This is a genomic window from Barrientosiimonas humi (assembly GCF_006716095.1).
Lineage (GTDB): Bacteria > Actinomycetota > Actinomycetes > Actinomycetales > Dermatophilaceae > Barrientosiimonas > Barrientosiimonas humi.
On record NZ_VFOK01000001.1, the window covers coordinates 1,131,463 to 1,358,718 of the forward strand.

A 227,256-nucleotide genomic window follows, 5' to 3' on the forward strand; every position below is an offset into this window, starting at 1 on the left:
TCTGCCCGAGGTGCAACAGGCCTTGGCCACCGCCGAGACGACCGCCCGCCAGCTCGCCGAGGCCGGCGCCGCCTATGCCGACTCCGCGGCGGCAGGGGCCGCCCGGTCCCGCTCGTCCCGACCGGTGATGACACCGGTGACGGGGGAGCAGGGCTCCGCCGGCAGCACCGGGGTCGGGGCCGACGGCCGCCGCCGCGTGCTGGTGCACGCCTCGGGCTTCAAGCAGTCGCCCTACGCCGACATCCGGCCCGCCGGCGACGACACCCGTCAGGCGCCGCGCAAGCTGTGGCACTCCAGCCCCGGGAGCTCCGGCCGATGAGACGACACCGCGTGATCCTGCACGCCGACATGGACGCCTTCTTCGCCTCGGTCTCGATGATCGAGCGACCCGACCTGGTCGGCCACCCGGTCGCGGTCGGGGGCAGCGGCAACCGGGGCGTGGTGCTGGCGGCCACCTATCCCGCCCGGGTCTTCGGGGTGCACTCCGGCATGCCGATGGCCAGGGCGCGGCGGCTGTGCCCCCACCTGGTGGTGCTGCGGCCCGACTCCGAGCGATACCAACAGGTCTCGGGCTCGGTGATGCAGCTGTTCCGCACCGTCACCCCGTTCGTCGAGCCGGTGTCGATGGAGGAGGCGTTCCTCGACGTGACCGGGGTGCCTGAAGACCCGGTGCAGCTCGCCCACCGGCTGCGCGACCAGGTCAGCGACGAGCAGGGCATCACCTGCTCGGTCGGGGTCGCGCCCTCCAAGGTCGTGGCGAAGATCGCCTCCCGCGCGGCCAAGCCCGACGGGTTGCGGGTGGTCGCGCCGCCCGACGTGGTCGCCTTCCTGCACCCGCTGCCGGTCGGCGAGCTGTGGGGCGTGGGCGAGCGCACCGAGGAGGTGCTGCTGCGGCTGGGGCTGCGCACGGTCGGCGACATCGCCCACACCCCCGTGCAGACGCTGCGGCGGGCGCTCGGCGACGGCCAGGGCCGGCACCTGCACGAGATCGCCTGGGGGCGCGACGACCGGCGGGTCACGCCGCAGCAGCGCGAGCGCTCGATCGGGTCCGACGAGACCTTCTCCAGCGACGTCGACGACCCGGTCGAGATCCATCGCCGGTTGCTGCGGCTCGCCGACCGCACCACCGCCCGGGTGCGCTCGGCCGAGCTGGTCGGCCGCACGGTCACCCTCAAGGTGCGCTTCTCCGACTTCACCACCATCACCCGGTCCCGCACGCTGCGCCAGCACACCGACGTCAGCCACGAGGTCTACGCCACCGCGCGCGACCTCTACGACGCGCTCGGGCTGCAGCGCGCCCGGGTGCGGCTGGTGGGGGTGCGCATGGAGGGGCTGATCGACCGGGCCGGCTGCCCCGTCCAGCCCCGCCTCGACGAGCCCACCCACGGCTGGGCCGACGCCGACCGCGCGGTCGACCGGGCCAGCGCGCGGTTCGGGGCCGGTGCCGTGCGACCGGCGAGCCTGCTCGTCCAGACCGCCCGCTGAGCCCACCCACCAGCCCGGCTCCCGCTCCGGCGGAGGTCCGTCAGGGGGTGCGCTGGGGCGCACGGGGCGGCGGTGGTCCGCACGGGCGTACGCGCGTGCACGGTTTGGCGGAGGACCGTCAGGGGGTGCGCTGGGGCGCACGGGGCGGCGGAGGTCCGCACGGGCGTACGCGTGTGCACGGTTTGGCGGAGGACCGTCAGGGGGTGCGCTGGGGCGCACGGGGCGGCGGTGGTCCGCACGGGCGTACGCGTGTGCACGGTTTGGCGGAGGTCCGTGGGTGGGTGCGCTGGGGCGCACGGGTCGGCGGTGGTCCGCACGGGCGTACGCCTGCTCGAGGCTGCGCCTCGCGGGAGCCGGGCACTTCGGGCGAGCGTTGATCGTTATGACGAGGAACACCGGTCGGGATGTCCCAAAGGGTGGGGCGATCGAGGCGTGAAACCAGTTCTGGAGCCACGTTTCCGGCGCACCCCTACCACCACGAAGGCTCGCGACCTATCCTTGACAGACACGGGGGAACGGTCGGTCCCACGCCGCACCGCAGGCCCGGTCGGCACGATCTGATGGAGGTGTCCAGTGCCGCTCTCCGAGCACGAGCAGCGACTGCTCGACCAGATGGAGCAGGCGCTGTACGACGACGACCCGAAGTTCGTCAGTCGCCTCGCCGAAGACCCCGCGCGCACGCACACGCGCAAGCGGATGATCATCGGCGGAGCCGTCGTGCTCGCCGGACTGGCCCTGATCGTGCTGGGCGTCGCCAGCCAGCTGATCTGGCTGGGCGGGATCGGGTTCGCCGTGATGGTCGCCGGCGGCGGCTACGCGCTCACCCCCGGTGAGAAGCGGGCCGGTCTCGGCACCGTCGGCGACGACGGCACCGTCACCCCGCACCGGCGCAGCAAGGGCTTCGGCCGGCGCCGCGGCGGCACCGGCGGCAGCACGGGTGCCACGCCCAGCCGCTCGCTCCCCGGCGTCGGGGGGTCGCAGGGCAGCTTCATGCAGCGGATGGAAGACCGCTGGGAGAAGCGCCGCCGCTCCGACGAGTGGTGACGGCCCGCGTCAGCGGGTGACCAGCAGACCGATCACCCAGGTCACCGCGACCAGCACAGCCGCCGCGAGCTCGATCCCGATGCTCATGATCACGCCGCGCAGCGCGATCTTCGTCTGCCGCCACGCGGCCGACCAGCTGCGCAGCCGCGCGTTCTCCACGACGAGGACGCCCAGCACGAACCCCACGAACAGGCCCACCACCGGGATCACGAAGAAGCCGATCACTCCGGCGACCGCCCCGACCAGCAGCACCGGGGTCGGCACCCCGGCGGCCTTCATGCGCCGGCCCGGGACGGCGTACTGCACCATCCAGCCCACCGCGGCGATCAGGGTGCAGATGCCCAGCACGACCCAGCCGGCGGTGTCCTGACGCTCCAGGGCCCAGATGCCCACGCCCAGCAGGGTGATGATCAGCCCGGGCAGGATGGGGATGACCAGGCCGACGATGCCCACGGCGATGAGCAGGGCGGCGAGCACCGAGACAGGTTCCATGGCGAGAAACCTAGTGGCTGGCGCCCGCGAGGCCGCGCATGACGAGGCCCCCACGCCGATCGGCGTGGGGGCCTCCTAGGACCTGTGCGAGCGGCGCTCGGTCAGGCCTGGGTCTCGGGGGTGCGCTCGGCGGCGGTGAGCCGGTCGCTCTCGTCGATGATCTCTTCGGCCACGTCTCGCAGCGCGTCGAGGTGACGACGGCCGTGGTGCGCGCAGAAGGTCAGCTCGCTCCCGCCGGCGAGGCGGGCACGGATGAAGGCCTGGGCGCCACACCGGTCGCACCGGTCGGCGGCAGTGAGGGTGGGGGCAACGGCGGTCGTCATGTCAACCATCCTCTCGTCTGGCGCCGAAGCGCCGTCGGTGACCTCCTGACGGGGGTCTACTCCTTACGACGAACGAACCAGCCGAGGAGTTGCGCCTTCGCCACTTCTCGGGCCGACCCTGCGGGGCCGGGATCCGGTCCGTCTCGTGCGTTCGCAGTGGACAACAGTCAAGCACGCGAGGTGATTCCCACCCGGCAACCCCCGCCGGTGTGGCGCAGGTCATGCCCGCCGGGGCTGCCGGGGCGCCTCCGGGGCGTCGTCGGTGCCAGGAGCTAGCCTCCAAGCCGTGACCACGCGTACCGCCAAGAAGAGCACGTCCGCCGCGTCCGAGTACTCCGCGCGGCACCTGCAGGTCCTCGAGGGCCTGGAGGCGGTGCGCAAGCGCCCGGGGATGTACGTCGGGTCGACCGACTCCCGCGGCCTCATGCACTGCCTGTGGGAGATCATCGACAACGCCGTCGACGAGGCCCTCGCCGGCGTCTGCGACCGCGTCGAGATCACCCTGCACCAGGACGGCTCGGTCGAGGTGGGCGACAACGGCCGGGGCATCCCGGTCGACGTCGAGCCGCGCACCGGACTGACCGGTGTCGAGGTGGTCTTCACCAAGCTGCACGCCGGCGGCAAGTTCGGCGGCGGGTCCTACGCCGCCTCGGGTGGTCTGCACGGCGTGGGCGCGTCGGTGGTCAACGCGCTGTCCAGCCGGCTCGACTGCGAGGTCGACCGCGGCGGCAAGGTCTATCGGATGAGCTTCCGGCGCGGTGAGCCCGGCCAGTTCGACGACCCCCGCTCCGGGCCGGGGCCGGAGTCGGAGTTCACCCCGTTCGTCAAGGGCAGCGAGCTCGAGGTCGTGGGGAAGGCCAAGCGCGGCGTCACCGGCTCGCGCGTCCGTTACTGGGCCGACCCGCAGATCTTCCTCAAGGGCGCCCAGTTCGACTACGACGGCCTCGTCCGCCGGGTGCGCCAGACCTCGTTCCTGGTGCCCGGCCTGACGCTGGTGATCCGCGACGAGCGCCGCCTGCCGGGCACGCCCGGCGAGGACGGGCCGCACGAGGAGGTCTTCCAGCACGACGGCGGCATCTCGGAGTTCACGACGTTCCTGGCCTCCGACCCGCCCGTCACCGACGTGTGGCGGCTGCAGGGCGAGGCGTCGTTCACCGAGACGGTGCCGGTGCTCGACGACAAGGGGCACATGGTCTCCCGCGAGGTCGAGCGCACCTGCGGTGTCGACGTGGCGCTGCGCTGGGGCAACGGTTACGACACCCACGTGCGCTCGTTCGTCAACATCATCGACACCCCCAAGGGCGGCACCCACGTCTCGGGCTTCGAGCAGGCGCTGATGAAGGTCTTCCGCAAGCAGCTCGAGACCAACGCGCGCCGCCTCAAGGTCGGCAACGACAAGGTCGAGAAGGACGACATCCTGGCCGGCCTCACGGCCGTGGTGACGGTGCGTCTGGCCGAGCCGCAGTTCGAGGGGCAGACCAAGGAGGTGCTCGGCACCTCCGCGGTGCGCGGGATCGTCAGCAAGGTGGTCGAGACCGAGCTCACCCAGCGGCTCACCTCGACCAAGCGCGACGACAAGGCCGCGGCGACCCAGCTGCTCGAGAAGGTCGTCGCCGAGATGAAGACGCGCATCTCGGCGCGCCTGCACAAGGAGACCCAGCGCCGCAAGACGGCCCTGGAGTCCTCGTCGCTGCCCGGCAAGCTGAAGGACTGCCGCAGCACCGACCCCGACCGCACCGAGCTGTTCATCGTCGAGGGTGACAGCGCGCTCGGCACGGCCAAGGACGCCCGCAGCTCCGACTTCCAGGCGCTGCTGCCGATCCGGGGCAAGATCCTCAACGTGCAGAAGGCCTCGGTCGGCGACATGCTCAAGAACGCCGAGTGCGCCGCGATCATCCAGGTGGTCGGGGCCGGGTCGGGGCGCAGCTTCGACCTCGACCTGGCGCGCTACGGCAAGGTCATCCTGATGACCGACGCCGACGTCGACGGTGCGCACATCCGCACGCTGCTGCTCACCCTGTTCTTCCGCTACATGCGGCCGCTGGTCGAGGCGGGCCGGGTGTTCGCCGCGGTGCCGCCGCTGCACCGCATCGAGACGGTCGCGAGCGGCCGCAAGAAGGGCGATCTGATCTACACCTACTCCGAGGCCGAGATGCGCCGCACGGTCGCCGACCTCACCAAGAAGGGCCGCTCGATCAAGCAGCCGATGCAGCGCTACAAGGGCCTCGGCGAGATGGACGCCCACCAGCTGGCCGAGACCACGATGGACCCCGAGCAGCGCACCCTGCGCCGGGTCACGATGGCCGACGCCGAGGCGGCGGAGCGGGTGTTCGACCTGCTGATGGGCAGCGACGTCGCCCCGCGCAAGGACTTCCTGATCAGCTCGGCGGATCAGCTGGAGCGCGAGCGGATCGACGCCTGACGATCGAGCGTCGACGCCTGACGATCGAGGGCGGCCAGCACCTCGCGTACCAGGGCGGGGTCGGTGGCCTCGGGCCAGCCGTCGGTCGCGGGGGCGCGCAGGTGCACCTGGTCGAGGCCGCTCCTGCGGATCACCTCGGCGACGTTGTGCGCCCGGACCCCGCCGCCGGCGACCAGGTCGAGTCGCTCGGCGGCCTGCTCGCGCAGCTCGGCCAGGCGGGGTGCGCCGGTGAGGGCGTCGGCGGCGCCGCCCGAGGTCAGCACCGCGGCGACGCCAAGCTCGGCGAGCGTCTCCAGGGCGCGGGCCTGGTCGGGGACCTCGTCGAACGCCTTGTGGAAGACGACCGGCAGCGGGTCTGCGGCCTCGACGAGCCGGGCGGTGGCGTCCTCGTCGACGGAACGGTCGCCGGTGAGCGCGCCGGTGACCACGCCCAGCCGGTCACGGTCCGCGCCGAACGTCTCGCGCAGCGCCGCGACGTCGTCGAGCATGACCGCGAGCTCGGTTGTGTCGTAACGGAATCCGCCACCCCGAGGGCGGACCATGACCCGGACGGGGACGGCGGTGCGGGCCAGCACCTGGCGCACCGCCCCGAGGCTCGGGGTCGTCCCGCCCGCGCCGAGGTCGGCGCACAGCTCCAGCCGGTCGGCCCCGGCGTCGGCTGCGGCGACCGCGCTCGCCGCGTCGCCGACGCAGATCTCCACGAGGGCGCGGCCGGGTGGGGGAGTCACGCGTCCTAGTCTCGCGTGCGTGGACGTCTCAGCGCACGACCGGCCGCTGCGCATCGCCGTCACTGGCCTGCACATCGAGTCGAGCACCTTCAGCCCGCACCGCAGCACGGCCGAGGACTTCGAGGTGACCCGCGGCGAGGCCCTGCTGGCGCGCTACGGCTGGCTCGGGCCGGAGCGCGACCCGGAGCTGACCGACGGCGTCGAGTGGCTGCCGGTGCTGCACGCACGGGCGCTGCCGGGAGGGGTGGTGGAGCGACAGGCGTACGACGGGTGGCGCGACGAGGTCCTCGCTCGCACAACGGATCTCGGGCCGGTCGACGGCGTGCTGCTCGACATCCACGGTGCGATGACGGTGGAGGGGCTTGACGACGCCGAGGCCGATCTGCTCACCGCGATCCGTGGGGTCATCGGCCCGGAGCCGGTCGTGAGCGCGGCGATGGATCTGCACGGCAACGTGTCGGAGGAGCTGTTCGAGGCGGCCGACCTGCTCACCTGCTACCGGACGGCGCCGCACGTCGACGTGTGGGAGACGCGGGAGCGTGCGGCGCGAAACCTGTTGCGCTGCCTGCGATCCGGACGACGGCCCGCGAAGGCGCTGGTGCACGTCCCGGTGCTGCTGCCGGGCGAGATGACCAGCACCCGCGACGAACCCGCCGCCAGCCTGTATGCCGACGTCGCCCGCGTCGCCGACCGCACCGGCGTCATCGACGCCGCCGTCTGGGTCGGGTTCGCGTGGGCCGACCAGCCGCGCTGCTCGGGGGCCGTCGTCGTCACGGGGGAGGACACCGAGACGGTCACGAGCGGCGCGAGCGAGCTGGCCGAGCAGTTCTGGGACGTGCGCCGCGACTTCCGGTTCGTCGCTCCCGCAACGGATCTCGACGACTGCCTCGACCAGGCGATCGCGAGCATCGCGGAGCGCGGCGGGCCGTTCTTCGTCAGCGACTCCGGCGACAACCCGGGCGCCGGGGGAGCCGACGACGTCACGGTCGCCCTCGGCGCGCTGCTCGACCGGCCTGAGATCGCTGACGGCCGGGTGCGGGCGCTCCTCGTCTCGCTGGTCGACCCGGTGGCGGTCGACGCGCTCGACGGGCAGCCGCTCGGGGCCCGGGTCGACCTCGACGTCGGCGGCCGCATCGACGACCGCCCGCCCGGGGCGACGCGCCTGCGCGGGGTGCTGGAGGCACGCACGCCGGATCCGGACGGCGGCCGGGTCGTCAGCGTGCGCGTGGGCGGTCTGAGCGTGGTGCTGACCGAACGACGGATGCAGTTCCACAGCCTGGAGTCCTACGCGCGCCTCGGGCTGCACCCGGTCGAGGCCGCGCTCGACCTGGTCGTGGTGAAGATGGGCTATCTCGAGCCCGACCTGCACGCGATCGCGAACGGCTGGCTGCTCGCGCTCACTCCGGGTGGGGTCGACCAGGACCTGCAGCGGCTGCCCTACCGCCGGATCCGGCGGCCGATGTTCCCGCTGGACGACCCGGCCGAGGCCTCGCTGCGGCCGCTCCTGCGTCCGACCCGTCAGCTCGCGGAGCGGTAGGGCTGCAGCAGCTGGTCGACGGGCGCGTAGTCGTCGGTGAGCACCTGCGCGTCGCCGGTCCACGCGCGCGTCCCGGCCTCGTCCTGCGCGGTCCAGCCGGTGCCGCGCCGGTCGAGGCCGGCCTGGATGGCTTGGCGGTCCAGCGGCCGGTCGGAGGCGACCACGACCAGGTTGCCGCCGTCGGGACCGGCGGCGGGGTCGAGCCCGACGTCGCGGGGCTGGCCGAGCACCAGCACGTTGTCGAACACCGTGCGCATCGTCGTGACCTCGGCCCGGGCGAAGGCCTGGTCGCCGTAGTCGATGAGGTTGGCGACGTAGACCCCGTCCGGCCGCAGCACCCGGCGCACCTCGCTCAGCGCCTCGCGGGTGGTGAGGTGCCACGGCACGCTCACGCCGCCGAACGCATCACCGACGACCAGGTCGCGGCTGCCGTCGGCGATCCGTCGCAGCCCGGTGCGGCCGTCCTCCACGCGGACGTCCAGCCCCGGCACGTCGTCCATCCCGAGCTGTTGGCGGTTGATGCGCACCACGCCACCGTCGATCTCCGACACGACGCTGCGGGTGCCCGGTCGCTCGGCGGCGAGGTAACGCGGCATGGTGAGCCCGCCGGCGCCGAGGTGGTAGGCGTCGATCGCCTCGCCCTCGGGGAAGGCGGTGTCGGCGACCGAGGCCATGGCGCGGATGTACTCGAACTCCAGGTAGGTCGGGTCGTCGAGGTCGACGGCGGAGTGCTGCAGGTTGTCGAGCACCAGGGTGCGGGTGTCGCCGGACGAGGCGACGACGTTCGCGCAGTGGTACGTCGTCTCGACCTGGCAACCGCCCGGCGCCGCGAGCGCGGCGAGCCCGCCGGCACCCACGGCGACGGCCATGGCGGCGGCGCCCGAGCGGGAGCGGGCGCGCCACAGCAGCGGCAGCGCGGCCAGCACGAGCGCGGCGCCGAGACCGAGCAGGATGGTGCTCACGGGCACCCGCGAGATCAGCACGAACCCGGTCACGACCGTCCCGACGATCGCGCCGAGCGTGCCGATGCCGGAGAGCTGGCCGACGACCGTTCCGGTGCGCTCGAGGCTGTCCAGGCGCAGCTTCGTCGCGATCGGCGTCACCGCGGACAGCAGGGTGCCCGGGACCATGATCGTCAGCAGCGCGGCGAGCATCAGCAGGCCGGGACTCGTCTCGGCGACGGTGCGCAGCAGCGCCGGCGTGAGGGCGACGACGGCGCCGGAGATCCCGAGCGCCGGTCCGAGCAGACGCTGCGGGTCGGTCTGGTCGGCGACCCGGCCACCGCCCCACGACCCGAGGGCGATCGCGGCCAGCGCGATCCCGATGACCAGCGTGCTGGTCTCCAGGGTGAGCCCCAGATAGGGCGCCAGCAGCCGCAGCGCGACGATCTCCACGACCAGCACCGCCGCGGAGGAGCCGAAGACGAGAGCCACCGCCGATCGGTGGCTGAGGGTGGGCGCGGGCTCGTGCGGCTCGGTCACGCCGGCGATCGTATTGACCGGACCTGGGAGCACCCGCCGCGCCGCCGAGCGGCCAGTACCGTGAGCACCATGCCCACGCTGCACCTCGCCCAGGACGAGACCGCCGACCAGGTGCTGTCCGACGACCCCTTCGCGCTCCTCGTCGGGATGCTGCTGGATCAGCAGTTCCCGATGGAGCGTGCCTTCGCCGGGCCCGCCAAGATCGTCGAACGCTTCGGCTCGATCGACCCGACCGAGATCGCGCAGGCCGACCCGGAGAAGTTCGCCGACCTGGCCGCGACGCCGCCGGCGATCCACCGCTACGGCCGCTCGATGGCCGGCCGCATCCAGCAGCTCGCCGCCGCGGTGCGCGACGACTACGCCGGCGACGCGAGCACGATCTGGTCGACGGCGTCCAGCACCAAGGAGCTCGTCACCCGGCTGAAGGCCCTGCCCGGGTTCGGCGACCAGAAGGCGCGGATCTTCGCCGCGCTGCTGGCCAAGCAGCTCGGGGTGCAGCTCGACGACGGGTGGCGCGACACCATCGGCCCGTACGCCGAGGACGGCTCGTTCCGGTCCGTCGCCGACGTGGTCGACGAGGAGTCGCTGCAGAAGGTCCGTGACTTCAAGAAGGCGGCCAAGGCGAAGGCCAAGGCCGCCAAGGCCTGACCCGTGTGCCCGTCGGGGTCGAAGGAGCGCAGGTGAGCCGAGCGCGGGTGCCCAAGCGGATCTTCGAGGTGGGCGAAGAGCCCGATCCGCGTTTCTCCCTGGCCAACGAGCGCACCTTCCTGGCCTGGATCCGTACGTCCCTGGCCCTGCTCGCCGGCGGTGTCGCCGTCGAGGTGGTCTCGCTCGACATCGCGGGCGAGCTGCAGCTCGTGGTGGCGGTGCTGCTGGTGCTCGCCGGCATCGGGGCCGCGCTGCGCGCGTGGTTCGGCTGGTCGCGGGCGGAGCGGGCGATGCGGCTCGGGGAGCCCTTGCCCTCCACGGTGTTCGAGCCGTTGCTCGTCGGCCTGGTGGCCGGCGCCGGGCTGCTGCTGCTGATCGGGACGTTCCTGGAATGAGCCACGGCACGCACGCCGTGCCCGATCCGGGGCTGCAGGCCGAGCGCACCGCCCTGTCCTGGCGCCGCACCGCGCTCTCGGTCACCGTGGGCTCGCTGATCGCGCTGCGGTTCGGGCTGGAGAGCGACGACCCGGTCGGGTTGCTCGGCGTGGCCGGCGGCCTGCTCGGTCTGCTCTGGGCGGCCACGCTGTGGTGGAGCGGACGGCGCCGCGGCCGGCTGGCCCTGGCGCGGATGCGGCAGGACACCGGAGCGACCTGCCCCGACTGCCCGCCGATCGAGGACCGGTGGGCGAGCGCGCACCTGTTCGGCGCCGCGGCCGGAGCGGTAGTCGCCGGCGTCTGCTGCCTGGTCGTGGTGCTGCTGCTCGGTCTGCGCTGAGGTGGCCCGGGTCAGTCCTCGTGGTCCAGCCGCACCAGCGCGGCGGTGAACCGGGCCAGGTCGTCACCGGCCACCAGCGCGGCGAGGTCGTCGGCGTTCGTGGGCAGCCCCGCCTTGCGCGCGCCCGCGCGCACCTTGGCGTCGATCTGCGGCCGCAGCCCCGGCCAGACCTGCTGCACCTCGCGGCAGAAGATGTCGGCGCCGGTCGGACCGATGCGGGGAAACTCCTGCAGCAGCTTCTTGACCGCCGCCGGGTCGCCGTCAGCCTCGTCGCGCAGCCGGCGCAGGTCCCCCCGATACCGCTCCTGCAGCAGCGTGGCCGCGTCGGTCAGGTAGTTCGCGGTGCTCTCGTCGTAGCGCCGGTAGCCACCCCGGCCCAGCGCGTCGACCCGCTGCTGCCACGTCGAGTCGAGAAGCCGCTCGGGCGTACGCCATCCCGCCTCGCGGATCTCGCGCAGCGACGCCACAGCGGCCTCGGCCGAGATCGGCGCGGAGAACAGCATCGACAGCATCAACAGCTGGAACAGCGGAGCGGGCTTGTCGCGCAGGGTGATCCCGGCCTCGTCGGCGTACGTCCGTCCCAGGCGCTCCAGCACCTCCAGTGCGGTGCTGCGCGCGTCGTCGTCGGCGGCGGGGCTCACGTCGGCATCCTCCTCGCGATGGGTCGCCTCCACCCTGCGCGATCCGGTCGCGCCGCACCACGCGCGAGCGGGTGGGAAGCCCGGCGCAAAACGCCACCTGAACCACACATGTCGATTTTCTGGACAGAAGGCCCCCGGCGCGCCACGGTTGGGGCATGAGCCAGCAAGCACCCGCGCCGTCGACCCAGCACCAGGGGGACACACCCGAGCTGAAGCGGGTGATGGGCCCCAAGCTCCTCCTGCTGTTCATCGTCGGGGACATCCTCGGCACCGGCATCTACGCGCTCACCGGCGAGGTCGCCGCCGAGGTCGGCGGCGCCGCCTGGGCCCCGTTCCTCGTGGCGTTCGCGGTGGCGATGGTCACCGCCTTCTCCTACCTGGAGCTGGTGACGAAGTACCCCCAGGCCGGCGGCGCCGCGGTCTACGTGCACAAGGCGTTCGGCATCCACTTCGTGACGTTCATCGTCTGCTTCACGGTGATGTGCTCGGGCATCACCTCGGCCTCGACGGCCTCGCGCGCGTTCGCGTCCAACTTCGCCGCCGGTCTCGACTGGGACGCCTCGTCCAACGCGATCATGCTCATCGCGCTCGGCTTCATGCTGCTGGTGATGACGATCAACCTGCGCGGCGTCGGCGAGAGCGTCAAGGCCAACGTGGTGCTGACGATGGTCGAGCTGTCCGGTCTGCTGCTGGTCATCTTCGTCGGCCTCTACGCCATGACCCAGGGCCGCGCCGACTTCTCCCAGGTCACCGTCTTCGAGAGCCCGAGCGACAAGAACACCTTCCTCGCGGTCACCGCCGCGACCTCGCTGGCGTTCTTCGCGATGGTCGGCTTCGAAGACTCGGTCAACATGGCCGAGGAGACCAAGGACCCGGCCAAGACCTTCCCCAAGATGATGATCACCGGCCTCGGGATCACCGGCACCATCTACGTGCTGGTCTCGATCTGCGCGGTCGCACTGGTTCCGCTCAGCGATCTCGAGGGCAACGACACCCCGCTGGTCTCGGTGGTCCGGGCCGGCGCGCCGGGCCTGCCGATCGAGGACATCCTGCCGTGGATCTCGATGTTCGCGGTCGCCAACTCGGCCCTGATCAACATGCTGATGGCCAGCCGCCTGCTCTACGGCCTCGCCAAGCAGGACGTCCTGCCGCACCCGCTGGCGCGGGTCGGCGCCAAGCGCCGCGTGCCGTACGTCGCGGTCGGCTTCACCACCGCCATCTCGCTCGGCCTGATCACCTATGTCACCAGCCAGTCCGAGAGCAACGTCGTGAAGAACCTCGGCGGCACCACCTCGCTGCTGCTGCTCGCGGTGTTCACCGTCGTCAACGTCGCCGTCATCGTGCTGCGCGGCCGCGACGACTCCGAGGTCCCCGAGGAGGACCGGTTCCACGCGCCGCGCTGGCTGCCCTACGTCGGCGTCGTGACCTGCTTCTTCCTGGTGCTGCCCAAGGTGTCCGGCCGCGACAACGAGCAGTACGTCATCGCCGGCTGGCTCTTGCTGCTCGGCCTGATCCTGTGGGCGCTGACCTGGTTCCTCAACCGCGCGGTCTACTCCAAGCGCACCTACATGCGCGACCCCGACCACCTCGAGTCCGACGACATCGAAGGCCCGAGGAACTAGATCCTCTTGGTCTCGGCTCCTCTTCCGGGAGCCGCTTGCTGCGCTGCGCGCCGTCCCGGAGGAGGAACTGAGACAGAGAGCTACAAGACCTCCCAGGCGCGGACGGGGCCGAGGGGCTTGCGGCAGGAGTCGCGCAGCTCCGGCACGGTGACCCGGCGCAGGGCGACCTGGTCCTCCCGGCCGTCGCGATGACGTACGACCACGTCGAACCGGTCGGGGTTCAGCGCGTCGGGGTGCACGTCGGTCTCGACCCCGCCGTGCGCCAGCTCGCCCGAGCGCGCCCGCCACACGACCTCACCGGCCTGGGCCGGGGGAGGCAGGCAGCTGAGCCCGCGGTTGTGCAGCGGGTCGTTGAGCTCGGCGGGGATGCGCCGGCGCTGCTCCTCGTCGAGCGCGCGCACCGCGAGGTCGGCGGTCAGCCGGCCCCACATCTGTCCTGACGGCAGCGTGATCGCGGTCGGCGCGAACCGGTGACCGCCGGTGTGCGAGCACTCCCACACGCGACCGGGCCGCGCCTGCGCCGCCGCCGTGACGACCGGCCGGCCACGCACCGCGCAGCACACGTCGCGCTTGCCGTTGGTGCACACCAGCAGCACCGCGTCGCGGGTCTCCTCCAGCAGCGGGAGCCGCGCGGTGACCCGGTCGGGGTCGTCGCCGAGCAGGGAGTCCCAGGGGAGGGTCAGCAGGTCGGCCGGGTCGTCGACCTCGCCCTCGAGCAGCCACGGGTCGCCGGCCAGCCCGCCGGCCACGATCACCTGGCGCGGCGCGTCCGGGTCGTGCTCGTCGGAGTGCTCGCCGGGGCGGCGGATCAGCAGCAGCCGACCACCCGCCTGCTCGCACGCTCGCGCGAGCTCGGCGCCGAGGCCCGCGTCGAGGTGCGACATGACCGAGGCCTCCCGCCCCCACGGACCGGTCTGCTCCAGGGCCACCCAGAAGTCCGCGCGCGACGCGGTGCCCGCGGCCGGGAGCGAGCTCTCCTCCCACAGCACGGAGCAGGCGTCGGGCTTGCTGACCGGTCGAGCACTCACCCGGTCAGCCTAGGAGCCGCGTGCGGCGTGGCCTGTGCCGCCCTCGTCGACGGCGGCCCACATACGACGAGGGCGGCACAGAAGTTTTCTGTGCCGCCCTCGTGCTATCTGTGCCGCCGTCGTCGGGCGGGGCCGGGCGTACGTCCGGCTCACCGGCCCGCACGCCTCACCTCACTCCGTGGGGAGCGCACCACCGATCGCGGCGATCGGGCCGGGCGCGGCGGTGCCGGAGCCGTCACGGCGTCCCTCGGCGGGCGGCAGGTCGACCGCGGTGCCCGACGCGCTCGCGGCGCGGGCCGGCTGCGTACCGACCCAGGCCAGCAGCAGCTCGTCCTCGCCGCGCAGGAACCGGTGGCTGCGCACCCCGCCGGTGCCGCGACCCTTGCGGGGGTACTCCGCGAACGGCGTCACCTTGATCGCGCCCGAGTCGGTGCCGGGCAGCGCGCCCGACGACCCCGACACGGTCACCACGACGTTGTCGTCGCTCTCGCGCACGACGCCGAAGAAGCGCACGCGCGCGCCGGCCGAGAGGCGCACGCCGGCCATCCCGCCGGCCGTACGCCCTTGCGGCCGCACGAGACTCGCCGGGAACCGCAGCAGCTGGGCGTCGGTCGTGACGAACACCAGCTCGGCGCCGTCGGGCGCCGGACCCGCGCCGACGACCTGGTCGCCGTCCTTGAGCGCGATGACCTCGAAGGAGTCCTTGCCGGCGGGGAAGTCGGGCGAGACCCGCTTGACCACACCCTGCGCGGTGCCGAGCGCCAGAGGTGCGGCCTCGTCGTCGAGCGGCACGATGGTCAGCGGCTGCTCGCCCTGCGGCAGGTCGGCGTACGCCGCGAGCGGGGCCCCGCCGGACAGGTTCGGCGCGTCGTTGCTCGGGGGCAGCGTCGGCAGGTCGAGCGCGCCGATGCGCACGACCCGGCCGGCGCTGGTGACCACGCCGATGTCGCCCCGGGCGGTGGTGCGCACGGCGCCGATCACGGCGTCGTGCTTGCGCCGGTTGCCGCCCGTGCCGAGCGGGTCGGCGGTGGTGGTGCGCGCCAGCAGCCCGGTCGAGGACAGCAGCACCCAGCACGGGTCGTCGGCGACCTCCAGCGGCGTCGCGCTGGCCGCCGGCCGTCCGGCGGACTCCAGCAGGATCGTGCGGCGGGGCGTGCCGTGCTCCTTGGCGACGGCGGCGAGCTCGTCGGAGACCGTCTTGCGCAGCAGCTTCTCGTCGTCGAGGATCGCGCGCAGCCGCGCGATCTCCCGCTGCAGCTCGTCCCGGCGCTTCTCCAGCTCGATCTGGCTGAACTTCGTCAGCCGGCGCAGCTGCAGGTCGAGGATGTACGTCGCCTGCGGCTCGGACAGGTCGAACACCTGCATCAGCCGCTCGCGCGCGATCGCCGCGTCGTCGGAGGAGCGGACGATCTGGATGACCTCGTCGATGTCCAGGATCGCGACGAGCAGTCCCTCGACCAGGTGCAGGTCGCGCTCGTGCCGGTCGAGCCGGAACTGGGTGCGACGGCGTACGACGTCGATGCGGAAGTCGACGTAGACGGTCAGCAGCTCCTTGAGCCCCAGCGTGCGCGGCTGCCCCTCGACCAGCGCGACGTTGTTGATGCCGAACGACTCCTCCATCGGCGTGAGGCGATAGAGCGTCTCGAGCACCGCCTCGGGGTTGAAGCCGTTCTTGACCTCGATGACCAGCTGCAGGCCCTGCGTGCGGTCGGACAGGTCCTTGACGTCGGCGATGCCCTGGATCTTCTTGGCGTTGTGCAGGTCCTTGATGCGCTCGATGACCTTCTCGGGGCCGACGAGATAGGGCAGCTCGGTGACCACGATGCCCTTGCGGCGCGGCGAGGTCTTCTCGATGCGCACGGTCGCGCGGGTGCGGAACGAGCCGCGGCCGGTGAGGTACGCATCGCGGATGCCCTCGAGCCCCACGATCTGCCCGCCGAGCGGCAGGTCGGGCCCCGGCACGAACTTCATCAGGTCGTCGAGGGAGCAGTCGGGGTGGCCGATCAGGTGCCGCGCGGCGGCGATGACCTCGCCGAGGTTGTGCGGCGGCATGTTGGTGGCCATGCCGACCGCGATGCCGCTCGCGCCGTTGACCAGCAGGTTGGGGAACGCCGCCGGCAGCACCGAGGGCTGGGTGAACTGGTCGTCGTAGTTCGGCACGAACTCGACGGTGTTCTCCTCGAGCGAGGCGGTGAGCAGCATCGCCGCGGGCGCGAGGCGCGCCTCGGTGTAGCGCGGTGCCGCGGGGCCGTCGTCGAGCGAGCCGAAGTTGCCGTGGCCGTCGACCAGCGGCAGCCGCATGGTGAACGGCTGCGCCATCCGCACGAGGGTGTCGTAGATCGCCTGGTCGCCGTGCGGGTGGTACTTACCCATCACCTCGCCGACGACGCGGGAGGACTTCACATGGCCGCGGTCGGGGCGCAGACCCAGCTCGTCCATCGCGAACAGGATGCGCCGCTGCACGGGTTTGAGGCCGTCGCGCGCATCGGGCAGCGCCCGCGAGTAGATGACCGAGTAGGCGTACTCCAGGAAGGCCGACTCCATCTCCTCCTCGACGGAGATGTCGACGATCTTCTCCTTGCTGGTGGCCATGAGGCGTTGCGTCTCCTGCGGCATTGCGGGGCTGACTGGCGGGTGCCAGCGTCCCATTCTGGCCGCAGCAGGCGTACGTCCGGGGCAGGCTCGCCGCGTCGGCGAGCCCACCCCGGAAGGTGGTCACGAGCGCAGCGGCTCGAGGACCTTGGCCATCTGCACCAGCTGGTCGAAGACGGTGCCCAGCTCGTCGGCGCGGCGGTCGTGCGGGGTGAACCCCGACTCGCCCCACTCCTCGAACAGCTGCAGCGCGACCTGCGCGCGCACGTCGACCATCATCGCGTTGGCCACGATGCAGCGCCACTGCTCGACCGCCCGCACCCCGCCGTCGGCGCCGTAGCTCACGAACGCGATGGCCTTGTGGTTCCACTCGGGGTAGAGCACGTCGAAGGCGTTCTTCAGCGCCGCCGAGACACCGTGGTTGTACTCCGGGCTCACCCAGACGAAGGCGTCGACGCTGTCGACCTTCTTGCCCCAGGCGATCGTCTCGGGGCGCTGGTAGTCACGGTTCGCCGCGCCGGGCACGGTCGGCTCGCTGAGCAGCGGCAGGTCGAAGTCGGCCAGCTCGATGAGCTCGTACTCGACGCCGTCGTCGCTGCGCTGGTCGGCGTGCTCCTTGACCCAGGCGCCGACGGCGCTGCCGAGCCGGCCGGGACGGGTGCTGCCGACGAGGATGCCGATCTTCACGGGGTGCCTCCAGGGGTTGGGGGGACGGGCGTACGTCGGTGGTCAGGGTAGTTGTTCGTTCAACTCCGAGGGGTGGTCGGCGAGCCGTCGCCGGCCTCCGCCCGCAGCAGCGCGTCGACCTGGTCGACGGTGTCGGCGAGCGCCTGCTCGTGGCCGTCGGCGGTGCCGAGGTCGGTGAACAGGTGCCCACGGCCGGGGACGACGTGGTCGGTGAACGTGGCGCCGCTGGCGCGCACCGTCGCCCCCAGCGCCTCGACGTCGGCGGGGTCGATCCAGTCGTCCTCGGCGTAGCGGTGCACCTGCACCGGCTGGCCCTGCCAGTCGCCGCGGGGCGCCGCCACCGAGTGCATGAGGATCACCGCACGCGCCTGCGGGCGGCGGGCCGCGAGCGTCTGGGCGAACGCCGAGCCGAGCGAGAAACCGGCGAGCGCGGCGTCGTCGGGCAGCGCCGCGACGGTCTCGCTCAGCCGTCCGAACAGCTCCTTGGTGCCGACGGCGTCGCGGTGCGCGATGCCGGCCTGCTCGTCGTCGAACACCGTGCCGTCGTAGTAGTCCGGCGTCTCGACGGTGTGGCCGCGCTCGCGCAGCCGGTCGGCGAAGTCGGTGACGGCCGGGCGCAGCCCGAGCGCGGAGTGCAGCAGCAGCAGGTGGCTCATGGGCTCAGCCTGTCAGCCGCGGATCTCCGGCGTGGGTGCGGCGCCGTCGCCGAGCGCGGCGTTGCGCTGGTCGCGCCACTGCAGCCACGGCTCGAGCGGGGTCAGGTCGTAGTCGGGGCCGCCGACGCCCATCGTGAACATCGTCGCGCCGAGCTCCAGGAGCGGCGTGCCCTCCTGCTCGGGCGTCTCGGGGGAGCGGCCCTCGCGGCCACGGCCGCCGACGCCCACGGAGATCTCGATCTCGTCGCGGGAGCGCCCGACCTTGGCGCAGTGGCCGTCGAGCACCTCGAGCTTGTGGCGCAGGGTGTCGGCGTCGGAGAAGGAGTGCCAGATGTCGGCGTGCTCGGCGACGATGCGCAGCGTCTTCTTCTCGCCGCCGCCACCGATCATGACCGGGAGCTGGCCGACCGGCTGCGGGTTGAGCTTGCCGAGGCGCTCCTTGAGCACCGGCAGGTCCGCGGCGAGCTGGTCGAGCCGCCCGCCGGCGGTGCCGAACTCGTAGCCGTACTCGTCGTAGTCCTTCTCGAACCAGCCCGACCCGATGCCGAGCACGAGGCGGCCGTCGCTGATGCAGTCGACGGTGCGCGCCATGTCGGCGAGCAGCTGCGGGTTGCGATAGCTGTTGCAGGTGACCAGCGCGCCGATCTGCGCGCGGCTGGTCTGCTCGGCCCAGGCGCCTAGCATCGTCCAGCACTCGAAGTGCTTGCCCTCGGGCTCGCCGTAGAGCGGGAAGAAGTGGTCCCAGTTGAAGATCATGTCCACGCCCAGCTCCTCGGCGCGGGCCACGGCGTCGCGGATCGCGGGGTAGTCGGCGTGCTGCGGCTGGATCTGGATCCCGATGCGAATCGGTCGTGAGGTCATGCCGCCATGCTAGGGACGTGACCGATCCTGCCGTGAGTGCCGAGCCACCCGTCTCGTTGCGCGAGCTGCGCGCCCGCGCCGAGGAGGTGGTCACGCCCGAGGCGTGGGAGTACCTCGAGACCGGCGCCGGCGCCGAGGTGTCGCTGGGCGAGGCCGAATCAGCTTGGCAGCGTTGGCGATTCAGGCCGTACGTCCTGCGCGACGTCGCGCAGATCAGCACCTCGTGCCGGCTACTGGGTCACGACCTGGCGACGCCCGTGCTGGTGGCGCCGACGGCGTACCACGAGCCCTATCACCCGACCGCCGAGCTCGGCACGGCAGAGGGCGTGCGCGACGCCGGCTCGCTGCTGTGCCTGTCGACGCGCTCCTCCCGCACGGTCGAGCGGGTCGCCGAGTACGCCGGGCCGTGGTGGCTGCAGGTCTACGTCATGACCGACCGCGACATCACCGAGGCGATGGTCGACCGGGCCGTCGCCGCGGGGGCGAGCGCGCTGGTGCTGACCGGTGACACGCCGTACGTCTCGCGCCGGGCGAGAGGAACCGCGCTGCCGCTGCAGGACGAGGTCGCGCTGGTCAACGTGCAGCAGCACCTCGCCGGCCGCACCTGGTCGAGCCTGGAGCAGGACCCGCGGGTGACGTACGCCGACATCGAGTGGCTCGCCTCGCGCTCGGGCCTCCCGGTGCTGGTCAAGGGCGTGCTGCGCGCCGACGAGGCGCGGGCATGCGTCGCGGCGGGCGCCGCGGGCGTCGTGGTGAGCAACCACGGCGCGCGGCAGCTCGATCGGGTCGTGCCGACCGCGCTCGCGCTGCCCGAGGTCGCCCGCGCCGTCGCCGACCAGGTGCCGGTGCTCGTCGACGGCGGCATCCGCAGCGGCCACGACGTCGCGACCGCGCTCGCCCTCGGCGCCGACGCGGTGCTGGTCGGCCGCCCCACGATGCACGCCCTCGCCACCGGCGGCGCGCCCGGCGTCACCGCGATGCTGCGCGCGCTGACCGCCCAGCTCGCCGAGGCCATGGGCCTGCTCGGGATCTCCTCGCTCGGCGGGTTCGACCGGTCCCTGGTCGAGGACGTCACGCACGCGCGAGGTTGACGGCGAGCTGACGATCGCGCCCTCGCGGTCCTCCGCGTGAGGGTGCGCCGGGGCGCACGGTTCGGCGGTGGACCGCCAGCGGGTGCGCCGGCGAACCCGAACCCGCTCGCTCGGGCGAGCTCGCCCGCAGCTACGCCCGGTACGGCGTCCCGAACGTCCCCTCGTGCACGACCTCCTCGACGGGGCGGCGCCGGCGGGTGCGGGCGCTGCCGCTGGAGGTCTGCTCGGCGGGGTGGCCGAGGGCGACCACGCCGACGATCGAGCGGTCCTTGGGGATCTGCAGCGCGTCGAACACGTCGTCGTGCGCCTCGGCGGGGACGCCGAAGAACAGCCCGCCGAGCCCCTCGTCGACGCCGACCAGCAGCATCAGCAGCGCGGCCATGCCGGTGTCGATGTCCCAGTACGGCACCGGCCAGTGCGTCTCGTCCAGGTCCTGCCAGGGCTTGTCGGCCTCGGCGTAGCGACGCAGGTAGGCGTCCTTGTCGGAGCAGCAGACGATGAGCACCGGGGCCGTCTGCACGCCGGCCAGCCACGCGTCGGGCTCGTCGTCCTCGTCGGTCGTGGCGGCCCAGAACCGTTGCCGCTGCTGCGGATCCGTCAGCACCACGAAGTCCCACCCCTGGCTGAACCCGGCGCTCGGCGCGCGCAGGCCCAGCTCGAGCGCGCGGGTCAGCAGCCTGCGGTCGACCGGCCGGTCGGGGTCGAACCGGCGCACCATGCGCCGCCGGCGGATGACGTCCTGCAGCTCCATCAGACAGCCTCCTGCTGCTCGTCGACGCGCTGGGCGGCGAGGGCGACGAAGCGCCCCACGAAGGCCGACCAGGCCTGCTCCATGGCGAGTGCGTGCCGCCGCGCCTGGGCGGCCATGACGTCGGGGTCGAGGCCGCGGGCCCGCAGCCGCGACCGGTCCCAGGAGGCCACCCGGTCGGCGTCGGCCTCGGGGTGGAACTGCACGCCCCAGGCCCGGTCGCCCACCCGGAACGCCTGGTACGGGCAGGCCGAGGTGGCCGCCAGCCAGGTCGCCCCGTCGGGCAGCGCGGTGATGGCGTCGGCGTGGTTCTGCACGACCGGGACCTCGTCGAACAGCCGCGCGAACAACGGGTCCTGGCGGGTGCTCGGCCGCAGGCTGAGCGCGACGACGCCACGCTCGGGCGTGCCGTGGTTCTCGCGCACCTCGCCGCCGAGGGCGTACGCCATGAGCTGGCCGCCGAGGCAGATCCCGAGCAGCGGCACACCCTGGCGCACGCACGCGCGCACCAGCTCCCGCTCGGCCGGCAGGAAGGGGTGGTCCAGGTCGGTGTCGGGCATCAGCCCGCCGCCGAGCAGCACCACCGCGTCGGCCCCGGTCTCGGCGGGGTCGGTGGGCACGGCGACCCCGTCGTGCGCCGCGACCAGGTGCACCCGCCCGCCGGCAGCCGTGATCCACGCGGGGAGTCGCCCCGGCCCGCTGTCGGCGTCGTTCTGCACGACCAGCACGGTGGGGACATGGCCGTCGATCGCGCTCATCAGGGGCCACTGTGGCACGGCTGACAGGTGGCGTCGGCATACTGCCCGAGTGGCAGACGTGCGCGAGACCTTCGACGCGACGTACGGCCCGCTCGTGGGATGGACCACCCGGCTGGTCGGTGACCCCGACGTCGCCCACGACCTGGTGACCGAGGCGTTCGCGCAGCTGCTGCGTGGGCGCGGGCGGGGCCGGCTCGACGGCCCCCACGACTGGCTGTACGCCTGTGTCGCCGGGCTCGTGCGCGACCACTGGCGTGGTGAGCCGGACAGCAGACCCGTGCGGCCGCCGCTGCGCCGCGCGCCCGCCACCGCCGCCGGCTCGCCGCAGGACCCCGAGCTCAGCGGGCAGCGCCCGGCGCTGCAACGGGTCGTGCAGCAGCTGCCCGACCGCTGCCAGCAGACCGCGCTGCTGCACTTCTACGCCGGGCTGCCGGTCGAGCGCATCGCGGCGGCCACCGGCCGGTCGGCGAGCGCGGTCGAGCGCGAGCTGAGCGACGCCGGGCGGTTGCTCGCCGACGCGCTGGCGGAGGTGCCGTGAGCGAGCGGGACAGCCGTGACCCGCGCCCGGTCGAGGAGTTCTTCGCCGCCGAGCGCGCGGCGGTGCACCCGGCCGAGGCGGGGGAGGACCGGTGGGAGCAGATCGTCCACCAGTCGACCCGCGGCGGGCGCCCCTGGTTCGCCCTGTTCATGGGGGCGCTGGGCGCGCTCGCGGCCGTGGTGCTGTTCTGGTCGACCCAGCAGGCGCCGTTCGGCGAGGGGTCGGTCGACCCCGGCCGCGAGGTCGAGGCCGCGACCAACAACGCTCCGGTCGAGGCCAGCGGCGACCCGCGCGACACCTCCCCGGCGCAGGCGCCGATCGAGGTACCGGCGTCGTTCGTGCCGTGGTCGATGAGCAATGCGGGCAGCGGCACGGTCTTCGCCATGGGCGCCGCGCCGTGCGGCGCCGACGAGGAGGTGTGCCCCACGGTCGTGCGCAGCACCGACAACGGCTCGACCTGGACCGCCGTGCACCGCTTCCAGCGCACCGACACCGCCAGCGTCACCAGCGACGAGGTGCCCCGCATCCAGCCGCCGCGGGCCGTCAGCGAGGTCCGGTTCGCCACGCCGAAGATCGGGTACGCCTTCGGCGGCGACCTGTGGATGACCCGCGACGCGGGCCGCTCGTTCACCCGCTACGCCCACCCCGGTCAGACCGTGCTCGACGTCGAGATCTTCCGCGGCGACGTGCTCGTGCTGAGCGCCGACGGCTGCTCCCAGGGCCGCTGCTCGGGGCCGTTGATGCTCTCGCGCACCACCGTGCAGGCCGGTGCGGTGCAGCAGCCGGTCGCCGTGCGTGACCTCGACACCCCGGTCGACGACGCGCAGGTGGTGGTGCGCGACGGCGCGGTCTACGTGCAGCCCTACCGCGTCGACGCCGGCAACGTCGGCTCCCCGTGGCGCCTGGAGGAGAACCAGCTGGTGCCGATGACCGCGCGCGACGGCTGCGGCACCAACCCGCTGCAGTCGCTGACCGCGTCCACGAACGGTGCCGGCACCCTGTTCGCGCTGTGCGGCGGCGACCTGCGCGGCGACCAGGCGGAGTACCGGCTGATGCGCAGCGACGACCGCGGCAAGACCTGGCGCCCGGCCACCACGACCCCGGTCGTGCTCCCGCGCGTCGGGCGGCTGACCCTGGCCGCGAGCGACGCCCAGCACCTGGCCGTCGCGACCGGGGGGCCGCGCCAGGTGTCGGCCCCGACCCGGGTCACCGACCTGTCGCGGCTGCTGCAGGTCACCGACGACGGCGGCAAGACCTGGCGTCCGGTCGACCAGCCGCAGCCGCCGCCGCAGGGCTTCGACTGGGTCGCGAGCCCCGGCGGCCAGGAGCTGTACGCCATCACCCGCTCCGGCACGAGCGTCTGGCGCTCGGCCGACCTGGGCGCCACCTGGCAGCTGGTCGACCCGACCAAGCCGGTCAACCCGCCGCCGAGCTCCTCCCCACCGCCGACCTCGGGGGAGCCGTCGTCCCCGTCGGGCTCGCCCACCTCGCCCTCTGCGAGCCCCGCGTCGCCCACGACCTGAGCGGGGCGCACCCGGCTGGGTGCCGGGCACGCGGTGTCGGGCCCCGATGTCCAGGCTGGCGTCAGGGCTGCCTGACATGCTGAGCGCATGAGTGAGGCCGAGGCGCAGCTCCCTGCGGGATACCCCAGCGCGTGGGAGGCCGACGTGGTGCTGCGCGACGGCAGCGTCGCCCAGGTCCGCCCGATCACGCCCGCCGACACCGAGGCGCTGCAGCGCTTCCACGGGTCGCAGTCGGAGGAGTCGATCTATCTGCGCTTCTTCGCGCCGCTGCGCGAGCTGAGCGACCGTGACGCCAAGCGCTTCACCCACGTCGACTACCGCCAGCGGGTCGCCCTGGTCATGTTCATCGGCGACGCCCTGGTCGGCATCGCCCGCTACGACCGGCTCGGCGGCCCCACCGACGGCACCGCCGAGGTCGCCTTCAACGTGTCCGACGCCTTCCAGGGCCGCGGCATCGGGTCGGTGCTGCTGGAGCACCTGGCGGCCATCGGGCAGGAGGCCGGTGTCGAGCGCTTCGTCGCCGACGTGCTCCCGCAGAACCGCAAGATGCTGTCGGTCTTCCGCGACGCGGGCTACGAGGTCAAGCACCGGTTCGACGACGGCGTCGTGGCGCTGCGCTTCGACATCCGGCCCACCGAGCAGAGCGAGCAGGTGCGCGCCGACCGCGAGCAGCGCGCGGAGTCGGTGAGCGTCAAGGCGCTGCTGTCGCCGCAGTCGGTGGCGGTGATCGGGGTGAGCACCCGCGACCCCTCGGTGGGCCGCACCGTGCTGCGCAACCTGCGCGACTCCGGCTTCACCGGCGACGTCTACGGCATCAGCCGCGAGGGCGAGGAGATCGACGGCCACCCGACCTACGCCAGCCTCGCTGACCTGCCCGGCCCGGTCGACCTCGCGGTCCTGGCGGTCCCGGCCGACTCGGTCCTCGACGTCGTACGCCGGTGCGCGGCGCGCGGGGTCAAGAGCCTGCTCGTGGTGTCGGCCGGGTTCGCCGAGGCCGGGCCCGAGGGCGTGCGCCTGCAGACGCGGCTGCTGCGCGTCGCGCGCACGCACGGGATGCGGGTCGTCGGGCCCAACAGCTTCGGGGTGATCAACACCGCGCCCGAGGTGTCGCTCAACGCCTCCCTCGCCCCGGGCATGCCGGGCCCGGGCTCGCTCGGGCTGTTCGCGCAGAGCGGCGCGCTCGGCATCGCGATCCTGGAGCTGCTCGGCAACCGCCGGCTCGGGCTGTCGGCGTTCGTCTCGGCCGGCAACCGGGTCGACGTCAGCGGCAACGACCTGATGCAGCACTGGTTCGACGACGAGCGCACCAACGCCGTCGGGCTCTACCTGGAGTCGATGGGCAACCCGCGCAAGTTCTCCCGCATCGCCCGCCGGCTGGCCGCCCGCAAGCCGGTGATCGTGGTGAAGTCCGACCTCACCGCGTTCGGCACGCCGCGCGGCCACCGGGTGCGCAACACCAAGGCGCGGCCGCAGGCGTTCCGCTCGATGCTGCGCCAGGCCGGTGTGATCCGGGTCGACAGCGCGCACCAGATGTTCGACGTCGCCCAGCTCGTGGTCAACCAGCCGCTGCCGGCCGGTGACCGGGTGGCCGTGGTCGGCAACGCCGACGCGCTCGGGGTGCTCGCGGCCGACGCCGCGGCCAGCCGCGGCCTCGACGTGACGCACGGCCCGGTGTCGCTGCAGCCCGAGGCGTCGGCGGGGGAGTTCGAGGACGCGCTGACCGCCGCGTTCGAGGACCCCGACGTCGACAGCGTCATCGCCTGCTTCATCCCGCCGCTGGCCACCGACGGGCTCGAGGTCGCCCGGGTGCTGGCCCGCACCAGCGCCCAGCACCGCAAGCCCTGCGTGTCGACCTTCCTCGGCATCCACGGCGTCCCCGACGCCCTGTCCGCGCTCACCCCGGACGGTGTCGAGCAGACCGTGCCGTCGTACTCCATGCCCGAGGACGCCGTGCGCGCGCTGGCCGCCGCGACCCGCTACGGCGAGTGGCGCCAGCGCGACCGCGGCCACCTCGTCGCGCCCGAGGGCATCGACCGCTCGCGCGCCGAGGAGATCGTGCGCGGTGTGCTGGAGGAGTCGCCGCAGGGGCGCCGGCTGCGCGGCGACGAGCTGGACGCGCTGCTCGGGTGCTACGGCATCTCGCTGTGGCCGGTGCGCGCCGTCGCCGACCCCGACGAGGCGGTCGCCGCGGCGCGCGAGCTCGGCTACCCCGTGGTGCTGAAGTCGGTGTCGCCGCTGGTGCGCCACCAGCCGGTCACCGCGGTGCGCGCCGACCTCGGCAGCGACGCCAGCGTGCGTGAGGCCTTCGCCGCGCTCGACGCGCGGCTCGCCCCGCTGCACGCCAACCGGTTCGTCGTGCAGCGCATGGCCACGCCCGGCATCGCCTGCGTCCTCGGCACCAGCGAGGACCCGCTGTTCGGCCCGGTGGTGCGGTTCAGCCTCGGGGGAGCGCCCACCGAGCTGCTCGACGACATCGGCTATCGCATCCCGCCGCTGAGCACCGTCGACGTGCGCGACCTGATCGGCTCGGTCAAGGCGGCGCCGCTGCTCAACGGCCACCGCGGCGCGGCTCCCGTCGACCGCGCCGCGCTCGAAGACCTCGTCGCCCGGGTGTCGGTGCTGGCCGACCAGCTGCCCCAGGTGGTCGACCTGGAGCTCAACCCCGTCAACTGCCACCGCGACGGGCTCGAGGTGCTCGGCGCCAGCGTGAGCATCGCCCCGCCCGAGCGCCGGGCCGACACGGGACGCCGGTCGCTGACCTAGGTCAGTGCCACAATGCCGCCCATGCCGTCGACACCACCCGTGACCAGCGAGTCGCTGCCCGCCGACCTGCTCGAGGAGATCCAGCAGGCGGGGTACTACCCCGCGCTCGTCAGCGACGTCGTCGCCGCCGCGCTCGCGGGCGAGGCCGTCGAGGCGCACCTGGTCCACCAGGAGACGACGCTCGACCACGACGCCGCGGTGCGCCGGCACATCACGGTGCTGGCGCTCACCGCAACCCGGCTGGTCATCGCCCACGCCGACGACCATGCGGCCGAGCCGGGCGCGGGCGGCTCTGCGGCCGGCGGCGCCGGCTCGGTCGCCACCGCGACCACCGAGACCGTCCCGCTCAGCCTGGTGCGCGGCGTGATGCTGACCCACGTCGTCGCCGACCCCGACCGCTACACCAGCGGCAGCCTCGGGCGCGAGCTCACCCTGACCATCGGTTGGGGCACGGTCTCGCGCGTCGACCTGCTGCCGGCCGCCTGCGCCGACCCGCAGTGCGAGGCCGACCACGGCTTCGAGGGCACCATCACCAGCGACGACATCGCGCTGCGGGTCAGCGCCGACGCCGAGGGCGAGCACGTGCTGCGCCAGGCCCACGCCTTCTCCGCCGCCCTGTCCGGCGCGGTCGGCCACCGCTGATCCGGTGACCGACGCACCCACCCCGCTGCTCCCGCGGTACGACAGCGGCGGCCTGGCCGGGGTCCTGCCCCGGGTCGTGGGCTCGCTCGGTGTGCGACCGAAGGGCGCCGCGGCCGACGTCCTCGCCGCCGCCGGCGCCGCGCCGCTGCCGCCCGCCCGCCGAGCCGTCGTCGTGCTCGTCGACGGCCTCGGGCTGTCCCTGCTCGAGCAGCGCCGCGGCCACGCGCCGTTCCTGCGCTCGCTGCTCGGGGAGGCCACCCCGCTGACCGCCGGCTTCCCGGCGACCACCGCGACGAGCATGGGCTCGTTCGGCACCGGCCTGCCGCCGGGCGCGCACGGCCTCACCGGTTACCAGGTGCGCGACCCCGACACCGGGCGGCTGTTCAACGAGCTGTCCTGGGAGGACGGTCCGCGACCCGAGCGCTGGCAGCCCGACGACACCTGGTTGCAGCGAGCCACGCGCGGTGGCGTCGCGACCACGATGGTGGGTCCGGCGTACTTCGACGGCTCCGGCCTCACCCGCGCCGCCCTGCGCGGGGCCACGTTCGCCGCCGCCGACGACCTGCCCGAGCGGGTCGACGCCGCCCTGGCCGCGGTGCGCGCCGGCCGCCGCGCGCTGGTCTACCTCTACTGGGGCGAGGTCGACCGCGTCGGGCACGAGCTCGGGGTCGCCTCGCCCGCGTGGGGCGCCGAACTCGAGCGCGTCGACGCCGAGCTGCGCCGGCTGCACGGGTCGCTGCCGCCCGACTGCTCGCTCACCGTCGTCGCCGACCACGGCATGGTCGACGTGCCGCTCGACGCCCGGGTCGACGTGGCCCACGACCTCGAGCTGGCGGCCGGGGTCGAGGTCGTCGGGGGAGACCCGCGCGCCGCCCAGCTGTACTGCCTCCCCGGAGCCGCCGACGACGTACGCCACACCTGGGCCGCCCGGTTCGGCGACCTCGCGTGGGTGCGCACCCGCGAGCAGGCCGTGGCCGACGGGTGGTTCGGTGCGGTGGCCGAGCGGGTGCTGCCGCGCATCGGCGAGGTGCTGGTCGCCTTCCACGCCGCGCACGCCGTCGTCGACAGCCGGGTGATGCGCGAGCCGCTGCTGAGCCTGGTCGGGCAGCACGGCTCGCTCACCGAGGCCGAGCTCACCGTGCCGATGCTGCACCTGCCGGCCGCGCGCCCCGCGTGAGCGCGATCTAGGGTGGCTGCCCGTGGCTGAGCTGGTGTTCTTCTCCGGGACGATGGACTGCGGCAAGTCCACCCTGGCGCTGCAGATGGACCACAACCACCGCGCCCGCGGTCGCTCCGGGCTGGTGATGACCAAGCTCGACCGGGCCGGCGAGGCGGTGCTGTCCTCGCGGCTGGGGCTCTCGCGCGACGCGCTCGAGGTGCGCGACGACCTCGACCTGTGGGACCTCGTGGTCGACCAGATGACCCACGGCCGCAGCATCCACTACCTGATCTGCGACGAGGCGCAGTTCTACACGCCCGCCCAGATCGAGCAGCTCGCGAGCATCGTCGACGAGCTCGGCATCGACGTCTACGCCTTCGGCATCACCGCCGACTTCCGCACCCAGCTGTTCCCCGGGTCGCGCCGGCTCATCGAGCTCGCCGACCGCACCCAGGTGCCGCAGGTCGAGGCGCTGTGCTGGTGCGGCCGCCGCGCCACCCACAACGCCCGGGTGGTCGACGGGCACATGGTCGTCGAGGGCGAGCAGGTCGTCGTCGGCGACACGGGCGACGGCGACGACGGTGACGTGCCCGTCGGTACGGTCGAGTACGAGGTGCTCTGCCGCCGCCACTACATGCGCCGGATGACCTCGCACGCCGCGCGGGCGCACGCCGGCGACCCCGACGTCCTGCCGTTCGACCTCGACCTGTGCCCGCTGCCCGGCGCCTCGAGCTGAGGCTGGCCGCTCGCCCCGCGGGTCGATATCGACCCGATCTGCCCGGTGCGGAGGGTGCAGGTGTGTCGTTCCGGGCCGGTATCGACCCGATCTGCCCGGTGGGCGCCGCCGTCGCCCGCGTGGATGAGCCCCACGCCGGCTCCCAGGTTGGATAATGCGCGCATGGACCAGGGGAGCGATCGCGTGACCGCCCGCACCCCCGCCCCGCCCCCCGGGCGCCGCGACCCGCACGACCGGCGCGACCCCACCGCGCCGCAGGCGCGCCGGCCCGACACGACCCGGCCGATGCCGGGCGAGGGGCGGCCCGGCGACGGCGTACGTCGGGGGTCGGCCGATCACGACGCCGCACCTCCCGCGGCGCACCCACGGCGCGAGACCGCCGCCGCGGCCGGGCGCGGGCTGCTGCGCGGCGGCAAGGCCGTCGGCCGGGTGACGGCGCGGGCCGGCAAGGGCACCGTGCGCATGGCGCGCCGCGCGAGCGAGGCCCAGGGCGCCGGTGAGACCGGGCTGCACCGGCTGATCCAGGTGCACGCGTTCAGCTCAGCCGGTGACACCGCGGTGATGGTGGGCCTGGCCGGGACGCTGTTCTTCCAGGTGCCGCAGGGCCAGGCCAAGAGCCAGGTGCTGCTGTTCCTGCTGCTGACGATGCTGCCGTTCGCGATCGTCGCCCCGCTGATCGGACCGTTGCTCGACCGGTTCCGGCACGGCCGGCGCTGGTCGATCGGCGCCACGCTCGCGCTGCGGGCGTTCCTGTGCTGGGTGCTCGCCGGAAGCATCACCGAGCAGTCGACCTGGCAGTTCCCCGCGGCGCTCGGGGTGCTGGTCGCCTCGAAGGCCTACCTGGTCACCAGATCCTCGGCCACGCCCCGGCTGCTGCCCGACCAGCTGACCCTGGTCAAGGCCAACGGCCGGCTGTCGCTCGCGGGCACCGTGGGCGCCGGCATCGGCGGCGGGCTCGCCGGGCTCGCGGCCCAGCTCGGCGCCGAGTGGGCGCTCAAGGTCGGCTTCGTGCTGTTCGTGATCGGCACGATCCTCGCGGTGCTGCTCTCACCGCGCGTCGACTCCGCGCAGGGCGAGCAGCAGGCGTCGATGCGCGACCTGGTCGATGAGTCCGAGGGCGGTCAGCGGCGCGGCATCTCCGGCTCGCTGGTCACCGCGCTGCGGGCCAACGCCGGGCTGCGCTGGCTGTCGGGCTTCCTCACGATCTACCTGGCGTTCCTGCTGCGCGAGCACCCGTTCCCCGGCTGGGAGGACAAGGGCACGCTGCTGCTGGCGCTGGTCATCGGCGCCGCCGGTGTCGGCAACGCGATCGGCACCATGACCGGCGCCCTGGTGCGCACCAGCACCCCCAAGGTCATCGTGCTCGCGACGTTGCTCGCCGACGCCATCGTCGCGGTGGTCACGGCCGCGCGGTTCAACGTCTACACCGCCGTCGCGCTCGCGCTCGTCGCCGGCATCGGGCAGCAGATGGGCAAGCTCGCCCTCGACGCCCTGATCCAGGACACCGTCGCCGAGCGCATCCGCACCTCGGTGTTCGCCCGCTCCGAGACGCTGCTGCAGCTGTCGTGGGTGCTGGGTGGTCTCGTCGGCGTGCTGCTGCCGACCACGGCGCTGCTCGGCATGACCACCGCCGCCGTGCTGCTCGTGCTGTGGAGCGTCGCCGTCGTGATCTGGAACAGCGGGCGCCACATCCCCGGCCCCAGGGTGGGCCGCCGCCGACGCGCCGGCGACGTGTCGGGCGAGCGGGCCCGGCCGGGGGAGGAGCCGGCGTACGACGAGGACGATGCGATGGCGTACGGCGGGGTGGGGGGCGGTCGCCCCGGTCGCTACAACGAGCGGGGCTACCGCGACGAGTGGCGTGCCGGCGACGACCGCCCCGCGACCCGCCCGGTGCCGCAGCCGCGCGACCGCGGGGACTACCGCACCGCGGCGTTCGCCGACCACGACCGCGGTGGCGGCGAGGGGCCGTACGCCGACGAGGAGACCACCCAGTCGCTGCGCCGCGACGAGTCGTGGCCGCGCCCGCCCCGCTCCGGCGCCCCCGACGCCGACGACCGCCGCGACCGCTGGCGCAGCCGCTTCGGCGACGAGCACTGACCCGCCGCCTGCATTTCGTACGTCAACGCACGATCTGAGCGGCCGGCTCGCGGGATTGCGGGGTGGGCGTCTGCATTTCGTACGTCAACGCACGATCTGCAGGGCGCGTCACTCCTCGGTGCGGGGGCGGGAGCCGAACATGATGTCGTCCCAGCTCGGCACGCTGGGGCGGCCGCGGCGGGCACCGCTGGAGCGCTGCGGCACCGACTCGGCGGCGGACGGGCCCTCGTCGGCGTCGCGCGCGGCGGTCTCTGCGCCCTTCGACGCGCCCTTGGACGAGCCCTTCGCCTCGTCCGTGCCGCGCGCCTGCCCGGCCGCGTCGTCCGACGTCGGCTCCTTCGACGTCGCTGCGTCCGGGCCCCCGCTGCTGGCCTCACCGGAACCACGGCCCGACCGCTCGTCGGCGGCGTCGTCGTCGTCGTCGGTCGAGGTCGCCTGCTCGACCTCCGGCTCGCCCGCGCGCTTGGTCGCGCGCCGCCGCCGCGACCGCTTCGGCTTGGCCGCCTGCTTGGTCTCGCGGCTGTCGGAGACCGCCTCGAGGTCGTCGAACAGGTCGGCGGTCCCGGTCACCGGGTCGTGCCGCGGGCCTTCCTGGTCGTCCACGTCGTCGCGGTCGCCCGCAGCCTCGTCCGTGTCGTCGTCGGCGTGCTCGCCTGCCCCGTCGGCCAGGTCCGGGACCTCGAGCTCCTCGGTCCGGTCCACGACGTCCAGCTCTGCGGTGTCGTCGTCGCCTGCTCGCTGGTCCAGCTCGTCCTCGGGCGGGCCGTCGAGCTCCTCGGGCCGCGCGTGCGAACCGTGCGGCGGCTCGGGGGCGTCGGCCAGCCGCAGCCGCTCGACCGGACGCGCCTGCTCAGGCATGTCCTCAGGAGCGATCGGGGTGTCGGTGGGCGCCGGGCGCTTGCGCGACGGGCGGCGCTTGCGGGTCGCGGCGCGCTGCCGCATGGCCGACATCAGGTCGACCGCCTCGTCACCCTCGCCCGCGTCCTCACCGGACGCGCGCTGCCCGCCCCGGGCCTCGCCCTCGGCGTCCGGCCGGTCCGTGCCGCCCTGGCCCGGCTCTGCCTGACCAGCCTTGCCCTTGCCCGACGGGCGCGCCCGCACCGCGGCGGCGACGCCACCCTCGGCCTCGACGTCGTACACCGTGCTGTTGCGCCCCGACGGCGCGATGGCCGGCGCGGGGAGCGGGCCCGAGGCCTGCTCGTCCTCACCCAGCCAGCGGGCCTCGTCGTCGGCGGCGATCAGCGTGCGGTCGGTCGGGGCGAAGCGCCACGAGGCCCGCCGCTCGCGGCCGCCGGCCGGGAACAGCGCGACGACCAGCCAGCTGGTCTCGTCGTCCTTCCAGGCGTCCCAGGAGACGCGCTCCATGTCGACGCCGCGCTCGGTGAGCCGCCGGATGACGCGGGTGCCGAGGGTCGGGGCGACCTCGCCGTGGCCGCGGCCGCGCAGCTCGACGGCACGGGCCAGGCTGGCGACGTAGTCACGCTCGGCGCGGATCGGCGGCTCGTAGCGGCGGACCTTCTCGACGTCCCACCCGGAGCGCTCGGCGACCTCGTCGACGCTCGCGCCGGACCGGATCAGGCTCTGCACGTCGCGGGGGCGCATCGGCTCGGGCTCGGCCCCCTCGGGCGAGCCGTCACCGCGCGGCCGCTCCCGGCGTACGGCCTCGCGCAGCGCGGCGTCCACGGGCACCCGGAAGCGCTGACCGTCCTCGTCGGACAGCAGCAGGTGCTCTCCGTCCTCGTGGATCCCGACCAGTCGCAGGTCCTGCATCGCGTTCGTCCTCCCGTAGGGCCGAACGGCCCTTGTCGTCACCCGTGGCGCGCAGCCACCCGCAGGATGCCACCCGCACCACCTGGGCGCTCGCAGGGCACGCCGCGCGAGTAGCGTTCAGTTGTGCGCGAACGCCGGTCAGAACCCCAGCTCAGCTCTCCCATCGCCGACCCCGCGGACCCCGCCGGCCAGCAGGACCAGAAGGCGGTGCCCGGTGCGGTGGACCCCTCGTCGGTGACGCCCGACGAGCAGGTGCTCGAGCCCGAGACCGATCCGCAGGCCGGCCCCGAGGAGGAGGAGCTGCCGCCGTACGACGCGGTGCTGGTGCTGTCCTTCGGCGGGCCCGAGGCCCCCGAGGAGGTCCTGCCCTTCCTGCGCCGCGTCACCGCCGGCCGCGACATCCCCGACGAGCGGCTCGAGGAGGTCGGCGAGCACTACTACCTGTTCGGCGGCCGCAGCCCGATCAACGAGCAGACCCGCGCGCTGCGCAAGGCGCTGCACGACGAGCTGCGCCGCCGCGGCATCGCCACCCCCGTGCTCATCGGCAACCGCAACAGCGACCCGTTCCTCGTCGACGCGCTGCGCGAGGCGCACGACCAGGGCTTCCGCAAGGTGCTCGTCGTCACGACCAGCGCCTACTCCTCCTACAGCTCCTGCCGGCAGTACCGCGAGAACCTCGCGGAGGCGCTGGACGAGCTGCGCGAGGAGGGCCGCGAGCTCGAGGTCGCGAAGGTCCGTCAGTACGCCACCCACCCCAGCTTCGCGCGCACCAACATCCGCCTGGTGACCGAGGGCGTACGCCAGATCGGGCAGGACGACGACGCCAAGCTGCGCGTGGTGTTCGTGACCCACTCGATCCCGGTCGCGATGGACGACACCTCCGGCCCGGGCGACGGCGAGGGCAACCTCTACTGGCACCAGCACGACGAGCTGGCGCACGTGATCCTCGACGAGGTCGGCATCACCCTGGACCGGTCGATCGAGGGTGCGCTGGTCTACTGCTCGCGCAGCGGCCCGCCGAGCCAGCCGTGGCTGGAGCCCGACGTCAACGACCACCTGCGCCAGCTGCGCGAGCAGGGCATCACCGACGTCGTGGTCGCCCCGATCGGCTTCGTCAGCGACCACATGGAGGTCAAGTACGACCTCGACACCGAGGCCGCGCAGACCGCCGAGGAGATCGGCCTGAACATGCTGCGCGTGCCGACCGTGGGCGTCGACCCCGAGTTCGTGAGCGGGCTGGTCGACCTGCTGCAGGAGCGCGCCGCCGAGGAGCGCGGCGAGCAGGTGGTGCTGCAGGCGTGGCCGGGCGAGGCGATGCCCTCGATCTGTGCGCCGGGCTGCTGCCCCAACCTGCGCACGGCGCTGCCGGCCGCGTGCGGTCGCGACTGATGGGGCCGCAGCTGTCGACCGCGGCGCTCGCGACCCTCGAGCGCCTGGCGCGCGACCTCGCGGTCGAGGCCGGGCGCCTGGTGATCGAGCGCCCGCACGGTCTCGGCGTCGCGGCGACCAAGTCGAGCGAGACCGACGTCGTCACCGTCATGGACCAGCGCAGCGAGCAGCTGCTGCGCGACCGCCTCGCCGCCGAGCGCCCCGACGACGCGATCCTCGGCGAGGAGGGCGACAGCGTGCCCGGCACCAGCGGGATCACCTGGGTGCTGGACCCGATCGACGGCACCGTCAACTACCTGTACGACATCCCGCAGTACGCCGTCTCCGTCGCCGCCTGCGTCGGCGACCCCACGACGCCGGGCGCCTGGGAGACGGTCGCCGGCGCGGTCTACCACCCCTCGCTCGGCGAGCTGTTCCACGCCCACCGGGGCAGCGGGGCGTTCCTGCGCACCGACGCCGGCGACGTCGAGGCGCTCTCGGTGAGCGGCGAGACCGCGCTCGGCCGCTCGCTGGTGGGCACCGGGTTCGGCTACGCCGCGGACGTACGCCGTCGGCAGGGTGAGATCGTCGCGCGCGTGCTGCCGCAGGTGCGCGACATCCGGCGCGCGGGCAGCGCCGCGATCGACCTGTGCTGGGTGGCGGCCGGCCGGCTGGACGCTTACTACGAGTCCGGGCTCAACCCGTGGGACCTCGCCGCCGGTGCGCTGGTGCTCACCGAGGCCGGGGGAGCGCTGCGCGGACCCGGCGGCGAACCGGCCCAGACGCGGCTCACCGTGGCCGGCCCGCAGGCGCTCGTCGACCAGCTCGCCCCGCTCGTCGACACCCCCTGACCCACCCCCCGAGGCGGTCGCGAGACGCCCTCGGGCGGCCCTCGGAGGGGGGCGACCGGCGCACCGTCCACCCCTTCGGACCGTGTGTCCCGCGTCACGGAATGCCCGGCACCTGTCCGACGTTCGGGAAGGCACCGGGCGGATATCACCCCGGGTGTCGCGGTGGCGAGCGGGATGAGGCACAATCCCCGCCGAACCTGGCACGCGGTCGTGGTCTTCGACGCATGGCGCACGGAACCACCACGCAGCCCGGCACTGGGCATCTGCATCTGTGAGGAGTGAGCATGGCGACCGACTACGACGCACCGCGCAAGACCGACGACGACCTCAACGAGGACTCCATCGAGGAGCTGAAGTCCCGGCGCGTCGACAAGACCGCCAGCAGCGTCGACGTCGACGAGACCGAGCAGGCCGAGGGCTTCGAGCTGCCGGGCGCCGACCTGTCGGGCGAGGAGCTGTCGGTGCGGGTGCTGCCGCGCCAGGCCGACGAGTTCACCTGCTCGCGCTGCTTCCTGGTGCACCACCGCAGCCAGCTGGCCGGCGAAGAGGGCGGCCTCCCCGTCTGCACCGAGTGCGCCGCCTGACCGGTGAGCACACCCCAGGGCGCTGACCCCGCCTGCACCGTGCCGGTGCAGCGGCTCGACCCTGGTCTGCCACTGCCGACCTACGCCCACCCGGGCGACGCAGGCCTCGACCTGCACGCACGGGTGGGCGTCGTGCTGCAGCCGGGGCACCGCGCGCTGGTCCCGACCGGCATCGCGCTCGCGCTGCCCGAGGGGTTCGCGGCGTTCGTGCACCCGCGCTCGGGGCTCGCGGCCCGGCACGGCGTCACGACCCTCAACAGCCCGGGCACGGTCGACGCCGGGTACCGCGGCGAGATCCAGGTCAACCTGGTCAACCTCGACCCGCGCGAGACGTTCACCGTCGAGCGCGGCGACCGCATCGCCCAGCTGGTCGTGCAGCGCGTCGAGCAGGTGCGGCTGGTCGAGGCCGATTCGCTGCCGGACAGCGTTCGGGGCCAGACTGGGCACGGAGCCAGTGGTGGCTTCGGCAGCGCCGTGACGGACCCGTCACGGACGACGACGACAGCAGCAGGGGACTGAGCCCGTGGGCATCTTCCGGCGCAACAAGCGTGACGACGACCGGGTCGAGGTCGACGACGCCGTCGAGAGCGACGAGACCGACACCGAGGTCGACGACGTCGACGGGGCCGGCAGCAGCGACGACACCGGCACCGAGCGCGCGGCCGACCCGACCGACGAGCGTGCCGCCGACGGTGACGCGGCCGACGCCGGCGAGGACGACGTACGTCAGCGGTTGCCTCGTCCGCACGACCTGGACCGGTCCGAGGGCCCGTTCGACCGGGCCGAGATCGACGACCTCGGCGAGCGGCTCGACCTGGGCGCGCTGGTGCTCAGCCCGTTCGCCGGCAGCGAGCTGCGGCTCGACGTCGACGAGGCCGGGCAGACCATCACCGGCGTGACCGTGGTGTCGGGCGAGTCGGCGGTGCAGGTGCAGGCGTTCGCGGCGCCGAAGTCCAGCGGTGTCTGGGACGACATCCGCGACGAGATCGCCGACAACCTGATCGCGAACGGCGGCACCGCCGAGGAGAAGCTCGGCACGCTCGGCATCGAGCTGCACGCGCGGATGCCCGCGCGCGGCAACGACGGCCGCACCACCTATTCGCCCGTCCGGTTCGTCGGCGTCGACGGACCGCGCTGGTTCCTGCGCGGCGTGCTGTCGGGCCGGGCCGCGGTCGAGGACAGCGCGGCCGAGCCGCTGATGACCTTCCTGCGGCAGGCGATCGTCGTGCGCGGCAGCGAGGCGCGGGCGCCGCGCGAGCTGCTGGAGCTGACCATCCCGCAGGAGCTGCTGCAGCAGGCCGAGGCCAACGCGCAGCCGGTCGACGACAAGCCCGGGTCGGTCGATGACCTCAAGCCGTTCGAGCGCGGGCCCGAGATCACCGAGGTGCGTTGACGATGCCCACCCGGCACGAGGCAGGCTGGCGCAAGGTGCTCGGCCGGCTCACCCGGCCCGACGAGCAGCTGGAGGCCGAGGAGAAGCGCGAGACCAGCGCCCAGCTCGGCGGCACCCCGATCTGCGACGTGCACGACCGCGAGCTCGCCCAGGTCTGCGGCGAGGTGCGCGCGGTCAGCGTGCGCCCGCGCAGCGACCAGGTGCCCGCGCTGGTGGTCGACCTCGACGACGGCAGCCAGGCGATGCGCCTGGTGTGGCTCGGGCGCCGGCACATCGCCGGCATCGAGCCGGGGCGCTACCTCAAGGCCAGCGGCCGGGTGTGCGTCAAGGGCGGGGTGCCGACGATCTTCAACCCCACCTACGAGCTGAAGACCGGCGGCCGGCCGCCGCAGTGAGGCTCACCGCAGTGCGGCTCACCGCCGTGGCGCTGAGCGCGTGAGGCTCACACGTCCTCGCGGCTGACCGTGCGGATCTCCTCCGGGCGCCGCCCGGTGAGCATCGACGCCAGGTCGATCTCGGCCTCCGGCGTGGTGATGAACAGCAGCTCGTCCAGCGCCTCGATCGAGTCGTCCGCGGCGGGCGCGATGGGCTTCTCGTCGCGGATGATGCAGGTGAGCACCACCTCCGCGGGCAGGCTCAGGTCCGCGACCCGGCGACCGACGTACGGGCTGTCGGCCGGCAGGGTGATCTCGGTCATCGTGGCCCGGCCCTGCTGGAACTCGAACAGCCGCACCAGGTCGCCGACGCTGACCGCCTCCTCGACCAGGGCGGTCATCAGGCGCGGGGTCGAGACGGCCACGTCGACGCCCCAGCCCTCGTCGAACATCCACTCGTTGCGCGGGTTGTTGACCCGGGCGACCGTGCGCGGCACCCCGAACTCGGTCTTGGCCAGCAGCGACACGACGAGGTTGACCTTGTCGTCACCGGTCGCGCAGACGACCACGTCGCTGTGCTGCACCGACGCCTCCTGCAGCGTGGTGATCTCGCAGGCGTCGGCGAGCAGCCACGACGCGTTCGGCACCGAGCCGGTGCGCGCGTCGGCGTCGTTGTCGATGAGCAGCACCTGGTGCTCGTTGTAGAGCAGCTCCCGGGCGATCGAGCGGCCCACGCTGCCCGCGCCCACCACGACGACGCGCATCAGTCGTCCTCGCGCGGGGGAGCGGCGAACAGCTGCTCCACCGACGGCAGTCGGTCGGCGGTGGTGATGACGTGCACGAGGTCTCCCTCCTGGTGGACCATGTCGGGCGTCGGGAGCATCCCGGCGCCGAGCCGGGTGACGTAGGCGACGGTGACGTCGCCCGCGGCGGCGACCTGGGCGTACGGCGTGCCGACCCAGGCAGTGTCGAGCGGCACCTCGGCCACGACGACGTTGCCGCTGGGGTCGGTGTGCACCGAGACCGCGCCCTGGGGGAGCAGCCGGCGCAGCACCTGGTCGGCGGTCCAGCGCACGGTCGCCACGGTGGGGATGCCGAGCCGCTGGTAGATCTCGGCGCGGCCGGGGTCGTAGATGCGGGCGACGACGTGCTGCACGCCGAACGTCTCGCGCGCGACCCGGGCCGAGAGGATGTTGGAGTTGTCGCCGCTGCTGACGGCGGCGAAGGCGTACGCCTCCTGCACCCCGGCCTCGACGAGGGTGGCCCGGTCGAAGCCGACGCCCTGCACCCGGCGCCCCTCGAAGCGGGTGCCGAGGCGGCGGAAGGCAGCGGGGTCACGGTCGATCACGGCGACCGTGTGCCCCTGGTCCTCGAGGTTCATCGCCAGGGTGGAGCCGACGCGGCCGCAGCCCATGATCACGACATGCACGGCGGCGACGCTACTCCGTCCGAGACGGGATAGGTGCTCGGCCCCGGCCGGACCTACACTCCTCGTTCGTGCCCATGACCGGTCGAATCCTCAAACGGCTGCTGGTCGGCCGGGCGATGCGCAGCGACAAGATGGGCGAGACCCTGCTGCCCAAGCGCATCGCGCTGCCGGTGTTCGCCAGTGACGCGCTGTCGTCGATGGCGTACGCGCCCGACGAGATCTTCCTGACGCTGTCCCTCGCGGGCGGCGCGTTCGCGGCCACCCACTCCTGGCAGATCGCGCTGTGCGTGGTGATCGTGATGGCGGTCGTCATCGCCTCCTACCGGCAGAACGTGCACGCCTACCCCTCCGGCGGCGGCGACTACGAGGTCGCGACGGTGAACCTCGGTCCGCGCGCGGGCCTGGGTGTCGCGAGCGCGCTGCTGGTCGACTACGTGCTCACCGTGGCGGTGTCGATCTCCTCCGGCGCGCAGTACGCCGCGACCGCGGTGCCCGCGCTGCGCGGCCACGAGGTGCTCATCGCCGTCTCGGCGATCGTCCTGCTGGCCGCGATGAACCTGCGCGGCGTGCGCGAGTCGGGGACGCTGTTCGCGATCCCGACCTACCTGTTCCTGGTCACCATCATCGGGATGGCGCTGCTCGGCCTGATCAAGCTGTTCACCGGCACGCTCGGCACGGCCGACAGCGCGCAGTACGACCTCGCGCCCGAGACGGGGTACGACCAGCTCGCCGGGTTCGCGATGTTCTTCCTGCTGCTGCGCGCGTTCAGCTCCGGCTGCGCCGCGCTCACCGGTGTCGAGGCGATCAGCAACGGGGTGCCGGCCTTCCGCAAGCCCAAGAGCCGCAACGCTGCGACCACGCTGCTGATGATGGGCCTGATCTCCACCACGCTGCTCGTCGCGATCGTGGTGCTGACGATCCGCACCGGCATCAAGTTCGCCGAGGACCCCGGCGCCCAGCTCACGCTCGACGGCGCTCCGGTGGGGGAGGCGTACGTCCAGGACCCGGTGCTCGGCCAGCTGGCCGCGGTGGTGTTCGACGGGTTCGGCCTCGGCATCGTCCTGGTCGCGGTGGTGACCGGCGTGATCCTGGTGCTGGCCGCCAACACCGCGTTCAACGGCTTCCCGGTGCTGGCCTCGATCCTGGCCCAGGACAGCTGGCTGCCGCGTCAGCTGCGCAACCGCGGCGACCGGCTCGCCTTCTCCAACGGCATCCTGATCCTCGCCGCGGCCGCGGTGTTCCTCGTGATCCTCTACGACGCCGAGGTCACCAAGCTCATCCAGCTCTACATCGTCGGGGTGTTCGTCTCGTTCACGCTGAGCCAGATCGGCATGATCCGGCACTGGAACCGCGAGCTGGGCGCCGGCCCGGAGCCGGCCACCGCGACCCGGATGCGCCGCTCGCGCGCGATCAACGCGGTGGGTGCGGCCATGTCGGGCACCGTGCTGGTCGTCGTGCTCGCGACGAAGTTCCTGCACGGCGCCGGTTACGCCGTGGCGGCCATGGCCGTCCTCTACGTGATGATGCTCGCGATCCGCAAGCACTACCGCTCGGTCAGCGCGGAGCTCGCGATCGACGACGGCTCGCTGGAGGACCAGGTGCTGCCCTCGCGGGTGCACGCGGTGGTGCTGGTCTCCAAGATCCACAAGCCGACGATGCGCGCGCTGGCGTACGCCCGCGCCACCCGGCCCTCGACGCTCGAGGCGCTCGTGGTCGACGTCGACCACGAGGAGACCCAGGCGCTGGTCGGCGAGTGGGAGCGGCGCGACATCCCCGTCACGATCAAGGTGCTCGCGAGCCCCTACCGCGAGATCACCCGCCCGATCGTGGACTACGTGCGCTCGATCCGGCGCGACAGCCCGCGCGACGTGGTCATGGTCTACATCCCGGAGTACGTCGTCGGCCACTGGTACGAACAGCTCCTGCACAACCAGTCGGCGCTGCGGCTCAAGGCCCGGCTGCTGTTCACCCCCGGCGTGATGGTCGCGAGCGTGCCCTGGCAGCTGCACTCGGCCGAGGGCGTCGACAAGCAGGAGACGCCGGCGCCGGGGGCCACCGGCGTGCGGCACGGGCAGTGACCCCGCCCCGCTCCCGCCGCGGCCGGCCGCAGCACGGCCGCCGCGGTCGTCGTGGCCCCACCCGCCAGCCGCAGGGCACGTCGCTGGTCGGGCAGCGGTTCGTCGTCGAGGTCGAGGACGTCGCCCACGGTGGGCACTGCGTCGCCCGGCACGACGGGCGCGTGGTCTTCGTGCGGCACACGCTGCCGGGGGAGCAGGTCGTGGTCGAGGTGACCTCGGGCACCGACCGCACCTCGTTCCTGCGGGCCGACGCCGTCGAGGTGCTGCGGGCCGCGCCGCAGCGCCGCGAGGCGCCGTGCCCGGTCGCCGGCCCGGGTGGGTGCGGCGGGTGCGACTGGCAGCACACCGACGCGGCCTTCGGCCGCGAGCTCAAGGCGCGCGTGGTGCGCGAGCAGCTGCGCCGGCTGGCCGGGCTCGACCTGCCCGTCACCGTCGAGCAGGTGCCGGGCGACGAGGAGGGGCTGCGCTGGCGCACGCGCCTGGAGCTGGCCGTCGACGACGCGGGCCGCGCCGGGCTGCACCCGCACCGCTCGCACGAGGTCATCCCCGTCGAGGACTGCCTCATCGCCACCCCCGCGGTCGTCGGCTCCGGCGCGGTCGGCAGCGAGGGCAACCACGGGGTGCGCGCGCTCGACGTCGCCGCGACCTCGACCGGCGACGTGGTCGTCACGCCGCGTCCGTCGCGCGACCCGGCGCCGGTCGTGCACGAGCAGGTCGCCCTGCGCGGTCACACGCTCGACTTCGTTCTCGACGCCACCGGCTTCTGGCAGGTCCACCCGGGCGCCGCGCGCACCCTCGTCACGGCCGTGCTCGACGGGCTGCGGCCGCGCCAGGGCGAGCTCGTGACGGACCTGTACGCCGGTGTCGGCCTCTTCGCGGCCGAGCTGGCCCGCCGGGTCGGACCGACCGGCCAGGTCGTCGCCGTCGAGGGCGATCGCCGGGCCGCGGAGCACGCGGGCGACAACCTCGCCGGCGTCCCGTGGGCCGAGGCCGTGCACGCCGACGTGACCCGGTGGGTGACCGAGGAGCCCGAACCGCTCGCGCAGAGCGACCTGGTGGTGCTCGACCCCCCGCGCACCGGCGCCGGCAAGGACGTGCTGACCGCCCTGCTGGCCGGTCGGCCGCGCGCCGTGGCCTACGTCGCCTGCGACCCGGCGGCGCTCGCCCGCGACCTCGCGACCGCGAAAACCCTTGGCTACCAGGTGGACTCGCTGCAGGCGTACGACCTGTTCCCGATGACCCACCACGTCGAGTGCGTCGCGGTGCTCACCCCGACAGAGGGACCGCCCGAGCTCGAGCCGCTCGACCCGTCCTGACGACGGCGGTGCGCCCGGCCCTCGATCGTTGCGCCGGGTTAGGCGAGCCTTCCGGACTAGCCTGGGGGTGGACGTGATTCACTTGTCTTGACGTCAAGATAAAACCGGCGAGGACCGCGAAGGAGTCCGCTGTGAGCGAGAGCACGAACAGCTTCGGGGCGAAGGACACCCTGACGGTGGGTGACCAGTCCTACGAGATCTACCGCATCGACAAGGTCGAGGGCAGCGAGACCCTGCCGTTCAGCCTCAAGGTGCTGCTGGAGAACCTGCTGCGCACCGAGGACGGCGCGAACATCACCGCCGACCAGATCCGGGCCCTGGGCGGCTGGGACGAGAACGCCCAGCCCGACATCGAGATCCAGTTCACGCCCGCGCGCGTGATCATGCAGGACTTCACCGGCGTGCCCTGCGTCGTCGACCTGGCCACCATGCGCGAGGACGTCGCCGACCTCGGTGGCGACGCCAAGAAGATCAACCCGCTCGCGCCGGCCGAGATGGTCATCGACCACTCGGTGATCATCGACGTGTTCGGCCGCCCCGACGCCTTCGAGAAGAACGTCGAGATCGAGTACGCCCGCAACAAGGAGCGCTACCAGTTCCTGCGCTGGGGCCAGACCGCGTTCGACGACTTCAAGGTCGTCCCGCCGGGCACCGGCATCGTGCACCAGGTCAACATCGAGCACCTCGCGCGCACGGTCATGACCCGCGACGGCAAGGCCTACCCCGACTCCTGCGTCGGCACGGACAGCCACACCACGATGGTCAACGGCCTCGGCGTGCTCGGCTGGGGCGTCGGCGGCATCGAGGCCGAGGCGGCCATGCTCGGCCAGCCGGTCTCGATGCTCATCCCGCGCGTCGTCGGCTTCAAGCTGACCGGCGAGATCCCCTCGGGCGCGACGGCGACCGACGTCGTGCTCACGATCACCCAGATGCTGCGCGAGCACGGTGTGGTCGGCAAGTTCGTCGAGTTCTACGGCGACGGCGTCGCCTCGGTGCCGCTGGCCAACCGCGCCACCATCGGCAACATGAGCCCGGAGTTCGGCTCCACCTGCGCGATCTTCCCGATCGACGACGTGACCCTGGACTACCTGCGCCTCACCGGCCGCCCCGACGAGCAGGTCGCGCTGGTCGAGGCCTACGCCAAGCAGCAGGGCATGTGGCACGACACGGGCAGCTCCGACTACGCCGAGCCCCGCTTCTCCGAGCGCCTCGAGCTGGACCTGTCGACCGTGGTGCCCTCCATCGCCGGGCCGAAGCGTCCCCAGGACCGCATCGTGGTCTCCGACGCCAAGACGCAGTTCGACCTCGACGTCAAGAACTACGGCGTCGAGGGGAACTTCCGCGAGGTCGAGGTCACCCCCGCCGAGGGGAAGGCGTACGGCCTCAAGGACGGCGCGGTCGTGATCGCCTCGATCACCAGCTGCACCAACACCTCCAACCCGTCGGTGATGATGGCCGCCGCGCTGCTGGCCAAGAACGCCGTCGACAAGGGTCTGTCGGTGCCGCCGTGGGTCAAGACCTCGATGGCGCCCGGCTCGCAGGTCGTGACCGGCTACTACGAGAAGGCCGGCCTGTGGCCCTACCTGGAGAAGCTCGGCTTCTACCTCGTCGGCTACGGCTGCACCACCTGCATCGGCAACTCCGGCCCGCTGAACGAGGAGATCTCGCAGGCGATCCAGGAGAACGACCTCAGCGTCGTATCGGTGCTGTCGGGCAACCGCAACTTCGAGGGGCGCATCAACCCCGACGTGAAGATGAACTACCTGGCCTCGCCGCCGCTGGTCATCGCCTACGCCCTCGCCGGGACGATGAGCTTCGACTTCGACTCCGACCCGCTGGGTCAGGACCAGCAGGGCAACGACGTCTTCCTGAAGGACATCTGGCCGAGCCCCGACGTCGTCGAGCAGACGATCGCCGACTCGATGAGCAAGGAGATGTTCGTCAAGGACTACGCCGACGTCTTCGCCGGCGACGAGCGCTGGCAGTCGTTGCAGACCCCCGAGGGCGACACCTTCGAGTGGGACAGCGAGTCGACGTACGTCCGCAAGCCCCCGTACTTCGAGGGCATGCAGCCCGAGCCCGCCCCGGTCGAGGACATCACCGGTGCGCGCGTGCTGGCCAAGCTGGGTGACTCGGTCACGACCGACCACATCAGCCCGGCCGGCTCGATCAAGGCCGACAGCCCCGCGGGCCGATACCTCAACGAGCACGGTGTCGAGCGCAAGGACTTCAACTCCTACGGCTCGCGCCGCGGCAACCACGAGGTGATGGTGCGCGGCACGTTCGCGAACATCCGGCTGCGCAACCAGCTGCTGGACGGGGTCGAGGGCGGCTACACCCGCGACTTCACCCAGGACGACGCGCCGCAGGTCGCGATCTACGACGCCGCGACGGCGTACGCCGACCAGGACATCCCGCTGGTCGTCCTCGGCGGCAAGGAGTACGGCTCGGGCAGCTCGCGCGACTGGGCCGCCAAGGGCACCCGCCTGCTCGGCGTCAAGGCCGTCATCGTCGAGTCCTTCGAGCGCATCCACCGCTCGAACCTGATCGGCATGGGCGTGCTGCCGCTGCAGTTCCCGCAGGGGCAGAACGCCGACTCGCTCGGGCTCGACGGCACCGAGACGTTCGACATCGCCGGCATCACCGAGCTCAACGAGGGCCGCGTCCCCAAGACGGTCAAGGTGACCGCGACCAAGGGCGACGGGCAGAAGGTCGAGTTCGACGCCACGGTGCGCATCGACACCCCCGGCGAGGCGGACTACTTCCGCAACGACGGCATCCTGCAGTACGTCCTCCGCTCGTTGGTTCGTAGCTGACCTCGGCTCCTCCTCCGGCAGCCCGTCGCAGGCTCCGGTCTGCCGGCATCATCGCCGAGGCTGGTTCGTTCGTGACCTGACGCGCGCGACCGCGAAGGCCCCGCTCCCCCGAGGGGAGTGGGGCTTTCGCGGTCCTGGGCCGGCGCGGTGTGCAAGGGTGGACGGGCGCGAGCGCGGCTGCGCTCGACAGGGGATGACAAGGGGATACAGGCATGAGCGACCGCAGCGCGCGGGTGCGACCGGACGGGGCGAACCTGGAGGACGACGAGCGGCGGCGGCTCCCGACGCTGACCCGCCGGGCGGCGCTGAGCACCAGCCTGGCCGTGGGAGGGGCGCTGGCCACGGCCGTACGTCCGCCGCTGGCCCGGGCGGCGACCGACGGGCGCGACATCCGGCTCCACCGGTTCGACTCCGCGACGGGGTTCCTGCGCGGCCAGGGCGAGGGCACGCGCGTGGTGCGCGACGGCATCGAGCTCGCCGCGCCGCGCGAGACGCGGACGTACGTCGACCCGTTCGCGCCGGTCGCGAGCCCGGCGACGTTCGAGGTCGGGACGTGGACCTCGCCCACGCTGCAGTCCGGCTTCGACCTGACCCAGCTGGTCGCGTCGTGGAACGCCACCACCCCGAGCGGCACCTGGATCGAGGTGGGCGTGCGCGGCCGCACGCCCGACGGGCGGCGCACCGACTGGTTCGTGCTCGGCCGCTGGTGCTCCGAGCACCCCGAGCAGGGCGGCGCGATCCACCGCACCAGCGTCGACGGGCAGGAGACCGAGATCGCGACGGTCTGGACCGACACGCTCGCGACCGTCGACGACCGCACGCTGCGCTCCGTGCAGCTGCGGGTCCAGCTCATGCGCCGGCCCGGCACCGACGTCACGCCCCGGGTCACCCTGCTGACCGCGATGGCCTCGGCGCTGCCGAGCGCCTCGAGCGTGCCGGTGAGCCAGCCCGGCCCGGCGCGCGGCGTCGTGCTCCCGGTGCCGCCGCTGTCGCAGGAGGTGCACGCCGGGCACTACCCCGAGTGGGACAACGGGGGAGAGGCGTGGTGCTCCCCGACGTCGGTGTCGATGATCGCCGACTTCTGGCGGCGCGGCCCGAGCGCCGCCGACACCGCGTGGGTGACCGTGCCGCCCGACCCGCAGGTCGACCACGCCGCGCGCGCCACCTACGACCACGCCTACGACGGGTGCGGCAACTGGCCGTTCAACCCGGCCTACGCCGCGACGCTCGGGCTGCGCGGGTTCGTCACCCGGCTGCGGTCGCTGCGCGAGGCCGAGGTGCTGATCGCCGCGGGCGTCCCGCTGGTGCTGTCGGTCTCGTTCGACGCCGGCGAGCTCGACGGCGCGGGCTACTCCACCAGCGGCCACCTGCTCGTGCTGTGCGGGTTCGACGCCCAGGGCGACCCGGTCTGCAACGACCCGGCCAGCCACCTGGTGCCCGACAACGGCCAGGTGCGGGTGACGTACCGGCGCGACCAGCTGGAGAACGTCTGGCTGCCGCACTCCGGCGGCCTGGTCTACGTGCTGGCACCGCCCGACCGCCGGCTCCCGGCGGCGCCCGACCAGCCGAACTGGTGAACTAAGCGAGCGCTTGCTCAGCCCGATGAGACCCCCTCCCGTCAAGAGGGTTCTCGCCGGACGACCGAGTAAGGTCACGAAAAGGTCACGGAAAGTGGTCCGACCAACAACCGCTGTGTGATCTGCCTCATAGTCAAGCCCAGCGCGACAGGGGGCCGGCTTCTTGCCGGCCCCTTTTTGGATCGCGAATCGGATTGCGGGACAAGGGAGTTCGGTGCTCAGCATCAATGACCTCTCAGTGAGGTACGGGCGTTCTGTCACCGCCTTGCGCGGTGTCAGCTTCGAGGTGCCCGACGGTCAGGTGGTCGCGGTCCTGGGCAGCAACGGGGCCGGCAAGTCGACGCTGCTGCGTGCGATCTCCGGCACGCTCGGGCTGCACGGCGGCTCGATCATCGGCGGCAGCGTGGAGTACGCCGGTGAGCGGCTCGACCGGCTCGACCCGGCCGGCGTCGTGCGCAAGAAGGTGCTGCAGGTCCCCGAGGGCCGGCAGATCTTCGGACGGATGAGCGTGGAGGAGAACCTGCGGGCCGGCGGCCTCGCGGCACCGGCCTCCGCGCGCGACGAGGCGCGCGAGCGGGTCTACGACCTGTTCCCGATCCTCAAGGAGCGCGCGGGGCAGCCGGGCGGGCTGCTGTCCGGCGGCGAGCAGCAGATGCTCGCGATCGGCCGGGCGATGATGGCCGACCCCGAGGTGCTGCTGCTCGACGAGCCCTCGCTCGGGCTCGCGCCGCAGATGATCAACCGCATCGGGCGCATCGTGACCGAGATCAACGAGCGCGGCACCGCGGTGGTGCTGGTCGAGCAGAACGCCACGATGGCGCTGCGGGTCAGCGACCTGGCCGTGGTGCTCGAGGTGGGCGAGCTGGCGCTGCAGGGCCCGGCCCGCGAGCTCGCCGACTCCGAGGACGTGCAGCGGCTCTACCTCGGCGGGCACGCCGAGAGCGAGGACGCCGCCCAGCTGGAGACCCAGGCGGCCGCCCGCTCGGCGCGCAGCCGCCGCGGACTGGAGGTGTGGCGCGGATGAGCACCCTGGCACCCGAGACCCCCGAGACCCCCGAGACCCCCGGGCAGCCGGTCGACGTCGGCCGTGACGTGCAGCCGCTGGAGGTCGACGGGATCACCGTGCGCTTCGGCGGCATCGTGGCCCTCGACGACGTGTCCTTCACGGTGCGTCCCGGCACGATCCACGCGCTGATCGGCCCCAACGGCGCCGGCAAGTCGACCTGCTTCAACGCCATCACCGGCATCTACCGGCTGGCCTCGGGCACCATCCGGCTCGGCGACACCGACCTGACCCGCACCGCGGCGCACAAGATCCCGGCGCTCGGCATCGGGCGGGCCTTCCAGAACCTGGCCCTGGTCGGCACCTCCAGCGTGCTCGACAACGCGATGCTCGGTCGCTACGCCCTGACCAAGGGCGGGTTCGTGCAGTACGCCGTCCGCGCCCCGTGGACCATGCGCCAGGAGCGCCGGCACCAGCAGCGGGCCGCCGAGATCTGCGACTTCCTCGGCCTGAGCGCGCACCTGCACAAGCCGGCGGCCGCGCTGTCCTACGGCGACCAGAAGCGGGTCGACATCGCGCGGGCGCTCAACGTGGAGCCGACCGTGCTGCTGCTCGACGAACCGGCCGCCGGCATGAACGCCAGCGAGACCGCCGAGATGGCCGAGCTGATCCACCAGATCCGCGACGAGCTGGGCATCTCGATCCTGCTGGTCGAGCACGACATGGGGCTGGTCATGGGCATCGCCGACCGGGTCACGGTGCTCGACTTCGGCCGCCGCATCGCCGACGACGTGCCCGCGGCGGTGCAGCGCGACCCCGAGGTGATCCGGGCCTACCTCGGCAGCGACGACGACGAGTCCGGGCGCGACGGCAACCACGACGAAGGGAAGGCCTGAGCATGGACACCCTGATCCAGGTCCTGGTCAACGGCCTCGGCAAGGGCGCGGTCTTCGCGCTGCTGGCCGTCGGCTTCGTGATCATCTACAAGGCCACCGAGACCGTGAACTTCGCCCACGGCTCGATCGCGATCTTCGCCGGCTACATCGCCTACCTCGTCAAGGACGCCTCCGGCAGCTGGCTGCTCGGCGCCGTGGCGGCGGTCGTGGCCGGCGCCGCGCTCGCCCTGTTCATCGAGCGGGTGCTGCTCGCCAACGCGCGCAACGCGCACAGCGACAGCCTCGCGATCCTCACCATCGGTGTCGACATCTTCGTCTTCACCGAGATCGTGCGGCGGATCGGCACCCAGTCGCCACCGTTCCTCGGCGACCCCTACGACGCCAAGCCGGTGAGCCTGTTCGGGGTCAGCGTCGCGCGCACCTTCCTCGTGGCGCTCGCCGTCGCGATCGTGCTGCTCGCGATCTTCTTCCTGGCCTTCCGCTACACCACCTGGGGCCTCGCGATGCGCGCCCAGTCGGAGAACCGTGAGGCATCGGCGCTCATGGGCATCCGCAGCTGGCGGGTCACCGCGAGCGCCTGGCTGGTCGGCGGCGCCCTCGCCGGCATCGCCGTGCTGTTCCTCGCCACCACCGACATCGGCGGCGGCACCGGACTGCTGGCCAGCCACACGATCGCGTTCGCCGCGTTCCCCGCGGCGATCATCGGCGGGCTCACCTCGCCCGGCGGCGCGGTGGTCGGCGGCCTGATCGTCGGGCTCACCGACGCCCTCGCCGCGCAGTACGTCAACCTCGACTTCGCCAAGGTCGCGGTCTACCTCGTGATGCTGGCCGTGCTCGTCGCCCGCCCGTCGGGCCTGTTCGGGAAGGTGGAGCAGCTCCGTGTCTGACCTCACCACGACGCACCCGTCGGCCGACGCCGGCGACACCCCTGAGTCCACGCCGAGCACGCAACCCGTGACCGCCGTGCGCGCCGACGCCGGCCGCCGCCGGATCATCGGCTGGGCCCTGGCCGCGCTGGGCGTGCTCGTCGTCTGGGCGATCCCGCTGTTCGTCACCGATCCCTACCTGCTGGTCCTCAACTGGATCATGGTCGGCGCGGTCGGCGGCATGGGGCTGACCATGCTCATCGGCCAGGCCGGCCAGCTGTCGCTGGCGCACTCCTTCTTCGTGCTCATCGGCGGCGCGGCGTACGCCGTCCTCGCCGGCCCGCGCACGGGCGACGACTACTTCGGGCTGGGGCTGCCGTCCTGGATCGCCGCGATCCTCGCGGTGGTCATCACCGGCGGTGTGGGGGCGGCGTTCGCGCCGATCTCCGGCCGGCTGCGCGGCATCTACCTCGGTGTCGCCTCGCTCAGCCTGGTGTTCCTCGGCTACTGGCTGGCCCGCACCTTCACCGACATCTTCGGCTCGACCTCCAGCGGCCGTTACGCGCCGGCGCTGAACCTGTTCGGCTTCGACTTCGGCACGAACGAGGGCCAGCTGCACGTGCTGAACGTGCAGATCGGCAAGGACGAGCGGATGTTCTGGCTGTTCGCCGCGCTGACCGCGCTGGCGTACTTCGTCGGCCGCGGCACCGTCAACGGCCGGATCGGCCGCGGGTGGCGCTCGCTGCGCGACAACGAGGCCGTCGCGACCGTGATGGGCGTGCCCGTCGCGAAGCAGAAGGCCAACGCGTTCGCGGTGTCGTCGGCGTACGCCGGGCTCGCCGGAGTGATGGTCGTCTGGTGGTACGACGGCCTGCTCAAGCCCGACGAGTCGGTCGACGCCGGCACCTACAGCACCGTCGTCGCGATCGCCTTCCTGGCCATGTGCGTCATCGGCGGCCTCGGGTCGCTGACCGGCGTGCTGTTCGGGGCGGCGCTGGTCTTCGGGCTGCCCCAGCTGATCCCGCTGCTGCGGGGTGAGAGCGACCTGTCCGGCACCGGGTTCACCCCGGTCGTCGTCACCAACCTGCTCTACGGCGCGCTCGTCGTGCTCATCATCATCTTCGAGCCCGGCGGACTCGCCGGCATCGGCCGACGGCTGCGCGGCCTGGTGCAGCGCTCGGCCACCACCGGGAAAGGAACCTCCTCATGACCCGCCCCAGCCGTCGTACGTTCCGCGCCACCGCCGCGACCGGGGCCGCCCTGGCCCTGGTGCTCACCGGGTGCAGCCTGAAGACCCCGGAGAGCGTCGGGGGAGGCGGCGGCGCCCGCGGCCTGAAGACCGACGTCGGGGTCACTGACGACACCATCACGCTCGGGTCGCTCACCGACACCTCCGGCGTGTTCAAGGTGCTCGGCCTGGCCATCACGCAGGGCTCGCAGATGTGGGCCCAGGACGTCAACGCCACCGGCGGCATCTGCGGCCGGCAGATCAAGCTGGTCTCGGCCGACCACGGCTACTCCGCGGAGAAGGCCGTGCCGCTGTACAACCAGATGAAGCCCAACGTGCTGGGCCTGGTCCAGCTGCTCGGCTCGCCGATCCTGGCCGCCCTGAAGAAGCCGATCGTCAACGACAAGATCGCGGCCATCCCGGCCTCATGGGCCTCGGACAACCTCGACGTGCCCAACGTCGTGATGGTGGGCCCGACGTACGACGTCGAGGTGATCAACGGGCTCAGCTACCTGCAGGAGGAGGGGAAGATCAAGAAGGGCGACACGATCGGCCACATCTACATCGACTCCGAGTACGGCAAGAACGGCCTCAAGGGCTCGCAGTACTACACCAAGCAGAACGGCATGCGGCTGGTGAGCGCGTCGGTGACCTCGACCGAGAGCGACCTGACCTCGGCGGTGACCCGGATGCGCTCGTCCGGCGTCAAGGCACTGGTGCTGACCACGACGCCCGCGCAGACCGGTTCGGCGCTCGGTGTCGCCTCGTCGCAGGGCATGCGGGTGCCGATCTTCGGCAGCGGCCCGTCGTTCACCCCGCAGCTGCTGCAGTCGCCGGCGCGCAGCGTGCTGCTGAGCGGGCAGTTCACCAGCTCGGCGCTGCAGGTGCCCTACAACTACGACAAGACGCCGCTGGCGCAGGAGATCTCCACCCGGTTCGCCAAGGACCAGCCCAACCAGGTGCCGACGTACGGCCCGAACCAGGGGTACGCCAACGGCCTGGTGTGGGGCGCGATCCTCAAGCAGGCCTGCTCCGACGGCGACATGACCCGCGAGGGGATCCTCAAGGCGGTGCGCAAGACCTCGGTGGACACGCGCGGTCTCACCCCGCCGCTGGACTTCACCCAGCCGGGCCAGCCGTCGACGCGCGCGGGGTACCTGATGCAGCCGGCCGCAGTTCCGGGCGGGCTCAAGGTCATCGAGGGTCCCGCGGCCTCGGACGCGGCCCTGACGTACAAGACGCCGTTCCAGAAGTGAGGTCGAGCACCACGCCGGTCGAGTAGCCGCGCGGCACATGTTGGTCGAGTAGCCGCGCGGCACATGCTGGTCGAGTAGCCGTGCGAGGGACGAGCGCGGCGTATCGAGACCCTCGCCCGCACCGCCCCACTGGCCCGGACTCGAACAGGTGTTCTAGTCTGGTGACATGATCGACGCAGGCCCGCCGGGATGGCCGCGCGGCGTGCCGCCACCCGACGCGCCGGGCTGGGAGCGGGCGGCGACCGCCTGGCTGCTCGACCAGTGCCCGGCCGACTTCCGGGCCTACGACGCCTGGCGGCGGCACCCGCGCGCGCTCGCCTGGGTGGCCACCTGGCACGTGCAGGCCCAGCTCGACGCGATGCGCCAGGCGTACCGGCGGGTGCGGGTCGACCTCGGCGACGAGCTGTCCGAGCGGGCGCTGCCGCAGGTGATGGAGCATCTCGCGGCCGAGGGGCTGCGGCTGCGCGCGACGGCGCGCAGCGTGGAGCTGGTGCACGAGGCGATGCAGGGCAAGCGCTACGTGCCGCGGCTGTGAGCGGCGCGCGCTGCTGCCCACCCCGCCGGACGTGGCGCGGGCGCGGCTCGAAAGGGTGGAATTTCCGACGGGGAGCGCGGACGCGCGAACCCGGGTCGCGGCCCGGACGTCCACCACCGCATAGACTCGTGCGTCACGTATGGGAAGGCGCCAGCACCACATGACACTGCTGAAGCACATCAACTCCCCGGCCGACCTCAAGCGGTTGGAGCCGGGCCGCCTCGACGACCTCGCGCAGGAGATCCGGGACTTCCTGGTGACCTCCGTCGCCAAGACCGGCGGGCACCTGGGCCCCAACCTCGGCGTCGTGGAGCTGACCATCGCGCTGCACCGCATCTTCGACTCCCCGCGCGACACGATCGTGTTCGACACGGGGCACCAGTCGTACGTGCACAAGCTGCTCACCGGGCGGCACGACTTCTCCGCGCTGAAGAAGAAGGACGGGCTGTCCGGCTACCCCAGCCGCGCCGAGTCCGAGCACGACGTCGTCGAGAACTCCCACGCGTCCACCTCGCTGTCCTGGGCGGAGGGCATCGCCAAGGCGCGCCGGCTCGCGGGCGAGGACGATCGGCACACCGTCGCGATCATCGGTGACGGCGCGCTCACCGGGGGCATGGCCTGGGAGGCGCTCAACAACATCGCCGTCGACGAGACCCTCAAGCTGGTCATCGTCGTCAACGACAACACCCGCTCCTACGCGCCGACGATCGGCGGCATGGCCCAACACCTGGCGTCGATGCGCGCGACCCGGCGCTACGAGAAGATGCTCGACTGGGGCCGCGGGGCGCTGAACCGCACGCCCGTCGTGGGCGGCCCGATGTACGACACCCTGCACGGGGTCAAGAAGGGCCTGAAGGACATCGTGTCCCCGCAGGGGATGTTCGAGGACCTCGGGATCAAGTACCTCGGCCCGGTCGACGGGCACGACGAGCAGGCGCTGGAGGACGCGCTGACGCTCGCGCGCGACTTCGGTGGCCCGGTCATCGTGCACACCTTCACCGAGAAGGGCCGCGGCTACGACCCGGCGGCGCTCGACGAGGCCGACCAGTGGCACGGCGTCGGCAAGTTCAACCCCGAGACCGGTCTGCCGTTCGAGGTCAGCGGGCGCATCTGGACCGACGAGTTCAACGACGAGATGGTGCGGCTCGGCGCCGAGCGGCCCGACATCGTCGCGATCACCGCGGCCATGCTCATCCCGGTCGGGCTCGACGGGTTCGCGAAGGCGTACCCCGAGCGCGTCTTCGACGTCGGCATCGCCGAGCAGCACGCCGTGACGATGGCCTCGGGCCTGGCGTACGCCGGTCTGCACCCGGTCGTCGCGGTGTACGCCACGTTCCTCAACCGGGCGTTCGACCAGCTGCTGATGGACTGCGCGCTGCACAAGCAGGGCGTGACGTTCGTGCTCGACCGCGCGGGCGTGACCGGCAGCGACGGGCCGTCGCACAACGGCATGTGGGACATGACCGTCGCCTCGATCGTGCCCGGGCTGCGCCTGGCCGCGCCGCGCGACGGCGAGCAGGTCAAGCAGCAGCTGCGCGAGGCGGTCGCCGTCGACGACGCCCCGACGATCATCCGCTTCCCCAAGGGCGACGTCGCCGACCCGATCGAGGCCGCGCGCCGCGACGGCACGGTCGACGTGCTGGTCGACTGCGACGACGAGCCCGAGGTCCTGGTCGTCGGCGTCGGGTCGATGTGCTCGACCGCTGTCGACGTCGCGGGAAAGCTTGCGGCACAAGGACATTCGACGATGGTGGTCGACCCGCGGTGGGTGCTGCCGGTGAGCGACGACCTGCTGCGGCTCACCCGCCGCGCGCAGCACGTCGTGGTCATCGAGGACAACCTGGTGGTCGGCGGCATCGGTTCGTCGGTGACCAGCGCGATGCGCGAGCAGCGCCAGGAGCAGCCGGTGCACTGCTTCGGCATCCCGAAGCGCTTCCTCGACCACGCCTCGCGCGGGCAGGTGCTCGAGGAGATCGGCCTGACGGCCGACATCGTGAGCACCGCCATGGTCCAGCGGCTCGGGCCGCGCGACTGAACGCCGCGTGACGCGCCGCGACGACGCCCCCGCACCGCTGCCCGGGTCCGACCGCTTCGGCCCGGCGAGCGAGGTCTGGGACACCGACGCCTGGCGCTGGGAGGTCACCCGTTGGTTCGACGACGTGCTGCCCCGCCGCGGGATCACCCGGCACCCGACGACGCCACGCCAGCCGCGCGTACGTCCGTGGTCGACCCAACTGGTGATCGAGACCGACCAGGGGCGGGGATGGTTCAAGGCGAACGTCCCCGAGTCGTCGCCGGAAACCCTTGTCTACGAACGTCTTTCGCGAGTCGCGCCGGATCTTCTGTCGCCTGTGTGGGTGAGCGACGCGGAGCGTGAGTGGTTCGTCTGTCCCGACCAGGGGCGCACCCTGCGGCAGGTCGCGAACGCCGACACCATCACCAGCCTGTGGTCGGCCGTGCTGCGCAGGTATGCCCGGCTCCAGCGGGCGTCGGTCGGCGTGGTCGACGCGTTGGTCGACGGGGGAGTGCCGAGGTGGGGGTCGCGCGCCCTGGTGTCGGCGTGGGTGGCGCGCGGGCGGCCGGAGGAGAGGGTCGCCGACGAGGCGCTGCGGTCGGCTGCGGACCGGTTGGAGGCGCTCGGGCTGCCCCCGACCATCGAGCACGGCGACCTGCACGCGGGCAACGTATTCACTTGCGCCGCAACGAGTTCGGCGATGCAGGAGGCGAAGATCTTCGACTGGGGTGACGCCTACGTCGGGCACCCGTTCGGGTCGCTGCTCATCGCGCTGCGCAACCCGGAGTACCACTTCGGCCTGGCAGCAGATCCCGAGCGTGACCAGCGGCTGGTGCGGGCCTACCTGTCCGGCTGGGCCGACGTACGTCCGGTGGCCGAGCTCGAGCGCGTGGTTCCCGACGCGATGCTGCTCGCCCGGGTCGCGCGGATCCTCAGCTGGGACCGGGCCCTGACGCGCGCGACCGACCCCGAGCGTGGCCAGTGGCAGCCGCACGCCGACGGGTGGGCGCAGGAGATCGTCCGGATCGCCTCACCCCGCTCGGCCGAGTAGCCCGCCCCGTCATGCTGGTCGAGTAGCCCGCGAGGGACGAGCGGGCGTATCGAGACCCCGGCTACCAACGCTTCATCCGCTCGAACGGCAGCCGTCCGACGACCGCGACGAACAACCCGTACGCGGCGCACGCGGCGAGCACCCCGGTGCTGACTTCGTGATCCCCCGGCCGCAGCAGCAACCATCCGGCGAAGACCATCGGGGCGAGCGACAGCAGACCCGCGAGCACCGCCGCCCTGCCCACCTCGTCGTTGGCCCGGGCCCGCAGCTCGGGGTCCTGACGCACCCGGTCGGGGACGTCGTACCCGTCTCCCGGGGTGCAGACCTGCCCTCGGTGCGCGGTGAGGCCCATGAGGACGGACACGACGAGCATGGCCCCGAACGCGACGAGCAGGAAGACGGCGGCGACGCTCATGCGGGCCAGCATGCCAGCGGGCGCAGATCAAGGTGAAACCCGAGTACGCCCGTCCCCATGCTGGTCGAGTAGGCCGAGGGACGAGGCCGTATCGAGACCGGTCGAGCCGAGCCCACGCTGGTCGAGTAGGCCAGCTCTGAAGGTGGTCGAGTAGCCCGCGAGGGACGAGCGGGCGTATCGAGACCCTGGTTCCCGCGAGATTTCGTTGGTTTGACGCGGGTTCGGGGGGCTTGTCGGTGGCCGGCCCTAGTGTTCCTGGTATCGAACATCAGTGCGATTCACCAGGGGGGTGAAGACCATGACCGCGACCACGGTGGAACCGGCGACCGACCACATCGTCGAGCCCGGGCAAGCGTCGGGCCCGCTGTCGGACGAGGGGATCACGGTGGCGACGGCGTTGGCGCAGCTGCACGCGACGTTGGACGCCCTGGGTGATCAGCCGGACGCGACGGTGGTCGCCGAGGCGGACGCGGTCGGGCGGGCGGTCTCGGAGGTGGAGCGTCTGTCCCGGCGGGTGGCCTCGTTGCGGCTGCGGTTGGTGGCGTGCGCGAACCGGTCTCAGGTCGCGCGCCGGTCGGGGTTCTCCACGACCGGGGCGTGGTTGGCGAGCCGGACGCACACCAGCGGTGGTGCCGCGACCCGGGAGGCCGACCTGGCTGAGACGTTGGAGTCGGTGCTGCCGGTGACGGGGCAGGCCATGGCCGAGGGGGCGGTGTCGCCGGAGCACGCGGCAGTGATCGCGTGGGCGATCAAGCAGCTGCCCGAAGGTTTGACCGCGGAGCAGGTGGTGCGGGTCGAGGCGTCACTGGTGGGTGAGGCGGCGCGGATGAGCCCGGCCCGGTTGCGGGGTGCGGCCCGGCGGGCGCTGGCCGTGGTCGAGCCCGATCAGCAGGCGGTCGATGAGCACGAGGACCAGGTCCTGCGCGGGGAGGAAGCCTCGGCGTTGGGCCGGTGCCGGTTGAGCATGCATGACAACAGTGACGGCACGGTGTCCGGGTCGTTCGTGCTGCCTCGCCTGGCCGGGGACATCTTGCGCAAGGCCGTGCAACAGCTGGCCGCGCCCCGCCGCGGCAGCACCACCGGCACCGGCGCCTCGGGCGCGACCGGCGACGAGGTTACCCGCGACCGGGCCACGGCCACCGGCGCTGCGAGGAGCGCACCGGCCCCGGCCAGTGGCACGGCCTCGGCCGGTGGCGCGGCCGTGGACGATCGTGCTGGGCGGGGGTCGTGGGTGGGGGTGGACTGGCCGCACCGGTACGGCCTGGCATTGGTGGAGCTGTTGGAGCATCTGCCGACCGATCGGTTGCCCGGCAAGGTCGCCGCGACCGTGGTGGTGACGATGACCCGGGAGCAGCTGGTGGCGGATCTGGCCGCGGCGCATCTGGACACCGGGCACGACATCAGCGCGGGGGACGCGCGCCGGTTGGCGTGCAACGCCGGGATCGTGCCGGTGGTGCTGGGCGGGGCGTCGCAGCCGTTGGACCTGGGTCGGGCGAAACGGTTCTTCAGCGAGGCGCAACGCACCGCGCTGGCTACGAAGTATGACCAGTGCGCGGTGCAGGGGTGTGACAGCCCGTTCGCCTGGACCGAGCTGCACCACGAGCATCCCTGGTCCAGGGGCGGGGCCACCGACCTGGAGCACGCGGTCCCGTTGTGCGGGCGAGACCACCGCGACATCCACAAACCCGGCACCCGGGCCACCATCACCACCGGCCCCGACGGCCGCAAGACCGTCCAGATCCACCGACGCGAGTGAATGATGCGCGCACCGGATCTCACGCGCCCGAGGGGGCTGCTGCCCAGTCACCTCCTGAGGCGACTGCTCGTCGCGCTCCGAACACGCTGGTCACCAGCCGCGCTCCGAACGCGTTGGTCACCAGCCGCGATCGGCCCATTCGCCGCGCTCGGTCAGCACCTGGCGCAGCAGGTCCGCGCGGTCGGTGATCAGTCCGTCGACGCCCAGGTCGAGCAGTCGGCGCATCTCGTCGGACTCGTTGACGGTCCACACGTGCACCTGCACCCCGACGGCGTGCGTGGCCGCGATGGTGCGCGGTGTCACGACGGGAATCCCCTTGTGCGATACCGGAACCTGCAGGCAGTCGACCCCACGCAGCGCGGCGCGGACCGCTCCCGGGACCCGGCTGTTCGCGGCCAGCACGAACGCCGTCGTCACCGACTGGCCGCCCGAGGTGGCCACCGGCTTCGACAATCGGCGCAGCGCTGCTCGCCGGCGTCGGTCGGAGAACGACGTGACGCACACCCGGTCCCAGGCGCGGTGCCGCTCGACGCACTCGACCAGCGGCAGGACAGCCGGCTCGGACTTGATGTCGATGTTCACCCGCAACCGCGGCCAGGTCTCGAACAGCTCGCCCAGCGTCGGGATCTGTTCGGTGCCGCCGATGCGCGCCTCACGCACCCGGTGCCACGGCTGGTCCCAGATGCTGCCGGCGCCGTCGGTGACCCGGTCGAGGGTCTCGTCGTGGAAGGCCAGCAGCACCCGGTCGGCCGTAGCGTGCACGTCGGTCTCGACGTAGCCGAAGTCGAGATCGACGGCCGCCTCGAACGCCGCCATGGTGTTCTCGAGCCCGTCGGTGGAGAAGCCGCGATGAGCCATCGCGATCGGACCGTCGTGCTCGAGGTATGCCGTCCGCGCCACGCGTGCGCCCCGTCGCCCTGCGATGTCGCCCGGCGGGCCGGGTCAGTCGCGGAACGTCTGGATGTTGGCACCCAGCGCGTTGAGCCGGGAGTCCAGCTCCTCGTAGCCGCGGCTGATGACGTAGATGTTGCGCAGCACCGACTCGCCGGGCGCGGCGAGCATCGCGAGCAGCACGACCATGGCCGGGCGCAGCGCGGGCGGGCACATGACCTCGGCCGGGCGCCAGCGGGTCGGGCCCTCGATGAGCACCCGGTGCGGGTCCATCAGCTGCACCTTGACGCCGAGCGGGGTGAGCTCGGTGAGGTAGATCGCCCGGTTCTCGTAGACCCAGTCGTGCAGGGTCGTCTGCCCCTCGGCGACCGCGGCGATCGCGGCGAAGAACGGCAGGTTGTCGATGTTGAGCCCCGGGAAGGGCATCGGGTGGATCTTGTCCTTCGGCGCCTTGAGCGGGCCGGGGATCGTGCGCAGGTTCACCAGGCGGGTGTGGCCGTTGTTGGAGGTGTACTCCTCCGACAGCTCGTACTTCATGCCCATGTCGGCGAGCAGCGTCAGCTCGATCTCCATGAACTCGATCGGCACCCGGCGGATGGTGATCTCCGACTCGGTGACGACGGCGGCCGCGAGCAGCGACATGGCCTCGATCGGGTCCTCGGAGGGGTAGTACTCCACGTCCTGGTCGATCTCGGCGACACCGGTGACGGTGAGCGTGGTGGTGCCGATGCCCTCGATGGTCACGCCGAGCTTCTGCAGGAAGAAGCACAGGTCCTGGACCATGTAGTTGGGGCTGGCGTTGCGGATCACCGTGGTCCCGGGGTACTTCGCGGCGGCGAACAGCGCGTTCTCGGTGACCGTGTCGCCGCGCTCGGTGAGGATGATCGGCTTGTCCGGGTGGCGGTCGGCGTCGACGGTCGCGTGGTAGTAGCCGTGCGAGGCGACGACGTTGAGCCCGAACGAGCGCAGCGCGTGCAGGTGCGGCTCGACGGTGCGCGAGCCGAGGTCGCAACCGCCGGCGTTGGGGAGCTTGAACTCCTCGAACTCGTGCAGCAGCGGGCCGAGGAACATCAGGATCGTGCGCGTACGCCGGGCGGCGCCCTCGTCCATCGCGTCCAGGTCGATGCGCTCGGGCGGGGTGATCTCCAGGTCGCTGCTGTCCGGCAGCCAGCGGGTCTTGACCCCGATGGAGTTGAGCACCTCGGTGATCCGGTTGACCTCTTCGATGCGCGCGAGGTCGCGCAGGGTGGTGCGGCCCTTGTTCAGCAGGGCGGCGCACAGACACGCCACGGCGGCGTTCTTCGACGTGCGGACGTCGATCTCGCCGGACAGCTTGCGGCCGCCCTCGATGCGCAGGTTCACAGGTGCGTTCGATGTCACGGTGGTCACGATCTCCGAGTCGAGGGCCTCGCTGATGCGGGCCAGGGTCTCCAGGCTGAGGTTCTGCTTGCCTTGTTCGATGCGGGCGACGGCACTCTGGCTGGTGCCGAGGGCGGACGCCAGCTCGGTCTGCGTCAGCTGGCGCTGGCGACGGGCGTCTCTGATGAGGTTGCCCACGCGAGTGAGTTGGTCGTTCGTCACGCGCTCCACTGTAGATCACATATGAGATATGAACAGGGTTGTGGCGGTGTGTCGTGCAGCACGCGGTGAACAGCGAACGTACCTCATGTGTCGGCGGAGACAAACGACGTGCGGCGAGAGACGAACGATGCGCCGCCGGTGCCGAACGCACGAGGCGGCCGGGCGTCGATCGACGCCCGGCCGCCTGCGCGGGAGGTGCTGCCCGGCTCAGACCACGGTGCGGTCCTGTCGCCTCAGGCCTGCGGCACCGAGGCTGCGCCACGCTCGAGGAAGCGCTGCCCGGTGACGCGCTCGGCGATCCCGGTGCGGTCCAGCAACGGCGTGACCCCGCCGTTCCAGAACGGGAAGCCGGCGCCGGTGATCATCGCAAGGTCGATGTCGCGCGGGTCGGCGACCACGCCCTCGTCGAGCATCCGGCGGGTCTCGTCGGCGAGGGCCTCCAGGGCCCGGGTGCGCACCTGCTCCTCGGTGAGCTCCACCGGCTCGGCGGCCGGCTCGAACAGGTCGAGCACGGCCGGGTCGAGCGCGCCGTCGCTGCCGTAGAAGCTCGGGATCTTCGCCTCCACGACCTTGGCGAGGTTGGGGGAGACGTAGAACCGGTCGGGGAAGGCGCCGTGCAGCGTCTCGCTGTTGTGCAGCGCGATGGCCGGGCCGACCAGGCTGATCAGCATGAACGGCGGCATCGGGGTCACGCCGGCGAACGCCTTCTCGACGACCTCGAAGGGCGTGCCCTCGTCGGCGACCCGGCCGGCCTCGCCCATGAACCGGCCGAGCAGCCGGTTGACCACGAACGAGGGGGAGTTCTTCACCAGGATGCTGGTCTTCTTCAGGCCCTTGCCGGTGGCGAACGCCGTGGCCAGGGTCGCGTCGTCGGTCGCGTCGCCGCGGATGATCTCCAGCAGCGGCATGACGGCGACCGGGTTGAAGAAGTGGAAGCCCACGACCCGCTCGGGGTGCTGCAGGCCCTCGGCCATCTCGGTGATCGACAGCGAGGAGGTGTTGGTCGCCAGGACGCACTCGGGCGAGACGACCTGCTCGACCTCGGCGAACACCTTCTGCTTGACGCCCATCTCCTCGAACACGGCCTCGATGACGAAGTCGGCGTCGCCGAACGCGGCCTTGTCGACCGACCCGGTCACCAGACCCTTGAGCCGGTTCGCCTTGTCGGGGTTGACGCGCCCCTTGGCGAGCAGCTTGTCGACCTCGTCGTGGACGTACTGCACACCCTTGTCGACGCGGTCCTGGTCCAGGTCGGTGAGCACCACGGGCACCTCGAGGCGCCGGGCGAACAGCAGCGCCATCTGGCTGGCCATCAGGCCGGCGCCGACGATGCCGACCTTGGTGACCGGACGGGCGAGCGACTTGTCCGGGGCTCCGGCGGGACGCTTGGCGCGCTTCTGCACCAGGTCGAACGCATACAGCCCCGACCGCAGCTCGTCGGTCATGAGCAGGTCGGCCAGGGCCTCGTTCTCGGCCTCGAACGCCTCCTCGCGGCTCGCGGTGCGAGCCGCCTGCACCAGGTCGAGCGCGCGCAGCGGCGCCGGGGCGGAGCCGCCGGTCTTGGCGAGCACCTGCTGGCGAGCGGCCTCGACGGCGCCGTCCCACGCCTGCGCGGAGGTGTCGACGGCCGTGCGCGCGGGAGACTCTTCGCCGCGAATCACCTTGGCGGCGAACGCGATCGAGTCCTCCAGGAAGGTCACCGGCTCGATGAGCTCGTCGGCCACCCCCAGCTCGAAGGCCTGCTTGCCGTTGATCATCTTGTTGTTGGCCAGCGGGTTCGCGACGATCAGGGTGAGCGCGTTCTCGACGCCGATCAGGTGGGGGAGCAGATAGGTGCCGCCCCACCCCGGGACCAGGCCGAGGAAGCACTCGGGCGTGGCGTAGGCCGGCACGCCCGAGGAGATCGTGCGGTGGTCGGCGTAGAGCGCGATCTCGACGCCGCCACCCATCGACGCCCCGTTGACGAACGCGAAGGTCGGGACCGGCAGGTCGGAGATCTTCTGGAAGGTCTCGTGCCCGAGCCGGGCGATCTCCAGCGCCTGCTCGCGCGTGGCGATGGCGGGCACCCCGGTGAGGTCGGCGCCCACGGCGAAGATGAACGGCTTGCCGGTGATGCCGACGCCGACGATCTCACCGGCCTCGGCGCGGCGGTGCAGCTCGTCGAGCACCCCGGCCAGCTCGGCCAGACCCTGCGGGCCGAAGCTGTTGGGCTTGGTGTGGTCGAAGCCGTTGTCGAGCGTGATCAGCGCGAACGTGCCGGCCCCGCCGGGCAGCGCGACGTCCTGCACGCGCGCGTGCGTGACGACCTCGTCGGTCGCCGGGAGCGTGGTGGTGGTCATCAGGCGGCGCCCTTCTCGTCGTCGGTGCTGTCGCTGGAAGGCGTTGTGGCAGAAGGGTTCTCGCCCTTGCCGCCCTGGGTCCCGGAATAGCCGGCGTAGTCGGGGTGGTGCGGGTTCTCCCAGATCACCGCGCCGCCCATGCCGATGCCGATGCACATGGCGGTGAGGCCGTAGCGCACGTCGGGGTTCTCCGCGAACTGCCGCGACAGCTGGGTCATGAGGCGCACGCCGGAGGAGGCCAGCGGGTGGCCGGTGGCGATCGCGCCGCCCCAGGGGTTGACCCGCTCGTCGTCGTCGGCGATGTCGAAGTGGTCGAGGAAGGCCAGCACCTGCACGGCGAAGGCCTCGTTGAGCTCGAACAGGCCGATGTCCTCGATCGTGAGGCCGGCCTTGCCGAGCGCCTTCTCGGTCGCGGGGACCGGGCCGATGCCCATGACCTCAGGCTCGACGCCGACGAAGGCGTACGACACCAGGCGCATCCCGACCGGGAGCCCGAGCTCCTCGGCGGCCTGCTCGGAGGCGAGCAGGCACGCGGTGGCACCGTCGTTGAGGCCCGCGGCGTTGCCGGCGGTGACGTTGCCGTGCGGGCGGAACGGCGTCTTCAGGTCGGCCAGACCCTCGACGGTCGCACCCGGGCGCGGCGGCTCGTCGGCCGTGGCCAGGCCCCAGCCGCGCTCGTCGTGGCGGGTGGCGACGGTGACCAGGTCGGGCTGGATCTTGCCGTCGTCGTACGCCTTCGCCAGCTTGCGCTGGCTGCCCACCGCGAACTCGTCGGCCCGCTGCTTGGTGATCTCGGGGAACCGGTCGTGCAGGTTCTCCGCCGTGGACCCCATGACCAGCGCCGAGGGGTCGACCAGCTTCTCGGCTACGATCCGCGGGTTGGGGTCGACGCCCTCGCCCATCGGGTGCCGGCCCATGTGCTCGACGCCGCCGGCGATGGCGACGTCGTAGGCGCCGAACGCGATGCTCGAGGCGGTGTTGGTCACGGCCGTCATCGCGCCCGCGCACATCCGGTCGACGGAGTAGCCCGGCGTGGTCTTGGGCAGGCCCGACAGCAGCGCCGCCACCCGGCCCAGCGTCAGACCCTGGTCGCCGATCTGGGTGGTCGCGGCGATCGCGACCTCCTCGACCTTCTCGGCCGGGAGCTGCGGCTGGCGACGCAGCAGCTCGCGGATGCAGTTGATCACCAGGTCGTCGGCGCGGGTCTGGGCGTAGATGCCCTTCTCGCCCGCCTTGCCGAACGGGGTGCGCACCCCGTCGACGAAGACGACTTCGGACAACGAACGGGGCACGGTGCCTCCCAAGGAGTGGGCCAGTGGGTGTCGAGCGGCACTCTACGTGACTTTGTTACTCGTCAGTACGCCGGCCGGGGAATGCCCCCACCCCTTCGGGCGTTCGGATAGTTCGCCTATGTAGATGAGGCGAGGTGGACCAACCTCGTGAGAACAGGAGACCTCCCGTGAACCCCCAGGCCCGAGTCCTGCTCGTCGTCGGAAGCGCCCGCCCGGTGCGCGTCGGTGACCAGCTGGCTGCCCAGATCAAGCCCATCCTCGAGGCGGCCGGGGCCGAGGTGACCGTCGCGGACCTGGCCGAGCTGGGCCTGCCGCTGCTCGACGAGCCGGTGATGGCCGCGGCCAGCGGCGGCGACTACGCCCACGAGCACACCCGCACCTGGAGCGGCCTGGTGCGCGACGCCGATGCCGTGGTGTGGCTGACCCCGCAGTACAACGGCGGCTACCCCGCGTCGGTGAAGAACGCGATCGACTACCTGTTCCCCGAGTGGACCGGCAAGCCGATGCTGCTGGTGAGCTACGGCGCGGGTGGCGGCGGTCTCGGTGGTGCGCAGCTGCGGTCGGTGCTGGAGTTCGTCAAGGGCGACCTGGTGGCCCCCAACGTCGAGATCTCGCTCCCGCCGCAGAGCAGCTACGGCTCCGACTTCCGCCTGGTCGACGCCGCGTCCGACGTCGAGCGGCACCGGCAGGAGCTGGAGTCGGCCGCGCAGACGCTGGTCGCGCACGTGGGCGCGGTGCAGGTGGCGGGCTGACCGCTCAGCTCGCCGGCTCCTCGTCGGGGTGGTCGCGCACCGCGTCGAGCAGCAACGGCACCACGAGGTCGACCTGCCACGGGCGGGCGCCCAGCTCGGTCAGCGCGGCACGGAAGCCCCCCTCGTCGGCGGGCTCCGGGGGCGTCCACAGCACCCGCCGCAGGCTGTCGGGGGTGAGCAGGTTCTCGACCGGGATCTGTTGCTGCTCGGACACCTCGGTGAGCCGCTCACGGACCACGGCCAGGCGGGCGGCGGCCACCGGCTCGCGGTCGGCCCAGGCGCGCGGCGGCGGGGGAGCGTCGCTGCGCAGGGCCGACGGCGGCAGCTGCGCCTGCGGGAGCTGGTCGGCCCGGCGTACGGCCTCGAGCCACTGCCGCTGATACCTCGCCAGCGACCGGTGCGCCGGCCGCCGTCGACCGCGCTGGCTGACCCCGCCCGACGACGACAGCGCCGTGAGGTCCTCGCCCGTGCGCGGGTCGCTCGCGGCCAGCTGCACGATCAGCGCGTCGGGCAGCACCCGCCCGGGCGCGAGGTCACGCTCGCGGGCGATGTCGTCGCGCGTCTGCCACAGCTCGCGCACCCGCGCGAGCGCGCGCCGGTCGCGCAGCCGGTGCATGCCCGACGTGCGGCGCCACGGGTCGGTGCGCTGCGGCGGCCCGGTGAAGCGGGTGAGCGCGTCGAACTCCTGGGCGGCCAGCTCGGCCTTGCCCTGCTGCGCGAGGTCGGCGGCCAGCCGGTCGCGCACCTCGGCGAGCACCTCGACGTCGAGCGCGGCGTAGCGCAGCCACGGCTCGGGCAGCGGCCGCGTCGACCAGTCGACCGCCGAGTGCTCCTTGGCGAGCGAGAGCCCCAGGTAGTGCTCGACGACCGCCGACAGCCCCACGCGGGGGAGCCCGGCGAGGCGCCCGCCCAGCTCGGTGTCGAACAGCGCGGCCGGGCGCATGCCGACCTCGGCCAGGCAGGGCAGGTCCTGGGTGGCGGCGTGCAGGATCCACTCGGTGTCGCCGATCGCCTCCTGCAGCGGGGCCAGGTCCGGCACGGCGATCGGGTCGATCAGCCACGTGCCGGCGCCGGCGCGGCGCAGCTGGACGAGATAGGCGCGGTTGCCGTAGCGATACCCGCTGGCCCGCTCGGCGTCCACCGCGACCGGCCCGGTGCCCGCCGCGATCGCTTCGGCGGCGCGCAGCAGGTCACGCTCGGACTCGACCACCGGGGGTACGCCGTCGGCGGGCTCCGCGAGCACCGGGTAGGACGGCTCGGCCTCAGGCTCGTCGGCCACAGGCTTCTCGCCCCCAGCGGTCACCGCCTCCGACCCAGCGGCCGGCAGGTCGGGCTCCGTGGCGGTGGGGTCGGGCTCCGTGGCGGTGGGGTCGGTCGGTGCCTCGACCGTGCTGTCGGCCGGTGCTTCGACGGCTGCCTCGGTCGGCGCCTCCGTCGGCGCCTCGGTGGTCTCGTCAGGCTCGTCGCGTGGTCGGGGCGGTCCGGCGGCGGAGGTGGCGCGCCGACTCATCGCCGTTGCCCGGGCAGGGCCACGACGCCCTCGGGCAGCGGGGGGAGGCCGGCGATCGTGCACAGCAGCGCCCCCCAGGCCTGCAGGTGGGCGCCGAAGTCGTCGCCGACGGGGGTCCAGGAGGCCCGCACCTCGATCTCGACCGACGGCGGACGCTCGGACAGCGCGGCGAAGCTCTCGGAGACCACGCGGGTGACGGTGCCGCCCTCGGCGGCGAACGCGGCGCCGTGCTCGGTGAGGGAGTCGACGAGCCAGCTCCAGCCGACCTCGCCCAGCAGCGGGTCGGAGGCCGTCTCGGGCTCGAGCTCGGCCCGAGCGAACGTCACGATCCGCCAGGTGCCGTCCCACGGCTCGGGCGCGGCGGGGTCGTGCAGCAGCACGAACCGGCCGGACGCCAGCTCGGCGTCGTCGGCGTCGTGGTGGTCGGGGATGACCTCGGCGGTCAGGGCCAGGGAGTGCGGGGCGATGCGGCCGGGGGCCGGCACCTCGGTGAGGCGGACCTCGGGGCGCAGGCGCACAGCGGACAGCTCTCGGGCCGCCGCGTCGAAGGTGGCCGAGGCGTCGCCGTGCAGGCTGCGCGTGCTCACTCGAGCACTGTAGGTCGCGGGTCCGGCCCACGCAGCGCACCACGCCGAGGGGCAGGTGCGAAAGCCGGCTCAGCCGGCACCGACGTACGCCGCCAGATGCTCTCCCGTCGTCGTCGCCCGGCCCTGGACCAGGTCGGCGGGCGTGCCCTCGAAGACGACCCGCCCGCCGTCGTGCCCGGCGCCGGGCCCGAGGTCGATGATCCAGTCGGCGTGGGCCATGACGGCCTGGTGGTGCTCGATGACGATGACCGACTTGCCGGAGTCGACGAGCCGGTCGAGCAGCCCGAGCAGCTGCTCGACGTCGGCCAGGTGCAGCCCGGTCGTGGGCTCGTCGAGGATGTAGACCCCGCCCTTGTCGCCCATGTGCGTGGCGAGCTTGAGCCGCTGCCGCTCGCCGCCGGAGAGGGTGGTGAGCGGCTGGCCCAGGGTGAGGTAGCCGAGGCCGACGTCGGCGAGCCGGTCGAGGATCTTGTGCGCGGCCGGCGTGCGCGCCTCGCCGTCGGCGAAGAACGCCTCGGCCTCGTCGACGGTCATCGCCAGCACCTCGGCGATGTCCTTGCCGCCGAGGCGGTAGTCCAGCACCTCGGGCTTGAACCGTTTGCCGCCGCACTCCTCGCACGGGCTGGAGACGGTCTCCATGAAACCCAGCTCGGTGTAGATCACGCCGGCGCCGTTGCAGACCGGGCACGCGCCCTCGGAGTTGGCGCTGAACAGGCCGGGCTTGACGCCGTTGGCCTTGGCGAAGGCCTTGCGGACGGGGTCGAGCAGGCCGGTGTAGGTCGCCGGGTTGCTGCGCCGCGACCCCTTGATGGCGCCCTGGTCGATCGAGACGACGTCGTCGCGCCGGCCGAGCGAGCCGTGGATGAGCGAGCTCTTGCCGGAGCCGGCGACCCCGGTGACGACGGTGAGCACCCCCAGCGGCACGTCGACGTCGACGCTGTGCAGGTTGTGGTCGTCGGCGCCGCGAATCTCGATGGCGCCGCTCGCTTCTCGCGTGTCGGGCTTCAGGCTCGCGCGGTCGTCGAGGTGGCGGCCGGTGAGGGTGTCGCTGGCGCGCAGCCCCTCGACGGTGCCCTGGAAGCACACCTCGCCGCCGGAGGTGCCGGCGTGCGGGCCGAGGTCGACCACGTGGTCGGCGATCGCGATGGTCTCGGGCTTGTGCTCGACGACGAGCACCGTGTTGCCCTTGTCGCGCAGCTGCAGCAGCAAGGTGTTCATCCGCTCGATGTCGTGCGGGTGCAGCCCGATGGTCGGCTCGTCGAAGACGTACGTCACGTCGGTGAGCGAGGAGCCCAGGTGCCGGATCATCTTGGTGCGCTGCGACTCACCGCCGGACAGCGTGCCGGAGGGGCGGTCGAGGCTGAGATAGCCCAGACCGATGCCGACGAAGGAGTCGAGCGTGTCGCCGAGGTTCTTCAGCAGCGGCCCGACCGACGGCTCGTCCAGGTCGCGCACCCAGTCGGCGAGGTCGCTGATCTGCATGGCGCAGGCGTCGGCGATGCTGATGCCCGCGATCTTCGAGGAGCGGGCGGCCTCGGTCAGCCGGGTGCCGTCGCACTCGGGGCAGGTCTGGAAGGTGATCGCCCGGTCGACGAAGGCCCGGATGTGCGGCTGCATCGCCTCGCGGTCCTTGGCGAGCATCGACTTGCGGATCTTCGGGATGAGGCCCTCGTAGGTGACGTTGACGCCCTCGACCTTGATCTTGGTCGGCTCCTTGTAGAGCAGGTCCTGCAGCTGCTTCTTGGTGAACTTCTTGATCGGCTTGTCCGGGTCGAAGAAGCCGGCGCCGCGGAAGATCCGGCCGTACCACCCGTCCATCGAGTAGCCCGGGATCTTCAGCGCGCCCTCGTTGAGCGACAGCTCCTCGTCGTAGAGCGCGGTCAGGTCGAAGTCGGACACGCTGCCGCGGCCCTCGCAGCGCGGGCACATGCCGCCGGTGATGGAGAACTCGCGGCGCTCCTTGAGCTGCTGGCCCTCCTTCTCGATGGTCACCGCGCCGGCGCCGCTGATCGAGGCGACGTTGAAGGAGTACGCCTGGGGCGAGCCGATGTGCGGCTCGCCCAGGCGGGAGAACAGGATGCGCAGCATGGCGTTGGCGTCGGTCACGGTGCCGACCGTGGAGCGCGGGTTGGAGCCCATCCGCTCCTGGTCGACGATGATCGCGGTGGTCAGGCCCTCGAGCACGTCGACGTCGGGGCGCGCCATGGTCGGCATGAAGCCCTGCACGAAGGTGCTGTAGGTCTCGTTGATCATCCGCTGCGACTCGGCGGCGATCGTGGCGAACACCAGCGAGCTCTTGCCCGATCCCGACACCCCCGTGAACACCGTGAGCCGGCGCTTGGGCAGCTCGACGTCGACGTCCTTGAGGTTGTTCTCGCGGGCGCCCTGCACCCGGATCAGGTCGTGGCTGTCGGCCGCGGCGGGGGTCGACGACGGGGTGGCCTCAGGCATGGGAGTCCCTCCGAGGGTGCGTGGTGACGAGGCGAAGGTACTCGTTTGGGAGGATCCTCGCGTGACCACTGCTCCCGTGCCGCAGACCCTGACCCTGCCCACCCCCGGCGACCCCGCCGACAGCGTGCTGGTGCGGGCGGCCCGAGGGCAGCAGGTCGAGCGCACGCCGGTGTGGTTCATGCGCCAGGCCGGTCGCTCGCTGCCGGAGTATCGCGAGGTCCGCGCGGACGTGCCCATGCTGCAGGCCTGCCGCACCCCCGACCTGGTCACCGAGATCACTCTGCAGCCGGTGCGCCGGCACGGCGTCGACGCGGCGATCTTCTTCAGCGACATCGTCGTCCCGCTGCAGGCGGTGGGTGTCGACCTCGACATCGTCGCCGGGGTGGGGCCGGTCGTCGCCGAGCCGATCCGCACCCGCGCCGACCTCGACCGGCTTCCGGAGCTGACGCCCGAGCACGTCACCGACATCGCCGAGTCGGTGCGCCGGCTGGTGTCGGCGCTCGGCGGCACGCCGCTCATCGGCTTCGCGGGGGCGCCGTTCACGCTGGCCAGCTATCTGGTCGAGGGCGGCCCCTCGCGCAACCACGAGAAGACCAAGGCGCTCATGGCCGGCGACCCGCAGCTGTGGCACGACCTGTGCGCGCGGCTGGCGCAGATCTCGGGGGAGTTCCTGCGCGTCCAGGTCGAGGCGGGGGCCTCGGCGGTGCAGCTGTTCGACTCGTGGGCGGGCGCGCTGTCGCTGGACGACTACACCCGCCAGGTGCAGCAGCACTCCGCGAAAGCCCTTGCCACCGTTGCAGACTCGGGCGTGCCCCGCATCCACTTCGGCGTCGGCACCGGCGAGCTGCTGGGGGCGATGGCCGACGCCGGGTGCGAGGTGATCGGCGTCGACTTCCGGGTGCCGCTGGCCGAGGGTGCGCGGCGGGCCGGCGGACGGCACGCGGTGCAGGGCAACCTCGACCCGGCGCTGCTGTTCGCGCCGTGGGAGCCCGTCGAGCGCGCGGTGCTGGAGACGTTGGAGTCCGGCGCGCAGGCCCCCGGCCACATCTTCAACCTCGGCCACGGGGTGCTCCCGCAGACCGACCCGGGCGTGCTGACCCGCGTGGTCGAGCTGGTGCACGAGCGCACCCAGCGCGCCTGACGGCCAGCGCGCCTGACGGGGCTGAAACGCGGTTCTAGCGGTTTGACTCCGCTGCAGCAGAGTCGAAGCGCTACAACCGCGTTTCAGCGCACGGCGCTGCACGACAACCGCGTGTCAGCGGCGGGTGCGGGCCTCAGCCCGGACGCGTGGTGGCGGCGTCGGGGGCGGTGTCGAAGATCCGCAGGAAGAGCTGGGCGAGCGGGCCGATCGTGAGCGCATACATGAGCGTCCCCACCCCGACCACGCCACCGAGCGCGAATCCCGTTGCCACCACGGCGATCTCGATCCCGGTGCGCACGAGCCGCAGGCTCCAGCCCGTACGCGCGTGGAGGCCGGTCATGAGCCCGTCACGCGGGCCGGGGCCGAGCCGTGCGCCGATGTAGAGGCCGGTCGCGAGTCCGTTGAGCACCACCCCGGCGGCGGCCAGGGACAGCTGCGCGACCAGTGCCCCCGGCGACGGCAGCAGGTGCAGCGTGACCGTGGCCGCCGGCCCGACCCATACGGCGTTGACCACGGTGCCGATGCCCGGGCGCTGACGCAGCGGCAGCCACAGCAGCAGCACCACGAAGCTCACCAGCACGATCACCAGCCCGACGTCGGCCCCCAGGCGTCCGGCGAGACCGACCTCGAGCACCGACCAGGGCATCGTGCCCAGCCCCGCCTCGATGAGCATCGCGACGGAGGCGCCGTAGAGCGTGAGCCCGAGCAGCAGCCGGACGCCCCGGCTCACCGGACCGTGCAGCTGCGCCGGGCGGGGGAGCGGGCGATGGCCGCGACGAGCGGTGTCGCCCAGGTCGGTGCTGTCCATGCCAGCAGCCTCGTGCACCAATGGCCTTCTCATAAAGAGCCACTTGCGGCAGAGTGGCCTGGTGGACCACCCCGCGAACTCGACGCTGACCGCCGCCCGGCTCGTGCGCCTGCTCGGCCCGCCCGACCCGGGCGTTCCGGCGTACCGCTGGCTGGCCGACACGCTCCGCGGCCTGGTCACGGACGGGCTGGTGCTGCACGGCACCCGGCTGCCCAGCGAGCGGGCGCTCGTCGCTGAGCTCGGTCTGAGCCGCACCACCGTCACCCGTGCGTACGCCGCCCTGCGCGAGCGCGGATACGCCGAGGCGCGGCAGGGCTCCGGGACGCGAGCGGCCCTGCCGGGCGGCCCGGTGACCGGCGGAGGGGAGCCGCTGCCCGACGTCGTGCCGGGCCGGCCGGCTCCTTCGGACGCGATCGACCTGACCTCCGCGGCGCCGCCGGCGATCCCCGGACTGGCGATGGCCTACGTCCGGGCTGCAGAGAGCGTCGCCCGCTACGTCTCGGGCATGGGCTACTACCCCTACGGCCTGCCCTCGCTGCGGGCGGTGCTCGCCCAGCGGTTCACCGAGCGGGGTCTTGCGACCGACCCCGAGCAGATCATCGTGACGACCGGTGCGCTCGAGAGCGCCGCGGTCGCTGCTCGGGCGCTGCTCGGACCAGGCCGGCGCATCGCGGTCGAGACGCCCACCTATCCCGGCCTGCTCGCCGCGGTCCGCCCGGAGGCCTCCCGGGTGGTGCCCGTGCCGGTCAGCGCAGAGGGGATCGACCCCGCGAGCTGGCACTCGGCGCTGGCGTCGAGCGGTGCGCAGGTTGCCTCGGTGATCGCCGACTTCCAGAACCCCACCGGGAACCTGCTCGACGCGCAGGCTCGGCAGGAGCTGGGCCGCGCCTGGCGGGCGTACGACGTCGTCGGGCTGATCGACGAGACCCTCGTCGACGTCGTGCTCGACCCGGTCGAGCTGCCGCCGCCGATGGCGGCGTTCGCTCCACGAACGGTGACCGTGGGCGGGGTCAGCAAGTCGATGTGGGGCGGCCTGCGGATCGGCTGGATCCGGGCCTCGCGCGAGCTGCTCCCGGGGTTGGCGCGGGCGCGACTGAGTCTGGGTCTGGGCGCGCCGGTGCTGGAGCAGCTGGTGGTCGAGGACTGGCTCACGGGCGACTGGGGCGCGGCGAATATCGAGCATCTGCAACGGATCCGGCAGCAGAGGGACGTGCTGCTGGAGGCCGTCCGGACGGCGCTGCCCGAGTGGGCCTGCGTGGTGCCGACGGGCGGGCTGTCCTTGTGGTGGCACCTGCCTCGGTCCCGCTCCACGGTCCTCGCGCAGCGGGCGCGCGACGAGGGTCTGCTGCTGCCGCCCGGCTCGGTGTTCGCGGCCTCCGGCCGCGGCCTCGAGCCGTGGATCCGCACGCCGTACGTCCTCCAGGCCGAGACCCTGCGGGTGGCCGTGGACCGCCTCGCGAGGGCCTGGGCGCGCGCCGCCTGACGGGACTGAAACGCGGTTGTCGCGCTGTGACTCCGCTGCAGCGGAGTCACAGCGCTACAACCGCGTTTCAGCGCACGCCGGGGCGGCGGACGGGGTGCGCGGCGGCCGCGCGCTCCCCGGGTGCCAGGCTGGGGGCATGGCATCGGTCGTGGTCGTCGGGGGAGGGGTCGCCGGGCTCGCGGCGGCATGGGAGCTGAGCGGTGCGGGGCACGAGGTGACGGTGCTCGAGGCGACCGACCGCGTCGGCGGCAAGCTGCGCAGCGCCGCGGTGGCCGGCCGCTCGATCGACGTCGGTGCGGAGTCGGTGCTGTGGCGCCGGCCCGAGGCGCGCACCCTGCTCGGCGAGCTGGGTGCCGACGTCACCCATCCCGCGCGGGTGCCGGCCGCGATCTGGAGCCGCGGTGCGCTGCACCCGATGCCGACCGGCACGCTCATGGGCATCCCGGCCCACCCCGAGGCGCTCGAGGGGCTGCTCACGACCGGTGAGGTCGCGCGCGCCACGGCCGAGCAGCCGGTCGAGGTCGACGGCGACGACGCGCCCCTCGGCGAGGTCGTCGCGGCGGCGCTGGGCGAGGCCGTGGTCGACCGGTTGGTCGAGCCGCTGCTCGGCGGGGTCTATGCCGGTCACGCCCGGCTGCTGTCGGCGCGCGCGGTGCTTCCGGTCGTGAACGATGCTGTGCGACAAGGGAACTCGCTGATCGCCCTGGCACAAGGTGCGGCTGCGGCGGCGGACTCCGGGCGCGGCGAGCCGGTCTTCGCGACGGTCCCCGGTGGGCTCGGCACCCTCCCCGGGCTGCTGGCCGAGCGGCTCGCCGAGCGGGGCGTACGCCTGCGCACGGGCGCGGTCGTCCGTCACCTCGAGCGGGCCCCCCGCGGCTGGCGGCTGACGCTCGGCGACACCCGCAGCCCCGAGCCGGTCGAGGCCGACGCCGTGCTGCTGGCCACCCCCGCTGCCCCGACCGCGCGGCTGCTGGCCGACCTCGCGCCCGACGCCGCCGACGTGCTCGGGCAGATCGAGTACGCCTCGATGGTGCTGGTGACCTACGCCTTCCCCTCGCACGCGGTCCCCGCCGGGCTGACCGGGCGCAGCGGCTTCCTCGTGCCGCCGGTCGAGGAAGCCGACATCAAGGCCTCGACGTTCAGCAGCAGCAAGTGGCCCTGGCTGGCCGAGCAGCACCCCGACCTGGCCTTCGTGCGGGTCTCGCTGGGCCGGCACCGCGAGGCGGCCACCCTGCAGCGCCCCGACGCCGACCTGGCCGCGGTCGGCCTCGCCGACCTGCAGCGGATCGTCGGGCAGCGGCTGCCCGAGCCGGTCGACACGCACGTGCAGCGGTGGGGCGGCGGCCTCCCGCAGTACGCCGTGGGTCACCTCGACCGCATCGCCGTCGCCCGGTCCGCGATCGGCCAGGTGCCGGGCCTGGAGACGGCGGGCGCGGCGTACGACGGGGTCGGGATCCCAGCCTGCATCGGCTCCGGGCGGGCCGCCGCGACCCGCCTGGGCACCCACCTCCGGGGCGCCTGAGCCCGCGACAGACAATGAAGGCATGAGCCAGCCGAACGCCGACAGCACCGCCCCCCGCGCCGTCCGCCCGGGGGCGCAGCGGATCAACGAGATCAACGACACGATCCGCTACACGATGTACTCCGCGTTCAAGGCCGAGCGCCCGCTCCCGCAGGAGCGCGCGGGGCTGATCGAGCAGGCGCAGGGCTTCCTCGACGGGCTCGCCGAGCAGGGCGTCGTCGTGCGCGGCGTGTACGACATCGGCGGGCTGCGCGCCGATGTCGACCTGCTCGTGTGGTGGCACGCCGACGCGATCGAGCCGCTCCAGGCGGCCTACCGCGGGTTCCTCGCGACCGAGCTCGGCCGCCACCTCGACGCGGTGTGGTCCAACGCCGCGGTGCACCGCCCGGCGGAGTTCAACCGCTCGCACGTGCCGGACTTCCTGGTCGACCCCGACCCGAAGAAGTACCTGTGCCTGTACCCGTTCGTGCGCTCCTACGAGTGGTACCTCCTGCCCGACGACGAGCGCCGCACGATGCTCAAGGACCACGGCCTGGCCGCGCGCGACTACCCCGACGTGCGCGCCAACACGGTGCCGGCGTTCGCCCTCGGTGACTACGAGTGGCTGCTGGCCTTCGAGGCCGACGAGCTGCACCGCATCGTCGACCTGATGCGCGACCTGCGCGCCACCGAGGCCCGGCGGCACGTGCGCGAGGAGATCCCGTTCTTCACCGGTCCGCTGGTGCAGCTCGGCGACCTGGTGGCCCGGCTGCGCTGACGCGGGCCGCAGCACGAGATCGAGGCCAGGCGCACCGCGCCTGGCCTCGAGCTCGTCCGCGTCCGGTGACGCCCGGCGTCAGCCCTTCGGCTGCAGCGTCAGGCTCACCGAGTTGATGCACCACCGCTGGTCGGTGGGCACGTCGTAGCCCTCGCCCTCGAAGACGTGCCCCAGGTGCGAGCCGCAGCTGGCGCAGCGCACCTCGGTGCGCACGCGGCCGAGCGAGCGGTCCTCGATCAGCTCGACGTTGTCGTCCTCGGTGGGGGCGTAGAACGAGGGCCAGCCACAGCCGCTGTGGAACTTGGTGTCGCTGGTGAACAGCTCGGCGCCGCACGCCTTGCAGGAGTAGACGCCCTCGGTCTCGGTGTCGGTGTACTCACCGGTGAAGGGCCGCTCGGTGCCGGCCTGACGCAGCACGTCGTACTCGGCCGGGCTCAGCTCGGAGCGCCACTGCTCGTCGGTCTTGGTCACGGGGTACGCCTGCTCGGCGCGCTGGTCTGCCATGTCAGGTGCAACGAGTGACCGCGGCCGGCGATTCCGCACCCGGCGATCCTGGACCCGGTCGATCCTGCGGAAGCCACGCGGGTCACCACGCCTGCGCCACGAGCTCGCCGAACAGCTCCTGCTCGTCGACCTGCAGCCCTCGCCCGGCGAACCACCGGCAGACGTTGGTGCAGTCGCGCAGCAGGAAGTCGTGGGCCTGCAGGTTGCCCGCGAGGTCGACCACCTGCGGCAGGTCGATCACGACCAGCCGCTCGCCCGCGGCGAGGATGTTGTAGGCCGACAGGTCGCCGTGCACCACGCCGGCGCGGACCATGTCGACCAGCGCCTGGCGTACCTGCTCGAAGTAGTGCTCCAGCAGGTCCCGGTCGGGCCGGGTCTGGGCCAGCCGGGGCGCGGTCTGGCCCTCGACCTGGATCCACTCCATGAGGATCTCGGTGCCGTCGACCTGCACCGGGTAGGGGACCGGCAGGCCCAGCTCCCAGAAGCGGGTGAGCATGCCCCACTCCGAGATCGCCCACTCGCCGGCGGCCACGACCCGGCCCCAGGAGCTCTTGCGCTTCAGCGCCCGCTCGTCGCGGGAGCGCTTCATCGAGCGGCCCTCGGTGTAGGTCGCCGACCGGTGGAAGCTGCGGTGGTCGGGATCTCGGTATCGCTTGGCGGCCATCACCACCTGCTGCCGCGGGTCGTGCGGGTCGGCGCGCTCCAGCAGGAAGACGTCGGCCTCCTTGCCGGTCTTGAGGATGCCGAGGTCGGTGTCGATCGCGCCCTGGGAGGTCACGACCCAGTCGGGTCGGGGCTGCGGGCCGCGCTGCAGCGGGTCGACCTCGAGCCAGGTCGACCAGCGCTGGTCGGGGTCCAGGTCCTCGTCGTAGGCCTGGTAGTCGAAGGTGAAACGGGGGTCAATGCCGTCGTCGCGGCACTCCGGTGACGTCACGGTGGGTGCTCCGGTGGGAAGAAGGGGCGGGCTGCTGCACTGCGGGCAGGCAGGGGACAGTCGTCGACATGTCACGACTCCTTCCACCGGGGGGCACGCTCTTCGAGGACGAGCGCGCCCGGGACCGCCAGTGTGCGGCGGTCCCGGGCGGGTGCGCCACCGATTTATCGGCGACGCGGTCGGTTCGACTCGCGGCTCAGCGCAGGCGGACCACCTGCGGGTCGTGGTCGGAGTCCTGGTCCCAGAAGTCGCTGTTGGTGTGCACGATGTCGTACTCGTAGCGCGGCTTGCTGTTGCCCGGGGCCTTCGCGAGGGCCGGGCTGATCAGGGTCTGGTCGAGCACCTGGCTGTTGCCGTCGAAGACGTACGTGTAGCGGTCGTTGGCCGGCAGCGTCCGGGCCAGCGCGGTCAGCTGGGTGTCGCCGCTGCCGACGAGGATGTCGGTGGTCCGGCTGAACTCGAAGTCGTTGAGGTCACCGAGCACCACGACGTTGGCCCTGGGGTCGGCGGCCAGCAGCTTGTCGACGAAGCCGCGCACGACGCGGGCCTGCGCGTTGCGCTGGGTCTCGCTGAACCGGGTCGGCTGCTGCCAGCGCCCGAACAGCGGGTCGTCGCCGCCCTTGGACGCGAAGTGGTTGGCGATGACGAAGTAGGACTGGTTCTTGAACCGGAACTCACCGACCAGCGGCTTGCGCGAGTCGGTCCAGGCCGCGTCGGTCGGCTCGATGCGACCGGGCGAGGCCGACAGGGTGGTCCGCGGGCCGCTGCCGACGACCTGGGTGGCCGTGGTGGCGTCGCCGCCCGGACGGTCGACGAACGACACCCCGCGGTCGGTGCGGTAGAGGAAGACCTGCCGGATGTTGCCGCCGGGCTGGCCGCCGTCCATCTTGTCCTGCGGGTCGATCGACCGGGCCTCGTACGCCGGCCCGCCCGCCGCGCGGATCGCGGCGATCAGCTTGTCCGTGGTCTTGTTCGACGCCACGACCCCGTCGTCGGCCGGGCCGCTGTTGTCCTGGATCTCCTCCAGGGCCAGCACGTCGGGGCTGCGCAGGTTGGTCGTCACCTGCGTCGCGAGCCGGGAGAACTTCGTGGCCGGGTCGCTGGGGTCGAGGTTCTCGACGTTGAGCGTCGCGACCGCCAGCTGCTGCTTGTCGGGTGCCGCGGTGACCTCGCGCTGCAGACCGGAGGAGCGATATCCGGGTACCTGGGTCAGCAGCAGCTTGAAGTTGGCGAAGGAGTAGTCCAGCACGCCGACGCTCTCGCCCGGCAGCACGTCGCCGACGTTGGCGCGCGGCATCGAGTCGCGGGGCAGCAGCGGGTCGTCGAGGATGATCCGCTGGGTGTTCGGCTGGTCGTAGCCGCCGTAGACCACGCCCCCGGCGCGGCTGCGGGTCGCGTTGACCTGCTGGCCGGGCACCACCGGCAGCTCGCCGTAGGAGGTGTTGGTGGGGCCGACCGCGACGGCGTCACGCACGGCCGTACGCATGCCCTCCAGCGACTCGTAGAAGTCCAGGGCGTCGGTGGCCGGGGAGAAGGGCACGCCCTCGCGCTCGACGTTGCCGGGGTCGCCGGTCTTGACGTTCTGTGCGGGCGCGACCCGGTCCACGCCGAGCACGACCGGCTCGGGCACCGTTTGGCCGGACCCGGTGACGGTGACCGTCGGGCCGGTGATCTGGGTCGTGGTCAGGTTGTCGTTGCCGCTCGCGCCGCCGGGCCGGAACTCACCGACGGTGCCGGCCACGCTGACCGCGTCGCCCACGGCGACGGTCGGTGCGGAGCGGGTGTAGACGTACAGGCCCTCGCTGGTCGCGGGGTCGTCGTCGGGGGTGCTCGACTGCATCCAGAAGCCGTTGCCCGAGCGGGCGGTGACGACACCGGTGACGTCCTTGACCTGCTGGCCCTCGAGCGGAGAGCGGTGGGCGGCGCCCTGGATCTGCGCGATCGTGGCGGTCGTGCCGGCCGGCGGCGGGGTGGTGCCGTCGCACACCGCCGCCGGGGCCGCCGAGCTCTGCGGGGTCGGCGCGCCGGTCACGAAGTCCGAGGCGTTGTTGTCGGTGTCGACGCAGACGTCGCGGCGCGCGCTGGAGGTCGTGTTGCTCGTGCCGGCGGCCGGCGCCCCCTCCGACTCCGACGCGGCGCCGTAGCCGAGGAGGTCGACGACCTGGCCGGCCGGGTTCACCACGGCCACCCGGCCGCTGCTGGAGGACATGGGGATGGTGCCGGTGGCGTCCGGCGTCGGCAGCGGCTGCGCCGCGGTGTTGGCGCCGTCGGCCTGCTTGACGAGGTATCGCGCACCCGGGGCGATGGTCCCGCTGAGCGGGGTGCGCTGCGGCGTGCTGCCGCTCGCCGACCAGTACTGCACGCTCCAGCCGGCCAGGTCGACCGGCTCGGTGCCGCGGTTGGCGAGCTCGACGAAGTCCGAGCGCAGCGGGGCGCCGGAGTTGCCTCCGCCGCCGTAGACCTCGGAGACCACGAGGTTCGGCGACGCCGCGGAGGCGACGGGGGACAGGGCGATGGAGGCGATGACCGCGGAGGCGGCGGTCACGACGCCGGTCAGCCGACGTACGGCGGTGTGGCGGGGCATGGCAGGAAGCCTTCCGAAGGGGCAGGGAGCGACGGGACCTTGTGACTGTATGGACGGGCGGGGCCGGCCGGGGCCGTTGCGCGGTGACGAGTCCGTGAACACCGTCCGAAACCCCTTTGACCGCACACCCGAGGGGAGAGGACGATCACCCCTCGTGCCGTGGTCCACCCGTCTGAGAGCCCTGCGGGTCGACACCACCCCGCTGCGCAGCAGCCGCGACTTCCGGCGGCTGTTCTGGGGCGGCACGATCTTCTGGTTCGGCTCGATGTTCAGCTACGTCGCGCTGCCGTTCCACCTGTACGACCTCACCGGCTCCAACTTCGCCGTCGGTGCGCTGGGCCTGGTCGAGCTGCTGCCGCTGATCGTCTTCGGGCTGTACGGCGGCGCCCTGGCCGACCATCTCGACCGGCGCGTCCTGCTGCTGGCGACCTCGCTCGCCCAGGTCGTGCTGGTCGCCGTGCTCACCTGGAACGCCTTCCTGGACGAGCCGCGGCTGTGGCTGATCTACCTGATCGGGGCGCTCCTCGCGGTCGCCTCGGCGATGCAGCGCCCGGCGCGAGAAGCGTTGCTGCAGCAGACCGTTCGGCACGACCAGCTCCCGGCGGCGACCGCGCTGAACGCCCTGGGCCGCGAGGTCGCCATGCTGGCCGGGCCGGCGCTCGCGGGCGTGCTGATCGGGCAGATCGGGGCGGCCTGGGCGTTCGCCGTCGACGGTGCCGCGCTCGGGGTCGCCGTGCTGATCCTGTGGGGCCTGTCGCCGCGGGCCCGCGGCGAGACCGGCGACGCGGCGTCGCTGCGCGGCATCGTCGAGGGGCTGCGCTACGCCGCGTCCCGCCGCGACCTGATGGGCACCTATCTCGTCGACATCATCGCGATGGTGATGGCGATGCCGGTCGTGCTCTGGCCGGCGCTCGCCACCGACGTGCTGCAGCAGCCGGAGTGGCTGGGCGCGCTCTACACCGCCGAGGCCGTGGGGGCGCTGGTCGCGACCGCGACCTCGGGCTGGACCGCCCGGGTGCACCACCACGGGCGCGCCGTCGTCCTCGCCGCCATGGCCTGGGGCGCCGCGATCGCGCTCGCCGGCCTGATGCCGTCGATGATCTGGGTGCTGCTGTGCCTGGTCGTCGCCGGGTCGATGGACATGCTCTCGGGCGTCTTCCGCTCGATCATCTGGAACCAGACCATCCCCGACCGGCTGCGCGGGCGACTGGCGGGCATCGAGATGCTGTCGTACTCCCTCGGCCCGATGGCCGGCCAGGCCCGCGCAGGCCTGGTCGCCGACGCGTGGAGCGTGCGCGGGGCGATCACCTCCGGCGGCGTCGCGTGCGTCGGCATGGTGGCGCTGGCGACCGTGTGGTTGCGCGAGTTCTGGACGTACGACGCCCGCACCGACGTGCACGCCGTCACCGAGCGCGAGCGACGGGCACGGCTCGCCGCGCAGCAGCAGGGCGCGCAGGAGCAGGGCAGGCAGCCGCGAGGCACGGCCGACGCTGGCTAGAGTGCGCGCCATGAGCCCGGCGAAGGCGCAGGTCCTGCAGGTCCCCGGCCCCGAGGGCGAGCGCGAGGTGCGGGTGTCCAGCCCCGACCGCGTGCTGTGGCCGCAGGAGGGCATCACCAAGCTCGACCTGGCGCAGTACGTCGTCGACGTGGCCGAGCCGTTCCTGCGGGCCAACGGCGACAGACCCGTTGCGCTGCAACGGTTCCCGACGGGCATCGACGGGGAGGAGTTCTTCTCCAAGAACCCGCCGCGCGGGGTCCCCGACTACACGCGCACGACGATGTGCACCTATCCCTCGGGTCGCCGGCACCCGCAGCTGGTGATCGACGAGATCGCCTCGGCGGTGTGGATGGTGCAGATGAACACCATCACCTTCCACCCGTGGCCGATGCGCGCCGACGACAACGACCGCCCCGACGAGGTGCGCATCGACCTCGACCCGCAGCCCGGGCGCGGTTTCGCCGACGCCGTCGAGGCGGCGCTGCTGCTGCGCGAGGTGATGACCGACGTCGGGCTCACGCCCTGGGTGAAGACCTCGGGCAACCGCGGTGTGCACGTCTACGCGCGCATCGAGCGCGACCGGGAGATCCTCGACGTGCGGCACGGCGTCATCGGCATCGCGCGCGAGCTGGAGCGGCGCGACCCCGACCTGGTGACGACGGCGTGGTGGAAGGAGGAGCGCGGCGAGCGGGTGTTCGTCGACTTCAACCAGATGAGCCGCGACCGCACGATCGCCGGCGCCTACTCACCGCGTCCGCGGCCCGGTGCGCCCGTCTCGATGCCGGTCTCGTGGGACCGGCTGCGCGACGTCGCGCCGGGCGACTTCACCGTGCGCACGGTGCCCGGCATCGTGGCCGACGAGGGCGACGCCTGGGCCGGCGCGGACGACGCAGCCGGCAGCATCGACGGCGCAATGGCGTTGTGGGACAAGGACGTTCAGGAGCGAGGCCTGGGTGAGCTGTCCTTCCCGCCGGACTACCCGAAGATGCCGGGCGAGCCGCCGCGCGTGCAGCCGAGCAAGAAGGTCGCCAAGCACTGGGACGAGAGCGGCAACCGGGTGGAGAAGTAGTCGCGCCTACTCCGCGAGCACCGCGTCCAGGTCGTACGCCGGCGCCCGCTCGACCTGCTCGAGCAGGCACGACTCCGGGTCGCGGTCGGGGCGCCACCGCAGGAAGCCGACGGCGTGCCGGAAGCGCGACCCCTCGAGCTGGTCGAACTTCACCTCGACCACCCGCTCGGGCCGCAGCCGCACGAACGACACGTCCTTGCTCGCGCTGAACCGCGACCGGTCGGTCTCGCCCGTGACGGCCTCGCCGCCGTCGTCGCGCACCACCAGGTCGGCGAGCTCGTCGATCAGCTCGCGTCGGCGCTTCATGGTGAACGCGGAGATCCCGCCGACGCCGCGCAGCCGGCCTGCGTCGTCGTACATCCCGAGCAGGATCGAGCCGACGCCCTCGCCGCTCTTGTGGATCCGGTATCCGATCGCGACGGCCTCGGCGGTGCGCGAGTGCTTGATCTTCAGCATGGTCCGCCTGCCCGGTTCGTACGTCCCGTCGAGCGGCTTGGCGATCACGCCGTCCAGCCCGGCGCCCTCGAAGCGGGTGAACCAGTCCTGCGCGACGTCGGCGTCGCCGGTGACCCGGGTGACGTGGAACGGTGCGTCGCCGAGGTCGGACAGTGCCGCGAGCAGCGCGGCACGCCGGTCGCGGAACGGACGGTCGAGGAGCGACTCGTCACCGAGGGCCAGCGCGTCGAAGAAGATGACCTCGGCGGGGGTCTCCTGCGACAGCCTGGTGACCCGCGACTCGGCCGGGTGGATGCGCTGACCGAGAGCCTCGAAGTCGAGCCGCTGGGAGCCGGGTTCGCCTGAGCGCACGACGATCTCGCCGTCCAGCGCGCACTTCTCGGGCAGGTGCTCGCGGGCCGCGTCGACCAGCTCGGGGAAGTAGCGGGTGAGCGGCTTGGACCCCCGGGAGGCCAGCTCGACCTCGTCGCCGTCGCGCAGCAGCACGACCCGGAAGCCGTCCCACTTCGGCTCGTACGACAGCCCGCCCGGCACGCTGTCTGCGGCCGGCACCCCCGTGGTCGCCTTCGCGAGCATGGGCGTGACGGGCAGTTCGATCGGCAGGCGCATGCGGCTCATTCTGACCTGAGACGATGCCGCCTGTGACGAACAGGGGAGCAGCTCGCATCGTGGCCGCCGCGACGTCGGTGGTCGGCGGTCTCGCCGCGGTCACCGGCCTGGCGTCGGTGGGTGCCGCGTCGTACTTCGCCCGCCGCGTGGTGACGCCCGAGAGCGAGCGGCCCGACGACGCCCTGGTGACGGCGCTCGACCGCGCGGCCGACCCGCCCACCGTGACCTTCCGCGCCGACGAGTGGTCGACCGCGCCGGGGCGGTACGGCCTGTGGTTCGCCGCCGACACCGGTCACGCGCGCATCGGCGACGTGCTGTCCCGCGACGACGACCGGGGCGAGGTCACCCGTGAGCTGCACGGCGTCGACCAGGGCGACCTGGCGCCCGGGCCAGCCCGCTGGAGCGGCTACTACTTCTCCGGGCCGCCCGACCGATCGCTCGGCCTGGACCACGAGAACGTCCGGATCGCAGGCGAGCTCGGCGACAACCCCGCCTGGGTCGTGCCCGCGGGAGACGGCGAGCGCTGGGCGGTGCTGGTGCACGGGCGCGGCGCGACGCGCGAGGAGACCCTGCGCGCCGTCCCCGTCCTGCACGAGCTCGGCATCACCGCGCTGGTCGTCAGCTACCGCAACGACACCGACGCGCCCGCGAGCCTCGACGGGCGCTACGGGCTCGGTCTGCACGAGTGGCGCGACGTCGACGCGGCGATGGCGTACGCCGTCGGCCGGGGCGCGCAGGAGCTGATCCTCTTCGGGTGGTCGATGGGCGGTGCGATCGTGCTGCAGACCCTCGAGCAGTCGCGCGGCAGCGACCGGGTGAGCCGCGTCGTGCTGGACGGGCCGGTGGTCGACTGGGCCGACGTCATCCGGCACCAGGCGGCCATCAACCGGGTGCCGCGTCCGGTGGGGGCGCTGGGGCAGATGCTGCTCGGCGGCAAGGTCGGCCGGCACCTCATCGGGCTGCACGAGCCGCTCGAGATCGGCCTCACCGACTGGGTCGCGCGCGCCGACGAGCTGCGCCACCCGATCCTGCTGATCCACTCCCAGGACGACGGTTTCGTGCCCTACGGCCCGTCCGCGGCGCTGGCTTCGGCCCGTCCCGACCTGGTGACCTACGCCCGCTGGGAGGTCGCAGAGCACTGCCGGGAGTGGAACACCGACCCGCAGCGCTGGGAGCGGCTGGTGCACGACTACTGCGCCGGCCCCGACCCACGTGCCGGACGCGAGGCCCTCGCGGCGGCGACCCGTCAGTAACCTGAGCCGCATGGAACCCGTCTACACGCCCGTCATCGGGTTCGCCCTCACGGTCTTCCGCGCGCAGGGACTGCGCTTCACGATCACCGGCAGCGAGAACGTCCCGCGCCAGGGTGGCGGTGTGGTCGTCATGAACCACCTGTCCTACTTCGACTACGCCTACGCCGGCCTGCCCGCGCGCGAGCAGGGTCGGATCGTGCGCTGGATGGCGAAGAAGGAGATCTTCGACAACCCGGTGATGGGGCCGCTGATGCGCGGCATGAAGCACATCCGCGTCGACCGCAAGGCCGGCGTCGGCGCCTACCAGGAGGCGGTGTCGGCACTGCGCCGCGGCGAGCTGGTCGGGGTGTTCCCCGAGACGACGATCTCGCGGTCGCTGGAGCTGCGCGAGTTCAAGACCGGCGCCGTGCGCATGGCACTGGAGGCGGACGTCCCCATGATCCCGGTCGTCGCCTTCGGCAACCATCGCGTCTGGACCAAGGACCAGCCCAAGCGCCTCGGCCGCAGCAACGTGCCGATCCACATGGACGTCGGCACGCCCATCCACGTGCCCGAGGGCGCCAACGCGGTCGAGGAGACCCACCAGCTGCGCGAGACGATGACCGCCATGCTGCACCGGCTGCAGGAGGCCTACCCGCCGCTCGGACCCGACGAGCAGGGGTACGTCCCCGCTCGCCTCGGCGGCAGCGCCCCCACCCCCGAGCGGGCCAAGGAGCTGGAGGCGCAGGAAGCGCAGCGCCGCGCAGCGAAGCGCAAGCCGGTCGAGCAGCCGTAGGCCCAAGCCGGTCGAGTAGCCGTAGGCCCAAGCCGGTCGAGTAGCCGCGAGGGACGAGCGGCGTATCGAGACCCCTGTCAGACCCGTCACCTACCGTGCCTGGCATGACGGATCTGCAGACCTCGACCGACCTCGACCAGGTCGCCGATCGGGTGCTCGCGGCCCTGGCCGGCCCCGGCGCGATGCTGCGCGACGACCAGCGCACGGCCGTCGAGGCGCTCACCCGGCCGGGCGCGCGCGCCCTGGTCGTCCAGGCCACCGGCTGGGGCAAGTCCGCGGTCTACTGGGTCGCGACCGCGCTCAGCCGGGCCCGCGGCGGCGGCCCCACCCTCGTGGTCTCTCCGCTGCTGTCGCTGATGCGCGACCAGGTCGCGGCCGCCGGCCGCGCGGGTCTGCGCGCCGCCACGATCAACAGCTCCAACATCGGCGACTGGTCGGCGATCGAGGACGACCTGCGCTCGGGCCGGCTCGACGTGCTCCTCGTCTCGCCGGAGCGGCTGGCCAACCCCAGCTTCGGCCAGCGGGTGCTCGACGGTCTCGCGGGCCGGCTCGGCCTGCTGGTCATCGACGAGGCCCACGCGGTCTCCGACTGGGGGCACGACTTCCGGCCCGACTACCGCCGGGTGTCCGACGTGCTGCAGCAGCTCAACCCCGACACCCCCGTGCTCGCCACCACCGCGACCGCCAACGCCCGGGTCACCGACGACCTCGCCGCCCAGCTGGGCGAGCAGACCACCGTGCTGCGCGGGCCGCTCGCGCGCTCGTCGCTGCAGCTCACCGTGCTGCCGCGGATGGACCCGCTCTCGCGCTACGCCTGGGTCGTCGAGCACCTGCCGAGCCTGCCCGGAGCCGGCATCGTCTACACCCTGACCGTCGCCGACGCGCACCGGCTGACCGAGGCGATCCGCGCCCGGCACGGCGACGACCCGGCGCTGCAGGTCGCCGCCTACACCGGGCAGCTCGAGGCGGGGGAGCGCGAGCGGCTCGAGGAGGCGCTGCGGGCCAACGAGGTCAAGGCACTCGTCGCGACCTCGGCCCTCGGCATGGGGTACGACAAGCCCGACCTGGGGTTCGTGGTGCACGTCGGGGCTCCGCCGTCGCCGGTGTCCTACTACCAGCAGGTCGGACGTGCCGGGCGCGCGATCGACCACGCCGCGGTGGTGCTGCTGCCGTCGGCGGGCGACGACGGCGTCTGGGACTACTTCGCGACCGCCACGATCCCCAAGCCCGACCGGGTCGAGAAGCTGCTGGCCGCGCTCGACCAGCACGACGAGCCGGTCAGCGTTCCGGCGCTGGAGGCCGAGACCGGGCTGCGCCGCACCGCCGTCGAGCTGATGCTCAAGCAGCTCGCGGTCGACGGGGTCACCGACCGCACCAAGGACGGCTGGGTGCGCACCGGCGCCGAGTGGAGCTACGACCAGGAGCACTACGACGGCGTCCTGGCCACGCGCCGCCGCGAGGCCGACATCATGCGCCGCTACGTCGTGGGCGAGTCGTGCCTGATGCAGCTGCTGCAGGAGTCGCTCGACGACCCTGACGCCGCCCCGTGCGGCCGGTGCTCGGTCTGCCTGGGTCACCTGCCCGAGCCGTTGCAGGCCGAGGCGTCCGACGACGTCGTCGCCGGCGTGCGCCGCGTGCTGCGCACCGAGACCCATGTGCTCGAGCGCCGCAAGATGTGGCCGGGCGGGGCGTTCGGCGCGCGCGGGCGCATCCCGGCCGAGCTGTCCGCCGACGACGGTCGCGTCATCGTCCACGCCGACGCGCCCGAGTGGGCTCAGGAGCGCGAAACCGTTCTGGCACAAGACGGTTCGCCCACCGACGACCTGCTGGAGGCGGCCGTCGGCACGCTCGCCCGGTGGAAGGACGACTGGGCCGAGCGCCCCGAGGTGGTGCTGCCGCTGGCGGCCAGCGGGCTGCCCGAGGTGGTCTCCGGCGTCGCGGCCCACCTGTCGCAGGTCGGGCGGCTCGACCTCGCGCCGCTGTGGCAGCCCGCGACCCGGGTCGACCCCGACCTGCCGTCGTCCGACGAGGCCGCGGGCTGGCGCGAGAGCCTCGACGCCGGCCCCGTCGCCGACCAGGTGCGGGGCCGTTCCGTGCTGCTGGTCGTCGACGCGACCCGGTCCGGCTGGGCGGCGACCGTCGCCGCCGCCACCCTGCGCGAGGCGGGTGCCCGGCGGGTGCTGCCGCTCGTCGTGCACCGCGTGGTGTGAGCGCGAGCCCGAGCAGTAGCGTCGGAACCATGCGTGCACTCACGGTCGCCCCCGGGCGCAAGAGCTCCCTCGCCGTCGTCGACATGCCCGAGCCCGACCAGCTGCTGGGCGACGTGCTCGTGCAGGGCCTCGCGCTCGGCGTGTGCGGCACCGACCGCGAGATCGACCAGGGGCTCTACGGCGAGGCGCCGGCCGGCAGCGACCGGCTGATCCTCGGTCACGAGTCGCTCGGCCGGGTGAACGAGGCGCCCGAGGGCAGCGGCTTCGCGGCGGGCGACCTGATCGTGGGCATCGTGCGCATGCCCGACCCCGAGCCGTGCGGCGCGTGCGCCGCCGGCGAGTGGGACATGTGCCGCAACGGCCGCTACACCGAGCACGGCATCAAGGCGCTGCACGGCTTCGGGTCCGAGCAGTGGCGGGTCCGCTCCGACCACTCGGTCAAGCTCGACCCCCAGCTCGGCGACCTCGGCGTGCTGCTCGAGCCCACCACGGTCGTGGCCAAGGCCTGGGAGCAGGTCGACCGCATCGGCGACCGCGCGTGGTTCGAGCCCCGCTCGGTCCTGGTGACCGGCGCGGGCCCGATCGGGCTCCTCGGCGCCATGATCGGGGCCCAGCGCGGCCTCGACGTGCACGTGCTCGACCGGGTCGAGGACGGCCTCAAGCCGGCCCTGGTGCGCGAGCTGGGCGGCACGTACCACACCGGTGACGCGGCCGAGGTGATGCGCACGGTCCGCCCCGACGTGGTCATCGAGGGCACCGGCGCGGTGCCGGTGATCGCCGGGGTGCTCAGCGAGAACGTCCCCTACGGCATCGTCGTGCTCACCGGCATCTCCAGCCCCGGCGTCGCCGACGGGTTCGACCTCGGCGCCGTCAACCGCGACCTGGTGCTCGACAACGGCGCCGTCGTCGGGTCGGTCAACGCCAACCTGCGCCACTACGAGGCGGGGGCTGCCGCCCTGGCGCAGGCCGACCGTGACTGGCTCGCGCGCCTCATCACCCGCCGGGTGCCGCTCGAGGACTTCGCGGCCGCCTTCGCCCCGCAGGACGACGACGTCAAGGTCGTCCTCACCCTGGCCTGACCGGGTGCGCTCCGAGCCGAGCATCCTGCACCTGGACCTCGACGCCTTCTTCGCCGCGGTCGAGCAGCGCGACAAGCCCTCGCTGCGGGGGCGCCCGGTCGTCGTCGGCGGCATCGGGCCGCGCGGCGTGGTCTCGACCGCGTCCTACGAGGCCCGCGCGTTCGGCGCCCGCTCGGCCATGCCCACGCACGAGGCGCGCCGGCGCTGCCCACCCGGGACCGCATTCCTCGGCGGCCGGTTCGCCGCCTACCGCAAGACCAGCGCGGTGGTGATGTCGCTGCTGCGCGAGGTGTCGTCCGTCGTCGAGCAGGTGTCGGTCGACGAGGCGTACGTCGACCTCGCCGCAGGCGAGCAGCGCGACCTGTCGGCCGACGGCGTACGCCTGCTCGCCGAGGAGCTCCTCGAGCGCATCGAGGCCGAGACGGGCGGGCTGACCGCCTCGGCCGGGATCGCCTCCTCGAAGATGCTGGCCAAGATCGGCTCCGACCTGGAGAAGCCGCGCGGGCTCGTGGTCGTGGCGCCCGGCCGTGAGCTCGACGTGCTCGCGCCGCTCAACGTGCGCGCGCTCGGTGGTGTCGGGCCGGCCACGGCCGACCGGCTGCGCACGTTCGGCGTCGAGACCGTGGAGCAGCTGCGCCGGCTCGCGCTGCCTGACCTGGTGAGCATCTTCGGGGAGGCGCACGGCAACGGGCTGCACCGGCTCGCGCGCGCCCAGGACGACCGGCCGGTGGTGGTCGAGCGCGAGACCAAGAGCATCTCGGCGGAGGAGACGTTCGAGACCGATGTGGCCGACCGGGCCCGGCTCGAGTCGGAGATCGCGCGGCTCGCCGAGGGGGTGTGCCGGCGGCTCGTCGCCGCGTCGGCCTTCGCCCGCACGGTGACGGTCAAGGTGCGCCACCCCGACTTCAGCCTGCAGACCCGCTCGGCCACGTTGCGGCACGCCACCGACCAGGCGGGCGCGGTCACCGACCTGGCCACCCGGCTGCTGCACGGCGTCGACGTCAGCTCCGGCCTGCGGCTGATCGGCGTGGGGGTGTCCGGACTCACCACGCACGCCCAGGTCGAGCTGGACCTGGAGCTGGGCGGGCTCGGTCGCGTCGAGCCCGCCCCGGAGTACGAAGCCGTCGCCGCCCGCGTCGAACCAGCGCCGGCCGGCATGGTCACCGAGGCCACGCCCGCAGTGGCGTGGCGGACCGGCGCGGACGTCGTGCACGCCGAGCACGGTGCCGGCTGGGTGTGGGGGAGCGGTCGCGGCCGGGTCACGGTCCGGTTCGAGGGGCCGCTCACCGGGCCCGGGCCGGTGCGCACGTTCGCGGTCGACGACCCGCAGCTGTCGCCGGCGGACCCGCCGGAGTGGCGGCCAGAGCCGGTCGCGTGAGCCCCGCGCGTCCCTCGGCTCTCAGCGGGTGAGGACGATCTTGCCGGCGGTCCGGCCCTCGATCATCGCGGCGAACGCCTCGGGCGCCTGCTCCATCGGCAGCTCCAGCCCGACCTGCGGGTGCAGGTCGGCCGTCTCGCACAGGGTGATCAGGTCGGCGAGCTCCTGCCGGGTGCCCATCGTCGACCCGATGACGCGCAGCTGCAGGAAGAAGATCCGGGTCAGCTCGGCCGAGTCGGGCTCACCCGTGGTGGCGCCGCAGGTCACCAGCACGCCACCCGGCTTGAGCGACTTGATCGAGTGGCTCCAGGTCGCCTTGCCGACCGAGTCGAACACCCCGTCGACCCGCTCCGGCAACCGCGCCCCGGGCTCGAACGTCGCGTGCGCACCCAGCTTGCTCGCCAGGTCGCGCTTCTCCTGCGAGCTCCCGGTCACCCAGACCCGCAGGCCGGCCGCGACGCCGAGCGTGATCAGCGCGGTCGACACCCCGCCGCTCGCGCCCTGCACCAGCATCGTCTGACCGGCGTGCAGCCCCGAGCGGGTCGTGAGCATCCGGTAGGCCGTCAGCCAGGCCGTCCCCAGGCACGCGGCCTCGGCGAAGCTCAGCGACGTCGGCTTGGGCAGCACGTTGGCCTTGGGCACGACCACCCGCTCGGCGAAGCTGCCCTGCAGGTCCTCGGTCAGCATCGAGCGGCGCGGGTCGAGCGTGCGGTCACCGCCCCAGTCGGGGTCGTTGACCACGGGGTAGACCACGACCTCGCTGCCGTCCTCGAGCGTGCCCGCGGCGTCCATGCCAAGGATCATCGGGAACTGCTCGGCCTTGATGCCGACCCCGCGCAACGTCCAGACGTCGTGCATGTTCAGGCTCGCGGCACGTACGTCCACGGCCACCTGCCCGGGACCGGGCTCGGGATCGGGTCGCTCACCCACGACCAGGGCGTCCAGCGGTGCGTCGGGCGAGGGGCGGTCGGCGTACACGGCGCGCATGCCGCCCAGTGTGCCGCACGCCGCAGGAACGACCAGGCCCCCGGCGCGTTCGCCGGGGGCCTGGTGGGTGATCAGTGCTCGATCAGAAGACGGTGACCTTGGTCGAGCCGACCTTGGCGTTGCCGCTGGACCACAGCCAGTCCATGCCCGCGTTGGTCACCCGGATGCAGCCGTGCGAGGCGGGGGTCGGGGGGACGCTGGGCGACCCGTGGATCGCGATGCCGCCGGTGATGTACTTCGGGCGGTACATCGTGCCGAGCTCGAGGGTGGACTTCCACAGCTCGTCGCGCTCGTTGTAGAGCGTCCAGGTGCCGGTGGGCGTGGTCGCCTTGGCGGTGTGGGTGACGGTCTTGCCGTCGTCACCCTTGACCGGGTAGGTGAAGGTCTGGCCGTTGCCGGACGAGGCGTTCATGACCTTGATCGGGCGACCGTTCTGCACGACCACGAGGATCTGCCGACGCAGGTCGATCTCGATGCCGGTGCTGATCCGGGTCTGCGGCTTGACGCCGCGGTCGATGGCGCCCTGGGTGGCCTTGTCGATCTCGCCGGTGCGCGGGAGGCCCGCGACCTTCTGGATCGCGTAGACGGCCTGGCGGGTGCCGCCGCCGTAGGAACCGTCGACGGCCGGGACGAAGTAGCCGAGGGACTGCAGCCGCTCCTGCGCCGCCTTGACCTTCGGGCCGCTCGCGCCCATGGCGAGCGTCTTGCCGTCGTCGTCGCTGAGCGGCGGCTGGGTCGAGGAGGACGAGGACGGCGAGGGGGAGGAGCTCGAGGCGCTCGGCTCGGCGTCGTCGCCCGCCCCGGCGCTGCTCGACGGCGCGGCGCTCGGCGTGGAGCTGGCCGCGGGGGCCGGCTGCTCGGTCGGGCTCTGGCTGTGGGTGCGCGTCGCCGTGCTGGTGCGCGTGCGGCTGTGCGTCGGCTCCTCGGTGGTCGTCTCCGACTCCGAGGTGGTGGTGCTGGGGGTGCTGGACGTGCTGGGCGTCGTCGAGCTGGTGGTCGGCGTGGCGGGGCCCGGGTCGACCGTCGGGCTGGAGGCCGTGCTGGTCGGCGTCGCCGTGGGCGACTCGGAGGCGACATCCTGGGCGCCGCAGGCGGCGAGCAGCAGCGCGGCGGTCGCGGCCGAGACGGTCGCGGCGGCGCGGGTGCGGCGGGTCGTCATACGCATGTCAGTCCTTCGAGCAGCCGGTCAGGGGAGGTGCGGTCCGGGTCGATCACGGTCCCGCCATCGGGGCAGGTGGACGCGCTCCGACGAGTCAGGGTATAGGCAAAGTGGACGATTCACCCATTCGGCGCGCCGGGGTGTCGGCCCCGCCCGCGGGGGTGGGGGCGAGACGGCACGCTCCCGGCCGACTCCGGCGGACCCCCGGTGGGCGCGCGGCCGCAGGCCCTGGCCGATTCGGGCAGCACCGCTCCTGCGTGCTACTGTCTGCGACGCCGTCAGGGCCTCCCCAGGGCCCGCAGGCACACCTCGTCCGGGTGGCGGAATTGGCAGACGCGCTAGCTTGAGGTGCTAGTCCCCGTCAAGGGGGTGGGGGTTCAAGTCCCCCCTCGGACACCGACACCAACAGCCCCGAAGCGATCGCTTCGGGGCTGTTGGTTTTCCGGTCCCGCCCGACCGACGTACGCCCGTCGCCGGACCGCGCGCCGGTCGCCGGTCGGCTACTCGGCGACCTTGATCACCAGCTTGCCGAAGTTGTCGCCGCGCAGCAGGCCGCGGAACGCCTCGACCGCGTTGTCCAGCCCGTCGACGACGTCCTCGCGGTAGCCCACCGACCCGTCGGCGACCCAGCCGGTCATGTCGCGCACGAACGGCTCGGTCAGCCGCTCGACGAACTCGGTCTGGATGAAGCCGCGCAGCGTCAGGCTCTTGCGCAGCACGGTGCCCATGAGCGCGGGCGTGCGGTCCGGGCCCTCCGGCAGCGACGTCGCGTTGTAGCCCGCGACCAGCCCGCAGACCGGCACCCGCGCGAAGGTGTTCAGCAGCGGGAAGACCGCGTCCCACACCGCGCCGCCGACGTTCTCGAAGTAGACGTCGATGCCGTCGGGGCAGGCGGCCGCGAGGTCCTCGCGGAACGTGGGGGAGCGGTGGTCCACGGCGGCGTCGAAGCCCAGCTCGCGCAGGTAGGCCACCTTCTCGGGTCCGCCGGCGATGCCGACGGCCCGGGCGCCCTTGACCTTGGCGATCTGCCCGACGGCCGACCCGACCGGTCCGGTCGCGGCCGCCACGGCGACCGTCTCGCCCGGCTGCGGGCGACCGATCTCCAGCAGCCCGGCGTACGCCGTGAAGCCCGGCATGCCGAGCACGCCCAGCGCGGTGCTCACCGGCACGGGCGCGTCGGTGTCGAGCCGGCGCAGGTGGGCGGCCTTCTCGAGCGAGTGGGTCTGCCAGCCGCCGTACCCGAGCACCACGTCGCCCTCGGCGAGCGAGGGGTCCTGCGACTGCAGCACCCGGGAGACCGTGGCGCCGACCATGGTGTCGCCGACCTGCACCGGCGGGGCGTACGACGGCGCGTCGCTCATCCGGCCGCGCATGTAGGGGTCGAGCGAGAGGTAGAGCGTCTGCAGCAGCGCCTCACCGGACTGCGGCTGGGCGAGCTCGACCTGCTCGGTGCGGAAGTTGTCCTGCGTGGGTTCGCCGTGCGGGCGCGAGGCCAGCACGATCCGAGTCGATGTCGTCACCTCGCCACACTAGGTCGCCGCCGCAGCACCCGAAGATCCGTGTCACCGACCGCCGGTCGATCTACGCTGGGCGCGACCGGCTGACGACCACGGGGGGACGTGACATGGCCAGCGAACCGGCAGCGCGCGTACGCGCCTTCATCGACGACTGGTACGCCCGCTGGGGCGCCACCGCGCCGGTGTTCGAGGCATCGGACCAGGAGTCGGGCGAGGCGCGCGGGGACGCGCAGGTCGACGCCTTCGAGGTGTGGCGGTCGGCGCTGCAGGGTGTGGCCGAACGCCACGGCGTGCCAGGGGTTCTCGCGCTCCCGGACTCCTCGTTCGGACCTCCCGTGCACACCCCGGACGAGGAGATCGTCGCCGAGCGGGTCACGGGCGACTCGGCCGTCGTGCAGACGGTCCGCCGCGACGAGCTTCTCGACGAGCACTTCGAGTACGACCTGCGCCGGCTCGACGACGACTGGCGGATCGAGCGGGTCGTGGAGTATCTCGACGACCCCGACGACCCGATCCTGCCGCCCGAGGCGCTGCGCGACGCGCTCGCCGGCACCTCGCCGGACGCGCCGTTCGCTGCGCTGCACCCGGTCGAGGCCGAGCTCGACCACGGGAGCCTGTTCGTCCCGCGCGACGTCACCGACGAGGCGGGCGAGACCAGCCGGCTGCAGGTGCAGCGCGTCGGCACGTTCCGCTGCGCCTCCGGGGTGCTCGCGGCCTTCGACCTCGGATACCCCGATATCAGCCCGTTCATGCGCGCGGTGCCGCCCGGTGACTACGCCGTCGAGACGGCCACGGCGTTCGGCCGCAACGCCGCGGTGCGCGTCGTGCTCGGGCCCGGGGAGCCGATCGCCTGGCGGCCGGCGGAGCGGTTGGAGGGCGGGCACGGTGTCGGCGTCGACGCGGGCAACGTCGCGATCGTCGACCTCGCGGCGCTCGGCTCGGTGACCGTGCGCGACCGGGAACGGGCGTTCGCGCCGCTGGCCGTCACGCAGGGGCCGTTCGCGCGGATGCTGACGTTCGGCGGGGAGACACCGGTCGGGGCCGTGGTCGAGTCCGGCTGGGGCGACGGGAGCTACTTCGCGTTCTGGGGGTTCGACGAGACAGGCGCGCTGGTGCAGCTGGTCGTCGACTTCATGCTCGCCGCCACCATGGACGACCCCGAGCCGATCGACCTGCCGTGGGGCGCGTTCGACGACCCGACGCTCGAGGGGTGGTCGCTCACCGTCGGCCTCGAGGGCTCGCCGCTGCGGCTGGTCGTCGACGACCCGCACAACGAGCTCGCCGAGGTGGCGCTGCTCGACGCGGCCGGCGACCCGGTGCCCGGCTTCGACGCCGACGAGCACGAGCTCGACGAGGACGACCGGATGCACTACGCCCTGCCCGGCGGGTCGCGCGACGGCTGGCTCGTGCGGCTGCTCCCCTCGACCGGGGTGCTGCGGCTGCGCTGAGCCGGACGCCACACTGAGCCCATGCAGCTGCACCGGCTCGTCGAGACCTCCCGCGAGGTCACCGCCACCTCCTCGCGAACCGCGAAGACGACGCTCGTCGCGACCCTGCTCGCCGAGGCGGAGCCACAGGAGGTCGACCTCGTCGCGGCCTACCTCGCCGGCGTGCTGCCCCAGCGCCGCACCGGCATCGGCTGGCGCACCCTGTCCGCCGAGCGCCCCGCTCCGGCCGCGCGCCCCACGCTGGAGGTCGCGCAGGTCGACCGCCGCATCCAGGAGCTCGCCGACCTCGCGGGCAGCGGCTCGTCCGGCCGCCGCCGGGAGCTCTTGCGCACGCTGTACGCCGGCCTCACCGACGACGAGCAGCGGTACGTCACCGGGTTGTTGAGCGGCGAGCTGCGCCAGGGCGCGTCCGACGGGGTGCTGCTGGCCGCGATCGCGCAGGCGGCCGACGTGCCGGCCGCGGACGTGCGTCGCGCCGTCATGCTCGCCGGGTTCACCGCCCCCGTCGCGCAGGCCGCGCTGACCGACGGAGCCGCCGGGCTCGCGCGCATCTCGCTCGAGCCGGGCCGCCCGCTCCGGCCGATGCTCGCCGGGTCCGCCCCGGACGTACGGGCCGCGCTGGACGGGACCCCGGTGCGGCTGGACCGCAAGCTCGACGGGATCCGCATCCAGGCGCACAAGGTCGGCGAGGACGTCCGGCTGTTCACCCGCAGCCTGGAGGAGGTCACCGAGCGGCTGCCCGAGGTCGTCGAGCTCGTCGCGGCGCTGCCGCACGACACCGTCGTGCTCGACGGCGAGGTCATCGCGCTCGCCGCTGACGGGCGTCCCGAACCCTTCCAGGTGACCGGGTCGCGCACCGCCTCGGCAGGCTCGCCCGAGACGCTGCGGGAGTCGACCCCGCTCACGACGTTCTTCTTCGACCTGCTCCACCTCGACGGCGAGGATCTGCTGGATCTGCCTCTGGCGCAACGGTTCTCGCGGCTCGCCGACCTGGCGCCACCCGACGCACTGGTGCCGTCGGTGGTCACCGACGACACCGACGAGGCGCAGCGCTTCTTCGCCGAGACCGTCGAAGCCGGTCACGAGGGCGTGGTCGTCAAGCGGCTCGACGCGCCCTACGCCGCCGGCCGCCGCGGCGCCGGCTGGGTGAAGGTCAAGCCGCGGCACACCCTCGACCTCGTGGTGCTCGCGGTCGAGCGGGGCAGCGGCCGCCGCCGCGACTGGTTGTCGAACATCCACCTCGGCGCGCGCGACCCCGACACCGGTGGCTTCGTGATGCTGGGCAAGACCTTCAAGGGGATGACCGACGAGACGCTGCGCTGGCAGACCGAGCGCTTCCGCGAGCTCGCGACCGACGACGACGGCTGGGTCGTGACCGTGCGCCCGGAGCAGGTCGTCGAGATCGCCTTCGACGGCGTGCAGCGCTCCTCGCGCTACCCCGGCGGCGTCGCGCTGCGCTTCGCCCGGGTGCTGCGCTATCGCGACGACAAGTCCGCGGACGAGGCCGACACCATCGCCGACGTACGAGCGCTGCGGGGCTGACCCCGCGCCCGCCGTGCGACCATGGTCGGGGGAGCACCGGGGGGAGCGCCCGAGAGCATGGGAGAGCACGAGGGGGATGCTCGATGGGGGAGCAGGCGCAGCGGCTTGCCCACTACCGGCTGGACCGGGTGCTGGGCAAGGGCGGCATGGGCAGCGTGTTCGTCGCGTTCGACGAGCGGCGCGAGCGCGAGGTCGCGCTCAAGGTGCTGCCCGAGAACCTCGCCGACGACCCCGTCTTCCGCGACCGGTTCCGCCGCGAGGCGCGCATCGCCGCCGACCTGGAGGACCCGCACGTCGTGCCGATCCACGACTTCGGCGAGATCGACGGGCGGCTGTTCATCGACATGCGGCTCGTGCGCGGCCGCGACCTGCGCGCCATCATCCGCGAGGACGGCCCGCTGTCGCCCGAGCTCGCGGTGTCGCTCGTCGACCAGGCCGGTCAGGCCGTCGACGCGGCGCACGCACGCGGCCTGGTGCACCGCGACGTCAAGCCCGCCAACATCCTGGTCACCCGCGGCGACTTCGCCTACCTCGCCGACTTCGGCATCGCGAGCCGCGAGGGCGAGACCCGGCTGACGCACACCGGCATCACCGTCGGCTCCTTCACCTACATGGCGCCGGAGCGGTTCGACACCCGGGCCAGCTACGACGAGCGCATCGACGTCTACGCCCTCGGCTGCGTGCTGCACGAGGCGCTCACCGGCGAGCCGCCGTTCCGTGGCACCACCCTCACCGAGCAGATGGCCGCCCACCTGCACGCCCCGCGCCCGCAGCCCTCGCGCAGCCGTCCCGACCTGCCGCCCGGCCTCGACGACGTGGTCGCCCGGGCGATGGCCGTGGACCCCGGCGACCGGTTCGCGACGTGCGCCGAGCTGAGCCGGGCGGCCCGCGCGGCCCTGGCGGGCGGGCCCGCCACCAGCTCGGTACGCCTGCCGCGCCCCACGCAGGTCATCTCGCCGGCGCAGCCGCGCCCCGCACGAGCCGACCCGGCGCAATCCCGCGCCGCCCGACCCCGACCGGCCGGCTCGCACCCCGCCGGCGCTCGCCCGGCGACCCCCGCACCAGCCGGACCGTCAGCACCGGCCGCACGGGCGGCACCTGCCGGGCGCCGGCGAACGAACCGGCCGGTGGCCATCGCCCTCGCCACGGTGCTGCTGGTCGTGGGCGGCTGGGTGGCGCTCACCCAGCTGCAGCCCGACCGCCCGGCCACGCTGCTGCCCGACGCGAGCCCGACGAGCGCCGCGCCGCAGACCCTGCTCGACCCGCAGGAGGCGCCGGCGGAGGCGCGCAGCACGGTCGTCGTGCCGGCGGTCGCGCGCTACTGCGCGCCGCGCTCCGACCTCGGGGGCCTGCGCGTCTACGTCGCCTACGACGAGGTGGCCGACCCGTGCGGGTGGGCCCTGGAGGTCGCGACGGCGGTGCACGACAACGGGGACCGGTCGAGCCCGACGATGAGCGTCTACAGCCCCGCGCGCGGCGACTACGCCACGGTCACGTGCGGCGCCGGCCCACCGATCCGCTGCCGCAGCGACGGCACGGCCACCGCCTGGGTCGTGCGGCCGGACGAGGACGTACGCCGGTAGCCCGGCCGCGCCCGCCTGCCCCTCGGGCGGGCACCGCCCGCGTGGCACAGTGGGCGCATGGCTGACGAGCGCACGAGCACCGAGGACACGCGGCCCGAGGACGAGGTCGTCCGCCTGTGCCAGGACCTCATCGGGATCGACACCAGCAACTACGGCGACGGCAGCGGCCCGGGTGAGCGCAAGGCCGCCGAGTACGTCATGACCGAGCTGACCGAGGTCGGGCTCGAGCCGGAGATCGTCGAGAGCGAGCCGGGCCGGGCCAGCGTGATCGTGCGGGTGGAGGGCGAGGACTCCGAGCGTGGCGCGCTGTGCGTGCACGGGCACCTCGACGTCGTGCCCGCGAACGCCGACGACTGGCAGGTGAACCCGTTCGGCGCCGAGATCAAGGACGACATGATCTGGGGCCGCGGCGCGGTCGACATGAAGGACATGGACGCGATGATCCTGGCCTGCCTGCGCGACCTCGCCCGCACCGGCAAGAAGCCCCCGCGCGACATCGTCTTCGCCTTCTTCGCCGACGAGGAGGCCGGCGGCGTCAAGGGCAGCGGCTGGCTGGTCGACAACCGTCCCGAGCTGTTCGAGGGCGTCACCGAGGCGATCAGCGAGGTGGGCGGCTACAGCGTGACCGTGCCCGACGCGCAGGGGCAGCAGCGCCGGGCCTACCTGCTGCAGACCGCCGAGAAGGGCATCCTGTGGCTGCGGCTCACCGCGCACGGCCGGGCCGGCCACGGGTCGGTGCCCAACCACGAGAACGCCGTCGTGCGGCTCGCCGAGGCGATCGCCCGCATCGACGCCCACGTCTGGCCGCGGCAGTACGTCGCGTCCGTGCGCCAGCTGCTCGACGGGCTGTCCGACCTCACCGGCGTCTCCTACACCGAGGACGACGCCAGCGCGCTGCTCGAGCACCTCGGCGGCGCAAGGGGATTCGTCGAGGGCACCCTGCAGGACACCGCGAACTTCACGATGCTCGACAGCGGCTACAAGCACAACGTGATCCCGCAGACCGCGAGCGCCTCGCTCGACTGCCGCTTCCTGCCCGGTCACGAGGACGAGCTGATGAGCACCATCCAGGAGCTCGCGGGGGAGTTCGTCGAGGTGAGCGTGCACCACCGCGACATCGCGTTGGACTCGCCGTTCGAGGGCGCGCTGGTCGACGCCATGACGTCCTCGCTGCTGGCCGAGGACCCCGAGGCCGTGATCCTGCCCTACTGCCTCTCCGGCGGCACCGACAACAAGGGACTCAAGCGCCTCGGCGTCAACGGCTACGGCTTCGCCCCGCTGCGCCTGCCGGCCGACCTGGACTTCGCGCCGATGTTCCACGGCATCGACGAGCGGGTGCCGATCGACTCGCTGAAGTTCGGCACGCGCGTGCTGCAGCGGTTCCTGCTGAGCTCCTGAGGCGCATCGGCGGGAGAGCCGCTCAGGCCGTACGCCGGACGCGGATGATCTTGCGCCGCAACCAGACCCGGCGGTGGCCACCGAGGTAGAGCCGGGTGCGGAACAGCTCCCAGTGGCCGTACTCCGCGTGGTCGGTCAGGGCCTGGCGGATCTCCGCGCGCTCGACGTCGCGTCGGAAGTCCAGGACGCGGTACTCGTACTCGACCATGGGACCTCATTGTGCGCCCTCGCACCTCGTGCTGGGTGCGCCCCTCCCACCTCGGGCGTGGTGCAGGGCTGCCGAACGCGCCGCGGTTCGCTACGGTCATCGCATGGCTGACCCTCGCGCTTCCCTCTCCGCCCTCGTGACCGCGCTCGAACGCCACCTCGAGGCTGCGGCCGGCCGGCGCGGCGAGAACGACCCGACCGTCGTCGCGGCGTTCGAGGACGTGGCCGACGCGTTCGAGACCTACGACGACGCGCTGCTGGAGGCCTACGGCGAGGTGACGCCGCTGGAGGTCTACTCCGGCGACGAGGACGACGACTACGACGACTCGGACGAGGAAGACTCTGACGACGACGAGGACGACGACCTCGACTTCGACGACGAGGAGGACGACGGGGAGTACTCCGGCCTCGACGACGAGGAGTACGACACCGACGGCAGCGCGCGGCGCTGACCGGCCGGCGACGCCCCGAGACTCAGACGTCGCTGACCTCGTCGAGCGCCTCGCGCACCTGCGCGGGGATCTGCAGGCCGGTCGCGCGCAGCAGCGGCGCGAGCTGGGTCGCGGTGCGCGGACCGATGAGCGCGCTGGCCACCGTCGGCTGCGCGAGCACCCACGCCAGCGCGACCTCGGCGGCGGTCACGCCCAGCCCCTCGGCCGCCGTGCTGACCGCCTCGACCACCGCCCGGCTCGTGTCGTCGAGGTAGGGCGCCATCGCCTCGGGCCGCCGGGCGGCGCGGGAGTCGGCCGGCACGGTGTGGCGGTACTTCCCGGTGAGCGCGCCGCGCCCCAGCGGCGACCAGGCCAGCAGCCCGACGCCGAGGTGCTCGGCCGCGGGCACCGTGTCGTGCTGCGCCTCGCGCTGCAGCAGGCTCAGCTCCACCTCGTCGGCGACGAGCGGCACCCGGACCGTCTGCAGCAGCGTGGCCGCGCGCGCCAGCTGCCAGCCGAGGTAGTTGGAGACACCGACGTACCGCGCCTTGCCGGAGGCCACCGCGTGCTCCAGCGCCGACAGGGTCTCCTCCAGGGGGACGTCGTCGGACCAGGTGTGCACCATCCACAGGTCGACGTGGTCGGTCCGCAGCCGGCTGAGCGAGGTGTCCAGCTGGCCGAGCAGCCCGCCGCGCGAGGTGTCGACGACCCGCCCGCCGGCCGTACGCCCGACGCCGGCCTTGGTGGTGATGACCACCTCGTCCCGGGAGACGACGTCGTCGAGCAACCGGCCGAGCATCTGCTCGGCCTCGCCACCGCCGTACGCGTGCGCCGCGCTGAACGAGGCGCCGCCGGCGGACAGGTAGGCCTCGGTGATCCGGCGCGCCTCGTCGTCGTCGACCTGGTCGCCCCAGCCGGCGGTGCCGAGGGTCAGCGGTGACAGGTGCAGGCCGGAGCGGCCGAGGCGCGAGCGACGCATGGCCCAGAACCTACCGACCGCAACCGGATTCGGCCGGTGGGCGCGCCTGCTGGTGCCTCAGAGCCAGCCGCTGCGCTTGAACGCCACGAACAGTCCGACGCAGGCGCTGATCATGACGGCGAGGATGACGAAGTAGCCGTAGTAGAACTCGCTGCCGCCGACGTTGAACGACGCGGTGAGCTCGGGCATGCGCTCGAAGTTCATGCCGTAGACCCCGGCCAGCATCGTCGGCACCGCGGCGATCGCGACCCACGCCGAGATCTTGCGCATGTCGTTGTTCTGCTGCACCGACACCTGCGCAAGGTGCGCGCTCAGCACGTCGGTGAGCAGCCGGTCGTAGGCCTCGACGTGGTCGACGACGCGCAGCAGGTGGTCGTTGACGTCGCGGAAGAACGGCGCGGCCTCCTCCGGCACGTGCCGGCTGTGGATCAGCCGCTTCAGCGGCTCGACGAGCGGCTGCGCGGCGCGGCGCACCTCCAGCACCTCGCGCTTGAGCGAGTACAGCTGCATCACGTCGACCGACAGGTCGGGGTCGAACACCCGCTGCTCGAGCTGGGTGAGGTCCTCGGCGAGCTCGCTGTCGATGCGTTCGTACTGGTCGACGACCTCGTCCATCACCTTGTGCAGCACCGCGACCGGGCCGTGCTCGAGCAGCTCGGGGGTGTGCTCCAGCGACCGCCGGATCGCCGACAGCGGCGAGTGCTCGCCGCGCCGCACGGTGAGCACGAAGTGCGGCCCGACGAACAGCATGATCTCGCCGGTCTCCACCTGCGACGTCGCCTCGGTGTAGCTCAGCGTCTTGAGCACCACGAAGATCGTGTCGTCGTACAGCTCGATCTTCGTACGCTGGTTGCCGGTGATCGCGTCCTCGACCGCGAGCGGGTGGAGCCGCAGCTCGTCCTGCACCAGCGCGAACTCCCGCTCGGTCGGGTCCTTCAGGCCGATCCACAGGAAGTCGTTGGCCTTGCTCGTCGCCAGCCGCTCCAGCTCGTCGCTGAGGTCGCCGCAGCTCATCCGCTTGCCGTCGCGATAGACGGCCTGGTCCACGATCACCGGCCTATGTCACCACATCGCGGGCGGCGCCCGTCCGCACCAGCCGGGCGCGGACGTACAGTGTCGCCGTGGCCACCGTCCTGCTCGTCCGCCATGGCCGGACCACCGCCAACTCCTCGGGCGTGCTCGCCGGCTGGACCGAGGGCGTGGGGCTCGACGAGACCGGTCGCGAGCAGGTCGCGACGCTCGCCGGGCGCCTGCGCGACGTGCCGGTCGCGCGCATCGTGTCCAGCCCCCTGCAGCGCTGCCAGGAGACCGCCGCCGTGCTCGCGCAAGGTCGCGACGGCGTAACCGTCGAGTCGGCCGACCAGCTGGGGGAGTGCCGCTACGGCGGCTGGACCGGCCGGCCCATCAAGGAGCTCGCGCAGGACCCGCTGTGGAAGGTCGTGCAGCGCCAGCCGTCGGCCGCGACGTTCCCGCCGGACGAGACCTACGCGCACGAGTCGCTGACCCAGATGAGCTCGCGCGCCGTCGAGGTCGTGCGCCGGATCGACCGCGATGTCGAGGAGGCCCACGGCTCGTCGGCCGTCTGGGTCGCGGTGTCGCACGGCGACGTCATCAAGGCGCTGCTCGCCGACGCGCTCGGGATGCACCTGGACTCCTTCCAGCGCATCGTCGTCGCGCCGGCGTCGCTGTCGGTCGTGCGCTACACCCCGCACCGCTCGTTCGTGCTGCGCAGCAACGACAACGGTGCGAGCGTGACCGACCTGGTGCCGGCGCCCGAGGAGGCGGCGAGCTCCGACGCGACGCCGGGCGGCGAGACGGGCACGTCCGCCGGCGACCCGGGCGCGCCCGCCGGCGACCCGGGTGGCCGTACCGGCTCGACCCGCGGCGCGGATTAGGCTCGGACCATGCCCTTGATCGAGTACGTCCGGCCCGACCGGTTCGTCGCGGGCACCGTCGGCCCGCCCGGGCAGCGCACGTTCTTCCTGCAGGCCGAGCAGGGACCCCGGGTCACGTCGGTCTCGCTGGAGAAGCAGCAGGTCCAGGTCCTCGCCGAACGCGTCGAGGAGCTGCTCGAGGAGGTGCCGGCCTCCTCGGCCGCCGACCCCGAGGACAACGCGCCGCTGAGCGCGCCGATCGACGACGAGTTCCGCGTCTCCACGCTCAGCCTCACCTGGGACGGCGAGCAGCAGGCCGTGATCATCGAGTGCTACGACGCGGAGGTCGAGCTGGAGCCCGACCTCGAGGGCGAGGGCGTCATCGAGGTCACCCCGCCCGACACCAACGTGCTCAAGGTGTCGCTGAGCGCCTCGGCCGCGCGCGAGTTCGTCCGCCGGTCGCTCGCGATGGTCGCGCAGGGCCGGCCGCCGTGCCCGTTCTGCGGCGGTCCGCTCGACCCGACCGGTCACATCTGCCCCCGCGCCAACGGCTACAAGCGCTGACCTTGGCCCTGCTGCGCGAGCTCGCCGACGGCGAGCTGGAGATCGAGGGTCGGCTGCTCGACGCCTCGAACCTCGCGCTGCGCGTGTGGGTGGGGGAGTCGCGCACGAGCGCGATCTACAAGCCCGTCCGCGGAGAGCGCGAGCTGTGGGACTTCCCCGACGGGACGCTCGCCGCCCGCGAGCGCGGGTCGTACCTCGTCTCCCGGGCCGGCGGCTGGGACCACATCCCCGAGACCGTGCTGCGCGACGGGCCGCTCGGCCCGGGCTCGGTGCAGCGCTGGGTGGGGCCGCTGGAGTCGACCGTGGTCGACCTGCCCGTGGGCCTCGTGCGGCTCGACGCGGTGGACGAGGTGCCGGAGGACTACCTGCCGGTGGTGGGGGTCGAGCTCGGTGACGGAACGCCGATGGCGGTCTCGCACGCCGACGAGGACCAGCTCGCCTCGCTCGCCGTGCTCGACGCGGTGCTCAACAACGCCGACCGCAAGGCCAGCCACCTCATCGAGGACGGCGACCGGCTCTGGGCGATCGACCACGGCGTCACGCTCAACACCGCGACCAAGCTGCGCACGGTGCTGTGGGGGTGGGCCGGCGACCCGCTGCGCGAGGCGGACGTGGAGCGGCTGCACCGGCTCGAGGCGGCGCTGTACGACGGGCTCACCGACGAGCTCGCCGACCTCATCACCGCGGCCGAGATCGACGCCCTCGGCGCGCGGGTGGAGCGGCTGCTGGCGAGCGGGGTGTTCCCCGAGCCGGACGGCGTACGCCACCCGCTCCCGTGGCCGTTGTGGTGACGGTGCGCGGGTGGGCGCGGCGCGGCTGAGCGCGCCGCACACGGTACGCGGTGCGCCGCCCACGGTGTTGCGCCGCTCACACCCGGGCCGCTTCGGGGCACCGAGGCGCGGGTTCGTCGGTGTCGAGCCGTAGGCTCTCGACACGTGGAGTCCTGGCCCGCCCCGTCCGTCCCCGCCCTCGCCGATGCAGCGCCGGCGCTGCGGCTGCACGACACCGCGAGCGGGACGCTGCAGCCGGTCGAGGGGAGCGACGGCACCGCGCGGATCTACGTCTGCGGCATCACCCCCTACGACGCCACCCACCTCGGGCACGCCGCGACCTACGTGACGTTCGACCTGGTCGGCCGGCTGCTGCGGGCGAACGGCCTGCGCGTGCGCTATGCGCAGAACGTCACCGACGTCGACGACCCGCTGTTCGAGCGGGCGGCGCGCGACGGCGTCGACTGGCGCGACCTCGGCCGCGAGGAGGTGCAGCTCTTCCGCGACGACATGACCGCCCTGCGCGTGCTGCCCCCGGACGCCTACGTCGGGGTCGAGGAGTCCATGCCCCGGCACGCGGCGCGGGTGAGCGAGCTGATCGAGTCGGGCGCGGCGTACCTCCTTCCGCTGCCGGACGGCGAGGCCGCGCAGGCGAGTGACGCCGCTCGGCCCGGCGACGAGCCCGGCCACGACGTCTATCTCGATCTGGCGCGCTGCCCGGACTTCGGCCACCTCAGCGGCTGGACGCGCGAGCAGATGCTCGACGTCTACGCCGAGCGCGGCGGCGACCCCGACCGCCCCGGCAAGCGCGACGTGCTCGACCCGCTGCTGTGGCGGGCCGCGCGCGACGGTGAGCCCTCGTGGCCGGGCCCCGACGGCGCCGGACCCGGCCGGCCCGGGTGGCACCTGGAGTGCACGACCATCGCCCTGGACGAGCTCGGCCCGGGCTTCGACGTGCAGGGCGGCGGCACCGACCTGGTCTTCCCGCACCACGAGATGAGCGCGGTGCAGGCCGAGGCGCTGCCGGGGTCGCCCGCCTTCGCGCAGGTCTACTCCCACCAGGCGATGGTCGGTTATGACGGCGCGAAGATGAGCAAGTCGCTCGGCAACCTGGTGCGGGTGTCCGACCTGCGCGCGCAGGGCGTCGACCCGATGGCAGTCCGGCTGGTGCTGCTCGACCAGCACTACCGGCAGGAGTGGGGCTACACCGACGAGCTCCTCTCGGCGGCGCAGGCCCGCCTGGACCGGTGGCGTGAAGGACTGCTCGGCCACCCGGCGTGCGACCGCGCGCTGGTCGCCACCGTCGCCGAACGGCTGGCCGACGACCTCGACAGCCCCGGCGCCCTCGCGGCGATCGACCGGTGGATCGGGGAGCACCCCGACGGCGCCGACGACGGCTCGGACGTCTCGGTGGCGGACGCCGTCGACGCGCTGCTGGGCGTCGAGCTGCGACCCGAGGGCTGAACCGGGTAGCAGCACGGCCAGAGCCCTCACGACTGCGGCGCGTTGCGCCGCGCCGCACCCTGCCGCCCGCGCCTCCGACGCCGCCACGGGTCGAGCCGCCGCCGGCCCCCGCCCGGCACCTCCTCGGCGGTGAGCGGCGCCGGGTCCTGGACGCCTTCGATCAACCCGGCAAGGCCGGCCTCCAGCCGTGAGATCTGCGCCCCGGGCTCTGCCGTGTCGGCCGGGTCGTCATAGCGCGCCGGATGCGTCGAAACCTCTTGTCCTGTAAGGGTTTTCCAGCGCAGCTCACCGGCCGGTCCGGGCGTGACCGTCCACCACCGCCGCGTCTTGGGGTTGTGGTGGCCGCGGTGCAGCGCGATCAGGTTGTCGGGGTGGGTCGCGCCATCGGCCGGGCGTTCGGCGCCGGCCTGCCACTCGCGCACATGGTCCAGGTCGGCACCCACGGCGGAGTACTCGCACCCGGGGGCGCGGCACCGTCCGTCGCGGGCGATGACGTACTCACGCATGGCCCGCGTCGGCACGTAGCTGCGCGTCGTCTCGATCGCCGTGCCGGACGCCGGATCGGTGACGATGCGGCGCAGCGTGGACCCTGCTTGCACGGCGACGCGGCGCACCTGCGCGGCGGTGAGGAATCCCCGACCCGGTGCCTCGGCCACGCGGTCGTCGAGGCCGAGCAGGGTGGACAGCGAGACCACCACGTGCACCCGCCCCGGCGGCGCGTCACCCAGCAGCTGGTCGTCGGGCACCGTGCCGTGGACGAGCAGGTCGGTGGCGAGGTCGGAGCGCAGCTGTGCCAGGGTGCGCGGGTCGCCGGCCTGGCGGGCGGTGCGGGCGAGACCATCGATGCGCTCGTGCGCCGCGAACACCCGGTCGGCCTCGGCGCTGAGGTCGAGGTAGGCCATGCCGTGGTCGCCGGGCGACACCTTCACCTCACGTCGGGAGCGGGCCTGCGCCTGCACCCGGTCCGCGTCGCGGTCGGGCGGCAACGCCGAGGCCACCGACCGCGCCAGCCGCTTGCGGAACGTGTCCTGCGAGACGCCGCCGAGCTCGACGAGAGCCGCTGTCTCCGAGGCGAATCCGTCGGGTACGCCCTCGTTCGCGTGCCCGGCGCGGTCACCGGGGCGGTCGTCGGGGCGGTCGTCGCGGCACTCGGTGGGGCCGGGGTCCGTGGTGGAGAACCGCGGGAACGTGCGGTGCCCTCCCACCCGGGGATCCGTGGCGTCGGTCGCGGTCCCGTCGATGGGCCGCAGGGTCGAGCGGGCGACCTGGTCCGCCGTGAGCGGGTCGAGGTGCTTGGTCTCCTTCAGGACCGTGCTCGCCCGGTGCAGGGTGGTGGTGCCGCTCGCGACCCGGGCGCGCAGGTATCCCGCGCGCTCGTCGGTCGCCGACGCCAGCGCGACCCGCTCGAGGCACTGGGTGATGGGCAGCCCCGTCAGCAGCTGCAGCTCGGTGGCGACGGCGGTCCGCGCCAGGGCGCCGCGCGCCTTCCTGCGGGACGTCGGATCGCGTTGCCCCAGGTCGAGATCGGGATCGCACTCGACCGCGGCGAGCAGGCGCCGGGTGCCCTCGAGCTCGATCGACTCGGCCCAGGACTGCACACCGCGCGCGACCCGGATGAGCTGTCCGGCAGCCCTGCGCGCCTCGGCCGGGTCGTCGAGCGGGTCGGGCCCGCCCGCCACCACCGTCGGCCCGTGCAACGGGTTCGACCGGGGGAGGATGCTCCGCCTCGGCGGGCCGGCCCCGTCGCGCGCACCGACTCCACGTCGCGTGGCGTCTGCGTCGCTGACCGCCGGACGCTCGGCGATCGCGTCGATCGCCTGGACCAGCCAGTCGACGACGTGGTCGGGCAGCCCGTCGAGCGACACCACCCGCGCCGGCAGCACGAAGCTCGGCTCGACCGTGTCGACCAGGTCCTGAACGCTCATCGCACCTTCCCCTGTCTGCGCCGGCGCTGCCCCCGAGACCCGTTGTCGTGCAGTGACGGCGCCGCGTTCCGTACGTCTGTTCGAAGACTAGGTGCGACCACCGACAAGCCCCCGAAACAGTCCTACGAGACCTGTCGACCCGCGGCCTTGCCCGGCTGTCCGCATGGTTCGGACAGCGCCCGGCAGCAGCGGCCTCGGTCTTGCGTCGCTCCCGAGCCAGGTGGGTGTCCGCATGGTTCGGACAGGCTGCCGAACATCCCGGGCGGCGCAGGGGAGGCCTGTGCGGGGTGGCCCTGTCGGTGGCCGGGCCTAGCGTCGTGCCATGGCACTCACCATCGACATCGACGCCGGGCGTACGGCGCTCGTGGACTCGATCGACAGCCTGCTGGGGGTGATCGACGGCCTGAGCGAGTACGACCTGTTCGCCCCGTCGCGGTGTCACGGCTGGTCACGCCTCGACGTCGTCACGCACCTGGTGTTCGGCGGCACCGAGATCCTGATGGGCCTCGCGAGCCGCAGCGACGATCGCCCGACGGTCGACGCGGCGAGCTACTGGCGGTCCTACGCGCAGCTCACGAGTGACGACGACCCGGTGGAGGAGCTGATGGCGCAGCGGCGCCGCGCGATGAGCTATCGGCGGCCGGACTCGGTGCGGGCGCACCTGCGCGACGTGTTCGGGGCCGTGCGCACCGGGGCCGTGGCGCTCGACGACCGGCACGTCACCTGGCAGGGGCAGACGTTCACCGCCGGTGACTTCGCCGCGAGCTGGGCGGTCGAGCACGCCGTCCACCACCTCGACCTGCGCCTCGACGACCCGCCGGCGCCCACGGCCCTGCGGCTGGCCCGGGCAACGGTCGACGCGCTGCTGTCGGTGCCCACGCCGCCCACGTGGGACGACACAAGAGCGGTGCTGATCGGTGCCGGGCGGCTGCCGGCCGCGGACGACGGGCCGCACCCGGACGAGCTGCCGGCGCTCGGCTGAGGCGGTTCAGCCGTGGTCGTCGTCCCGCCGCCGCAGGTATCGCTCGAACTCGCGCGCGATCGCGTCGCCGCTGGCCTCGGGCAGCTCGGTGGTGTCCTGCGCCTGCTCGAGCGACTGGACGTACTCCGCGACCTCCTCGTCGGACTGCGCCAGCTCGTCGACGCCGTGCTCCCACGCGCGCGCCTGCTCGGGGAGATCGTCGTGACCGATGAGCGTGTCGAACAGCTCCTCGAGCCGGGTGAGCAGCGCCAGGGTCGCCTTGGGCGAGGGGCTGCCACCGGCGTAATGAGGCACCGCGGCCCAGCACGACAGCGTGGCCAGCCCGGCCTGGTGCGCGGCGTCGACGACGACGCCGACGATGCCGGTGGGGCCTTCGTACTGGCTCGCCTCGAGGTCGTAGCGCTGCCGGGTCTCCTCGTGCTCGGAGGTCACCGTCACCGGGATGGGCCGGGTGTGCGGCACGTCGGCGAGCAGTCCGCCGAGGGTGATGAGCGTGCCGACCTCGCACTCGGTCGCCAGGTCGATGAGCTCCTGGGTGTAGGTCATCCACCGCATCGACGGCTCGATGCCCTGCACCAGCAGCACGTCACGGTCGAGCGGGGTGTCCTGGGCCAGCAGGATGCGCGTCGTGGGCCAGCGGACCTTGCGCTCGCCGCCCTCCTGGACGGTGCGCGGCCGGTTGACCTGGAAGTCGTAGTAGTCCTCCGGGTCGAGCGCGGCTACGGGCTCGGCACCCCAGGTGCGGGCCAGGTGGGTGAGCGTCGCGGAGGCGGTCTCGCCGGCGTCGTTCCACCCCTCGAACGCCGCGATCATGATCGGGTCCCGCAGCTCGGGCAGGTCCTCCAGCTGGATCACGGCGGGCGTCCTCCTCGGGTGAGCGGTGCAGGGCACCACCCTAGGCCGATCCGACCCGTGGTCCGTGCGGCAACCGCGGCGGCGCGCCTCGTAGCATGGCGGGGTCCCCGAGCCGGAGGTCTTCTTGCCCACCGCGACCCCCACCGCGACCGACGCCGCGACGCCCCCTGGGGCGGCGAGCCAGTCGCCCGACAGCCAGTCGCCCGACCAGGCGTCCCGCCAGCCCGACCGCACCGACGAGCTGCGCGAGCTGCTCGGTCGGCGCATCCTCGTGCTCGACGGCGCGATGGGCACGATGATCCAGCGGCACAAGCTCTCCGAGGAGGACTACCGCGGCGAGCGTTTCGCCGACTGGCCCTCCGACCTGCGCGGCAACAACGACCTGCTGTCGCTCACCCAGCCCGACCTCGTCCGCGCGATCCACCGCGACTACCTCGAGGCCGGCTCGGACATCATCGGCACCAACACCTTCAACGCCCAGGTCATCTCGATGGCCGACTACGGCATGGAGGAGCTGTCCTACGAGCTCAACCTCGCCTCCGCGCGCCTTGCCCGCGAAGCCGCTGACGAGATGACGGCGAGCACGCCCGACCGCCCGCGGTTCGTCGCCGGGTCGCTCGGCCCGACCAACCGCACCGCGTCGATCTCGCCCGACGTCAACGACCCCGGCAAGCGCAACGTCTCGTTCGACGAGCTGGTGGACGCCTATCTGGAGCAGGCCCGCGGCCTGGTCGACGGCGGGGCCGACCTGCTGGTCATCGAGACGATCTTCGACACGCTCAACGCCAAGGCGGCGATCTTCGCGGTCGAGACCCTCTTCGAGGAGGCCGGGCGCCGTTGGCCGGTCGTCATCTCCGGCACCATCACCGACGCCTCCGGCCGCACCCTGTCGGGGCAGACGACCGAGGCGTTCTGGAACAGCGTCCGTCACGCGCGGCCGCTCGCGATCGGCCTCAACTGCGCGCTGGGTGCCGAGGACATGCGCCCGTACGTCGCCGAGCTGGCCCGCGTCGCCGACACCTTCGTCTCGTGCTACCCCAACGCCGGCCTGCCCAACGCGTTCGGCGAGTACGACGAGACGGCCCAGCAGATGGGCGACGTCGTCGAGGGCTTCGCCCGCGACGGGTTGGTCAACCTGCTCGGCGGGTGCTGCGGCACCGCGCCCGACCACATCGCCGAGATCGCGCGGCGGGCCGAGCAGCACGCGCCGCGCAAGCCAGAGACGGTCGCCTCGGCCTGCCGGCTGTCCGGGCTGGAGCCGCTGACCATCGACGAGGACTCGCTGTTCGTCAACGTGGGGGAGCGCACCAACATCACCGGGTCGGCCCGCTTCCGGCGGCTGATCAAGGAGGGCGACTACCCCACGGCGCTCAACGTCGCCCGCCAGCAGGTCGAGGCCGGCGCGCAGGTCATCGACGTCAACATGGACGAGGGCATGATCGACGGCGTGGAGGCGATGGACCGCTTCTGCAAGCTGATCGCGAGCGAGCCCGACATCTGCCGCGTGCCCGTGATGGTCGACTCCTCCAAGTGGGAGGTCATCGAGGCAGGCCTGAAGTGCGTGCAGGGCAAGTCGATCGTCAACTCCATCTCGATGAAGGAGGGCGTCGAGCCGTTCCTCGAGCACGCGCGCCTGTGCCGCAAGTACGGCGCGGCGATCGTGGTCATGGCGTTCGACGAGCAGGGCCAGGCCGACACCCTGGAGCGGCGCAAGGAGATCTGCGCGAAGGCGTACGAGCTGCTCGTCGAGGAGGTCGGCTTCCCTGCCGAGGACATCATCTTCGACCCCAACATCTTCGCCGTCGCGACGGGCATCGAGGAGCACGCGAACTACGGCGTCGACTTCATCGAGGGCACCCGGTGGATCAAGCAGAACCTGCCGGGCGCGCTGATCTCCGGCGGCGTCTCGAACGTGTCGTTCAGCTTCCGCGGCAACAACCCGGTGCGCGAGGCGATCCACGCGGTCTTCCTGTTCCACGCCATCCAGGCCGGCATGGACATGGGCATCGTCAACGCCGGCGCGCTGGTGGTCTACGACGAGATCGACCCCGAGCTGCGCGAGCGCATCGAGGACGTCGTGCTCAACCGGCGACCCGACTCGACCGAGCGGCTGCTGGAGATCGCCGACCGGTTCAACACCAGCGGCGACGAGCAGACCGAGCAGCAGCAGGACGCCTGGCGCGACCTGCCGGTGCGCGAGCGGATCACGCACGCGCTGGTGAAGGGCATCGACGAGCACATCGAGGCCGACACCGAGATCATGCGGGCCGAGCTCGAGGAGGCCGGCGAGCCGCCGCTGACCGTCATCGAGGGCCCGCTCATGGACGGGATGGGCGTGGTCGGCGACCTGTTCGGCGCCGGCAAGATGTTCCTCCCGCAGGTCGTGAAGTCGGCGCGGGTGATGAAGAAGGCCGTCGCCTACCTCATCCCCTACATCGAAGCCGAGAAGGAGCGCACCGGCACCGCCGGCCAGAAGGCCAAGGGCACCGTCGTCATGGCGACGGTCAAGGGCGACGTGCACGACATCGGCAAGAACATCGTGGGCGTCGTGCTGCAGTGCAACAACTACGAGGTCATCGACCTCGGCGTCATGGTGCCGGCGCAGAAGATCCTCGACGCGGCCAAGGAGCACGACGCCGACATCATCGGGCTGTCCGGGCTGATCACCCCCTCGCTGGACGAGATGGTCGGCTTCGCCGAGGAGATGGAGCGCCAGGGCCTGTCGATGCCGCTGCTGCTCGGCGGCGCGACCACGTCCAAGGCGCACACCGCGGTGCGCGTCGAGCCGAAGTACAGCGGCCCCGTCGTGTGGGTCAAGGACGCCTCGCGCTCGGTGCCGACGGTCTCCACGCTGCTGTCCGACGAGCGCCGGCCGGCGCTGCTGGAGCAGCTCAGGGGCGAGTACGACTCGCTGCGCACCCGCCACGCGGCCAAGAAGAACGACCGGCCGCTGCTGTCCTACGACGACGCGCGCGAGCGGCGCACGCCGATCGAGTGGGAGGACTACCGCCCGTTCCGGCCGCACCTGCTCGCCCAGCAGGAGCGCGACTTCCACGAGGGGCCGCGACCCACGCACGAGCCGACGGCGTACACCCGCACCTGGCACGACTACCCGCTGGCCGAGCTGGTCGACTACATCGACTGGCAGCCGTTCTTCAACGCGTGGGAGATGAAGGGCAAGTTCCCCGACATCCTCAACAACCCCGCGTCCGGCGACGCCGCCCGCAAGCTGTACGACGACGCGCGCCGCATGCTCGACCGGCTCGTCGAGGAGAAGTGGTTGCGTGCCAACGCCGTGATCGGTCTGTTCCCGGCCAACGCGGTCGGTGACGACATCGAGATCTACACCGACGAGTCGCGCACCGAGGTGCGCACGACCCTGCACCACCTGCGCCAGCAGGGGCAGCACCGCGAGGGCATCCCGAACCGTTCGCTCGCCGACTTCGTCGCCCCGAAGGACAGCGGCCTGCGCGACTACGTCGGGGCGTTCGCGGTCACCGCCGGGCTCGGCGCGTCGGAGAAGATCGCCGAGTTCAAGGAGCAGCTCGACGACTACAGCGGGATCCTGCTGGAGTCGCTCGCCGACCGGCTGGCCGAGGCGTTCGCCGAGCGGATGCACGAGCGGGTGCGCCGCGAGCTGTGGGGGTTCGCCTCCGACGAGCGGCTGAGCAACGAGGAGCTCATCGCCGAGGACTACCGCGGCATCCGCCCCGCGCCGGGATACCCCGCCTGCCCCGACCACACCGAGAAGGAGCTGCTCTGGCAGCTGCTCGACGTGCAGGAGCAGACCCAGATCGAGCTCACCGAGTCGATGGCGATGTGGCCGGGCGCCGCGGTCAGCGGCTGGTACTTCTCCCACCCGCAGTCGCAGTACTTCGTGGTCGGCCGGCTCGGTCGCGACCAGGTCGAGGCCTACGCCGAGCGCAAGGGCTGGACGCTGGCGCAGACCGAGAAGTGGCTCGCGCCCAACCTCGGATACGAGCCCGAGGACTGATGACCACACGCCGGTCGAGTAGGCGAGGAACGAGCCGTATCGAGACCCCCCGCACACCCGCGGCCGTGCTGTGGGACATGGACGGCACGCTCGTCGACACCGAACCGTTCTGGATCGGGGCCGAGCGAGCGCTGGTCGAGAGCTACGGCGGCACCTGGAGCGACGAGCTGGCGCACCGTTGCGTCGGCAACCCGCTGCTGGTGTCGGCCACGATCATCCGCGACAACAGCCCGGTCGAGCTGACGCCGGAGCAGATCGTCGACCACCTGCTGGGACTGGTCGTCGCCGAGATGCGCCGCCACGTGCCGTGGCGGCCGGGAGCGCGCGAGCTGCTGGAATCCCTTGTGGCAGAAGGGATCCCGTGCGCGCTGGTGACGATGTCGTACGTCCGGTTCGCGCAGGTGCTGCTCGACGTGCTGCCCGCGGGGACCTTCGCGACCGTGGTCACGGGCGACGCGGTGACGCACGGCAAGCCGCACCCCGAGCCCTACCTCACCGCGGCCGAGCGGCTGGGGGTCGACCCGCGCGACTGCATCGCGCTGGAGGACTCGCCGCCGGGCGTACGCTCGGCCGTCGCCGCCGGCGTGCCCACCGTCGCGGTCCCGCACGTGGTGCCGGTGCCGGCGCTGGCCGGGGCGGTGCAGGTCACGACGCTGGACGGGGTGACCCCGCAGGGTCTTGCCCGTCTGGTCGCGACCGCCACCGCCCCGGCCGAGCGCTGAGCCCGGTTACGCGCTGAGCCCGGTCACGCGCTCGGTGCGGGTCGCGCGGACTCGGCGTCGACGTACACCGTGGAGCCGAGCTCGACGAACGTCTCGCTCATCTGCCGCATGCCGTCCTGGGCGAACCGGTCGCGCACGTCCTGACTGATCCGCATGCTGCAGAACTTCGGGCCGCACATCGAGCAGAAGTGCGCCGTCTTGGCCGCGTCCGCCGGCAGCGTCTCGTCGTGCATCGAGCGGGCGGTGTCGGGGTCGAGCGAGAGGTTGAACTGGTCCTCCCAGCGGAACTCGAACCGGGCCTTCGACAGCGCGTCGTCCCACGCCCGCGCGCCCGGGTGGCCCTTGGCGACGTCGGCGGCGTGCGCGGCGAGCTTGTAGGTGATCACGCCCGTCTTCACGTCGTCGCGGTCGGGCAGCCCGAGGTGCTCCTTCGGCGTGACGTAGCACAGCATGGCGGTGCCGTGCATCGCGATCGTGGCCGCGCCGATGGCCGAGGTGATGTGGTCATACCCCGGGGCGATGTCGGTGACCAGCGGGCCGAGCGTGTAGAACGGCGCGCCGTGGCACCAGTCCTGCTCCAGGCGTACGTTCTCCTCGACCAGGTGCAGCGGCACGTGCCCCGGCCCCTCGACCATCACCTGCACGTCGTGCTCCCAGGCGCGCTGGGTCAGCTCGGCGAGGGTGCGCAGCTCGGACAGCTGGGCCTCGTCGTTGGCGTCGGCGGTGCTGCCGGGGCGCAGCCCGTCGCCGAGGCTGAACGCGACGTCGTACTGCGCGAAGATCTCGCACAGCTCGTCGAAGTGGGTGTAGAGGAAGCTCTCCTCGTGGTGGGCGAGCATCCAGCCGGCCATGATCGAGCCGCCGCGGCTGACGATGCCGGTGACCCGGTTGACGGTGAGCGGGACGTAGCGCAGCAGCACGCCGGCGTGCACGGTCATGTAGTCGACGCCCTGCTCGCACTGCTCGATGACCGTGTCGCGGTAGACCTCCCAGGTGAGGTCCTCTGCGTTGCCGTCGACCTTCTCCAGCGCCTGGTAGATCGGGACGGTGCCGATCGGCACGGGGGAGTTGCGCACGATCCACTCGCGGGTCGTGTGGATGTCGTCGCCGGTCGAGAGGTCCATGACGGTGTCGGCTCCCCACGTGGTGGCCCAGGTCAGCTTGTCGACCTCCTCGGCGATCGAGCTGGTCACCGCGGAGTTGCCGATGTTGGCGTTGACCTTCACCAGGAACCTGCGGCCGATGATCATCGGCTCGGTCTCGGGGTGGTTGATGTTGGCCGGGATGATCGCGCGTCCCTCGGCAACCTCCTGGCGCACCAGCTCGACGTCGCACTGCTCGCGCGCCGCGACGAAGCGCATCTCGGGCGTGACGATGCCGCGCCGGGCGTAGTGCATCTGCGTCACGCGGCGAGAAGGCTTGGCACGCAACGGTTCTCGCCGTTCGCCCTGCCACTCCTGACTCGCGGCGCCACGCCGTTGCGCGCCGCGCCCGTCGTCGGCGAGGTCGCGGGGACGACCGGCGTACGACTCCACGTCCTCCCGTGCGCGGATCCACTCCGCGCGGTGGGCGGGCAGCCCGACCTCGGGCGTGGAGCCGGGGCCGGAGGTGTCGTAGAGCCGGAACGGGGCGTTGGTCTCGCCGGTGCCGGGGGAGTCCGACAGGGTCACCTCGGTGCGGGGCACCGCGAGACCGTCAGGACCGGTCTCGTGGACCTTGCGCCGGCCGGGGGCGGCATCGGTGGTCTCCGGCCCGGCAGGCCGGGTGCGGCGATCGGTGGTGGCGTCGGTGGGGGATGGTGTCGACATGGTGGTGCGCCTCCTTGCGGCGGCACGCCACGGCGCCCGCCGGGGTCGGCGGGTCTGCGACAAGGGAGTGCGGTGTGCGTCTCATCGACCACTGCTCCTTGCGCCGGCATGACCCGGATCAAGTTGGACGGTCGGGGCCGCATCAGCCCCCTCTCAGCCCGGTGCGCCGGACTCCCGCGAGGGACATTCACTTGCTGTGCCGGCTCTCGGAGCCGACGTGGGCGACGCTACCTCACCGGCCGTGGTGGTGACGGCGGTGTCCTCATATGGCGGACAGCGGATGACTCACAGCAGACCGCGAGGCGGGCGAGGCGCAGGCTCGCCCGCCGCACAGCAGACCGCCCGGCCGGGCGGACGCGTGGTCCGCTCGACCGGGCGGTCTGGGTGGCCGGAGGCCGAGCCGGCATCGGCTGGCTCAGCTCACCGGCTCACCCGGGTGGGCTCGGCTGCGCCGGCCCAACCGTTGTGGCTCAGCCCTCGTCGCTCAGCCGGCGACGCAGGAAGACCCCGGCGCCGGTGATCGCGGTGAGGGTGGCGATCCCGCCGGCAGCGAGCGCGGCACCGCTGGGGCCCTCACCGACGACACCGGTGCTGACGACCGGGCCGGTGGGCTGACCGGGGTTGGTGCCGGTCGGCGGGTGGGTGCTGGTCTCGGTGCCCGTCGGGGTGTCCGTGGGCTCCGGGGTGTCGGTGGGCTCCGGGGTGTCCGTCGGCTCGGGCGTGTCGGTCGGCTCGGGCGTCTCGGTGGGCTCCGGGGTCTCGGTCGGCTCCGGCGTGGTCGGCTCGCAGTCGAGCTTGAAGACCTTGGACTTGACCTTGATCTCGTTGCCGTCGGCGTCGTACATCGTGACCTTGTAGTGGCCGTTGTCGAGGGTCAGACCGTCGTCCTCGCCCTCGGGGTCGGCGTTGATGTAGACCGTCGAGCCCACACCGTTCTCGTCGGTGGTGATGCTCAGCGAGACCGAGTCCTCGGTGTCGCTGTCGCCGCCCTGCGGCACGATCTCGATCGAGCCGGACTGGTTCGGGTCGAAGCCGAAGCCCTCGAGGTTGAACGCGCAGCTCTTCGGGTCGTTGCTCTCGGTGCCGGCGGGCGTGCCGAGCTCGTGCACCTTGAGCGTGCCGTTGTTGCCGGCCGGGCCGGTCGCGGTGGCGGTCTCGGTGCTGGTGGCGGTCGTGGTCGCCGAGGGGTCGGGCCCCTCGGTCGGGTCGGCGCTGGCCGACGCCAGGCTGCCGATGCCGAGGCAGGCGATGGCGCCCGCGGTGGCGAGTGCGAAGCGCGGCTTCACGAGTGACTGCATGGGTGTTCCCTCCCTGGTTGAACTTCCGGACGCGCGCTGCCGAAATTTCCCCCGCAGGACACGCGCTGCCTGCACGCTATGCGGGCCGCGGCTCGGAAGGCTGGGAGTTTTCGGGAAGTGGCGGAAAGTGAAAGATCAGGCGGGAGGTACGTCCACGCTGGGGGGTGCAGTCCTCGGGGCCGGGGGCCTGGCTGGGGGCCGGTCTGGCGGTGTTCGACGGACGGCTGGACGGTGTCGGTCCGGCACGGGCCGTCCGGTCGCGGGGATCGGGTGATCCTCGCGACCAGGCGGGTCCGTCCTGCTGCTGCAGACTGCGCCGGACGGGGGTAGGCGCAGGAGCTGCAGGGCGCTTCAGGGCATCAGCCCCTCACGCCGGGTCCCGGCTCAGCCCTCGTCGGTGAGGCGACGACGCAGGAAGACTCCGGCGCCGGTGACTGCGCCAGCGGTGGCGATGCCAGCGGCGGCGAGCGCGGCAGCGTTCGGGCCGTCGCCGACGACGCCGGTGCTGACGATCGGGCCGCTGGGCTCACCCGGGGCCGGCGGCATGCCGGTCGGGGTGTCGGTTCCGGTCGGCATGGGCGGCGTGCCCGTGCCGGTGCCGGTCGGGGTGTGCGTCCCGGTGCCCGTGGGGGTGTGGGTTCCCGTCGGGGTCTCCGTCCCGGTGGGGGTCTCCGTGCCGGTGGGCGTGTGGGTTCCGGTCCGGGTCTCCGTCGGCTCGCAGGTGCACGGTGACGTCGGCGAGCTGGTCGGGCTGGTGCTCGTCGAGGTGCTGGTCGAGGTGGACGTCGACGTGCTCGTCGAGGTCGTGGTCGACGTGGACGTCGTCGTGGTGGTGGTCGGTGTGGTCGGGCAGACATCCACATGCGACACGTCGCGCGTCTTGTCACCGGGGATGTCGTACGACCGAGGGATCGGCCAGCCAGCCTCCTGGTATCCGATGTTGTAGTGGTTCTGGCCGGACTTGATCCAGACCTCACCACTTTCAGGGATCGTCGAGCCGGGACGGAGGCTCTTGATCAGTCCTTCACAGTTCGGGTGCCGCTCGCCGATCGTCTCCTGCGCGACCGGGGTGACGGGCGCGGCGGTAGCCGTGGCGACCGCGAGCCCGCCGACGCCGAGCGTGGCGGTGGCGGCGACGGCGACGAGGCCGGCGCGCAGCTTCATGACTGACTGCATGGGGTTCCCCTCCTGGAACTCGGTCCGCACGCTCCTTGCCCCCGTCGCGCGCGTTGGTCCTCACGCTAGGGAGGCGGGCAGCCCGAGTCTGTGAGTTTGCGGGAACAGTGTTCTCGTGAAAGAACTGCGCTCAGGAGCGAGCCAGCACGATCAGGTGGTCGCTGGCGAGGTCGTGGGGCAGCGCGTCCCAGCAGACCGGGACGTCCTGCACCACCCGCGCGACGGAGGTCACGGCGCGGCCGAGGTCCCACGCGAGCGGCGTGAACCCTTGGTGCGCAGCGATGTTCGCGACGTTGAGCACCACGTGCCCGCCGTCGGCCAGCAGGTCCACGCACGCCGCCACGACGCCGGTGAGCTCGCGCAGGTAGGTCGGGTAGTCGCCGCGGTCGCGGGCGTAAGCGCTCAGCGGGTCGGCGGGATGGTCGCGCTCGGTGCGGTACGGCGGTGAGGTGAGCACCAGGTCGAACGGACCGCTCACGAGGCGGTCCAGACCCCGGGCGTCGCCCTCGACGACCGTGGCGGAGGGCGCGGCCGCGCGGGCGACGGTGCACCGCTCGGGAAGCAGCTCGACCCCCACCGCCGAGCGGCCCAGCTCGGTGGCCACCCGCAGCGTCGTGCCGAACCCGGCGAACGGGTCGAGCACGCGGTCGCCGGCGACGGTGAGGTCCTCGATCACGGACCGGGCCAGCGAGGCGGTGAAGTGGACGTCCTCGTCGGCGCCGACCGCGCGCTCGGCCGCCAGGTCGGCGGAGCTGGCGAGGACGTACGGCCGCAGCGGCAGGGCCGGACCCCGCACCTGCCCGTCGTCCGACTCGCTGTTCACTGCACGACCACCTCGGGCTCGCCCGACCACTTGGGGTCGACGGCGCGCTGGGCGGAGTGCGCCGGCAGCGGCGGGGGAGTGCCGCCGAACTCGGGGCACAGCTCGCGGAAGTCGCACGAGCGGCACAGCGCGCTGCGGCGGGGGCGCCAGTCGCCGCTCTCGGCCGCGGCGCTGATGGCCGACCAGACGGCGCGCACCTTGCGCTCGGTGGCGAGCAGGTCGTCCTCGTCGGGCAGGTATCGCACCAGCTCGCCGTTGCCGAGGTAGACCAGCTGCAGCATGCGCGGCACGACGCCGGTGGAGCGCCACAGCACCAGGGCGTAGAAGCGCATCTGGAACAGCGCCCGGGTCTCGAACTGCGGGTGGGGCGCGCGACCGGTCTTGTAGTCGACGACCCGCACCTCGCCGGTGGAGGCCACGTCGAGCCGGTCGATGTATCCGCGCAGCCGGACGCCGTCGAGCTCGACCTCGACGTAGTGCTCGCGGTGGGCGGGCTCCAGGCGGGTGGGGTCCTCCAGGCCGAACCACTTCTCGACCAGCCGGCCCGCGGCCGCGAACCACGACTCGCGGTCGCTCTCGTCGACCAGCGCGGCGAGCTCGGGGTCGCGCTCGACCATCTCCTGCCACGCCTGCGGGATCAGGCCGACGGCCGACTCCGGCGTGCGCTGCGCGGGCGGCGCGTCGAAGACCCGCTCCAGTACCGAGTGCACCAGGGTGCCCCGCGCCGCGGCAGGGGACGGGGGCGTGGGCAGCCGGTCGACGACGCGCAGCCGGTAGAGCAGGGGGCACTGCAGGAAGTCGGACGCCCGGCTCGGCGACAGCGCCGGGCGTGGCTCCGGGAGCGCCCCCGCAGGCGGGGTCGCACGGTCGGAGCGGGTGGCGGGCATGCGCAAAGGGTAGGCGCCGGCACGGACAGCCCGAGCCCGGCGCCCGAGGCCTCAGGAAGCGCGCAGCACCGGCGACTACGCTCCTTTCATGCCCAGCCGAAGTCCCGACCCCGGCGTCAGCGGCTGGCGTCTCGGATCGCTGCGTGGCGTGCCGGTCTACCTCGGCTCCAGCTGGCCGATCATCGCCGTCGTCATCGTGCTGCTCTTCGGCCCGCCGCTGCAGCGCGCGCTGCCCGAGCTCGGGATGGGCGCGTACGCCGTCGCCGCGCTCTACGCGGTCCTGCTCCTGCTGTCCGTGCTGGTGCACGAGGCCGCGCACGCGATCACCGGTCAGCTGCGCGGCTACCGGGTCTCGCGGATCGTGGCCGACCTGTGGGGCGGGCACACGGCCTACGACCACGCCGACACCACCCCCGGCTCCTCGGCCCTGGTCGCGGTCGTCGGGCCGGCGGCCAACGGCGCGCTCGCCGCGCTCGCCTGGGCGGCGCTCCCGGTCGTCCCCGAGGGCGTACCCCGCCTGCTCGTGCTCGCCCTCGCGTGGAGCAACGGGTTCGTCGCGCTGTTCAACCTGATGCCCGGGCTCCCGCTCGACGGCGGATTCCTCGTCGAGGCGCTGGTCTGGAAGGTCAGCGGGTCCAAGACGACAGGCACCGTCGTGGCCGGCTGGTGCGGTCGCGTCGTCACCGTCGCCCTGCTGCTCTGGGCGATCGTGCTGCCGCTGCTGCAGGGCCGCAGCCCCTCGCTCGTCACGGTCGTCTGGTCGCTGTTCCTCGCCAGCTTCCTGTGGTTCGGCGCGACCCAGGCCATCCGGGCGGGCCACGGGCGGGCCCTGCTCGCGCGCGTACGCCTGCGCGACGTCGCCGAGCCCGTCACCGTCGTCGACGACACGACACCGGTGGCGGCGCTGCCGCCCGGCGCCGTCGTGGTCGGCAACCAGGCCCGCGGCCCGTGGGGCGTCGTCGAGCCGCAGGCGCTGGCCGGCGTCGACCCGGCCCAGCGCGCGCAGGTCCCGGCGGGGGCGGTCGCCGTCGCGCAGCCGGCCGGCTGGGTCACCTCCGCGCCGAGCCTCGACGTCGACGTGACGGTTGCGGTCGCGGCGGTCCAGGCGGCGTCGGCGGAGCAGATCCTCGTGGTGACCGAGACCCAGCCGCCCGAGGTGGCGCTGGTCGCCACCGCCCGGCTCGGCGCCGCGCTGACCCGCGCCGACGCGGAGCAGCCGCGTCCCTAGACTCTGCCCCCATGACTGCCGAGCAGACCCGGGGCGAGGCTCCCACCGGAGCGGCCCTGCGCCGCGGACCGTTCGTCGAGGGCGAGCGGGTCCAGCTGACCGACCCCAAGGGCCGGCTGCACACCATCACCCTCGGCGCGGGCAAGCAGTTCCACACCCACCGCGGCTACCTGCTCCACGACGAGCTGATCGGCGCGCCCGACGGCTCCACGATCACCAACACCGCGGGGGTCGAGTACCTCGCGCTGCGTCCGCTGCTGTCCGACTACGTGATGTCGATGCCGCGCGGCGCCGCCGTCGTCTATCCCAAGGACGCCGGGCAGATCGTCACCTTCGCCGACGTGTTCCCGGGGGCGCGGGTCGTCGAGGCCGGGGTCGGCTCGGGCGCACTGTCGATGTCGTTGCTGCGCGCCGTCGGCGACCAGGGGTCGCTGCACTCCTTCGAGCGCCGCGACGACTTCGCGACCATCGCCAAGGCCAACGTGCGCGAGTTCTTCGGCGGCGACCACCCGGCGTGGACCGTGACCGTCGGCGACCTGGTCGAGCAGCTCCCGCAGCACGTCGAGCCCGGCACCGTCGACCGGGTCGTGCTCGACATGCTCGCGCCGTGGGAGTGCCTCGACGTCGTCGCCGACGCGCTCGCCCCGGGCGGGGTGCTGATCGCCTACGTCGCCACCGCCACCCAGCTGTCCCGCGTCGCCGAGGCCGCGCGCGACCACGGCGGCTACACCGAGCCGAGCGCCTGGGAGTCGATGGTGCGCGGCTGGCACCTCGAGGGCCTGGCCGTACGTCCGCAGCACCGCATGCACGGACACACCGGCTTCCTCATCAGCACCCGCCGGCTCGCCCCCGGCGTGACGCCGCCGCTGCGCAAGCGTCGCCCGGCCAAGGGCTCCTACGGCGAGGGCGAGGCGGAGTCGGCCGGCGGCGCGACCCCCGAGGACTTCGGCGAGCGTCCCGTGTCGGACAAGAAGGTGCGCAAGCTCGCCCGCTCGCTGGCGCCGGCCGAGGAGAGCCCCACCCAGGAGAGCCCCGCCCAGACGAGCCCCACCCGGCCGGGTGTTGCGCCCTCCGAGGAGGAGGCCGACGGCTGAATCCGCCCTGCTCACAGGGTGAGTCGCGCCTTCCGCTCTCAGATCCGCGAGTTAGGGTCGAAGCAGAGAAGGAGGCCACGATGACCGAGGAGCAGCAGCCCCAGCGGCGTGCCGACGGCAGCGCCACCGAGGATTCCGAGCAGCGCCTGCGCGACGAGGTGGAGGGCCTGCGGGCCAAGGTCGCGGCAGGTCCCTCCCGACAGCGACAGCTCGAGCAGCAGGTGCTGCAGCTGCAGTCGTCGATGGGCACGCTCTCGTCGCAGAACGAGCGCCTCGTGCGCACGCTCAAGGACGCGCGCGAGCAGATCGTCACGCTCAAGAACGAGGTCGACCGGCTCGCCCAGCCGCCGGCGTCGTACGGCATCGTGCTGGCCGTCCACGACGACGTCACCGCCGACATCCTCTCCAGCGGGCGCAAGATGCGCGTCGCGGTGAGCCCCACGGTCGAGACCGAGCAGATGGCGCCCGGCCGTGAGGTCATGCTCAACGAGGCGCTGAACATCGTCGCCACGGCCGGTTTCGAGCAGATCGGCGAGCTGGTCACCGCCAAGGAGCACCTCGGCTCCGGCCGGGTGCTCGTGGTCGCGCACGCCGACGAGGAGCGCATCTGCCGGGTCGCCGACTCCCTCGAGGAGTCCACGATCCGCGTCGGCGACTCGCTGCTGCTCGACAGCCGCAGCGGGTTCGTCTACGAGCGCATCCCCAAGGCCGAGGTCGCCGACCTGGTGCTCGAGGAGGTGCCCGACATCCACTACGAGGACATCGGTGGTCTCGCCGGGCAGATCGAGCAGATCCGCGACGCGGTCGAGCTGCCCTACCTGCACGCCGACCTGTTCCGCGAGCACCAGCTGCGCCCGCCGAAGGGTGTGCTGCTCTACGGCCCGCCCGGCTGCGGCAAGACGCTCATCGCCAAGGCCGTCGCGGCCTCCCTCGCGCGCAAGGTCGCCGAGAAGACCGGCCGCGACGACCAGCAGAGCTACTTCCTCAACATCAAGGGCCCCGAGCTGCTCAACAAGTACGTCGGGGAGACCGAGCGGCACATCCGGCTGATCTTCCAGCGGGCTCGGGAGAAGAGCTCCGACGGCACGCCCGTGGTGGTGTTCTTCGACGAGATGGAGAGCCTGTTCCGCACCCGCGGGTCCGGCGTGAGCTCCGACGTCGAGACCACGATCGTGCCGCAGCTGCTGGCCGAGATCGACGGCGTCGAGCGCCTCGAGAACGTCATCGTCATCGGCGCCTCCAACCGCGAGGACATGATCGACCCGGCCATCCTGCGCCCGGGGCGGCTCGACGTGAAGATCAAGATCGAGCGGCCCGACGCCGAGAGCGCCCGCGACATCTTCAGCAAGTACCTCACGACCGAGCTCCCGCTGCACGCCGACGACGTCGCCGAGAACGGCGGCTCGGTCGAGGCGACCGTGGAGGCGATGATCCAGGCGACCGTGGAGCGGATGTACTCCCAGATCGAGGAGAACCGCTTCCTGGAGGTCACCTACGCCGGCGGCGACAAGGAGATCCTCTACTTCAAGGACTTCAACTCCGGCGCGATGATCGAGAACATCGTGGGCCGCGCGAAGAAGATGGCGATCAAGGACCAGATCACCACCGGCTCCAGGGGCCTGCGCGTCGAGCACCTGCTGCGCTCGTGCGTCGATGAGTTCAAGGAGAACGAGGACCTGCCCAACACCACCAACCCCGACGACTGGGCGCGCATCTCCGGCAAGAAGGGCGAGCGGATCGTCTACATCCGCACGCTCATCACCGGCAAGGACGGCGCCGAGCCCGGCCGCTCGATCGACCAGGTGGGCTCGACGGGGCAGTACCTCTAGGAGCAGTCCCTCTAGGGCGTCTCCGCCGGGGGCGCTTCGCCGGCCTCCTCGACCGGCACCCGCGGCATCAGCGCCGCCGCGGCGAAGATCAGCGCCGCGACGACGACGACCGCCCAGAACACCACCTGGGTGCCGGCGACGATCGCCTGCGGGTCGCGCGGGCCGCCCTCGGCCGCGATCCGGGCGTTGGCGAGCGCGCCGAGCACGGCGACCCCGATCGCCGAGCCGGCGGAGCGGGCGAACATCTGGGCGCCGGTGACGACGCCGCGCGCGTGCCACGCGACGCTCGACTGTGCCGCCACCATGGCGGGCACCGAGCCCATGCCGAGCCCGGCGCCGACGAAGAAGGCCAGGACCGCCACCGTGACGACCGACGGCGACTCGACGGTGAGCGCGAGCAGCAGGCCGGCGACCGTCGTGAGCGCGCCCCCGCACAGCACGGCGGTGCGGAACGACGTGCGCAGGTAGAGCTTGCCGACGAGCGAGGACGACAGCGGCCAGCCGATGCTCAGCGTCGCCACGGCGAAACCGGCGACCAGGGGAGCGGTGCCGCGCGAGCCCTCGAGGTAGGTCGGGACGAAGGCGGTGAGGCCGATCATCACCGCGCCGATGGCGAAGGCGATCATCGCCGTCGTCACGAGCAGCCGCCGGGTCAGCACCCACGAGGGCAGCACCGGCTCGGGCGCGCGCCGCTCGATGGCTCCGAACAGCGCGAGCAGCGCGATGCCCGCTGCCGGCACGAGCAGGCCGGGGACCGAGACCCACGGCCAGGCGTTGCCGCCCTCGAGCACGGACAGGATGAGCAGGCTGAGCGCGAGGGTGAGCACGGTGGCGCCGGCATAGTCGATGCGGCGACGCTGCTTGGGGGCCTGCTCCTCGAAGCGCCGCCACACCAGCGCCCCCGCGATCAGCGCCAGCGGCACGTTGATGAAGAAGATCCAGCGCCACGCGTCGAGCTGGGCGAACCCGCCGCCGAGGGCCGGGCCGATGACGGCGGCGACCGCCCACACGCTCGACAGGTAGCCCTGCACCCGGGCCCGCTCCTCGACGGTGTAGATGTCGCCGACGATCGTCATGGCGGACGGGGCGATGGCCCCGGCGCCGATGCCCTGCACCGCGCGGAAGGCGACGAGCGACCCCATGCTCCAGGCGAACCCGGCGAGCAGCGAGCCGAGCAGGAAGACGCCGATCCCGAACAGCATCACCGGTTTTCGGCCGAGCGTGTCGGCCAGCTTGGCGTAGACCGGGACGGTCACCGACTGCGCGAGCAGGTAGATCGAGAACAGCCACGGGAAGGAGGAGAAGCCGCCGATGTCGGCGACGATCGAGGGGACCGCGGTCGACAGGATCGTCGCGTCGATGGCGATGAGGCCCATCGAGAGCATCATCGACAGCAGCAGCGGCCCCCGCTCGGACCGGAGGCCGACCCCGCTGCTCACCGCGCGGCCCACTCCGACCGCAGCAGCCCCATCACGATCTCGTCGTGCCAGGCGCCGTCGAGGAAGACCACCTCGCGGCGGCGACCCTCCTCGCGGAAGCCGGCGCGCTCGTACACCGTGCGGGCGCGCTCGTTGTAGGACCACACCCGCAGCTCGATCCGGTGCAGCGGCCGCGCGCGGAAGCCGTAGTCGACCATGAGGCGGGTCGCCTCCTCGCCGAGGCCACGTCCCTGCGCGGGCGGACCCAGCATGATCCCGAACGTGGCCGCCTGGCCCAGCGCGTCCATCGAGTGCAGCGCGACCGTGCCGAGCAGCAGGTCGTCCTCGCGCGCCGCGACGGCGAAGCCGACCGACGACGGGTCGGCGTTGGCGTGCCAGAGCTTGAGCTGCTCCGCCCAGCCGCCGGCGGGGCGCGGAGGCAGGCCCGACGTCTGCAGCGGCAGCACGGACGGGTCGTTCCACCAGCGCTCGACGAGCTTCAGCTCGTCGTCCTCGAGCTGGCGCAGCCGCACCCGGTCTCCGGTGAGCACCTGCGGGCCGTACGCCCTCGCGTCAGTCATCGTCGGCGGTCGCCGCGGGCGTGGGCTCGGGCGCGTGGGCCGGCTCGGCGGCGGGCAGGAAGCCCGTCCGCTCCTGGGCCAGGCGCCAGCCGACCAGCAGCACGCCGAGCACCAGCGTGGCCACGACGACGAATGCCAGGGCGGTGCCCTGCCCGGTGATCACCCGCAGCAGCATGCCGAGCACCAGGGTCGTGACCCACACGGTGACGCCGGGGCCGACCTCGACTGGGGAGCGGCCGGAGCGGCTGCGCACGAGCCACCACCCCACGCCGAGGCCGATCCAGAACGGCAGCGCGGTGAGCGGTGCGCCGAGCACGGACTCCTCGTGCGAGGCGCGACCGAACGCGGCGAAGATCAGCACCGCGAGCAGGTCGATGAGCAGGCCTGAGATGTCGCGACGGTTCACCCTGCAAACGTAGTCGGCGCCCTGTCGGGGGCGATGGATAGGGTGGCGATACAGCCGTACGACCCCGAGGATCCGCGCTTCGTGACCCGCAGCCAACCGTCGCCACCCACACCCGCCACCACCGAGACCGCCCCGACCGACACCGCCCCCGAGACCAGCCGCCCGTCGTCGCCGCTGGTCATCGCGGTGCTCAGCATCTGCGGCACCGTCGTGTCGCTGCAGCAGACCCTCGTGGTGCCGCTGCTGCCGGAATTCCCGCGGCTGCTCGGCACCACCCTGGAGAACGCCTCCTGGCTGGTCACCATCACGCTGCTCGTGGGCGCGGTCGCGACCCCGATCGTGGCGCGGCTCGCCGACATGTTCGGCAAGCGCCGGATGATGCTGCTGTGCCTCGGCGCGGTCGTCGTCGGCTCGCTGATCGCCGCGCTCGGCCCGAGCTCGCTGTCGGTCGTCGTGCTCGGCCGCGGCCTGCAGGGCATGGGCGCGGCGCTCATCCCCGTCGGCATCTCGATCATGCGCGACGAGCTGCCGCCGGAGCGGGTCGGCTCGGCCGTCGCCCTGATGAGCGCGACCCTCGGCATCGGCGGCGCGGCCGGGATGCCGCTGTCGGGCATCATCACCGAGCGCTTCTCCTGGCACGCGCTGTTCTGGGTGTCGGCGGCGTTCGCCGCGGTCATGCTCGCCGCGGTGGTGCTGGTCATCCCGGAGTCGAAGGTGCGCACCGGCGGCCGGTTCGACTACCTCGGTGCCGTCCTGCTGTCCGTCGCGCTGCTCACCCTGCTCCTCGGCATCTCCAAGGGCGGCACCTGGGGCTGGACCGACGAGCGCACGATCGTCTGCTTCGTGCTCGCGGTCGTCTTCTTCGCGATCTGGTTGCCGGTCGAGCTGCGCACCGGTCGGCCGCTGGTCGACCTGCGCACGTCCGTACGTCGTCCGGTCCTGCTCACGAACGTCGCCTCGCTGCTGCTCGGCTTCGCGATGTTCGCCAACATGCTCAGCACCACCCAGCAGATGCAGATGCCGACCTCGACCGGCTACGGCTTCGGGCTGAGCGTCACGGCGGCGGGGCTGAGCATGCTGCCGGGCGGGCTCTCGATGGTGGCGTTCGCGCCGGTGTCGGCGGCGATGACCCGGCGCTACGGCGCGCGGGTCACGCTCATCACCGGTGCGCTGATCATGGCCGTCGGCTACGTCATGCGGGTCTTCCTGACCCACACGGTCGCGCAGGTGCTGATCGGTTCGACGGTGATCTCGATCGGGACCGCGGTCGGTTACGCCGCGATGCCCACGCTGATCATGCGCAGCGTGCCGATCACCGAGACGGCGTCGGCCAACGGGCTGAACACGCTGCTGCGGGCGATCGGCACGGCCACCTCCTCGGCCGCCGTCGCCGCCATGCTCAGCGCCACCACGATGACCGTCGGCGGGGTGCAGATGCCCTCGCTCGCCGCGTTCCAGCACGGCTTCTGGCTCGCGGCCCTGGCCGCGCTGGCCGGGGCGGGGGCCGCCCTCGCCCTGCCGACCGCCCCGACGCGGCCGCCGGAGCCCGCCGAGGTCGTCGGCCGCACCGGCCAGGGGTCGGAGACGATCGTCGAGGGGCGCGTGCTGCGCGCCGACGGCAGCGCGATCGCCAAGGCGGTCGTGTCGGGTCTGCGGCCGAGCGGCGCCCAGGTCGACTGGGGGCGCACCGACGACGACGGCCGGTACCGCCTGGCGCTGAGCGGCCAGGACGCCCTGGTGCTCGTGGCGACCGCCGACGGCTTCGCCCCGTGCGCCGAGCGGGTCGAGGTGGCCGGCGACACGCTCCCGCCGATCACCCTCGGAGAGCGCCTCACGCTGTCGGGCACGGTGCGCGACGGCGACGCCCCGGCCGCCGGCGCCACGGTGACCCTGGTGCGGCACCTGGGCGAGCACCAGGCGCACACGACCACCGACGACGGGGGGCGCTACACCCTCGACCTGCCCCCGGGAGGGCGATACGTGCTGACAGTGCTGCCGGCCGGCGGCGGGCACGCCACGGCGCGCAGCATCGCCGTGCGCCAGGAGCCGATGGAGCTCGACCTCGACCTCGCGGACGGCGCCGGCGGCTAGCCCGCGGCTACGCGCCCGGGTAGCTCCCGAAGCTCCACTGGTTGCCCTCGGCGTCGCGCACGGTGCAGGAGCGGCCGCCGTAGTCCTGGTCGGTCGGCGCCTGCACCGGCGTCGCGCCGGCCGCGACCGCACGCTCGAAGGTCGCGTCGACCTCGTCGTCGGCGGCGAGCACGCAGTAGCACGCGGCGTGGCCGGAGGTGCGCAGGAAGTCGCTGTCGTCGGGGTCGTCGGCACGGCGCACCGAGCCGAACATGACGCCGCCGGTGTCGCGCCAGTCGAACTGCGCGTGCACCACCGCGCCGGACTCGTCGCGGTGGACGCCGTTGTCGCGGAACCCCACTGCGGTGAGGAAGGCGATCGCGGCGTCGGCGTCGTCGAACTGCATGGCGTGGAAGAGCTGTCGGTTCATGCGACCGATCGTGCGGCCCGCTCCGCGGCGCCGTCTTGGACGAATGGGCGGCGGCCGGTCCTTCCCCGCGGCTCCGCCACGGACCTGCTCAGCCCGGCAGGTGATACGCCGACTCGCGCAGCCGGCTTGGGCTGCGGCCGGCGAGCCGGGCGTACTCCCGGGAGAGGTGGGCCTGGTCGGCGTAGCCGGCCCGGTCCGCCACCTCGGCGAGGGGGATCCCGGCGTCCAGCAGCCGCCGGCTGCGGTCGAACCGGACGATCCGCCCGGCCTCCTTGGGCCCGACTCCCACCTCGGCGCGGAACTGCTCGAGCAGGCGCCGCCGTCCCCAGCCGACCTGCTCGGCGACGTCGGCCACGCGGGCGCGTCCGCCCGAGGACGCGATGAGCCACCAGGCGCGCGCTACCTCCGGCCGTACGTCGTGGGCCGGGTCGTCGTGCCGCCGCGCGAGCACGGACAGCAGATGCCGCTCGAGCAGCAGGTGCCGCCTGCGCCAATCACGTTGCGCCGCAAGGTTTTCCAGCAGGCACTGGGGGAGTCCGACCGGGAGCTCGGCGTGCTCGGTCATCGTGGCCGCGAGCGCCGCCGCCGGTGCGCCGAGCAGGGCGCGCGCCCCCAGCGGGGTCAGCGCGAGCTGGATGCCGTGCTGCCACCCGTGGGTGCGGACGAGCGCCGGCCCGGTGTGCAGCCCGGCCACGCAGGTCCAGTAGCGCTCGCGCTCCCCGCGGTCGAGCCACCCGACGTCCAGCGGCTCGTCGAGCGCGAGCACGACGGTGAGCGTGGGGGAGGGCAGTCCGTGGTGCACCGCACGCGGGTCGAGGGCGGCCCGAAAGCCGACCCACGACGCGACGTACGGCCGCAATGCCGGGTGCGGCACGTGCACGGCCTCCACCCGACCGACGCTACTGCGCTGGCGAGGTCTCCGCGCGGGTCTCGCTGCGCGCCCGGCCCGAAGGTCTCCACGTACTGGGACTACCAGCAGTCCGCTTGGTGTATGAAACCGATTGCCTCGAGGCGGCCGCCCTCGGCGCGATGACGCAGTGGATCGACCGCTACACGCAAGGAGACCCGTCATGAGCACGACCGAACACATCACGACCGCAACGATCGAGGCCGACCCCGACCTCCCGATCATCCGGATCACCCGCGACTTCCGAGCGACGCCCGAGCAGCTCTTCCGGGCGCACACCGATCCCGAGCTCTACGCCCGCTGGGTCGGCCCGGACTCCATCACGACCGAGCTCGACCACTGGGACGCGCGGACCGGCGGGTCGTGGCGGATGCGCAACCTGCGCGGTGAGGAGTCCTACGCCTTCCACGGGTCCTTCCACGACGTCTCGCCGGAGCGGATCGTCCAGACCTTCACGTGGGACGAGCAGCCCGAGGGGGTGTCCCTCGAGACGCTGACCTTCGAGGACCTCGGCGACGGCTGGACCCGCCTGCACGCGCAGAGCCTCGTCGACTCCTTCGAGGGTCGCGACGGGTGGCTCGAGTCAGGCCTGGAGGTCGGCGTCCACGACGGCTACGCCAAGCTCGACAAGATCCTCGCCGACGGGCCGGCCGCGTGACCCGGCTGCCCGAGCTGCCCATCGCGGAGAAGTTCCGGGTCGTCGCCCGTGGCTTCTCCGCGCGGGTCGACGGCGTGACCGACTGGGACGCGCCGACGCCGGTCAAGGAGTGGCGCGCCCGCGACGTGGTCGCTCACCTCCACTGGATCCGCGACGTCCTCGGCGACGCCGTGACGATCGAGCCCGGCCCCTCCCCCGAGGACGAGCCCGCGGCCGCGTGGGCGCACCTCGCCCAGCAGGTCCAGGGCATTCTCGACGACCCCGCCTCGATGGACCTGCCGCACTCCCACCCCCACACCGGTCACAACCCCGTGCCCGTCGTCATCGACCGGATCTGGACCGGCGACGTCTTCTTCCACACGTGGGACCTCGCGCGGTCGGCCGGCCTCGACGACACCCTCGACGCCGACCTCGTCCAAGACGCGCTGACCGGGATGCGGCAGGCCGAGGACGTCCTCCGCCCGACCGGTCAGTTCGGCGAGCAGCAGCCGGTGCCGGAGGACGCGACGGAGACCGAGGAGCTCATGGCCTTCCTCGGCCGCGACCCGCGCTGGACGCCGCCGACTCAGGTGCCGCAGTAGGTGACGTAGGACCGGGTGAATGCCTCGGGCCCCGGCTCGGCGAAGCGGTCGCCCTCGTCCCACGGACCGAACGGGCTGCGGACGGCCTCGAGCAGGGCCTGGAGCGGCTCGAGCTCGTCGGCATTCGCCGCCGCGATGGCCTCCTCGACGAGGTGGTTGCGCGGGACGTGGACGGGGTTGGCGGCGTCGAGCCGCACGGCGACGTCGACCGGGTCGAATGCCCCGAGCCGCTCGACCCAGCGTGCCCGCCACTCGTCGAATCCCGTTGCGCCGCCGAGGATCTCGGCCCCGCGAGGATCACCGACAAGCACCGCGGAGAGCGCCCGCCACCCGAGCGTGTGGTCGACGGCGCCGACCTTGAGCACGCGGAGGAAGTCATCGACGAGCGCCTGGTCCCCCTCGCGTGCGTCGGTCAGACCGAGCTTATGCCGGTGCCGGGCGAGGAGCTCCTCGGCGAATGCGGGGATGAAGCCCTCGACGGCAGCCGTCGCGTCTCCCACGGCCGCCGCCGGGTCCTCGGCGATGAGCGGAAGCAACGTCTCGGCGAGGCGCGAGAGGTTCCAGACGGCGATGCCGGGCTGCTGCCCGAAGCGGTAGCGGCCGCCGGTGTCGATCGAGGAGAAGACGGCATTCTCGTCGAAGGCCTCGACGAAGGCGCACGGCCCGTAGTCGATCGTCTCGCCGGAGATCGTCATGTTGTCGGTGTTCATGACGCCGTGGATGAACCCGACAGCCATCCAGTCGGCGAGGAGCGCGGCCTGCGCCGCGACGACGGACCGGAGCAGTGCGAGGTACGGGTTGTCCGCGCCGCGCGCCGCCGGCTGGTGACGCTCGATCGCGTAGTCGGCGAGAGCACGGAGCCGAGTCGGATCCCCTTGTCGCGCAACGAGCTCGAAGGTCCCGACGCGCAGGTGGCTCGCCGCGACGCGCGCGAGGACCGCGCCGCGCTCCATCCCCTGTCGCCAGACCTGCTCACCCGTCTCGGTCGCCGCGAGGGCGCGCGTCGTCGGGATGCCGAGGGCCTGCATTCCCTCGCTGACGACGAGCTCGCGCAGGACCGGTCCGAGGACGGCCTTGCCGTCGCCACCCCGGGAGAACGCCGTCCGCCCGGACCCCTTGAGCGACACGTCGCGCAAGGCTCCGGTCGCGTCCTTGACCTCGCCGAGGAGGACGGCGCGCCCGTCGCCGAGGAGCCCGGCGAACTGGCCGAACTGGTGGCCCGCATACGCCTGCGCGACCGGATGCGCGCCGGGAGGCACGGCCGCCCCGGCGAGCACGGCCACCTGCGAGGGCTCGCGCAGCCACGCCGCGTCGAGCCCGAGCTCGGCGGCGACGGAGTCGATGAGCGCGACGAGCCGCGGCGCCGGCGCCTCCTGCGGGGTCCAGTCGAGACCGAGGTCCGGGAAGCGTCGGGCGTAGTCGTCCTCGAGTCGCCAGGTCATTCACTGAAGCCTAAGGTCTACCGCGCCCGGAGCCACGGGATCGGGGCGCGCCGCTAGGTCTGCGCGCGGGCCTCGCGCTCGGCGTCGGGCCGCGGCCGCGGCCGCGACGACTCCAGCCAGCTCATGACCGGCGAGGCGGTCAGCCCGTGCACCACGACCGACAGCACGATGGTGAACGCGAGGATCGACCACAGCTCGCGCTCCTCGGCGAACGGCGTCTCCCCGGCGGCGTAGGCCAGGTAGAAGATCGAGCTGACGCCGCGCACGCCGAAGAAGGCGGTGACGACGCGCTCCTTGGGGCCGAGGTTGCCGTCGATGACGAAGTCGGGGGAGCGGCTGCGGCCGAGCGCGAGCCAGGCCGTCAGGGGCCGGATCACGAAGACCAGCGCCACGCCGACCAGCGCACCGCCCAGCGTCAGGCCGCTCAGCAGACCCCGGGTGAGCGCGGCGCCGAGCAGCAGCAGGACCACCAGGGTGAGCAGCTGCTCGAGCCGCTCGACGACCTCGTGCATGTGCTCGTGGTAGGCGTGCCCGCGGTCGGCGGCGCGCATGGTCAGGGCGCAGACGAACGCCGCGACGAAGCCCCAGCCGCGCACCATCTCGCCGACGCCGTAGGACACCATCGGCGCCGCGATGATGATGATCGGGTCGCCGAGGTGGGCGGCCCGGATGCGGCGCGGGGCGCGGAAGGCGACCTTGGCCAGCAGCCAGCCCACGGCGACGCCGGCGGCGACGCCGAGCACCGTGCGGGTGATGAGCTCGTAGGAGACCCAGCGCAGCCCCCACTCCTGCACGGCGCCCTTGCTCGCGAGCAGGATGGCGGCGTAGACGAACGGGAAGGCGAGGCCGTCGTTGAGACCGGCCTCGGAGGTGAGGGCGAAGCGCACCTCGTCCTCCTCGTCGTGCACCTCGAGGTCCTCGTCGGGGTCGGACGTGGTCGGCCCCTCGACCTGGATGTCCGCGGCCAGCACCGGGTCGGTCGGGGCGAGCGCGGAGGCGAGCAGCAGCGCGGCGGCCGGCGCGAGCCCCGCGACCCACCAGCCGAAGAGCGCGGTCGCGCCGATGGTGAGCGGCATCGCGAGCAGCAGCAGCCGCCACGTGGCGCCCCAGCGGCGCCACGTCTCGCGGGCGCGGGTGAGCGGGCGGTCCAGCGCGAGACCGACACCGGTGAGCGCGACGATCACGCACAGCTCGGTGAGGTGGGTCAGGACGGTGCGATGGTCGACGGGGTCGAGCGAGAACGGCAGCGGCAGCAGGCCGACGAGCGCGCCCACGCCGGTCAGCACGATCGGCGCGGACACGACGTGCCGGGCCGTCGACCGGGGCAGGAGGGCACCCAGCAGCAGCGCCACCCCGAGGACGAGGTAGACCAGGGCGGTGCTCATCGGGCGGTGCGGGCCCTCTCGAACCAGTCGCGCAGCGAGGTCGCCAGCTCGACCCTGGCCTGCTGCCCGAGCCCGCCGGTGACGCCGGGGAAGCTGGCGAACCCGTGCGGCATCCCGACGTACGTCGTCGCCCGGGTGGGCACACCCGCGTCGGCGAGGACCTGGGCGTAGTGGACCCCCTCGTCCAGCAGCGGGTCGCACTCGGCGGTCTGCACGAGCGCGGGCGGCAGCCCCTCGTGCGAGTCGGCGAACAGCGGCGAGACGATCGGGTCGGTGGCCTCGACGCCCCCGCCGAGGTAGGCGGCGAGGAAGTAGTCCATCGCCTCGCCGGTGAGCACCGCCTCGTCGCGCCACTGCGCCGACGGGTGGCTGCGGGTGAGGTCGGTCGCGGGGTAGATGAGCCCCTGGCCGGCGACCGCCGGCCCGTCCAGGTCGCGCGCGAGGATCGACACGACGGCCGACAGGTTGCCGCCCGCGCTGTCGCCGGCGACGGCGATCGGGCCGGACGCGTCGAGCTCGGCGGGGCGCGACCCGACCCAGGTGAGCGTGTCGTACGCGTCGTGCGCCGCCTGCGGCGCCGGGTGCTGCGGCGCCTTGCGGTAGTCGGGAGCCACGACGACCGCGTCGAGCTCGTGCGCGAGGAAGCTGGTGAGCGGGTCGTAGCCGGGCGGGTTGCCCAGCACCCAGCCGCCCCCGTGGTAGTAGACGACGACCGGCGCGTCGGGGCCGGCGGCGGCGGAGCGGACCACACGGGCGCGCACCGTGCTGCCGTCGCGCATCGGCACCTGCACGGTGCTGGTGCGCACGGTCGGCTCGACCGCTCCGGTGACCAGGCTGAACGGCGGCTTCGACGGCAAGACCCGGGCCTGCTCGCGGGCCAGCTCCTCGGGCGACATGGCGGCGAGGTCTCGCCGGCGCACCCGGTCGAGCACGGTGGTGAACGCGCGCACCCGCAGCGGCATCAGGGACTTTCGGGACATGCTGCGAAGTTTGCCAAACCCGTGACGGGCGTACGGCGGTTCATTCCTTGGGAGGAGGCGCCGCCGTACGCCCGCGCGGGTGGGGCAGGACGGGTGCCTCAGCCGTAGATGCTGGCCACGCCCTCGCGGTCGGCCTGGGTCATGCTCAGGTCGCTCGAGGTCCCGTTGCACTGCGGGTAGTGCATGATCGACGCCGAGTCGTACGGCGTCAGCGGGCGCCAGCTGTTGTCCTCGAAGCAGGTGCCGGCCTCCGGGCGGGTGTGCTCGTGCCGGAAGCCGAGCGTGTGCCCGAGCTCGTGACCGAGCACGTTGGTCGGCGTCCAGTTCCCCGCGCCCTGGAGCTGCTCGACGTCGACGAGCACGTTGCGCTCGGGCTTGTCGCTGCTCGGGAAGAACGCGCGCGCGATGTAGTTGGCGTTCTGCACCGGCTCCACCGAGAAGACGACGTTGTCGTTGGCGGTGGTGCAGCTGCCGTCCTGCTCGGGCTGGTAGACGAAGTCGATGCCCGACGCCGCCTGCTCCCACAGCCCCGCTCCGCTCGCCATCGAGTCCACGATGAGCTGCTTGTCGGCGCCGAACGCGTCGCTCACGCAGTAGGTCAGCTGCCTGGCCTGGTCGGGACTCCAGACGTCGTCGTTGCCGTAGACGGTGTTGACGACCAGCTGGGTCTGCGGGCCGGTCATCGCCTCGTAGAAGTCGCGCAGCGCGGCCTTGCCCTTGATCGGCATGTCGCCGTTGACGATGTACTGCCCCTGCGGGTCCTTGGCGGTCGACCGCTCGAACTGCTCGAACGTGGGCACCTCGGAGGTGCCGGGCTGCTGCTCGGCGGAGGCCGGGCCGGTCGTGACGAGGCTGGCGGCGGTGAACGCGAGGGCGCTCAGCCCCAGGACGGTCTTGCGAGTGCGCATCAGGTGATCTCCCGTTGGTCGGTGCGTGCGGACGGCCGGCCCGGAGCGTGTGCGGTGCGCGGGCCGACGCCCAGGAACGCTAGGGACCGGCACGGCAACGCCGGTTGCGCACGAGGTCTGGGGTTGGGCAGGGCCGCCCCAAGTTCCGGCAAAGAAGACCAGGTCCGGGCCAGGTCGGGTCACGCGGCGCGGCCGCCTAGGGTGTCGGCATGACGGTGCGTCGGGTGATGGGGATCGAGACGGAGTACGGCATCTCGGTGCCGGGCAGCCCCGACGCGAACCCGATGGTCCAGTCGGGTCGGGTCGTGACGGCGTACGCCCACGAGGTCGGCCTGCGCGCGGCGCGCGCCGGCTGGGACTACGAGGACGAGCACCCGCTCAGCGACGCCCGCGGCTTCGACGTCGCGCGCGAGAGCGCCGACCCGAGCCAGCTCACCGACGAGGAGGACCCGACCCTCGCCAACGTGGTGCTGACCAACGGGGCCCGGCTCTACGTCGACCACGCCCACCCGGAGTACTCCTCGCCCGAGGTCATGACGCCGCGCGACGCGGTGCGCTGGGACCGGGCGGGGGAGCTGGTGATGCGCGAGGCCGTCCGTCTGCTCAGCGGGCCGGGCGCCGCCGGGGTCAACCTCTACAAGAACAACACCGACGGCAAGGGCGCCTCCTACGGCACCCACGAGAACTACCTGATGAGCCGGGCGACGCCGTTCCAGGACATCGTCAAGCACCTCACGCCGTTCTTCGTCGTGCGCCAGCTGATGTGCGGCTCGGGGCGCGTCGGGATCGGCGGCGAGTCGACCCGGCCGGGCTTCCAGCTGGCGCAGCGCTCGGACTTCTTCGAGGTCGAGGTCGGCCTCGAGACCACGCTGAAGCGCCCGATCATCAACACCCGCGACGAGCCGCACGCCGTCGCCGACCGATACCGTCGGCTGCACGTGATCCTCGGCGACGCCAACCACTGCGACGTGGCCAACCTGCTCAAGCTCGGCACGACCAGCCTGGTGCTCGGGATGATCGAGGCGGGCGCGATCGACACCGACCTCACCCTGGCGCAGCCGGTCAGCACGCTGCGCGAGATCAGCCACGACCCGACCCTGCAGGTGCCCGTACGTCTGGCGTCGGGCCGGGAGATGACCTCCGTCCAGCTGTTGTGGACCTACTTCGAGCTGGCCTCCGCCTGGCTGGAGCGCACCTACGGCGGGCAGCCGCCCGACGACGACACCGCCGAGGTGATGCGGCGCTGGGAGCAGGTGCTCACCGGCCTGGAGCGCGACCCGATGAGCCTGCACCGCGAGCTGGACTGGGTCGCCAAGCTGCGCCTGCTGCGCGGCTACGCCGACCGCGGCGGGCTGGAGTGGACCGACCCGCGGCTGCGCGCCATCGACATCCAGTGGTCCGACGTGCGCGAGGACAAGGGGCTGTTCAACCGGCTGCTGGCCGCGGGCAAGGTCGAGCGGCTGGTCGACGAGGACGCCGTGCGCGCCGCCGTGCAGGACCCGCCGGAGGACACCCGCGCCTACTTCCGGGGGACCTGCCTGTCGCGCTTCCCCGACGAGGTCGCGGCCGCGTCGTGGGACTCGATCATCTTCGACGTCGCCGGCCAGCAGAGCCTGCAGCGGGTGCCGATGCTCGAGCCCGAGCGCGGCACCAAGGCCGGGGTCGGCCCGCTGCTCGACGCCGCCACCGACGCGGCGGACCTGCTGCGCCGGTTGGCGGTCCCTTAGGGTTGCGGGGAGAGCCCAGCCAAGGAGGCAGCCATGTCGACCCAGGACCACAAGAGCCCGCAGCGGCGTGACGGTCGCCCCGACGGAGACGACGCGCCCGACGCCGTCCCCACCGCCCCGACATCCCAGGTCAAGGACGAAGAGACGGATTCCATGCTCGACGAGATCGACTCGGTGCTGGAGTCCAACGCCGAGGAGTTCGTGCGCGGCTTCGTGCAGAAGGGTGGCCAGTGAGCCGAGGCGAGGCCGACGACGCGCGGCTGCCCGCGGCGTTCCTGCGCTCGGGCAGCTCCTCGTTCAGCGAGTTCCTGACCTCCCACGCCCCCCACCTGGTGCCCTCCGCACGCCAGCTCCCGCCCGGCGCGACCATCGACGCGCCGCACGGCACCACGATCGTGGCCGCGACCTTCGCCGGCGGCGTGCTGCTCGCCGGTGACCGACGCGCCACCATGGGCAACGTCATCGCCAACCGGGACATGCAGAAGGTCTTCACGACCGACGAGTACTCCGCGGTCGGCATCGCCGGCACGGCCGGCATCGCCATCGAGCTGGTCAAGCTGTTCCAGGTCGAGCTGGAGCACTACGAGAAGATCGAGGGCGCGCTGCTCTCGCTCGAGGGCAAGGCCAACCGGCTCGCGACGATGATCCGCGGCAACCTGGGCATGGCCATGCAGGGCCTCGCGGTCGTACCGCTCTTCGCCGGGTTCGACCTCGACACCGGCACCGGCCGGATCTTCTCCTACGACGTCACCGGCGGCTGCTACGAGGAGCACGGCCACCACAGCGTCGGCTCCGGCTCGTTCTTCGCCCGCGGCTCGATGAAGAAGCTCTGGCAGCCCGACCACGACGAGACCCCGGCCGTGCACACGGTGCTCGAGGCGCTCTACGACGCGGCCGACGACGACTCCGCGACCGGCGGACCCGACCTGACCCGGCGGATCTGGCCGACCGTCGCGGTGCTCGACGCCTCGGGCGCGCGGTTCCTGCCCGAGGATGACCTCGCCCGCAAGGTCGAGCAGGTGCTCGCCGGCCGCCGCGGCGACCCAGGGGGTGCAGTGCGATGACCATGCCGTTCTACGTCTCGCCCGAGCAGCTGATGAAGGACCGGGCCGACTTCGCGCGCAAGGGCATCGCGCGCGGACGCTCGGTCGTCGTGCTGGCCTACGACGGCGGCATCGCGTTCGTCGCCGAGAACCCCTCGCGCGCGCTGCACAAGATCTCCGAGATCTACGACCGCATCGCCTTCGCGGCGGTGGGCAAGTACAACGAGTACGAGAACCTGCGCGTCGCCGGCGTCCGCTACGCCGACCTGCGCGGCTACTCCTACGACCGCAGCGACGTCACCGCGCGCGGGCTGGCCAACGCCTACGCCCAGACGCTCGGCGCGATCTTCACCCAGGAGCAGAAGCCCTACGAGGTCGAGATCGTCGTCGCCCAGGTGGGGGAGCGGCCCGAGCAGGACCAGATCTACCGGCTCACCTACGACGGCTCGGTCGCGTTCGAGACCGGCTTCGTCGCGATGGGCGGCGGCGGCGAGCAGATCACCGCCGCGCTCAAGGAGCGCTGGGCCCCCGACTCCGACCTGGAGACGGTGCTGCGGCTCGCGGTCGAGGTGCTCGGCCAGGCGGCGCAGGAGGGTGAGCAGGACCGGCAGATCAGCCCCGACCAGCTCGAGGTGGCCGTGCTCGACCGGCACCGCGAGCGGCGCACCTTCCGGCGCATCGGCGAGCCGCTGCTGTCGGCGCTGCTGTCCAGCGACGACCCGACCCACGACGTGCCCCAGCAGGACGACCCCGAGCCGGGCGCCCACGACACGCTCACCGGTCGCACCGACGATGCCGCGGGGCCTGAGGCCTCCGACGCGGCGCAGCGCACCGGCGACGACCAGCGCGACACCACGAATCCGCAGACGCAGCAGAGCGATTCGGTCAGCACCGAACCGTCGTCCGACGACTCCTGAGCCGGCGCTCCGGCGCCGGCCCGGCGACGGTCGTACGTCGGGGGCCGGCGGCCCCGTCGCCCGCCCGCGCGGAACATCGGAAGTCGAAGTGACGTTGTCGGTGCTGCGCGGCATACTGCGCACGGCGCTTCGCGACCCGCTCCGTCACGCGGTCGACGACGCCTGGGCGATGCGTGGGCGACCACGTCGGAAGGGGTTGGCAGAGGGGATGCGGGAGTCGATGGGTGTCACGCCGGAGGAAACCTCGGTCCGATCCGGCGTGCAGGTGCCCCGGCTCCGTCCGGCGCCCAGGCTGGCGCCACCCGGCAAGCGGCAGAACCGAGCGACCGCGCTGCTGCGGCTGCCGCGATACCTCGGCCCGTACAGGGCCCGCTGGTTCACCATGCTGGTCTTCTCGGTGCTGGTCGTGGCCACCAGCATCGTCATCCCGTTGGTCACCCGCGCCGTCATCGACGGCCCGATCGCCGAGCGTGACCAGCGCGGCCTGCTGATCCTCGGCACCGTCGCCCTCGCGCTCGGGGTGCTCGAGGCGGTCTTCTGGTTCATCCGGCGCTGGGTGGTCGCCCGCGCCACGCTCGGGGTCGAGGCCGACCTGCGCAAGGACCTCTACGCCCAGATGCAGCTGCTGCCGATGGGCTTCCACAGCAACTGGCAGTCCGGCCAGCTGCTGTCGCGAATCATGACCGACCTCAGCATGATTCGCCGGTTCCTCGGGTTCGGCCTGGTCTTCCTGATCCTCAACTTCCTGCAGATCGTGGTCGTGACCGGGCTGCTGCTCGCGATGTACTGGCCGCTCGGGCTCGTCGTGCTGGTCTCGACCGTGCCGATCGTCGTGACGGTGCTGCGCAACCAGACGGAATACACCCGCCTGTCGCGACTGTCGCAGGACCAGACCGGCGACGTCGCGAGCACCGTCGAGGAGAGCGCGCTCGGGCTGCGCGTCATCAAGGCGTTCGGCCGCGACGAGCACGCCTACGGCACGTTCGACCGGCGGGCGCGCACCCTGTTCGACACCCAGATCGACAAGGTCAACCTCAAGGCGCGCTTCTGGACGCTGCTGGAGATCATCCCCAACGCGACCCTGATCATCGTGCTCGGGCTGGGCGCGGTCGCCGTGGGTCAGGGCCGGGTCACGCTCGGCACCCTGGTCGCCTTCATCACGATGATGCTCTCGCTGGTCTGGCCGATCTCCTCGCTGGGCTTCCTGCTGTCGATGACCCAGGAGTCGATGACCGCGGCCGACCGCATCGTGCAGGTCTTCGACGAGGAGCGCACCATCGACGACGGCGACCGCGAGCTCGCCGCGCCGCAGGGCCACCTGCGCCTGGAGAACGTCGGGTTCCGCTTCCCCGACGCACGGCCCGACGAGTGGACGCTGCGCGGGGTCGACCTCGACCTGCAGCCCGGCGAGACGGTCGCGCTCGTCGGCGCGACCGGGTCGGGCAAGTCGCTGCTCACCGCGCTCGTGCCGCGCCTGTACGACGTCACCGAGGGGCGCATCCTGCTCGACGGCGTCGACATCCGCGACCTGACGCTGCCCTCGCTGCGCAGCGCTGTCGCCACCGCGTTCGAGGACCCGACGCTGTTCTCGATGTCGGTGCGCGAGAACCTCACGCTCGGCCGGCCCGACGCCACCGACGCCGAGGTCGAGCAGGCGATCGAGGTCGCCCAGGCCCACTTCGTGCACGAGCTGCCGTACGGCCTCGACACCCGCATCGGCGAGCAGGGCATGAGCCTGTCCGGCGGTCAGCGGCAGCGGCTCTCGCTGGCCCGCGCGGTGCTCGCCCAGCCGGCCGTCATCGTGCTCGACGACACCCTGTCGGCGCTCGACGTGCACACCGAGGCGCTGGTCGAGGCCTCGCTGCGCAGCGTGCTCGCGCACGTCACCGGCATCGTCGTCGCCCACCGCGCCTCCACCGTGCTGCTCGCCGACAAGGTCGCGCTGCTCGAGCGCGGCACGATCACCCACGTCGGCACGCACGCCGAGCTGCTCGCGACGGTCCCGGCCTATCGCCACCTGCTGGCCGCAGACGGTGACGAGCGACCAGCCGAGGGCGCTGGCTGGCACGACCACGAGGGCGACACCCGCGCCGCGGTCGAGCGGTCCGTCGACCGGGCCGTCCGCGACGACGAGGGCGACGCCGCGGCCGACGTCGACTGCGACCTCGAGGAGCTGCGCCGATGAGCCAGAGCACCCGCGACGAGGTCGAGCGCGACGCCGACGACCGGGCCACCGACGCCGACGAGGCGACCGCCCCGCCCGACCGCATCGAGCGCTGGCGCGGCCGGCTCGACGAGCCGAGCGACGACGTCGCCGGCGACGAGGCGGCCCCGCGGCGCAGCGAGGCCAAGCGCCTGCTCGTCGACCTGCTGCGCCCCTACCGCAGGGTGCTCGCCCTGCTGATGGTGGTCGTCGTCCTCGAGAACGCCGCCCGGCTCTCGGTGCCCAAGCTGGTGCAGCTCGGCATCGACAACGGCGTGCCGCCGCTGCAGCGCAGCGACGACGCGGGCCCGCTGCTCACCGTCGTCGGCGTGCTGGTCGGGGCCGTCGTGGTCCAGGCCGTCACCCGGGTGATCTTCCTGCGCCAGTCCGGCCGCATCGGCCAGGAGATCCTGCTCGAGGTGCGCCGCCGGCTGTTCAAGCACTTCCAGCGCCTCGACATCGGCTTCCATGACCGCTACACCTCCGGCCGGGTCGTGAGCCGGTCGACCAGCGACGTCGAGGCCATCCAGGAGATGACCGACAGCGGGTTCGACGGGCTGATCACCGCGGTGCTCACCATGGTCGGCACCGCCGTGCTGCTGCTCACCCTCGACTGGCAGCTGGGTCTGGTCTGCCTGCTGGGCTTCCCGGTGCTGATCCTGCTCGTGCGCTGGTTCAGCCGCGAGTCGACCCGCACCTACCGCACGGTCCGCGAGACCGCCGCGCTGGTGATCGTGCACTTCGTCGAGACGATGACCGGCGTGCGGGCCGTCCAGGCCTACCGCCGCGAGCGGCGCAACCAGGACATCTTCGAAGACGTCGCCACCCGCTACCAGCTCGCCAACGAGCGGGTGTTCCGGCTGTTCGCCATCTTCATGCCCTCGATCAAGCTCGTCGGCAACATCACCACCGGCATCGTGATCCTCTACGGCGGCTGGCGGGTCTTCCACGGCGAGATGACCATCGGCGTGCTCACCGCGTTCCTGCTCTACCTGCGGATGTTCTTCGAGCCGATGCAGGAGGTGAGCCAGTTCTACAACACGTTCCAGTCGGCCACCTCCGCGCTGGAGAAGATCGCCGGCGTGCTGGCCCAGGAGCCGGCCGTGCGTGACCCCGAGCAGCCGCGCGAGATCGCCGGCGTGCGGGGCGCCGTGCGGTTCGAGGGCGCCGAGTTCGGCTATGTCGAGGACCGCCCCGTGCTGCCGCACCTCGACCTCGACATCCCGGCCGGTCAGACGATCGCGCTGGTGGGGGCGACCGGCGCCGGCAAGACCACGATCGCCAAGCTCATGGCCCGGTTCTACGACCCCACCGCCGGCCGGGTCACCCTCGACGGCGTCGACCTGCGCGACCTGTCCCAGGCGACCCTGCGCCAGCACGTCGTGATGGTGACCCAGGAGAACGTCATGTTCGAGGGCACCGTCGCCGACAACATCCGGTTCGGCCGGCCCGACGCGAGCGACGAGCAGGTGCGCGCCGCGGCCCGGGCCGTCGGCGCCGACACCTTCGTCGAGGCGCTGCCGCAGGGGTACGACACCGACGTCGCCAAGCGCGGCGGGCGGCTGTCGGCGGGTCAGCGCCAGCTGGTGGCGTTCGCCCGCGCGTTCCTCGCCGACCCCGCCGTGCTGATCCTCGACGAGGCGACCTCCAGTCTCGACGTGCCGAGCGAGCGGCTGGTGCAGCGGGCCCTGGAGACCGTGCTGGCCGACCGCACGGCGCTGATCATCGCCCACCGGCTGTCCACCGTCGAGGTCGCCGACCGGGTGCTCGTGCTCGACCGCGGCCGGGTCGTCGAGGACGGCTCGCCGCAGGAGCTCGTCGGGCAGTCCGGCGGCCGCTACGCCGCGCTGCACGACGCCTGGACGGAGTCGCTCGCGTAGCGGCCGCGCGGCCGGCCCTCAGGCTCCGGCGAGGTGCGCCGGGTCGGGCAGCTTGTCGGTGCCGAAGAGCCGCTGCGCGTTGCGGCCGAGGATGTTGTCGCGCGCGGTCTCCGACAACCCGTCGATCGTCATGATCCGGGCCGGCGGGTCGAAGTCCCAGTGCGGCCAGTCCGAGGAGTAGAGCAAGGTCTGCTCGGCGTTCATCATGTCGAGCGTCTGGCGCAGCGCCTGCGGGTGGCTCACCTCCAGCGGCTGCGTCGTGTAGTACATCTCGCGCATGTACTCGCTGGGGAACTTCTCCAGCAGCGGAGCGTCCGAGACGCGCAGCAGGTACTCGTGGTCGAGCCGCTGCATGAGGAACGGGATCCACGCCAGGCCGCTCTCGATCCAGATGACGTCGAGGCCGGGGAAGCGCTCCGGCAGCCCGTTGAACAGCCAGTTGGACAGGTGCGTCATGTTGCACGTCACGAACGACATGGCGTGCACCGCGGTGAACCTGTTCATCGTCTTGGTCCAGGAGTCGCCCCAGTTGGGACCGGCGTGGAAGCCCAGCGGCATGCCGTGCTTCTCCAGCTCGGCGTAGACCGGCATGTAGGCGTTCTCGTGGACGCTGAAGAAGCGCTGGCTCGTGATGAGGAAGCCCAGCACGCCCGGGTGGTCGTGGTAGAGCCGGATCGTCTCGATCGCCGCGTCCGGGTCGGTGATCGGCAGGCCCAGCATCGTCTTGATCCGCGGGTCGCGGCCGAGCACCTTCTCGGTGAACCACTTGTTGTACGCCATGATCAGCGCGGTCGCGATGCGCGGGCTCGGGTGCATCCCGATGCCGAGCATCGTCTGCGGGAAGACCACCTGGTAGTCGATCCCGAGCGCGTCGATCGCCCGCTCGGTCACGGTGTAGGACTGTCCCTCACCCTCCGGCACCGGCTCGCGCCGCTCGGGGGCGTGCGGGATGCGTCCGCCGACCTCCTGGAAGCGCAGGCCCGGCATGTCGGCGGTCAGGGCGAACTCGCGCGCACCCGACACCGACTCGGCGATCCCGCGGCCGTAGTCGCGCAGCACCTCGTCGTCGAGGTTGCCGAGCACCTCGTCCCACTCGAGGATCTCCTCGTGGTGGGAGTCGATGTCGACGATCAACCGGTCGCGCAGCCCGAAGGTCTCGATGTCCCTGGTCGCGTTGCGCAGGATCTCCCGGGTGTCGCTGCTGAAGTCCAGCTGCTGCACGGGGTGCCGGGTCACCCGGGGCTGGTCGGCCGTCGTGCTCATGCTGCTCCTTCCCCGGTCTGGCTCTGCCAGAGCGTCAGGTCGAAGGTGTTCAGGTTCTCCGCGTCCATCAGCGCGGTGATCAGGGCGACCGCGTTGGTCGCGGTCAGCCCCTCGGTCGCGACCGGCACCTTCCCGCCCGAGGCCTGGCAGGCGCCGGCATAGATCCGGGCGGTGTCGGTGACCAGCCGCGACAGGGCGTCGGGCGTCAGGGCGAGGGGCTCGCCGGCCTGGACCCGCTCCACCAGGGCGTGCAGCCGGTCGATGTGGTCGACCAGCTCGGTCGACGGTTCGGTGGTGGTGGTCTCAGACGTGGACACGGATGTGCCCTCCTTCCTCGGTGACCTCGACCGGGCTCAGCGCCACGGCGGCGGTCGAGGCGTGCTGACCCGTGGTGATGACGAACTCCGCCCCGTGCCAGGGGCAGACGAGATGCATCTCGCTGCGGTCGTACTCCATGCCCTTGGCGAGGTGGTCCTCGATGCGCTCGCGCACCTTGGGCATGATCCGGCCCTGGCAGACCGGCCCTCCCTGGTGCGGGCAGACGTTGTCGTAGGCGTACAGCCGGCCCTCGACCCGGAAGATGCCGATGGTGCGGTCGTCGACGTCGACGACCAGGCGGCCCAGCTCCGGGACGTCGGACGAGACGCCGACGTCGACGCCGGCACTCCGTGTCCTGCTCATGCGCGCTCCTCTCGTTGCTCGGCGTTATTGTTGACACTGTCAATAAACGCCGGTGCGAGCGTCGGAGCGAGGTCGAGATGGGACCGGTGATGGTAGAAACGCGCGGCGGCCGGGACGACCTGGGGATCGCCGTGGTCCGGCTGGGGCGCGACCTGGGGGAGCCGGTGGCGCAGGTGCTGCCCGAGCGGCTCGCGACGCACGAGCTGATCCTGGTGCTCGAGGGCGCCGGCTCGGTGGAGGTCGACCGCACCGAGCACGCCTGCGGCCCGGGCACGGTGCTGCTCGTGCGTCCGGGGCAGGTGCAGCGGGTGGCCACGGTGTCGGACGGCCGGCCGGAGTGGCGCGAGGCGATCGCCGTGCGGTTCGCCGGCAGCTTCCCGCGCAGCGTGTCGATCAGCCTGCCGGACGTCGCCGACGAGGCCTTCGGTGCCCGTCGGTGGAACCTGACCGGGCGCGAGCTGGAGACGGTCGGCGCCGGCTTCGCCTGCCTGGCCGAGGAGTACGCCCGGGTCGGCGACGACGCGAGCGGCACCTCGGTCGAGCTGCTCCGGCTGACCCTCACCTCGGTGCTGCTGCGGCTCACCCGGGTGCGCAGCGAGGAGACCGGCGCGGGCTCGCTCTCCCCGGGCTACCACGCCTTCCGGCGCGAGCTGGAGCGGTCGTACGCCACCGTGCACACCACGAAGGCCTACGCCGACCGGCTGGGCTTCTCGCCCCGCGCGCTCAACGAGGTCTGCCGCGCCGCCGCGGGCCACACCGCCAAGGAGCTGATCGACGCGCGCATCGTGCTGGAGGCGCAGCGGCTGCTGGCCGACACCGACCTGCCGGTCGCCGCGATCGGGCGGCGGCTCGGCTACGATGAGGCCACCAACTTCGGGAAGTTCTTCCTGCGCTGCACCGGCACGACACCGGGGGAGTTCCGGCGCCGGCTGGCGCCACGCTGAGCGCGAGCGGCGCCGGGGGCCTCAGGCCTCCAGGAGGCCGCGCTCCTCGTGGGCGGTCAGACCCGCGCGGCGCGGACGGCCCGGGCCGTGCCGCAGCTCCCAGGCGAGCACGTCGGCCACGGTCTCGGCGAGCGGCCGGCGGCGCAGGCCCAGCGCGGGTGCCCGGTCGCCGCGCCGGGCGGTGAACCCGGCGTAGTCGGGCAGCGGCAGCCACAGCGGCAGCGACCGCGGCCCCATCCACGGGGCCACCTCGTGCTCGGCGAGCCACTCGGGGGAGCGCGCCACCACCGGTCCCTGGTGGCCGGTGACCTCGCGCACCAGGCTCAGGTAGTCGGGGAGGCGCACCTGCTCGCCGACCGCGTCGACCACCCCGCTGACCTGCCGCTCGGCCGCCTCGACGAGCCAGGCCGCCAGGTCGCGCACGTCGAGCTGCTGGGTCACCAGGTCGGGGGAGTCGGGAACCAGCACCGAACCGTCGTCGGTGGCCGGATGGGCAAAACGCAACGGCCAGTAGCCCGTTCGGCCACTGACGTCACCCGGTCCGGCGATGAGACCGGCGCGCGCGACGAGCACCCGGTCCGCGCCCAGCGTCGCGAGCAGGTGCTGCTCGGCGGCCACCTTGCCCTCGGCGTAGCGCTCCTCGGTCCACCGCTCGTCGGGCGACAGGGCCGGGCGCAGCTGCGCCGACTCGTCGGCGCCGGGGGTGCGCTCGTCGGCGTAGACGCTGCTGGTCGAGACGAAGACCCAGTGGCCCGCCCGCGAGGAGAGCGCCTCGGTCGCGGTGCGCACGTGCTGCGGGTCGCGCGCGACGTCGACGACGGCGTCGAACGCGCCGGTGAGGCCGGCGTACCCCTCGACCGCGTCGCGGTCGCCGCGCACCAGCGTGGCGCCCTCGGGCACCTGACCCGACTCGCCGCGCGCCAGGCACACCACCTCGTGCCCGCGGCGTAGCGCCTCGGCCGCCACCTGACCGCCCACCCACGCCGTGCCGCCCAGCACCAGAAGTCGCATGGGCTCACCCGACCACAGCCGACACGGGTGGCGCCAGCGATCGGCCCGCGCGGACCGCGACTAGAGTCGTTGCATGGAACGGCGGATCTTCGGCATCGAGAACGAGTACGGCGTCACGTGCACGTTCCACGGGCAGCGCAGGCTGACGCCCGACGAGGTCGCCCGCTACCTCTTCCGCAAGGTCGTCAGCTGGGGCCGCTCCAGCAACGTGTTCCTCGGCAACGGCGCCCGGCTCTACCTCGACGTCGGCAGCCACCCGGAGTACGCCACGGCCGAGTGCGACGACGTGCACCAGCTGGTGGTCCACGACAAGGCGGGGGAGCGGATCATCGAGGGCCTCGTCGAGGACGCCCAGGCGCGCCTCGTCGACGAGGGCATCGAGGGCCAGATCTACGTCTTCAAGAACAACACCGACTCCGCGGGCAACTCCTACGGCTGCCACGAGAACTTCCTGATCTCGCGCAAGGGGGAGTTCCAGACGGTGAGCGACGTGCTCATCCCGTTCCTGGTCAGCCGGCAGATCACCTGCGGCTCGGGCAAGATCGCCATGCTCGGCCAGACACCGACGTACTGCGTGAGCCAGCGGGCCGACCACATCTGGGAGGGCGTCTCCAGCGCCACGACCCGCTCGCGGCCGATCATCAACACCCGCGACGAGCCGCACGCCGACGCCGAGCGCTATCGCCGGCTGCACGTCATCGTCGGCGACTCGAACATGAGCGAGACCACGACGCTGCTCAAGGTCGGCTCGGCCCACCTGGTGCTGCGGATGATCGAGGACGGCGTCGTGATGCGCGACCTCACCCTGGAGAACCCGATCCGGGCGATCCGCGAGATGAGCCACGACATCACCGGTCGCACGCCGGTGCGCCTCGCCAACGGCCGTGAGCTGTCGGCGCTGCAGCTGCAGACCGAGTACTTCACCAAGGCGCGGGAGTACGTCGACCGCGAGGGGGTGACCGACAGCGTCACCAAGCAGGTGATGGACCTGTGGGAGCGCACCCTCACCGCCATCGAGACCGACCGGCTGAGCCTGGTCGACACCGAGATCGACTGGGTGATCAAGCACAAGCTGCTCGACTCCTACTCCCGCAAGCACGGGCTCTCGCTCGGCGACCCGCGCATGCTGCAGCTCGACCTCGCCTACCACGACATCAACCGGCGGCGCGGGCTGTTCTACCTGCTGCAGCGCCGCGGCCAGGCCGCCCGGATCAGCACCGACCTGGAGGTCTTCGAGGCCAAGACCTTCCCGCCGCAGACCACCCGGGCCAAGCTGCGCGGCGACTTCATCCGCGCGGCGCAGGCCAAGCGGCGCGACTTCACCGTCGACTGGGTGCACCTGAAGCTCAACGACCAGGCCCAGCGCACGGTGCTGTGCAAGGACCCGTTCCAGGCGTCCGACCCGAGGGTGCAGCGGCTCGTCGACGGCATGTAGGGCCCGCACAGCCGCGGGGGTTAGTCTGAGCCGTCCTTCCGACGACGATGAGGTTTCCTTCGTGCGTTCCACCCGACTGCGGCTGGTTGCCGCTGCCGTTGTTCCGCTCGCGCTCCTGACGGCCTGTGGCGACGACGCCACCGACGCCGCGTCCTCGAGCAGCCCGACCACGGCGGCCTCGCCGCTCACGGTCGCGCCCGACAAGGTCACGCCGATCACGGCGGCCGCGGTCTCCCAGAGCAACCCGGCCAAGCCGACCATGAAGCTGTCCACGACGCCGTTCCAGGTCAACGCGACCACGACGAAGGTGACCAAGCAGGGCACCGGCAAGACCGTCGGCGCCAAGGACATCGCGTACGTCTCCTACGTCGCCGTCAACGGCACGTCCGGCAAGACGATCGAGTCGACCTTCGGCAAGCCGAACGCCGCGTTCAACCTCGGCAACCCCGGCACCTTCCCCGGCCTGGTCAAGGCGCTCAAGGGCAAGAAGGTCGGCACCGAGATGGTCGTCGCGGTGCCGCCGTCCGAGGGCTTCGGCGCCCAGGGCAACAAGCAGGTCGGCATCACGAGCAAGGACACGATGGTGTTCTTCGTGAAGGTCAACGACTCGATGCCGCTGCTCACCGAGATCAAGGGCAAGGAGAAGCAGCCCAGCGACGAGAACCTGCCCAGGGCCACCGTCCCCGCCGGCGCGGGCAAGGAGGCCAAGATCACCGAGCCCAAGACCAAGGAGCGCCCCACCAAGACGGTCAGCGAGGAGCTGATCACCGGTGAGGGTCCCAAGGTCGTCGAGGGCCAGACCGTGCTGGTCTCCTACACCGGCAAGATCTGGGGCGGCAAGGTCTTCGACTCCACCGCCAAGCAGGGCGGGCAGCCGGCCACCTTCGCGCTGCAGACCGGCAGCGCCGGCGGCCAGCAGGGCGTCGTCCCCGGCTTCGTGAAGGGTCTGGCGGGCCACCCGGTCGGCAGCCGCGTGCTGGTCGTCATGCCCCCGGCCGACGGCTACGGCAAGACCGGCAACCCGCAGGCCGGCATCAAGGGCACCGACACGCTGATCTTCGTGGTCGACATCCTCGCCGCGATCTGAGCCACCGAACCCACCACCGCACGCCAAGGAGCTCCCATGCCGTTCGACCCCAGCACCACCAAGCCCGAGATCGACTTCCCCGGCGACACCCCGCCGACCGAGCTGGTCATCGAGGACATCACCGAGGGCGACGGCCCCGAGGCGGCCCCCGGCGACACCGTCAAGGCGCACTACGTCGGTGTCGCCTGGTCGACCGGCGAGGAGTTCGACGCCTCCTGGAACCGCGGCGCGCCGCTGGACTTCCAGGTCGGCGTCGGCCAGGTCATCCAGGGCTGGGACGAGGGCATCGTCGGCATGAAGGTCGGCGGCCGGCGCAAGCTGATCATCCCGCCGGAGCTCGGCTACGGCGACCGCGGCGCCGGCGGGGCGAGCAAGCCCGGCGAGACGCTGATCTTCGTCGTGGACCTGGTCGCCACCAACAAGCCCGGCGCCGGCCGCGCGTTCGGGCTCGGCTGATCTCTGTCGCGTCTCCTCCTCCGTACGGACTCGCAGGCTCCTCCGCACGGCATCGTCGACACGACGTGTTGATCTCTGTCGCCTGACCTCTCCCGCCTAGAGCAAGCTCGCTGCGTGGCGGCCGGCGGCGGCGGCGGCGAGGAACGCCGCCTCGTCGGCGTCCAGGTCGCGGCCCATCGTGCGCAGCGGCACCGGTGAGGCCTCGAGCGCCCGGCGCAGCCCCTCGACCGGCACGTCGACCCGGCGCAGCCGGTCGTCGCTGAGCGCGACCATCGCGTCGGCCTGATCGGAGACGGTCGCGCCGAGCGGCCCGGCCAGCCCCGGCACCGGGAGGTCGGCGGGCACCCGGGCGACACGGGCGTACGCCGTGGTCGAGTGGTGCGAGACGCCCTGGTGACGCTCGCGCGGGTCGGCCTGCGACACGCGCAGCGCGGCGACGCCGCGGCCGCCGAGCACGTGGGTGGCGTTCAGTGCCTCGCCCGCGGCCACGCCGGAGAAGCCCCATCGGGTGCCGGTGCCGAGGTTGCCCGGGCCCTGGGTCAGCACGACGACGTCGGCCCCGAGCACCGCCCGGGCCGCGAGCAGCCCGGAGTGCACGGTGACCGCCTCCAGGTCCCCGCCGTACGCCTGCCCCACCGTCACCGAGCCGGCCAGCCACCCCGCGTCGCGCAGGCCGGCGACCGTGCGGGAGAAGGCGATCGGCAGCGCGCCGCCGTCGCTCATGACGTAGGCGACCCGCGGCTCGCCGCCCGCCGCCTCGCGCAGGCCGGCGACGACCGCCGGCAGCGCCGAGTGCAGGTCGGCGACCACGACCGGGAGCCCGCCCAGGTCGTCGGCCTCGCGCAGCAGCTCGTGGTGCGGCGACTCCTGCTCGTCGGCGCCGAGGACCATCGTCTGGGTGGGGGTGTAGCGCGCCTTGACCACGTGGCCGGGCGAGGGCGGCGGGTCCTCGGGCAGCGCGTCGGGCAGCGCCACCACCAGCGCGAAACCGCCGGTGCCGAGCCCGCGCTCGAGGGCGGCGACGTTGAGCAGCACCCGGTCGCCGACCGCGGGCTCGCCGACCTCGTCGAGATAGGTCAGCGCGCGCACCTGCTGCTCGCCGACCCGCACCAGGTGCTCCACGGTGCCGGCCGACCGGGACAGCTCCTGCTCGACCACGCCCTCGCGCCACCTGATCACGCGTCGCACGCTAGTACGAACTCCCTCGCTAGGGTTGGGGGCATGGCTGCGGCAACCTCACCAGCGCACAAGACCGAGCGACTGCTCAACCTGGTCATCTGCCTGCTCTACACGCGCCAACCGCTCGCCAAGCAGCAGATCCGCGCCGCCGTGCCGCAGTATGCCGAGGTCGCCTCCGACGAGTCGTTCGACCGGATGTTCGAGCGCGACAAGGACGAGCTGCGCGACCTGGGGATCCCGCTGCGCACCGAGGCGGTCGACGCGTTCTTCGACGACGAGACCGGCTATCGCATCGACCAGCGCGAGTACGCCCTTCCCGAGATCACCTTCGAGGCCGACGAGCTCACGGTGCTGGGCCTCGCCGCGCGCACCTGGCAGCAGGCGAGCCTCGGCGGCCCCGCCGCGCAGGCGATGCGCAAGCTGCGCGCGCAGGACGTCACCCGCGACGAGGCGTCGGTGCTCGCCCTCGAGCCGCGGGTGCGCACGACCGAGGCGGCGTTCGAGCCGATGAAGAACGCCGCGCTGCGCCACCAGGTCGTGACCTTCGACTACCGCAAGGGGCGCGGCGCGCCGGAGGGGCGGCGGCTGCAGCCGTGGGCGGTCACCAGCTGGCACGGCCACTGGTACGCCACCGGGTTCGACCTCGACCGCGACGCCCCCCGGGTGTTCCGGCTGAGCCGGGTGGTCGGTGCCGTGCGCACGCAGGGCAAGCCCGGCGCGTACGCCGTGCCCGACGACCACGACGCCGTCGCCATGATCGCCGCCACCGGCGACGCCGGGGCCACCACCCGGGCGCGGCTGCAGGTGCGCGCCGGCGCCGGCAACACGCTGCGCCGCAGCGCGACGGACGTCCGCCGGGTCGACGACGACTGGGACGAGCTCACCGTGGAGCGCACCGACCTCGGGGCCCTGGTGGCCGAGGTGTGCGGCTTCGGGCCCGCGGTGCTGGCGCTGGAGCCGCCGGAGCTGGTCGAGCAGGTGGGAGCCCGGCTCGACGCGCTCGTCGCCGCGCACGGAGGGGCGAGCTGATGGCCGCGCCGGAGAGTGCGACCGCGCGCCTGGCGCGGCTGCTGACGATGGTGCCGTGGCTGGTCAACCGCCAGGGCATCGACCTGCAGCAGGCCGCGCGCGAGCTCGGGGTCAGCCCCGAGCAGATCGAGGCGGACCTGCTGCTGCTGTTCGTCTGCGGCACCCCGGGCCACCTGCCCGACGACCTCATCGAGGCCGAGTGGGAGGACGGCCACGTCTACCTGCGCAACGCCGACACCATCGCCCGCCCGCTGCGGCTCGACCGCGACGAGGCGCTGGCGCTGATCGTCGGGCTGCGCACCCTGCTCGACGTGCCGGGGCTGGGGGAGCGGGCCGCGGTCGAGCGCGCCCTGGCCAAGCTCACCGAGGCCACCGGCGAGACCGCCGGCGACACCGGCCGGGTGCGGGTGGCCCTCGACGACGACGCCTCCGACACCGTGCTGCCGGTCGTGCGCCAGGCGCTGGAGCAGGACCGGCGGCTGCACCTGCGATACCTGGTCGCGGCGCGCGACGAGGCCACCGAACGCCACGTCGACCCGATGCGGGTGCTGAACATCGACGGCCACTGGTACCTCGAGGGTTGGTGCCACCGCGCGCAGGACCAGCGGCTGTTCCGGCTCGACCGCGTCGAGCGCGTCGCGCTGCTCGACGAACCCGGCACCCCACCCGCCGACGCGCGCCCGCGCGAGCTCGACGGCGGCGTGTTCCAGCCCTCGCGCGAGGACCTGCTGGTGCGGCTGCGCCTCGCGCCGGGCGCGAGCTGGGTCGCCGAGTACTACCCCGTCGAGCGGGTCGAGGAGACCGACGACGGCGCGAGCGTGGTCGACCTGCGGGTCGCCGACCCCGCGTGGGTGGTCTCGCTGGTGTGGCGGCTGGGCGGCCAGGCCACGGTGCTGGAGCCCGCCGAGATCGCCGAACGGGTGCGGGCGGGCGCGGCCGAGGCGCGCGCGGCGTACGCCTCGGAGTCTGCGTAGACTGAAACAGGTCCACCACAAGGGTGGGCTCGCTCCCACCGATCGGAAGAGGCGCCTGACGTGGCACGACTGTTCGACAACCCGATGGCCGTGATCATCCTGGTCCTGATCATCGTCGTCGTCTTCGGCTGGAAGCGTCTGCCCGACGCCGCCCGCAGCCTGGGTCGCTCGACCAAGATCCTCAAGAGCGAGCTCGGCGACCTGGGTGACAGCAAGGCTTCCCGCGAGACGGTGCAGGGCGAGACCCGGCAGCCGGGCCAGGGCGCGACGCCCGCCGGCGGACCGGTCCCCGGCGAGAGCGCTCCGGGCCAGGGCTACACCGCCCCCGGCCAGGGCTACCAGACCCCGCCGCAGGGCGCGGGCCAGGGCTACCAGCAGCCGACGTACGGCCAGCCGCAGCAGCCGGGCGGCCAGCAGCAGCCCCAGCAGCCCGGCGGGCAGCAGGAGGCGCCGCACTACCAGCCCCCGCAGTACCAGCCGCCCCAGCAGGGCGGCGGCCAGCAGGGCCGCTGAGCGCGCCCCGCCGGCACCCCTTGACGCGCAGCCTCTGACATGGCGCTGCTTCGGCGCAGGGCCGACAACCCCGAAGCCCGGATGTCGCTCGGTGAGCACTTCCGGGAGTTCCGCAACCGCCTGCTGATCTCGGCGACCGCGATCCTGGTCGGCGGGATCGTCGGCTGGATCCTCTACGACCCGGTGAGCATCGGCTCGTGGCGCTTCGACGGCGTCTGGAACTACATCATCGCGCCGATGAACGAGTACCAGCGGCGCAACCCGGGCAGCGAGATCCAGCCCAACTTCGGGCAGGCCACCCAGGCGTTCAGCCTGCGGATGAAGATCGCCTTCTTCGTCGGGCTCATCCTGTCCAGCCCGGTGTGGCTGTGGCAGATCTGGGGCTTCCTCGTGCCCGGCATGACCAAGCGCGAGAAGAAGGTCGCGCGGCTGTTCATCGTCACGGCGGTGCCGCTGTTCCTCGCCGGCTGCCTGTTCGGCGGCACGGCGATCACGAACATCCTCGAGGTGCTCTACAACTTCACCCCCGACACCGCGACGAACATCGTCGACGCGACCTACTACGTCAACTTCGTCACCAAGTTCATCCTGGTGATGGGGCTGTCGTTCCTGCTGCCGGTGATCCTGATGGCGCTCAACACCATCCGGATCCTCCCGGGGCGGATCATGCTCAAGGGGTGGCGCATCGCGATCATCGGCATCGCGGTGTTCGCGGCCATGATGTCGCCGACGCCCGACGCGTGGTCGATGTTCGTGGTGATGATGCCGATGGTGATCCTGTACTACGGCGCCTGCTTCCTCGCGATCCAGATCGACAAGCGTCGCGAGAAGCGTGAGCGGCCCGACTGGCTGGACCTGCCGGACGACCAGGCCTCCGAGATCTGAGCCGCGCGCCGACATACGCTCGGGGTATGCCCACCTCGCCTGCCGAGAGCTATGCCGCCGCGCGCGACCGGCGCCGGTTCGACAGCACCCACCTCGGCCGCTTCGCGCAGGGATACGACTTCCCGCTCGACGACTTCCAGGTGCGCGGCTGCGCCGCCGTGCAGGACGGCCGCGGCGTGCTCGTCGCCGCCCCCACCGGGTCGGGCAAGACGGTGGTGGGGGAGTTCGCCTGCTTCCTGGCCCTGCACACCGGCCGCAAGACCTTCTACACCACGCCGATCAAGGCGCTGTCGAACCAGAAGTACACCGACCTGGTGCAGCGGCACGGCGCGGCGAACGTCGGTCTGCTCACCGGCGACTCCTCGATCAACGGCGAGGCGCCCATCGTCGTGATGACCACCGAGGTGCTGCGCAACATGCTGTACGCCGGCAGCAGCACCCTCGACGAGCTCGGCTTCGTGGTCATGGACGAGGTGCACTACCTCGCCGACCGGTTCCGCGGCGCGGTCTGGGAAGAGGTCATCATCCACCTGCCGGAGTCGGTGCAGGTCATCTCGCTGTCGGCGACGGTGAGCAACGCCGAGGAGTTCGGCGACTGGCTGACCGAGGTGCGTGGCGACACCGAGGTCATCGTCGAGGAGCACCGGCCGGTGCCGCTGTGGCAGCACATGATGGTCGGGCGCGACCTGATGGACCTGTTCGTCGAGGAAGACCGAGCCGGCGAGGGTGACGACGACGCGGCCCTGGCAGTCAACCCCGAGCTGCTGCGCCGCATCCAGCGCGCCGACGCCGACGCCCGGCCGCGGCGCGAGGACGCCGGTGCGCCCCGCGGGCGGCGCGGCCGCCAGACCCGGGGCCGCCGCGGTGGCCCGCCGCCGCGCGGCGGCCGGCCGGGCGGCGGTCCGAGCCGCGCCGAGGTCATCGACCGCCTCGACCGCGACGGGCTGCTGCCGGCGATCACCTTCATCTTCAGCCGGGTCGGCTGCGACGCCGCGGTCGGGCAGCTGCTCGCCTGGGGCACCCAGCTGATCCCCGAGGAGGAGGGGCGCAAGATCCGCCGGCTCGTCGAGGAGCGGGTCGCCGGGCTGCCCGAGGAGGACCTCGGCGTCCTCGGCTACTGGGACTTCGTCGAGGGCCTGTCCCGCGGGTTCGCCGCGCACCACGCCGGGATGCTGCCGACCTTCCGCGAGATCGTCGAGGAGCTGTTCACCGCCGGCCGGATCAAGGCGGTCTTCGCCACCGAGACCCTGGCGCTCGGCATCAACATGCCGGCACGCACCGTCGTGCTCGAGCGGCTGGTGAAGTTCAACGGCGAGAACCACGTCGAGATCACCCCGGCCGAGTTCACCCAGCTCACCGGTCGCGCCGGCCGTCGCGGCATCGACGTCGAGGGCCACGCGGTCGTGCTGCACCACCGCGGCGTCGACCCCGAAGCGGTCGCCGGCCTCGCCTCGACCCGCACCTATCCGCTGCGCTCGAGCTTCGTGCCGACCTCCAACATGGCCGTCAACCTGCTCGACCGGGTCGGTCGCGGCCCGGCCCGTGAGGTGCTGGAGTCATCGTTCGCCCAGTTCCAGGCCGACCGCGCGGTCGTCGGCATCTCGCGCGCGATCCGGCGCAACGAGGAGGGCCTGGAGGGTTACGCCGACGCGATGCGCTGCCACCTCGGCGACTTCGCCGAGTACGCCCGCATGCGCCGCGAGCTCAGCGACCTGCAGAAGCAGGCGCACAAGCGCCCGGCGGGCAGCCTGCGCGCCGCCGCCGCCCAGTCGCTGACCCGGCTGCAGCCCGGCGACGTCGTACGCATCCCCACCGGGCGGCGGGCCGGTCTCGCCGTCGTCATCCCGGGCCGGCGCGGCTCGCAGCGCGGCGGGGGAGACCCGCTGGTGCTGACCCTCGACGCGCAGATCCGCAGCCTCGGCGAGAGCGACGTCACCGAGCCGGTCGAGCCGATCGCCCATCTCGACGTGCCCCGCACGTTCAGCGGCCGCAGCCCCCGGTCGCGCCGCGACCTCGCGGCCACGCTGCGGGCGAAGGTGCCGCACGACCCGCCGCGCCGGCCCTCCGCGGCCCGCGACGAGGGAGAGGACGACGCCGAGCGCGCCGAGCTCGAGCGGCTGCAGGCCGCGCTCAAGGCGCACCCGTGCCACGAGTGCCCCTACCGCGAGGACCACGCGCGCTGGGCCGAGCGGTGGTGGCGCCTGGAGCGCGAGACCGAGGGGCTGCGGCGCAAGGTCAGCAACCGCACGCACACGGTCGCACGCACGTTCGACCGCATCTGCGACCTGCTGGCCGAGCTGGGCTACCTCGACGAGGACGGCCAGAAGGTCACCGACGACGGGCGCATGCTGCAGCGCATCTACACCGAGAAGGACCTGCTCGCGGCCGAGTGCCTGCGCCGCGGGGTCTGGCGCGGGCTCGACCCGGCCTCGCTCGCCGCGGTCGTCAGCACGCTGGTGCACGAGCCCCGGCGCGAGGGGGCCGACCTGGCGCCGCGCATGCCCACGGGCCAGGTGCAGGACGTCGTGCGCGAGATGGACAAGATCTGGAGCGACCTGGAGGACCAGCAGCGGCTGCACCGGCTCACGCCGATGAACCCGCCCGACGCCGGCATCGCCTGGATGGTCCACCGCTGGGCGAGCGGCCAGCGCCTCGAGGTGGTGCTGCGCGACAGCGAGCTGTCGGCCGGTGACTTCGTGCGCCGCTGCAAGCAGCTGGTCGACCTGCTCGACCAGGTCGCCGACGCCACCACCGACCCGGCGCTGCGCAAGAGCGCCCGCAGCGCGGTCGACGCCGTGATGCGCGGTGTCGTCGCGGCCGACCGCCTCGACTGATCCGCGAACCCGCTGTCACGACGCCGTCATGACCGGCGTGCGTCCACGCCCGATGTCGGGGGTTGTGACGGCGTACGGCCCGCGTGGCGTGCGCCTACGCCCGATATCGGGGGTTGTGACGGCGTACGGCCCCCGCGGCGTGCGTCCACGCCCGATATCGGGGGTTGTGGCCGGGCTGCGCCGCGCCGTACGTCAGTAGCGGCTGCCGCGCGGGCGGCGCGGCTCACCGGGCGGGTACTCCCCGTCGTCGGTGCCGTCGTCGACCTGGAACAGCAGCTCGTTCATGCGCACGTGCACCTGCTCGACATCGGGGATGTCGTGCAGCCGCACGCCGGCCTTGTCGGTGGCGTCGGAGACGATGAGCGTGCCGCAGCCGAGGATCCGGTCCAGCAGGCCCTTCTCGTAGGTCACGTCGTTGATCCGGTAGAGCGGGATGTCGCGGCCGGAGCGGGTGACGATGCCCTCGCGGGTGATCAGCCGCCGGTTGGTGATGACGTAGATCGTGTGCCGCCACTTCATGATCGGCACGACGACCCACGCGATCGTCGCGAGCAGCGCGATCCCGAGCACCACCCAGGTCAGCCACCCGGGCCAGTCCTGGGAGCGCACCAGCCAGATCGCCCCGAGCGTCAGGGCCACGATCAGCACCAGCGCCAGGACCGGCAGCACGATCTTCTTGACGTGGGTGCGCAGCTCCAGCTCGACGCGTTCGCCCTGGGCCAGCAGCTTGTCCGAAAAGGCCATGGGCGCATGGTGCCACGGACCCGCGCGGGCCCGGGACGCTCAGGCCGGCAGCGGCGGGAGGTCGAGCGCGGCGAGCAGCCGGCCGACCGGGGTGCGCGCGTCGTACGTCTGCGCCAGCTCCGCGAGCCGGTCGGGGTCGGCGACGCGGGTCGGCAGCGCCGTGTCGAGCCCGTCGGGCACCGGCACGTCGAGCGCGACGTCGACGACCTTGGGCGCGACGTCGAGGTAGTCCGAGGCCGCCTCGAGCCGGGTGCGCTGGGCACCCTTGAGCTGCGGGTCGCCGTCGGCGAGCGCGCGGCGGATCCCGGCGAGGTCGCCGTACCGGTTGATCAGCGTGGCCGCGGTCTTCTCGCCGATGCCGGCCACGCCCGGAAGCCCGTCGCTGGTGTCGCCGCGCAGCACCGCCATCTCGGCGTACGCACGGCCCCCGGTGATGCCGTACTTCGCCTGCAGGAACGACTCGTCGACCAGGTCGGGCTCACGCACCCCGCCGCGCGCGGTGTAGAGCACCCGCACGCTCTGCTCGTCGTCGGCGAGCTGGAACAGGTCTCGGTCGCCGGTCACGACGTCGACGGTCGAGACGCCGTGCGCCCGGTGCGCGAGCGTGCCGATGACGTCGTCGGCCTCGTAGCCGTCGACGCCGAGGCGGGTGATCCCGACCGCGGCCAGCAGGTCGACGATCACCGGCACCTGCGGGGTCAGCTCCTCGGGCGACTCCTCCTGCACGTCGCTGCCGTCGACCAACCGGTGGGTCTTGTACGACGGGATCGCCTCGACGCGGAACGCCGGCCGCCAGTCGTTGTCCCAGCACGCGACCAGGTCGGTCGGCGCATACGCGGTGACGAGCGTCGCGATCATGTCGGTGAAGCCGCGGACCGCGTTGTTCGGCGGCTGGTCGGGGGAGTCTCGCCGGTCGGGCACCCCGTAGAACGCCCGGAAGTACAGCGAGGCCGAGTCCAGCAGCATGAGGCGGCGCGCAGTCATGCGGCACATGGTGGCAGGTCGTTCCCCCGCCGCGGGGCGGGCTTGGCCCTAGGGTGTCCGGCATGGAGGCACTGGACCGGCAGATCGTGCAGCTGCTGGCCCGCGACGGACGGATGAGCTTCACCGACCTCGGCCGGCACACGGGGCTGTCGACCTCGGCCGTGCACCAGCGGGTCCGCCGGCTCGAGGAGCGTGGCGTCATCCGCGGATACCGCGCCTCGCTCGACTACGAGCAGGCCGACCTGCCGCTCACCGCGCTGATCTCGGTGACGCCGTTCGACCCGGCTGCGCCCGACGACGTGCCGGAGCGGCTGACGCACATCACCGAGATCGACTCGTGCTACTCCGTCGCCGGTGACGAGAGCTACGTGCTGCTGGTGCGGGTGGCCTCGCCGTCGGCGCTGGAGGAGCTGCTCGCCAAGGTGCGGGCCGCGAGCAACGTCACGACCCGCACCACCGTCGTGCTCAGCACGCCGTGGGAGGACCGCTCGCCGATCGACCGCCCAGACGCCGTCGAGGTCGACGAAACCGCTTGAGCCGCAAGGCCGTTCAGCGCTTGGTGCCCGGCAGGATTCCGGCGTCGATCACGGCCTTGACGAACGGCCGCACCTCACCGAGCAGCTGCGCGGCGTCCTCGTCGCCGGCCCACACCGCGGCGTCGTCGGTGGCCGCCTCCATGGCGTCGTAGAGCGCGGCGCCCTCGTCGGTCATCGTCTCCGCGCCGTCCTCGAGCCGCAGCAGCCCGCGGTCGGCGAGCCGCCCGGCCGCCGCGAGCCACTGCTCCTCGCTCCAGCCGCGGGTGACCTGGGCGAGCTTGCGGCCCAGCCCCCGCTTGCGCACCGCCGGGTCGGGGTGGCTCGCCTCGTGGAAGACGACGGCCTCGGTCGGTGCGAAGCCGGCCTGCACCAGCACGGCCAGGTGGCCGTCGCCGCGCCACTCGCGCAGGACCGCCGTGGCGTGCCACAGCCCCAGGTGCGGCTGCTGCGGCCACGGCTGGGCCGCCCAGGCCGAGGCCAGCGGCCGCCCGGCGTACGTCTGTGCCTCGGCGACCCCGCGCAGCCGGGAGACGATCCCCGGCAGCGCCGGGTCGTCGACCCGGTCGCCCAGGGCCTCGCGCAGCGAGCGGTCGACGGCCTGCTCGCGCAGCGCCATCACCTGCTCCAGACCGTGCTCGCTCGCCCGGCGCCACGCCGGTTCGACCACCTCGGGGGAGAAGTTGAAGAAGCACGCGGTGACGACCGACGGCGCCGCCGCGCCGAGCGGGCCGCCCCGGGCACCGGCGTACAGCGCGCTCCAGTCCAGACCCGCCGACTCGGCGAGCTCGCCGAGGTGCGGGCTGAAGTAGGCGAGCACGTGCAGCGGCTCGAGCGTCTCGTACGCCTGTCGCGCCGTCGCGCGCGCAGCGTCGTCGTGCCGGAACGGGACGGTCATGGGGAGTCCTCCGTCGTGGTGGGCGTGGTCAGGCTCGGGCGATGTCTGCGGTGGTCGCGTCGGTGACCCGGACCAGGTCGGCCGGTGCGAGCTCCAGGTCGAGTCCGCGACGGCCGCCGCTGACCAGCACGGTGCCATGCTCCAGGGCCGAGGTGTCGACGAGCGTGCGCAGCTGTCTGCGCTGACCGAACGGGCTGATGCCGCCGACGACATACCCGGACGAGCGCTCCGCGGCGCGCGGGTCGGCCATCGCGACCTTCTTGACGCCGAGCGCTGCGGCGACGGCCTTGAGGTCGACCTGGCCGGTCACGGGGACGATCGCGACGGCCAGGGCCGAACCGTCGTCGACCAGCAGCGTCTTGAGCACGCGGGCGGGGTCGACCCCCAGCGCGTCGGCGGCCTCCTGACCGAAGTCGGTCACTGCGGGGTCGTGGTGATAGCTGCGCTCGGCGAAGTCGACGCCGGCGGCCTGCAGCGCGGCAGCGGCGGGCGTGGGCGCGGACCGCTTGGCCATCACGAGTCTCCCGTCAGCACGACTCGGCCGGGCTCTCGGCGGCGTGGGCCCCGGTCCGTCGCGCACGTGCCTGTGCGCGCAGGGTGCGCCGGCGGGTGAGCACGTGCCCGGTCCACAGCAGCGCCGCGCCGACCGTGAGCGACAGCGCCGTCGCGGCGAGGCCGAGCCCCGAGCCGGAGACGGCGGGGGAGACCACCGAGCTGATCACCGCGCCCATGATCAGCTGGGTGAACGCCTGCACCGACGCGGCGGCCCCGCGCGCGTTGCCGGGCGCCCGGTCCAGGATCGCCAGGATCATCACCGGGAAGGTGAGCGCGATGCCGAACGAGGTGAGGCTCGGGCCCACGACGGCCCAGGGGAGGGCGACGTCGCCGGCGAGCGCGGCGTACACCACGTTGCCGAGGCCCGTGACGAGGCTGATCGCGAGGCCCAGCGTCGCGATGCGGCCCGGGGTGGTGCGCCCGCCGAGGCGCCCGGCCACGTAGGACCCGACGACCAGGCCGCCGATCATCGGCACGAACAGCACCCAGTAGTCCTGCTCCCCGCGGCCGAGCAGTCCCTCGACGATCGCCGGGGCGGAGGAGATGTAGAGGAACATCGCGCCGAAGTTGAGCCCCGTCGCGACGGCCAGCACGGTGGTCGGCAGGTCGCGGTAGCGCCGCGCCACCGACCGGATCACGGTGCCGGCGCGGAACGGCTGCCGGTCCTGCTCGGGCAGCGACTCGCGCAGCCCGAACGTCGCGGCCAGCGCGAGCCCGGCACCGAGCGCGGCGAGGAACCAGAAGATGGTGCGCCAGCCGTACGGCACGAGCAGGCCGCCCACGATGGGCGCCACGGCCGGGGCCGCGCCGAAGACCATCGTCACCTGGCTGAGCAGCCGCTGCGCGGCCGAGGCGTCGAGCAGGTCACGGATCATCGCGCGGCCGACGATCGTGCCGGCGCCGGCGAAGATCCCCTGGGCAGCACGGGCCACGAGCAGCAGGCCGAAGGAGGGGGCGAGCGCGCAGGCCACGGCGGTGACGGCGTACGCCGCGCACGAGGCGATGATCACCGGGCGGCGGCCGAAGGCGTCGGACAGCGGTCCGTGCAGCAGCGACATCAGCGCCAGGCTCACCAGGTAGACCGAGATCGTCTGCTGGAGCGCGGGCGCGGTCACGTCGAGCTCGTCGGCGATCGCGCCGAAACCGGGGAAGATCGTGTCGATGGTGAACGGCCCGATCATCGCCAGCAGCGCGAGCATCAGCACCAGTCCGACGCGGCGCTCCTGCGGTCGGGGGCCGGGGTGCTCGTCACCGACCCATCCTGACGCACGCCCTCACGGCACCCGCCGGCCAGGTCAGCCCTCGGTCCGGGTTCGGCCATCGAGTCGAAAATTTCTTGGCCGCGAACGCATCGCGCTGACCTGCGAGAACGCGAGAATGCCCAGGTCAGCGGCCAGTTGACACGGTGTGCCTCGTCGGTAGATTGCCGTTCTAGCGCCGGTCCTTCCGAGCGACCGATGCACCAGACGATGGGCCCCTCGCCTAGTAGACAACAGGCGCGTTGCACCCGCTGCGCGTGACTGGCCCCAACGGCGAGGTGGCCCATCTGTCATGTCGGGGGAGGGGCCCGCTGGCCCGCGACGGCGCCGCGCGGGGCTCTCGGCGTTCGCCCAAGTTGGCCCCCTACGATCACGCCGTGCCGCTCCGCTCCCTCCTCGCGATCGCCGCCGGCCTGTGCCTGTGGCTGGCCCAGCCCGGACCGCAGATCTGGCCCCTCGCCCTCGTCGGTGTCGCGGGGCTCGCGTACGCCACGGCGGGCGTGGACCGGCTGCGCGACGGCTTCCTGCTCGGGGTGCTCACCGGGCTCGCCGCGTTCGTCCCGACGCTGAAGTGGAGCGGGATCTACGTCGGGCCGATGCCCTGGCTCGCGCTCAGCGCCTCGCAGGCGGTCTACGTCGGCTTCCTCGGCATCGCGCTGGCGCTGCTGCAGCGCGACGGGAGGGTACGCGTGCTGCTGGGTGCCGCCAGCTGGGTCGCCATGGAGTGGGCCCGGTCGACGACGCCGTTCGGCGGCTTCCCGTGGGCGCGGCTGGCCTTCTCGCAGGCCGAGTCGCCGCTGGTCCACCTGGCCTCGGTCGCCGGCGCCCCGGGCGTGACCTTCGTCGTCGCGGTGATCGGCGGGGCGCTCGCCCTGGCCGCGCAGCGCTGGCAGGCGCGCCGGTGGGGTGCGGGCCTGGTGCCGGTGGCGGCCGCGGGCGCGCTGGTGCTGGTGAGCATCCCGTGGCCGACGCCGACCGACGGCAAGCCGCTCACCGTGGCGGCGATCCAGGGCAACGTGCCCGCCCCGGGCCTGGACTTCAACGCCGAGCGGCGCGCGGTGCTGGACAACCACGCGGGGCTGACCCGGCAGGTCGCGAGCGACGCCGCCGCGGGACGCGGCCCCAGCCCCGACGTGGTCTTCTGGCCGGAGAACTCCTCCGACATCGACCCGCTGCGCAACCCGGACGCGCAGCAGGTCATCACCGACGCCGTGCGCGCGGCCGGGGTGCCGACCGTCGTCGGCGCCGTGCTGCAGGAGCCGGCCCCCAACGTCAGCAACACCTCGCTGCTGTACGGCCCCGACGGGCAGCTCCTGGACCGTTACGTCAAGCAGCACCCGGTGCCGTTCGCGGAGTACATCCCCTACCGCTCCTTCTTCCGGATGTTCACCGACAAGGTCGACCTGGTGCGCAACGACTTCACCGCGGGCACGGAGAGCACCGTCTTCCAGATCCCGACCCGCAGCGGCACGGTGCCCACCGCGCCGGTGATCTGCTTCGAGGTGGCCTACGACTCGCTCGTGCGCCAGCCGGTGCAGGACGGCGCCCAGCTGCTGCTGGTCCCGACCAACAACGCCACGTTCGGCTACTCCGACGAGTCGGTGCAGCAGCTGGCGATCTCCAAGCTGCGCGCCATCGAGACGGGCCGCAGCGTCGTGCACATCTCGACCGTCGGCGTCAGCGCGCTGATCCGCCCCGACGGCACCGTGACCCAGCAGTCGGGGCTGTTCACCCGCGACGCGCTGGTCGACGACGTGACGCTGCGCACCGAGCAGACGCTCGCCACCAAGGTGGGTCGCATCCCCGAGGTCGCGCTGAGCGTGTTCGCCGCGCTCGGCATGCTGGTCGCCTGGCGCAGCCGACGCGCCAGTAGGGTTCCTTCTCGTGCATCCCGGTCGGCCCGACCGGGGAGCGACGAGAAGGAAGCCGATGACAGGTCCTGACCCAGCCTCCCGTGCTGCGCGGCGGCGAGTCCTCGTGCTCGTCCCCACCTACAACGAGCGCGAGTCGCTCCCGACGATCGTGCGCCGGCTGCGCGCGTCGGTGCCGGCCGCCGACCTGCTGGTCCTCGAGGACAACTCGCCCGACGGCACCGGCGAGATCGCCGACCAGCTGGCCGCGGCCGACCCGCACGTGCAGGTCATGCACCGCACCGCCAAGGAAGGGCTGGGCGCGGCGTACCTCGCCGGTTTCGCCTGGGGCCTGGAGCGCGGCTACGACTTGCTCGTCGAGATCGACGCCGACGGCTCGCACCCGGCCGAGGTGCTGCCCCGGATGATCGAGGAGGCCGAGCACGCCGACGTCGTCATCGGTTCGCGGTACGTCCCCGGCGGCTCGGTCGTCAACTGGCCCTGGCACCGGCAGGCGCTGAGCCGCGGCGGCAACCTCTACATCAAGCTGCTGCTCGGCATGCCGGTCAACGACGCGACCGCGGGGTTTCGGGTCTATCGCGCCTCGGCGCTGCACACGATGGGCCTCCAGGCGGTCGAGTCGATGGGCTACTGCTTCCAGGCCGACCTCACCTGGCGCGCGACCCGGGCCGGTCTGCGGGTCGTCGAGGTGCCGATCCGGTTCGTCGAGCGCGAGGTGGGGGAGTCGAAGATGAACCCCGAGGTCGCCCGCGAGTCGCTCGTGCGGATCACCGAGTGGGGTGTCGGCTACCGGGCGCGGCAGGCGCGGAACATCGCGACCGGTGCCGCGCGTTCTCTCCACGAGAAGACCCGCAAGCCTCAGGAGTGAGCCCCGCATGAGCCACCCGTCACGTCCGCAGCAACCGAACCGGAAGTGGCGGGCCGCCGTGCCCCTGTTCCTGCTCGCCGAGGTGCTCGTCGTGATCGGGCTGTTCCAGCTGATCGGCTGGTGGACGATCGTCGTGCTGCTGGCCATGTCGGCGCTGGGCCTGCTGGTCATCACCCGCAGCTCGCGCCGCGCCTGGCGCGACATCCGCACCATGCGCCGCACCGGCGTCGCGCCCGAGCGCACGGCCGGCGACGCCGGCTTCACGCTGGCCTCCGGCGTGCTGCTGATGATCCCGGGCGTGCTCAGCGGCCTGCTCGGTCTGCTGCTGCTCGTGCCGTTCACCCGCGTCGCCGTGCGCCGCACCGTCGGGGTCGTCGCGACCCGCAAGGTGCTCGGCGCGATGGGCGTGCGGGTGTACGACGGCGCCGGCACCCAGCTGTTCGGCGACGTCGTCCCGGGCGAGCGGGCCGAGCAGCCGCGCCCGACGTACGAGCAGGTGCCGCGCCAGGCCATCGAGGGCAAGATCGTCGATGGCGGCGGCAACCGCTGACTGGCGCTGACGCGACGCGCCCAGAGACGGCCCGAACGCGGGATCAGCCCGGTGACCTCGCGGTCACCGGGCTGATCTGTCGTATGCCTGCGCGGAGTCAGGCGGTGCGCTTGCGCCGCGGCTTCTCGCCACGGGTCTCGCGCAGCCAGGTCAGGCGCTCCTCCAGCAGCTCCTCGAGCTCGGGGATGGAGCGACGCTCCAGCAGCATGTCCCAGTGGGTGCGCTGGGGCTTGGTGGGCTTGCGCTCCGGCTCGGGCCCGTCGATCAGCTTGGCCTCGCGGCCGCACCGGCACTCCCAGATCGGGGGGATCTCCGCCTCGACCGAGAACGGAAGCTCGCTGATGTGGCCCTCAGGGCAGGAGTACCGGGTGATCTGGCGCTCGGAGAACGCAACCCCCGCCTCGGACTCCAGCGACAGCGTGCTGAGGTTCGTCCCCCGCAATGAACGCTCTGCCATGTCATCTCCTCAATCGTCGCCGGGGCCGTGTCGTGGATGGGTGGACACGGTGTCGTGCTGTGCAACGACCGGAACCCTCTCGGTGTTCCGTGGACGTCCGAGCGGCGAACGGCCGCGCCCCGCCCGGCGGCGCGCCCGGGCGGAAAAAGCGTGACTGCATCAGGGACGGGCGGGGCGGCCGCCCGGTTGCATGATCTTCGTCACAGACGCGTCACACCACGCTGGGCATCGGGTTGCCGGCCTGGCGGATGCCCTCGCGGATGTCGCAGCGGGCGAGCAGCACGCCGCCGACCACGAAGAACAGCACCAGCGCGATGATCGACAGGCGGTAGGAGCCGGCCAGCTGGTAGACGAGGCCGAAGATCAGCGCGCCGAACCAGCTCGTGCCGCGCTCCATCGCCTGGTACAGGCTGAAGAACTCGCCCTCCCGGCCGCGCGGGATGAGCTGGCTGAACAGCGAGCGGGCCAGGGCCTGGGTGCCGCCGAGCACGATGCCGATGCCGACGCCGAGGACCAGCCACAGCCCGAACTGCTGCTCGGGCATGAAGAAGGCGATGATCACCACGACGGTCCACAGCACCAGCCCGCCGAGGATGACGCGCTTGGCGCCGAGCCGGGCGGCGAGGCGGCCGAACAGCAGCGCGCCGCCGAACGCGACGAACTGCACGAGCAGCACGGTGGTGATCAGCTGGCTCTCGCCGAAGCCGAGCTCCTCCTGGCCGTAGAGGCTGGCGCTGGAGATGACGGTCTGGATGCCGTCGTTGAAGAACAGGTAGGCGACGAGGAACAGCAGCGTGTTGGGGTAGTGCCGCATCTCGCGGAAGGTGTCGGCGAGCTGGCGCAGGCTGCCGCCGACAACGCCCGCGCGCACGTCGACCGGCTTGGCGCGGGTGCCGTGCAGCGAGCGCAGCCCGAGATAGGGGATGAGCGTGAAGACCGCCCACCAGACGCCGGCGGACAGCAGGCTCACGCGCACGGCCTGCCCGCGGGTGAGGCCGAGCGAGTCGTACGCCGAGAGCAGCACGAGGTTGAGCGCGAGCAGGATGCCGCCGCCGAGATAGCCGAACGCCCACCCGCGGCTGGAGACCCGGTCACGCTCGTCGGGCCCGGCGATGCGCACCAGCAGGGAGTCGTAGACGACCAGCGAGGCGCCCAGGCAGATGTTGGCGATGATGATGAGCAGGACGCCCAGCTGCCAGTTGGTGCCCTGCACGAAGAACATCGACGCGGCGGCGATCGAGCCGGCCCAGGCGAAGCCGCCGAGCAGCCGGGTGGGGCGCGGCGAGCGGTCGGCGATGGCCCCGACGAAGATCAGCGTGATCGCCGACAGGATGGTCGCGACGGTGATGGTGTACGGCGCGAGCGAGCCTGGCGAGATCGGCAGCCCCAGCACCGACAGGTTGGTGCTGCACTGGGCGCCCTCGGCGAGGCCGGGGCAGGCGGCCTCCTTGGCGACCGCGGTGAGGTAGGGGGAGATCAGGACGGTCGCGGTGGTGGTGACGTAGGCCGAGTTGGCCCAGTCGTACCAGTACCAACGACGCTGCAGCCGGCTCCGCTCGTCGGCGGGGAGATCGTGGGCGATCGTGGCCTCGGTCACGGGGGCAAGCGTGGCACAGCCGTCGCCGCACGCGCCCCATCCGTCACAACTTCATGCCTAGGGGTGTTGCATTCGGCGGTCCGTTTGGCGACAGTATGGGCACCAAAGTTCGCCTCACGAAGGAGCTGACATGGGTATCGGCGACAAGATCGGCAACATGGCGCAGGACGCCAAGGGCAAGGCTCAGGAGGCGCTCGGCAACGCCCGCGACGACGAGGGCCAGCAGGCCGAGGGTCGCGCGAACCAGTCCGAGGCTGACCTGAAGCAGGCCGGCGAGAACGTCAAGGACGGCGACTTCAAGGGCGCCGCCGGCGACGTCAAGGACTCCTTCAACAACTGAGTCTCCTCGCGCCGACAACAGCGCACGGCCGCCCCGACCTGCTCAAGGTCGGGGCGGCCGTTCTGTACGTCCGCCGCGCGATCCCGGCGACTCGCGCCGGTGACCGCCGGTGACCGGCGGGGGCGCGGAGCGACGCCGGGCCAGCCGATACGCTGGCCGTTCGTCGTCAGTCGTGGCACGCGGGGATGCAACCGAGGGGGGAGGTGCCATCCGTGGTCGAAGAACGAGGTAGCCGTGCCGGCAGCCGGTTCGGGCCGTACGAGCTGAAGCACCTGCTCGGTCGCGGGGGCATGGGCGACGTCTACGAGGCGCTCGACACCGTCAAGGAGCGGGTCGTCGCTCTCAAGCTGCTGCCCGAGGCCCTGGCCGAGGACCAGGAGTATCGCGAGCGCTTCCGCCGCGAGGCGCGCACGGCCGCGCGGCTGCAGGAGCCGCACGTCATCCCGATCCACGACTTCGGGGAGATCGACGGCCGGCTGTTCATCGACATGCGGCTGGTGCGCGGGCGCGACCTGCGCTCGCTGCTGAAGCAGAACGGCCCGCTCGGGGCGGCGCGCAGCGTCGCCGTCGTCAGCCAGGTCGCCGCGGCGCTCGACGCCGCCCACCGCGACGGGCTGGTGCACCGCGACATCAAGCCCGAGAACGTGCTGATCACCGACGGCGAGTTCGCCTACCTCGCCGACTTCGGCATCGCCAGCTCCGCGCAGGACACCCGGCTGACCGGAACCGGCAGCGCGGTCGGGTCGGTGGCGTACATGGCCCCGGAGCGGTTCCGCGACGAGGAAGTCACCGCCGCCGCCGACATCTACTCCCTCGGCTGCGTCTTGTACGAGTGCCTCACCGGCCGCACGCCGTTCAGCTCCAGCACGATCGCGGCCCTGGTGGCCGCGCACCTGTACGACGCGCCCCCGGCCGCCAGCCAGCAGGCGGGGGTCGACGCGCGGCTCGACGGCGTGGTGGCCCGGGCGCTGGCCAAGGATCCGCGCGACCGGTTCCCCAGCGCCGGGGCGCTGGCCGACGCCGCCCGCGGTGCGCTGTCGGCGCAGGACCAGGAGGCCGCGACGAGCATCATGCGCCGCTCGGCCGGCGGGGGAGCCGCTGGTGGGCTCGCGGCCGGAGGGCTGGCCGCCGGTGGGGTCGCAGGCGGCGCGGCTGCTGCCGCCGGGACCGGCGGCGCCGGTGCTGGCCCGGGGCCGACGGCAGGCCCGGGTGCGGGCACGGGCGGGCAGGGTTCCGGTCCGGGCGGGCAGGGTTCGGCAGGAGGCGCGGGGACGACCCGGCAGGTTCCGGGGCGGGCGCAGGACATCACCGCCCAGCTGCCCAAGATCACCGGGGCGGGCACCACCCGTGGCGCAGGCGGTGGGGGCGCTGGCGGTCGCGGTGTCGGTGCCGGCGGGCTCGCCGCCGGTGCAGGCGTCGCGGGTGCCGGTGCGGCGGCTGCCGCAGCAGGTGGCGGCGGTCGCGGCGGGGACGCGTGGCAGGGCGACGGCGACGGCTACGACGGGTCCGACGGTGACGCCTGGGGCGAGGACTCCTACGCCGCGGGCGGTGCGGGCGGTGCCGGCCACGCAGGTGGTGGTGGCGCGGGCGGTGCCGGTCGCGCGGCCGGCGGTGGCGGCGGGGGTAACCCGCCGCGGGCGTACCCCGAGCGGGCGCCGCAGCCGGAGGGGCGGCGCGGTCCGGCCTCCTGGCTGCTCGCGGCGGCGGTCGCGGCGATGCTGCTGCTCGGCGGGGTGCTGCTGTGGAACCAGCTGCGTGACAACGGTGGCGGTGCCGCCGACCCGTCGGGCTCCGGGGGCACGCCTCCGGCCACGAGCGGGCCCGCCGGGTCCGGGTCGTCGGGGTCGGACCCGGGCTCCGACTCGCCCGACGGCGAGGGTCCGAGCACGCTGCCGGACCAGACGCCCTCGTCGAGCCAGGAGACGCTGCCCGACCCCACCGAGAGCGAGACGACGGACGAGGACGACTCGCCGAGCCCGGAGCCGTCGACGCCCGAGCCCTCGAGCCCGTCCAGCTCCTCCAGCGAGACGTCCGACGACGAGGAGACCCAGGAGCCGTCCGGGCCCACGCTCAGCGGCGCGGGGTACGACCGGCAGGGCTGGACGCACAGCGGCGCCGCCCGCTGCAACGCCGACGACAACGCGCGCATGGTCACCCGCACGGCGTCGGCCTACGTCGTCATCTGCGCCCGCGCCGACAACGGCAACACCTACTACCGCGCCTACCAGACCGACAGCGGCAACGCGATCGAGATCGGCTTCCCGGTGCGATCCGGCGGTGGGTGGACGGTCTCCAACGACGGCTACGTCTATCGGATCACCCCGAGCTCGCTAACCATCCGCAACGGCAGCAAGGAAGTCCTCAACGAGGCCACCCAGCTCTACGACGAGGTGCCCTGATGGCCGGCCGGCGCCCCGTGGTGTTCGACCACATGTACGAGCGGATCATGATCATCGGCATGGTGCTCGTCGGCGGCCTGTGCCTGATCGCGGGGGTGCTGTCGACCGTCGCGGTGCTCGCCGTCGACGGGGTCAACGAGCGGCTGTGGATCTTCGCTCTCGTCCTGGTGGTCGCCGGGGTCGCGCTGGTGGGCGGTGCGTACGCCTGGTTCGCCCGGTTCACCCGGCAGGAGGACCGCCAACGCACGCGCGCCCCCAACGCATGAAACCGGGTTAGGTGCATCTGACCCTGATGCATCGAGGTTAAACGCACGAAACCCGGTTTCATGCGCGGCTGGGGGCCTCGGCCTGGTCACGCCGGGGTCATGACTGCGCGGTGGTCTGGCGGCGTGCGCCCAGCGCGGCGATCGCGGCCAGCAGCACGATGATGATGGCCGCGAACCAGGTGATGACGGTCGTGGCGGGCAGCTGCAGCATGGCCAGGCCCATGCCGAGCACGGGCACGATCAGGCCGAGGTAGGAGAACAGGAACAGTCCCGCCAGGGCCTCGCCGCGGCGGTCGGGGGCGGCCATGGCGACGACCTTGCCCACGGCGTCCTTGAACAGCACCCCCGAGCCGATGCCGGTGACGATGCCGCCGACGAGGAAGGCCGTCAGGCTGGTCGACCGCATGCCGATGACGAGCACGACCAGGCCGAGGGCCTGGAGCACCAGACCGAGCGGCTGGCGCGCGTTCTCGCGCAGGTGACCGGTCAGGGTCTGCGCCGCGGCAGCCGCAGCGAACACGGCGAACACGATCACGCCGGCGAGGGCGCGGGAGGGGCGGTGGAGCTCACCCGCGAGGAACGCGGGGGCCACCGAGGTGAACAGCCCGAACACGGAGAAGGCGGCGATGCCGGCTCCGGCGGCGGCGACGTACGCCGGCCTGTCGCCGTGGTCGGCGCTCACCCGCTGCGGGCGGTACGGGCGGCTGCCCCAGCGCAGCTCGACGGTCTCGGGCGTGGCGAGCACGGCGACGATCGCGAGCACGAGCAGGCCGGCGAAGACGGCGTAGGGGGTGCGCAACGGGCCGTCGACCCACTGCGCGAGGCACCCGGCCACGAGCGTGCCGGCGCCGAGGCCGCCGATGTTGGCGGCCGTGGAGACGATCTGGAAGCGCTGCGGGGAGGCCTCGGGGCGGTGCGCGCTGTGCAGCTCGTGCAGGTGCGCCGTCGCGGTGGCGGTGAGCATGCCGACGCCGAGACCGCTCACGACCCGGCCGACGATGAGCGCCGGGAGAGCGCTGCTCAGCAGGAAGACGACGGCGGCGACGAGCTCCAGCGCCAGCGCGGTGACCAGCACCCGCTTGCGTCCGACCCAGTCGGACACGTGGCCGGCGAGGATCAGGCTGGTGATGACCCCGACCGCGTAGACCGCGAAGACCACGGTGACGGTGAAGGTGGAGAAGCCGTCGGCCTGCATGTACAGGGGGTAGAGCGGCGTCGGCACCGTCGAGAACGCCATCGCGACGAGGAAGGCGAACGCCACGCACCAGAAGCCGACGCCGTGGCGCGCCGAGCCGGTGCGCGCCGGCTCGGCCGCTCGGGCGCGGCTGTCGGCCGGGACGGCGGGGGTGGGTTGCTGGGACGGCGGCGCGGACACGGTCGGGCCTCTCGGGGGTGCGTGCGGGGGATCTGCGTCCACTGTGCGCTTGCCCCAAACATCATGTCCAACGAAGATCAGTGCTGGTCAGAATCACGAATCGTGATGGTCGTTTCGGAGGGTGCCGTGGACCTGCGCCAGCTGGAGTACTTCCTCGCCGTGGCCGAGGAGCTGAGCTTCACCCGGGCCGCCCACCGCCTGCACGTGGTGCAGTCGGGCGTCTCGGCGTCGATCAAGAGCCTCGAGCGCGACGTCGGCGCACCGCTGCTCGACCGCAGCTCGAAGCATGTGCGGCTCACCGACGCGGGCGCGCGGTTGGTGCCACAGGCGTACGCCGTGCTCGAGGCTGCGCAGCGGGCCCGCGACGCCGTGGCCGCCGACGACGGAGAGCTCAGCGGGACCGTGCGGCTCGGCACGATGACGTCGGTGCGGCTGCTCGACGTGCCGGCGATCCTGGGGGAGTACCACCGCCGCCACCCGCGCGTGCAGCTGCTCATGACGGCGGCGCCGACGGGGTCCCGCGGGCTCGTCACGGCACTGCAGGAGCGGCGGCTCGACCTGGCCTTCGTCGCGACGCGCACGGGGCCGCCGGGCATCCGGTTCGTGCCGATCGCCGAGTCCGAGCTGCGGCTCGTGGTCCCCGAGGACGACGAGCTCGTACGCCGGTCGCGGGTCGGTCTGCCCGACCTCGCCGGGCGGTCGTTCATCGACGCGCCCGAGGGCTACGGCACCCGCGCCGTCATCGACGCGGCGTTCGCGGAGGCGGGCGTCGGTCGGCGGGTGACCCTCGAGATCAACGACCTGGGAACGGGATTCGACTACGTGCGCCACGGGCTCGGCATCGCGCTGCTGCCGGACTACCTCATGCCCACCAGCGACCTGACCGGCGTCGCCGTGCTGCGCATGGACGACGTGGCCGACCTGACGTGGCCGGTCGCGCTGGCCGCCCGTGCCGACCGCGCCCCCAGCGCCGCGGCGGCCGCGCTGGAGGAGCTGGTGCGGGAGATGACCGTCGCGGGCAACCCCGGGGCCGGGTAGCCGTGCGGCGCGGCCCGTCGCCGGAGGGCGCTGCGGTGCGGCGGGCATACCAGATCGGCACGGTGCGTTGAGGGGGTCGTGGACGTGATGGACGCCGTCGTGATCGGGGCCGGGCAGGGCGGTCTCGCCGCGTCCTACTTCCTGCGGCAACGCGGGGTCGACCACGTCGTGCTCGACGCCAACCCGGTGCCGGGCGGCGCGTGGCAGCACCGGTGGGACTCGCTCACGATGCGCGACGTGCACGGTGTCGCCGACCTGCCGGGATCGCCGGCGCCGGAGCGCACCGGCGAGCGTGCCAACGTCGCCGTGCCGGCGTACTTCGCGGCCTACGAGCAGCAGCACGACCTTCCCGTCGAGCGACCCGTCGACGTCGACCGGGTGACCAGCGACGGCGACCTGCTCGTCGTGCACGCGGGGGAGCGGCACTGGCGCACGCGCGCCCTGGTCAACGCCACCGGCACGTGGACCAGGCCGAACTGGCCGAGCTATCCCGGTGTCGAGGACTTCGCCGGTGAGCAGTTCCACACCGCGACCTACCCCGGGCGCGAGCACCTGCGCGGCAAGCGCGTCATCGTCGTCGGGGCCGGTGCGTCGGCCGTGCAGTTCATCGGCGAGCTCGCGCCGATCGCCGACGTGGTGTGGGTGACCCGCCGGCCGCCGCAGTGGCGCACCGACGACTTCGGCCCCGAGACCGGGCTGCAGGTCGTCACCGAGGTGGAGAAGCGGATCGTGGCCGGCCTGCCGCCGATCAGCGTCGTGGGCGCCACGGGGCTGATGCTGCGCGAGCAGGAGCACGAGGCGGACGCGCTGGGGGCGTACGACCACCCGCGCCCGATCTTCGAGCGCATCGTCGCGCACGGGGCCGAGTGGGCCGACGGCACCGTCGAGCAGGCCGACGTGATCCTCTGGGCGACCGGATTCCGTTCTGCCGTGGACCATCTCGAGCCTCTGGGGCTGCGTGGACCGCACGGCGGCATCCCGCTCGACCGGGTGCCGCGCAACGTGCAGGCCGCCAACACGGCGTCCCGCGACCCGCGGGTGCACCTCGTCGGCTACGGCCCCTCGGCGAGCACGATCGGCGCGAGCCGCGCCGCGCGCCGGGCCGCCATGGAAGTCGCTCAGCAGGTCGCGACCGAGCGCGAGTCTGCGTCCTGATCCAAGCCGCCGCGCTCAGGGGCGGCCGGGGCTAGGCTCACGTCTCGTGCCAGCTGTGCCCGGACCGCCCGCCGACCAACCGCCCGCTGCCGGGCACCTTCCTCCGGACCAGTTCGACCGGTGGTACGGCGGCTGGGATCCATTGACCCCCAACGACATTGGCGAGTTCATGGCCGGTTTCGACCGGCCCTGGTGGATCATCGGCGGCTGGAGCATCGAGGTCTTCACCGGAGTGCGTCGCGATCACGAGGACATGGACATCTCCATCCTGTCGAGCGACGCCGAGGCGTTCCGCCGATTCCTCGGCGACCGCTGGACTCCGTGGAACGTCGACGAGGGCTGGTTCCGGCCGTACGACGACCGGTTCCGCGAGATCCGACCCGACAGCCAGCTGTGGGTCCGGCGCGGCGCGCGGTCGCGGTGGGTGCTCGACGTGCCGCTGACCCCGGACACCGACGGCTGGTGGACCAACAAGCGCAACCGCTCGCACACCGAGGATCTCGACGACGTCACGTGGGTGGCGCCCGACGGACTGCGCTATGCCCGGCCGGAGGTGACGCTGATGTTCAAGGCCGCGCAGGTGCGCGAGAAGGACCGCCGCGACGCCGAGGTCCTCCTGCCCCTGCTCGACGACCGGGCGCGGACCTGGCTGCGGGACACGATGCGCCGCATTGACCCGGACCACCCGTGGGCTGCTCTGCCGTGATCCTGCCGAAAACCGGTTGCCGCGGGAGTCGCCCACAGGCTGCGATCGGTCCATGAGCATCGAGCTGGCCACACCGACCGCCGACGAGCTGCCGGAGGCGGCCGACGCGCTGCGGCGGTGGCAGCGGCGCGACGAGGTGCCCTTTCAGATCCACCCGGGCGACCTCGGCTGGCACCAGTGGGACGGCCCTGCCGCGACGGCGGTCGACGTGCGCACCTGGCGGCGTGACGGTGAGCTGGTCGCGGTCGGCTTCCTCGACACCCCTGAGGTGCTCCGGCTCGGCATCGCGCCCGAGCTGAGCAGCGACGAAGACCTCGCTGGACGGATCGCTGCCGACCTCCTGGCACCCGACGCCGGCGTGCTCCCCGCCGGCGAGGTGAGCGTCGAGGCCCACACCGGCGTACGACTGAAGCAGCTGCTCGCCGACGCCGGCTGGGCCGACGACGAGCCGTGGACCCAGCTGCGGCGCGACCTCACCGATCCCGTGGAGCTGCCGCCCGGGCTGCGGGTCGAGGTGGTGGACGGGCGGAACGTCAGCGAGCGCACGGCCGTTCACCGCTCGGCGTTCGGGAGTGCGCGGTTCACCGACGAACGGTGGCGGACGGTGGCGGCGAGCCCCGCGTACGCCGGTGCGTGTTGCCTGCTCGGCTACGACGAGGACGACGTCCCGGTGGCCGCCATCACCGTGTGGTCGGCGGGAGAGGGCGTGCCCGGACTCATCGAGCCGATGGGCGTGCACGCCGACCACCGGGGGCGCGGGTTCGGCACGGCGATCACCCTCGCGGGCGCTGCCCGGCTGCGCGAGATGGGAGCATCCAGCGCGGACGTCGCGACGCCGAGCTCGAACACCGGGGGAGTGGCGACCTACGTCGCGGCGGGGATGTCCGTGCTGGGCGAGGTGCACGACAAGCGTCGGGGCTGAGCCGGCAGCGGTGGTGCTGCGAGACTGACGGCGTGTGGCGTGTGGCGTGGTCGATCTCGCCGTCGTTCCTGCGCTACTGGCGGGCGGCGGCAGTGTCCGGACTGGGCACGTACGTCACGCTGTTCGCGCTCCAGGCCCTCGTGGTGCTCGACCTCGACGGCACGGCCAGCGACGTCGGGTGGCTCAGCTCCGCTCGCTGGTTGCCGTTCCTGGTGTTCGGGCTGATCGTCGGGGCGGTCGTCGACGGCAGGAAGCGGCTCCCGCTGCTCGTGCGAACCCACCTGCTGCAGGCTGTGCTGCTGCTCGCCGTCCCGGCGCTGTGGTGGGTGGACCTGCTGTCGCTGCCGGTGCTGCTGGTCGTCGTGTTCGTCTACGGCACGGTGTCGGTCGTGAGCGGCGCGGCCGAGATGTCGCTGCTGCCGCGCCTGCTCGAGCGCCGCCAGCTGCAGCCCGCGCACGCGCGGGTCGACGGTGCCGACGCCGTGGCATCGACCGCCGGGCCGGCGCTCGGCGGCGCTCTCGTCAGCGCGGTCGGCGCGCCCGTCGCCGTGCTGCTCGACTCGCTGACCTACCTCTACTCCGCGCTCACCCTGCGCGGCATCCAGCTCGACGAGCCGCCCGCCCGCACCGGCGTGACCGTGCGCGGGCTCCTGCGCGACGCGGTCGACGGATTCCGTTACGCCTACGGCGCTTCCGGCCTCGCGGTGCTCGCGATCGCGACCCATGGTTGGTTCGTCGGCAACGCGATCATCGGGGTCGTGCTCGCGCCGTACGCCCTGCGCAACCTCGACCTCTCGGCGTTCCAGTTCGGTCTGGTCGGCGCGGTCGGCGGGGTGGGAGCCGTCCTGGGCGCCGCAGTCACCACCTGGGTCGGCCGGCGCCTCGGCACGGGGCGGACGATCATCCTGTGCCACGTGGTCACCGCCCTGGGCGTGGTCGCGATGGTCGGCGCAGGCAGCCGCGCGTCCGGCGCTTGGGCGATGACGTTGCTCATGCTGGGCCAGGGGCTTTACGGACTCGCGATGGGCATGAGCAACTCGCACGAGATGAGCTATCGGCAGCTGGTCACCCCCGACGAGCTGCAGGCGCGCACGAACACCACGCTGCGGTCGCTCAATCGGACGGTCATGGTCGTCGTCGCGCCCGTCGCGGGAATCCTGGCTGATGCGTGGGGGATTCGCCCGATGCTGGTCGTCGCCGCGGCCGTGTTTGCGCTGGTCGCCGCCGGCCTGGCCGCCACGTCGTTCCGCAACGTCCGGGCGCCGGTCTGACGCCGAGGCATAGACGGATCGCCGCGCCGCCGGTGAACTGGTGGCATGACCGCAGTCGGTTCCGTTGCGATGTTCGCCGCCACGATCACGGTGGGACTCACCGCCGGCCTGTTCTTCGCGTTCGCGGTCGCGGTCATGCCGGGGCTTGCGCGCACCGACGCAGCCACGTTCGTGCCTGCCATGCAGCGGATCAACGTGGCCATCGTCAACCCCGTGTTCCTCGTCGTGTTCCTCGGGCCGCTGCCGATGCTGGTGCTCGGCGCGGCGCGCGGGCCGTCGCGGACGTGGGCGACCGCGGCTCTGGTGCTGTACGCCGTGACGGTCGCCATCACGGTGGCCGGCAACATCCCGCTCAACAACGCGCTCATGAAGGTCCCGACCGACCAGGGCGGCGCGATCCTCGAGGCCGGGCGAGCAGAGTTCGAGACCCGGTGGAACCGGCTGCACCTGATCCGAACGGTGGCCGTGATCGTGTCGTTCGTCTGCTGTCTCGCCGCCCTGCGTTCGGGGTGAGAGAGCCGCGCCGGCATGGGTCCTGGTCCGGAAAGCGACTGGCACCAAACAGGTTCGAGCGTCAGCATGGCCATCGTGGCACCCACGACCGATCTGAGCGACGAGCTTCTGCGCCGGCTGGCCGACGACCTGGTCCGCGTCGACGGTGTCGTCGCTGTCGCCCTCGGCGGTAGCCGGGCTCGGGGCACGCACGGCCCGTCGTCGGACTACGACCTCGGCGTCTACTCCGAGCCTGACCGCCTCGACCTGGCCGCCCTGGGTGGTGTGGCGCGGGCATGGGCCCAGGAGGACGTACGAATCGCTCGGCCCGGGGAGTGGGGGCCTTGGGTCGACGGGGGAGCCTGGCTCACCGTGCACGGGCGTGCGGTCGACTGGATCCTGCGGGACGTGCAGCGGGTCGCTGAGCAGTGCCGGAGGGCGCAGGCCGGGGAGTTCGGTTTCCACACGCAGCCCGGGCATCCGCTCGGGTTCCTGGACGTGAGCTACGCCGGCGAGGTGGCCATCGGACATCCGTTGGCCGACCCGTCCGGATGGCTCGCGTCGCGCCAGCGAAGCGTCGATCCCTATCCCGCCGCGTTGCGACGGGCGCTCGTCGCTCACACCTGGCAGGTCGACTTCCTGCTCGGCGCCGCGCGCAAGGGCGCTGCCCGGGGTGACGCGGCGTACGTCGCACTGTGCTGCTCGCAGGCGGCGATGTTCTGCGCGCACGGGTGGCACGCGCGTGCCGGGGTGTGGGTGGTCAACGAGAAGGGGGTCCTCGCAGGGGTCGATCGTCTCGGCGTCGAGCTGGCCGGCTTCAGCGGGGCCGTCCACAGCGTGCTCGGGCGCCTCGGGGAGACCCCGGACGAGCTGCTCGCGTCGGTGGAGCGGCTGCAGACGGTGCTCGGCGAGTCGGTCAGCCGGCTGAGCCGGGACGGAGGCGGCGGGGAACAGAGCTGAGCTGGTCGTACGCCGCCGCACGCCAACCCGTCGGGTCGTCGCCGGCGGGGATGAGCAGGAGTGAGTACCAGAGCGTGAGCACGTCCCACCAGTCGCGCTCGGTCGGGCTGAGCGGGCGCACGTCCTCGTAGCCCGTGAGAAACGTTGCGCGGACGTCCGCGGACACCGGTCCCCAGTCGCGAAACCGGGTGCCGAGCAGGACTGCGGCTCGGGCGATCTCGTGGATGCAGCGATCGACCCGGGCTTCCTCGAGGTCGAGGACAGCCACGACGGTGCCGCCGTCGCACAGGACGCTCGACGCGCGGAAGTCGCCGTGCAGAAGCTGCGTGGGGAGTGTCTCCGTGGGAGCCGCGTCGACCATCTGACGGAGCACCGTCACGGCGACAGGCGGCACGTGCTCTCCGGCGGTGTCGAGCCAGCTCGTGACACGGTCGCCGAGTGCTGCGCGATCGTCTTCGCTCTCGAGAAAGGTTGTGCTGCCTGAACATTCGTTCATCGCTAGATGAAACTGCGCGAGCGTGCTTCCTGCGGCGAGCACCTGCTCAGGATCGTCGACGTCGAGATGCTGGGCGTCGATCACGTGCTGCAGCGACACGGCGGCGCCGTCGACGGTGACCTGGAGCGCGCCACTGCAAGCGGGCAGCGGCGCGGAGACCGGGAGCCCGCGTGCGGCCAGCCACTGGGTCAGGTCAGCGACCTGGCCCAACCGCGGGAACCGGGACGGCGCCACCGACCACTTCGCGAGCACCCTGCCACTGGGCGTCGTGACCCAGGCGAGCGCGTTGTAGTCACTCATGACGATGCGGTCGCACGACTCGACGGACAGGCCCCAGCCGTCGTACACCGTGCGGGCGATCCACCGACCCGCGGCCGCGGCGTCGGGAAACCCGAACCGGGCGTCGAGCGTGCGCATCGGGTCAAGGTCTTCCCACAGCATCTCGACGGGCGGCACGGGGGAGTCGGGCACGGGTCTGATCATGTCCGGTCTCGTGGGCGGGGACATGCCGGTGTCAGTGGCCGGTGCAATAATGGCCACAAATATGATGTTCAATGTGGCCACGGGAGGGCGAGGATGACGCAGGTAGGCGTCCGCGAGCTGCGTGATGGGCTGAGCCGGCACCTCGCCGCGGTTCGTGAGGGGCGGACCATCACGGTGACCGACCACGGGCGCCCGGTGGCGCGGCTCGTCCCTGTCGGTGCTCCGACGAACCTCGAAAGGTTGGTAGCAGAAGGCAAGGTCACACCCGCGCGTCGGAAGCGGCGCCCGCTGCCTGCGCCCCTGGAGACGGCCGGGGGAGTGAGTGACCTGATCGCCCAGCAGCGCCGGTGATCGCCTACCTGGACACCTCGGCGATCGTGCCGTTGCTCGTCGCCGAGCCGAGCACGTCTTTATGCCAACGGATCTGGCAGGACGCGGATCGGCTGGTGAGTTCCGCGCTGGCGTACGTCGAAGCGGCGGCCGCCCTTGCCATGGCGCAGCGACAGCTGCGGATCACCTCCAAGGAGCGCGAGATCGCCTGGTCGCGCTTCACCGAGATCTGGCCTGACGTGGACATCGTGGAGGTGGATACCCAGCTGCTCGTGACGGCAGCAGAGCTGACGAGCGAGTTCTCGTTGCGTGGTTATGACGCGGTGCACTGCGCGTCGGCCAAGCTCATCGACGACCCTGACCTCGTGGTGGCGGCCGGTGACGCGCAGCTGCTTGACGCCTGGTCGCGCCTCGGGCTTGCAGTGCTCGACGTCAACCAGGGTTGAGATCGACGTCGTTCTGACGGTCCTGCCAGTCGCGAGCCAGGTCCATGAGCTCGGCGATGACGGGTCCCTTGCCGGCGCGGTAGGCAGGCCGGTCGCGGGCGTCGGTGGCTGCAAGCGAGTGCTTGAGCCGTGCGTAGCGGCGCGCGTCGTCGGGGTGCGCCCGCAGGTAGTCGCGGAACAGCACCCAGTCGCGCCAGGCCGGCGAGGCCTGCTCCACGACGTGCAGGTGGTGCGTGCGCCGTTCGACGCTCGGGAAGCACAGCGACCACTTGCGCTGGTCGGCGTCACCAGGTTCCGGAGCGGCGACCCAGGACAGATGTTCGAGCCGCTGGGGCGCGTCGGTGAACGCGGCGTAGTCGTCGACCAGCGCCAGCATGTCGATGATCGGCTTGGCCGCCAGGCCAGGGACCGATGTCGACCCGATGTGCTGGATGGGTGCCACGAGCACGTCGGCCAGGTCGGACTCAAGCGCTGCCTTCTGCGTCGCAAACGACGACGGCCAGGCCGGGTCGTACGGCTGGATCACGATGGGGTCCTGGCGCACGTGAGCAGCCTGTCACGCCCGGACCTTCGTCCTCAGATGAACCGGAAGGGACAGGAGCTAATGAGCCGGAAGTAGTGAATGACGTGCGTGGCCGGAGCGACCTCTGCCGAGTGTCTGGCCATAGATCAGGGGAGGCCCAAAACACCCGAGCCCCTTGGTCTCCAGACAAGATGGTATTAATCGATACTCTCGCGGCATGACGAGCACCGACTGGGTCAAGTGGCACGAGGCGTACGGCCGTGAGGGGTCTGGTCTGGGCGATCGGCTTGCCGCAGTCCAGGCACAAATCGTGCGGCGACTCGATGACACAGCCCCGATGCCCTTGAGAGTAGTGAGCGCGTGCGCTGGTGACGGCCGCGATCTGCTGGGAGCGCTGGCCGGCCGAGCTGACGCCGACCGGGTCAGTGCCTTCCTCGTCGAGTGCAACACCGAACTCGCGACGCGCGCGGAGTCGGCCGCGCTCGCACTGCCCGCTCGGATCGTGGTTCATGAGGGCAATGCAGCGAAGAGTGATGTCTACGCGGGTTCGGTGCCAGCCGACTTGGTCTTGCTCTGCGGCATCTTCGGCAACATCAGTGATCCGGACATTCAGAGGGTGATTCGGGCCGCGCCGCAGTTGTGCGCGAAGGGCGCCGAGGTTGTCTGGACCCGACACCGTGGCGGCGAATCCGATGTGACACTGCAGATTCGATCGTGGTTCGCGGACGCTGGCTTTGAGGAGGTGGCCTTCATCGCTCCTGATTCGGCGGACACGTGGTCGGTTGGGGTTCACCGCCTCGTAGGCCCAGTGGCTGACCTAGAGCTCGGCCAGGAGTGGTTCCGCTTCTTTCGCTAGGTCGCCCGCCGGGTTACGACTGACTCCGCGTGAGGTGAACGCCGATAATCGACATTATGTCAACTAGTAGTCTGCGTATCGCGTCATCGCCGCGGCAAGATGGCCGCCGCTCCCCCGGTCTGCCGACCTCGGACCAGAAAACTCGTGACCGTCCGTCAGCCACCAACACACGCTCCCCCTGGCACTCATCGTGACTTGTAGACCCGCGCCCGGTGCCCGATTCGACTCACGACGACTTCCTGCGCCTGGTCGTCGATCACGTACAGGATGCGGTAGTCGCCGCGCCGAGCCGACCACTGCCCTTCGAAGTCATCGCGAAGAGGCTTGCCGACGCGGTGAGGGTTGCCGACCAGCGGGCCGTAGATGAACTCGATGATCGCCGGGGTCACCCTGGGCGGCACCTGATCCAGGTCGCGGATCGCTGCGGCCGAGAGCAGAGCTGTGAAGCTCACGCCTTCCCTACGCCATACCGGCGGCGGACGGCTCCTTCATCCCACAGTTCGCCTCGCTCGCGCTCGGCCAGAGCCTCGTCGGACGCCTCGCGTGCGCCGGGCTGCGACTGCCAGTGCAACGTCTCCTCGATGGACTCCAGGTCCTCCACCGAGATCAGCACGGCTGCAGGCTTTCCTCGACGGGTGATGGTCACTCGCTCGTGGGTGTTCACGGCGGAGTCGATCAACTCGTTCAGCTTCGCCTTGGCTTCGGTCAGCGGCAGCGTCGTGCTCATGCCCTTCAGGTTACACGATCGAACCTGAATACGGATCTGGACAGATCTGAAAACAGTGCCTCGCGATTTCAAGCCGCCGCCCGATCTCTCACCTATGCATCGAGGTCAGGGCACAGCTGGCTCAGCTCGACCAGCTGCTCGCGGGTGACGTACGACGGGTTGCTGCCGGCCGGCATCCGCAGCACCTCCATTCCGCCGAGCACCGGGTGCCCGAGCAGCTCCGAGCGCAGCAACGGAGGCGTCAGCGGCGCCAGCTCGACCGGGATCACGCCGCCTTCGGCCACTCCGGTCGTACGTCCGTGCGCGTAGATCCCGGAAGGCAGTCCGGGTGCTTTGCCGCTCACCCACAGCAACGCGGGCTGGCCAGCCACGACGAGGTCGGTGCGGTACGACGGTCGTACGCATCGCGTTTCGACGTGCGCGAACGCGGACCGCACGTGCGCCTGGGTCTCCGGCTCGTCGCCGCGTGCCTTGAGCAACCACGCGCCGAGGGACTCCGCGGAGAGCGCACGAGCTGCCACCCCTCGAGCCTGGCACATGCTCGAGGAGTGGCGGGCTCGGGGACCTCGACGCCTGCAGCCTCGCACCGCAGGGTTACGCGTTAGCCGGTGCGGGCACGGCGGCGCGGCTGACCGGACGCGCACTCCCCCAGGTCACGCGACGCCAGACCTGCTCCAGCGGGCCCTGCGGGAACCGGCTGAGCCAGACCCGGCTGAGCACGACCTGCAGCAGCGCGATTCCACCGCACAGGGCGAGCATCCGCAGCAGCCCCTGAGCGGTGCCGTCGATGCCGAGCTGGGTCTGGAACGGGCGCGCCGCCAGCAGCAGCAGCGTCGCACCGACGTAGTTGGTCAGCGACACCCGGCCGAGTGAGCCGAAGGTCGCCACGAGCGCGCCCCGCACCGGGGTGTGCATGAGGGCCACGGTGAGGCCGACGTACGTCGTGGCCATGAGCAGTCCGGTGACGGTGGAGCTCATGGAGAAGCCGAGGGTCCCCGGGTTGGCAGCCAGGCCCGGCAGCAGCAGCGCCGCCACCGCGCCGGTCACGACGGCGAGCGACAGGGCGGGCCGCCACGCGCCCGGCTGCTCCAGTCGCTGCGGAACGTCGAAGGCGGTCAGTGCGAGGCCGAGCACGAAAGCCCCTGGGATCAGGGCGAATCCGCCGCCCGCGACGACGCCGGCTGGCAGCAGCACCGCCGTGGCCGCGACGACGCCCCAGCGTGGGAGCCAGCTCGCCGGCAGGAGCACCAGGAGCCCGGCGAGGGCGTACGGCAGGAGCGCCTCCCCCGGCTGCAGCAGCTGGTGCACTCCCCCGAGTGCGAGCAGGAAGGCGAAGCGACGGACGTACGGCCAGCGCGAGGTCTCGCCGCGGCGGCGCGCGGACGCGAGCATCAGCCCGAAGCCGAGCCCGAACAGCAAGGAGAAGATCGGGAAGAACCGCTCGTGCACGGTCAGCCCGAGAGCGACCTGCACGTCGTTGAATCCTTCCTCGGCGGGAAGGTTGAGGACGGTCGGGGCGTTGGCCGCGAGGATGCCGCAGAGGGCGATCCCCCGGATGACGTCAAGGGTGTCGATGCGCTTCATGCTGCGAGAATCGCGCGTCTGGACGGGGCCCCACATCGGCCATGAGATCGGTTGTGCGGCAACAGCATCGGCCGTTCGGCCGATCCCCCGCGGCACCTTCTCGAGCGGGTTAGTCTGCCCGGGTGACGAGCGAGGTGACCGAGGCGCTGGCGCGGGAGCGCGCCGATGCCGTACGCCGGTTGGCCGACCTCGAGCAGCTGCACCTGCGCATCGTGGACGCCTCGAGGGACGACAACGCCGACGATGAGCACGACACCGAGGGTCAGACGATCGCGTGGGACCGCGCGCAGAACTCGGCTCTCGTCGAGGCGACGAAGGAGCGCATCGCCGAGATCGACCGCGCTACAAAGAGATTCGAGGACGGATGGGACGGGAGCTGCGCTGTCTGCGGCGCCCCGATCCCGCACGAGCGGCTGCTGGCCCGACCCACCGCGACCCGCTGCGTCGCGTGCGCGTGAGCCTCTAGTCGTCGAGATCGACGCGGCCGGCGGCCCCGGCGAAACCATCTAGGTCGTCGTCGCCGGAGACGCGCATGAGGATCTCGTCCACCACGACGTGGAGCGGCCTCGCGGCGTCGATCCGCGTGGCCGGGTCGGGGAGGCCCTCCCCTGTCAGGTGCAGCCGGACGACCAGCTCCCGCTCCTCCCCCGTCGCCCCGAACTCGTCGGGCCGGGCGTCCAGCCGTCGCTCCAGCGTCGCGAGGTCGACGTCGAGGACGAAGACCTCGTCGAACACGTCGATGAAGCGGGCGTGGTTGCGCGAGCCGCCGCAGAAGAACGTGGCGGGCTCGGTGCCGTCGCCGGCCAACGCACGGACCCGGTCGACCGGCCAGATGTGGTGCCAGTGCGACCCCGGGTCGTCGAGCGGCTCACCCGTCTCCGGATCGCCCTGGTAGGCCAGGTCGGTGTCGCCGTTGATCGCGTGGAAGCCGCGCCGACGCAGCTCGTGGCAGACGGAGGTCTTCCCCGTGGCCGAGCCGCCCTCGACGAGGTAGTTCCGCACGCCCACGGGCTCGGCCTACTTCCCCGCCTCGCGGGCGGCCGCCTCGACCTTCGCGCGATAGGCGTTCCACGAGTCCTGCTGGCGCTCAGGGAGATTCGAGTTCTCGGCGCGCATCCCCGCCGCGCCGTCCAGCTGCTCGCGCAGGATGTCGGCGTGGCCCGCGTGACGCGACGTTTCGCTCAGCACGTGCACCAGGATCCCGTGCAGCGTCACGTGCGGGCTCGGCCACCACGGCACGTGGCCCGTGGCCACGAGGTCGAGGGTGCGGATCGTCTCGTCGGCGTGGGCGGACGCTGCGCGATAGATGCCGATGATCTCTTCGCGGCTTTCTTCCGGGGTCGCCCACATGTCCACGTCCTCGGGCTGGTCGTCGTCCCACCACGGCAGGTACGGCTCGAAGGGGCGACCGAAGACATCGCCGAGATACCGCGACTCCCCCACCGCCAGGTGCTTGACCAGGCCCAACAGGTTGGTGCCGGTCGGGGTGAGCGGCCGACGGACGTCGTACTCGGACAGACCCTCGGTCTTCCAGACGAGCGCCTCACGCGCACTGCGCAGGTAGTCGTGCAGAAGGTCCTTCGCCGTGTGGGTCATGCGCCCATCCTTCCCGGGTCGCCTCGCGCGCGAGGCCGGTTCAGCGCCGGGCGTCGACGAGGTGGCGGGTGGAGTGCGCGACGAACGGTTTGCCGGAGCGCATCTGTGCGTCGAGCTCACGCAGCTCGCGGTCGTACCTCGCCACGCCGAAGTCCGGCACCCACCAGACCAGCTTGCGCAGCGTCCAGACCACGGCACCGATGTCGAAGAACTCCATCCGGCACGTCGCGGTCCGCAGGTCGACGACGTTCAGCCCGGCGTGCTGCGCGGCGGTGGCCTCGTCGTCGGGATGGCGACCCTGGCGTACGTCCTCGGGCAGCGGCCCGAGGAAGTGCTCGATCAGCTCGAAGCCGGAGGCCGGACCGACGTGCTGGGCGAAGTAGTGCCCACCCGGTTCGAGCACCCGGTGGATCTCCGGCCAGTCGGGACGCACCGGATGCCGTGAGCTCACCAGCTGGAAGCTGTTGTCCTCCAACGGGATCGGCCCGTCGATAGACGTCTCGACGACCTCCACCCCGCGCGGCCCGAGACGCTCGCGCGCCCGGGCTGCGTTGGGCGGCCACGCCTCGGTGACGACCATGCGCGAGGGCAGTACGCCTGCCTCGCCGACCACCTCTCCCCCGCCGGTGTCCAGGTCCAATGCAGACTCGACCGTCGCCAGGCGTTGCGCCAGGAGGCGGGCGAAACCCCACGGTGGGCGCTCCTCCGTCGCGCGGCCGGTCAACCAGTCGAAGCCCCAACCGTCGACGTCGGCGACCTCGGCCTCGCTGACCAGATCCTCGTAGGAGCGCATGAGTCCAGGGTGCTAGCGCCGCCCGCCCGTGTCACGGCCTTTTGTCCTACCCCAGGGTGATTCGAGGTGCGTCGGGCGGTTGATAGATCTGGAGAATCCGCGACAAGCCGTCCCCAGGAGGACCGTTCCGATGCGCATCGGGTTCAAGCTCATCGCCGAGGGCTACGGCCCGAAGGAGATCGTCCGGCAGGCCGTGGCCGCCGAGCAGGCCGGCTTCGACTTCGTCGAGGTGAGCGACCACTACCACCCGTGGCTGTTCAGCCAGCAGCACTCGGGTTACGCCTTCTCGATGCTCGGCGCGATGGCGCACGCCACCGAGACGATCGAGCTGGCAACCGGGGTCACCGCGCCGATCCAGCGCCAGCACCCCGCGATCGTCGCGCAGGCCGCAGCCACCCTGGGCGTCCTGTCCGACGGCCGCTTCACCCTCGGCCTCGGGTCGGGCGAGCGGCTCAACGAGCACGTGACGGGCGAGGGTTGGCCCTCGGTCACCGTGCGCCACGAGATGCTGCGCGAGGCCATCGAGATCATCCGGCTGCTGTGGCAGGGCGGATACAAGTCGTACGCCGGCAAGCACTTCACGCTCGACGACGCCCGCGTCTTCGACCTCCCCGAGGCCGCGCCGCGCATCGTCGTGGCTGCCGGTGGCGACCGCGCGGCCACGATCGCGGCCGAGCTGGGCGACGCGCTCTTCGCGACCGAGGCCAAGCCCGAGCTCGTCGAGGCCTATCGCAAGGCCGGCGGGTCGGGACCGCGCTACGCCGAGGTGCCGCTGAGCTATGCCGCGACCGAGCAGGAGGCGGCCGAGTCGGCCCACAAGATCTTCCGGTTCGGCCTCCTGGGTTGGAAACTCATGTCCGAGCTGCCGAACCCGATCAACTTCGAGGCGGCCGCCTCGTGGATCGGCGTCGACGACGTGCGCGAGGCGTTCGGCTGCGGCCCCGATCTCGACCGGCACGTCGAGGTGGCCGCCCAGTTCGCCGACGCCGGCTTCGACCACCTGGCCCTCGTCAACGCCGGGCCCGACATGGACGCCTTCTTCGAGCACGCCCAGCACGCACTCATCCCGGCGCTGCGGAACCGGTGAGCTTCGAGGCGGTGAATCCGCTTGTGACTGAACGGGATTGACTAGTCACAAGCCTGCCGTCGAGCGACCGAGCACAGGCTGTCGTTCGCCTCACGCCAGCGCTGCGACATCGACGCCCGGTAGTGCGTGGTCAGACGAACCACGCACTGGCGTACATCGGGATCGGCCCAGCGCGCGCCGCGGGCGAACCCAGTCACGGTGCGCTTGAGCGTACGCCGGCGCCATCGGCAATCAGATGATGAGTCGTGTTGTGCTGCAACAAGATTGAAGAGTTCGATGTGGAGGGTTGCGAGCGGCTGCAAGCACGCTGCTCGAAGCTGACAAGTCGAGTCGTCGAGAGATCGAAGTTGTTGCGGTACAGGCTGTTTCGCAGACCACTCCCCGGCCGGCCGTGGAGAAACCTCCTAGGTCAAGTCGAGCACCATCATGTGGAGCCCGACGTATCCGTGCGCCGCGGATCGGTACGCGCCTGGCACTGTCCCCACGATCCGAAACCCCAGCGACTTCCACAGGTGCACGGCGGCGGTGTTGGACTCGACCACCGCGTTGAACTGAATGGCACGGTAGCCCTGGTCGCGGTGCCAATCGATGACGTACGCGGCCAGCCGACGGCCCACGCCACGACCGCGTGCTCCAGGGGCAACCATGAAGCTCGCCGTGCCGATGTGGTCGCCGCGACCAGGCCGGTTCGGCCCCATCTTGGCGGTCCCGAGCACCGTGCCGTCCTCGAGCACCACCGTTCGGCCAGGGGGTTCCTCGACCCACAGGGCGCGCGCCTCGTCGCTGGTCAGGTTCTCGGGGTAGGCGTAGGTCTCCCCCGCCGCGACAGTCTCAGCGAAGATCGGCCAGACCTGATCCCAGTCGCCGTCCTCTATCGGGCGGATCATCACAGGTTCGTGCCTTCGTCGGCGTGTGCGGCCGGGCGGTGAAGGACGGCGGTCGCCGGTGTGAATCGAATTGCCTCGCTGTCGCCCTCCGCGGTGCCGTCCACCAGGAGTGTGTAGCCCCGGGGCCGCTGCGGAGGGAAGAGCAGGGTCGCAGCGGGGTTCTTCACCAGGTTGGCGGCCGATCCCTTGCTGCCGGGGAGGTCGAGCACGCCGTCGGCGTATGTCGTGGGGTCGACCGTCACCGCTTTCACCCGGCCGGCGTCGCTGGTCAGCAGGTAGCCAGCTCCGAAGTCTCGCAGCGTGGTCGCCAGCTGCTCCAGCTCCACCGGAATGCTCATGCCCGCAACCTATCGCTCGGAACGCTGATTTCCTTGGTTTGGCGGGGTTTTCGAGGGCTTGTCAGTGGTCGGTTCTAGGTTGTGTTGCATGGTCGATCTGGATGCTGCGGAGCACACCACGGGCGAGCTGCTCGCGGTGGCCTCGGCTGCGTTGCAGGCGGCCTACACGCGGGTCTCGGGTGGCATCGCGCCGGAGGCGGACCGGTCCGGGGAGGGTGAGCTGGACCCGGCGACGGTGCTGGCCCAGGTCGGGGCGCTGCACGAGCTGATCAATACTGCTTCGGCGGTGCAGACCCACCGGTTGGCCGAGCACGCCGCGACCGAGACGCACACGGTGTACGACCCGGAGTCCGGCCGGTCGACGTACACGCTGCGCAAGGGCCCGACCGGGCGGGTGCGCGACACCGCCGCGGCCGACCTGCAAGGGTTGCTCGCGCTGGGGCCGGTCACCGCCCGGCGGGTGCTGGCCCAGGCGGTCGAGGCGGTCGCGTTCTTCCCCCAGCTGGTCGATGCGATGGCCACCGGCGCACTGTCCCGGGCCCAGGTCGAGGCCGTGGGTGATGCGCTGGTCGACGTCGAACCCGCCCACCGGCGCAGCACCGCCCAGGGAGTGGAGCACCAGCTGCTGCTGCGCGGGATCGAGGACCTGCCCCCGTCCCGGCTGGGCAAGGTCGCCAAGGCCGCGGTCTACGCCGCCCGCCCCGAGGCCGAACCCGTCGCCCGGGAACGCGCCACCCGCGACCGGCTCGGGGTGTGGTTCTCCCCCGGCCCGCTGCCCGGGCTGAGCGTGATGAACGCGACCCTGCGCACCCACGACGCGGTCACCATGCAACAAGCCCTGGAAGCCCTCGCCTGGCGCTACCACACCACCGCCCGCAAGACCCACCACGAACAGCAGCAGCAGGACGCGCAGCAGCGGGACGCGCGCCAGGAGCAGCGGACCGGTGAGTGTGGCTGCTGCCCGCGCACCACCCACCGCCAGCCGTGCTGCGCATCGGGCGGGTTCGGCGCCGTGCACGACGCCGACTGCGACCCCGCCCGTCGCGCCGCCACCCAGGCCGCCGACGCGGCCGAGGACGTCCCGGTCGGCGCGCAAGGTGGAGAAAACCCCCTGCCCAAGCTCGGCGAGTGCCGCACCGACGCGCTGCGCGACCTGCTCATGGCCCAGGCCAGCATCGAGACCACCGCCACCCTCCTGGTCCCGATCATCCCCTTCCCCGCCACCCCGGCCGCAGAACCGAAACCGCCGGCAACACAGGCGCCTGCGCCGGTGGCAGAACCGCAACCGGAGACCCAGGATCCCAGCGTCCAGAAGACGACGGCACCGCCCGAGACGGTCACGCCGCGACCGGCCACGGACCCGTCACGACCGCCGAAACCTGTTGCCAACCCGACGGATCCGCCCCCGACGTGGAGGTTCGGTCCCGACGCTGCCCAGGCCGGACCGCCCAGGACAGGATCGGACCGGGCTCCTGCGACACCCGGCAGTGCTGGCGTGCCCGCAGTGCCCCCTGGCCCGCGGGAGCTGGTGCCTCGCGACCGGGTGGAGGAGCTCCTGGCCGACCTGCCCGACAAGGTCCCCGACCGTGTCCCTACCGCGTGGATGCACCGCGTCGCCGACCAGCTACGCCGCGCAGAACGCACCCGCTCCGTCGTCGAGGAAAGCCTCATCCGGCTCCTCGACCACCACGACATACCCACCGACCGCCCCGACAGCGACCCGCCGAGCAGCAACCACGCGCAGAACCTCCACGGCCTCGACCTCGCCGGCCTCGACAAGCAGGCCCCTGGCCCGAGGCCGAGTCACGGACCCGACACGCGTCCCGCGCCGTCCGACGCCCCGCCCAAGGGCACGGCGCCGCGCGACGCCAGGCCGAGTCGTGGACCCGACACGCGTCTGGCACCGTCCGGCGCCCCGCCCGCGGTCACCGGTCCGCGCGGCAGGCTGACCATCGCCCACGTGCCCGGCAACGTGCTGCTCGACCTCACCACGACCCGCAGCCCCGCTGCAGCCACGCCCGACCGCATGACCAGGACACCCGACGACCCCGGTGCGCCTGCCCCTGACCATCACGACGACCCCTTGCCGCCGATCCGCGAGGTGCTCCACCGCCCCGGCAGCATCGACCACGTCCAGATCCCCGGCCTGGGCGTCATCCCCGCCGACGTCATCACCGCCATCCTGCGCGCCGGTAGCCTGACCCTGCGGCGAGCCCTGCTCGACACCACCACCGGCGCCCTGCTCACCGGCCCCTCCCCCGCCCGCACCCCCTACAAACCCAGCCACGCCCTGGCCGAGGCGATCCGGCTCCGCGACGGCACCTGCCGCTTCCCCGGCTGCACCCGCCCCGCCGAGCACGCCGACATCGACCACGTCAACCCCTACGACCCCGACAACCCCGACGCCCAGACCACCGGCAGCAACCTGCAGTGCCTGTGCCGCGCCCACCACCGCGCCAAGCAGTCCGGCGCCTGGACCGTCACCATGACCCCCGACGGCATCTGCACCTGGACCGCCATCACCGGCGAACAACGCTTCACCTACCCCCAGCACGCCGACCTCCTCGACGCCCCGCCACCTTTCTGAGCACCGCCACCCGCTGGGCGCAGCCACCCCGCTGACGGGGCCGAGACCTGTTGGGAGGGCAGCGCCGCGAGAACCAGCGCCCGGGCTCGCACGGCCCAGGCCGCCAGCCGGGTCGCGCGCATGCACGACACGGGTTACGACACCGGGAGCGAGCAGTCCCGCCGCAGCACGAAGAAGTACGGCTGCTGCGCCCCGCGCATGTCCATCGCCCCGAGCACGGCGTCCTCATCGATGCGCCGGAAGGCGTCGTTGATCGGAAGCTGGTCGTAGATCATCGTCGCGGAGTCCACGCCGCGGTAGCGCGTCGTGCGCAACCGCGCCCTCGGTCCGCGCGCCCGCAGCCCTGGCCGGGCGATCGAGACGCGGCCCGGACTGGCCAGGGCCCGCAGCGGCCGTAACCGGTCGCTGATCTCGGCAGCGCCGAACGCCACCACCGGGCTCATCGGCCACAGCGACCGGCCGTCCCGGCTCGGGAACAGCAGCGGATCGACCCGCTCGGCGTCGACGAAGCGCTTCCCCCACCAGCCGGTCAGCGCGAGCAGACCGTCCATCGGGTGGCCGGTCGGCACCTCCGCGCCACGCCAGGTCCCGCGCAGCGCCGCCGGCTCCAACGCTGCCAGGCCGTCGAACAGCGCCAAGGCATCCCCCGCGTCGGCGGGCACGTGCGGGAGCACGTCGTGAGCCTGCATGCGGACCACGCTACGTGCCACGATCCAGGCGTGAGCGTGAGCCAGTAACGGGCCGGCGGCCCGAGCCTCGAAGACCTGGCGCGACTGCGTCGGGTGCGTGACCGCATCGACCGCGACTACGCACAGCCGCTCGACGTCGCGGACCTGGCCCGTGGCGTACATCTGTCCGCGGGGCACCTCAGCCGACAGTTCCGGACGGCGTTCGGCGAGTCGCCCTACTCCTACCTCATGACTCGGCGCATCGAGCGCGCGATGGCGCTGCTGCGGCGGGGCGACCTGAGCGTGACCGAGGTGTGCTTCGCGGTCGGCTGCTCCTCCCTCGGGACGTTCAGCACCCGCTTCGCCGAGCTGGTCGGCGTGCCGCCGAGCGTCTATCGCCGCGATGCCGCCAGATCGGCCGCGGGCACGTCGACCGAAGGCATCCCCGCGTGCGTGGCCGGGCGCGTGACCCGACCGATCAGGAATCGAGAAGCACCGCTGGGACAGCGGTCCTAGCGTTGCGCCCATGGATCTCAACATCTCCGCCAGCTTCCTGCCGCACACCGACCCCGAGGCCTCGATCGCGTTCTATCGCGACCTGCTCGGCTTCGAGATCCGCAAGGACGTGGGATACCAGCAGATGCGCTGGATCACCGTCGGCCCGGCCGCCCAGCCCGACACCTCGATCGTCCTCACTCCCCCGACGCCTGACGGCATGGGCATCACCGAGGACGAGGCCGCGATGATCGCCGAGATGATGGCGAAGGGCACGTACGCCAGCCTGCTCCTCGCGACGGCGGACGTGGACCAGACCTTCGAGCAGGTGCAGGCCGGTGACGTCGAGATCGTCCAGGAGCCCACCGACCAGCCCTACGGCATCCGCGACTTCGCCGTGCGCGACCCCGCAGGCAACCTGTTGCGCATCCAGCAGCGCTGAGAACCGGGCCTTCGCGTGAGCGAGCAGATAGCGTCGGGCCCGTGGCAACCCAGAAACTGGTGGCGCCCCCGGCGCGAGCGGCAATGTTCCTCACCCTCACGGTCAACGACGGCAGCGAGGAGGCCGTCCGAGACCTCCTGACCGGAATGTCCGGGTTCACCCGGTCGGTCGCGTTCCGCGAGCCCGACGAGCACCTGCTCTGCGTCGTCGGCATCGGCTCGCAGCTGTGGGACCGACTGTTCCCGAACCTGCCGAAACCGCGCGGCCTGCACCCGTTCGAGGAGATCAAGGGCGACAAGCACACCGCCGTCTCCACGCCCGGCGACCTGCTGATCCACCTGCGCTCGGGCCGGCTCGACATGTGCTTCGAGCTGGCGCGTCTGCTCGGGAAGAAGTTCGAGGGGCACGCCGAGATCATCGACGAGGTGCACGGGTTCAAGTTCTTCGACGAGCGCGACCTGCTGGGCTTCGTCGACGGCACCGAGAACCCCGAGGGCGACAGGGCCGAGGACGCCGTGACCATCGGCGAGGAGGACGCGGCGTACGCCGGCGGCAGCTACGTCATCGTCCAGAAGTACCTGCACGACATGGCCGGCTGGGACGCCCTCAGCGTCGAGGAGCAGGAGGACGCGATCGGCCGCAGCAAGCTCGACGACGTCGAGATGGACGACGACGCGAAGCCCGCCAACGCGCACATCAAGCTCAACGTCATCCACGACGCCGAGGGCAAGCAGCTGCAGATCATGCGCGACAACATGCCGTTCGGCTCGGTCGGCGAGCGGGAGTTCGGCACCTATTTCATCGGGTACGCCAAGGACCCGAGCGTCACCGAGCACATGCTGCGCAACATGTTCATCGGCGACCCGCCGGGCACCTACGACCGGATCCTCGACTTCTCGACCCCGAAGACCGGCGCGCTCTTCTTCGTCCCGTCGGTCGACTTCCTGGACGATCCCACGCCGCGCGGCTGACGCGAGAACCCTGACGCATCAACCCCGCTCGGTCGCCTCGGCCAGCTCGGCGAGCCGGTCGAGCGAGGCCTGCAGCATGGCCGGCGAGGTGGACCGGGCGCGCGCCATCCGGCTCTCGTCGGTCAGCTGGGTCCAGTCGTACGTCTGCGTCACCCGGGTGGCCCCGTCACCGGTCGGCTCCAGCTCCCAGCGCCACAGGTGACCGGCCGGGGCCTCACCCTCGCTCGCGGGGCGCCAGGCGATCAACCGCCCTTCCTCGAACTCCACCACGTGGTTCTCGCGCACCTTGTCACCGCCCAGCAGCACCATGCGGAAGACGTCCCCGACCTCCCGCACCCGCTGGCCGGCGTCGGCCTGCCCGAGGTTGTCGTTACCGTCCCACTCCGGCTGCCGGGCAGGGTCGGCGATGAGCTCGAAGATCGTCTCCGGGGTGGCTCGCACCTCGCGGGTCGCGCGCACCACCTGGGTGGTGCCGGACAGGTCGTCGTCGTTGGTCATGTGGCCATCAAAGCAACGACCGCCGACGGGGGTGGGCGAAAAGGCCAGGCGGCCACCGACGTACGCCTGCCACGCTGCCCGGGTGACCACGCCCGATCCGATCGCTCCCGAGCTGAGCGTCCCGCCCGACCTGATCCTCACGTCGGCCCAGCGGGCCCTCCTGCACGAGGTGGCAAGCCGTAACGACCGCGACCACGGCGCCGACTTCCTCGGCATAGTGCTGTCCGGGTCGGTCGCGCGCGGGATGGCGACCGAGCGCAGCGACCTCGACGTCTACGTCGTCCACGCGCAGGAGACCGGCCGATCCACCACCCGCAGCCCCGTCGTCGACGAGATCCCCACGACTCTCGCCGACCTCGACGACGTCTCGCCGTTCGCGAGCGAGGGGTGGTGGTACCGCTGGTCGTTCGCGTACGCCGTCACCCTGCTCGACCGCACCGGTGGACGCATCGAGCCGGCGGTCGCGCGGCTCGCGGCGGTCGACGCCGACGAGCAGCGACAGATCCTCCTCGACCACGACCGGCTCGACGGCTGGGTCAACTACGCCTACCGGTCGCTGAAGTCCGACCGCGACGGTCGCCGGCGCGAGGCCCGGCTCGACGCGGTCGAGTCGATCCCCTGGCTGCTCGACGTCGTGTTCACCCTCGAGGGGCGGGTCCGGCCGTACCACAAGTACCTCCCGTGGGAGCTGCGCGAGCACCCGCTCCCGCACTGGCCGGGCGAGGACCTGCTGCGGCTGCTCGACGCCACGATGGATGGCGATCCGGCCGCGCTGCGCGAGACGTACGCCCGGGTCCGGGAGCGCTGTCTGGCTCACGACGCGGCGTCGGGTAGCACCGTGCTGCAGGACGTGGTCGACGACTGGGGCGTCGAGCTGGAGATCTTCGGCTGAGGGGTCTCGATACGCGCGCTCGTCCCTCACGCGCTACTCGCCCGGCATGCGTGGATCAGACGCGTTCGTGGTCCGCGAAGTCGGACAGGTCGTCGGAGTACTCCGGGACCGGCTGCCCCTCGTCGGGGTCCGGCAGCCGCTTCTCCGGGTCGAGCACGGTGACGTCGATGCCGTCGTGCTGCGCCCGGCGCACGGCCTCGGCGAGCATCCGCTCGGCGACGTTGTTGAGCGACGCCACGCGGCGCAGGTCGAGCACGAGACGGTCGACGTCGCCGAGGCTGCCCTCGAGCGCGCGCAGCACCCGCTCGGCACCGCTGAACTGGATCGCTCCCTGCAGGCTCACGACCCGCACCAGCTGACCCGATGGACCGCGCAGCGTGCGGTCGCGACGCACGACGGCACGGGCCGGCTCGGGCGCCTCCATGATGTGCATGCCCATGTCGCGCGACATCCGCGAGCACAGCCGCACCCCACGCACGCTGTTGCCGTGCGCGTCGAGCCGCGGCGAGACCGTGGCGATCCCGACCTGACCCGGCAGCACCCCGAGGATGCCGCCGGAAACCCCACTCTTCGCAGGGAATCCGATGGTCGACATCCAGTCGCCGGCGGCGTCGTACATCCCGCACGTCATCATCACGCTGAGCACCTGGCGAACGACGTCGCGTTCGATCACCCGCTCGCCCGTGATCGGCTGCACCCCGCCGTTGGCGAACGTCGCGGCCATCGCCGCCAGGTCGCGCGCGGTGACGAGCAGCGAGCACTGGCGGGTGTATCCGGCGACGACGTCGTGCGGCTCCTGTCCGATGACGTCGTACGACCGGAGCATGTTCGCGATGGCCTCGTTGCGATAGGCGGTGCGCAGCTCGGAGTCGTAGACCTTCTCGTCGACCTGCAGCTCCCGGCCGGCGAAGGCGGACATGCCCTGGCGGACCAGCTCGAAGCGCTCGTCCGCGCTAGCCCCGGTGTCGCCGATGAGCGCGTGGGTCGTGAGCGCGCCCGCGTTGATCATCGGGTTGAGCGGCCTGCCCGAGTCGCGCTCGAGCGACAGCTCGTTGAACGCCTCGCCGCTGGGCTCGACCCCGACCCGGTCCAGCACGTGCTCCAGGCCGTGCTGGGCGATGGCCAGGGCATAGGCGAACGGCTTGGAGATCGACTGGATCGACACCTCGGTCTCGGCGTCACCCGCCTCGTAGCGCACGCCGTCGACGGTCGAGATGCAGATGCCGAGGACCTCGGGGTCGGCCGCGGCGAGCTCGGGGATGTAGTCGGCCGTCTCCCCCGAGTTGTCACCGCCGCACTCGTCGAGGATCTGGTGCAGGTAGTCCGGAACGGGTGAACGCATGCGGCCATCCTGCCAACTGGGCGCGGCTCACCCCACCCAGAAGCCCCGCCCGCCGAAGAACGCGTCGTAGGACATCGGGTCGCCCGGGTCGCGCGAGCCGAGGTAGCTCCCGAGCACGGCCGCGCCCAGGTCGTCCAGCTCGGGCGCGACCACGCGGCCGTCGACCCGCGCGGCCATCGACTGCACGAACCGCGCGAGGCCTGGGTCGTCACCGAGCCGGAAGAAGGTCGTCTGCGCCCCGAGCCACCGGCTCGCGTCGAGCTCGCGCACCGCGTGCGCGATCGTCAGCGGGTGCGGCGGGTAGGAGAAGAACACCTCGCCGTCGGGCTCCAGGTGCGACGTCGGCTCTCCGTCGGTCACGACGAGCAGCACCGGCTGGGCCGACGGGTGCTTGCGGAAGTGCCGGTTGGCGAGCAGCAGCGCGTGGTGCAGGTTCGTCCCCTTGTCGTGCCAGGGCTCCAGGGCCGTCAGCTGCTCGATCTCCATCTGTCGCGCCGCACGGCCGAAGCTGATGAGCTGCAGGTCATCGCCCCGGAACCGGGTGCTGATCAGCGTGTGCAGCGCCAGCGCGGTGCGCTTCATCGGCACCCACCGGCCGTCCATCGCCATGGAGAACGACGTGTCGACGCACAGCGCCACCGCCGCCTGGGTGCGCGCCTCGGTCTCGGCGACCTCGACGTCGCGGATGTCCAGGCGTACGCCCGTGCTCGGGTCTCCCCCGTCGCCCACCGTGCGCAGCACGGCGTTGCCGATCGTGCGCGTGACGTCCCACGGCTCGGTGTCGCCGAAGGCCCACTCGCGGCTGGACCCGGTCAGCTCGCCCGCGGCACCCGCCTGGCGCAGGTCGCGCTGGCCCTGCCGGCCGGACAGCTGCTGGGCCACGTCGCGCAGCAACGCTTTGCCGAGCTGTCGCATGGCGCGCGGCGACAGGCGCAGGTCGCCCTCGGAAGTCCTTCGCAGATAACCGGATTCGCGCAGCGCCCGCTCGAGCTCGGTGAGGGTGCGCGCGTCGACCGCGGCCTCGTCACCCAGCTGCCGGGCGAGGGCGTCGAGGTCGACGTCGTCGAGCCGGGCACCGGCGTACATCTGCTGCAGCTGCTCGCTGAGCGCGTCGAGCTCGGCGATGTCCTGGATCACCCCGGTGCCGTCTCCCAGGCCGACGCCCTCGTCGCCCTGGAAGCGCTCCGAGCCCGACCAGTCCGCGCCCGGGCGCAGCCCGCGCAGGTTGGCGTCGAGGCGGTCGAGCGCCTGGCTCAGGGCCGGCGACCCGAAGGCCTGCTGCGACAGCTCCATGAGCTCCTGGCGCTGCTCGGGCGACATGGAGTTGAGCAGCCGCTGACCGGCGGCCGCCCGCTCGGCGAGGGAGTCGATGAGCTCCTCGACGTTCTGCGGCTCGTCGGGGAAGAAGTCGCCGTGCTCGCGCATGAACTGCTGGAACTGCTCGTCGGTGTCCTCGCCGCGGGCGTGCGCCTCGAGCAGGTCGTTGAGGTCGCTGAGCATCTCGTCGACCCGCTGCCGGTCCTCGTCGGTGGCGCCCTCGAGCGCCTGCTTCATGCCCTGGAAGCGCTGGTCGAGGACCTCCCGGCCGAGCAGGTCCTTGATCTGCTCGAACGCCTCGCGCGCGTCGCTGGACTGCCAGTCGTAGGAGGACAGCTCGTTCACCGCGGCCGCCGGCGAGGGCGGCAGGTTGTCCAGCTGCATCTCGCGCAGCGCCCGGTCGCCGTCGTCCATCGTGACGTCGCGGGCCAGCTGCCCGCGCTCGGCCAGGACGGCCTTGTCGAGCAGCTCCTTGACCTGGCGCAGGGTGCCGTCGAGGTCGTGCTGCTGCAGCAGCTCGCGCCGCCGCTGCGCGACCTGGGCGGCGAGGTCGTCGAGGCCCCGCTGCTGCTGCCCGCCGCGGCGCAGGAACTCCTGCATCGCCCGCTCCGGGCTGTATCCGGCCATGACGTCCTGCCCGATGGCGTCCAGCGCCTCGGACAGGTCGACCGGCGGCGCCAGCGGGTCGGGGCCGCCGGTGTAGCGGCCGTATCGGCTGGAGCGTCCGTGCGCGCTCATCCGTAGATCGTCTCTCCCGAGCGGGTGTCGGTGTCCTTGTCGACCTTGCGCGCGAGGAACAGGCCCTCGAGAGCCAGCTCGATCGCGCTGGCCCGCTCACCGTCGGTGGTGGCGTCGAAGCGCTCGGCGATGTCGTCGTACAGCGGGGACTCGCCGAGTGCGGGCAGCCCCTCGAGCAGCTCGCGGGCCGTGACCCGCTCGCCCGTGGTGACCGTGGAGCCCTCCTCGATGGAGCGCACCAACGGCCCGAGGTCGATGCCCTTGAACCGCGCACGCACCGTCTCGGCGGTGGCGGTGCGCAGCAGGTGGTCGAGCACCTCGCGCTCCCGGCCCTCCTCACCCGCCTCGAACTCGACCTTGCCGCCGAGCACGTCGACGGCCGTCTCCAGGTCGACGACGCGGGCCACCGGCTCGTCCTCCCCGCGCACCGTCCCGCGGTGCAGCGCGGAGGCGGCGATGGTCTCGGCGCCCGCTATGGAGAATCTGGCGCTGACGCCGGATCGCTGGTCGACAGAAGGGGATTCGCGCAGCGCCCGGGTGAACCGGGCGAGGATCTCGAGCAGCTGGTCGGGCACGTCGGCCACGAGGTGCGCCTCCTGGCGGAGCACCGCGACCTCCTCCTGGAGCTCCCGCGGGTAGTGCGTGCGGATCTCGGCGCCGAACCGGTCCTTCAGCGGCGTGATGATGCGCCCGCGGTTGGTGTAGTCCTCGGGGTTGGCGCTGGCCACGACCAGGACGTCGAGCGGCAGCCGCAGCACGTACCCGCGGATCTGGATGTCCCGCTCCTCCATCACGTTGAGCATCGCGACCTGGATGCGCTCGGCGAGGTCGGGAAGCTCGTTGATGGCGACGATGCCGCGGTGGCTGCGCGGGATGAGGCCGAAGTGGATCGTCTCGGGGTCGCCCAGCCGCCGGCCCTCGGCCACGCGCATCGGGTCGACGTCGCCGATGAGGTCGGCCACGGAGGTGTCGGGCGTCGCGAGCTTCTCGGCGTAACGCTCCTCGCGGTGCCGCCACGAGACGGGCAGGTCGTCGCCGAGCTCGTCGGCGCGGCGCCGGCTCTCGGGGGTGACGGGGTCGAACGGGTGCTCACCGAGCTCCGACCCCTCGATCACCGGCGACCACTCGTCGAGCAGCCCGACGAGGGTGCGCAGCAGACGGGTCTTGCCCTGACCGCGCTCGCCCAGCAGCACCACGTCGTGACCCGCGAGCAGCGCGCGCTCCAGCTGCGGCACGACGGTGTCCTCGAAGCCGTGCAGCCCCGGCCAGGGGTCCTCGCCGGCGGCGAGCTTGGTCAGCAGGTTGGTGCGCAGCTCCTCGCGCAGGGTGCGCTGCTCGTGCCCCGAGGCACGCAGCTCACCGGCGGTCGCGATCTGCGGAGGGGTGGTCGCGCTCTCGTGGGGCGGGACGTCGTTCGTCGAGCTGTCAGGGGCGGTGGTCTTCGCATCTGGACTCACTTCTTGACGCTAACTCCCGATCCCGGGAAGCGAAACCCGTTCGGACGGGTGGGTGCCCGGGCGAGGAGACGACATGCTCCTAGGCTGGAACCGTGGCTGAGCGTGTGGACCGGGCCGGCGAGACCGTCGACGACGTGCGCCGGTTCTTCGCCGAGTTCGCGCGCGACTACCCCGACCTCCCGCTGTACGCCCACCTCACCTCCGCCATGAGCGCGGAAGCCGACCTTGCCCGGATGCTGCTGGTCGCCCGGCCGGGTCAGGCCCGGCCCGTCCTGTTCCTCGCTGCCCTGCACGACCTGGTGCTGCGCCGCCCGGACGTGCCGGCGGCGCCCTGGTTCGCACGGGCGGCGGCCGGTGAGCTGGGAGATGGAGACGACCCGTGGCCCGACGTGCGCGCCACCGTGGTGGCGCACCGCGCCGAGCTGGAGCGCACGATCGCGACCCGCACGACCCAGACCAACGAGGTCAACCGCGCGGTCTACGTCGCGGCCCTGCTCCACCTGGCCTGCCGCGACGTCGGTGACCTGCCGGTGGGCCTGGTCGAGCTCGGCGCCAGTGCCGGACTGCTGCTCGGGGTCGACCGCTACCGCGTCGGGCTCGGTGACCTCGTCACCGGTCCGGCGGACTCCGCGGTGCGCTGCCACGGCGAGGATCGGTCACGAGACCCGTTGCGGTCGTTGCTGATTCCCCCGGTCGCGTCCCGCGTCGGTGTTGACCTGCACCCCGTCTCGCTCGACGACGAGGCTGTGCGCTGGCTCCAGGCCTGCCTGTGGCCCGACCTCCCGGGCCGGCTCGAACGGTTCCGGGCGGCCGTGGACGTGCTGCGTGACGACCCGCCACAGCTGGTCGAGGGCGACATCGTCGACGCGCTCCCCACCGCAGCGGAGGCCGCGCTGTCGGCCGGGCCCGCGAGGCACCTGGTCGTCCTCACCTCCTGGGCACTGACGTACGTCCACCGCACCCGGCGAGACCAGCTCGCCGGGCACCTGGCGCAGGTCGCGGCCGACGGCACCCCGGTCTCCTGGGTCTCCGCCGAGCCTCCGGGCGCGGTTCCCGGTGTGCCGCAACGGGACTCGGGGCACGCCGAGGTCAACACGGTGCTGGCGGCGCGGCGCTGGCGCGACGGCGTGGAGGTCGCTCCCGAGGTCTACGGCCACTGTCACCCGCACGGCGCCTGGGTCGAGCTCGATCCGCTCCCGGGCGGAGGCGACCGTGCAGTGTGACTACTACGACGCCGATCTCTGCCGGTCGTGCACGCTCATGGGGCAGCCCTTCGCTCTGCAGCTGCGCGACCTCGAGCGCCACGTGCGCGACACGCTTGGCGGACTGGTCACCGAGAGTGCCTGGCAGCAAACGGCTTTCGGACCCGAGTCGCACTTCCGCAACAAGGCGAAGCTGGTGGTCGGCGGCACGCGCGACGAGCCGACCTTCGGCATCCTCGACGGCGACCAGCAGGGGGTCGACCTGCGCAGGTGCGGTCTCTACGAGCCCGGCCTGCACGACGCGCTGCAGACGCTCACCGAGCAGGTCGCGCGCATCGGGCTGGTCCCCTACGACGTGCCACGGCGCACCGGGGAGCTCAAGCACCTCGTCGTCACCCACGCGCCCACCGGCGCGCTCATGGTGCGCTTCGTGCTGCGCTCCCCAGGGCAGCTCGGCCGCATCCGGCGCGCGCTGCCCGACCTGCAGGCCGCGCTGCCGCAGATCACGGTCGTCTCGGTCAACCTGCAGCCCGCGCACAAGGCGGTGCTCGAGGGCGAGGAGGAGATCGTGCTCACCGAGCACGAGACGCTGACCGTGCCGGTCGCCGGGGTCAGCCTGAACCTGCGACCGGACAGCTTCTTCCAGACCAACACCGCCGTCGCCGAGCAGCTCTACGAGCAGGCGGGTGACTGGGTCGCGGCCAGCGGCGCGCGCTCCCTGTGGGACCTGTTCTGCGGGGTCGGCGGGTTCGGCCTGAGCGTCGGTGCGCGCGTGCCGCTGCAGGTCACCGGGGTCGAGGTGGCACCCGGCGCGGTGGCCGCCGCCCGGCAGTCGGCTGCGGATCTCATGGCGCGAAACCCGTTGTCGTCCTTCGACTTCCGGGTGGGCGATGCCGCCACCACGCTGCGCGACGAACCGCTGCCCGAGGTCGTCCTGGTCAACCCGCCCCGCCGCGGCATCGGGCCGCTCGCCGAGACCCTCGAGGCCAGCGGCGTGCCCCAGGTCGTCTACTCCAGCTGCAACGTCGAGAGCCTCGCGCGCGACCTCACCCGCATGCCGACGTACGCCGTCGCGGACGCGCGCGTGTTCGACATGTTCCCGCAGACGCGCCACCACGAGGTGCTGGTGCGCCTCGTGCGGGAGTGAGCGAGGGCGTACGGCGGGGGCCTGTGGATAACTTCCGGGGCGAGCTCGCGATCCGCGCCAGAGTGGTGGCCATGGACACGAACCGAGACCCGATCCCCACCACCCCGATCCGCACCCACCACGACCTCCTCACGCTCTGGGAGGCGATCGTCGGCGAGCCTGGCTTCGGCCGGCGGACGCTGTGGCTGTCGTTCCTCGACGACGACCACCGGCCGATGAAGATGATCCTGCCGTTCGACGACATGCCCGAGAGCGTCGACACCACCGGCGTCGGCCGGCTGTTCGACTGCGTCAAGGAGGCCAGGGTCGCCGGCACGATCCCTTACGCCTCGGTGGTCGTGATGTTCAGCCGTCCCGGCTCCGGGCGCATCCGCGAGGGTGACCGGGCCTGGGCGCGGGCCCTGCACGAGCTGCTCGCCGACCAGACGCCACGGTGGCCGGTGCACCTGGCCACCGACGACGGCGTGGTCGTGCTGGCGCCCGACGACCTGGTGGTCGGCGCCTGAGCGACCAAGCCGCCCGAGCGCCGACCAGCCGCGAGCGAACCGACCGCGCGCACCGCTCGAGCCAGCCCGCGCTCACTCCTCCAGCGCGAGACCCCGCCGCTCGGGCAGCCCGAACGTCGCGACCGTGGCCACCGCGAACGCGAGCGCGAGCACGAGGAACACCACCGCCGTGCCGCCGGCCTCGTGCAGCACCGGCACCAGCAGGGGTGCCGCGATCGAGGCGACGCGACCGAAGGCGGTGGCCTGGCCCGAGCCGGTGGCGCGCAGCCAGGTCGGGTAGATCTCGGGGGTGATGGCATAGAGCGCACCCCATGCGCCGAGGTTGAAGAACGACAGCGCGCACCCGGCCACGAGGATCGACGTCTCGGTGCCGGCCTGGCCGAACGCCCACGCCGCCACCGCGGACCCGGCGAGGAAGGTCGCGAGCGTCGCGCGTCGGCCCCACACCTCCACGAGCACGGCCGCGACGGCGTACCCCGGGAGCTGGGCGAGCGTGATGATGAGCGTGAACCCGAACGACTTGGCCACCGGGAACCCTTGTGCGACAAGGAAGGTCGGGATCCAGATGAACGCGCCGTAGTAGGCGAAGTTCACCCCGAACCACACCAGCCAGAGCGAGACGGTGCGCACGCGCAGCGCGGGCGACCACACCTCGGCCGGTGACGGCTTCGGCGCGACCGGCATCGGCGGGGAGCTCACCGGCTCCACGCCGGCCGACTCCTCGAACTCGCGCACGGCGGCCTCGGCCTCCTCGGTGCGGCCGCGCCGCTCGAGGAACCGCACCGACTCGGGGAGCCCGAACCGCACGACGAGGGCGTACGCCGCCGGCACCACCCCGACAGCGAACGCCCAGCGCCAGCCGTCCTCGGACGCCGGGACGACCTGGTACCCGATGATCGCCGCGAGGATCCAGCCCACCGCCCAGAACGACTCCAGCGCGACGACGACGCGGCCCCGGATGCGCGCCGGGGCGTACTCGCTGACCAGGGTCGAGGCGACGGGCAGCTCGGCCCCGAGGCCCAGCCCGATGACGAACCGCAGCACGAGCAGCATGACGAGCCCGGTCGACAGCGCGGCCGCGCCGGTGGCGAGCCCGTAGACCAGCAGGGTCAGCGCGAAGACCGACCGCCGGCCGATGCGGTCGGCGAGGAGGCCGCCGATCGAGGCGCCCACGGCCATCCCGACGAAGCCGATGGAGGCGACCCACGACAGCTCGCCGCTGCTGAGCCCCCACTGCTTCGCGAGGACGACCATGATGAACGAGATGAGCCCGACGTCCATGGCGTCGAGGGCCCAGCCGATGCCCGACCCGACGAGCAGCCGGGTGTGTCGACGGGTGAACGGCAGCCGGTCGAGGCGCTCGGCGCGGGTGAGCTCGCCGGTGGTCGCGGGGGTGGTCACCCGCCGCAACCTACTCGCCGCGCGGGCGGCGGGCGTCGACGAAACGCTCTCCGGACAGCACGGGCACGACCGCGCTCACGTCGAGCTGGGCCGCGTCGACCACGTCGTCGCGGAACCCGGCCCGCACCAGCTCCTGCCCGCTGTCGCACGCGACGAGCCCGGCCTCGAGGTCGTCGGCGACCGCGTCGTACGCCGCGAGCGCCACGTGCGCCTCCGGGCTCGCCTCCCGCAGCACGTCGGCACCCCGGTCGCGCAGCCCGGCCAGCAGGGCGCCGCATCCCCACAGGTCCTCGACGGCCGGGCGCAGCGACCCGTCGTCCCACCGCTCCCCCGCCGCGACGAGGGCCAGCACCCGCGCCGGGTCGTCCTCCAGCGCAGCGTCCAGCCAGGCCGCCACGGCGGCGCGGTTGCGCAGCGACACCCCGACCACGGTCGCGCCCGAGTCGCGCAGCCGGAAGCTGATCGTCGACCCGTTGGGCGAGGGCAGCAGACCCGACGACACCGCGAGCGAACGGGGCGACAGGCTGACCGACGTGAGCGAGTCGCTGCGCTGCGCCTCGTAGCGACCCACCGCGTGGTGCGCGTCGCGCGCGGCGGCGTAGGTCCCGAGGTCCTGGCGGTCCCAGGCGTAGGGATAGACCTCGGCGCCCACCTGCACCGCGACGGTGAGCGCGGTGGTGAAGCTGAGCACGTCCACGACCACCGCCAGGCAGTCCGGCTCCACGATGCGGTCGGCGCCGATCGGCCCCCACTCCAGGCGTACCCGGCTGCTGCGCTGCGTCACCATCCCGCCATCAGACACCCCGCCGCGCCCCGCGGGCCAGCGATCGTGCCGAGCGCGGCGGAGACGCCTCGGCGTCGGCTCGGACGGGTCACTCGAACGGGGTCGGGTCGCCGGCCCCGACCCGCACCACCTCGGGCGTCCCGGAGGAGAAGTCGATCACCGTCGTGGGCTCCAGACCCGACTCCCCCGAGTCGATGACCGCGTCGACCTGGTGCTCGAGCCGCTCCTTGATCTCCCAGCCGTCGGTGAGCGGCTCGGGCTCGCCGGGCAGCAGCAGCGTGCTCGACAGCAGCGGCTCCCCCAGCTCGGCCAGCAGCAGCCGCGCCACCGGGTGGTCGATGATCCGCACCCCGACGGTCTTCTTCTTCGGGTGCAGCAACCGCCGCGGCACCTCCGAGGTCGCCGGCAGGATGAACGTGTACGGCCCCGGCGTGCTGGCCTTCACCGCCCGGAACACCCGGTTGTCGAGCTGGACCAGCTGCCCGAGCTGGGCGAAGTCGCGGCACACCAGGGTGAAGTGGTGCTTGTCGTCGAGGTGCCGGATGTCGACGATCCGCTGCTTGCCGTCGGCGTTGCCGAGCCGGGCGCCCAGCGCGAACGCCGAGTCGGTCGGGTAGGCGATCAGCCCGCCGTCACGCACGATGTCGGCCGCCTGCCGGATCAGTCGCGGTTGCGGGTCCTTCGGGTGCACGTCCAGATAGCGCGCCATGCCCGGACCGTACGACCTCGCCCGGCTCGTCCGCCAGGGCTCGGCCGGATCGGGGCTGGGCAACTCCTAGGAACCGGCTGTGAACGCCGCCTCCACCCTTTAGGATCGCGCCAGGGCTCGGGGGGTTTGGAACGTTGGGGAGTCCTACATGTCAGACGAGCTGGTCTTTTCCTACGACCTGCCGTGCCCGGCGGCGCAGGCGTTCTTCGTCTACGTCGACGGCATCGGGGCGTGGTGGCCGGGCACGTACACCGCCGATCCGGCGACCTTCGAGGGCGTGACGATCGAGCCGCGTGTCGGTGGCCGCATCTACGCTCGCTACCGCGGGGGTCAGCACGACGACTGGGGCGAGGTCACCGCCCTCGAGCACGGGGCGCGGCTCGAGCACACCTTCCTGCTCGCGCACTCCTCGCGCACGCCGAGCACGGTCTGGGTGACCTTCGACGACCACGACACCGGCTCGCGCATGGTCTTCCGGCACGGCGGGTGGACCTCGTCCAACGCCTTCGACCGGCACCGGTTCAGCGACTGGCCCGTGATCCTCGGCAACTACGTGGAGATGGTCCGCGCGTCCGTGCGCACCCGCGCTTGAGCGCGGCTCACTCGGCCAGCGTCGTGGTGACCGGCGTCGGCAGTTCGACGGTGCGACTGACCGTGCACAGCCGGTCGTGCGAGCGCTGCACCGACTCGGGCAGGATCGCGCGGGCCTTGTCACCGTCGGGGCCCTCGGGGAAGGACACCCGGAAGGTCACGTCGATCGGGCCCATCCGGTTGCCGTCGTCGTCGCGCACCTTGTCGCCGCCGCACTCGACCACGAACTCGGTGGGCTCGGCGCGGCGGGTGGTGAACACGTCGACGTCGATCGCCGAGCACCCGGCGATCGCGGTCAGCAGCAGCTCGACCGGCGTGAAGTCGTCGTCGGCGCCGCTGCCGAACGACAGCGTCCCGCCGCGGGCGTTGGTGGCCGTGAACCGGCCGGCCGAGTCACGGGTGAGCGAGATCGAGCGGCGGGCGTCGCCGGGGGTCGTCGTCATGCCCACACCCTGCCAGTAGCCTCGGCCCGGTGAGCAGCGCATCGAGCCAGCCCCAGGGACGCGTGATCCTGCTTCGCCACGGCGAGACGGAGTGGAGCCGCTCCGGGCAGCACACCGGAGCCACCGACCTGCCGCTCCTGCCCGAGGGCGAGCAGGCCGCACGCGATCTCGCGCCCCGGCTGGCCGAGCTCGACGTCGCCGCGGTCTACTCCTCCCCGCTGAGCCGCGCCGTGCGTACGGCCGAGCTCGCCGGTCTCACCGGCCTGGTGATCGACGACGACCTGCGGGAGTGGGACTACGGCGGCTACGAGGGCCTGTCGACCCCGCAGATCCGCGAGAAGATCGGCAACCCCACCTGGGAGATCTTCGCCGACGGCGTGGTGCCCGGCGACACCCCCGGCGAGACGGTCGAGGACGTCGCCGCGCGCGCCAGCCACGTGCTGCGCCGGATCTACGAGGACCGTCGCCGCGGCGACGTGGTGCTGGCCGGCCACGGGCACGCCAGCCGCATCCTCACCTCCGTCTGGCTGCGCGAGGAGCCGCGGTTCGGCGCCAAGCTGCAGCTGGACGCCGGCCGCCTGTGCATCCTCGGCCAGCACCACGGCATCCCGACGATCGAGCGCTGGAACGCCCGCTGACGCTGACGCCCCACCCACGGGCCACCCACGCTGGTCGAGTAGTCCGCGAGGCACGAGCGGACGTATCGAGACCCCCCGGCCCTACGGCAGCTCCCAGGTGTGCACCGGCTCGTTGCTGTGCATGCCCTCGAGGTAGCGCTCCAGCATCGAGTGCAGCGCGGTCGGGCGGTCCTGGCCCTTCTCCTCGAACCGGCGCACCGCCTCGATCTGCCAGGTGGCGCCGTTGACCCCGGCCCGGCAGCGCCCCTCGATGACCCCGAGATACCGCTCGGCCACCTCGGAGGCGACACCCCACTCGGCCAGCCCTTCGTACGCCATCGGCAGCAGCCGCCGCACGGTCAGCTCGTCGGCGCGCACCTCGCCGTAGCCGGGCCAGTAGACCCGCGAGTCGATCCCGCGCTGGGCGCACTGGCGGAAGTTCTCCTCGGCGGCGGCGAAGCTCATCCGGGTCCACACCGGGCGGTCGCTGCTCGCGAGCATCTTGATCACGCCGTAGTAGAAGGCCGAGTTGGCCATGCAGTCGATGATCGTCGGGCCGGCCGGGAGCACCCGGTTCTCGACGCGCAGGTGCGGGCGGCCGCCGACGATGTCGTAGATCGGGCGGTTCCAGCGATAGACCGTGCCGTTGTGCAGCCGCAGCTCGGACAGCTCGGGCGCCTTGCCGGCCTCAAGCAGCGCGACGGGGTCCTCGTCGGAGGTCTCCGGCAGCAGCGAGGGGAAGTAGCGCACGTTCTCCTCGAACAGGTCGAAGATCGAGGTGATCCACCGCTCGCCGAACCACACCCGCGGCCGCACGCCCTGGTTCTTCAGCTCCACCGAGCGGGTGTCGGTGGCCTGCAGGAACAGCTCGATGCGGCTCTCGTGCCACAGCTGCCGCCCGAAGAAGAACGGCGAGTTGGCGCCGAGGGCGAGCTGGATCGAGGAGATCGCCTGGGCGGCGTTCCAGTGGTCGGCGAACTCCAGCGGCTGCACCTGCAGGTGCAGCTGCACCGAGGTGCACGCCGACTCCGGAGCGATGCTGTCGGCGTACGTCGCGAGCCGCTCTCCCGTCGGCCCCTCGAAGTCGATCCACAGGTCCTCCCCGCGCGCGGCGAAGATCGCCTCGTTCAGGGCGGCGTACCGGGCGTTCGCGCTCATCCACTCGGTGCTGAAGTGGTCGGGCATGAGCGTCGGGAGGATCCCGATGGCCACGATGTGCGCCCCGGCCTCCTCGGCGCGCTGGTTGGCGCGGTTGAGGCTGGTGCGCAGGTCCTTCTCGAGGTCCAGAGCCGCCGTGCCCGGCAACGGGCGGGGGTCGACGTTGAGCTCGATGTTGTACTGCCCGAGCTCGGTCTGGTAGTCCGGGTCGGCGATGCTGTCGAGCACCGCCGCGTTGGTGAACGTCGGGTCGAGCTTGTCGTCGACGAGGTTGAGCTCGATCTCCATGCCCGTCAGCGGACGGTCGAACTCGAAGCTGCTCTGGGTGAGCATGCGCTCGAACACGTCAAGGTCCTGGTGCACCTTCTCGCGATAGCGCTGCCGCTGCTCACGGCTGTAGCTGGTGCTGCTGACCTCGGCGCCCATCGGACACTCCCCTCGACGGTTGGCCGTCAACCTCTCACATCGGCGTAGCGCCTGTCAGGGCAGCCGTTCGGGTGAACCCGCCGCGTGCCTCCTGGGGGCTGTCGGTGGCCGCTCCTACCCTGCAGGCATGCGGTTCCTGCACACCTCCGACTGGCACCTGGGTCGGGCCTTCCACGGTGTCGGGCTGCTGCCTGCCCAGGAGCTGTTCCTCGACGACCTGGTCGCCACCGTGGAGCGGGAGCAGGTCGAGGCGGTCCTCGTCTCGGGGGATGTGTACGACCGCGCCCTCCCTCCGCCCGACGCCGTCCGGCTGCTGAGTCGCACCCTGGGCCGGCTGCGCCGGGCCGGCGCGCAGGTCGTGCTGAGCGCGGGAAACCACGACTCCCCCGCGCGTCTCGGCTTCGCCGACGAGGTGCTGGCCGCGGCCGGGGTGCACGTGCGCACCACGGCCGACAGCCTCACCGAGCCGGTGCGCATCGGCGGCGTCGAGATCTTCCCGGTGCCCTATCTCGAGCCCGCGTTCGCCGCCGACCGGCTCGGCGCCGGCGAGCGCAGCCACGCCGGGGTGCTGCGCGCGGTCACCGACCGCATCGCCGACGCGCGCTCCGGCGACCTGCCCTCGGTGGTTATGGCCCACGTGTTCGCCGCCGGGGCGACCACGACGGATTCCGAGCGTGACGTCTCGGTGGGTGGACTCGGCGTCGTCCCCGCCGAGGTGTTCGACGCGTTCGACTATGCCGCGCTCGGCCACCTGCACCGGCCGCAGCAGCTGAGCGAGCGGGTTCGATACTCCGGTTCCCCGGTCGCCATGTCCTTCTCCGAGGCCGGCCGGTCCAAGTCCTCGCTCCTGGTCGACCTCGACGAGCACGGCCTCGCGGTGCGCGAGCTGCCGGCTCCGGTGCTGCGGCCGCTGGCCCGGCTGCGCGGCAGCCTCGAGCAGCTGCTCGACGACCCGGCGCTCGCGGACCACGCCGGCTCCTGGGTCGAGGCCACGCTCACCGAGCACGCTCCCCGCGCGATGGAGCGGCTGCGCACCCGCTTCCCGCACTGCCTGCGCCTCGAGATCGACGCCCCCTCGCGGCAGGGCGACCTGCGCAGCTATGCCGACCGGGTGCGCGGACGCACCGACCTGCAGCTGTGCTGCGACTTCGTCGAGCACGTCCTGGGCCGCGACGCCGACGAGTCCGAGCAGGAGCTGCTGCGCGAGGCGATCGACGGCGCGGCCGTGCAGCGGCGCGGTGCCGACCGCGAGACGTCCGGCGCCGAGCGGGCCGACGACGCCGGCAGAGGCACCACGGGGGCGGCATGAGGCTGCACCGGCTGCGCCTGCAGGCCTTCGGGCCGTTCCCGGGCGAGCACGAGATCGACTTCGACGGTCTCGGCGAGGCGGGCCTGCACCTGGTGCACGGGCCCACCGGTGCCGGGAAGACCTCGATCCTCGACGCCGTCTGCTTCGCGATCTTCGGCGCCCTGCCCGGCGCCCGAGCCGGGGTGGCGGCCCCAGCGTCGAGGTTCGCCCGCGGCGACGTCCGGCCAGAGGTGTCCCTCGAGATGACGGTCGCCGGTCGACGGCTGCGCTTCGTGCGCTCACCCGAGCACGAGCGTCCCAAGAAGCGCGGCGAGGGCACCCTGCGGCTGCGCTCGACCGTGCGCCTCGAGGAGCTGCGCGAGGGTTCGTGGAGCGAGGTCTCCAGCAAGGTGCAGGAGGTGCAGCAGCACGTCGACACCGCGCTCGGTCTGCAGCTCGCGCAGTTCGCCCAGGTGGTGCTGCTGCCGCAGGGACAGTTCGCGACCTTCCTGCACGCCGGCCCCGACGAGCGCGCCGCCGTGCTGCGCCGGCTGTTCGACATCCAGCGGTTCGAGGACGTCGAGCGGTGGTTCGCCGAGTCGACCAGCGCCGCCCGCGAGCAGGTCGCCGAGCAGACCCGGCCGCTGCTCGAAGCACGGTCGCTGGTGGAGTCGGTGCTCAGCCACCTGGACGACGACGATGACGATTCTGCCGACGACCTTTCGGAAACCGTTGTCGCACAGCATGGTTCGCGTTCACGTGAGCGCGCGGCAGCCGAGGATGCGGGAGAGGTCGTCGAGCGAGAGGTCGAGGACCGTGCGGAGGTCGAGGAAGACGATGGGGCTGGCGCGACCGGCGCGTCGTTGCCCGCCGTGTCCGACCCCGTCGCGCTGCGCGACCACGTGGCCGGCCTCGCCGCCGAGCTGGGTGAGCGAGCGACAGCCGCGGAGGAGCAGTCCGACGCCGCCCGGAGTGCCTTCGACACCGCCCGCGAGGCACTCACCCGTGGTGAGCAGACTCGCGACCTGCGCGCCCGGGGCGAGCGTGCCCGCGCCGCCCTGCAGCGGCTCGACAGCGACGAGGCCAGGGCAGCCCTGGCCGCCGACCGCGACGAGCTGGCCGCTGCGCAGCGCGCGCTGCTGGTCGTCGCCCCGCTCCAGCAGGTCGCCGCCGCCCAGACCCGCCACGGCGAGGCCGCCGCGGTCCGCGACTCGGCGGTGCCTGACTTCGTCCCCCGAGGGTCGGCCGCGTCTGCTGCCTCGGACGGCGACAGCGGCGACAGCGGTGCCGCGGCCGGTGGCGACCCCACCTCGTCTGCCCACGACTCCCCCGCGAGCAGGTCTGCGCACCGCTCCCCCGCGAGCAGGTCTGCGCACCGCTCCCCCGCGGCAGGCGACGACGGAAGCCCCGACGGCACGCCCGACGACGTGCCGGCGCCGATGTCTGCCGACGACTGGTTGGCGCGCCTTGCTGTGGCCTCCCCGGCGCTGCACGAGCACGTCACCGAGACGCGCCGTGTCGCAGCCCGGCTCCGCGACGCCGTGCGCGCCGCCGAAGAGCTCGCCGCGCACCGCGCCGAGGCCGTGGAGCAGGCCGCGGCGACCGAGCGGCTGCGGGCTCGCGAGTCGTCGCTGGCGGCGGCCCTCACGAGCGTCGGCGACGGTGCCGCCCTCCCCCGCGCTGAGCAGCTCGTCACCGCCTGCGAGGCCGCGCAGCAACGGTTCGACCAGCTCACCGAGCGGCAGCGGGCCGCCCGCACCTCCGGCGAGCAGCTCACTGCACGCTTCGACCAGCACCGCGACGCGAAGGCGGCCCAGGACGCCCTGCAGGCCACCTGGCGCGGGCAGGTCACCGCGCGTCTGGCGCTCGACCTGCGCGACGACGAGCCGTGCCCGGTGTGCGGGTCGCTCGCGCACCCCGACCCTGCCCATGGCAGCGACCCCGAGCTGGTCTCCGACGCCCAGCTCGATGCCGCCGCCGAGGCCACCGAGCACGCCCGTGTCGCCGAGGTCGAGGCATCTCGCGTCGCCGAGCGCGCCGCGGAGCGGGTGGAGGGTGGCGAGTCCGAGCTGGCGGCCGCGCTGTCCGCCGTCGCGGACCTCGCGCGCGGTGAAGGCTCACCCGGGGCCGGCACGGTGTCCCCGCCACCGCAGGTGCGGGCCGTGGACCTCACCGAGGTCGCGGGCTGGCTGACGCAGGTCGACCGCAGCGCGCGCGACTGGCGCCGCCGCTGCACGGCCGCTCGCGACGAGCACGAGCGGCTCGAGCTCGAGCTGGCCTCGCTGCGCGAGGAGCTGGGTGACCATGCCGATGCCGTACGTCAGAGCGAGCTCGACCGGGTCGCCGCGCGGGCCCGGCTGCGCGAGACGGCGGCCGACGTCGCTGCCGGCAGCGCGCGAGCCAGGGCCGCCCGGGTGGAGCACGACCGCCGGTGCGCCTGCGGCGGCGAGCCCGAGGTGGTGGCGGCCGAGGCCGGGGCGGGTTGCTGGCCGCTCGACGACGCCGACGAGCTGCTGGCCCTGCTGGGCGACATCGGCGAGAGCGCGGCACACCCGCCCGAGGCGTCGGGCGAGGGCGCCGGGGCGACGGGCGAGGGAGCCGGGGCGGCGCAGAGCTCGGCCGTGGCCGTCCAAGGCACCCTCGACGCGTTCCTGCTCGACGGGGGGCAGCCCTCTGAGGCTTCCTTCGACCCGACCGCGGCGACCGAGGGACGCGCCGCGGCAGACAGCCTTGACGCGGCGGCGACCGCGCTGGACGGGGCCCACCGGCGCCGGCACGACGCCGTGCGCGACTGGTCCAGCGCCCAGCGCGAGGAGGCCGAGGCCGCCCGTGCCCTCACCGCCGCGCGCGACCGCCTGGCGGCGGCGCTCACCGAGGCGCAGCTCGCCGACCCGGCGGCCGCCCGGGCCGCGCAGCGCGACCCGCGGCGCATCGAGGAGCTCACCCGCACCATCCGCGAGCGCGAGGACGCCCGGCGAGACGCCGCCCGCGTGCTGGACGACGCCGAGGTGGCACGGTCCTTCGAGGCCGACCCGCCCGACGTCGCGGCGCTGGCCCAGCGGGTCACCCAGCAGCAGGGCCGGTGGACCCAGGCGCAGCGCCGCGCGGCCCAGCTCGAGCGCGACGCCCGCACGGTCCGCTCCGCGGGAGCCAGGATCGCGACCGCCGGCGAGGCGTTGGCGCCGCTGGTCGAGCGGCGTGACCGGCTTGAGCGGCTGTCCGCCGTGGTGTCGGGTGCGCGCGGCTCGGAGGCCGAGCTGCGGATGCGGCTGTCGGCCTACGTCCTCGCCGCGCGGCTCGAGCACATCGTCCGGCTCGCCAACGACCGGTTGGCCACGATGACCTCCGGACGGTTCCGGCTCGTCCACGACGTCAGCAACGGCGCCCGCAACACCCGCGGCGGGCTCGGGCTCAAGGTCGACGACGCCTGGACCGGTGAGCAGCGGGCCACCGCCAGCCTGTCCGGCGGGGAGACGTTCCTCGCCTCCCTCGCCCTGGCCCTCGCGCTCGGCGACGCCATCCAGCACGACGCCGGCGGGCGTCCGCTGCAGACGCTGTTCGTCGACGAGGGCTTCGGCAGCCTCGACGACGAGAGCCTCGACCACGTGCTCGACGTGCTCGACCAGCTGCGCGAGGGCGGCCGCACGGTGGGCATCGTCAGCCACCTCGCCGAGCTGCGCCAGCGCATCCCGGCTCAGATCGAGGTCCGCAAGTCCGAGTCGGGCTCGAGCCTGCACGTCCAGCTGCCCACCGATGCCGCGGTGCCCGCGTGACCTCGCTGCACCTCGACGAGGTCACGGCGGACCCCCGTCGCGGCCCGTCCGCACGGCGAGGCGCACCCCGGCGGAGGGGACGCGTTGTGCGACCCTGGGCCGGTGCGTGAGATCCGGCAGTCCGACAAGCTGAAGAACGTCCGCTACGACGTGCGCGGACCGATCCTGGTCGAGGCTCAGCGGCTCGAGGCCGAGGGGCACCGGATCCTCAAGCTCAACATCGGCAACCCGGCACCGTTCGGGTTCGAGGCCCCCGAGGCGATCGTCGCCGACATGGTGCACCACCTGCCCGAGGCCCAGGGCTACTCCGACTCCCAGGGCATCTACTCCGCGCGGACGGCGGTCGCGCAGTACTACCAGGGCCGCGGGCTGCGCGACACCTCGGTCGAGGACGTGTTCATCGGCAACGGCGTGTCCGAGCTGATCAGCATGGTGCTGCAGGCGTTCGTCGACGACGGCAACGAGATCCTGGTGCCGGCCCCCGACTACCCGCTGTGGACCGGGGCGGTCTCGCTGTCCGGCGGGGTGCCGGTGCACTACCTGTGCGACGAGAGCAACGGCTGGCAGCCCGACCTCGAAGACATCGAGTCCAAGATCACCGAGAACACCCAGGCCCTGGTGATCATCAACCCGAACAACCCGACCGGCGCGGTCTACTCCGAGCAGCTGGTGCGCGACCTGGTCGAGATCGCCCGCAAGCACGACCTGGTCATCTTCTCCGACGAGATCTACGAGAAGATCGTCTTCGACGGGCTGCAGCACCACCACACCGCCTCGTTCGCCGGCGACGACGTGCTGTGCCTGACGTTCAGCGGGCTGTCGAAGGCGTACCGCGTCTGCGGCTACCGCGCCGGCTGGCTGATGATCTCCGGCCCCAAGCACCTCGCCGAGGACTTCCTCGAGGGCCTGACCCTGCTGGCCAACATGCGCATGTGCGCCAACGTCCCGGCGCAGCACGCCATCCAGACCGCGCTCGGCGGATACCAGTCGATCGACGACCTCATCGTCCCCGGCGGCCGGTTCTACGAGCAGAGCATGACGGCGTACAAGCTGCTCAACGACATCCCGGGCGTCAGCTGCGAGCGCCCGCAGGGCGCGCTCTACTGCTTCCCGCGGCTGGACCCCGACGTCTACCCGATCGAGGACGACGAGGAGTTCGTCATCGGGCTGCTGCGCGCCAAGAAGCTCCTGGTCACCCACGGCACCGGGTTCAACTGGCCGGAGCCCGACCACTTCCGCCTGGTGACGCTCCCCGACGTCGAGATGCTCACCGAGGCGATCGAGCGCATCGCCGACCACCTCGCCACGCTGCGCGCCTGAGCCCCGGCGTGGCTGCCCGATGACCGCCCCGCCGGAGTCGCTCGCGACCGTCGTGACAGCGCAGCCGACGGGCAGCCCGCGCATCCGCCGCCTCGTGCTGGAGGTTGCCGAGCCCGCCCGCCTCACCGTGCCGGACGTGCCGGACGCGGCCGTCGGCGTCTACCTCCCCGCGCCGGGCGGCGGCGCGCCCACGGCGCGCAACTACTCCGTGCGCGCGCAGGACGGCGACCGCGTGACCCTCGACGTCGTGCTGCACGGCCACGGGCACGCGGCCGCGTGGGCGGCCGCCGCCGCACCGGGTGCGCAGGTGACGCTGGCGTACGGCCACTCGTGGTACGCCCCGCAGCCCGAGACCGACTGGCAGCTGCTCGTGGCCGACCTCGCCGGGCTGCCCGCCCTGGCGCGGATCGTCGAGGAGCTGCCGCAGCAGGTGCCGGTCGTCGCGGTCGTGGAGGTGGCGGACGAGAGCGACCTGGGCTATCTGCCACCCCTCCCCACCGCCGTACGCCTGGTGCCGGTCGTCGGGTCGGGCAACGGCCTGGCCCCGAGCCGCCTCGGCCGGACCGTCACCGACCTCGAGCTCCCCGCGGGCCGGGGCTACTGCTGGCTGGGGGCCGAGGCCGCCCAGGCGCGCGCGGTGCGCAAGCTGCTGCGCCGCGAGAACCGTTGGGAGACAAGGCAGCTCGACGTCCTCGGCTACTGGCGCGAGAAGCAGGAGCGCTGGGCCGAGCGGTTCGCGCCGGTGCAGGAGCAGCTGCTGGCCGTCTACGACAGGGCGGTCGCCGAGGGGTGCTCCGACGCCGAGGCCACCGAGCGCTACGACGAAGCGCTCGAGCGCGCCGGCCTGTGAGACCGGCGCGCCCGAGCGCTGCGCAGGGTGGGCCGGCTCAGTCCTCGAACGCCTCCGGCGAGGGGCAGGAGCAGATGAGGTTGCGGTCGCCGTACGCGCCGTCGATGCGACGGACCGGCGGCCAGTACTTGCGCAGCGGGTCGACGCCGGCCGGGTAGGTCGCCTCGGAGCGGGTGTAGGGGTGGTCCCACTCCCCCGCCATCGACTGCGCGGTGTGCGGAGCGCCCCGCAGCACCGAGTCCGCGACCGCGACCGTGCCGTCGGCGACGGCCTGGATCTCCTCGCGGATCGCGATCATCGCGTCGCAGAAGCGGTCCAGCTCGGCGAGGCTCTCGCTCTCGGTCGGCTCGACCATCAGGGTGCCGGCCACCGGGAAGGACATGGTCGGCGCGTGGAAGCCGTAGTCGATGAGCCGCTTCGCGACGTCGTCGACGGTCACGCCGGTGTCCTTGGTGATGCCGCGCAGGTCGAGGATGCACTCGTGGGCGATGAGCCCGTCGGTGCCGCCGTAGAGCACCGGGTAGTGCTCCTTCAGCCGCGCCGCGACGTAGTTCGCCGACAGCACCGCGGTCTCGGTCGCCTTGGTGAGGCCGGCGCCGCCCATGAGCCGGACGTACGCCCACGAGATCGGCAGGATCGACGCCGAGCCGAACGGGGCGGCCGAGATCGGGCCGACGCCCGTGGCGGGCCCGGCCTCCTGCGACAGCGGGTGGTTCGGCAGGTAGGGCGCCAGGTGGCTGCGGACCGCGACCGGGCCGACGCCGGGGCCGCCCCCGCCGTGCGGGATGCAGAACGTCTTGTGCAGGTTCAGGTGCGACACGTCGCCGCCGAAGTCGCCCGGCTGCGCGTGGCCGATGAGCGCGTTGAGGTTGGCCCCGTCGACGTAGACCTGGCCGCCCGCCTCGTGCACGAGCGAGGACAGCTCGGTGATGGTGTCCTCGAAGACGCCGTGCGTGGAGGGGTAGGTGACCATGATCGCGGCGAGCGTCTCGCCGTGCTCCTTGATCTTCTGCTTCAGGTCGTCCAGGTCGACCTCGCCGGTGGCGGCGGTCTTGACCACGACCACCTTCATGCCGGCCATGACCGCGCTGGCGGCGTTGGTGCCGTGCGCGGACGCGGGGATCAGGCAGATCTTGCGCTCGTGGTCGCCGTTGGCCTGGTGGTAGGCGTGGATCGCCAGCAGCCCGGCGAACTCACCCTGCGACCCGGCGTTGGGCTGCAGCGACACCGCGTCGTAGCCGGTGATCGTGCACAGCCAGCCCTCCAGGTCGTGGATCAGCTCGCGGATGCCCTCGCTCTGCGCGGCGGGGGCGAACGGGTGCAGGTTGGCGAACTCCGGCCAGGTCACCGCCTCCATCTCCGTGGTGGCGTTGAGCTTCATCGTGCACGAGCCGAGCGGGATCATGCCGCGGTCGAGGGCGTAGTCGCGGTCGGCGAGGGCGCGCAGGTAGCGCAGCATCGCCGTCTCGCTGTGGTGGCTGTGGAACACCGGGTGCTCCAGGTAGTCGCTGGTGCGCACCAGCTCGCTCGGCCACTGCGGCTCGGCCACCTCGGGCGTGGGCGCGTTGACGCCGAAGGCGGTGGCCACCGCGGCCAGCTCGGCGTCGGTCGTGGTCTCGTCGACGCTGACCGACACGTGGTCGGCGTCGACCTTCCAGACGTTGATGCCCCGCTCGAGCGCCGCGGCGACGACGGCGTCGGCGCGCCCGGCGACGACCGCGGTGACGGTGTCGAAGAAGTGCTCGGGGATGACCTCGACCCCGCCTGCCTCGAGCGCGTCGTGCAGCGCCCGCGCCTTCGCGTGCGTCTCCAGCGCGATCCGGCGCAGCCCCTGCGGCCCGTGGTAGACGGCGTACATCGAGGCCATGACGGCCAGCAGCACCTGCGCGGTGCAGATGTTGGACGTGGCCTTCTCGCGCCGGATGTGCTGCTCGCGGGTCTGCAGCGCCAGGCGGTACGCCGGCGCCCCGTCGGCGTCGACGCTCACCCCGACGAGTCGGCCGGGCATGGTGCGCTCCAGGCCGGAGCGCACGCTGATGTAGCCGGCGTGCGGGCCGCCGAAGCCCATCGGGACGCCGAAGCGCTGGCTCGTGCCGACCGCGATGTCGGCGCCCCACTCCCCGGGCGGGGTGAGCAGGGTGAGGGCCAGCAGGTCGGCCGCGGCGGTGACCAGCGCGCCGGCCTCGTGCGCGGCCGACGCCAGCGCCGTCCAGTCGACGATGCGGCCGTCGGCCCCGGGGTACTGCACGACGACGCCGAACACCTCGCGGTCGCCCGCGGCGGCGCGCAGCCCGTCGGCGTCGGACACGTCGTGCAGGTCGGCGACGACCAGCTCGATCCCGAGCGGCGTGGCGCGGGTGCGGGTCACGGCGATCGACTGCGGCATGAGCTGGCTGTCGACCAGCAGGACGGCGTCCTTGTCGACCTTGCTCCCGCGGCGCATGAGCGTCATCGCCTCGGCGACGGCGGTGGCCTCGTCGAGCAGCGAGGCGCCGGCGGTCGCCAGGCCGGTCAGGTCGCTGACGACGGTCTGGAAGTTCAGCAGCGCCTCGAGCCGGCCCTGGGAGATCTCGGGCTGGTAGGGCGTGTAGGCGGTGTACCAGGCGGGGTTCTCCAGGATGTTGCGCCGGATCACGCCCGGGGTGTGGGTGCCGTAGTAGCCGAGGCCGATCATCGAGGTCAGCACGGTGTTGCGCGCCGCCTTGGCCCGCAGCTCGGCGATGACGGCCGGCTCGGAGTCGGCGGCGTCGAGCAAGAGGGCAGCCCGGCTGCGGATAACGCTGGGGATCGCCTTGTCGAGCAGGGTGGCGAGCGAGTCGCTGCCGATGGTCTGCAGCATCGCGGCGAGGTCTTCGTCGGCAGGACCGATGTGCCGGCTGACGAAGTCGGGGGCCTGGGCGGTCGCGTCGGTCATGAGCATCTCCCGGTCGAGGTGGCCGCGCGCGGCGACCACGCCGTGCACGTCCCCCTCTGTCGCGAACGCGTGCTCCAGAGCTGCCTACCCGAGCGGTCCTGGCGCCTGAGAGGTTGTGGGGAGTTTGCCCCTTCGGCGCCCCGGGCCGGTCGGCTCGGGGACTCTCCCGCTCGGTGTCGTCGGCAGACCCAAATCTACCAGCGACGACGAACGTCCGCGGTTCCCGTTCGGGCCGCGGACGTGTCGGTGCTGCTGGTGGTGGCCGGCTCAGCCGGTCTTGCGCTCGCGCCGGGCGCGCAGCTCGTCGCCCGGGTGCTCGGCGGGCAGCTCGCTCTCCGGGCGCTCGCTGGGCAGCTCGGACAGGGTGCCCTCGACCTCGCGCCAGACCGAGCCGAGCGCGATGCCGAACACGCCCTGACCGCCGCGCATCAGGTCGATGACCTGGTCGTCGGAGGTGCACTCGTAGACCGAGGCGCCGTCGGACATCAGCGTGATGCCGGCGAGGTCGGCCACGCCGTGCTCGCGCAGGGCGCCGACCGCCACCCGGATCTGCTGCAGCGAGACGCCGGTGTCCAGCAGTCGCTTGATGACCTTGAGCACGAGGATGTCGCGGAAGCTGTAGAGCCGCTGGTGGCCGGACCCGGTCACGTTGCGCACCGACGGCTCGAGCAGCCCCGTGCGGGCCCAGTAATCCAGCTGGCGGTAGGTCACGCCGGCCGCGCGGCAGGCCGCCGGCCCGCGATAGCCGACCGCGTCGGTCATCGACTCCGGCAGGTCCTCGGTGAACAGCGGCTCCTGGAGCGGTGCGGGAGCCGCCGACTTCTGGGACCGTGCCTCGCCCGTGTTGACCACGGCTACCTCCGACGTGCCCTGGGCGGGTTGTCCGCCGCGAAAAGTTGGTCTGTGCTGTGGCTGACGCTATGGCCGGGCGCACCCGGAAGCAACGACCGCGGGCCCGAACGGCCGGCGTGTCGCAGCACGGCCGAACAACCCTCACCCTGCAGTTGACGGTTAGCGGTCATCGTCGCCCTCGCCCTCGCGGCCCGACTCCTGCTCGAAGTCCTCGGCCGAGACGTGGTCGAGGAACTCGCGGAACCGCTCGACCTCCTGGTCGGCGTCGTCGTCGGGGACGATCACGCCCACCTCGTCCAGCACCGCCTCGTCGACCAGGATCGGGACGTTGCTGCGCAGCGCCACCGCGATGGCGTCGGACGAGCGCGACTCCACGGTGCGGTCACCGCCGTCCATGACGAGCTCGGCGTAGAAGACCATCTCGTCCAGTCTGGTGATGTGCACCTCGTCGAGCTGGTGCCCCAGCTCGCTGATGACCTGCACCAGCAGGTCGTGGGTGAGCGGCCGCGGCGGGGTCACCCCCTGCTGGGCGTAGGCGATCGCGCTGGCCTCGGGCGCCCCGATCCAGATGGGCACGTGACGGCCACCGTCGAGCTCGCGCAGCAGCACGATGGGCTGGTTGGTGGGCATCTCGACCCGGACTCCGAGAACCTCGACCTTTCGCACCCTCCCAGGCTACCCGTGCAGCCCGCCCTTCACGAGAGCCACGTGCAGGGCAAGGCAGGCGGCCAGGACCTCGGCGCGGCGCTCGGGCGAGCTGCCGGCGGCCTGCTCGACCAGCCCGACCTCGCGGTCGGCCGCGAGCCGGAACGCGCGCAGGTGGCGCCCGCCGAGGCCGTACGCCTCCAGCGCCTTGGCCGAGCGCGCCACCTCCAGGTCGGCGGCCGAGAAGTGACCCGACTCCCCCGGTCGCACCAGGTGGAACGTCTCCAGCTCGGCCACCGCGGTGCCGGTGAGACCCGAGTGCTCGGCCAGCTCGGCGCGGGTCAGCCGCAGCTCGGGCGTCTCCTCGGCCAGCTCGGTCGCGGCCGGGACCGACCGGTCGCTCTCGGCGACGGGCGGTGGCGCCGGCCGACCCTCGGGGGCGATGTCGGGCGCGAGGCCGCGGTCGAAGGCATCGAGCGCCTCGCGGATGACCTTCAGCGGCCAGAACCGGTCGCGCTGGGCGGCCAGCACGAAGCGCAGCCGCTCGATGTCGCGGGGGGTGTACTCGCGGTAGCCGGACTCGCGTCGCTGCGGGGACACCAGCCCCTGGGCGTCGAGGAAGCGCACCTTGGACACGGTGAGGTCGGGGAACTCCTCGCGCAGCTGCTCCAGCACCGCACCGATCGTCAGGCCGCGCCCACCGGGCGAGGTCGGAGCGGTCACGGGGTCTGCTGCGGGCTGCCGTGATAGACGAGGCGGAACTTGCCGACCATGACCTCGTCACCGGTGCGCAGGGTGGCCGAGTCGACCAGCTGCATGTTGACGTAGGTGCCGTTGAGCGAGCCGACGTCCTGCACCTGGAAGCCCTCGGGCGTGCGGCGGAAGATCGCGTGGCGGCGGGAGACCGTGACGTCGTCGAGGAAGATGTCGCTGTCGGGGTGACGACCGGTGCTGACCTCGTCGGAGTCGAGCAGGAAGCGGGCGCCGGTGTTGGGGCCACGCAGCGCGATCAGCAGCGCGGTGCCCGGACGCAGCGCGTCGACGGTCGCCTGGTCGCTCGTGCCGAGCCGAGCCTCGGCCTCGGGCACGAACTCCGGGCTCTCCGGCTCGGTGAACCGAGGCAGCCTCGCCGTCGTGGGGTCGTCCAGATAATCGCCGTTGCTGTCGGACATCGTCCACCTCCCAGTCTTCTGCGCCACCCCGCCTGGGCGGTGGTGGGTCAACGGGGCGACCTCGCGGTCGCCGGTCACCAGTGGCGCCGGGTCGGCGCCGCCGGGGCCGGCCGTGGGTGTCGCGCTCCGGGCGGCGCCGTCGACGGGCGACGGGCACTGCCGGAGGAGCTGCCGCCCCACGCGTGCTCACGTGTGCACGTGCGGCGGTTGCGGGCGCGACCCCGTGGCTGACCTCGGTGCTGTCAGTCTATGCCCCGGCCCTGACAGGCTCGGGACGAATCCACCCTAGGGGGCGAAGGGGTGAGCGGGTGCCTCAGGCGAGCGACGAGCGGTAGGCGTCGGCGTCCATCAGCTCGCCGATCGCCGCGCTGTCGGCGACCGACATCTCGTACATCCAGCCGTCGCCGTAGGGGTCGGAGTTGACCAGCTCGGGCGAGCTCTCGAGGGCGTCGTTGACGGTGGTGACCTCGCCGTCGAGCGGCGAGTACAGGTCGCTCACCGACTTGGTCGACTCGACCTCGCCGCAGGAGTCGCCGGCCGCGACCGTGTCGCCCTTGTTGGGGAGGCTGACGTAGACGACGTCGCCGAGCGCGTCCTGCGCATAGGCGGTGACACCGACGCGAACGATCCCCTCACCCCGGTCGGCGACCCACTCGTGGTCGCTCGTGTAGCGCAGATTCGCGGGGTACTCCAGGTCGCTCATGCGGGTCTCTCTCCTCGTGTCGGACGGGTGGTCGCGCGTCACTGGGGCGCGCTCGGCTGAGCGTAACGAGCCGCTTCGAGCGGTCGCAACGCGCTCACCGTGATCTGCTTCTGCTGCGTCACCGCGGGCTGGGCGCCCAGCTGCTGCATGGTCTCGGTGACGCCGCCCGGGATGGCCATCGCCGTCGCCATGGTGCTGGGGTCGCCGATGGCGAGGATGGTGTACGGCGCGCGCAGCACCTTCCCGTCGGCCACCAGGTTGTTCTGGGCGTCGGTGCCGAACCAGGTCGAGGCCACCACCCGCACGTCACCGATCTGGATCGCCTCGGCTCCCGCGTCGCGCAGCTCCTGCACGGCGTCGAGCAGGTTGGGCGCGCCGACCGCCGCGGCCGGGTCGTTGATGACGATGCGCACGCCCGGCCCGGTGGCCGCGACCGTCCCGGCGAGGATGCCGAGGGTGGTCAGGCGCTCCTGGGCCGCCTTCTGCGCGGCGCCGCCGCTGCCCGAGCGCAGCCCGTCGCGGGTGCGGGTGAGGTCGTTGGCCTCGCGCTGCAGCCGGGTCGACTGGTTGTTGACGTTGCCGAGCACCGCCACGAGGTCGCTCTGCCGCAGGTTCTCCAGGCCGCTGGTGCGCGTCTGTCGCACCTGGGTGACCATCGCGAAGCCCAGCAGCAGCGCGAGCAGGGCGGCCACGACCTTGCCGCGGGTGGCCCGCGGCGACCCGACCCGCGCCATCCGGCGCCACGCCGGGGTGCCGGAGCCGGCCTGGTCCTTGCTCGTGGCCGTCGCGTCGCTCTGGTCCTCCAACGTGGGCTCGGCGGGGTTCTGCTGGTCCTCGCGCGCGGCCTTCGCGTCGCTCTTCTCCTCGCTCATGGTCAGGCCTTGAGGAGGTGTCGACGGATGGCGGCCACGTTGCTGAAGATGCGCAGCCCGAGCACGACGATCACGCCGGTGGACAGCTGCGAGCCGACGCCGAGCTGGTCACCGAGGAAGACGATCAGGGCGGCGACGACGACGTTGGACAGGAACGACACGACGAACACCTTGTCGTCGAAGATCCCGTCCAGCACCGCCCGCAGCGCCCCGAACACCGCGTCGAGCGCGGCGATGACCGCGATCGGCAGGTAGGGCTGCAGCCAGGTCGGCACGTCGGGCTGGACCACCAGCCCGATGAGCAGGCCGAGCACGAGTCCTACGGCGGGGATCACGGGGTCTCCTTGCGGGTCGAGGTGCTGGCGGAGGACGAGGCCGTCGCGGGCGTACGGGGCTTGGCCTGGTAGAGCGCGGCCGCGTCGGCGGCGGGGATGTCGACCTTCTCCGAGACATTAACCTTCACGTCGAGGTCGACCTGGCTGCGGGTGGACTCGAGGTACGACCCGCCCGGCCCGGCGCGGAAGGTGTCCCACAGTCCGGGGGCGCCGATCGCGGAGATGGCGTACGGCCGGGCGAGCGGGCGGTAGTCGACCAGGATCGCCGCGCCGGCGAACCGGATGGCCGACAGCGCGGTGAGCCGGTGCCCGTTGATGCTGATCGCCTCGGCGCCGGCCTGCCACAGCCCGTTGACCAGGATCTGCAGGTCGGTGGAGGTCAGCGTGGCTCCCTCCCCGCTGCCCGCGCGCGGGTCGCTGCCGGCCGCCTCCGCACCGGCGCTGTCGTCGAGGGTGACGACCACGCCCGGGCCGCTGACGGCCACCGCGCCGGCGCTCGCCTCGGTGCGCGAGAGCTGCTCGGCCAGGGTGCTCTCCCCCGGGCTGCCGACCGCCTGCTCCTGGGCGGCCGCGATCTGCGAGCGCAGGCCGGAGATCTGCTTGGCGAGGGTGGCGTTGCCGCGCTGCCGGGACTCGATCTGGGTGATGATCTCCTGCCGCTGCCCGCTCGCCCGCTCCTGCGGCACCCGCAGGGTCTGGGCGGCCACCGCCAGCAGCAGGCCGAGCACGATGCACACGACCAGCAGCAGCGGGCTGCGACCGCCCGTGGCGGCCGGCTCGCCGCGGGCGACCCGGGCGTCGGCGCGGTCCTGGTAGGACCCGTCGAGCGGGTGCTCCATGAGCTCGGTGAGCAGCGCCATGCTCTGCCCCACCGGCGGCCGCGGACGTGGCGATCGACTGGCGGGGCTCACGGGGTGCTCCTGCCCACCCGCCGAGCCGCGCGCACCATGCTGCCGACCTGGTAGGCGTACATCAGGCCGGCGATCCAGTAGAGCCCGGTGCCCCACCACGCGAAGGCCCACCCGATGGGCCGGGCGATCTCGGCGAGGGTGCTGGTGCCTTCGCCGAGCAGCATCAGGGGGAAGGCATAGATGAGGTTGAAGGTTGCCGCCTTGCCGACGAAGTGGACCGGCGGGATCGGGAGCCGGTCGCGGCGCAGCAGCGGGCCCAGCGCCAGCACGAACACGTCGCGGGCGAGCAGCACCACGACCAGCCACCACGGGATGATCGAGCGCACCGCGAGCCCGAACAGGGTCGAGATGATGTAGAGCCGGTCGGCGATCGGGTCGAGCAGCTGCCCGAGGCGGGAGATCAGGCCGTAGCGGCGGGCGATCTTGCCGTCGAGGTAGTCGGTGATGCCGCTGGCCATCAGGACGATCAGCGCGGCGGTGTCGTGCTCGGCGAGGATCAGCCACAGGAAGATCGGGACGCCGACGAGCCGCAGCGCCGACAGCGCGTTCGGGATCGTCCAGACGGCGTGGCTGACGGCAGGCTGGACGTCACCCGTCTCGTGCCTCGCCTGCGTCACGCCTTGATGCTATGGGGTGGACCGGGCGCGGTTCCTGCGGCCCAGCAGGTAACGCGGAAGTAAGCTCGCGGTCGTGTCGAAACACTCCCCTGCCTCCAGCACCGGCCCCAAGCGCGTGCGCGCGCACCACCTGCGGGCGATGAAGGAGCGCGGCGAGAAGATCGTCGCGCTCACCGCCTACGACGCGGTCACCTCCGCCCTGCTCGACGCCGCGGGCGTCGACCTGCTGCTGGTCGGCGACTCGATCGGTAACACGATGCACGGCCACGACACGACCCTGCCGGTGACCGTCGAGGACATGATCCCGGCGGCCCGCGGGGTGGCCCGGGCCGCCGACCGGGCGTTCGTGGTGGTCGACCTGCCGTTCGGCTCCTACGAGTCCGGCCCCGAGCAGGCGCTCGCCACCGCCGTGCGGTTCATGAAGGAGACCGGCGCGCACGGCGTGAAGCTCGAGGGCGGCGAGCGGGTCGTGGAGCAGGTGCGCGCGATCTCCCAGGCCGGCATCCCGGTCGTCGGCCACCTGGGTTACACGCCGCAGTCCGAGCACGCGCTGGGCGGCCCTCGGGTGCAGGGCCGCGACGACGCCGAGCAGCTGCTCGCCGACGCCCGCGCGATCGCCGACGCCGGAGCGATCGCGGTGGTGCTGGAGATGGTGCCGGTGCCCCTCGCGCAGCGGGTGACCGAGGCGCTCGCCGTGCCGACGATCGGCATCGGCGCCGGGCCCGGCTGCGACGGTCAGATCCTGGTGTGGACCGACATGGCCGGGATGGGCGACTGGGCGCCACGGTTCGTGAAGCAGTACGCCCGGCTCGGCGAGGCGCTGCGCGAGGCCGCGCAGACGTACGCCGGGGAGGTGCGCGACGGGAGCTTCCCGGCGGCCGAGCACGGTTTCGACAAGTAGCCGAACGACCGCGAGCGCCGAGACGACGAGACCGGGCCCGGAGGACGTATGCCTCCGGGCCCGGTCTCGTCGTGCGGGGCCGTCGATCAGCCCGCGGCCTCCTCGGCGCGCTCGGCGGCCTCGAGGTTGGCGGCGTCGGGGACGTAGCCCTCGATGTGCCGCTCGTCGGGACCGTTGTACTCCGACAGCGGGCGGATCAGCGCGTTGTCGCCCTGCTGCTCGATGATGTGCGCGGTCCAGCCGGTGATGCGCGAGGCGACGAACAGCGGCGTGAACGTCAGGGTGTCGAAGCCCATGAGGTTGTACGCCGGCCCGGACGGGTAGTCCAGGTTGGGGTAGATCCCCTTGCGGGAGACGAACTCCGACTCGAGGTTGTCGTACAGCGCCGCGACCTCGGGGCGGTCGTAGTGCTCCACGAGGGTGTCGAGCGCCGTCTTCATCGTGGGCACCCGCGAGTCGCCACGCTTGTAGACGCGGTGGCCGAAGCCCATGATCTTGCGCTTCTCGGCGAGCGCCTCGTCCAGCCACGGGGCGACGTTGTCGGCGGTGCCGATCTCGTCGAAGACGTGGAGCACGGCCTCGTTGGCACCGCCGTGCAGCGGGCCCTTGAGGGCGCCGATGGCCCCGACGACGGCCGAGTAGAGGTCGCTGAGGGTCGAGGTGATGACCCGGGCGGTGAACGTCGAGGCGTTGAAGGAGTGCTCGGCGTAGAGGATCATCGAGCGGTTGAACGCGTCGACGACGACCGGGTCGGCCTCCTCGCCGAAGGTCATCCACAGGAAGTTGGCGGCGTAGTCGAGGTCGTCGCGCGGCTCGACCGCCTCCTCCCCGCGGCGCCG

Annotated in this window: 210 protein-coding genes, 1 tRNA gene and 2 riboswitches (2 of these 213 cut by a window edge); of the genes, 116 read left to right on the forward strand and 95 right to left on the reverse strand. The window is 72.6% G+C overall.

Going from position 1 to position 227,256, the window contains the following annotated elements:
* The 3 genes from FB554_RS05320 to FB554_RS05330 all read left to right on the forward strand — a co-directional run.
* On the forward strand, window positions 1-319 hold the final stretch of the coding sequence (locus FB554_RS05320; RefSeq protein WP_142005023.1) for a DNA polymerase III subunit alpha. It extends 3,725 nt beyond the left edge of the window; 319 of the gene's 4,044 nt are visible here — the last part of the coding sequence; its start codon lies off the left edge, out of view; the stop codon is at window positions 317-319.
* Window positions 316-1,485 (forward strand): DNA polymerase IV, encoded by a 1,170-nt coding sequence (gene dinB / locus FB554_RS05325; RefSeq protein ID WP_142005024.1) that lies wholly within the window; start codon window positions 316-318, stop codon window positions 1,483-1,485. Before FB554_RS05320 ends, dinB begins: the two co-directional genes overlap by 4 nt.
* Before the next feature lie 573 nt (window positions 1,486-2,058).
* On the forward strand, window positions 2,059-2,529 hold the full coding sequence (locus tag FB554_RS05330; protein ID WP_142005025.1) for a DUF3040 domain-containing protein: 471 nt from the start codon (window positions 2,059-2,061) through the stop codon (window positions 2,527-2,529).
* 9 nt (window positions 2,530-2,538) lie between these two features.
* Here the strand turns inward: FB554_RS05330 and FB554_RS05335 are convergent, their stop codons facing one another.
* Both FB554_RS05335 and FB554_RS05340 read right to left on the reverse strand, forming a co-directional pair.
* On the reverse strand, window positions 2,539-3,021 hold the full coding sequence (locus FB554_RS05335; protein ID WP_142005026.1) for a DUF456 domain-containing protein: 483 nt from the start codon (window positions 3,019-3,021) through the stop codon (window positions 2,539-2,541).
* A 101-nt stretch (window positions 3,022-3,122) separates the two neighbouring features.
* Window positions 3,123-3,344: a DUF7455 domain-containing protein gene (locus FB554_RS05340; RefSeq protein WP_142005027.1), complete on the reverse strand. Its 222-nt coding sequence runs from the start codon at window positions 3,342-3,344 to the stop codon at window positions 3,123-3,125.
* Between the two features lie 286 nt (window positions 3,345-3,630).
* Between FB554_RS05340 and FB554_RS05345 the strand changes: the two genes are divergently transcribed.
* A complete protein-coding gene (locus FB554_RS05345) occupies window positions 3,631-5,766 on the forward strand; it encodes a DNA gyrase/topoisomerase IV subunit B (RefSeq protein WP_142005028.1) in 2,136 nt (711 codons plus the stop codon).
* Here FB554_RS05345 and FB554_RS05350 read toward each other — a convergent pair.
* The gene (locus tag FB554_RS05350) at window positions 5,736-6,494 is read right to left on the reverse strand and encodes a copper homeostasis protein CutC (RefSeq protein WP_236022281.1); all 759 of its coding nucleotides are present in this window, start codon (window positions 6,492-6,494) and stop codon (window positions 5,736-5,738) included. The two genes, FB554_RS05345 and FB554_RS05350, sit on opposite strands and share 31 nt — an antisense overlap.
* 19 nt (window positions 6,495-6,513) lie before the next feature.
* Between FB554_RS05350 and FB554_RS05355 the strand changes: the two genes are divergently transcribed.
* Complete coding sequence (locus FB554_RS05355) at window positions 6,514-8,031, forward strand: M81 family metallopeptidase (RefSeq protein ID WP_236022282.1); 1,518 nt, start codon at window positions 6,514-6,516, stop codon at window positions 8,029-8,031.
* Here FB554_RS05355 and FB554_RS05360 read toward each other — a convergent pair.
* Entirely contained in the window at window positions 8,013-9,512 is a 1,500-nt protein-coding gene (locus FB554_RS05360; protein WP_142005030.1) for a fused MFS/spermidine synthase, read from the reverse strand. The two genes, FB554_RS05355 and FB554_RS05360, sit on opposite strands and share 19 nt — an antisense overlap.
* Before the next feature lie 69 nt (window positions 9,513-9,581).
* Between FB554_RS05360 and FB554_RS05365 the strand changes: the two genes are divergently transcribed.
* From FB554_RS05365 to FB554_RS05375, 3 genes are read left to right on the forward strand one after another with little or no spacing between them, the layout of a single operon-like run.
* Window positions 9,582-10,160 (forward strand): HhH-GPD-type base excision DNA repair protein, encoded by a 579-nt coding sequence (locus FB554_RS05365; protein ID WP_142005031.1) that lies wholly within the window; start codon window positions 9,582-9,584, stop codon window positions 10,158-10,160.
* Between the two features lie 32 nt (window positions 10,161-10,192).
* Window positions 10,193-10,555, forward strand: a complete 363-nt coding sequence (locus FB554_RS05370) for a YidH family protein (protein ID WP_142005032.1) — start codon at window positions 10,193-10,195, stop codon at window positions 10,553-10,555.
* Entirely contained in the window at window positions 10,552-10,935 is a 384-nt protein-coding gene (locus tag FB554_RS05375) for a DUF202 domain-containing protein (RefSeq protein WP_142005033.1), read from the forward strand. Before FB554_RS05370 ends, FB554_RS05375 begins: the two co-directional genes overlap by 4 nt.
* Window positions 10,936-10,946: 11 nt before the next feature.
* Here FB554_RS05375 and FB554_RS05380 read toward each other — a convergent pair whose 3' ends face one another.
* Window positions 10,947-11,576, reverse strand: coding sequence for an endonuclease (locus FB554_RS05380; protein WP_170206788.1), 630 nt, complete (start codon window positions 11,574-11,576; stop codon window positions 10,947-10,949).
* Window positions 11,577-11,731: 155 nt separating this feature from the next.
* Between FB554_RS05380 and FB554_RS05385 the strand changes: the two genes are divergently transcribed.
* Window positions 11,732-13,198, forward strand: coding sequence for an APC family permease (locus FB554_RS05385; protein ID WP_236022283.1), 1,467 nt, complete (start codon window positions 11,732-11,734; stop codon window positions 13,196-13,198).
* Window positions 13,199-13,278: 80 nt separating this feature from the next.
* Here the strand turns inward: FB554_RS05385 and FB554_RS05390 are convergent, their stop codons facing one another.
* The 5 genes from FB554_RS05390 to FB554_RS05410 form a co-directional block, all read right to left on the reverse strand.
* A complete protein-coding gene (locus tag FB554_RS05390; RefSeq protein WP_142005034.1) occupies window positions 13,279-14,226 on the reverse strand; it encodes a sucrase ferredoxin in 948 nt (315 codons plus the stop codon).
* Between the two features lie 171 nt (window positions 14,227-14,397).
* Entirely contained in the window at window positions 14,398-16,818 is a 2,421-nt protein-coding gene (locus FB554_RS05395; RefSeq protein ID WP_142005035.1) for a DNA gyrase/topoisomerase IV subunit A, read from the reverse strand.
* Window positions 16,819-16,941: 123 nt separating this feature from the next.
* A complete protein-coding gene (locus FB554_RS05400; protein WP_142005036.1) occupies window positions 16,942-17,505 on the reverse strand; it encodes an NADPH-dependent FMN reductase in 564 nt (187 codons plus the stop codon).
* A 59-nt stretch (window positions 17,506-17,564) separates the two neighbouring features.
* Window positions 17,565-18,161, reverse strand: coding sequence for a dienelactone hydrolase family protein (locus FB554_RS05405; RefSeq protein WP_142005037.1), 597 nt, complete (start codon window positions 18,159-18,161; stop codon window positions 17,565-17,567).
* Between the two features lie 12 nt (window positions 18,162-18,173).
* A complete protein-coding gene (locus tag FB554_RS05410; RefSeq protein WP_142005038.1) occupies window positions 18,174-19,022 on the reverse strand; it encodes an LLM class F420-dependent oxidoreductase in 849 nt (282 codons plus the stop codon).
* Window positions 19,023-19,039: 17 nt separating this feature from the next.
* Between FB554_RS05410 and FB554_RS05415 the strand changes: the two genes are divergently transcribed.
* On the forward strand, window positions 19,040-20,113 hold the full coding sequence (locus tag FB554_RS05415) for an alpha-hydroxy acid oxidase (protein WP_236022284.1): 1,074 nt from the start codon (window positions 19,040-19,042) through the stop codon (window positions 20,111-20,113).
* Between the two features lie 130 nt (window positions 20,114-20,243).
* Here the strand turns inward: FB554_RS05415 and FB554_RS05420 are convergent, their stop codons facing one another.
* Window positions 20,244-20,864, reverse strand: a complete 621-nt coding sequence (locus FB554_RS05420) for a nitroreductase family protein (protein ID WP_142005039.1) — start codon at window positions 20,862-20,864, stop codon at window positions 20,244-20,246.
* The gene (locus tag FB554_RS05425) at window positions 20,864-21,619 is read right to left on the reverse strand and encodes a type 1 glutamine amidotransferase (protein ID WP_142005040.1); all 756 of its coding nucleotides are present in this window, start codon (window positions 21,617-21,619) and stop codon (window positions 20,864-20,866) included. The genes FB554_RS05420 and FB554_RS05425 overlap by 1 nt, the downstream gene beginning before the upstream one ends.
* Before the next feature lie 49 nt (window positions 21,620-21,668).
* Here FB554_RS05425 and FB554_RS05430 point away from each other — a divergent pair, with 49 nt between their 5' ends.
* The 7 genes from FB554_RS05430 (at window position 21,669) to FB554_RS17570 (ending at window position 31,077) form a co-directional block, all read left to right on the forward strand.
* Entirely contained in the window at window positions 21,669-22,157 is a 489-nt protein-coding gene (locus FB554_RS05430) for an RNA polymerase sigma factor (RefSeq protein ID WP_170206789.1), read from the forward strand.
* Window positions 22,154-23,680, forward strand: coding sequence for a sialidase family protein (locus FB554_RS05435; protein WP_142005042.1), 1,527 nt, complete (start codon window positions 22,154-22,156; stop codon window positions 23,678-23,680). Before FB554_RS05430 ends, FB554_RS05435 begins: the two co-directional genes overlap by 4 nt.
* 87 nt (window positions 23,681-23,767) lie before the next feature.
* On the forward strand, window positions 23,768-26,443 hold the full coding sequence (locus FB554_RS05440; RefSeq protein ID WP_142005043.1) for a bifunctional acetate--CoA ligase family protein/GNAT family N-acetyltransferase: 2,676 nt from the start codon (window positions 23,768-23,770) through the stop codon (window positions 26,441-26,443).
* A gap of 21 nt (window positions 26,444-26,464) precedes the next feature.
* A complete protein-coding gene (locus FB554_RS05445; RefSeq protein ID WP_236022285.1) occupies window positions 26,465-27,085 on the forward strand; it encodes a DUF5998 family protein in 621 nt (206 codons plus the stop codon).
* 4 nt (window positions 27,086-27,089) lie between these two features.
* A complete protein-coding gene (locus FB554_RS05450) occupies window positions 27,090-28,262 on the forward strand; it encodes an alkaline phosphatase family protein (RefSeq protein ID WP_142005045.1) in 1,173 nt (390 codons plus the stop codon).
* A gap of 22 nt (window positions 28,263-28,284) precedes the next feature.
* Window positions 28,285-28,980, forward strand: coding sequence for a thymidine kinase (locus FB554_RS05455; RefSeq protein ID WP_142005046.1), 696 nt, complete (start codon window positions 28,285-28,287; stop codon window positions 28,978-28,980).
* Window positions 28,981-29,142: 162 nt separating this feature from the next.
* Window positions 29,143-31,077: an MFS transporter gene (locus tag FB554_RS17570; protein ID WP_236022286.1), complete on the forward strand. Its 1,935-nt coding sequence runs from the start codon at window positions 29,143-29,145 to the stop codon at window positions 31,075-31,077.
* Between the two features lie 108 nt (window positions 31,078-31,185).
* Here FB554_RS17570 and sepH read toward each other — a convergent pair whose 3' ends face one another.
* Window positions 31,186-32,847: a septation protein SepH gene (sepH, locus tag FB554_RS05465; protein WP_142005047.1), complete on the reverse strand. Its 1,662-nt coding sequence runs from the start codon at window positions 32,845-32,847 to the stop codon at window positions 31,186-31,188.
* Window positions 32,848-32,970: 123 nt separating this feature from the next.
* On the opposite strand from sepH, the gene FB554_RS05470 reads away from it, so the two are divergent.
* From FB554_RS05470 to FB554_RS05495, 6 genes are all read left to right on the forward strand, one after another.
* Window positions 32,971-34,236, forward strand: a complete 1,266-nt coding sequence (locus FB554_RS05470; protein ID WP_338070554.1) for a ferrochelatase — start codon at window positions 32,971-32,973, stop codon at window positions 34,234-34,236.
* Window positions 34,236-35,066, forward strand: a complete 831-nt coding sequence (locus FB554_RS05475; protein WP_142005048.1) for an inositol monophosphatase family protein — start codon at window positions 34,236-34,238, stop codon at window positions 35,064-35,066. Before FB554_RS05470 ends, FB554_RS05475 begins: the two co-directional genes overlap by 1 nt.
* A gap of 284 nt (window positions 35,067-35,350) precedes the next feature.
* The gene (locus FB554_RS05480) at window positions 35,351-35,650 is read left to right on the forward strand and encodes a DUF4193 domain-containing protein (protein ID WP_142005049.1); all 300 of its coding nucleotides are present in this window, start codon (window positions 35,351-35,353) and stop codon (window positions 35,648-35,650) included.
* Window positions 35,651-35,653: 3 nt separating this feature from the next.
* Complete coding sequence (dut, locus tag FB554_RS05485) at window positions 35,654-36,169, forward strand: dUTP diphosphatase (protein ID WP_142005050.1); 516 nt, start codon at window positions 35,654-35,656, stop codon at window positions 36,167-36,169.
* A gap of 4 nt (window positions 36,170-36,173) precedes the next feature.
* Complete coding sequence (locus tag FB554_RS05490) at window positions 36,174-37,043, forward strand: DUF3710 domain-containing protein (protein ID WP_142005051.1); 870 nt, start codon at window positions 36,174-36,176, stop codon at window positions 37,041-37,043.
* 2 nt (window positions 37,044-37,045) lie between these two features.
* Window positions 37,046-37,438 (forward strand): OB-fold nucleic acid binding domain-containing protein, encoded by a 393-nt coding sequence (locus FB554_RS05495; RefSeq protein WP_236022287.1) that lies wholly within the window; start codon window positions 37,046-37,048, stop codon window positions 37,436-37,438.
* A 47-nt stretch (window positions 37,439-37,485) separates the two neighbouring features.
* Here the strand turns inward: FB554_RS05495 and FB554_RS05500 are convergent, their stop codons facing one another.
* Window positions 37,486-38,181 carry a potassium channel family protein gene (locus FB554_RS05500; protein WP_142005052.1) on the reverse strand — a complete coding sequence of 232 codons (696 nt, stop codon included), beginning with the start codon at window positions 38,179-38,181 and terminating at the stop codon, window positions 37,486-37,488.
* Window positions 38,181-38,846 carry a potassium channel family protein gene (locus FB554_RS05505; protein ID WP_142005053.1) on the reverse strand — a complete coding sequence of 222 codons (666 nt, stop codon included), beginning with the start codon at window positions 38,844-38,846 and terminating at the stop codon, window positions 38,181-38,183. The genes FB554_RS05500 and FB554_RS05505 overlap by 1 nt, the downstream gene beginning before the upstream one ends.
* A 74-nt stretch (window positions 38,847-38,920) precedes the next feature.
* Between FB554_RS05505 and FB554_RS05510 the strand changes: the two genes are divergently transcribed.
* The 12 genes from FB554_RS05510 to FB554_RS05565 all read left to right on the forward strand — a co-directional run bounded on the left by FB554_RS05510 (window position 38,921) and on the right by FB554_RS05565 (window position 55,482).
* Window positions 38,921-40,924, forward strand: coding sequence for an APC family permease (locus tag FB554_RS05510; protein ID WP_142005054.1), 2,004 nt, complete (start codon window positions 38,921-38,923; stop codon window positions 40,922-40,924).
* Complete coding sequence (locus FB554_RS05515) at window positions 40,921-42,240, forward strand: class I SAM-dependent RNA methyltransferase (RefSeq protein WP_142005055.1); 1,320 nt, start codon at window positions 40,921-40,923, stop codon at window positions 42,238-42,240. The genes FB554_RS05510 and FB554_RS05515 overlap by 4 nt, the downstream gene beginning before the upstream one ends.
* A 131-nt stretch (window positions 42,241-42,371) precedes the next feature.
* Window positions 42,372-45,056 carry an aconitate hydratase AcnA gene (gene acnA, locus FB554_RS05520; RefSeq protein WP_142005056.1) on the forward strand — a complete coding sequence of 895 codons (2,685 nt, stop codon included), beginning with the start codon at window positions 42,372-42,374 and terminating at the stop codon, window positions 45,054-45,056.
* Window positions 45,057-45,268: 212 nt separating this feature from the next.
* On the forward strand, window positions 45,269-46,633 hold the full coding sequence (locus FB554_RS05525; protein ID WP_142005057.1) for a C39 family peptidase: 1,365 nt from the start codon (window positions 45,269-45,271) through the stop codon (window positions 46,631-46,633).
* Between the two features lie 265 nt (window positions 46,634-46,898).
* Window positions 46,899-47,657 carry an ABC transporter ATP-binding protein gene (locus FB554_RS05530; protein ID WP_236022288.1) on the forward strand — a complete coding sequence of 253 codons (759 nt, stop codon included), beginning with the start codon at window positions 46,899-46,901 and terminating at the stop codon, window positions 47,655-47,657.
* Entirely contained in the window at window positions 47,654-48,532 is an 879-nt protein-coding gene (locus FB554_RS05535; RefSeq protein WP_142005059.1) for an ABC transporter ATP-binding protein, read from the forward strand. Before FB554_RS05530 ends, FB554_RS05535 begins: the two co-directional genes overlap by 4 nt.
* Window positions 48,533-48,534: 2 nt before the next feature.
* Window positions 48,535-49,419: a branched-chain amino acid ABC transporter permease gene (locus FB554_RS05540; RefSeq protein ID WP_142005060.1), complete on the forward strand. Its 885-nt coding sequence runs from the start codon at window positions 48,535-48,537 to the stop codon at window positions 49,417-49,419.
* Entirely contained in the window at window positions 49,412-50,608 is a 1,197-nt protein-coding gene (locus FB554_RS05545; RefSeq protein ID WP_211344535.1) for a branched-chain amino acid ABC transporter permease, read from the forward strand. The genes FB554_RS05540 and FB554_RS05545 overlap by 8 nt, the downstream gene beginning before the upstream one ends.
* Window positions 50,605-51,882 carry an ABC transporter substrate-binding protein gene (locus FB554_RS05550; RefSeq protein WP_142005061.1) on the forward strand — a complete coding sequence of 426 codons (1,278 nt, stop codon included), beginning with the start codon at window positions 50,605-50,607 and terminating at the stop codon, window positions 51,880-51,882. The genes FB554_RS05545 and FB554_RS05550 overlap by 4 nt, the downstream gene beginning before the upstream one ends.
* 166 nt (window positions 51,883-52,048) lie before the next feature.
* On the forward strand, window positions 52,049-52,417 hold the full coding sequence (locus tag FB554_RS05555) for a hypothetical protein (protein ID WP_170206790.1): 369 nt from the start codon (window positions 52,049-52,051) through the stop codon (window positions 52,415-52,417).
* A 160-nt stretch (window positions 52,418-52,577) separates the two neighbouring features.
* Complete coding sequence (gene dxs, locus FB554_RS05560; protein WP_142005062.1) at window positions 52,578-54,452, forward strand: 1-deoxy-D-xylulose-5-phosphate synthase; 1,875 nt, start codon at window positions 52,578-52,580, stop codon at window positions 54,450-54,452.
* A 7-nt stretch (window positions 54,453-54,459) separates the two neighbouring features.
* Window positions 54,460-55,482, forward strand: a complete 1,023-nt coding sequence (locus tag FB554_RS05565) for a phosphotransferase (protein WP_142005063.1) — start codon at window positions 54,460-54,462, stop codon at window positions 55,480-55,482.
* Window positions 55,483-55,543: 61 nt separating this feature from the next.
* Here FB554_RS05565 and FB554_RS05570 read toward each other — a convergent pair whose 3' ends face one another.
* Window positions 55,544-55,897: a hypothetical protein gene (locus FB554_RS05570; RefSeq protein WP_236022289.1), complete on the reverse strand. Its 354-nt coding sequence runs from the start codon at window positions 55,895-55,897 to the stop codon at window positions 55,544-55,546.
* Window positions 55,898-56,195: 298 nt separating this feature from the next.
* Here FB554_RS05570 and FB554_RS05575 point away from each other — a divergent pair, with 298 nt between their 5' ends.
* Window positions 56,196-57,653 carry an HNH endonuclease signature motif containing protein gene (locus FB554_RS05575; RefSeq protein ID WP_142005064.1) on the forward strand — a complete coding sequence of 486 codons (1,458 nt, stop codon included), beginning with the start codon at window positions 56,196-56,198 and terminating at the stop codon, window positions 57,651-57,653.
* 117 nt (window positions 57,654-57,770) lie between these two features.
* Here the strand turns inward: FB554_RS05575 and FB554_RS05580 are convergent, their stop codons facing one another.
* The 4 genes from FB554_RS05580 to FB554_RS05595 all read right to left on the reverse strand — a co-directional run bounded on the left by FB554_RS05580 (window position 57,771) and on the right by FB554_RS05595 (window position 63,756).
* Window positions 57,771-58,553, reverse strand: a complete 783-nt coding sequence (locus FB554_RS05580; RefSeq protein WP_236022290.1) for a glycerophosphodiester phosphodiesterase family protein — start codon at window positions 58,551-58,553, stop codon at window positions 57,771-57,773.
* Between the two features lie 42 nt (window positions 58,554-58,595).
* Window positions 58,596-60,125 (reverse strand): helix-turn-helix domain-containing protein, encoded by a 1,530-nt coding sequence (locus tag FB554_RS05585; protein WP_142005065.1) that lies wholly within the window; start codon window positions 60,123-60,125, stop codon window positions 58,596-58,598.
* Window positions 60,126-60,358: 233 nt separating this feature from the next.
* On the reverse strand, window positions 60,359-62,464 hold the full coding sequence (locus FB554_RS05590; RefSeq protein ID WP_142005066.1) for a 3-hydroxyacyl-CoA dehydrogenase NAD-binding domain-containing protein: 2,106 nt from the start codon (window positions 62,462-62,464) through the stop codon (window positions 60,359-60,361).
* Window positions 62,464-63,756, reverse strand: a complete 1,293-nt coding sequence (locus FB554_RS05595) for a thiolase family protein (protein ID WP_142005067.1) — start codon at window positions 63,754-63,756, stop codon at window positions 62,464-62,466. Before FB554_RS05595 ends, FB554_RS05590 begins: the two co-directional genes overlap by 1 nt.
* Before the next feature lie 167 nt (window positions 63,757-63,923).
* Here FB554_RS05595 and FB554_RS05600 point away from each other — a divergent pair, with 167 nt between their 5' ends.
* Entirely contained in the window at window positions 63,924-64,508 is a 585-nt protein-coding gene (locus FB554_RS05600) for an NADPH-dependent FMN reductase (RefSeq protein ID WP_142005068.1), read from the forward strand.
* A gap of 4 nt (window positions 64,509-64,512) precedes the next feature.
* Here the strand turns inward: FB554_RS05600 and FB554_RS05605 are convergent, their stop codons facing one another.
* From FB554_RS05605 to FB554_RS05615, 3 genes are all read right to left on the reverse strand, one after another.
* Window positions 64,513-66,018, reverse strand: a complete 1,506-nt coding sequence (locus tag FB554_RS05605; protein WP_142005069.1) for an HRDC domain-containing protein — start codon at window positions 66,016-66,018, stop codon at window positions 64,513-64,515.
* The gene (locus tag FB554_RS05610; RefSeq protein ID WP_142005070.1) at window positions 66,015-66,605 is read right to left on the reverse strand and encodes a DUF3000 domain-containing protein; all 591 of its coding nucleotides are present in this window, start codon (window positions 66,603-66,605) and stop codon (window positions 66,015-66,017) included. Before FB554_RS05610 ends, FB554_RS05605 begins: the two co-directional genes overlap by 4 nt.
* 69 nt (window positions 66,606-66,674) lie before the next feature.
* Window positions 66,675-69,056: an ATP-binding cassette domain-containing protein gene (locus FB554_RS05615; protein ID WP_142005071.1), complete on the reverse strand. Its 2,382-nt coding sequence runs from the start codon at window positions 69,054-69,056 to the stop codon at window positions 66,675-66,677.
* 61 nt (window positions 69,057-69,117) lie between these two features.
* Between FB554_RS05615 and hemE the strand changes: the two genes are divergently transcribed.
* Window positions 69,118-70,197, forward strand: coding sequence for a uroporphyrinogen decarboxylase (hemE, locus tag FB554_RS05620; protein ID WP_236022291.1), 1,080 nt, complete (start codon window positions 69,118-69,120; stop codon window positions 70,195-70,197).
* A gap of 133 nt (window positions 70,198-70,330) precedes the next feature.
* Here hemE and yczE read toward each other — a convergent pair whose 3' ends face one another.
* On the reverse strand, window positions 70,331-71,005 hold the full coding sequence (gene yczE / locus FB554_RS05625) for a membrane protein YczE (RefSeq protein WP_236022292.1): 675 nt from the start codon (window positions 71,003-71,005) through the stop codon (window positions 70,331-70,333).
* A 61-nt stretch (window positions 71,006-71,066) separates the two neighbouring features.
* Here yczE and yczR point away from each other — a divergent pair, with 61 nt between their 5' ends.
* The 3 genes from yczR (at window position 71,067) to hemQ (ending at window position 74,767) form a co-directional block, all read left to right on the forward strand.
* The gene (gene yczR, locus FB554_RS05630) at window positions 71,067-72,488 is read left to right on the forward strand and encodes a MocR-like transcription factor YczR (RefSeq protein ID WP_170206791.1); all 1,422 of its coding nucleotides are present in this window, start codon (window positions 71,067-71,069) and stop codon (window positions 72,486-72,488) included.
* Window positions 72,489-72,624: 136 nt separating this feature from the next.
* Entirely contained in the window at window positions 72,625-74,010 is a 1,386-nt protein-coding gene (hemG, locus tag FB554_RS05635; RefSeq protein ID WP_142005074.1) for a protoporphyrinogen oxidase, read from the forward strand.
* A gap of 22 nt (window positions 74,011-74,032) precedes the next feature.
* Window positions 74,033-74,767 (forward strand): hydrogen peroxide-dependent heme synthase, encoded by a 735-nt coding sequence (gene hemQ / locus FB554_RS05640; protein WP_142005075.1) that lies wholly within the window; start codon window positions 74,033-74,035, stop codon window positions 74,765-74,767.
* A gap of 78 nt (window positions 74,768-74,845) precedes the next feature.
* On the opposite strand, the gene msrB is transcribed toward hemQ, so the two are convergent.
* From msrB to FB554_RS05655, 3 genes are all read right to left on the reverse strand, one after another.
* Window positions 74,846-75,271: a peptide-methionine (R)-S-oxide reductase MsrB gene (msrB, locus tag FB554_RS05645; protein ID WP_142005076.1), complete on the reverse strand. Its 426-nt coding sequence runs from the start codon at window positions 75,269-75,271 to the stop codon at window positions 74,846-74,848.
* An 82-nt stretch (window positions 75,272-75,353) separates the two neighbouring features.
* A complete protein-coding gene (locus FB554_RS05650; protein WP_142005077.1) occupies window positions 75,354-76,205 on the reverse strand; it encodes a serine protein kinase RIO in 852 nt (283 codons plus the stop codon).
* Window positions 76,206-76,401: 196 nt separating this feature from the next.
* Complete coding sequence (locus FB554_RS05655) at window positions 76,402-78,789, reverse strand: lamin tail domain-containing protein (protein ID WP_142005078.1); 2,388 nt, start codon at window positions 78,787-78,789, stop codon at window positions 76,402-76,404.
* 154 nt (window positions 78,790-78,943) lie between these two features.
* Here FB554_RS05655 and FB554_RS05660 point away from each other — a divergent pair, with 154 nt between their 5' ends.
* Both FB554_RS05660 and ligD read left to right on the forward strand, forming a co-directional pair.
* Window positions 78,944-80,287: an MFS transporter gene (locus tag FB554_RS05660; protein WP_236022293.1), complete on the forward strand. Its 1,344-nt coding sequence runs from the start codon at window positions 78,944-78,946 to the stop codon at window positions 80,285-80,287.
* A 10-nt stretch (window positions 80,288-80,297) separates the two neighbouring features.
* On the forward strand, window positions 80,298-81,356 hold the full coding sequence (ligD, locus tag FB554_RS05665; protein ID WP_142005080.1) for a non-homologous end-joining DNA ligase: 1,059 nt from the start codon (window positions 80,298-80,300) through the stop codon (window positions 81,354-81,356).
* A gap of 6 nt (window positions 81,357-81,362) precedes the next feature.
* Here ligD and FB554_RS05670 read toward each other — a convergent pair whose 3' ends face one another.
* The gene (locus FB554_RS05670) at window positions 81,363-82,421 is read right to left on the reverse strand and encodes an ATP-dependent DNA ligase (protein ID WP_142005081.1); all 1,059 of its coding nucleotides are present in this window, start codon (window positions 82,419-82,421) and stop codon (window positions 81,363-81,365) included.
* A 23-nt stretch (window positions 82,422-82,444) separates the two neighbouring features.
* On the opposite strand from FB554_RS05670, the gene FB554_RS05675 reads away from it, so the two are divergent.
* The 5 genes from FB554_RS05675 to FB554_RS05695 all read left to right on the forward strand — a co-directional run bounded on the left by FB554_RS05675 (window position 82,445) and on the right by FB554_RS05695 (window position 89,116).
* Entirely contained in the window at window positions 82,445-83,674 is a 1,230-nt protein-coding gene (locus FB554_RS05675; RefSeq protein ID WP_142005082.1) for an alpha/beta hydrolase family protein, read from the forward strand.
* A gap of 10 nt (window positions 83,675-83,684) precedes the next feature.
* Window positions 83,685-84,449: a lysophospholipid acyltransferase family protein gene (locus FB554_RS05680; RefSeq protein ID WP_142005083.1), complete on the forward strand. Its 765-nt coding sequence runs from the start codon at window positions 83,685-83,687 to the stop codon at window positions 84,447-84,449.
* Window positions 84,450-84,553: 104 nt separating this feature from the next.
* Window positions 84,554-86,659, forward strand: a complete 2,106-nt coding sequence (locus tag FB554_RS05685) for a RecQ family ATP-dependent DNA helicase (RefSeq protein WP_142005084.1) — start codon at window positions 84,554-84,556, stop codon at window positions 86,657-86,659.
* Window positions 86,660-86,688: 29 nt separating this feature from the next.
* Complete coding sequence (locus FB554_RS05690) at window positions 86,689-87,738, forward strand: glucose 1-dehydrogenase (protein WP_142005085.1); 1,050 nt, start codon at window positions 86,689-86,691, stop codon at window positions 87,736-87,738.
* A 4-nt stretch (window positions 87,739-87,742) separates the two neighbouring features.
* Window positions 87,743-89,116 carry a DNA polymerase IV gene (locus FB554_RS05695; RefSeq protein WP_142005086.1) on the forward strand — a complete coding sequence of 458 codons (1,374 nt, stop codon included), beginning with the start codon at window positions 87,743-87,745 and terminating at the stop codon, window positions 89,114-89,116.
* Between the two features lie 21 nt (window positions 89,117-89,137).
* Here FB554_RS05695 and FB554_RS05700 read toward each other — a convergent pair whose 3' ends face one another.
* Complete coding sequence (locus FB554_RS05700; RefSeq protein ID WP_142005087.1) at window positions 89,138-90,103, reverse strand: quinone oxidoreductase family protein; 966 nt, start codon at window positions 90,101-90,103, stop codon at window positions 89,138-89,140.
* Window positions 90,104-90,185: 82 nt separating this feature from the next.
* Entirely contained in the window at window positions 90,186-91,268 is a 1,083-nt protein-coding gene (locus FB554_RS17575) for a L,D-transpeptidase family protein (protein ID WP_236022295.1), read from the reverse strand.
* A 305-nt stretch (window positions 91,269-91,573) separates the two neighbouring features.
* On the opposite strand from FB554_RS17575, the gene FB554_RS05710 reads away from it, so the two are divergent.
* Window positions 91,574-91,658 (forward strand) — tRNA-Leu (locus FB554_RS05710).
* Window positions 91,659-91,762: 104 nt separating this feature from the next.
* Here the strand turns inward: FB554_RS05710 and FB554_RS05715 are convergent.
* A complete protein-coding gene (locus FB554_RS05715) occupies window positions 91,763-92,782 on the reverse strand; it encodes an NADP-dependent oxidoreductase (protein WP_142005088.1) in 1,020 nt (339 codons plus the stop codon).
* Window positions 92,783-92,886: 104 nt separating this feature from the next.
* On the opposite strand from FB554_RS05715, the gene FB554_RS05720 reads away from it, so the two are divergent.
* The 4 genes from FB554_RS05720 to FB554_RS05735 all read left to right on the forward strand — a co-directional run bounded on the left by FB554_RS05720 (window position 92,887) and on the right by FB554_RS05735 (window position 98,750).
* Complete coding sequence (locus FB554_RS05720; protein WP_142005089.1) at window positions 92,887-94,227, forward strand: DUF4241 domain-containing protein; 1,341 nt, start codon at window positions 92,887-92,889, stop codon at window positions 94,225-94,227.
* Window positions 94,228-94,248: 21 nt separating this feature from the next.
* A complete protein-coding gene (locus tag FB554_RS05725; RefSeq protein ID WP_142005090.1) occupies window positions 94,249-95,769 on the forward strand; it encodes an ATP-dependent DNA ligase in 1,521 nt (506 codons plus the stop codon).
* 83 nt (window positions 95,770-95,852) lie between these two features.
* A complete protein-coding gene (locus tag FB554_RS05730) occupies window positions 95,853-97,352 on the forward strand; it encodes a serine/threonine-protein kinase (RefSeq protein ID WP_142005091.1) in 1,500 nt (499 codons plus the stop codon).
* Between the two features lie 57 nt (window positions 97,353-97,409).
* Window positions 97,410-98,750, forward strand: a complete 1,341-nt coding sequence (locus FB554_RS05735) for a M20/M25/M40 family metallo-hydrolase (protein ID WP_142005092.1) — start codon at window positions 97,410-97,412, stop codon at window positions 98,748-98,750.
* Between the two features lie 22 nt (window positions 98,751-98,772).
* On the opposite strand, the gene FB554_RS05740 is transcribed toward FB554_RS05735, so the two are convergent.
* Window positions 98,773-98,958, reverse strand: a complete 186-nt coding sequence (locus FB554_RS05740; protein WP_142005093.1) for a DUF5703 family protein — start codon at window positions 98,956-98,958, stop codon at window positions 98,773-98,775.
* A gap of 103 nt (window positions 98,959-99,061) precedes the next feature.
* On the opposite strand from FB554_RS05740, the gene FB554_RS05745 reads away from it, so the two are divergent.
* Window positions 99,062-99,409, forward strand: a complete 348-nt coding sequence (locus tag FB554_RS05745) for a hypothetical protein (RefSeq protein ID WP_142005094.1) — start codon at window positions 99,062-99,064, stop codon at window positions 99,407-99,409.
* A 22-nt stretch (window positions 99,410-99,431) separates the two neighbouring features.
* Here the strand turns inward: FB554_RS05745 and FB554_RS05750 are convergent, their stop codons facing one another.
* Window positions 99,432-100,367: an aldo/keto reductase gene (locus tag FB554_RS05750; RefSeq protein WP_142005095.1), complete on the reverse strand. Its 936-nt coding sequence runs from the start codon at window positions 100,365-100,367 to the stop codon at window positions 99,432-99,434.
* Between the two features lie 57 nt (window positions 100,368-100,424).
* Window positions 100,425-101,420, reverse strand: a complete 996-nt coding sequence (locus tag FB554_RS05755) for a magnesium and cobalt transport protein CorA (RefSeq protein WP_142005096.1) — start codon at window positions 101,418-101,420, stop codon at window positions 100,425-100,427.
* Window positions 101,421-101,488: 68 nt separating this feature from the next.
* Between FB554_RS05755 and FB554_RS05760 the strand changes: the two genes are divergently transcribed.
* The 4 genes from FB554_RS05760 to mshC all read left to right on the forward strand — a co-directional run bounded on the left by FB554_RS05760 (window position 101,489) and on the right by mshC (window position 105,039).
* Window positions 101,489-102,262 (forward strand): MSMEG_4193 family putative phosphomutase, encoded by a 774-nt coding sequence (locus tag FB554_RS05760; RefSeq protein WP_142005097.1) that lies wholly within the window; start codon window positions 101,489-101,491, stop codon window positions 102,260-102,262.
* 9 nt (window positions 102,263-102,271) lie between these two features.
* Window positions 102,272-102,805, forward strand: coding sequence for a DUF3090 domain-containing protein (locus FB554_RS05765; protein ID WP_142005098.1), 534 nt, complete (start codon window positions 102,272-102,274; stop codon window positions 102,803-102,805).
* A 2-nt stretch (window positions 102,806-102,807) separates the two neighbouring features.
* Window positions 102,808-103,596 (forward strand): SCO1664 family protein, encoded by a 789-nt coding sequence (locus tag FB554_RS05770; protein WP_236022296.1) that lies wholly within the window; start codon window positions 102,808-102,810, stop codon window positions 103,594-103,596.
* 144 nt (window positions 103,597-103,740) lie between these two features.
* The gene (gene mshC / locus FB554_RS05775) at window positions 103,741-105,039 is read left to right on the forward strand and encodes a cysteine--1-D-myo-inosityl 2-amino-2-deoxy-alpha-D-glucopyranoside ligase (RefSeq protein WP_142005099.1); all 1,299 of its coding nucleotides are present in this window, start codon (window positions 103,741-103,743) and stop codon (window positions 105,037-105,039) included.
* Between the two features lie 26 nt (window positions 105,040-105,065).
* Here mshC and FB554_RS05780 read toward each other — a convergent pair whose 3' ends face one another.
* Window positions 105,066-106,964, reverse strand: a complete 1,899-nt coding sequence (locus FB554_RS05780) for an HNH endonuclease signature motif containing protein (RefSeq protein WP_142005100.1) — start codon at window positions 106,962-106,964, stop codon at window positions 105,066-105,068.
* 322 nt (window positions 106,965-107,286) lie between these two features.
* Between FB554_RS05780 and FB554_RS05785 the strand changes: the two genes are divergently transcribed.
* Window positions 107,287-107,946 carry a maleylpyruvate isomerase N-terminal domain-containing protein gene (locus FB554_RS05785; RefSeq protein WP_142005101.1) on the forward strand — a complete coding sequence of 220 codons (660 nt, stop codon included), beginning with the start codon at window positions 107,287-107,289 and terminating at the stop codon, window positions 107,944-107,946.
* 6 nt (window positions 107,947-107,952) lie between these two features.
* Here the strand turns inward: FB554_RS05785 and FB554_RS05790 are convergent, their stop codons facing one another.
* Entirely contained in the window at window positions 107,953-108,801 is an 849-nt protein-coding gene (locus FB554_RS05790; protein WP_142005102.1) for a PAC2 family protein, read from the reverse strand.
* A 241-nt stretch (window positions 108,802-109,042) separates the two neighbouring features.
* On the opposite strand from FB554_RS05790, the gene metH reads away from it, so the two are divergent.
* On the forward strand, window positions 109,043-112,795 hold the full coding sequence (gene metH / locus FB554_RS05795; protein WP_236022445.1) for a methionine synthase: 3,753 nt from the start codon (window positions 109,043-109,045) through the stop codon (window positions 112,793-112,795).
* Window positions 112,795-113,517: an HAD family hydrolase gene (locus FB554_RS05800; RefSeq protein ID WP_142005104.1), complete on the forward strand. Its 723-nt coding sequence runs from the start codon at window positions 112,795-112,797 to the stop codon at window positions 113,515-113,517. Before metH ends, FB554_RS05800 begins: the two co-directional genes overlap by 1 nt.
* A gap of 23 nt (window positions 113,518-113,540) precedes the next feature.
* On the opposite strand, the gene thiC is transcribed toward FB554_RS05800, so the two are convergent.
* From thiC to FB554_RS05825, 5 genes are all read right to left on the reverse strand, one after another.
* Entirely contained in the window at window positions 113,541-115,325 is a 1,785-nt protein-coding gene (thiC, locus tag FB554_RS05805; RefSeq protein WP_142005105.1) for a phosphomethylpyrimidine synthase ThiC, read from the reverse strand.
* Between the two features lie 77 nt (window positions 115,326-115,402).
* Window positions 115,403-115,513, reverse strand: a riboswitch (TPP riboswitch).
* A 282-nt stretch (window positions 115,514-115,795) separates the two neighbouring features.
* Window positions 115,796-116,623 (reverse strand): hypothetical protein, encoded by an 828-nt coding sequence (locus tag FB554_RS17580; protein ID WP_236022297.1) that lies wholly within the window; start codon window positions 116,621-116,623, stop codon window positions 115,796-115,798.
* Between the two features lie 384 nt (window positions 116,624-117,007).
* Window positions 117,008-117,799, reverse strand: a complete 792-nt coding sequence (locus tag FB554_RS17305) for a hypothetical protein (RefSeq protein WP_142005106.1) — start codon at window positions 117,797-117,799, stop codon at window positions 117,008-117,010.
* A 130-nt stretch (window positions 117,800-117,929) separates the two neighbouring features.
* Entirely contained in the window at window positions 117,930-118,622 is a 693-nt protein-coding gene (locus FB554_RS05820; protein WP_170206792.1) for a TRM11 family SAM-dependent methyltransferase, read from the reverse strand.
* On the reverse strand, window positions 118,619-119,509 hold the full coding sequence (locus FB554_RS05825) for a RecB family exonuclease (RefSeq protein ID WP_142005108.1): 891 nt from the start codon (window positions 119,507-119,509) through the stop codon (window positions 118,619-118,621). Before FB554_RS05825 ends, FB554_RS05820 begins: the two co-directional genes overlap by 4 nt.
* Window positions 119,510-119,597: 88 nt before the next feature.
* Here FB554_RS05825 and FB554_RS05830 point away from each other — a divergent pair, with 88 nt between their 5' ends.
* From FB554_RS05830 to arc, 3 genes are all read left to right on the forward strand, one after another.
* Window positions 119,598-120,737 (forward strand): site-2 protease family protein, encoded by a 1,140-nt coding sequence (locus FB554_RS05830; RefSeq protein WP_142005109.1) that lies wholly within the window; start codon window positions 119,598-119,600, stop codon window positions 120,735-120,737.
* Window positions 120,738-120,748: 11 nt separating this feature from the next.
* Window positions 120,749-121,831, forward strand: a complete 1,083-nt coding sequence (locus FB554_RS05835) for a tRNA (adenine-N1)-methyltransferase (RefSeq protein ID WP_142005110.1) — start codon at window positions 120,749-120,751, stop codon at window positions 121,829-121,831.
* Window positions 121,832-121,911: 80 nt separating this feature from the next.
* Window positions 121,912-123,660, forward strand: coding sequence for a proteasome ATPase (arc, locus tag FB554_RS05840; protein WP_142005111.1), 1,749 nt, complete (start codon window positions 121,912-121,914; stop codon window positions 123,658-123,660).
* A gap of 11 nt (window positions 123,661-123,671) precedes the next feature.
* Here arc and FB554_RS05845 read toward each other — a convergent pair whose 3' ends face one another.
* From FB554_RS05845 to FB554_RS05855, 3 genes are read right to left on the reverse strand one after another with little or no spacing between them, the layout of a single operon-like run.
* Window positions 123,672-125,111 (reverse strand): MFS transporter, encoded by a 1,440-nt coding sequence (locus FB554_RS05845; protein WP_420809463.1) that lies wholly within the window; start codon window positions 125,109-125,111, stop codon window positions 123,672-123,674.
* Complete coding sequence (locus tag FB554_RS05850) at window positions 125,096-125,659, reverse strand: GNAT family N-acetyltransferase (protein ID WP_142005112.1); 564 nt, start codon at window positions 125,657-125,659, stop codon at window positions 125,096-125,098. The genes FB554_RS05845 and FB554_RS05850 overlap by 16 nt, the downstream gene beginning before the upstream one ends.
* On the reverse strand, window positions 125,652-126,065 hold the full coding sequence (locus FB554_RS05855; protein ID WP_142005113.1) for a DUF3054 domain-containing protein: 414 nt from the start codon (window positions 126,063-126,065) through the stop codon (window positions 125,652-125,654). The genes FB554_RS05850 and FB554_RS05855 overlap by 8 nt, the downstream gene beginning before the upstream one ends.
* 81 nt (window positions 126,066-126,146) lie before the next feature.
* Here FB554_RS05855 and FB554_RS05860 point away from each other — a divergent pair, with 81 nt between their 5' ends.
* Complete coding sequence (locus FB554_RS05860; RefSeq protein ID WP_236022298.1) at window positions 126,147-128,156, forward strand: MFS transporter; 2,010 nt, start codon at window positions 126,147-126,149, stop codon at window positions 128,154-128,156.
* Window positions 128,157-128,163: 7 nt separating this feature from the next.
* On the opposite strand, the gene FB554_RS05865 is transcribed toward FB554_RS05860, so the two are convergent.
* Window positions 128,164-128,565 (reverse strand): VOC family protein, encoded by a 402-nt coding sequence (locus FB554_RS05865; RefSeq protein WP_142005115.1) that lies wholly within the window; start codon window positions 128,563-128,565, stop codon window positions 128,164-128,166.
* Window positions 128,566-128,653: 88 nt separating this feature from the next.
* The gene (locus FB554_RS05870) at window positions 128,654-129,454 is read right to left on the reverse strand and encodes an AraC family transcriptional regulator (RefSeq protein WP_170206793.1); all 801 of its coding nucleotides are present in this window, start codon (window positions 129,452-129,454) and stop codon (window positions 128,654-128,656) included.
* A gap of 181 nt (window positions 129,455-129,635) precedes the next feature.
* On the opposite strand from FB554_RS05870, the gene FB554_RS05875 reads away from it, so the two are divergent.
* Both FB554_RS05875 and FB554_RS05880 read left to right on the forward strand, forming a co-directional pair.
* Complete coding sequence (locus FB554_RS05875) at window positions 129,636-130,130, forward strand: SRPBCC domain-containing protein (protein WP_142005117.1); 495 nt, start codon at window positions 129,636-129,638, stop codon at window positions 130,128-130,130.
* Window positions 130,127-130,711 carry a maleylpyruvate isomerase family mycothiol-dependent enzyme gene (locus FB554_RS05880; RefSeq protein WP_142005118.1) on the forward strand — a complete coding sequence of 195 codons (585 nt, stop codon included), beginning with the start codon at window positions 130,127-130,129 and terminating at the stop codon, window positions 130,709-130,711. The genes FB554_RS05875 and FB554_RS05880 overlap by 4 nt, the downstream gene beginning before the upstream one ends.
* On the opposite strand, the gene FB554_RS05885 is transcribed toward FB554_RS05880, so the two are convergent.
* The 4 genes from FB554_RS05885 to FB554_RS05900 form a co-directional block, all read right to left on the reverse strand.
* Window positions 130,696-132,153, reverse strand: a complete 1,458-nt coding sequence (locus FB554_RS05885) for a protein adenylyltransferase SelO (protein WP_142005119.1) — start codon at window positions 132,151-132,153, stop codon at window positions 130,696-130,698. The two genes, FB554_RS05880 and FB554_RS05885, sit on opposite strands and share 16 nt — an antisense overlap.
* 53 nt (window positions 132,154-132,206) lie before the next feature.
* Window positions 132,207-133,538 carry a cation:proton antiporter gene (locus FB554_RS05890; RefSeq protein WP_142005120.1) on the reverse strand — a complete coding sequence of 444 codons (1,332 nt, stop codon included), beginning with the start codon at window positions 133,536-133,538 and terminating at the stop codon, window positions 132,207-132,209.
* Complete coding sequence (locus FB554_RS05895) at window positions 133,535-134,518, reverse strand: alpha/beta hydrolase (RefSeq protein ID WP_142005121.1); 984 nt, start codon at window positions 134,516-134,518, stop codon at window positions 133,535-133,537. The genes FB554_RS05890 and FB554_RS05895 overlap by 4 nt, the downstream gene beginning before the upstream one ends.
* Before the next feature lie 98 nt (window positions 134,519-134,616).
* The gene (locus tag FB554_RS05900) at window positions 134,617-135,426 is read right to left on the reverse strand and encodes a M57 family metalloprotease (RefSeq protein ID WP_142005122.1); all 810 of its coding nucleotides are present in this window, start codon (window positions 135,424-135,426) and stop codon (window positions 134,617-134,619) included.
* Between the two features lie 209 nt (window positions 135,427-135,635).
* On the opposite strand from FB554_RS05900, the gene dop reads away from it, so the two are divergent.
* The 6 genes from dop (at window position 135,636) to FB554_RS05930 (ending at window position 143,196) form a co-directional block, all read left to right on the forward strand.
* Complete coding sequence (gene dop / locus FB554_RS05905) at window positions 135,636-137,153, forward strand: depupylase/deamidase Dop (RefSeq protein ID WP_276488752.1); 1,518 nt, start codon at window positions 135,636-135,638, stop codon at window positions 137,151-137,153.
* A 33-nt stretch (window positions 137,154-137,186) separates the two neighbouring features.
* Complete coding sequence (locus FB554_RS05910; RefSeq protein WP_142005123.1) at window positions 137,187-137,387, forward strand: ubiquitin-like protein Pup; 201 nt, start codon at window positions 137,187-137,189, stop codon at window positions 137,385-137,387.
* Entirely contained in the window at window positions 137,384-138,217 is an 834-nt protein-coding gene (gene prcB / locus FB554_RS05915) for a proteasome subunit beta (protein WP_142005124.1), read from the forward strand. Before FB554_RS05910 ends, prcB begins: the two co-directional genes overlap by 4 nt.
* Complete coding sequence (prcA, locus tag FB554_RS05920) at window positions 138,214-139,113, forward strand: proteasome subunit alpha (protein WP_142005125.1); 900 nt, start codon at window positions 138,214-138,216, stop codon at window positions 139,111-139,113. Before prcB ends, prcA begins: the two co-directional genes overlap by 4 nt.
* 259 nt (window positions 139,114-139,372) lie before the next feature.
* The gene (locus tag FB554_RS05925; RefSeq protein ID WP_236022299.1) at window positions 139,373-141,298 is read left to right on the forward strand and encodes an ABC transporter ATP-binding protein; all 1,926 of its coding nucleotides are present in this window, start codon (window positions 139,373-139,375) and stop codon (window positions 141,296-141,298) included.
* The gene (locus tag FB554_RS05930; protein ID WP_142005127.1) at window positions 141,295-143,196 is read left to right on the forward strand and encodes an ABC transporter ATP-binding protein; all 1,902 of its coding nucleotides are present in this window, start codon (window positions 141,295-141,297) and stop codon (window positions 143,194-143,196) included. The genes FB554_RS05925 and FB554_RS05930 overlap by 4 nt, the downstream gene beginning before the upstream one ends.
* 18 nt (window positions 143,197-143,214) lie before the next feature.
* On the opposite strand, the gene FB554_RS05935 is transcribed toward FB554_RS05930, so the two are convergent.
* Genes FB554_RS05935 through FB554_RS05945 form a run of 3 tightly spaced genes read right to left on the reverse strand, consistent with a single transcriptional unit; the run spans window position 143,215 to window position 145,140 of the window.
* Entirely contained in the window at window positions 143,215-144,459 is a 1,245-nt protein-coding gene (locus FB554_RS05935; RefSeq protein WP_142005128.1) for an amidohydrolase family protein, read from the reverse strand.
* Window positions 144,456-144,776, reverse strand: coding sequence for a hypothetical protein (locus FB554_RS05940; RefSeq protein WP_142005129.1), 321 nt, complete (start codon window positions 144,774-144,776; stop codon window positions 144,456-144,458). Before FB554_RS05940 ends, FB554_RS05935 begins: the two co-directional genes overlap by 4 nt.
* Window positions 144,763-145,140, reverse strand: a complete 378-nt coding sequence (locus tag FB554_RS05945; RefSeq protein ID WP_142005130.1) for a Rieske (2Fe-2S) protein — start codon at window positions 145,138-145,140, stop codon at window positions 144,763-144,765. The genes FB554_RS05940 and FB554_RS05945 overlap by 14 nt, the downstream gene beginning before the upstream one ends.
* An 89-nt stretch (window positions 145,141-145,229) precedes the next feature.
* Between FB554_RS05945 and FB554_RS05950 the strand changes: the two genes are divergently transcribed.
* On the forward strand, window positions 145,230-146,084 hold the full coding sequence (locus FB554_RS05950; RefSeq protein WP_170206794.1) for an AraC family transcriptional regulator: 855 nt from the start codon (window positions 145,230-145,232) through the stop codon (window positions 146,082-146,084).
* Window positions 146,085-146,105: 21 nt separating this feature from the next.
* On the opposite strand, the gene FB554_RS05955 is transcribed toward FB554_RS05950, so the two are convergent.
* A complete protein-coding gene (locus FB554_RS05955) occupies window positions 146,106-147,095 on the reverse strand; it encodes an NAD-dependent epimerase/dehydratase family protein (RefSeq protein ID WP_142005132.1) in 990 nt (329 codons plus the stop codon).
* A gap of 73 nt (window positions 147,096-147,168) precedes the next feature.
* Here FB554_RS05955 and pafA point away from each other — a divergent pair, with 73 nt between their 5' ends.
* From pafA to FB554_RS05970, 3 genes are all read left to right on the forward strand, one after another.
* Window positions 147,169-148,530: a Pup--protein ligase gene (pafA, locus tag FB554_RS05960; protein WP_142005133.1), complete on the forward strand. Its 1,362-nt coding sequence runs from the start codon at window positions 147,169-147,171 to the stop codon at window positions 148,528-148,530.
* Window positions 148,531-148,591: 61 nt separating this feature from the next.
* Entirely contained in the window at window positions 148,592-149,617 is a 1,026-nt protein-coding gene (locus FB554_RS05965; protein WP_142005134.1) for an FKBP-type peptidyl-prolyl cis-trans isomerase, read from the forward strand.
* 36 nt (window positions 149,618-149,653) lie between these two features.
* Window positions 149,654-150,073: an FKBP-type peptidyl-prolyl cis-trans isomerase gene (locus FB554_RS05970; protein ID WP_142005135.1), complete on the forward strand. Its 420-nt coding sequence runs from the start codon at window positions 149,654-149,656 to the stop codon at window positions 150,071-150,073.
* A gap of 96 nt (window positions 150,074-150,169) precedes the next feature.
* On the opposite strand, the gene FB554_RS05975 is transcribed toward FB554_RS05970, so the two are convergent.
* Window positions 150,170-151,252, reverse strand: a complete 1,083-nt coding sequence (locus FB554_RS05975; protein ID WP_142005136.1) for a DUF3866 family protein — start codon at window positions 151,250-151,252, stop codon at window positions 150,170-150,172.
* 42 nt (window positions 151,253-151,294) lie between these two features.
* Here FB554_RS05975 and FB554_RS05980 point away from each other — a divergent pair, with 42 nt between their 5' ends.
* From FB554_RS05980 to FB554_RS06000, 5 genes are read left to right on the forward strand one after another with little or no spacing between them, the layout of a single operon-like run.
* On the forward strand, window positions 151,295-152,281 hold the full coding sequence (locus FB554_RS05980; RefSeq protein WP_142005137.1) for a helix-turn-helix transcriptional regulator: 987 nt from the start codon (window positions 151,295-151,297) through the stop codon (window positions 152,279-152,281).
* Window positions 152,281-153,255, forward strand: coding sequence for a helix-turn-helix transcriptional regulator (locus FB554_RS05985; RefSeq protein WP_142005138.1), 975 nt, complete (start codon window positions 152,281-152,283; stop codon window positions 153,253-153,255). Before FB554_RS05980 ends, FB554_RS05985 begins: the two co-directional genes overlap by 1 nt.
* A 60-nt stretch (window positions 153,256-153,315) precedes the next feature.
* Window positions 153,316-153,768 carry a twin-arginine translocase TatA/TatE family subunit gene (locus FB554_RS05990; protein ID WP_236022300.1) on the forward strand — a complete coding sequence of 151 codons (453 nt, stop codon included), beginning with the start codon at window positions 153,316-153,318 and terminating at the stop codon, window positions 153,766-153,768.
* A gap of 39 nt (window positions 153,769-153,807) precedes the next feature.
* The gene (tatC, locus tag FB554_RS05995; protein WP_142005139.1) at window positions 153,808-154,653 is read left to right on the forward strand and encodes a twin-arginine translocase subunit TatC; all 846 of its coding nucleotides are present in this window, start codon (window positions 153,808-153,810) and stop codon (window positions 154,651-154,653) included.
* 26 nt (window positions 154,654-154,679) lie between these two features.
* Entirely contained in the window at window positions 154,680-157,487 is a 2,808-nt protein-coding gene (locus tag FB554_RS06000; protein ID WP_142005140.1) for a DEAD/DEAH box helicase, read from the forward strand.
* A gap of 192 nt (window positions 157,488-157,679) precedes the next feature.
* On the opposite strand, the gene FB554_RS06005 is transcribed toward FB554_RS06000, so the two are convergent.
* Window positions 157,680-158,231 carry a PH domain-containing protein gene (locus FB554_RS06005; protein ID WP_142005141.1) on the reverse strand — a complete coding sequence of 184 codons (552 nt, stop codon included), beginning with the start codon at window positions 158,229-158,231 and terminating at the stop codon, window positions 157,680-157,682.
* Between the two features lie 39 nt (window positions 158,232-158,270).
* The gene (locus tag FB554_RS06010) at window positions 158,271-159,215 is read right to left on the reverse strand and encodes a 5'-3' exonuclease (RefSeq protein ID WP_142005142.1); all 945 of its coding nucleotides are present in this window, start codon (window positions 159,213-159,215) and stop codon (window positions 158,271-158,273) included.
* Between the two features lie 62 nt (window positions 159,216-159,277).
* Between FB554_RS06010 and FB554_RS06015 the strand changes: the two genes are divergently transcribed.
* On the forward strand, window positions 159,278-159,751 hold the full coding sequence (locus tag FB554_RS06015) for an Lrp/AsnC family transcriptional regulator (protein WP_142005143.1): 474 nt from the start codon (window positions 159,278-159,280) through the stop codon (window positions 159,749-159,751).
* A 13-nt stretch (window positions 159,752-159,764) separates the two neighbouring features.
* Here FB554_RS06015 and FB554_RS06020 read toward each other — a convergent pair whose 3' ends face one another.
* From FB554_RS06020 to FB554_RS06030, 3 genes are read right to left on the reverse strand one after another with little or no spacing between them, the layout of a single operon-like run.
* Window positions 159,765-160,646: an SCO6745 family protein gene (locus FB554_RS06020; protein WP_142005144.1), complete on the reverse strand. Its 882-nt coding sequence runs from the start codon at window positions 160,644-160,646 to the stop codon at window positions 159,765-159,767.
* Between the two features lie 28 nt (window positions 160,647-160,674).
* Window positions 160,675-161,160 carry a Cys-tRNA(Pro) deacylase gene (ybaK, locus tag FB554_RS06025; protein WP_142005145.1) on the reverse strand — a complete coding sequence of 162 codons (486 nt, stop codon included), beginning with the start codon at window positions 161,158-161,160 and terminating at the stop codon, window positions 160,675-160,677.
* 13 nt (window positions 161,161-161,173) lie between these two features.
* Window positions 161,174-162,400 carry a multidrug effflux MFS transporter gene (locus FB554_RS06030; RefSeq protein ID WP_142005146.1) on the reverse strand — a complete coding sequence of 409 codons (1,227 nt, stop codon included), beginning with the start codon at window positions 162,398-162,400 and terminating at the stop codon, window positions 161,174-161,176.
* A 437-nt stretch (window positions 162,401-162,837) separates the two neighbouring features.
* Here FB554_RS06030 and lnt point away from each other — a divergent pair, with 437 nt between their 5' ends.
* From lnt to FB554_RS06045, 3 genes are read left to right on the forward strand one after another with little or no spacing between them, the layout of a single operon-like run.
* On the forward strand, window positions 162,838-164,403 hold the full coding sequence (gene lnt / locus FB554_RS06035) for an apolipoprotein N-acyltransferase (protein ID WP_142005147.1): 1,566 nt from the start codon (window positions 162,838-162,840) through the stop codon (window positions 164,401-164,403).
* A complete protein-coding gene (locus FB554_RS06040) occupies window positions 164,390-165,199 on the forward strand; it encodes a polyprenol monophosphomannose synthase (RefSeq protein ID WP_142005148.1) in 810 nt (269 codons plus the stop codon). Before lnt ends, FB554_RS06040 begins: the two co-directional genes overlap by 14 nt.
* A gap of 7 nt (window positions 165,200-165,206) precedes the next feature.
* Window positions 165,207-165,749, forward strand: coding sequence for an FxsA family protein (locus FB554_RS06045; protein WP_142005149.1), 543 nt, complete (start codon window positions 165,207-165,209; stop codon window positions 165,747-165,749).
* Between the two features lie 97 nt (window positions 165,750-165,846).
* Here FB554_RS06045 and FB554_RS06050 read toward each other — a convergent pair whose 3' ends face one another.
* Together FB554_RS06050 and FB554_RS06055 are read right to left on the reverse strand one after the other, a co-directional pair.
* Window positions 165,847-166,206, reverse strand: coding sequence for an RNA polymerase-binding protein RbpA (locus FB554_RS06050; RefSeq protein WP_142005150.1), 360 nt, complete (start codon window positions 166,204-166,206; stop codon window positions 165,847-165,849).
* A gap of 211 nt (window positions 166,207-166,417) precedes the next feature.
* Window positions 166,418-167,803 (reverse strand): MFS transporter, encoded by a 1,386-nt coding sequence (locus FB554_RS06055; protein WP_142005151.1) that lies wholly within the window; start codon window positions 167,801-167,803, stop codon window positions 166,418-166,420.
* A 130-nt stretch (window positions 167,804-167,933) separates the two neighbouring features.
* On the opposite strand from FB554_RS06055, the gene FB554_RS06060 reads away from it, so the two are divergent.
* From FB554_RS06060 to FB554_RS06070, 3 genes are all read left to right on the forward strand, one after another.
* On the forward strand, window positions 167,934-168,143 hold the full coding sequence (locus tag FB554_RS06060; RefSeq protein WP_142005152.1) for a CsbD family protein: 210 nt from the start codon (window positions 167,934-167,936) through the stop codon (window positions 168,141-168,143).
* A gap of 212 nt (window positions 168,144-168,355) precedes the next feature.
* Window positions 168,356-170,542, forward strand: coding sequence for a serine/threonine-protein kinase (locus FB554_RS06065; RefSeq protein ID WP_211344537.1), 2,187 nt, complete (start codon window positions 168,356-168,358; stop codon window positions 170,540-170,542).
* On the forward strand, window positions 170,542-170,808 hold the full coding sequence (locus FB554_RS06070) for a hypothetical protein (protein WP_142005154.1): 267 nt from the start codon (window positions 170,542-170,544) through the stop codon (window positions 170,806-170,808). Before FB554_RS06065 ends, FB554_RS06070 begins: the two co-directional genes overlap by 1 nt.
* A gap of 97 nt (window positions 170,809-170,905) precedes the next feature.
* Here FB554_RS06070 and FB554_RS06075 read toward each other — a convergent pair whose 3' ends face one another.
* A complete protein-coding gene (locus FB554_RS06075) occupies window positions 170,906-172,183 on the reverse strand; it encodes an MFS transporter (protein ID WP_142005155.1) in 1,278 nt (425 codons plus the stop codon).
* A 105-nt stretch (window positions 172,184-172,288) separates the two neighbouring features.
* Here FB554_RS06075 and FB554_RS06080 point away from each other — a divergent pair, with 105 nt between their 5' ends.
* The 7 genes from FB554_RS06080 (at window position 172,289) to FB554_RS06110 (ending at window position 178,727) form a co-directional block, all read left to right on the forward strand.
* The gene (locus FB554_RS06080) at window positions 172,289-173,221 is read left to right on the forward strand and encodes a LysR family transcriptional regulator (protein WP_236022448.1); all 933 of its coding nucleotides are present in this window, start codon (window positions 172,289-172,291) and stop codon (window positions 173,219-173,221) included.
* A gap of 87 nt (window positions 173,222-173,308) precedes the next feature.
* Complete coding sequence (locus FB554_RS06085; RefSeq protein WP_338070576.1) at window positions 173,309-174,376, forward strand: NAD(P)-binding domain-containing protein; 1,068 nt, start codon at window positions 173,309-173,311, stop codon at window positions 174,374-174,376.
* A 169-nt stretch (window positions 174,377-174,545) separates the two neighbouring features.
* Window positions 174,546-175,082 carry a nucleotidyltransferase domain-containing protein gene (locus FB554_RS06090; RefSeq protein WP_236022301.1) on the forward strand — a complete coding sequence of 179 codons (537 nt, stop codon included), beginning with the start codon at window positions 174,546-174,548 and terminating at the stop codon, window positions 175,080-175,082.
* 52 nt (window positions 175,083-175,134) lie between these two features.
* The gene (locus FB554_RS06095) at window positions 175,135-176,004 is read left to right on the forward strand and encodes a GNAT family N-acetyltransferase (RefSeq protein WP_142005157.1); all 870 of its coding nucleotides are present in this window, start codon (window positions 175,135-175,137) and stop codon (window positions 176,002-176,004) included.
* A 32-nt stretch (window positions 176,005-176,036) separates the two neighbouring features.
* Complete coding sequence (locus tag FB554_RS06100) at window positions 176,037-177,275, forward strand: MFS transporter (protein WP_142005158.1); 1,239 nt, start codon at window positions 176,037-176,039, stop codon at window positions 177,273-177,275.
* Window positions 177,276-177,320: 45 nt separating this feature from the next.
* Complete coding sequence (locus FB554_RS06105; protein ID WP_142005159.1) at window positions 177,321-177,788, forward strand: anthrone oxygenase family protein; 468 nt, start codon at window positions 177,321-177,323, stop codon at window positions 177,786-177,788.
* A 75-nt stretch (window positions 177,789-177,863) separates the two neighbouring features.
* Window positions 177,864-178,727, forward strand: coding sequence for a nucleotidyltransferase domain-containing protein (locus FB554_RS06110; RefSeq protein WP_236022302.1), 864 nt, complete (start codon window positions 177,864-177,866; stop codon window positions 178,725-178,727).
* Here FB554_RS06110 and FB554_RS06115 read toward each other — a convergent pair.
* Window positions 178,684-179,694, reverse strand: coding sequence for a phosphotransferase (locus FB554_RS06115; protein WP_142005161.1), 1,011 nt, complete (start codon window positions 179,692-179,694; stop codon window positions 178,684-178,686). The two genes, FB554_RS06110 and FB554_RS06115, sit on opposite strands and share 44 nt — an antisense overlap.
* Before the next feature lie 105 nt (window positions 179,695-179,799).
* Here FB554_RS06115 and FB554_RS06120 point away from each other — a divergent pair, with 105 nt between their 5' ends.
* Both FB554_RS06120 and FB554_RS06125 read left to right on the forward strand, forming a co-directional pair.
* Complete coding sequence (locus FB554_RS06120; protein ID WP_142005162.1) at window positions 179,800-180,057, forward strand: type II toxin-antitoxin system Phd/YefM family antitoxin; 258 nt, start codon at window positions 179,800-179,802, stop codon at window positions 180,055-180,057.
* Entirely contained in the window at window positions 180,054-180,482 is a 429-nt protein-coding gene (locus tag FB554_RS06125; RefSeq protein WP_142005163.1) for a type II toxin-antitoxin system VapC family toxin, read from the forward strand. Before FB554_RS06120 ends, FB554_RS06125 begins: the two co-directional genes overlap by 4 nt.
* Here the strand turns inward: FB554_RS06125 and FB554_RS06130 are convergent.
* A complete protein-coding gene (locus tag FB554_RS06130; RefSeq protein ID WP_142005164.1) occupies window positions 180,469-181,026 on the reverse strand; it encodes a GrpB family protein in 558 nt (185 codons plus the stop codon). The genes FB554_RS06125 and FB554_RS06130 overlap by 14 nt on opposite strands.
* Window positions 181,027-181,222: 196 nt before the next feature.
* On the opposite strand from FB554_RS06130, the gene FB554_RS06135 reads away from it, so the two are divergent.
* Window positions 181,223-181,861 (forward strand): class I SAM-dependent methyltransferase, encoded by a 639-nt coding sequence (locus tag FB554_RS06135; protein WP_142005165.1) that lies wholly within the window; start codon window positions 181,223-181,225, stop codon window positions 181,859-181,861.
* A gap of 185 nt (window positions 181,862-182,046) precedes the next feature.
* Here FB554_RS06135 and FB554_RS06140 read toward each other — a convergent pair whose 3' ends face one another.
* The 4 genes from FB554_RS06140 to FB554_RS06155 form a co-directional block, all read right to left on the reverse strand.
* On the reverse strand, window positions 182,047-182,313 hold the full coding sequence (locus FB554_RS06140; protein ID WP_142005166.1) for a type II toxin-antitoxin system RelE family toxin: 267 nt from the start codon (window positions 182,311-182,313) through the stop codon (window positions 182,047-182,049).
* Window positions 182,310-182,588 (reverse strand): type II toxin-antitoxin system Phd/YefM family antitoxin, encoded by a 279-nt coding sequence (locus FB554_RS06145; protein WP_142005167.1) that lies wholly within the window; start codon window positions 182,586-182,588, stop codon window positions 182,310-182,312. Before FB554_RS06145 ends, FB554_RS06140 begins: the two co-directional genes overlap by 4 nt.
* A 92-nt stretch (window positions 182,589-182,680) precedes the next feature.
* Complete coding sequence (locus FB554_RS06150; RefSeq protein WP_211344539.1) at window positions 182,681-183,109, reverse strand: hypothetical protein; 429 nt, start codon at window positions 183,107-183,109, stop codon at window positions 182,681-182,683.
* Window positions 183,110-183,182: 73 nt separating this feature from the next.
* Window positions 183,183-184,172: a DUF418 domain-containing protein gene (locus FB554_RS06155; protein WP_170206795.1), complete on the reverse strand. Its 990-nt coding sequence runs from the start codon at window positions 184,170-184,172 to the stop codon at window positions 183,183-183,185.
* 122 nt (window positions 184,173-184,294) lie between these two features.
* Between FB554_RS06155 and FB554_RS06160 the strand changes: the two genes are divergently transcribed.
* Complete coding sequence (locus FB554_RS06160) at window positions 184,295-184,630, forward strand: TraR/DksA family transcriptional regulator (protein ID WP_211344540.1); 336 nt, start codon at window positions 184,295-184,297, stop codon at window positions 184,628-184,630.
* Window positions 184,631-184,634: 4 nt separating this feature from the next.
* Here the strand turns inward: FB554_RS06160 and FB554_RS06165 are convergent, their stop codons facing one another.
* From FB554_RS06165 to FB554_RS06175, 3 genes are read right to left on the reverse strand one after another with little or no spacing between them, the layout of a single operon-like run.
* On the reverse strand, window positions 184,635-185,180 hold the full coding sequence (locus FB554_RS06165) for a nucleoside kinase (protein WP_142005170.1): 546 nt from the start codon (window positions 185,178-185,180) through the stop codon (window positions 184,635-184,637).
* 9 nt (window positions 185,181-185,189) lie between these two features.
* The gene (locus tag FB554_RS06170) at window positions 185,190-185,768 is read right to left on the reverse strand and encodes a DinB family protein (protein WP_142005171.1); all 579 of its coding nucleotides are present in this window, start codon (window positions 185,766-185,768) and stop codon (window positions 185,190-185,192) included.
* A 40-nt stretch (window positions 185,769-185,808) separates the two neighbouring features.
* On the reverse strand, window positions 185,809-186,561 hold the full coding sequence (locus FB554_RS06175) for a methyltransferase domain-containing protein (RefSeq protein WP_142005172.1): 753 nt from the start codon (window positions 186,559-186,561) through the stop codon (window positions 185,809-185,811).
* Window positions 186,562-186,691: 130 nt separating this feature from the next.
* Between FB554_RS06175 and FB554_RS06180 the strand changes: the two genes are divergently transcribed.
* Window positions 186,692-187,648, forward strand: coding sequence for a TIGR03557 family F420-dependent LLM class oxidoreductase (locus FB554_RS06180; RefSeq protein ID WP_142005173.1), 957 nt, complete (start codon window positions 186,692-186,694; stop codon window positions 187,646-187,648).
* A gap of 404 nt (window positions 187,649-188,052) precedes the next feature.
* Here FB554_RS06180 and FB554_RS06185 read toward each other — a convergent pair whose 3' ends face one another.
* Window positions 188,053-188,535, reverse strand: coding sequence for a GNAT family N-acetyltransferase (locus FB554_RS06185; protein WP_142005174.1), 483 nt, complete (start codon window positions 188,533-188,535; stop codon window positions 188,053-188,055).
* A complete protein-coding gene (locus tag FB554_RS06190; protein ID WP_142005175.1) occupies window positions 188,535-188,873 on the reverse strand; it encodes a pyridoxamine 5'-phosphate oxidase family protein in 339 nt (112 codons plus the stop codon). Before FB554_RS06190 ends, FB554_RS06185 begins: the two co-directional genes overlap by 1 nt.
* Window positions 188,874-188,961: 88 nt before the next feature.
* On the opposite strand from FB554_RS06190, the gene FB554_RS06195 reads away from it, so the two are divergent.
* Window positions 188,962-191,460 carry an HNH endonuclease signature motif containing protein gene (locus FB554_RS06195; RefSeq protein ID WP_142005176.1) on the forward strand — a complete coding sequence of 833 codons (2,499 nt, stop codon included), beginning with the start codon at window positions 188,962-188,964 and terminating at the stop codon, window positions 191,458-191,460.
* Between the two features lie 134 nt (window positions 191,461-191,594).
* Here FB554_RS06195 and FB554_RS06200 read toward each other — a convergent pair whose 3' ends face one another.
* Window positions 191,595-192,149 (reverse strand): DUF4334 domain-containing protein, encoded by a 555-nt coding sequence (locus tag FB554_RS06200; RefSeq protein WP_142005177.1) that lies wholly within the window; start codon window positions 192,147-192,149, stop codon window positions 191,595-191,597.
* A gap of 93 nt (window positions 192,150-192,242) precedes the next feature.
* Between FB554_RS06200 and FB554_RS06205 the strand changes: the two genes are divergently transcribed.
* The 3 genes from FB554_RS06205 to FB554_RS06215 are packed head-to-tail and all read left to right on the forward strand — an operon-like array spanning window position 192,243 to window position 194,036.
* Window positions 192,243-192,644, forward strand: a complete 402-nt coding sequence (locus FB554_RS06205; RefSeq protein ID WP_236022303.1) for a helix-turn-helix transcriptional regulator — start codon at window positions 192,243-192,245, stop codon at window positions 192,642-192,644.
* Window positions 192,645-192,654: 10 nt separating this feature from the next.
* A complete protein-coding gene (locus FB554_RS06210) occupies window positions 192,655-193,065 on the forward strand; it encodes a VOC family protein (protein WP_142005179.1) in 411 nt (136 codons plus the stop codon).
* A 41-nt stretch (window positions 193,066-193,106) separates the two neighbouring features.
* The gene (locus tag FB554_RS06215; protein WP_142005180.1) at window positions 193,107-194,036 is read left to right on the forward strand and encodes a Dyp-type peroxidase; all 930 of its coding nucleotides are present in this window, start codon (window positions 193,107-193,109) and stop codon (window positions 194,034-194,036) included.
* A gap of 18 nt (window positions 194,037-194,054) precedes the next feature.
* Here the strand turns inward: FB554_RS06215 and FB554_RS06220 are convergent, their stop codons facing one another.
* Window positions 194,055-194,534 (reverse strand): SRPBCC family protein, encoded by a 480-nt coding sequence (locus FB554_RS06220; protein ID WP_142005181.1) that lies wholly within the window; start codon window positions 194,532-194,534, stop codon window positions 194,055-194,057.
* An 82-nt stretch (window positions 194,535-194,616) separates the two neighbouring features.
* Here FB554_RS06220 and FB554_RS06225 point away from each other — a divergent pair, with 82 nt between their 5' ends.
* Window positions 194,617-195,426 (forward strand): nucleotidyltransferase domain-containing protein, encoded by an 810-nt coding sequence (locus tag FB554_RS06225; protein WP_170206796.1) that lies wholly within the window; start codon window positions 194,617-194,619, stop codon window positions 195,424-195,426.
* A gap of 55 nt (window positions 195,427-195,481) precedes the next feature.
* Here the strand turns inward: FB554_RS06225 and FB554_RS06230 are convergent, their stop codons facing one another.
* Genes FB554_RS06230 through FB554_RS06240 form a run of 3 tightly spaced genes read right to left on the reverse strand, consistent with a single transcriptional unit; the run spans window position 195,482 to window position 200,196 of the window.
* Complete coding sequence (locus FB554_RS06230) at window positions 195,482-196,768, reverse strand: glutaminase (protein ID WP_142005183.1); 1,287 nt, start codon at window positions 196,766-196,768, stop codon at window positions 195,482-195,484.
* Between the two features lie 27 nt (window positions 196,769-196,795).
* A complete protein-coding gene (locus FB554_RS06235) occupies window positions 196,796-198,823 on the reverse strand; it encodes a vWA domain-containing protein (protein ID WP_142005184.1) in 2,028 nt (675 codons plus the stop codon).
* Window positions 198,820-200,196: a MoxR family ATPase gene (locus FB554_RS06240; protein ID WP_142007461.1), complete on the reverse strand. Its 1,377-nt coding sequence runs from the start codon at window positions 200,194-200,196 to the stop codon at window positions 198,820-198,822. Before FB554_RS06240 ends, FB554_RS06235 begins: the two co-directional genes overlap by 4 nt.
* A gap of 176 nt (window positions 200,197-200,372) precedes the next feature.
* On the opposite strand from FB554_RS06240, the gene FB554_RS06245 reads away from it, so the two are divergent.
* The 3 genes from FB554_RS06245 (at window position 200,373) to FB554_RS06255 (ending at window position 203,135) form a co-directional block, all read left to right on the forward strand.
* Window positions 200,373-201,503, forward strand: coding sequence for a DUF2332 domain-containing protein (locus FB554_RS06245; RefSeq protein ID WP_236022304.1), 1,131 nt, complete (start codon window positions 200,373-200,375; stop codon window positions 201,501-201,503).
* A 37-nt stretch (window positions 201,504-201,540) separates the two neighbouring features.
* Window positions 201,541-202,629, forward strand: coding sequence for a methyltransferase domain-containing protein (locus FB554_RS06250; protein ID WP_236022305.1), 1,089 nt, complete (start codon window positions 201,541-201,543; stop codon window positions 202,627-202,629).
* Window positions 202,630-202,700: 71 nt separating this feature from the next.
* Window positions 202,701-203,135, forward strand: a complete 435-nt coding sequence (locus FB554_RS06255) for a hypothetical protein (RefSeq protein WP_142005186.1) — start codon at window positions 202,701-202,703, stop codon at window positions 203,133-203,135.
* A 72-nt stretch (window positions 203,136-203,207) separates the two neighbouring features.
* Here the strand turns inward: FB554_RS06255 and FB554_RS06260 are convergent, their stop codons facing one another.
* From FB554_RS06260 to FB554_RS06270, 3 genes are all read right to left on the reverse strand, one after another.
* Window positions 203,208-204,536 (reverse strand): MFS transporter, encoded by a 1,329-nt coding sequence (locus FB554_RS06260; protein WP_142005187.1) that lies wholly within the window; start codon window positions 204,534-204,536, stop codon window positions 203,208-203,210.
* Between the two features lie 10 nt (window positions 204,537-204,546).
* Complete coding sequence (locus FB554_RS06265; protein ID WP_142005188.1) at window positions 204,547-205,323, reverse strand: 2-phosphosulfolactate phosphatase; 777 nt, start codon at window positions 205,321-205,323, stop codon at window positions 204,547-204,549.
* A gap of 85 nt (window positions 205,324-205,408) precedes the next feature.
* On the reverse strand, window positions 205,409-206,029 hold the full coding sequence (locus FB554_RS06270) for an L-threonylcarbamoyladenylate synthase (protein WP_142005189.1): 621 nt from the start codon (window positions 206,027-206,029) through the stop codon (window positions 205,409-205,411).
* Between the two features lie 148 nt (window positions 206,030-206,177).
* Here FB554_RS06270 and FB554_RS06275 point away from each other — a divergent pair, with 148 nt between their 5' ends.
* Window positions 206,178-206,621, forward strand: coding sequence for an SRPBCC domain-containing protein (locus FB554_RS06275; RefSeq protein WP_142005190.1), 444 nt, complete (start codon window positions 206,178-206,180; stop codon window positions 206,619-206,621).
* 7 nt (window positions 206,622-206,628) lie between these two features.
* Here the strand turns inward: FB554_RS06275 and FB554_RS06280 are convergent, their stop codons facing one another.
* Window positions 206,629-207,063, reverse strand: coding sequence for an OsmC family protein (locus FB554_RS06280; protein WP_142005191.1), 435 nt, complete (start codon window positions 207,061-207,063; stop codon window positions 206,629-206,631).
* 29 nt (window positions 207,064-207,092) lie between these two features.
* Between FB554_RS06280 and FB554_RS06285 the strand changes: the two genes are divergently transcribed.
* Entirely contained in the window at window positions 207,093-207,701 is a 609-nt protein-coding gene (locus tag FB554_RS06285) for a histidine phosphatase family protein (RefSeq protein ID WP_142005192.1), read from the forward strand.
* 81 nt (window positions 207,702-207,782) lie between these two features.
* On the opposite strand, the gene FB554_RS06290 is transcribed toward FB554_RS06285, so the two are convergent.
* Window positions 207,783-209,264, reverse strand: a complete 1,482-nt coding sequence (locus FB554_RS06290; RefSeq protein ID WP_142005193.1) for a glutamate-cysteine ligase family protein — start codon at window positions 209,262-209,264, stop codon at window positions 207,783-207,785.
* 127 nt (window positions 209,265-209,391) lie between these two features.
* Between FB554_RS06290 and FB554_RS06295 the strand changes: the two genes are divergently transcribed.
* The 4 genes from FB554_RS06295 to FB554_RS06310 all read left to right on the forward strand — a co-directional run bounded on the left by FB554_RS06295 (window position 209,392) and on the right by FB554_RS06310 (window position 216,495).
* Window positions 209,392-210,573, forward strand: a complete 1,182-nt coding sequence (locus FB554_RS06295; RefSeq protein ID WP_142005194.1) for an exonuclease SbcCD subunit D — start codon at window positions 209,392-209,394, stop codon at window positions 210,571-210,573.
* On the forward strand, window positions 210,570-214,325 hold the full coding sequence (locus FB554_RS06300) for an AAA family ATPase (RefSeq protein ID WP_142005195.1): 3,756 nt from the start codon (window positions 210,570-210,572) through the stop codon (window positions 214,323-214,325). Before FB554_RS06295 ends, FB554_RS06300 begins: the two co-directional genes overlap by 4 nt.
* A gap of 102 nt (window positions 214,326-214,427) precedes the next feature.
* Complete coding sequence (locus FB554_RS06305) at window positions 214,428-215,645, forward strand: pyridoxal phosphate-dependent aminotransferase (RefSeq protein ID WP_142005196.1); 1,218 nt, start codon at window positions 214,428-214,430, stop codon at window positions 215,643-215,645.
* A 19-nt stretch (window positions 215,646-215,664) separates the two neighbouring features.
* Window positions 215,665-216,495 carry a siderophore-interacting protein gene (locus FB554_RS06310; RefSeq protein ID WP_142005197.1) on the forward strand — a complete coding sequence of 277 codons (831 nt, stop codon included), beginning with the start codon at window positions 215,665-215,667 and terminating at the stop codon, window positions 216,493-216,495.
* Window positions 216,496-216,532: 37 nt separating this feature from the next.
* On the opposite strand, the gene gcvP is transcribed toward FB554_RS06310, so the two are convergent.
* The 10 genes from gcvP to clsA form a co-directional block, all read right to left on the reverse strand.
* Window positions 216,533-219,409: an aminomethyl-transferring glycine dehydrogenase gene (gcvP, locus tag FB554_RS06315; RefSeq protein WP_142007463.1), complete on the reverse strand. Its 2,877-nt coding sequence runs from the start codon at window positions 219,407-219,409 to the stop codon at window positions 216,533-216,535.
* A gap of 83 nt (window positions 219,410-219,492) precedes the next feature.
* Window positions 219,493-219,588, reverse strand: a riboswitch (glycine riboswitch).
* Window positions 219,589-219,676: 88 nt separating this feature from the next.
* On the reverse strand, window positions 219,677-220,261 hold the full coding sequence (locus FB554_RS06320; protein ID WP_392426019.1) for a MerR family transcriptional regulator: 585 nt from the start codon (window positions 220,259-220,261) through the stop codon (window positions 219,677-219,679).
* A 159-nt stretch (window positions 220,262-220,420) separates the two neighbouring features.
* Entirely contained in the window at window positions 220,421-220,927 is a 507-nt protein-coding gene (locus FB554_RS06325; protein WP_142005198.1) for a bifunctional nuclease family protein, read from the reverse strand.
* A gap of 9 nt (window positions 220,928-220,936) precedes the next feature.
* Window positions 220,937-221,629: a transcriptional regulator FtsR gene (gene ftsR / locus FB554_RS06330; protein ID WP_236022306.1), complete on the reverse strand. Its 693-nt coding sequence runs from the start codon at window positions 221,627-221,629 to the stop codon at window positions 220,937-220,939.
* The gene (locus FB554_RS06335; protein ID WP_142005199.1) at window positions 221,626-222,078 is read right to left on the reverse strand and encodes an FHA domain-containing protein; all 453 of its coding nucleotides are present in this window, start codon (window positions 222,076-222,078) and stop codon (window positions 221,626-221,628) included. Before FB554_RS06335 ends, ftsR begins: the two co-directional genes overlap by 4 nt.
* Window positions 222,079-222,391: 313 nt before the next feature.
* Window positions 222,392-222,781 (reverse strand): glycine cleavage system protein GcvH, encoded by a 390-nt coding sequence (gene gcvH / locus FB554_RS06340; RefSeq protein ID WP_142005200.1) that lies wholly within the window; start codon window positions 222,779-222,781, stop codon window positions 222,392-222,394.
* Window positions 222,782-222,819: 38 nt separating this feature from the next.
* On the reverse strand, window positions 222,820-223,653 hold the full coding sequence (locus tag FB554_RS06345; protein ID WP_142005201.1) for a DUF881 domain-containing protein: 834 nt from the start codon (window positions 223,651-223,653) through the stop codon (window positions 222,820-222,822).
* 2 nt (window positions 223,654-223,655) lie between these two features.
* Window positions 223,656-223,988: a small basic family protein gene (locus FB554_RS06350; protein WP_142005202.1), complete on the reverse strand. Its 333-nt coding sequence runs from the start codon at window positions 223,986-223,988 to the stop codon at window positions 223,656-223,658.
* A complete protein-coding gene (locus tag FB554_RS06355; RefSeq protein WP_142005203.1) occupies window positions 223,985-224,899 on the reverse strand; it encodes a DUF881 domain-containing protein in 915 nt (304 codons plus the stop codon). The genes FB554_RS06350 and FB554_RS06355 overlap by 4 nt, the downstream gene beginning before the upstream one ends.
* Entirely contained in the window at window positions 224,896-225,516 is a 621-nt protein-coding gene (gene clsA / locus FB554_RS06360; protein ID WP_142005204.1) for a cardiolipin synthase ClsA, read from the reverse strand. Before clsA ends, FB554_RS06355 begins: the two co-directional genes overlap by 4 nt.
* 73 nt (window positions 225,517-225,589) lie before the next feature.
* On the opposite strand from clsA, the gene panB reads away from it, so the two are divergent.
* A complete protein-coding gene (gene panB, locus FB554_RS06365) occupies window positions 225,590-226,417 on the forward strand; it encodes a 3-methyl-2-oxobutanoate hydroxymethyltransferase (RefSeq protein WP_211344541.1) in 828 nt (275 codons plus the stop codon).
* Between the two features lie 86 nt (window positions 226,418-226,503).
* Here the strand turns inward: panB and FB554_RS06370 are convergent, their stop codons facing one another.
* Window positions 226,504-227,256, reverse strand: partial view of a bifunctional 2-methylcitrate synthase/citrate synthase gene (locus FB554_RS06370; protein WP_142005205.1) — the 3' portion only. It continues 432 nt past the right edge of the window; only the last 753 of its 1,185 coding nucleotides appear in the window; the start codon falls outside the window, past its right edge; its stop codon occupies window positions 226,504-226,506.

Excerpts from the sequence above, each read along its gene's own strand:
- dinB (WP_142005024.1), top strand. The coding sequence starts at position 316 with ATGAGACGACACCGCGTGATCCTGCACGCCGACATGGACGCCTTCTTC.
- FB554_RS05335 (WP_142005026.1), bottom strand. The coding sequence starts at position 3,021 with ATGGAACCTGTCTCGGTGCTCGCCGCCCTGCTCATCGCCGTGGGCATC.
- FB554_RS05340 (WP_142005027.1), bottom strand. The coding sequence starts at position 3,344 with ATGACGACCGCCGTTGCCCCCACCCTCACTGCCGCCGACCGGTGCGAC.
- FB554_RS05365 (WP_142005031.1), top strand. The coding sequence starts at position 9,582 with ATGCCCACGCTGCACCTCGCCCAGGACGAGACCGCCGACCAGGTGCTG.
- FB554_RS05375 (WP_142005033.1), top strand. The coding sequence starts at position 10,552 with ATGAGCCACGGCACGCACGCCGTGCCCGATCCGGGGCTGCAGGCCGAG.
- FB554_RS05385 (WP_236022283.1), top strand. The coding sequence starts at position 11,732 with ATGAGCCAGCAAGCACCCGCGCCGTCGACCCAGCACCAGGGGGACACA.
- FB554_RS05395 (WP_142005035.1), bottom strand. The coding sequence starts at position 16,818 with ATGGCCACCAGCAAGGAGAAGATCGTCGACATCTCCGTCGAGGAGGAG.
- FB554_RS05405 (WP_142005037.1), bottom strand. The coding sequence starts at position 18,161 with ATGAGCCACCTGCTGCTGCTGCACTCCGCGCTCGGGCTGCGCCCGGCC.
- FB554_RS05410 (WP_142005038.1), bottom strand. The coding sequence starts at position 19,022 with ATGACCTCACGACCGATTCGCATCGGGATCCAGATCCAGCCGCAGCAC.
- FB554_RS05420 (WP_142005039.1), bottom strand. The coding sequence starts at position 20,864 with ATGGAGCTGCAGGACGTCATCCGCCGGCGGCGCATGGTGCGCCGGTTC.
- FB554_RS05425 (WP_142005040.1), bottom strand. The coding sequence starts at position 21,619 with ATGAGCGCGATCGACGGCCATGTCCCCACCGTGCTGGTCGTGCAGAAC.
- FB554_RS05440 (WP_142005043.1), top strand. The coding sequence starts at position 23,768 with ATGAGTGAGGCCGAGGCGCAGCTCCCTGCGGGATACCCCAGCGCGTGG.
- FB554_RS05445 (WP_236022285.1), top strand. The coding sequence starts at position 26,465 with ATGCCGTCGACACCACCCGTGACCAGCGAGTCGCTGCCCGCCGACCTG.
- FB554_RS17570 (WP_236022286.1), top strand. The coding sequence starts at position 29,143 with ATGGACCAGGGGAGCGATCGCGTGACCGCCCGCACCCCCGCCCCGCCC.
- sepH (WP_142005047.1), bottom strand. The coding sequence starts at position 32,847 with ATGCAGGACCTGCGACTGGTCGGGATCCACGAGGACGGAGAGCACCTG.
- FB554_RS05475 (WP_142005048.1), top strand. The coding sequence starts at position 34,236 with ATGGGGCCGCAGCTGTCGACCGCGGCGCTCGCGACCCTCGAGCGCCTG.
- FB554_RS05480 (WP_142005049.1), top strand. The coding sequence starts at position 35,351 with ATGGCGACCGACTACGACGCACCGCGCAAGACCGACGACGACCTCAAC.
- FB554_RS05495 (WP_236022287.1), top strand. The coding sequence starts at position 37,046 with ATGCCCACCCGGCACGAGGCAGGCTGGCGCAAGGTGCTCGGCCGGCTC.
- FB554_RS05500 (WP_142005052.1), bottom strand. The coding sequence starts at position 38,181 with ATGCGCGTCGTCGTGGTGGGCGCGGGCAGCGTGGGCCGCTCGATCGCC.
- FB554_RS05510 (WP_142005054.1), top strand. The coding sequence starts at position 38,921 with ATGACCGGTCGAATCCTCAAACGGCTGCTGGTCGGCCGGGCGATGCGC.
- FB554_RS05525 (WP_142005057.1), top strand. The coding sequence starts at position 45,269 with ATGAGCGACCGCAGCGCGCGGGTGCGACCGGACGGGGCGAACCTGGAG.
- FB554_RS05535 (WP_142005059.1), top strand. The coding sequence starts at position 47,654 with ATGAGCACCCTGGCACCCGAGACCCCCGAGACCCCCGAGACCCCCGGG.
- FB554_RS05540 (WP_142005060.1), top strand. The coding sequence starts at position 48,535 with ATGGACACCCTGATCCAGGTCCTGGTCAACGGCCTCGGCAAGGGCGCG.
- FB554_RS05550 (WP_142005061.1), top strand. The coding sequence starts at position 50,605 with ATGACCCGCCCCAGCCGTCGTACGTTCCGCGCCACCGCCGCGACCGGG.
- FB554_RS05555 (WP_170206790.1), top strand. The coding sequence starts at position 52,049 with ATGATCGACGCAGGCCCGCCGGGATGGCCGCGCGGCGTGCCGCCACCC.
- dxs (WP_142005062.1), top strand. The coding sequence starts at position 52,578 with ATGACACTGCTGAAGCACATCAACTCCCCGGCCGACCTCAAGCGGTTG.
- FB554_RS05570 (WP_236022289.1), bottom strand. The coding sequence starts at position 55,897 with ATGAGCGTCGCCGCCGTCTTCCTGCTCGTCGCGTTCGGGGCCATGCTC.
- FB554_RS05575 (WP_142005064.1), top strand. The coding sequence starts at position 56,196 with ATGACCGCGACCACGGTGGAACCGGCGACCGACCACATCGTCGAGCCC.
- FB554_RS05590 (WP_142005066.1), bottom strand. The coding sequence starts at position 62,464 with ATGACCACCACCACGCTCCCGGCGACCGACGAGGTCGTCACGCACGCG.
- FB554_RS05605 (WP_142005069.1), bottom strand. The coding sequence starts at position 66,018 with ATGAGTCGGCGCGCCACCTCCGCCGCCGGACCGCCCCGACCACGCGAC.
- FB554_RS05615 (WP_142005071.1), bottom strand. The coding sequence starts at position 69,056 with ATGCCTGAGGCCACCCCGTCGTCGACCCCCGCCGCGGCCGACAGCCAC.
- yczE (WP_236022292.1), bottom strand. The coding sequence starts at position 71,005 with ATGGACAGCACCGACCTGGGCGACACCGCTCGTCGCGGCCATCGCCCG.
- hemG (WP_142005074.1), top strand. The coding sequence starts at position 72,625 with ATGGCATCGGTCGTGGTCGTCGGGGGAGGGGTCGCCGGGCTCGCGGCG.
- hemQ (WP_142005075.1), top strand. The coding sequence starts at position 74,033 with ATGAGCCAGCCGAACGCCGACAGCACCGCCCCCCGCGCCGTCCGCCCG.
- msrB (WP_142005076.1), bottom strand. The coding sequence starts at position 75,271 with ATGGCAGACCAGCGCGCCGAGCAGGCGTACCCCGTGACCAAGACCGAC.
- FB554_RS05655 (WP_142005078.1), bottom strand. The coding sequence starts at position 78,789 with ATGCCCCGCCACACCGCCGTACGTCGGCTGACCGGCGTCGTGACCGCC.
- ligD (WP_142005080.1), top strand. The coding sequence starts at position 80,298 with ATGAGCCCGGCGAAGGCGCAGGTCCTGCAGGTCCCCGGCCCCGAGGGC.
- FB554_RS05670 (WP_142005081.1), bottom strand. The coding sequence starts at position 82,421 with ATGCGCCTGCCGATCGAACTGCCCGTCACGCCCATGCTCGCGAAGGCG.
- FB554_RS05675 (WP_142005082.1), top strand. The coding sequence starts at position 82,445 with ATGCCGCCTGTGACGAACAGGGGAGCAGCTCGCATCGTGGCCGCCGCG.
- FB554_RS05680 (WP_142005083.1), top strand. The coding sequence starts at position 83,685 with ATGGAACCCGTCTACACGCCCGTCATCGGGTTCGCCCTCACGGTCTTC.
- FB554_RS05685 (WP_142005084.1), top strand. The coding sequence starts at position 84,554 with ATGACGGATCTGCAGACCTCGACCGACCTCGACCAGGTCGCCGATCGG.
- FB554_RS05690 (WP_142005085.1), top strand. The coding sequence starts at position 86,689 with ATGCGTGCACTCACGGTCGCCCCCGGGCGCAAGAGCTCCCTCGCCGTC.
- FB554_RS05700 (WP_142005087.1), bottom strand. The coding sequence starts at position 90,103 with ATGCGCGCCGTGTACGCCGACCGCCCCTCGCCCGACGCACCGCTGGAC.
- FB554_RS17575 (WP_236022295.1), bottom strand. The coding sequence starts at position 91,268 with ATGCGTATGACGACCCGCCGCACCCGCGCCGCCGCGACCGTCTCGGCC.
- FB554_RS05720 (WP_142005089.1), top strand. The coding sequence starts at position 92,887 with ATGGCCAGCGAACCGGCAGCGCGCGTACGCGCCTTCATCGACGACTGG.
- FB554_RS05725 (WP_142005090.1), top strand. The coding sequence starts at position 94,249 with ATGCAGCTGCACCGGCTCGTCGAGACCTCCCGCGAGGTCACCGCCACC.
- FB554_RS05730 (WP_142005091.1), top strand. The coding sequence starts at position 95,853 with ATGGGGGAGCAGGCGCAGCGGCTTGCCCACTACCGGCTGGACCGGGTG.
- FB554_RS05735 (WP_142005092.1), top strand. The coding sequence starts at position 97,410 with ATGGCTGACGAGCGCACGAGCACCGAGGACACGCGGCCCGAGGACGAG.
- FB554_RS05740 (WP_142005093.1), bottom strand. The coding sequence starts at position 98,958 with ATGGTCGAGTACGAGTACCGCGTCCTGGACTTCCGACGCGACGTCGAG.
- FB554_RS05745 (WP_142005094.1), top strand. The coding sequence starts at position 99,062 with ATGGCTGACCCTCGCGCTTCCCTCTCCGCCCTCGTGACCGCGCTCGAA.
- FB554_RS05750 (WP_142005095.1), bottom strand. The coding sequence starts at position 100,367 with ATGCGTCGCTCGCGCCTCGGCCGCTCCGGCCTGCACCTGTCACCGCTG.
- FB554_RS05765 (WP_142005098.1), top strand. The coding sequence starts at position 102,272 with ATGCCCTTGATCGAGTACGTCCGGCCCGACCGGTTCGTCGCGGGCACC.
- FB554_RS05780 (WP_142005100.1), bottom strand. The coding sequence starts at position 106,964 with ATGAGCGTTCAGGACCTGGTCGACACGGTCGAGCCGAGCTTCGTGCTG.
- FB554_RS05785 (WP_142005101.1), top strand. The coding sequence starts at position 107,287 with ATGGCACTCACCATCGACATCGACGCCGGGCGTACGGCGCTCGTGGAC.
- FB554_RS05800 (WP_142005104.1), top strand. The coding sequence starts at position 112,795 with ATGACCACACGCCGGTCGAGTAGGCGAGGAACGAGCCGTATCGAGACC.
- thiC (WP_142005105.1), bottom strand. The coding sequence starts at position 115,325 with ATGTCGACACCATCCCCCACCGACGCCACCACCGATCGCCGCACCCGG.
- FB554_RS17580 (WP_236022297.1), bottom strand. The coding sequence starts at position 116,623 with ATGCAGTCACTCGTGAAGCCGCGCTTCGCACTCGCCACCGCGGGCGCC.
- FB554_RS17305 (WP_142005106.1), bottom strand. The coding sequence starts at position 117,799 with ATGCAGTCAGTCATGAAGCTGCGCGCCGGCCTCGTCGCCGTCGCCGCC.
- FB554_RS05825 (WP_142005108.1), bottom strand. The coding sequence starts at position 119,509 with ATGCCCGCCACCCGCTCCGACCGTGCGACCCCGCCTGCGGGGGCGCTC.
- FB554_RS05830 (WP_142005109.1), top strand. The coding sequence starts at position 119,598 with ATGCCCAGCCGAAGTCCCGACCCCGGCGTCAGCGGCTGGCGTCTCGGA.
- FB554_RS05835 (WP_142005110.1), top strand. The coding sequence starts at position 120,749 with ATGACTGCCGAGCAGACCCGGGGCGAGGCTCCCACCGGAGCGGCCCTG.
- arc (WP_142005111.1), top strand. The coding sequence starts at position 121,912 with ATGACCGAGGAGCAGCAGCCCCAGCGGCGTGCCGACGGCAGCGCCACC.
- FB554_RS05850 (WP_142005112.1), bottom strand. The coding sequence starts at position 125,659 with ATGACTGACGCGAGGGCGTACGGCCCGCAGGTGCTCACCGGAGACCGG.
- FB554_RS05865 (WP_142005115.1), bottom strand. The coding sequence starts at position 128,565 with ATGAACCGACAGCTCTTCCACGCCATGCAGTTCGACGACGCCGACGCC.
- FB554_RS05875 (WP_142005117.1), top strand. The coding sequence starts at position 129,636 with ATGAGCACGACCGAACACATCACGACCGCAACGATCGAGGCCGACCCC.
- FB554_RS05885 (WP_142005119.1), bottom strand. The coding sequence starts at position 132,153 with ATGACCTGGCGACTCGAGGACGACTACGCCCGACGCTTCCCGGACCTC.
- FB554_RS05890 (WP_142005120.1), bottom strand. The coding sequence starts at position 133,538 with ATGAGCACCGCCCTGGTCTACCTCGTCCTCGGGGTGGCGCTGCTGCTG.
- FB554_RS05895 (WP_142005121.1), bottom strand. The coding sequence starts at position 134,518 with ATGTCCCGAAAGTCCCTGATGCCGCTGCGGGTGCGCGCGTTCACCACC.
- FB554_RS05900 (WP_142005122.1), bottom strand. The coding sequence starts at position 135,426 with ATGCGCACTCGCAAGACCGTCCTGGGGCTGAGCGCCCTCGCGTTCACC.
- dop (WP_276488752.1), top strand. The coding sequence starts at position 135,636 with ATGACGGTGCGTCGGGTGATGGGGATCGAGACGGAGTACGGCATCTCG.
- FB554_RS05910 (WP_142005123.1), top strand. The coding sequence starts at position 137,187 with ATGTCGACCCAGGACCACAAGAGCCCGCAGCGGCGTGACGGTCGCCCC.
- prcA (WP_142005125.1), top strand. The coding sequence starts at position 138,214 with ATGACCATGCCGTTCTACGTCTCGCCCGAGCAGCTGATGAAGGACCGG.
- FB554_RS05930 (WP_142005127.1), top strand. The coding sequence starts at position 141,295 with ATGAGCCAGAGCACCCGCGACGAGGTCGAGCGCGACGCCGACGACCGG.
- FB554_RS05935 (WP_142005128.1), bottom strand. The coding sequence starts at position 144,459 with ATGAGCACGACGGCCGACCAGCCCCGGGTGACCCGGCACCCCGTGCAG.
- FB554_RS05945 (WP_142005130.1), bottom strand. The coding sequence starts at position 145,140 with ATGAGCAGGACACGGAGTGCCGGCGTCGACGTCGGCGTCTCGTCCGAC.
- FB554_RS05950 (WP_170206794.1), top strand. The coding sequence starts at position 145,230 with ATGGTAGAAACGCGCGGCGGCCGGGACGACCTGGGGATCGCCGTGGTC.
- FB554_RS05955 (WP_142005132.1), bottom strand. The coding sequence starts at position 147,095 with ATGCGACTTCTGGTGCTGGGCGGCACGGCGTGGGTGGGCGGTCAGGTG.
- pafA (WP_142005133.1), top strand. The coding sequence starts at position 147,169 with ATGGAACGGCGGATCTTCGGCATCGAGAACGAGTACGGCGTCACGTGC.
- FB554_RS05970 (WP_142005135.1), top strand. The coding sequence starts at position 149,654 with ATGCCGTTCGACCCCAGCACCACCAAGCCCGAGATCGACTTCCCCGGC.
- FB554_RS05980 (WP_142005137.1), top strand. The coding sequence starts at position 151,295 with ATGGCTGCGGCAACCTCACCAGCGCACAAGACCGAGCGACTGCTCAAC.
- FB554_RS05985 (WP_142005138.1), top strand. The coding sequence starts at position 152,281 with ATGGCCGCGCCGGAGAGTGCGACCGCGCGCCTGGCGCGGCTGCTGACG.
- tatC (WP_142005139.1), top strand. The coding sequence starts at position 153,808 with ATGGCGCTGCTTCGGCGCAGGGCCGACAACCCCGAAGCCCGGATGTCG.
- FB554_RS06000 (WP_142005140.1), top strand. The coding sequence starts at position 154,680 with ATGCCCACCTCGCCTGCCGAGAGCTATGCCGCCGCGCGCGACCGGCGC.
- FB554_RS06005 (WP_142005141.1), bottom strand. The coding sequence starts at position 158,231 with ATGGCCTTTTCGGACAAGCTGCTGGCCCAGGGCGAACGCGTCGAGCTG.
- FB554_RS06010 (WP_142005142.1), bottom strand. The coding sequence starts at position 159,215 with ATGACTGCGCGCCGCCTCATGCTGCTGGACTCGGCCTCGCTGTACTTC.
- FB554_RS06015 (WP_142005143.1), top strand. The coding sequence starts at position 159,278 with ATGGAGGCACTGGACCGGCAGATCGTGCAGCTGCTGGCCCGCGACGGA.
- FB554_RS06020 (WP_142005144.1), bottom strand. The coding sequence starts at position 160,646 with ATGACCGTCCCGTTCCGGCACGACGACGCTGCGCGCGCGACGGCGCGA.
- ybaK (WP_142005145.1), bottom strand. The coding sequence starts at position 161,160 with ATGGCCAAGCGGTCCGCGCCCACGCCCGCCGCTGCCGCGCTGCAGGCC.
- FB554_RS06030 (WP_142005146.1), bottom strand. The coding sequence starts at position 162,400 with ATGCTCGCGCTGCTGGCGATGATCGGGCCGTTCACCATCGACACGATC.
- FB554_RS06040 (WP_142005148.1), top strand. The coding sequence starts at position 164,390 with ATGACAGGTCCTGACCCAGCCTCCCGTGCTGCGCGGCGGCGAGTCCTC.
- FB554_RS06045 (WP_142005149.1), top strand. The coding sequence starts at position 165,207 with ATGAGCCACCCGTCACGTCCGCAGCAACCGAACCGGAAGTGGCGGGCC.
- FB554_RS06050 (WP_142005150.1), bottom strand. The coding sequence starts at position 166,206 with ATGGCAGAGCGTTCATTGCGGGGGACGAACCTCAGCACGCTGTCGCTG.
- FB554_RS06060 (WP_142005152.1), top strand. The coding sequence starts at position 167,934 with ATGGGTATCGGCGACAAGATCGGCAACATGGCGCAGGACGCCAAGGGC.
- FB554_RS06070 (WP_142005154.1), top strand. The coding sequence starts at position 170,542 with ATGGCCGGCCGGCGCCCCGTGGTGTTCGACCACATGTACGAGCGGATC.
- FB554_RS06080 (WP_236022448.1), top strand. The coding sequence starts at position 172,289 with ATGGTCGTTTCGGAGGGTGCCGTGGACCTGCGCCAGCTGGAGTACTTC.
- FB554_RS06085 (WP_338070576.1), top strand. The coding sequence starts at position 173,309 with ATGGACGCCGTCGTGATCGGGGCCGGGCAGGGCGGTCTCGCCGCGTCC.
- FB554_RS06090 (WP_236022301.1), top strand. The coding sequence starts at position 174,546 with ATGGCCGGTTTCGACCGGCCCTGGTGGATCATCGGCGGCTGGAGCATC.
- FB554_RS06095 (WP_142005157.1), top strand. The coding sequence starts at position 175,135 with ATGAGCATCGAGCTGGCCACACCGACCGCCGACGAGCTGCCGGAGGCG.
- FB554_RS06105 (WP_142005159.1), top strand. The coding sequence starts at position 177,321 with ATGACCGCAGTCGGTTCCGTTGCGATGTTCGCCGCCACGATCACGGTG.
- FB554_RS06120 (WP_142005162.1), top strand. The coding sequence starts at position 179,800 with ATGACGCAGGTAGGCGTCCGCGAGCTGCGTGATGGGCTGAGCCGGCAC.
- FB554_RS06135 (WP_142005165.1), top strand. The coding sequence starts at position 181,223 with ATGACGAGCACCGACTGGGTCAAGTGGCACGAGGCGTACGGCCGTGAG.
- FB554_RS06145 (WP_142005167.1), bottom strand. The coding sequence starts at position 182,588 with ATGAGCACGACGCTGCCGCTGACCGAAGCCAAGGCGAAGCTGAACGAG.
- FB554_RS06155 (WP_170206795.1), bottom strand. The coding sequence starts at position 184,172 with ATGAAGCGCATCGACACCCTTGACGTCATCCGGGGGATCGCCCTCTGC.
- FB554_RS06170 (WP_142005171.1), bottom strand. The coding sequence starts at position 185,768 with ATGACCCACACGGCGAAGGACCTTCTGCACGACTACCTGCGCAGTGCG.
- FB554_RS06175 (WP_142005172.1), bottom strand. The coding sequence starts at position 186,561 with ATGCGCTCCTACGAGGATCTGGTCAGCGAGGCCGAGGTCGCCGACGTC.
- FB554_RS06180 (WP_142005173.1), top strand. The coding sequence starts at position 186,692 with ATGCGCATCGGGTTCAAGCTCATCGCCGAGGGCTACGGCCCGAAGGAG.
- FB554_RS06185 (WP_142005174.1), bottom strand. The coding sequence starts at position 188,535 with ATGATCCGCCCGATAGAGGACGGCGACTGGGATCAGGTCTGGCCGATC.
- FB554_RS06190 (WP_142005175.1), bottom strand. The coding sequence starts at position 188,873 with ATGAGCATTCCGGTGGAGCTGGAGCAGCTGGCGACCACGCTGCGAGAC.
- FB554_RS06195 (WP_142005176.1), top strand. The coding sequence starts at position 188,962 with ATGGTCGATCTGGATGCTGCGGAGCACACCACGGGCGAGCTGCTCGCG.
- FB554_RS06200 (WP_142005177.1), bottom strand. The coding sequence starts at position 192,149 with ATGCAGGCTCACGACGTGCTCCCGCACGTGCCCGCCGACGCGGGGGAT.
- FB554_RS06210 (WP_142005179.1), top strand. The coding sequence starts at position 192,655 with ATGGATCTCAACATCTCCGCCAGCTTCCTGCCGCACACCGACCCCGAG.
- FB554_RS06220 (WP_142005181.1), bottom strand. The coding sequence starts at position 194,534 with ATGACCAACGACGACGACCTGTCCGGCACCACCCAGGTGGTGCGCGCG.
- FB554_RS06230 (WP_142005183.1), bottom strand. The coding sequence starts at position 196,768 with ATGCGTTCACCCGTTCCGGACTACCTGCACCAGATCCTCGACGAGTGC.
- FB554_RS06235 (WP_142005184.1), bottom strand. The coding sequence starts at position 198,823 with ATGAGCGCGCACGGACGCTCCAGCCGATACGGCCGCTACACCGGCGGC.
- FB554_RS06250 (WP_236022305.1), top strand. The coding sequence starts at position 201,541 with ATGGGGCAGCCCTTCGCTCTGCAGCTGCGCGACCTCGAGCGCCACGTG.
- FB554_RS06255 (WP_142005186.1), top strand. The coding sequence starts at position 202,701 with ATGGACACGAACCGAGACCCGATCCCCACCACCCCGATCCGCACCCAC.
- FB554_RS06265 (WP_142005188.1), bottom strand. The coding sequence starts at position 205,323 with ATGGTGACGCAGCGCAGCAGCCGGGTACGCCTGGAGTGGGGGCCGATC.
- FB554_RS06270 (WP_142005189.1), bottom strand. The coding sequence starts at position 206,029 with ATGGCGCGCTATCTGGACGTGCACCCGAAGGACCCGCAACCGCGACTG.
- FB554_RS06275 (WP_142005190.1), top strand. The coding sequence starts at position 206,178 with ATGTCAGACGAGCTGGTCTTTTCCTACGACCTGCCGTGCCCGGCGGCG.
- FB554_RS06280 (WP_142005191.1), bottom strand. The coding sequence starts at position 207,063 with ATGACGACGACCCCCGGCGACGCCCGCCGCTCGATCTCGCTCACCCGT.
- FB554_RS06290 (WP_142005193.1), bottom strand. The coding sequence starts at position 209,264 with ATGGGCGCCGAGGTCAGCAGCACCAGCTACAGCCGTGAGCAGCGGCAG.
- FB554_RS06295 (WP_142005194.1), top strand. The coding sequence starts at position 209,392 with ATGCGGTTCCTGCACACCTCCGACTGGCACCTGGGTCGGGCCTTCCAC.
- FB554_RS06300 (WP_142005195.1), top strand. The coding sequence starts at position 210,570 with ATGAGGCTGCACCGGCTGCGCCTGCAGGCCTTCGGGCCGTTCCCGGGC.
- FB554_RS06310 (WP_142005197.1), top strand. The coding sequence starts at position 215,665 with ATGACCGCCCCGCCGGAGTCGCTCGCGACCGTCGTGACAGCGCAGCCG.
- gcvP (WP_142007463.1), bottom strand. The coding sequence starts at position 219,409 with ATGACCGACGCGACCGCCCAGGCCCCCGACTTCGTCAGCCGGCACATC.
- FB554_RS06335 (WP_142005199.1), bottom strand. The coding sequence starts at position 222,078 with ATGTCCGACAGCAACGGCGATTATCTGGACGACCCCACGACGGCGAGG.
- gcvH (WP_142005200.1), bottom strand. The coding sequence starts at position 222,781 with ATGAGCGACCTGGAGTACCCCGCGAATCTGCGCTACACGAGCGACCAC.
- FB554_RS06345 (WP_142005201.1), bottom strand. The coding sequence starts at position 223,653 with ATGAGCGAGGAGAAGAGCGACGCGAAGGCCGCGCGCGAGGACCAGCAG.